Source organism: Oceanicaulis alexandrii DSM 11625 (genome assembly GCF_000420265.1).
Classification (GTDB): domain Bacteria; phylum Pseudomonadota; class Alphaproteobacteria; order Caulobacterales; family Maricaulaceae; genus Oceanicaulis; species Oceanicaulis alexandrii.
In genome coordinates this window covers 1,744,528-1,975,213 of record NZ_ATUP01000001.1, presented here as the reverse complement: position 1 = coordinate 1,975,213, position 230,686 = coordinate 1,744,528, and the positions used below count along the sequence as shown (strand labels likewise).

Genomic DNA, 230,686 nt, shown 5'->3' with positions numbered 1-230,686 from the left:
CGCCTTCAGGCTGAAAGCCCAACAGTGATAGCACCGGCCCCGCCGCCGGGTCATGCGGCGTGGCCCGCAGCCGGTAAGACGGCTGCGGCGCGCCCAGCACGATCCTGCCCTCCAGATCCAGCGTCGGACCTGATCCTGACAGACTGAGCGCCACATGCTCGCCTGCGCAAGACAGCGTCATGTCCACGATCGGCAGATCCACATCATAGCGCACGCCCAGATCGGCGAGCGCCGGGCTCATCATTGCGCCCTCCGCCGACAGACATCGCCCCTCAGGGTCAAGGCTCACAGACACCCCATCCAGCTGGACGACGGCGTCGCCAGCCAGATCGAAGGCAGGGATCGCGGCCAGGCCCGGCCAAGCGGACAGCGCGACGACGCCCTGCGCGTCCCGGATGTCGATCCCATTTGAAGTCACACCGATGACAGCCCGACCCTGAACGCGCGAATCCACGATCTCGGTCTGCACACGCATCCGGCCCGACATAATCGAGCCGGGATCAAGCGTGGTCTCCACACGCTGAAGCTCAATATCGCCACGGCGCACCCGCAGCGCCTGCCCGTTCCAGATCGTGCCCTGCACCAGTCCCGCTTGCACGCCGGAGGAGGCAAGCGCGTCATAAACCAGGCGCGCCGGAGCAGACATCACCAGCCCGGCGATCAAGGCGATGACGAACAGCACACCCAGAAAAACGCGCATCAATTCGCCTCGCTCACACGGCGCAGCGTCAATTGCGCCCGCACCCGTTCATCGGCCTCGCGATCCAGGCTGATCCGCTCCACAACGACGCCCTGCTCGCGCGCCAAAGCGTCCAGCCAGGCCAGCACGGCATTGGCGTCCGCCTGCTCCATCCAGACGCCCAGACGGCCGTCTTCCAGAGGCTGAACGCGACTGATCGCCAATGCGCGCTCGCGCGCGGTGCGATCCGCCAGGGTGCGCAAGGGTTCTTGATCCTCAGGCGCCGTGATCTGAGCGGCCAGCGCGCGATACTCCTCGATCTGCACCAGCAGGGTTTCATAGCCTTCCGCCGAGCGGGAGAAGGCCCGCAAGGCGTCAGAACGCCAGCTGATCACCGGACCCAGAACCCCGAACCAGATCAGGGTCAAAGCCAGCAAGGCCGCCAGCCCCGCCAGCAGGATCTGCTCCCGCACGGTCCGCGCCAGAAAGGCCCGCCGCACGGGCGTCAAAATATCTTGCCCCCTCATGGCAGCCTCACCGTAAATTCAGCCGATACGCCCGCCGCGCTTTGACGGGCGCCGCCATCTTCCAGCACCACGCCGCGGGCTTCAGCCGCGCGGCGCAATCGCTCGAAATCGCCAAAGCCGGAATAGAGCGCGCTCACCGACAACTCGCCGCGGCTGGCGTCAAAGCGCACCGAGTCCACCCGCACATCGTCCACTTCGCGAACAATCTCGGCCAGAGCGGACGCCAGCGGCAGAAAACCAGCCCCGCCCTCTGCGCCGCCGCGTACGGTATTGAGCGCCTGACGCATCTGGGCCGGCACATTGACGATGCGCGCATCCGGAAACAGCGTGCGAAACGCCTCAGCCTGCGCCGCGTCATAACGTTCGGCGCGGTCCTCCAGATAGGCCGCCTGCACCGCCATCAATGCGGTCGCGCTGATCAAGGCGGTCAGCGCCAGCCCCGCCGCCCAGCGCCAGGGTTTGAGCAGCCCCGCCCAATCCAGGCTCGTGGCGAACTCGTCGCCCAGAACGCGCGGCAGGCTTTCCAGGTGCGAGACGGTCAGAGCGGCCGCCTCAAGGCGCAGATCCGGCGCCGCGATGCGCGTGGCGGAGACGGCCGCCTCGCCCTGCGCCAGCGCCGAGAGGTCCAGATCCGGGCTGATCAGAATACGACGTGGAGCAAGACGGTGTCCGACGCCGGACAGGACCGGAGTCAGAAGATGCGGCTCAATGGCGCCGCAAACCGGATCAGACAGCGCCGCATCGAGATCACGCGCCGGCGCGCTCCCGGCCTCGGCCAGATCGCCTGTCCGCGTCTTGAAAACGATACGGTCGCCATAGCTCATGACCGCCAGATCCGCGTCTTGACCCTCAAGCGCCAGGGCGTCGCTTAGCGCGTAAACCGGCTTGACCAAAACCCCCGCAAGCATCTCACGCCATGCCTTGAGCCGCGTGCGGTCCACCGCCGTCAGCCAGCGCGCACCATCAGCGCCGACAGGCCCCAAGGCGACTTGCACGTCTTCAAGAGACTGCGCGAGATGATCTTCAATCAGGAACGGCGCCGCCCGGCGCGCATCGCGTTCAGACTGGCCCGGCACGGGCAAGCGACGCACGAATACATCTTCAGCCGGCAGCAACACGACGGCATGGTCGATCTGCACCGTCTGGGGCGGCTCCAGCATGTCGCCTGGCGACAGAACGCCTTCAGCGATCACCGCCCCCAAGCGGACCACGCTCCAGCCAAGTCCGGTCTGTTCCGCACTGGCGCGGGGCGGCTGAAGGATCAGCACGTCAGTCATCAAAACGCTCCAAAGCGCTGGTTGCGGCGGCGCAGATCATTGCTGTCGCGCAGCTCGGCCAGCTGCTCAAGTTGAAATTGCGTATCGGTGAGACGCACGCTCACCTCCATCTCGAACCAGCGGCTGCGCAAGCCCAGCCGCATCTTCGCCTCATCGCTCAGCTCAAGCGCGGCGATCAGGGGGTCAGCCCAGACTTCCTCCAGGCTCTCATACCCGGCGGGCGGACGACGGAACAGCACTGTCTCGGCGTCGCCCGGAGTCAGGTCTTCATCCAGCAGCACCGCCAGCAGCATGGCCCGGTCAAGCGCTACGGTGTTGATGTTCAGCGGCGGCTGCTCAGCAATGGGAAGAACGCACAAAAAAGGCTGATAACGCGCATATAGCTCTGGCGTCATCACCGGCAGGGCGCGCAATTCCTCCAGCTCGACAAAGCGCTGATTGGCGGCCCGATACGGCGGCGTGAACGCGGCGTAGGCGCGATCTTCCGCGCCGCCCGGCTCGGCGGATCCATCCAGATCCATCCAGTCTATGATCTGCGCGAGCACGCTTTCCGCCTCGCCCGGCCGAACGCCGATTTCAGCGGACAGACGCAAAAAGCCCTGACGCAAACGCTCGACTTCCAGCTGCGCCGCCTCTGTTCCGAGCCGGTCTTCGCCCGAGACTTCAGGCCGCACCAGAGCGTTGATGTTCAGACAGTTATTGTGATCAGACACCTGCCCGACCACCTGACCGTTCTCGAGCGGGAACACCACAGGCCCCGCCAGCCAAGCCTCGTCAGCGCGCATGACGGCGCGGCCGGGCTCACCCGCGTTCAGGAAGGCCGCTTCGGCCAACTCCCGTGCGCCGCGCGCCGTCCACAGGGCCTGGGCGCGCTGATCGATCTGGGCGGTCCTGAAGGCCGCAAAGCGCGTCACATCCATCAGCTGCACCGCGACCGCCGCCATCAGCGCGACCAGTAATAACGCAGCGACCAGAGCCGTGCCGCGCTCTGAGCTTCGGTTTGTCTGCTGCGTGCTCATGCGCCTCGCTCCGCTGTGGGCGACAGCACCACATGCTCCATCGGACCGAGCTCGGCCTGCGTATAGAAAACACGCAGCGCGCGCGGCCCCTGACTTCCCCCTTCGCTGTTCGGGACAGGCCGAACCTGGACGATGTCGGTCCATACCCCGCCCATCAGCGCCGACAGGCGTAAATCGGAAACGCCGGACGCGATCAGCTGGCGCACCGGCGCCGTTCCGCGCGCCTGATCGGGATAGGCGCCCGCTTCGCGCCAGAGTTGCTCGCCGTCATAGATCCAGGCCACGCGCTGCAATCCCGAGCGCGGCTGAACGCCGCCCGGATTGGCCCAGCCCGTGCGCGTCAGCACCAGAATTTCTCGCGCCTCGCCCTCGCGCGCGGGCGCTAGCGGATCGGCGCCTTGGACATCCAGCGCGAACAGGCGCGGATCGGTCAGGCCGTCTTCATCGCGCGCCGTGCGCATCACCATCTGGCCAACATCCTCGGCCATCAGGGCATGAATGCGCTGCACCGCCGCCAGATCGGACAGTACGGCTTCAGACGTCTCCTTCGCACGCAAAGACGTGGTCAGAAGGCCGACGCTGATCGAACTGATCAACGCAAAAACCATCACTGCGGCTAGCACTTCGACCAGTGAGAACCCCGCTTCACGCCGCCCGCTCATGACGTCCTCCGCAGGGTTTCAAGCGCTTGATAGACCGCCTCGGTCTCCGGATCGGAGACCACCAGACGCAAGCGCACAAGATCAGGCTGGCCGGTCGCTTCAATCTCCAGCCTCCAGGAGAAGTTCAGCCCGCCCAGCGCATATTCGCCCGTCCGTTCGCGCATCTGGCCGGGATCCGTGTCGAGGATCTGCTCACTGAGCAGATTCTGCGCAGCGATCTGCGCCAGCGTCATCTCCCGCGCCAGTGTGGCCGATCGCGTGGACGTGGTCAGCGCGTTCATCAACGCCACGCCCGCCAGCGCCAGAATCGTCAGCGCCGCCAGCATTTCAATCAGAGAGAACCCCGCTTGCAGACGCCCGGTCATGACGCCGTCCCCGGCGTTTCAGGGTCAACAAGGCTCAGATGGCCCTGCCCGTCACGCGCAATGCGGCGCCCCCCCTGCGCGCTGCGCAATTCATAAGCGAAGGGGTGGTCAAAGCCCGTCGGATCAAACCAGACCTCAGGCGCGGGAACGTCCGGAGCGCCGGTGGACAGACCGGACTCGCCCCGCCTTGCGATCGCGCCGGACTGAACGCTCAGCACCAGATCAGGGTCTTCAAAGCGATGCGCGTCAAAGGCCGGATGGTCTGTGCGCACGCGCCAGAAGCCGTCCTCAAACTGGAAGAACTGATACCCGCGCCCGTCCTGGCGCGCCGCAAAGCCCACATGCCGCCCCGTCACCAGCGCATCCTGACGCGCCTCATTCAGCGCACGCACCAGCGCCTCGCCCTCAATCTGTTCAGGCGCGTCTTCAGGGCGCAGCATCACCACGGCTACGCCCGTCACCAGCGCGATGATCGCCAGCGCCGCCAGCGTCTCCACCAGCGAGACGCCCGCCTGACAGGATCGGGGGGCAGTCCGGATCACTACGCCTCTTCAGTCCAGTTGCCGATATCAGCGTCCTCGCCCTCGCCGCCTTCACGACCGTCTGCGCCATAGGTCCAGACGTCAAACCGGCCATGCTCGCCGGGATAGAGGTAGAGGAATTCATTGCCCCAGGGGTCAGTCGGCAGATTGTTGATGAAGCCGCCTTCGGGAAACCGGGTCGCCAGACGTGCGTCAGACGGCGGGGTCACCAGCGCCTCCAGCCCTTCATCCGTGCCGGGATAGCGCCCCATGCGCAGACGATAGGTCTCCAGCGCCTGTTCGAGCTGGCTGATCTGAGTCGTGGCGGTCGAGGAGTTCGCCTGGCCCAGCATGGGCAGCACATTCATGGTGATGATAGTGGCCAGAAGCCCGATGATCACCACCACCACCATGACTTCAACCAAGCTCAGCCCGGCTTCGTCATCCTCGAGACGGCGCGCGTCATTCTTCGTGAGCAGCATGTCTCTGTGTCTCCTTGCTGGCTGCGCTATCCCAGCGCAGCGGTGTTCAGTTGCAGGATCGGCAGCAGGATCGACAGCACGATCCCGACCACCACCACGGCCATGGCGATGATGATCCCCGGCTCCAGAAGGCTCAAACCCACCGTGATGGCGCCGTCCACATCCGCTTCCATATGTTCGGCGGCGCGCTCAAACATCTCCGCCAGCCGGCCCGAGCGTTCCCCGGCGGCGACCATGTAGACCATGAGCGGCGGGAACCAGCGCGCCTGACGAAGCGCATCCGCCAGCCCTTTGCCCGTCTCCACCTTGTCGATCACGCTGCTCATCATATCCTGAAAGGGCAGGTTGTCAGACGCCCGGCGCGACGCGCGCAAAGCCTCGGGTAGCACCGCGCCAGCATTGATCAGGATCGCCATGGTGCGCGCAAACCGCGCCGCCTCGACCTTGCGGGCGAACCCGCCCAACCCCGGCATGCCCAGCTGCGTGCTCTGCACCGCGCGCTTCACAGGATCGCGACGAATCGCTACGGCATAAGCCAGCCCGGCGCCCAGGAGCAGCAGCAACAGGACCGGCCAGCTCGCCTGCAAGCCATTGGACAGCGTGATCATGACCCGCGTCAGCAACGGCAGGGTCATGTTCATGGTGTCAAACTGCTCGGCGATCTTGGGCACGATGGCCACCAGCAGCACGCAGACCACCAGCAGCGCCACGGCCCCCAGAACGCCGGGATAGATCAGCGCCGCGCCGACCCGGCGCTTCAACGCGCCTGCCTTTTCCAGATACTCCGCCAGCCGGTCGAGCACGCGGCCCAGACCGCCCGCGCCTTCACCGGCCGCGACCATGGCGCGATACACGCCGGGGAAGCTGTCGGGATAGGCGGCCATGGCCTCTGACAGGCGTTCGCCTTCCGTGACCTTCTCGCGCACCCCCATCAGAACGCGTTCCACCGGGGCCTTGTCAGCCTGACCGCCAATCAGTCCGACCGCTTCTTCAATCGGCATGCCGGCGTCGATCAGGGTGGCGAGCTGGCGCGTGACGCCGGTCAGATCCTCTTCAGACAAGCCTTTGGGCTTGACCAGCGCTTTTAAGACGCCGCTCTCAGAGCGCTCGCTGGCGCGCGCCACGGACAGAGGCGCCAGCCGCCGGCGGCGCAGCTCCTTGCGCGCGGCGGCCTCGGAGTCCGCAGACAACAGCCCTTTGGTGCGCTTGCCGGCCGCGTCCAGGGCTTCGTATTCAAACGCCGCCATCGCGCTCGCCATCCTCGCGGCACACCCGCATCACTTCGGCCAGGCTGGTTTCGCCAGCCCTGGCCAGTTCAACGCCGGACCGCCACAGCGTATGGCGGGTCTTAAAGGCGTGGCGCGCAATTTCGTTCTCGCGCGCATCCTCGTGGATCATCGAGGCGATGGCGTCATCCACCACCAGAAGCTCGTACACGCCCCGACGCCCGGAAAAGCCAGAGCCGCCACAGGCATCGCAGCCTTTGGGCCGATAGAGGATCGCGCGTTCGTCCTCGCCAAGTTCCATCATGCGGCGCTCGCCCGCATCCGGTTCATAGGCCTCTTTGCAGGACGGGCACAGCCGGCGCACCAGGCGTTGGGCCACTACAGCCTTGATTGTGGTGGCCAGCAAATAACTCTCAACGCCCATATCGCGAAGGCGCGTCACCGCGGCGGCGGCGGAATTGGTGTGCACGGTCGACAGAACGAGGTGCCCCGTGAGGGAAGCCTGCACAGCGATCTCGGCGGTCTCCACATCGCGGATCTCGCCCACCATCACCACATCGGGGTCCTGACGCAGGATCGCCCGCAACCCGGCCGCAAACGTCATCCCGACCTTGGTGTTGACCTGGGTCTGTCCCACGCCCTCAACAGCATACTCCACCGGGTCTTCCACGGTGAGGATATTGCGGGTCTGGTCATTGAGAAGATTGAGCCCGGCATAAAGCGTGGTCGTCTTGCCCGCGCCTGTGGGACCGGTCACTAGCACCACGCCATTGGGCTGGGCCAGCACGGTCTGGAAATCGCTGAGCTGGGCCGGGGACATACCCAGCTGATCGAGGGTGAAGCGCGCGCTGTCCTTGTCCAGAAGGCGCAACACCACCCGTTCGCCATAGCGAGACGGCAGGGTCGACACGCGCACATCCACGCCCTTGCCCGCCAGCGTCAGCGTCAGGCGGCCATCCTGGGGCACGCGTTTTTCAGCGATGTCGAGACGCGCCATCACCTTGATGCGGCTGGTCAGCGGCGGGGCGAGCCGCCCGCTCAGCGACACCATCTCGCGCAAGACGCCATCGACGCGCAGCCGCACCGACACCCGGTCCTCAAACGGCTCCACATGCACGTCCGAAGCCCCCGAGCGCACGGCCTCGGCGATCAGCCCGTTGATCAGACGAATGATCGGCGCATCCGAGGCGCTGTCGAGCAGATCCGCGGTCTTGGGGATGTCGTTGATGATGTCAGACAGGCTCTCGCCCGCCGCATCCTCGGCCGTATCGGACATGGAGTGAGCGAGACCGTCAAAGGCGTAAATCTCTGACAGGGCGCGATCAAAGGCGCGCGCGTCCAGGGTGCGCATCTCAAGCGCGGCGCCCGCCGCCCGACGCGCCTCCAGAAGCGCGAGGGGATCAAAATCCTCGCGCAGCAGGAAGACCGGGACGTCCCCGGTCTGGAGCGCCACGCCGCGCTCGCGCGCAAACCCGTAGTTCAGAGGCTTCAAGACTTACTCCTGCCCCGCATCCGCGTCCGGCAGCGGACGGGCGAAAGGATCGCCGCCGCCCATCATCATGTCGACGATAGATTCAAGGCTCGACGCGCCGCCCGTGGCGTCACGCTGCTGGCCGACCGCATAATCATAGCTCGTCCGGGTGACGTCGCGCATGCTGGCCGCGTCCCGCACTATGGTCGGACGGATGAACACCATGAGATTGCGGCGCGTGGTGGAGCGGCTGTCATTGCGGAACAGACGCCCGGCGCCCGGAATGCGGCTCAGCCCCGGCACGCCGCTTTCCGCTTCCTGTTCATCGGTCTCGATCAGACCGCCCAGCACGATGATTTCACCATCATCGGCCAGCACGGTCGTCTCGATCTTGCGCTGATTGGTGATCAGCTCGACGAAATCGGCGCTGACCGGTCCGGCCACAGAGGAGACCTCCTGGCGGATCTGCAGCCGGATGGCGTTGCCGTCATTGATCTGGGGGCGGACATAGAGCTGCACGCCGACGCTTTCGCGTTCGATCTGACGGAAGGGATTGGAATTGTTAGAGCCCAGCGTCTCACCGGTCGTGATCGGGATTTCCTGGCCCACCATCAGATTAGCTTCCTCGTTATCGAGCACCATCAGCTGGGGCTTTGAGAGGACGTTGGAATCTGAATCCGTATCGAGCGCATTGACGATGACGCCAAACAGCGAGCCGTCATTCAGCTCGCCGCCAAATCCGAACGCGCCGCCGCGGGCGTTCACCAGCGAGGACAGCGCCAGATTGCGCAAGTTCACATCCGTGCTGCTGGTCGCGTCAGCGCCGTCAGACGTCAGCCCGCCGGTCAAAAGCGCGCCTGTCAGCGCCAGAAGGTCCGGCTGCCGGGTCGAGCCATAGCGAGTGTAGGCGAAGGGCGTGGCGTCATCGCCATCGCCCGCCAGCAGGAACTGGACGCCCAGATCGCGCGCGGTCTGGTCTGAAATCTCGACGACGATCGCTTCCACCTGCACCTGAGGGCGGCGCACGTCCAGGCGGCGGATCACCTGTTCAAGGTCGCGCAGCACGTCCGGATCGGCGTTCATGATGATGGCGTTGGTCGCGGGATGGTGCGCGATGGAGACGGGACGCCCGCCCGTGTCAGACGCGTTCATGGATTCGGTGAACTGCTCGAGAATGGGCAGCAGGTCATCACCCCGAGCATGGTTCAGCGCCACGACACGGAAGGTCTGGTTGGAGGCGCTGACCGCATCAATGCGGCGCACCAGCGAGACCATCTGGCCCACCGCCGCCGGCTCGCCGCGCAGCAAAAGCGCGTTCGAGGACGGCACCGCCGCCAAAGTCACATTGCCGGGCGTATCGCTCTCAGAGCCTTGAGAGCGCACCTGCAAACGCCCGATTATGTCCGCCATCTCTTCAGCGGGGATATTGTCCAGCGTCAGCATCTCGACCGTGGAGGTGTCACGATCCGCCTCGCGCAGCGCCGCCTCGATGGCGCGCACATTGGAGGCGAAGTCGACGATCACCACCAGATTGCCCGATGCGATGGAATTGGCGGCGCCATACTGGCTAAGCATCGGCTCGATCGCGCGCACCGCGTCCAGCGCCGCGGCGTTCTGCAAGCGGTGCACGGAACTCAGGATCACAGAATCAGAGCCAGAAGCCGCAAGGGGCGCGCCCATGCGCACGCCTTCGGTTTCGGGGATGATCTGATAGACGCCCGGCGCGGTCGGCAAAGCGGCGTAGCCGTTCACACGCAGGGTGGAGAGAAAGACCTGAAAAGCTTCATCAGCGGTCAACGGCGTCTGCGAGACGATAGACACCCGGCCGCGCACTTCAGGGTCAACGACGAATGTATAGCCAGTCATCAGGGCCATATCGTCGATCACCGCGCCGATCTCGGCTTCGCGGAAATTCAGGGTCTGGCCTGACGATTGGCCATAGGCTGGCGTCAAGGTTGCGAGGGCCAGAGCCATCGCGGTCGCGATGCTGGAAAGAGATGTCATGATCGCCTGCATAATGCTTGGCTTTCCCCTAGAGCGCCGCTAACGCAGCGACGTTTCCACAGTGATGTCTTCGCCGTCGCGCCAGATGCGCGCCACAGCCATGTCAGCGGATTCCAAAAGCGCAAAAGCGCGCACGGCCGCCGCTTCGCTGGTGAGCGGCGCCGCGTTCAAGCTCAGCACCACATCACCCGGTTCAAGCCCCAGATTCGCCAGCTGAGCGGCGTCGCCGTCCACCCGCAAACCACGCACAGCGCCGTTCTCATAAACCGGCTCCAGGCTTAGCCCCGACAACCAGCCACGCGCCATTTGCCGTTCGCTCATCTGCACAGTTGCGCCGTCGGACTCAACGGGCGCCGCAGCGGCCGGCTGCGCTGCGCCGGACTGGGCGCGGCGGCGGCCTGCATCGGTGAGAAACAGGCTTTCAAGGACGCCGCGGCGATTGATCACCACCCGGTCGGCGTGAACTTCCTCCAGCACGATGTTCGCACTGAGGGTTTCGCCTGCGGCCACCCGCAGTTGACCCTCGCCGGGAATATCGATGATAGCGGATCCGTCGCCCGGCGTGGCGCCGACGCGCACGCCGCGCAAGGTGAAGCCGAGCCGGCTTTCCGGAGCCACCGGCGCCGCGCTCTGCGCGACCGGGGCGAACACGCCGCTGAGATCGCCGATTGTTTGCGGCGTAGACTCTGCTGTTCGGGCTGCGCTGCCCGCCGGGCTGATATCCGCGCGCAAAGCGTCAGAGCCGTAAATTCCAAACCAGACCGCCTGCGAGACAATCACCGCAATCACAAGGACCAGCGCAGCCTCCACCCCGTGACGCAGCACGGTCAGCCCCGAGATCGCCTCGGGTCTGTTGGCTGCGGTCTGGCTGGCGTGCGCGGTAAGCATCTGTGCGGTCAGGCCTCTGCGGCGGGTGTTGCATCGTACACGGACGCCGGATCGGCGCGAACCCGTGATTTCGCGTCCCGCTCTGCGGCACGCTCTGAAAGCAGAGACAAGCGCGCAGACCTTAAGGGTCCGCCCGCTTGCATCCGTGTTGGGTCGTCAATGTCATGACGGGGCGGCGCAAGGCCGCCCCGTCAGGTCTTTCCCTAGAACCGCGCTGTCAGGCTGACAGACACGGAGCGCCCGCGGGCGTAGGTGTTGAACTGGGTCTCACCAATGCCTTCGCTGACCTGATACTCGATATGATCTTCATCGAGCAGGTTGCGCGCATTGATGCTCAACGACAGGCCGTCATAGATGTAATCAAGATCCCGGCGGTAGGTGGCGTCCAGGATCACGCCCGGATCTTCCATCACGTCGGGAAGCTCGGCGCCTGGCTGGCTGAGACCCCGTTGCAGAACGCGGTCATCCACCCAGTTGAGCAGCAGGTTGAACTCGTCCTGATCACTCGCCCAGCCCAGCTGAACGTTGATGATGTTCTCAGGCGTGCCCTGCAGCACCGAACCGTCAAGGTTATAGGTCGCAGCCGGCTGCAGGCTCTGGCTGATCGGATCAAAGATCAGATCGCTGGCGCCCGCTTCAACTTCTGAGTCGGTGTAAGTGTAGTTGATGCCGAAGCGCCAATCCCGATCCGAGAGGAAGAAGATGTCGCCAGGAATGTTGAACTGGGTGCGATATTCCAGCTCGAGACCCTGAACGATAGCCTTGGGCGAGTTGATGAAGGTGGTTTCGAACACGAAGGTCGAGGTCGAGAACTGCACTTCTTCAATCGGATTGGTCAGCTCTTTGTAGAACACTGCGCCGGTGATGAACTGGTCGCGGCCCAGATAGTATTCCAGACGCGCGTCATAGTTCTTGAACTCGGTATCCACGAGACCCGAGTTACCGCGATAGGCGCGGCCGGATTCAGGATCGAAATAGCTCGAACGCGCCAGTTCACGGAACTGCGGGCGTGCGATGGTTTCCGAATATCCGACCCGCAGCTGAAGGTTCTCAGCAAAGGTCCAGGTGCCGGTGAAGGCCGGCAGGGTGTAGTCGTTTTCAAGATCGACCGTACCCGCGCCCAGATTGCCGAAGCGATCAAAGGTCTGAACCGACTGGGTCGCTTCTTCACGACGCACGCCGAAGGTGGCGCGGATGAAGTCGGTGAACTCCACATCAGCCTGGGCGTAATACGCATCCACGTCCAGCTCGCCGGTATAGGAGTCGTTGGTGGTGGACAGTTCTTGCAAGATGAACCGCGTTGGCGCGATGTTGTCCGGCGAGAACAGGAAGTCCGGGCGCGCGACACGCACATCGTCCGGCAGCGAGTTGCCGCCCACGAAACGGAAGGCGTACAGATTGTACTCGCGTTCGGTGCTTGCCGTGTCAAAGCCCGCTGACAGAACCGTGTTCCAGCCCATCACAGCGGTATTATAGACCGCGTCGCCGCCGAAGCTGGTGGCTTCATCGGTCAGATCGCTGAAGCGGATGTCATAGCTGTTGGCCACGAGATAGCTCGGCTGACCCGTCACCGGGTCGATCAGACGACGCAGCGTGCGCTCGTAGGGCGCGTCGCGGGTGGATTCCGCATAGGCGCCGCGCCAGCTCAGCTCGAGATCGCCAAACACATGCTCGCCATTGAGCTGGTACATGGTGAGCTCGCGCTCATACCAGCCGGTCTGCTCGTCATGGATCTCACCCGTGGCGCCCGGCGCGTTGAAGTCGGTGCCGGTGGTGATTTCAGAACGCTTGTCAGTGTCGTGCGAATAAAAGACGAGACCCTGGACTTCGTGGTTGTCCAGACCCGCAGACAAAGCGACCAGAGCATTCGTAGCGGCTTCAAAACGGCCTTCTGCAGCCGTCTGGTCATTACCGATGATGCCGCCCAGCACGCGCTGACGGCTGGCTTCGCGGTAAGACCAGTCGCTGTCATAGCCAGCGGTCGCCACAACACCAACCTCAAGCTGGCCCAGCATGCGCGAGGCGCCGGCCTCGAAGCTGAACGAGCCCGTCGGCAGATATTCGGTGTTCTGGATGACGTTGACCGGCGAGTTGGTCAGGCTTTCACCCGCGTTTTCGATGTAAGCATCGCTCTGGCTGTTGAGCGGCGTCCGCGTGGCGATCAGATCCGCCAGAGGAGACGGCATGCTGCGCAGGCCGTCATCATAGCCCGTCCAGTCCTGGTCGGCGCCCGAATGGATCAGACCATCCTGGAACGTGGCTTCGCTGTTATAGGAAACGCCGGCCTTGAGGCTGAAAAAGTCCTCATCAGGGCGACGCACGGTGCTCATATTGATCAGACCGCCGCCGAACTCGGCCGGCAGGTTGGCCGAATAGGTTTTCTGGACTTCGATGCCGTCCAGCAAGTCGGACGGGATGAGATCCAGCGGCACGGTGCGGCGGAGCGGTTCGGGGCTGGGAAGCACCGATCCGTTCAGCAAGGACGAGGAGTAGCGATCCCCAAGGCCGCGCACATAGGCGAAACGGCCGCCGACAATGCTGAGACCACTGACACGCGCCAGAGCGGCGGCGGCGTCTGAATCGCCCGTACGGGCCAGGTCTTCAGCTGACAGGAAGCTCGCAACCTGTGCAGTGCGACGCTGGGGTTCGGGGACGTACTGGTAGCGCACGACCACCACGTCTTCGACTTGGTTGGAGGCGGACGCAGCCTCGTCATTTGTCTGCTGCGCGAAGGCGGCGGACGGGGCGAGGAGAACGCTCGAGGCGAGCAGCGCTCCACGCATGAGTTTCATCGTATTCATCATCAGAACCTTTTGTCAGGTCGTCACCAGCAGGCTGCAGAAGGCGGGGCCGCCGACGCATGACGTCGACGGCCCGCGCTCAATTGCGCTTAGCAGGGAGAGGACGCTTCCAGGCCACAGGACCAGCCAGCCCACCAGCGGTCGGAGCTGTTCTCGACGGCGCCGATATAGGTGACCGGCTCGAACCAGGCATCCAGCGTGGTCGGGTCGAACACCGGACGCGCATTCTCTGCGGTCCCGTTGACGAACGTGCCAGACAGGGTTGCTGCGATGGCGGTGGTGTTGTTCGAACCCTGATCCACAGCGCCTTGTGCAGCGGCGGTGTCAGAACCCGAGCGGGCCAGACCGGCGTCACAATCAAACAGAACCGAGTCAAAGCGCGGATCGTTGTTGATGTCGTAGCCGGCGACGCCGTCGCCTGCGCTGTCCTGCCAGCGGAAGCATTCCTGACCGTAATCGACCACACCGTTCACATAGCGTCCGACGGTGCCGGTGTTCAGGCGGAAAGCGTTCGAACGGTTACCGATGAAGGTGAAGTTCGACAGCGTGGCGTTCGACAATGGCGTGACGCCGTTACCCGCGCTGGAGGCTTCCACGATGTTGTCACCCAGCTGATCGTTCTGGACGACGATCGCGAACTGGATGTTGCCCTGATAGCCGTTGTCGGTGTCGATGGAGTCGTCTTTGTTGCCGGTCAGAACCAGGTTGCGGACGTTGACGTTGCCGCCGAAGAACTCGACGCCGTCATCCTCGTTATTGTGAACCTGGACGTATTCGACCGTGGTGCCGCGACCGATGCCGGCGAAGGTGATGCCGTTCAGTTCGTTGCCCGCGGTGTTGATGGCGAAGCCGGCATATTTGAGCTGCATGAAGCGCAGCGCGCCGGAATTGTCGTCAGCGTCATTGCCGCCGTAGATCGCATCCGGGTTGGTCACGCCTTCCACGATGTTCTGGCAGTCACCGCCTGCGACCGAACCGGTCGAGCAACGGTTGATCGGCGCCTGGCCGAGCAGCACCAGACCACCCCATTCCGCGGTCGCGGTGTCGGGATCAACCTGGTTGCCGGTGAGATCGTTTTCAGAGGTGAAGATGACCGGGTTTTCGCGGGTGCCGTTGGCGAAGATCTGAGAGCCGCGATTGACCACGATGTAGTCAGCGCCGCTATCGCCGAACAGGGTCACGCCCGATTCGATGGTCAGCACAGCCGGATCAGCGTTCGGAGCCGTACCGTCGGGGCCGGCGTCAATGCCGACATCCACACGACCGGAGATCTCGTAGACATTGCCGCGCGTCAGGCGCAGGTCGTCGGTGAGAACGCCGGAGACGCGGCAGATGGTTTCACCATTCAGCTCAAGACCCGTATCGGCGGTGCCGGTCGGGCAAGCCGCTTCCGGGAACAGACCGAAGGTCCAGCCGGCCGCCCAGTTGGACGTCTCGGTTTCAGACGGGCTGAAAGCGCCGGCATAGCTGGCCGCTTCGAAGAAAGAGCCCAGCGTGGTCGGATCGACCGCGGTGACGCCCTGCTCGACCGGGCCCGGGAACAGGCGGGAAGCCAGCGAGTTGGCGCCGACCACATTGTTCGGGTCCGCAGCGACGGCTGCTGCCGGAACGCCAGCGACGGAGTTGGAAGAGGCCAGGCCGCCGTCGCAATCAAACACCACAGAGCGGAAGCTCGGATCGGTTGCTGCGTTGAAGCTGGTGTTGCCGTCGCCCGCGCTGTCCTGCCAGCGGAAGCATTCCTGGCCGTAATCCACCACGCCGTTGACATAGGTGCCGACGGTGCCGGTGTTCAGGCGGAACGCGTTCGAACGGTTACCAACGAAGGTGAAGTTGGAGATGGTCGCGTCAGACGCCGGCAGGGCGCCCGGAGCGACGCTGGAAGCTTCAACGATGTTGTCGCCGATATTGTCGTTCTGGACAACGATCGCGAACTGGATGTTGCCCTGATAGCCGTTATCGGTGTCGATGGAGTCGTCTTTGTTGCCCGTCAGGACCAGGTTGCTGACGTTGACGTTGCCGCCGAAGAACTCGACGCCGTCATCTTCGTTGTTGTGAACCTGAACGTGGTTGACTTCGGTGCCTGCGCCGATGCCGGCGAAGGTGATGCCGTTCAGCTCGTTGCCCGCAGTGTTGATGGCGAAGCCAGCGAAGCGAACCTGCAGGTAACGCAGAATGCCCGAATTGTCGTTGGCGTCGTCGCCACCGTAAATGGCGTCCGGATTGGTCACGCCTTCCACGATGTTTTCGCACGCGACAGAGCCCGGAGCCGCGGCGGCGCTCAGGCAGCGATTGATCGGCGCTTGGCCCAGCAGCACCAGACCACCCCATTCAGCGGTGTTGGAACCACCCAGGTCGGAAGCGTCAGCAGCGCGGCGCTCGATGTCAGCCTGGCTCGTCATGATCACCGGCGCAGAGGCGGTGCCCAAAGCTTCGATCTGCGAGCCGCGGTTCACAACGATGTAGTCAGCGCCCGATGCGCCATAAACAACAGCGCCCGGCTCGATCGTCAGGCGTGCAGACTGGCCGCCCGCCTTGTTGCCGTCAGCGCCGATGTCGGCGCCGACATCGATGCGGCCATTGAGGCGGTAAGCGACGCCGTCAACAGCTTCAAGGGTGAGGTTCGACAGGATCTGGCCGCTGACTTCACAGGCGGTGAAATCGCCCACAGAACCGGCTTGGGTGAAGCCGGACGGGCACGAAACCGTGCCGCCGCCGCCACCACCGCCGCCACCGCCGCCACCCGGAGGCGTGCCGGGGGCTGACGGGCCAGGAGAAGCGATATCGGACCCTTGCGAACACGCAGCGATCACAGCAAAGGACGCACCTGCAAGCAGCAGTTTCAGCTTGGACATTTGAACTTTCATCAGAACCCCCCGAGGGACTTTATGTGGCGCAACACTCAAAACACGCCGCACTGGCTCGTCGGCTCAGGCGGTCGCTCGGGAGGTGAAAAGACAGCAAGATTGTTACGCAGGGTTCTCAATTGCGTGACGAAGCCGTGACACGCCATATACGCGAGCCTTGATGACGCACCGCAGGCGTCATCAGCACTGCGGGCGTCGCCGGATTCGCCAGCGTTGACTGACCTTGGCGCAGGTGTGGCGCCTGTGCACACATCATTAAGGGTTTTATGAAGTTTGGATGACGCACAGGTTTTTCACCTGTGACGACATGCGCCTCAGACGGCAGGTCCGTGGCGCGCCTCGAACACCTCACGAAACGGCGACAGATCATGTCCCGCGTCGCGCGCCAGCGTGAGAATCTCATCCGCCGGACGATCTTGCGACTGAGACAACGCCCACCCCAGCATGGACCGCGCGCCCGACCGGCAGAAGCCCAGCACCTTGCCGGACGCCTGCTGCGTCACCGCATGAATGCGGGCGATGTCAGTTTCGCTGATCTGCGCGCCCTGCATGGGGGCATGCAGGTAATCCAGCCCGGCCGATGTGGCCGCAGCCTCGATCATCGCCGAAGACGGCTGCCCAGGCTCCTCACCATCAGGCCGATTGTTGATCAACGCGGTGAAGCCCTGATCAGCAAAGGCCTGAACCTGGTCAGGCATGATCTGTCCGGAAATGAAGAAATCAGACGTCACCGGGACACAGACCATCAGCTCACTCCTACAGGGCGTCGAACGGAATCTTGAGGTAATGCACGCCATTATCCTCGGCGGGCGGCAATTCTCCCGCACGCATGTTCACCTGCACGCTGGGCAGGATCAGATTGGGCATGTCCAGCGTGGCGTCGCGCCGTTCGCGCATGGCGACAAAACTGTCCTCGTCCACGCCGCCGCCCACATGAATATTGGAAGCGCGCTCCTCGGCCACAGTGCTCTCCCAGGCGAAGTCATCGCGTCCTGGCGCCTTGTAGTCATGGCACATGAACAGGCGGGTCTCGTCAGGCAGGGCGAAGATCTTCTGGATGGAGCGATAGAGCGTGCGCGCATCCCCGCCGGGAAAGTCACAGCGCGCCGTGCCGAAATCGGGCATGAACAGCGTGTCGCCGACAAACGCCGCATCCCCGATGACGTAAGTCATGCAGGCCGGGGTGTGCCCCGGCGTATGCATGGCGCGCGCTTCAAGTTCGCCGATATAAAAGCGCTCATCGTCCGCGAACAAATGGTCAAACTGGGAGCCGTCGCGCCGGAACTCGTCCTCGGCGTTGAACACATCACCGAACACGGACTGGACGGCGCGGATATGGGCCCCGATCGCCAATTGTCCGCCCAGCTGGGCTTTCAGATACGGCGCCGCAGACAAATGATCGGCGTGAACATGGGTTTCCAGCACCCAATCCACATCCAGCCCCTGCTCTCTCACATAAGCGATCAGGGCGTCCGCGCTCTTATGGGCGGTGCGTCCCGACTTCGGATCGTAATCAAGCACGGAATCAATAATCGCCGCTTTCGACGTCGCAGGATCGGAGACCACATAGCTGACAGTGAATGTGTCGCGGTCAAAAAAGGCTTTGACCACAGGGTTCTGAGATGAAGCGTTATCGGTTGTCATAACACGGCGCCTCCTTTGGACATTTGGGGACCGAAGGCCTGGCACAAGGCCGACACCAGCTTGTGGATACGCACATCGGCCAGGCTGTAATAGACGTGCTTGGCGTCCCGACGCGGCGTGACAAGACCGGCATCACGCATGCGCGCCAGGTCTCTCGACAGATTAGGCTGACGCACGCCGGTGCGCGACTCGATCTCAGACACCGAGCACTCGCCTTCCATCAGCTCGCACGCCACCAGCAGCCGCCCCGGATGGGCGAGAATTTTCATCAGGCTGGCGACTTCGTCCGCGCGATCGCGCAGCTCCATCAGGTCGAGTTCGGCGCCCATGGCTCGGGACCCTTGTCTGCTCAATTTGAACTTTCGTGTTTTGATAATTGAAATCCTGGCCCCCAGTGACAAGTCTTCCTCACAGTCAATCTTTCTGATCCTATGGTCCTGACAGGCGTCCTGTGCGTGCTGCGCCTTTGTTCCCGCTAACCGGAGACCGCTGACTTGATGAGCGTCATCAGCCTGCTCGCCCTTAATCTTGGGGCCGTTTTATTATTATTTTCAGCACTTTGGGTGATCGCCCAGCTCAATCGCGACCCCAGCTTCATCGATGCGTTCTGGGCGTTTTCGATTGTTCTGGTCGCCGGGCTCACCTTTCTGCTGACTGATGGCGCGACATGGCGACACATGCTGATCGCCGGGCTCACCGCTGTGTGGGGGATGAGGCTCGGCGTTCATTTGCTGCTGCGTTGGCGGCAGGAGGGGGCGGATCGGCGCTATATGAAATTGCTCAGCAATGTCCGCGAGAAGCGCGGTTGGAGCTATGGGCGCACCACGGCGCTGTTCGTTTTTCTGCCTCAAGCCGTCCTGTTATGGCTGACCAGCCTGCCCGTACAGCTCGGGCAAGCGTTCGCAGGTGAAGCGACGCTGGGCGTTCTGGGCTATGCCGGAGCGGCTTTGGCCGTGTTCGGAATTGCGTATGAAAGCCTCGCGGACGCCCAGCTCAGCCGGTTCAAACATGACCCGGCCAGGCAGGGCCAGGTTCTCGACACAGGCTTGTGGGCCTGGAGCCGGCATCCCAATTATTTCGGCGAGGCCTGCGTCTGGTGGGGGCTGTGGCTGATCGCGGCCGAAACCGGCTGGGGCGCGCTTGCCCTGCCTGGTCCGGTCTTCGTGACCTTCACCTTGCTCAAACTGTCCGGCGTGACGCTTCAGGAAGCGGGCATTGAGGACAGACGCCCAGACTATGCGCGCTACAAGGCGCGGACATCGGCGTTTGTGCCGCGTCCGCCCAAGTCACACTCATGATAGGTACGATCAGGTCCGGCGCGTGGGCGGAATGTTGAAGCCGTCAGGCGCGCTTTCAAGAAAGCGCTCCACAAAGCGCACAGCGTCTTCCGCCCGGCCTTGCGACATATCAGAACAGAACGCGTAAACCGCAGTGCCGCTGAGTGCGAGACTCAACAGACCGACGCTCGCCATCACTACCAGTAGCCGCATATCGCCCTCCCCGGCGTTAACAGGGGAAGCCTAACATTACGCGATGTTCATTAACAAGCGGAAAGGTTCGGATCAGACCGAGTCGCGGTCCTGTTCCTCAAACATATCGCTCGGAGACGGCGTCGCCATGGCGGAACTGGCGTTCTTGAGCGCTTGCAGCGCCTCCTGGACGCTCGTCTCCATCAAGGCCGCAGCGCTTTCCACGCGCTGGCTGGCGGCGTCATATCGATTGACATCCAGCTGGCCGACCGCCGCTTCAATACGCTGCGCCGCGCCATCAACGCGCTGTCCGATTTCGCCCGACATCGCTTCAAGACCGGCGCGGAAATCAGCCAGCGCCGCATCCATGCCGCCAGACGGAATGGATTGGGCGATCGCCTTCATCTCTTCGCGGAACGCGCTTAATTCCGCAGCGATATCGGTCTGGCTGCCCAGACGGGTCTCGTGCAAAGCGGAGGCCGCAATGTCATCAATATCAACGGTGTCTGCGTTTTCATCCCAGATCCGGGATGTAGCGTTGATCTCATCAAGCGCGTCTTCCAGCACGTCTTGAAGGGCGGGCTCAGCTTCAAGAGCGGGCTCAGCCTCAGCATCATCAGGCTCAGCCATACTGACTTCGTCATCCGCTTGCGCCAGAACGAAGTCGTCGTCATCAACGATCAGATCGCGTCCCTCAGCTCCAAGCGCGTCGTCTATGTCCGCACCGGCTTCAGAGCTGTCCAGCTCAGGGGCATCAGGCTCAGTTTCAGACTGTTCACCCAGCTCAAAACCGTCTTCAACGGCCGGCTCAGGGTCTATCGCAAACTCAGGCTCCGCTTCGGTCTCAAGCTCGGGTGCGGCGTCAGAGTCAGCTTCCGCCCCGGCGTCCGGCAAAAACGCGAAGTCGTCTTCCTCTGCTGCGGCGACCTCCGCCTCGGGCTCAATTTCAGTCCCGTCCGCAGTGTCGGTTGCGCTCGCAGGCTCTACGCCTTCAACAGTATCATCCAGAACCACGACAGGGTCGTCATCAATCGGCGTGGCCAGAGCCCAATCGTCCTCCCCGGAAGCGTCAAACGCGTCGAGGTCAACCGCGCCGTCATCAAGGAGGGCGTCGCCCGCCCCCTCATCAGCTCCGGATGTTTCCGTGTCGGAATTCGTGTCAAAATCCCATTCGTGCTCGGCCAGATCGTGCATCACCGCCTCGCCTTCTTCATCAGACAGAGCCTGATTGCGGATGCGGTAATCTTCCTGGCGCGGCAGGTCGGGTTGACGCGCCAGATGCACAGCTTCGCTCGCCGGGTCGCCAAACAAGGTGTTCGCCAGCTCGTCGCAGGCGGCGTCCACATCGTCCACATGCTCAACCGGAGAACACAAGGCCCAGGTCAGAGCGCCGAGAGGGGAAAAGCGCACACGGTCGCTGACCGCCCGCTCCAGAAACAAGGAGGTGAAGCGATCCAGTCCCGCAGCCAGTGCATCCGCATTCGCGGTTTCCGGCGGTCGCAATTGCAGAATGAACGCGGCCTCGCCCTCGCGGGGTTGAACAGCATCTGCGGTGGCGAGCTCCATGAGTCCCTTCCCGAAGCGAATCACCCCGGTCCCTGCATCAGTTAGACAGACACCAGATCGCACTCACCTTGCGAAGGTCTTAACATAGCGTGAAATGGATTACTCGAAGCCGATGAAGCTGGGCAGGCCCTGACTTCCGGGCGACATCGCCACTCCGTCCGCATGAATGATCGCCACCGGATTCTGTCCCAGATACGCGCCGCGCATGGAGGGCGCATCATCAATGGCGTGCACCACCAGTCCCGGCGCGTAACGCGGTCCCTGCCGGGGCGTCTCCGGTTCGATTTCAGCGCGCGACACCTGCAACAAGGTCAGGTTGGACAAGGCCCGCACGTCCGCATCCACCCCGGCGCCGGTCTCGATGACCAGCCGGTCCGCATAGACCCGCAAGGGCGCCTGCGCATTCACGGGCGTGTTGTTGATCGCCAGAAAAGGCCGTTCCACCGGGCCGGAACGGCCATTATCGGTGCTGGAAAACACATAGGTGAGAGGCGCATTGGAGGGGGCGAACAAGGCCAGCGCATCCGCGGTCACGCGCGCCATGACGAGCCTCTGCGACGCACTCATCACATCCGGCAAACGCACTTCCAGACCGTCCGCAAACCGCTCGGGCAAATGGGTGAAGCCTTGACCCGCCTGCGCGCTTTCAAACAGGAGCGCGCTGTCGCTCGCCAGCTGGACCGGATACCGCTGCTGGGAAATCTCACACCCGCCATCATCGCGCTGGCGCTGCAGGGCTATGGCGACATCATTCACAAGACCCTGCCGCGCCGTGGGCAATTCCACGCGATAGCGGTTCTGGCCCGAACCGTTCAGCCGTCGAGAATCAATCAACTCACCGTTCAGCGCGACATGAGCGACCGTCGTCACCCCCGTCGGACCATCCGGCAGCCGGAAATCGAGTCCCACGGCATCTGCGACCCGGCCTTGCGGCGACTCCGCCAACACATAGCTGAAGCGCCATTCGCGACGGTCAGCGACCTGTTGCACGCTGGTGTCCACGCCGAGCCGTTCAAGCGTCAGCACCGACGGACCTTCAGCAGACAGGAATTGGACTGGATTGACCGAAATCCCACGGGCGATGGCAGACAGCTCGCTGGTGAGAAAGCGCACAGTGTCGATACGCTCCGCATCCGTGACAGCGACCATGGTGTGCCCGGCGCGCCGCCACAGGCTGGCGCCCGCAGGCGCGCGTTCATCCACTGACAGAAACCCAGCGCGCTGCAGATTTTCGCGCGAGCCCGCCAGGATCACGCCTTCCGCGCCCGCTTCCACGATTGCGGCCGCGTCGTCGAGATTGATCATGGTGACGACAAAACCGTTGCGATTGAGCCGAGCGCCCAGCCGGGTCGCGAGCTCGAACCAGGCTTCGCCGTCATCCATGGCGATCACCACCTGGCGCGGGGTCAAGGCCAACACATCGCGCACAGACGTGAGCGGCCCCTCAAGCTCGATTTCGAGACCGGAGCTCGGAGCAAGGCTGAGCACTGCGCCCATGGAGCGGTCCGAATGGCAGACCTGGGCGGACACGTCGCCAGCCAGCTGCACGCCGATACGCGCATCCGCAGCGCCCGCAAGCTGCTCGGTCAGGTCGAACACCCAGGTGAAGTCCCGCTGGCCCGGCGCCAGCACCCGCTCCATCACGCGTCGGCCATTCACCGTCACCCGCAACGCCGTGACCGCGTCCACGCTCACATCCTGACGGCCGCTCAGAACGAGCCGGACCGCACGCGATCGCTGATCGCGCACCAAAGGCAGGCTGGCGGAGGCGTAAGAGGGGTACCCAGACACGACGAGGCCGTCTTCATGGCCCGCGTCAGCCAGACTGACGTCATAAAGACCATCACGACCAAGCGCGGCCTGCGCGCTGGTCATCCGGTCAAAGACCTGACGCACGAACAATCCGAACTCGCCCTGACCGGCGTTCAGCTGCCCCGAGACGAACAGCGTCGCCACGCTGGCGAGCGCGACAATGCCAAGGGAAGCAGAAAACCAGGGGAATCTGCGCTTGTACTCACGATTGGTTTTCATGCTGGATTAGCCCCGGACCTGTCGCCGCCCCCGCAGCGATAAAACGCCTCACGACAAGACCTGTGAGCCTTCGACGCGTTTCTTACCCAACCCTTAAAGACGTCAAGTCGGGCGGCGTCCCGGCGATACTGTGTCATCATTGTGGTGACCGATCATATCCGGAAAGAAAAGCCGGCGCGGAAGGTGGCGCCGCCATAATCGCGAGTCTGGATATTGGACTCATTGTCCAGATACCCCGCCGCCACAAACGCGCTGACGCGCTCTGCGATCTGGCGCTCGTAACGCGCCTCGATCTCAAAGCGCTGATCCGAGCGCGCGACGGGCTGAAGCGTCGAAAAGACGCCGTCATAGTCCCGATCCCGGAAGTCAGCGACCAACGCCGCTGAGCTTTTTGCGTCGAGCGACCAGATGACTTCGCCGCGCAAGCGAGCTTCATCAAAGGAGAAGCGTTCTTCCTCCGCATCGGCCTGTTCGAAATAGGCCGAGATGCGCATCACCAGAGCATCATCCACGGGCCGAAAGAACTGCTCGAGACCGACCCGCACCCGCTCTGAGTCCAGGCCCTGAAGATCGGCGCGCTCGAAATCATAGGCGTTGGCGCGCACGCGGAAGACGGTTTCAAGTCGTTGATCGCCTTGCGGACGCCAGCGCAGCTGCGCCTCGGCTTCCGGGCGCGTCCAATGAGAGTTTCCATCCCGGCTCAGAGCGCTATAGCTCGCCGCCAGACGCACCTGCAGGCGGTTATCCGCGGTCGTGTTCCAGTATTGAACCCGAGGGGTGACCAGCACCGAGTTGAGCTCGTCCCGGTCGGCGTATCCGCGTACGCGCAGCTGGCCCTCAAACCGCAGCACCTGTCGGCCTTCAAGCGGCTGAACGCGGCGAAGCCAGGTGTTTGAGTCAAAACCTGTCTCAAGATCGAACACCGCCGGCCCGACGGACGCCAGCTCCTGGTCGGCTGAAAACGGATCGGATCGTGCGATCATATTCGTGGATTGAAGCTCGAAACGCCCTTCAGCCTGGGCGGCGCCGGCGCTCACAACGGCAAGCCCAGCCGCCAACATGCTGGTCCGCATGGAATTCGTCATGATGTCACCCGCCTTCACCCGTCCGTCAGGGTGAATTGCCCTTCCGAATTCTCACTGTTAATGCTTCGTTAAAAGCTGCAGTCAACCAGTACGCGATCAAATCTGAACGCGCCATGAAGCGGTAAGGCGTCCCAAGCATGCTCAAAGACACCGACCCGCCGCTTCCCGGCCTCTCTGGCAAGGCGCGTGCCGAGGAAACGCAGGCCAAGCCTGATCTGAAGCGGGACACTCCGAAGGCGCGCCTGGATGATCAGGGGCGCAAGGCGGACTTCTTCCGCTCTGTGGACTCTGCGCCCGTCGGAGTCTCCGTCGCGCGCCCCAGAGAAGTTCAGGACTTCGCCCTCGCCGCGTTCGCCTTCTTCTCCATCATTCTGCTGGCGCTGCCAGAGCTGAGCCGGGCATTTTTTGATGTCGCCATACCGCGAGATTTCGTCGGCTTCACCGCAGACCGGATGAATGCGGTGTTGCCGGTCCGCACCTTCCTTCTGAGCTTCTTTCTGACCTATGCGCTGTTCGCTTACGGCACGCCGGGCAAACGGGTCGTGCTGGCGATGAGCTTCCTGCTCAAGCTGGCGCTGGCCTGCATCGTGATCGACCTGGCCGCCTGGCTGAGCTGGCGATGGGCAAGTGCGGTCTGGCCGGTCCATTTCCAGCAATTTCTCGCCGGCATGGCCGGGCTGATCATCTTCCCGCACACCCTGATCAGCCAGGCGCGCCTGCCGACCGCTTCAGGAACCCCGGTGCTGCGCGACGGCAAGCTGTACGAATACAGCCTGTTGTTCGTCACCGGCGGCGTTGCGGCGATCGTCGCCATTCTGGTGTCTTCCGTGTTCCAGCCTGAAGCCGATTATCTGCGCTCGATCGCGTTGCTGGGCGGAATGGGGCCGGGCGTGTTCCTGGCGCAGCAGGTCATGGGCGTGCAACTGGCGGTGCTGGGCTGGGGGCGCAACCAGATCTCGAGACGCCGCGCCTTTTCGCCCCCGGTCGCCGTGATGATCCCGGCGCACAATGAAGCCCACCAGATCCGCGAAACGCTTCTGGCCGTCGACGCAGCGGCGGCGCGCTATGATGGCGATGTGCGAGTGATCGTCATGGAGAACTGCTCGCATGACGAAACGGCGCAACTGGCGGAAACGACCCTGGCGCGGTGCGAAAACCTGGCGGGGTGGCATGTGGACGCCAGCACTATTCCCGGCAAGGCCCGGGCGCTCAATCGCGGTCTCGACCTGATTGAGGAAGGCTTTGTCGTCCGCATTGACGCCGACACCGTGATTGCGCCCGACACGCTGAAAACCGCCATGCGCCATTTCGCCCGGAACGCCGTGGGCGGCGTCGGCGGGCTGCCCCTGCCCCATGCGGACGAAGGACTGTTGTCCAAGGTGCGCGCCATCGAGGTGCTGATGCGCCATGGCTTCGTGCAGGTGGGCTTCGGCGCGTTCGGCGGGGTGTTCGGCCTGCCCGGCATGTTCGTGATCTATCGCAAATCTGCGCTGGACGAGGCGGGCGGCTTCACCGAGGGCATGAATGGCGAGGACACCGACATCACCTTGCGCATGACCTCGCTGGGCTATCGCATGGTCGCGGACCCCAAGGCGAAGTTCTACACCGAGACGCCGGACACGCTCGCTTTCCTGCGCGAACAGCGCACGCGCTGGTTTCGCTCGCTCTACCATGTCACCGCGCACAACCGGGACATGCTGTTTCGCAATGGCTCGGTGATCGGCAATGTCGCCTTGCCGTTCACCCTGCTCAATGGCGCGCGGCGCGCAATGATGACGCCGCTGCTGATCTACGGCCTGATCGTGTTCTTCCTGTTCGGCGGCGTGTATGGGCACCCCGGTTTCGCCACGGTGGTGGCCGTGGTGATGGGCATGCCCTTCGTCCTGGCGCTGTTCGTGCTGATCGTCTGGAGACGGCTCGACCTCATCCCGATCCTGCCGCTCTACATGGGCTTCAGGTTCCTGCGGTCCTACTACACGCTGGGATCGACGCTCTCGCTGATTTTCCCGAGCCGGAAGGCCGAGCGCGCCTTCGACGCGCCCAAGCCTCGTCAGAAACCGCCGCTTGTAGACTAGGCCGCCACCTCGTCATCCTTGATCCTGAAGAACAGGGCGTAGAAGACCGGCGTGGCGATCATGGTCAGGATGGTCGCAAAGGCCAGACCGCAGATGATGGTCACCGCCATGCCCTGGAAGAAAGCGTCGAAGATCAGGGGCGTCATGCCCAGGATCGTCGTGCCCGCCGCCAGCAGCACCGGCCGCAAACGGCTGACCGAGCCTTTCACCATGGCGTCAAAACGCGGATCACCGCGGTTGATGCGCTGATCGACCTCGTCCACCAGCACGATGGCGTTCTTGATCAACATCCCCGACAGCGACAGCAAGCCCAACAGCGCGGTGAAGGAGAAGGCCACATTGGTCGCCAGAAGCCCCATGCTGACGCCGCAGATCGACATCGGCACGATCAGCCAGATGATCAACGGCTGACGCACGCTCTGGAACAGGATGAAGCTGGTCACCAGCATGACCAGAAAGCTCAGCGGCAGCACGCCGCCCAGCGATTCATTGGCTTCGCTGGACGCCTCATGCTCCCCGCCCCATTCAAGCGTGTAACCATGGGGCAGCTCGATGCCGCTCACGACTTCTGCAAAGCGCGGAAACGCCGAGGCCGCAGTTGTGTCCTCTGACGCTGGATTGCCTTGCACGGTCAGGGTGCGCACCCGGTTGCGGCGCTGGATCAGACTTTCATGCGCCTCCAGCTCAAACCCGCTGACCACCTGGCTGACCGGCACATAGGCGTTCTGGGACGGGCTCCAGATCAACCGGTCGGTCAGGCTGTCAGGCTGGGCCCGCTCATAGTCCGGCGCCCGCGCGATGATCGGAATCAGGATGTCGCCTTCCCGGAACACGCCCACTTGCGAGCCGGAGGTTGCATAGCTCAGCGCGTCAGCCACATCCGCGCGCGTGACGCCGATGGTCCGGGCGCGATCCGGCAGGATTTGCGGCACAAGCACCAGCTCGCGATTACGCCAGTCCGTGCGCAGATCGCGGAATTCGCCGGCTTCATTGAGCCGCCGCAATGCTTCTTCGGTCAGCGCGCGCAGAACTTCGGCGTCCGGCCCCATGAAACGCGCCTCCAGCTGGGCGCCCGAAGGCGGGCCGAACACGATCCGCTCGGACCGCGCTTCCAGCTGAGGATAGGTCTCGGTCACATAGGCCATGATGGTGTCCGCCAACGGCGGAATCTCATCCAGCGTCTCCGTCTGCACGATCAGCTGACCATAGGCGGGATTGGGCTGTTCGCTGGTGTAAGTCAGCATGAAGCGCGTCGCGCCGCGGCCTACAAACGCGTCCACCGAACGGGCATGCTCCTGCTCGCCGGCGAAACGCGCCACGTCGCGGATCACCGCGTCGGTGGCCAGAATGTCCGCCCCCTGGGGCATGGTCATGTTCACATAGAACATCGGCGTATTCGAATTGGGGAAGAAGGCTTGCTTGACCGAGCCGAAGCCGACGATGGACGCCATGAACACCACCACCAGCGCAATCACTGTCAGAATGCGGTGCTTGAGCGCCGTCACCAGAAGATTGCGATAAACGCTGTAGATGCCCCGCCCATGCGGGTCATCTGGATTGGCTTTCTCGCCCTTGAACAGGTGATAGGCGATCATCGGGGCGACCGTGATCGCCAGTATCCAGCTCAGCACCAGCGAAATGCCGATGATGGCGAAGAGCGAGAACAGAAACTCGCCCGTCGAATCGGGCGACAATCCGATGCCCGAAAACGCCATGATGCCGATGACGGTTGCGCCCAAGAGCGGCCATTGGGTCGAGTTGACCGCATCCTCGGCCGCCTTCATCCGGTCATCGCCGCGCTGAACAGAAACCTGAATGCCTTCGGTCACCACAATGGCGTTATCCACCAGCATGCCCATGGCGATGATCAGGGCGCCCAGCGAGATGCGCTGCATGGTGATGTCAAACGCGTTCATGAAGAACAACGTCCCCAGAACGGTCAGAAGCAGCACGGCGCCCACAGTCACACCGGCGCGCCACCCCATGAACAGACACAAGACCCCGATCACGATGGCGACCGACATCGCCAGATTGACCAGGAAGCCATTGGTCGCCTTGGCCACGACCGTGTGTTGTTCATAGATCGGCTTGAGTTCGACGCCGACCGGCAGATCTTGCTCCAGCTCGGCCAGCCGGGCTTCCACAGCTTCGCCCACATCGACGATATTGGCGTCTTCAAGCCCCGCCACGCCCAAGGTGAAAGACGGCTCGCCATTGTGATAAATGTAAACATCAGCCCGCTCGACGGGCGCCCGCGTTACGTTCGCAATGTCAGACAGACGCAAGGTCTGACCGGCATCGCGCGGCGAGATCAGAAGATTTTCAATGGACTCCACGCCGCCGATGGATTGCGGCATTTCAATGCGCAGCAAGCGGTCGCCCGAGGGCGCCTCCCCGGCGGAGACCACCGCGTTTTCATTGGAAAGGGTGGAAAGCACCGCCTCGACCGGAAGCCCGAGACGCGCCAGATCTTCCTGGGAAATCTCGATATAAATGCGTTCTTGCGTGACGCCTGCGACCTCCACCTTGGAGACCCCGTCCACGACCAGCAATTCGCGGCGCAGATCATCGGCGATATCGCGGATCTCACGATCAGAATATCCCGGCGCGGTGACGGCGTAGAGAATGCCGTAAACATCGCCGAAATCATCGAGAACCTGCGAGGTTCCAGCGCCCGGCGGCAAGGTTGGCGCAGCGTCCCGTATCCGCTTTCTCAGCTCGTCCCAGATTTGAGGCAACTCTGTGCCGTCAAACTCGTCGCGCATGCGCACGTGAATTTCGCTGACGCCGGGCGAGCTTTCGGAGAAGACCTCGTCAAGCTGACTCATCTGCTGGATCGCGGTTTCCAGACGCTCAGTGACCTCGTCTTCCACCTCTTCCGCCGTCGCGCCGGGATACGGCGTGACAACAATGGCTTCCTTGATGGTGAAGGACGGGTCTTCAAGACGCCCCACCGACATGAAGCCCTGTATGCCGCCAAACAGGCAGAACAGGATGACAAGCCAGGTCAGCACCGGGCGCTCGATGGACAGTCGGGCAAGATTGAACTTGCCGCCGACCCCGGACTTTGCGGTTTCGGTCATGGGCAGACGCTCCGTGTCTGGGTCGGTCAGCGATTGATGGGGGTGATCGGGCGCACGAGCATGCCCTCATGCAATGCATTCACCCCGGCAGTGACGATCTCTTCCCCCGGCTCCAGACCGGAATGAATGACGACCTGGCCGCCCTCGATCGGTCCAGCCAGAACTGCGCGGCGACTGACGGCGCCAGAGGCGGGGTCAAACACCCAGACCGAGAAGCTGCCATCGGGATTGGAGGCCAGCGCCGAGAGCGGCGCCACCACGCCCTGCGCCTGGTTTGACAGGCTTTGCGGCAAAGTGACAGTCACCGACGCCGTCATGCCGGGAAGTATGTTGGCCGGCACGGTGTCGGGCAACGCGAACAGGGCGGTATAGGTCTGGGACGCCTGGTCAGGCTCCGCCACCAGCTCGCGATACTCCAGCTCGAAACTCTGATCCGGTAAGAACGGGAAACGGGCGACCATGTCGGGCTCGTCTCCACGATCCACCTGAGCGATCAGGCTCTCGGGCACCTGGATGGCGACCCGTAGTTCGCTGACATCCTGAATACGCACCACCGGCTGGCCCGCGGACACCGTTGTGTAATTGTCCACAAGCCGACGGCTGATCAATCCGTCAAACGGCGCATTGATGGCCGCATACTCCAGATTTTGCCGGGCGTTATCGAGCGCCACAGCCCGCAAGTCATAGGCGGTCTGCGCATCTTCAAGCGCGGCGTCAGAGGCGATGCCGCGTTCGTTAAGCGTGCGTTGCCGATCAAGATTCTGGCGGGCCTGCTGCAGCTGAACCTGCGTCTCTCGCCGGGCGCGCTCAAAATCCTGGGTTTCAAGCCGAGCGACCAGAGCGCCCTCTTCGATCAGCTGGCCTTCAGAAACGGGAAACTCCGCCAGTCGGCCGCCGACCTGAAAGGAGAGATCCACCGTAAGGCGCGCTTCCACCCGTCCGACAAACTCGCGTTGGTTAGAGGTCGCCGCCGCTTGCACGGCTTCAATGCGCGCTGCTCTCGGCGGCGCCTGCTCCTCCGGCTCAGCGGGCGAGCACGCCGCTAGAACGCCGAGGGCGCTCACCGCCAGCATCAGATTGCGAATAGTCATCGGGGAGACTCCGTCACGAGAGCGATGAGGCGGGCTTCTATGGCTCCACGCTCATCTGGCGAACAGGTTTCAAGGCCCAGGATCTCGGAGAAATGCAGGCCATCCGCGGCCAGCATGACGATCCGGGCCACATAAGGGTCGGAGGCGTAGGTCAGCATGTCTTCGCGAATCTGCTGATGGACACGGCGGATCGGCTCGATCAGCTCGGGACTCTCAGCCAGCGCCGCCAACAGGCCCATATGCACCTGCCGGTCCACATGCTTGTCGTCAAAAAACGCCGAGATCAGCGCCGGCAGCAGGGGAGCTTTCTCGGCAAAGGCCTGGGCCTTCGCCGTCTCATGCCGGTCGAGAAAGCGATCCGTCATGCGCTGGATCATGCCTTCGATCAGCGCCTTCTTTGATGGGAAATTGTACAGGACCCCACCCTTGGAAAACCCGCTTTCCTTGACCACCGCATCAATCGTCAAGCTGGCGCCATCGCGTGCGACCACGCGTTCCGCCGCGTCCAGAATAAGCTCGGACGTGCTGGGCTTTTCATCAGAGGGGGAGGGCGACGGGGTGTTGTTCAAGACGCGGGCCTCAGTGTCAGACAAAGTTTTGCTGCAGTGCATCTATACCGTCTGGACGGTTTTGCAACCCTCAACCGACCAGACGGTACAAATTTTTCTCGTCAAGGCACCCGGCAGGGTCCTGGATGTGACAGAATCTTGAAAAAGGCGGCTCCAACCGATGCTTTGACTTCCCGCATCGCCTCCCCCTTGCTATCGGGTGGCGCACAACAGCGTTTCGGCGCTGCGAGGGGCCAAACAATTAGGATATGATCTCATGGCGGATCTTGGTCAGCTGGGCGTTTTCGGGGTCCCGCTTTTTGGCTTGATAGGCTTCATGTTCGCCGCCTACGCCATCGTGGCGAACGATGTGATCCAGACACTCGGAACATTTCTGGCCTCAAACGCCAAACGCCCCTGGCTGGTGCTCTGGGCGTTCGCCGCCGCCATCATCGTCGCGGTGATGCTCTACGGATATTTCGGCCATGACGGCGATATCGCTTTCGGACGATTGAACCGCATTCCCTATCCCGAAACCGGCATTCAGTGGTGGCATATCCTGCCGCCTCTGGTCTTGTTGATCCTGACCCGCTTCGGCATCCCGGTCTCCACCACCTTCCTCGTCCTGACCATCTTCACGCTGACCGGCGGCTCCGCCACGGCGGGCGTGCTGGGCTCCATGATGATCAAGTCCTTGCTGGGCTATCTGGTGGCCTTCGGCGCGGGCGCGCTGCTCTTCGCCCTGATCTCGCGCATGTTTGAGACCTGGGTGTTCAAGACGGATGTTGAGGACCACGGCACGCCGAACTGGCATATTCCAATGGTCGCAGGACTGACCGCACTTCTGGTCTACCTGCTGGTGAACGGGCCCACCCTGCCTGACTTGGCCAACGCCAACTGGGTCGCGACCGGTCTCGTCATCGCAGGCAGCGTGATCGTCGCGCTGGCCACCCATCGCTTTAACACCTGGTTCGTCCTGCAATGGCTTTCGACCGGCTTTTTGTGGTCGCAATGGCTGATGCAGGATCTGGCGAACATCTTCGTCTACCTGCCGCGCGAAACCGTTGTGGATCCGGTGTCTGGCGATGTCAGCGTCACCTTCTCCTTCGGACTTCTCGTCTTCGCCACCTTGCTGATGCTGGGGCTTCACGCTCTGATCTTCGCGGCCCGTGGCGGCGAGATACAGAAGATCGTCCTGTCCAAAACCAACACCGTCGACGTCCGCGCGGCCACCGTCGTTGATTTCGCCTTTGGCGTCATCTTGATGTACTTCAAGGAGATCAACGACATCCCCATGAGCACGACCTGGGTCTTCCTGGGCTTGCTGGCGGGCCGAGAACTGGCGATTTCCTTCGTTGCGAAGCTGCGCGGCGTCAAGGATGCGGCCTTTGATGTGACCACCGACATCATCCGCGCGATGATCGGACTTGTGATCTCAGTCGCGATGGCGCTGGGGCTGCCCTTCCTGGCGACTGGCGAGCTGCCTGATATTGGAGAAGCCCTGGGCTTCGCACAGGTCGAGTCCGCACCTGCGGACGCCGCTGAGCTGGCGGGCTTGCCGAACCCTTCTTCAGAAACGCGCTGACGCGATTATATCGGCCATATTGAAAGACCCCGCTGGCGACGGCGGGGTCTTTTCGATTCATGCTTCTCCTCAGAGCTGTAAAAATCGCCATTCATTGATGGCGGGCTTGCAGGTCCGTGCTAAATCCTGAGAGGGCAGGATTTATCAAGGGGATTGGTCGGACATGCAGACTTCGACCCAAGACGACAGGACCGAGTCTGAGAAATCAGGCTGGGTGGGCTGGGTACAGATTGGCGCGATCATCGCTGTCATCATCCTCGCCATGGTCCTGACTTCGGTCCTGTCCTCTGGCGGAGACCGGGAGCTTCAGGCTGCGCCTGAACGCGCCGCGACTCCGGTCCAGGTGGTGCGTCCCGCAGTCGCCAATCATCAAGCTGAAATCGCTTTGACCGGGTCCGTCGCCACGCCTGCGGACGTGACGCTGAGCCCCCAGGTCGGCGGACGGGTGGTCGAAGTGTCTGACGCGGTGCGCGCAGGCGCGCATTTCGAGGCGGATGAAGTCTTGTTCCGTATCGATCCGCGCGATTACCAGGTGGCCGTGTCCCGCGCACAGGCTGGCCTGGCCGACGCCCGCAGCGCGCTGGACCAGCTGGAGGCGGAAGCCGAGATCAACCGCGCTGAATGGCGCCGCCAATATCCCAATCGCGAGATCACCTCCCTCGCCGCGCGAGAGCCGCAACTGGCGGCGGCGCGGGCGCGCGTCGAGTCCGCTCAGGCCGATCTGTCGCAAGCCCGGCTCAATCTTGAACGCACCGCGATCAGCTTTCCGTTTCGGGGTCGTGTGATCGATAGTCGCATCGAAGCGGGCCAGCTGGTCAGCGCCGGGCAGAGTTACGGCTCTGTCTACGACATCGCCCGGCTGGAAATCGTGGCCCCGATCGCCCCTGCCGATCTGGCGCGCCTGGCCCCGGCGGTCGGGCGTCGGGCCGAGCTGTCTGTCGGCGGCAGCGCCTTCAACCTTCAGGGCGAGATCGTTCGCGAAGGCGCCAGCCTCGACTCTCGCACGCGCTTCATCGACCTGTTCATCGAGCCGGCGTCTCCAGACGCCCTGCGGCCCGGACAATTCGTTGACATTCGGGTCGCGGGTCCGGACCTGGAAGAGGGGGTGATGGCGCCCGCCTCCACGCTTGTGGGCCTCAATCAGGTCCGGATCATCCGCAATGACCGGATCGAAGAGGTCGAGGTCGAGGTGCTCGATCGTCTGGGAGATCAAGTCTTCCTTCGTCCGTTCGACTTCGGTCAAGGGGTGGTCACCAACCCGGTTCCTGAAAATGCATTGGGCCGCCGCGCCCAAATTCTCGCCTCTGACGAGCCGACTCAGTGACCGATCCCGTGCTGCCCCCCTCCGCGCATTCAGGCTGGCCCGGCAAAGGCCTGATCGCCTGGTTCGTCCGCAATCCGGTTGCGGCCAACTTGCTGATGATCCTGTTTCTTCTGGGTGGCGGGATCACGGCCTGGACTCTGCAGACCGAGGTGTTTCCCACCCTGCAGCCCCGCAATGTGCAAGTGGCGGTGATCTATCCCGGCGCGACGCCCGGCGATGTGGAAGATTCCATCACCCGCCGCATTGAAGAAGCGGTGATCGGCCTGGAGGGCGTGGACCGGGTGCGCTCTGTCGCTTCTGAAGGCCGCGGCACGGTCACCATAGAGCTGCAGGACTTTGCGGACGCGCAAGTGGTCAAGGACGATGTGGAGACCGCTGTCTCCGCGATTGCCGACTTCCCCCCCGCTGACGCCGAACAGCCCCAGATTCGCGTGCCTCAGCCGGTCACCACCATCCTGACTTTCGCCCTGACCGGTGATGTGGATGAAGCGGCCTTGCGTGAGGCTGGCTCGCGCATCGAGCGGGACATGCTGGCGGCGGACGGCATTTCAACGGTGCGCTTGCGCGGCGTCAGAGCGCTGGAAATTTCAATCTCGGTGTCGGAGGACGCCCTGCGCCAGTATGGCCTCACCTTCTCGGAAGTCGCCAACGCCGTGCGCGCAGCGTCCGTCGATCTGTCGGGAGGCGAAATCCGCACGCAGGCGGGCGACATTCTGTTGCGCACCAACGCCCGGCGAGAGACAGGCGCAGAATTTGAAAACATCATTCTGCGCTCTTCGGAAACCGGAGCGCGTGTGCGACTGGGCGATGTCGCAGAGATCAATGACGGATTTCAGGAAGACCCGCTGATTTCGCGATTCAATGGCCAGCCAGCGGTGTTCATTGATGTTCAGACCCAGGGCTCGGAAGACCTGCTGGGCGTGCGCAACACCGCCATGGCGTTCGCAGAGGCCGTCGCCTTGCCGCCCGGCGTGCAGATGGAGCTGGTCGTTGATCAGTCGCAGATCTTCCGCGACCGCATTTCCTTGCTGGCGCGCAACGCCATCATCGGTTTCACCCTGGTGTTCCTGCTGCTTGTGCTGGTGCTCGACCTGCGTCTGGCCTTCTGGGTGTCGATGGGCGTCCCGATCTCGTTCCTGGGCGGGTTCGCCCTGTTCGGCATGGCCGGGGTGACGCTGAACTTCATCACAACATTCGGACTGATCGTCGTGCTGGGGATCGTGGTCGATGACGCCATCGTGGTGGGCGAGAACACCGATCGCGAACGCCAGAAGGGCCGCTCCAATGAAGAGGCCGCCATTGCAGGCGTCACAGGTGTGGCTGCGCCTGTTCTGGTCGGCGTTCTGACGACCATGGCCGCATTCGGGCCGCTGATCTTTTCAGGCGGAACCTTTGGCGAGATCACCCGCCCCATCCCCATCGTGGTGATCTCCATTCTGGCGATTTCCCTGATTGAAGCGTTCTTGATCCTGCCTTCTCACCTGGCCCATGGCGGTCATTGGTCGCGTGGGCCCCTGGCGCGCATTCAGGACCGGGTGGCCCGACTTCTGACCGCTTTCGCCGATGGAACCGTCAGCCGCTGGGCGCGCTTTGCGGCGCGCATGCGCTGGCTGGTGGCGGCGGCCGGCATCGCCATTCTGGTGCTGGTGATGTCGCTGGCCTCCTCGGGCATTGTGCGGTTTGTCTTCTTCCCCGCGATTGAGTCCGAACAGATCACCGCAGACATCAGCTTGCCCGACGGCGCGCCCTTCACCGCCACACGCAACGCGGCAGAGCAGATGATCGCCGCCGCCGAAGCCATCCAGCGCGAGTACGCGGAGAATGGCGAGCCGGTGTTCAAGTCCATCGAAGCGACCATAGGCGGCCGCACCAGCCTGTTTGGCGGTCCGGGCTCCAGCTCGACCACGACCATCGCCTCCAACGCCGCCCAGATCCAGATCCAGCTGACCGCCTCCGCCGATCGCACCACAAGCTCATCCGAGCTTGAAGCGCTGTGGCGTGAGCGCACCGGTCAGCTCGCCGGGGTGGAACAGCTCTCCATCATTTCCTCCGCCGGACCGCAGGATTCAGATATCGCCTATGAATTATCGCACCCGGACACGGAGTCGCTGGAATCCGCAGTGCGTCAATTGGCGGACGCCCTCGCCCAGATCGACGGCGTATCGGAAATCGAGGACGGCCTCGACATCGGCAAGCGCCAGTTCAACTTCACCCTGACCCCGGCGGGCGAAGCGGCGGGCCTGACGCCGCGCGATGTAGCCCGACAAGTCCGGCAGGCGTTTTTCGGTGAAGAAGTGCAGCGCATCCAGCGCGGTTCTGACGAGCTGCGGGTCTTTGTACGCTATCCAGAAGATGAGCGGCTCGGCCTGTCTGACTTGACCGACCTTCGCATCCGCACCGCAGACGGGCGCAGCCTGCCGCTCAGCGTCGCCGCCAGCATTACCGAAAGCCGGAGCTATACCCGGATCGAGCGCATCGACGGACGCCGGATCGTTGAAGTGACGGCGGATGTGGACGAAGCGCGCCTGACCCCGGGCGAAGCGCGGGCGCAGGTCGAAACCGCCATGTTGCCGCAACTGGTGGAGCAATATCCCGAGCTGCGCTGGACGCTGGCCGGAGCCGGGCGCGAACAGGCCGAGGATTTCGCAAGCTTAGGTCGGGGCCTGTTGATCGCCATCGTGATCATGTACGCCCTGCTCGCCACCCAGCTGCGCAGTTATGTCCAGCCGATCATCATCCTGATCGCCATTCCGTTCGGTATCGGCGGCGCGATCCTGGGGCATTTCATCCTGGGCTATCCGCTGTCCTTCCCGTCCATTTTCGGCATGGTGGCGCTGTCGGGCGTGGTGGTGAACGCCTCGATCGTGCTGATCGACCGCTATAACCTCAACCTCGCCGAACGCAGCATGTCGCCAGTGGACGCCATCGCCGAGGCGGCGGGACGCCGCTTCCGGCCGATCCTGGTGACGACCCTGACCACAGCGCTCGGCCTGTTGCCGATCATCGCCGAGCAAAGTCCGCAAGCGCAGTTCCTGGTGCCCATGGCGGTCTCGCTGGGCGCGGGGCTCGTCTTCGCCTCGGTCTCCATCCTGATGCTGTTGCCGGCGCTGGTGCTGATCATCGACGATCTGCGCAGCGCGCCGCTCAAGAGCCTCGCAGGGATCGCCGGGTTGATAGCGGCGCTGGTGCTGATCAATGTCGCCGGACTGATCGGGTTGATCCTTCTGGCTGCTATCGGCGGATTTATCGGCTGGCGGGTCTGGCGACGGAGTCAGCGCGCGCCAGCGCTTTGATCGTCCGCCCCTGCCACACATGCACACACAAAAACGCCGGCCCGATGGGCCGGCGTTTTTTCTTGCCGCTAAGCGCGGACTATTCAGGCTTGGGCAGATCCGCGCGTCCCGATTGCTCCTTGGCGATGCGGGCGATCAGGTCGTCCACCTTCATCGTGCCCAGATCGCCATGATCGCGGTGACGCACGGCCACTTCGCCGTTCTCCGCTTCCGCATCGCCGACGACGAGCATGTAGGGAATCTGGCGGTTCTGGGCGTTGCGGATTTTCTTCTGCATGCGCTCTGAGGCGAGATCGACCTCGACGCGCACGCCGGTGTTCACCGAATCCACGTCAGACAGGAACAGCTTGTCTTTCACCGCTTGCGCATACTCTTCATGGCGATCCGCAATCGGGATCACCACCGCCTGGGTCGGGCTCAGCCAGGTCGGGAACTTGCCGGCATAGTGCTCGATCAGGAAGGCGGTGAAGCGCTCATGGCTGCCCAGCGGCGCCCGGTGGATCACATAGACCGGCTTCTTGTCGCCATCGGCGGCGGTGTACTCAAGCTCAAAGCGCTTGGTCGCCATGAAGTCGAGCTGGTTGGTGGAGATGGCGTATTCGGTGCCGACCACCGACTTCACCATGAAGTCGACTTTCGGGCCGTAAAAGGCCGCTTCACCCTCGACTTCCTTATACGGATAGCCGGACTCGTCCATGGCCTGCTTGAGGATGTCGAGCGCCGTCTTCCAGCCTTCGGCGTCATCGACATATTTGTCGAGGTCTTCCATGTCCGGCAGGGACAGGCGCATCCAGAAATCGTCGATGCCGAACAGGCGGTAATAGTCCGCGTGCATGTGCATCACGTCCAGGAACTCGTCCTTGGCCTGGTCGGGACGGCAATAGATATGCGCGTCATTCTGGCAGAAGCCGCGCACCCGCATCAGGCCTGACAGACCGCCGGACGCCTCATAGCGATAAACCTGGCCGTATTCGGACAGACGCACCGGCAGATCACGATAGGACCATTGGTCATGGGCATAGATCATGTGGTGGTGCGGGCAGTTCATCGGGCGCAGATAGTATTCCTGCTCGTCGATCATGATCGGCGCATACATGTCGTCCGCATAGAACGGCAAATGCCCCGAGCGATGATAGAGCTCGCCCTTGGTGATGTGCGGGGTGGAGACCCGGCGATAACCGGCGCGGTGCTCGGTGATGCGAGCGAGCTTTTCCAGCTCGTCGCGGATCACATTACCCGCAGGCAGCCACATGGGCAGGCCGGCGCCCACTTCTTCCACCAGCGTGAACAGGCCCAGCTCCTTGCCGATCTTGCGGTGATCGCGCTTGGCCTGTTCTTCCAGGCGGGTCACTTCCGCCTCAAGCTCGTCCTTGGTCTCATAGGCCAGGGCGTGAATACGCTGCAGCTGGGCGTTCTTGGCGTCGCCGCGCCAATAGGCGCCAGCGATGGAGCGCAGCTTGAACTCCCCCACCTGGCCGGAATGGTCCACGTGCGGACCCCGGCACAGATCGACGAAATCGCCCGTGCGATAGAAGGTGATCTCGTCCAGGCCTTCGCCCGCGACAGATTCATCACCCGTCTCCTTGGCGATGGCGGTCGAGCCCTTGTCACGCAGCAGTTTCAGAAGCTCGACTTTGAAGTCCTGGCCTTCTTTGGCCATGTAGTCGATGGCTTCATCGATGCCGTGCGCTTCGCAATAGAATTTCTTTTTCTTCTTGCGCAGCTCTTTCATGCGCTTCTCGATCTTGGGCAGATCCTCGACCGTCAGCGGCTCTTCGAGCTGGATGTCATAGTAAAACCCTGTGGCTGTCGCCGGACCCACGCCAAACTTGGCGTTCGGCCAGAGGTCCTTGATCGCCGCAGCCATCAAGTGAGCTGCGGAGTGACGGCGCGTCTCTACCGGGAAGTTATCCTGCGACATGATTTTCAGGCTTCTATGACAAAAGAGAGGTTGGGATGAACGTAAGAAGATTACGCTCATCTCCGTTTAAATCCTCACTTCGAGCCTGTCCATAAAGCGCGCTGCGCCGCACGCTTTCAAATCCCTAGACCGAGACCGAATGCCGGGCTTCGCTGGACGCGAGATAGCCGTCAAACGCCGCCGCCACCAGCCGCGCCAGCGGGCGGTAAGCCGGATTGACAATGACCCGGCTGCTCTCAACGCTCACCACGCCCGAAACGATCAAATGCTCAAGATCCGCCTGGGGCGCAGGCAAGCCATAGCAGGCGGCCACCGCCTCCGGATCAACGCTGAGATAGGTCATCACCTGTTCGATGATCGCCGCGCGCATCGCGTCTTCCCGACTGACAGCGACGCCTTTGCCGACGGGCAGTCGGCCAGCCTCAACATCCAGCATCCAGGCGCGCACATCCGCCTTGTTCTGCACATGGCCCTGGGGCGTCTGCCCGATGGCGGATGCGCCCAGCGCGATCAGGGTCTCGGCCTTGTCCGTCGTATAGCCCTGGAAGTTCCGGCGCAGGGTTCCGGTTTCAAGCGCCCGCGTCATGGGATCATCAGGACGGGCATAATGGTCAATCCCGATCAGGGAATATCCGCACGCCGTCAGCGCCGCCTCCATGGCGTCCGCCTGTTTCATGCGCGCCTTGGCGGCGGGCAGATCCTCGTCCTTGATCAGGCGCTGATGCGATTTCATGTGCGGCACATGGGCGTAGCCGAACACCGCCAGACGGTCCGGATTCAGCGCCGCCGCAGCCTCTGCACTGGCGCGAGCGCTGTCTTCGCTCTGCAGCGGCAGTCCGTACAGCAAATCAGCGTTGATCTTCATCACCCCGGCGTCGCGCAGCCGGTTGAACGCCGCCTCCACAAGCTCATAGGGCTGAATGCGGTTGATGGCGCGCTGCACCGCAGGATCAAAGCTCTGGACCCCGGTCGAGGCGCGGGTGAAACCATTACGCGCCAGACCTTGGGCATCATTTTTCGTGAAATGACGCGGGTCGATCTCGATGGCGAGCTCGGCGTCCGCCGCAAAATCAAACCGCTCACGGATCGCCGCCATCAGGCGGTCCATCTGTGACGGATTCAGAATCGCCGGCGTGCCGCCACCCAGCGCCAGATGCGACACCGTCATCCGGCCCGGCAAGCGATCCGCGATCAGCGTCAGCTCTTTCAGTAGGACCTTCAGATACGCCTCGACCGGCCCGTCCTGAGTGGTCGCGCGGGTATTGCAGCCACAATACCAGCACAGGGATTTGCAATACGGCACATGAAGATAGAGCGAGATCGGCTTGCCGCGATCCAGCGTGTCCAGCCAGTCGCCATAGACCGCCGCATCGACGCCTGCATGGAAATGCGGCGCGGTGGGATAGCTGGTGTAACGCGGGCTGCGCTCCTGGCCATAGCGCAGCAAAGTATTGATCCGGGACGCCATGACGGGCTCCACTTCTGTGCAAGATGGCCCCGCTTTAGCGCGCGAGCATCAGACAGAGCAGTGGACCCGACGTCGCACGCGGCGACCGGTCGCAGGGGCTAGCTGAGTGTGCGGCGCACCGCGTCCTGCCACCCCGCCATCTGGCGCTGGCGCGCGGCGTCTTCGAGCTGCGGCGCAAACGCCCGTTCAGCCTGCCACAGCGTCGCGGCTTCCGAGAGGTCCGAGAACATGCCGATCCCGAGCCCCGCCAGGAAGGCGGCGCCCCAGGCGGTGGCCTCGGCGTTGACCGGGCGGACGGTCTCGACCGCGCAAATATCAGCCAGACGCTGCATCAGCGCGTCATTGACGGCCATGCCGCCATCCACTTTCAAGGTGCGCACATCCACTCCGTCACTGGCCACAGCCGTCAGCAGGTCCTGGGTCTGGTAGACGGTGGAATCCAGCGCGGCGCGGGCGATCTCCGCCCGGCCTGTCCCGCGGCTAAGGCCACACAACAGGCCGCGCGCATCGGGATCCCAATGCGGCGCCCCGAGCCCTGAAAAGGCTGGCACCAGATAGACGCCGCATTCCGGGTCCGCGCTTTGCGCCAGCGCCTCGATTTCCGACGAGCGGGCGATCATCCCCAGCCCGTCACGCAGCCATTGCACGGTCGCGCCCGCCGACAGGATCGAGCCTTCCAATGCGAAGGCGGACTGGCCGTTCAACCGCCAAGCCGTGGTCGCCAGAAGCCGGTTTTCAGACCTGACAGGCGTATCGCCCGTATTCACCAGCAAGAACGCGCCCGTGCCATAAGTCGATTTCACTTCGCCGGGATGAAGGCAGGCCTGACCCAGGGCCGCCGCCTGCTGGTCACCCGCGGCGCCGCAAATCGGGATCGCCCGGCCCAGCACGGACGCGTCGGTCTCGCCATAGCGGCCCGCACTATCGACGATATCCGGCAAGACTGCGCGCGGCACATTGAACAGGCGCAGCAGCTCCTCATCCCAGTCCGCGGCCTGCAGCGCATAAAGGCTGGTGCGGCTGGCGTTCGTGGCGTCGGTGATGTGGACGCGCCCGCCCGTCAGGCGCCAGATCAGAAAACTGTCCACCGTGCCAAAGGCCAGCTTGCCCGCCTCGGCTTTTGCACGGGCGCCGGAAACGGAATCGAGGATGTAGGCAAGCTTTGACGCGGAGAAGTAGGGATCGAGCACCAGGCCTGCCCGGTCGCGCACCAGCGCTTCGGCGCCCTCGGCGCGCAGATTGGCGCAGGTCTTCGCCGTGCGCCGGTCCTGCCAGACGATGGCGTTGTGGATGGGCTGGCCGGTGTCGCGATCCCAGACCAGAGTCGTCTCGCGCTGATTGGTGACGCCGATCGCCTCAATGGCCCAGCCTTGCGCTTCAGCAGCGTTCATCGCCTTGCGGGCGGTGGACAGGACCGTCGCCCAGATCACTTCGGGATCATGCTCCACCCAGCCTGGCTGGGGATAGCCTTGAGCAAATTCTTCTTGCGCTGTGGCGATCACGCGCCCCGTCTCATCAAACACCAATGCGCGCGACGATGTCGTGCCCTGATCAAGAGCCAGCAATGCAGGACGGGACATGGTGAAACGCTCCGGGCAGTCTATGGTAGACATCAAGCTAAGCTGTTCTGACCGGATGGAGAATGCCCTCATGGCGTTTGTTGCGGAAACTTTTGAGAGCCCCAGCGGCGCAAGCCTGCGCCTGCACGTGCAAGAAGCCGAAGGCCAGCCTCTGGGCGTCATCCAGGTCCATCATGGCCTGGCCGAACATTCCGCGCGTTACGCCCGCTTCGCCGCCTATCTGGCGGGCCGCGGCTTTCACGTGGCCGCCCATGACCATCGCGGCCATGGCCAGACCACAGCCGAAGACGCTCCGCGCGGCGTATTCGGCGCGCCCAAGGGTTGGAACAAGGTCATTGAGGACGCCTTGGCGGTGGAAGACCATCTCAAGGCGCGCTTCCCAAGCCTGCCTCATATCGTCTTTGGTCATTCCATGGGCGGGGTCGTGGCCATGAACCACGCCATGGAGCGCAAGGGCGAGATTTCAGGGCTTGCGGTATGGAACTCCAACCTGGCGATTGGCGGCCGCGCGGGCCTGATGCGCGCCGTCCTCAACATCGAAAGCCTGTTCAAGAAGCCTCAATCGGCGTCCACCTGGCTGGAAGGTCTGACCTTCAAGGCCTGGGGCAAGCAGGTCAAAGGTCACCGCACCGATTTTGACTGGCTGTCGCGCATTCCCGAAGAAGTTGACGCCTATATCAATGATCCCGAGTGCGGCTGGCCGGCCTCGATCTCGCTCTGGCGCGATCTGATCGAAGGCACGGAGCTGGGAGAAAGCGAGAACCGTCTGCGCGCCATGCGCACCGACCTCGCCATCCATCTGGCGGCGGGCGGCGAAGACCCCGCGACCGACAAGGGCCAGGCGGCGAAAGTGCTCGCCTCACGGCTTTACAATGCTCGGTTCTCGGACGTCACCATGCGGCGCGACCCGCAAGCACGGCACGAAACGCTCAATGATATCGGGTATGAAACGGCGCAATCAGACTTCGCCGACTGGGCGGAACGCGTGGCCCGTCAGCAAGGCTAGGAGGCTTTGACCTCACCCGCCAGCGCAGCATCTTCGGGCTTTGACGACGAGGTGGAGACCGTGTCTTCGCCAGGCGTCAGTCCGAGCGCTTCACGATCCATCATGGCGCCTTCAAACCGGGCGGCATGAGTGGAGGCGCCGTCAAAGCACGGCAGGAAGGCGCGGCCCGTATTGCCGGTGAAGGCGCGCAAATCCGCTGATTTGAAAATGGCGTGGTTCAGCTTGCAGTCTTTGAAGTTCACGCCTTTCAGATTGGCGCCGGTGAAATTGGCGCCGCGCAGGTCAGAGCCCGAAAAGACGGCGCCGATGAGCGAAGCGCCTGAAAAGTCGAGGCCCACGCCGCAAACCCCGCGCAGATTGGCGCCGATCAGCCCTTTTTGACGAAAAGCCTGACCGAGAACGCGCAAGTCTTCGCCTTCGAAGTTGCCGCGCTGTCCCTGTTCACCGCGGGATCGTGTGTACAGATCGCTCTGCTCGAGCCTTTGTTGAAGCTCTTCGGCCCGCGCCAGCGCCTCATCCGCCGGGTCACGGACGACATTTTCCAGGTTCGCGCCATCAAGGCGCGTGCCGTTCAGGTCAGCGCCCGTCAGCACCGCGCCCTCAAAATTAGCATCGCGCAAATCAGCCTGATTGAGTTTGGCGCCGTCCAGCATGGCGCCGGAAAAGTCTGCGCCCTTCAGCTTGGCCGAGCTCAGTCGCGCCCCTCTCAGCGTGCAGTCACGAAAATCCACGGCGCCGTCCCGGCCATCACCTTCCGTATCCATGACCCAGTCATTGTGCTTGAACTCTGCGTCGCGCTCATCCTTGTACAGAACGGCCTTTCGAAAGTCGGCGCCGTCCAGATTGGCGCGATACAGGTCTGCGCTACGCAAAATAGCGCCGCGCAAATCGGCACGAGACAAATCCGCACCTCGCAGATCGGCGCGCTTCAGGCTTGAGCAGTAAAAAGACGCTGTGACCAACGAGGTCAGTGCGAAATTGGATTCTGACAGATCGCAGCCAATGAATTCATTGCCATCGAGCTTGCGCTTCATCAAGGACGTGCCAGTAAGGTCCTGAAAGCGGAAATACGCACGGCAGCCGCCGGCGCGGCCAGCGATGAACGCTTCATGAGCCGCGATGACCGACAGGTCTAATGGCATTCCGGTCTCTCCCAAAACTGACCCTTACACTGCGCGATTGAGTTTAATGTTCCGTTCCACGTCTGATTGAGATCGGGAGAGACGTCCACGAAGTGCTTGTCACATCGACGCAAACCGGGAAGTCTATTTGTCAGGACATTGAAGGAGAGCAGCGTGATCGAACGGGTTTCCAAACAGGGCGCCGTCAGCCTCCGGCGGCTTCTGGCGCGGCATATGGCGCGCACTGCCGGCAAGACGGTGATGTCGCCTGAAAACCCCAGGCAGATCGCCCGCAAGCGCATGGACGCCGGCGCTGACCGTCTGCCGACGCCTGATGACGTGACGATCGAAAGGACGACACTCGCCGGGCTTAACGCCTTGAGTTTCACCCCCGATGAGCATCGACCCGGATTATTGCTGTTCCTGCATGGTGGCGGATACTGCCTGGGATCGTCTAAAAGCCACCGCCCCCTGGTGACCCGCCTCGCCAAGGCCCTGAAAATCAGAGCTATTTCTGTCGACTACCGTCTTGCACCAGAGCATGTGTTCCCCTGTGCCGTGGATGATGGCGCAGCCGCGCTGAACTGGGCGATGACCCATAGCGACGGCCCGGTGCTGATTGCTGGCGACAGCGCCGGCGGCGGTCTGGCGCTCGCCAGCGTGCTGCGGCAGCGCGAGCAAGGCCGGCCCATGCCGCATGGCGTCTATCTGATTTCGCCCTGGACGGATCTGACCGCCAGCGGCGACAGCACGAAAACCCGCGCAAAAGCCGATCCGATGCTCAAACCGGACTGGCTGGCGGCCGGCGCGGCGCTCTATCTGGACACAACGCCTGCGGACACGCCGGAAGCCTCGCCGCTCTTTGCCGACCTCACAGGGTTTCCGCCAGTCTTCATTCAGACGGGCGACGCGGAAATCCTGCGCGATGACTCCATACGCTTCGCGGAGAAGCTTGAAGAGGCCGGCGTCTCGGTCCAGTGCGAGATATGGGACGCGCTCTGGCACGACTTCCCGCTGTTCGCGCCGCTCCTGCCGGAAGCGGATATGGCGCTGGAGCGCTTGATCCAATGGGCGGAGCCGATCCTGACGGCGCCGGCGGACTAGGGCGTCTCGAGGACGAATGCGTCTGTGTCCCGCCCCGACAAGGCCAGCGCATAGCGGCTGGCGGGGCCCGCCCAGTTGCTGACGATGATCCCGTCCGGGCTCTTGTACCAGGACGGGCATTCGCCGGCCCAGACCGTATCGCTCAACCGTTTTTGCAAGCGCGCGTTAAACGCGTTCTGCGCCGCTTCGCTGACTTCCAGGCTGATGGCGTCCGCGTTCAACAGACGCATGGTCTGTCGACGGACGAACTCGGTCTGACGCTCGATCATGAAGATGATCGAATTGTGTCCCAGATTGGTGTTCGGCCCGTATAGCGTGAAGAGGTTCGGGAAGCCTGACAAGGCGACGCCCTTATAGGCGGTGGGGCTCTCCCCCCAGACCGCTTTCAGGCTGTGGCCGCCGCGCCCCCGGACATCCAGATTGGGCAGAAACTCTGTCGCCTTGAACCCCGTGGCGAGGATAACAAGGTCGGCCTCAATGACTTCACCACCTGCTGTCATCACCCCTTCAGGGGTGAAGCGCTGAACCCCATCGGTCACCAAATGCACATGGGGCTGGTTCAGGGTTTCAAAGAAATCGTTGGAGAGCAGGATCCGTTTACAGCCCGGCGCATAATCGGGCAGCACCTGGTCCAGCACCGCCTTGTCCTCGACCTGAGATTTGATCCGCCGGGTCAGGCGATGACGCGTATAGGCGGCGGCCAGGCCGCCAGACCGAAAGGCGGGCCAGCGCAACTCATGCAGCAGGAAACTGCCCATCCGGTATAGCCAGTGATAGCCCGGCGCATACCGGAACAACCCTTTCTCCACAGCGGTGAACGGCCTGTCAGGCTTGGGGATGATCCAGTTCGGTGTCCGCTGGAACACGCTCAGCGTCCTCGCCGCCTTCGCGGCGTGCGGCAACACCTGAATGGCGCTGGCGGCGCTGCCGATCATCCCCACGCGTTTGCCCGTCATGTCGATGTCAGGCGTCCACTCGGCGGTGTGAACGATCTGGCCCTTGAACTGATCCCGCCCTTCAAACTCAGGCGAAAACGGCTCTGACAATTGCCCCACGGCGCTAATGACCGCGCGGGCTTCCAGCTGAGCGCCATGCTCGAACTCGATGCGCCAGACACCTTCGGCCTCTTCATATGTCAGTGCACGAACACTTTTCCCGTACCGGATGTGGGGCTCCAGCCCGAACTCTGCGCTGGCGCGTTCGAAATAGGCCTTGATCTCGGCCTGGGGCGCGAATTTCCGGCTCCAGTCCGGATTGGGAAAGAAGGAATAGGAATACAGATGGCTGGGCACGTCACACGCCGCACCGGGATAGGCGTTGGCGCGCCAGACCCCGCCCGGTCCTTCAGCGCGTTCGGCGATGAGAAAGTCCCGAACCCCGGCCCGTTTAAGCTGGCGTCCCATGGCGAGGCCGGACATGCCGGCCCCGATGATGAGAACCTCGGTGCGTTGAGGCAGGCCCGCCTCAGTCCTGGAGTTCGGCATACATCTCGTCCACAACCGCCTGATTACGCGCGGTCACCACATTGCGCCGAACTTTCAAGGTGGGCGTCAACTCACCCGTCTCCACGCTCAACGGCGCATCGAGCACCCGGAATTTGCGGATATTCTCCACCCGGGCATAGCGCTCGTTCATCTCATCGACCGCCGCTTGCAATTGCGCCTGAAGCGCCTCGCTCTGGCGCGCCTCTTCAACGCTCAAGTCCTGCTTTGAGGCAAAGTCCGCCAAGGCGTCCTCGCTCAAGGTCAGAAGGGCGCTCAGATAGGGGCGCGCATCCCCGACCACCACTGCGTGCTCGACCAACGGGGCGTTCATCAGATCCGTTTCGAGGTTTGCGGGCGTGATGTTCTTGCCGCCCGAGGTGATGATGATGTCCTTGATCCGGCCTGTGATGAAGACAAAGCCGTCCTCGTCAATGCGCACCACATCGCCGGTCTTCATCCAGCCGTCACGGGTGAAGGTGTTTTCGGTGGCCTCGTTATTGTTCATATAGCCAGCGAAGACGTTCGGTCCGCGCACCTGAAGCTCACCCTCTTCGGAGACCCGCGCGTCCATGCCGTCGATCATCTTGCCGACCGAACCGATCCGGACGGAGCCGGGCATGCTGAACGCGGTCGGGGCGCTGGTTTCAGACTGGCCGTAACCCTCACAGATCAGCAGATCGAGCCCGGTGAAAAAGCGCAGGACTTCAGGACTGATCGGCGCGGCGCCGGAAATCAGCAGCCGGGAGTCTTCAAGCCCCAGGGCCGCCTGGACCTTTTTGATCACCAGCGCATTGGCGAGGGGTTTCTGCATCGCGACGAGGGGCGAGGGCGAACGGCCATCCAGCACGGCTTCATGCCATTGCCGGTTCACGTCCATCGCCCACTTTGCAAGCGACGCCTTGACGCCGGACGCCTCGGACAGACGGGCGCGGATGGTTTCCGACATCTTCTCCCAGACCCGCGGCACACCGAAAAACACGTTCGGACGGCACGCTTTCAGGTCATCGGCCAGGGTCTCCATGGACTGGGCGAAATGCATGATCGCCCCGCTCATCACATGGTTGTGGACGCTCGATTGCTGTTCAGCCACATGAGCGATCGGCAGATATGAGAGAGTCCGGTCGCCGGGCTGGGCCTTGAACATGTCGCTGAGCTTTGCTGCGCTCCAGGAAATATTGCCATGGCTGAGCATCACCGCCTTGGGCGGCCCTGTGGTGCCGGAGGTATAGATCAGCGAGCCGACACGGCTTTCGTTGATCGCCGCCATCCGAGCGCTGACCGCATCATGATGGTCCTCAACGCCCAGCGCCATGAATTGCGCCCAGCTGAAAACGTCCGCGTGATCGCCCGCCACGCCATCCATGACGATGATGTGCTCGAGCGCCGGACACTCCGCTTTCAGGGCGAGCGCCTGCTCCACATGCTCTTCGGTCTCCACAAGCAGCACGGGCGCCTGGGAGTGTTGCAGGATATACGCGATCTCGGGCGGGGCGCTGGTCCAGTAGACCCCCGCCGGACGCCCGCCCGCCATCATCGCGGCGATCGCCATGATCGTCCATTCCGGGCGGTTATAGCCCAGAACCGCGACGGTCTCGTCTTCGCCCAGTCCCAACGCGACAAGCGCACGGGCGGCGGTCTGGACCTGATCGGCATAGTCTGACCACGACGTATAGGCCCAGCCCTCGCCCTGCCGCACGGCATAGGCGGGGTCCGAGCCTCGCGTCTCAGCTTTTTCCAGCAATCGGGCCGGGGTGGACGGATACCAGTTGTCCGCCCCTATACGGGGCAAATCACTCGCGCGCGCCTCCATGCGTCTCCTCCCTAAAGAACATGTCAGGCATGAGCGGTCTCCGCCGCGTTCAGGCCCATAATTTCGCGCGCCTCAGCAGGCGACGCGACCTCTCGCCCGGCATTCCGGGCGCATTGCGCCAGAGCCTCGATCAAGGCTCCGTTGCCCGTGGCGCGTTCACCATCAGGCAGATAGAAGGTATCCTCAAGTCCGGTGCGAAGCATACCGCCAAGATCGGCGGTCGCCTGATGAACCGGCCAGATTTCCTGGCGTCCGATCAAGGTGGTCTGCCACGGATCGCCCTCACGCTTGTAATCGAGCAGCAATTTGAGAAGCCGCGCATCCACCGGCATGCCCGAGGCGACGCCCATCACGAAATTATAATGGGCTGAGGGCGCCATGCCGTTCTCGATATACATGTTCACACAGCGCACGATGCCCACGTCAAAGCACTCAAACTCGGGATGCGCGCCCACGTCGGCCATAGCGTCCAGCATGGCCTGAACTTTCTCGACCGGGTTGTCGAACATCATCGGCGGCCAGGCCCAGGACCCGTCACGCTTGAGCTTGAGATAGTTGAGCGATCCGGCGTTGCACGCCGCGATTTCCGGCTTCACGCGTTTCACACAAGCGGCAGGACCTGTCACGTCCGGTCCAACAACGCCGGTGGTCGAATTGATGATCACGCCGGGACAGGCGGCGCGGATCGCGTCCACCATGCTGGCGGCCACTTCAGGATCCCAGCTGGGGAAATGGCCGTGATCTTTATCCTGCATGCGGTAATGGACATGCATCACGCTGGCGCCGGCGTCATACGCCTCGCGCGCGCTAGCGGCCATCTGGTCAGGAGTGACCGGAACGGGATGGGTTTTCGGATTGGTCAGCACGCCGTTGAGCGCGCAGGTCAGAACTGCCTTATCCATCGATCTACTCCTGCGTTTCCATATCAAGTTCAATTAAAACAGCGCCGTTCGCGGCTTGCCCGCCCTGTTGGGCGTTGACGGCGGCGACTACGCCATCCGCTTGCGCGGTCAGACGCATCTCCATCTTCATGGCTTCCATCACCATCAGGACGTCGCCCGCCTTCACCCGATCGCCGGGTTTGACGTTCACCGCCACAACGGCGCCGGACACGGGGGCTGTGATCCTGGACGGGTCAGACGCCGCGTCCGCGCCCCAGGGCGAAGCCTCTTCCAGAACGATGATCTGCGCACCCAAGGCGATATGGAGCACGCCGTCCGCCGCGCGCGCCACACGAGCGCGAGCGTCCACGCCATCCAGACGAAAGGCGATCTCGCCGGGCGTCTCTTCGCCCAACAGCGCCACCGCGCTGGAGGCGTCCTCGTCCTCAAACCCGACCGAAACCGCATCCGGTCCGGTCTGTTCCAGGCGCACCGTCAGCGCCTCGCCATTAACCGTCAAAGGCAGATCAAACCGGCTGACAGAGCCGGACCGGATCACGCCTTGAGGCGCTGCACCCAGAAGCGCGGCGCCGAGCGCGACCGCCCTGCGGTCCGCATCAGGTTTGGTGAAGGGGCCAGCGCCCTCTTCCGCCCAGAGATCCAGATCCGCCGTGCAGATCTCGCCCTGGCGGAAAGGCTCCCCGTCCAGCAAAGCCAGCAGGAAATCACGATTGGTAGTGACGCCCAGAAGCGGGTCATCCATCAGCGCGGCGCGCAGGGACGCAATGGCTTCAGCGCGGCTGGCGCCCGTGCCGATGACTTTTGAAACCATCGGGTCGTAATCGGTTCCGATCCGTCCGCCGGTTTCAACGCCCGCATCCACGCGTCCGCCGGCGCTGGAGACATCCCCGTCATAAGACAGGATCAGCCCTGATTGCGGGGCAAAGCCGTTATAGGGGTCTTCCGCGTAAAGCCGGGCTTCGATGGCCCAGCCGTCCAGCGACACTTCATCCTGGCTCAGCGGCAGCGGCGCGCCGGAGGCCACTTCAAACTGCCATTGCACAAGGTTGGTCCCGGTCACTTCCTCCGTGACCGGATGTTCCACCTGAAGCCGGGTGTTCATCTCGAGAAAATAATACCCGCCGCCCTCTTCCAGCAGGAATTCGACAGTGCCCGCGCCCACATAGCCCACGGCTTTCGCCGCCGCGACGGCGCCCGCGCCCATCTTTGCGCGCAATTCAGGATCGACCGCCGGAGACGGCGCTTCCTCGATCACTTTCTGGCGGCGACGCTGAGCCGAGCAATCGCGTTCACCGAGATGGATAGTGTTTCCGTCACGATCAGCGAAGACCTGAATCTCCACATGACGGCCCCGCTCGACGAATTTCTCGATCAAAACTGCGTCATCGCCAAAAGCAGATTTCGCTTCACGACGGGCCGAGATCAGCGCCTCGTCAAATTCCGCCGCGCTGCGCACAATGCGCATGCCGCGACCGCCGCCGCCCGCCACAGCCTTGATCAAGAGCGGATAGCCCACCTTGTCGGCCTCGCTCTTGAGGGTGGCGTCTGATTGATCTGCGCCCTGCCAGCCCGGCAAGGTCGGCACGCCTGCCTTGATCATCAACTCCTTGGCGCGCGCCTTGTCGCCCATGGCGTCAATGGCTTCGGGCGGCGGGCCGATCCAGACCAGTCCCGCCTTGATCACCGCACGGGCGAAAGCGGCGTTTTCTGACAGGAAGCCATAGCCGGGATGGATCGCCTCGGCGCCGGTTTTTCGGGCCGCGTCCAGCACGGCTTCGATATTGAGATAGCTTTCGCTGGCGAGCGCCGGGCCGATGCAGACCGCCACGTCCGCTTCGCGCACATGCAAGGCGTCGGTATCCGCTTCGGAATAGACGGCGATGGCCGTACGGCCGCTATCGCGCGCTTCGTTCAGCACACGGACAGCGATCTCGCCACGATTGGCGACCAGCACGCTTTTGAAGGCCGTTTCAGCCATGATTTATCCCTCTTGAGCCCAGCGGGCGGGACGTTTTTCAAGAAAAGCGGTCATGCCTTCTGCGCCTTCATCAGACCGCGCCGCCTTGGCGAACGCCGCAGCCGCGTCCTGAACCAGGCTGGCGGGCGCTTCCAGACGCGCCCGACGCATCAACGCCTTGGTCGCTGCGATGGCGTTCGGCGCGCCCTTGCGGATCTGTGCAAGCTCGGCCTCCAACGCCGCATCCAGATCGGCTGTGGGATGCACGGCGTGCACAAGGCCAACATCCAGAGCCTTCGCGGCATCCAGCTTGCCGCCGGTCACCGCCAGGCGCCGCGCTTCTGAATAGCCAAGGCGCTCCACCAGGAAAGGCGCGATCTGGGCCGGCACGATCCCGAGCCCGGTTTCAGGCAAACGGAACAGAGCCGTCTCGGACGCCAGCACCACATCCGCCACACAGGCGAGACCGAAACCGCCGCCCATGACCGCACCCTCAACAACCGCCACCACAGGCAAGCCGGTGCTGGCGAAGGCCACGCACAACTCACCAAAGCGAGCGTTGACGTTCGCGATGGGGTCGACGCCGTCCGAGACAGGCTGGCCTTGCGCCGCGCCCATATCCTTGATGTCGCCGCCCGAACAGAAATGCCCCTCGGCGCCGCGCAGGACGATGGCGCGATCACCGTGCTGTTCAGCGTCGGCGAGCGCGTTGATGAGCTCATCCACCATTTCAAGCGACATGGCGTTGCGCAGGGCGGGCCGGTTCAGCGTCACATGCAGAACCCGGGCGTGGCGTTCGACCAATAGAGTACGCGGCGCGGACATGGCTATTTATTGCCTTCAGGCTTGCGGCGCTTGGGCAGCGTGCCTTCAAGCTTGGCGATGATGCCGAGCATGATCTCGTCGGCGCCACCGCCAATGGAGATCAGGCGGCCATCGCGGAAGGAGCGGCTGACGAGGTTGTCGGCCGTGTAGCCCATGCCACCCCAGAACTGCAGGCAGCTGTCAGACACTTCACGCGCCAGCCGACCGCATTTGAGCTTGGCCATGGAGGCGAGCTTGGTGATGTCCTTGCCCTGGTTGAAATCATCCACGCAACGATAGGTCAGTGAACGGAGCATCTCGACTTCAGTACGCAACTCGGCGAGGCGGAAATGGATCGCCTGATTGTCGAGCAGCGGCTGGCCGAAGGCGTGCCGGTCACGGGTGTACTCGATGGTCAGGTCGATCTGCTTGTCGAGGTTTTTCAAAGACGACGCCGCGCCATAGATGCGCTCTTCCTGGAACTGCAGCATCTGATAGATGAAGCCTGCGCCTTCATCACCGATGCGATAGCGCTTGGGCACCCGCACATCATCAAAGAACAATTGCGCGGTGTCAGAGCTGTGCATCCCGATCTTGTGGATCTTCTGCTTTTCAATGCCCGGCAGATCCATCGGCACCATGATCAGCGACTTGCTCTCATGGGGCTTGCCGTCGGACGTGTTGGCCAGCAGGCAGCACCAATCCGCCTTCAGGCCATTGGTGATCCACATCTTGGTGCCGTTGATGATGTAATCATCGCCGTCTGACTTCGCATTGGTCTTCACCGCCGCCACATCCGAGCCGCCGCCCGGCTCGGACACGCCGAGGCACCCCACCATGTCGCCTGCAATCGCCGGCGCCAGGAATTGCTTGCGCAGATCGTCAGAGCCGAACCGCGCCAGCGCCGGGGTGCACATATCGGTCTGCACGCCGATGGCCATGGGCACGCCGCCGCAATCAATCATCCCCAGCTCTTCGGCCAGGACGAGCGAATAGGTCATGTCGAGACCGGCGCCGCCAAACTCCTCGGGATAGCGCAGGCCCAGAAGGCCCAGATCGCCCATCTTCTTGAAGACCTCATGAGAAGGGAACTGGTCGGCCGCCTCCCATTCATCCACATACGGATTGATCTCGTTGGCGACGAACTTGGCGACGGTGTCGCGAAGCTGTTCGTGTTGCTCGTTGAACTGCATGGCGTGTCCTCCCGTTGGTGGGCCGCGTCTTGTTAGAACCGCGCGACTCCGAACGTGTTGGGGTTCAGCTGACGGCGATCCGCCTCAGCACAAATGTTCAGGCATTCGATCAGCACCGCGCGGGTGTCGCGCGGATCAATGATCCCGTCATCCCAGAGCCGGGCGGTGGCGAAGAGCGCCTGGCTCTGCTCATCAAGGCTCTGGGTGATCATGGCGCTCATCTGGGCGAGCGCCTCTTCATCGGTCTCCACGCCCGCGCGCGCATTCTTGCCGCGGGTGACGATCTCCATCACCTTCGCGGCCTGCGCGCCGCCCATCACCGCCGTGCGAGCGGTGGGCCAGGCGAAGATGAAGCGCGGGTCAAAGCCGCGCCCGCACATGCCGTAATTGCCGGCGCCGAAGCTGCCGCCGAGCACGATGGTGATCTTGGGCACGCGGGCGTTGGCCACGGCCTGGATCATTTTCGAGCCATGCTTGACTGCGCCAGCGCGTTCCGCCGCCGAACCGACCATGTAACCGGTGGTGTTTTGCAAGAACAGGATCGGGGTTTGCGACTGGTCGCACAGCTGGATGAACTGGCCCGCCTTGGTGGAGCCTTCAGGCTGGATCGGGCCGTTATTGCCAATAATCCCGACTGCCTGCCCGCCGATGCGGGCATGCCCGCACACGGTTTCAGACCCATAGCGCGCCTTGAATTCCAGAAAGTCCGAGGCGTCCACCACGCGCGCGATCACATCACGAACATCATAGGGCGTGCGGTCATCCGCCGGCACGATCCCCATGAGCTCTTCCGCGTCATAAAGCGGCGCTTCGCCGCCCCCGGACAGTGTGGCTTCGCTCCAGTTGAGCTTGTCCATGATGTCGCGCGCATAGGCGAGCGCCTGCGCATCATCATCGGCGACGTATTCACCGAGCCCCGTCACTTCGCCATGAAGGTCCGCGCCGCCCAGGGATTCATCATCCGCGTCCTCGCCGATCGCGGCTTTGACCAGCGGCGGGCCGGCGAGGAAGATTTTCGACTTCTCGCGCACCAGAACCACATAATCGCTCATTCCCGGCAGATAGGCGCCGCCGGCGGTGGAGCTGCCATGCACAACGGCGACCTGGGGAATGCCCGCCGCGCTCAAACGCGCCTGGTTGGCGAAGCTGCGTCCGCCATCCACAAAGATCTCGGCCTGATAGAGAAGATTGGCGCCGCCCGATTCCACCAGATGGATCATCGGCAGCTTGTTTTGCAGCGCAATCTCCTGCGCGCGCAGGGATTTGCGCAAGCCCATGGGCGCGACCGTGCCGCCCTTGATCGCGCTGTCGGACGCAGCGATGACGCATCGTTTGCCCGAGACGACGCCGATGCCGACCACCGCGCCGCCGCCCGAAGCCCCGCGCCCGCCGTCATCATCATGCATTTTGAGTCCGGCGAGCGGCGCGATTTCGAGAAAGGACGCATCGCGATCCACCAAGCGCGCCACGCGCTCACGCGGCAACAGCTGGCCGCGCTCGTCAAAGCGCGACTTCTTGGCGGCGGAGTTGGAGCGCACCTGCTCTTCCGCGCCACGCGCCTCGTCCAGCTTTTCAACCATGTTTGCGCGCGCTGCGGCGAAGTCGTCAGAGCCCGGATTGATCCGGCTTTGCAGGACCGCCATTACTCTGCTCCCTCACCGCGCAAGACCGCCGGATCCACCGCCCGGTGAAAGCCGTTAAAGACGTCTGATTTGTCATGAGCGGTCAGCGGATAATGTCGCTCGCCCAAAGGCGCGCCGCCATCCACCTGAAGCTGGACGCCGGTGATGAAAGCCGCGCCCGGCGACAACAGATAGGTCACCGCCGCCGACACCTCGGCCTCCGACCCCATGCGCTGCGCGGGCAAATTCTGTTTGAGCAGCGGGATCATCGCGCGGAAGGCGCCGCCATAGGTGTCCATGCCCGAGCTGGCGATCCAGCCCGGCGCGACGGCGTTCACTCGTACGCCCTTGGGCGCCCACTCAAACGCCAGGGTCTTGGTCAGATTTTCCATCCCCGCCCGCGCAGCGCCTGAATGCGCCATGCCCGGCATGCCGTGATGCATGTCAGCGGTGATGTTGACGATGGCGCCGCCCTGTTCAGCCATTGAGGCCTTGAACACTTCGCGGCTCATCAGAAAGCCGCCGGTCAGATTGGTGGCGATCACCGCGTCCCAACCCTTTTTGGAGATGTCTTCAGCGTTGGCGGGAAACTGTCCGCCCGCATTGTTCACAAGGCCATGGATGCGGCCATGACGCGCCGCCATTTCAGCGATCGCGGACGCCACGGCCTCTTCATCGCGAATATCAAACGAGGCAGTCTCGCACGAGCCGCCGTCATGAGCGATCTCTTGCGCGACGGCGTCGAGCTTGTCTTGCTTGCGCCCCACCAGAATGGCGTGCGCGCCGAGCGCCGTCAGCTCATGGGCGATGCAACGCCCGATCCCCGATCCGCCACCGGTGACGATGATCACCTGCCCCTTAAACAGGTCAGGCCGAAATACGCTGTCATAGCGGGCGTGTGCGGCGTTATCGCTCATTGTGCGCCCGTCTCCTCCCTGACTGGTCCGGTCTGTCATCGCCGGTGTTGAGGGGAGCTTCGCAGGGCTTAACGTATACGTCAAGCACATCTTGTTTGCGGCAAGACTTCATCGTATGAAGGAGACGGACAAGGACAGGCACCATGACTCACGCGCCCGATACGAAGACCCACGACACCCTGTTCGGCATCGCCGAGCTGGCCGATGCGTTTGGCATCACCACGCGCACGATCCGGTTCTATGAGGACAAGGGTTTGCTCAAACCCCAGCGCGTCGGCGGGCAGCGGGTCTATACCGACGCCGACAAGAAACGCCTCGCCCTGATCCTGCGCGCCAAGACCATCGGCACCAAGCTGAGCGACATCAAGACCTTCCTCGAGCTCTACGGCCAGGAAGGTGAAGGGCGCGTGCGGCAGCTCGAATTCGTGATCGAGATGACTGCGAAAGAGATCGAACGTCTGGAAGAGAAAAAGGCCGAGATCGAAACAACGCTCAACGAACTGCGCGTCATTCATGAGGGCTCGAAAACGCGCCTGGCCCAGCGGAAAAGCAATACACGCTAGACGCTTCAGATCCGCTGCGTTTCCCGTCGAGTCAGCCAACGCACCAGAGGCGCGGGCGAGAACCGCATCAGCCACATCGCCCGGCGCATGGCGGCGCCGGTGATCACCTCGGATGCGCCCCGATCATAGCCTTTGAGAATATCAGACGCGACCTCGCCCGCCGTGGTGGCGCTGAAGCTTGAGAAGGTGCGCACATCTTTGGCCGCCGCCCGCTCCTTGAAGGGCGTGTCTGACACAGCGGACGGACAGACCGTCATGATGCGGACAGAGCTGCCGCTCTGTTCCAGCTCTTGAGACAGAGCGTTTGAATAATGCCGGACAAACGCCTTGGTCGCTGCATAGACCGCAAGCCCCGGCGTCGGCACGAAGGCGGAGTTAGACGCAATATTGATGATGGTTCCGCCGCCCGCCGACTCCATCAGAGGCAGGAAGGCCCGGGTCATCGCGTGCAGGGCGCGCGCGTTCACATCAATCATGGCTTGCTCGGCCTCGACCGCCATGTCCCTGGACGCGCCATACACGCCGAAGCCGGCATTATTGACCAGAAGGTCGAGCCCGCCCTCGCCCTGCGCCCATTGCACCAGCCGCGCCACCGATTGCGGATCAGCGAGATCCATGGCCCGCCCCTCGATCTCGGCGTCGGGATGACGCGCCAATAGCGATTGGCGCGCGCGGGCGATTTAATCTTCGTCCAGCGACACCCAGAGCAAACGAAACCCGCGCTCCAGAAGACGTTCAGACAGGGCCAGGCCAATGCCGCTGGACCCGCCCGAAATCAGGGCTGTCCGGCTCATTGGATGCGATCGGGAACGGCATAAGCGTCCACCCCGTCACGCTCTAGCCCCGCCACCCAGATCTGGCCGCGCCACGGGGTCACCGTGGTGACACCGAAGGGCGCATCATCCGGACCATAGAGCGCATGAACCGGCTCACCCTCGGCGGTCACAGCCATGCCCATCACCGGGCGCGGCGGAAAGGGCGGCAATCCGGAAATCTGGATCCAGCGCCAGGCGAGACGCTTCACAAACGGATTGGGATGCAAGCTCTCGATCTGGGGCGAACGTTGAGAGGGCAAGGCGATCCAGATCAGCCCGGTCTCCTCGTCAAAGGCGAGATTGTCAGGATAGCCCGGCAATCCGTCAATCAGCACGGCGTAATCACCGGTTTCAGGATCAAGACTGATCACCCGGCCCGCCCAGGTCTCGTTGACGAAAACGCGGCCCGTGCTGGGGTCATGATCCACGCCATTGATGAAACCAAAGCCTTCCGCCAGCACGTCATACTGGTCCGGCGCCGTGACCTTGTAGATGACGCCCGTCTGCTCGCCTTCGAGCAAAGAGGTCATGTATTCGCCATAGCCGTAGCGGCGCGAAGCGTCGGTCAGGATCACCGCGCCATCGCTCAAAACTGTCAGATCGTCAGTGAAGACCAGAGGCCCGCCTTCGCTCTCATCGGCGAGCCAGACGTCAAACGCGCCGTCGCCTTCAAGCCGCAGCAAACCTTTAAGCGCATCGGCGACAAAGAGCGCCCCGTCCGGCGCGAACGCCAGGCCCAGCGGACGTCCGTTGGTATTGGCGTATTCTGACCATCCGCCCTCGATCTCCCGCACCATGATGCGGCCATCGGCCAGGCTGGCGTACAGCCGACCATCAGGTCCGGGTTCCAGATCTTCCGCGCCGTGCAGGTTCGGCACTTCCCGGCGCTCGGGTTCAGCCACCGTCTCGTAAAGCGCCATCAATGCGGGATCGGGCGCAGTGGGATCAAACTTGTAGGCTTTCAGCGCGCCCGGCCCATAAGCGGCGACGGCCAAGATCACGACAAGAGCGGCGAGGCCGCCCAGAATCCAGCGCAGCATCGCGCCCTCCCCTGATGTTTTTTCTTTTACTCTGGGGGAGAAGCGCAAAACGGGCAAGCGCGATCAGGTCACCGCTTTTTGGGCGAGGAATTTCGGGTCGTCCCAAGCGCCCGTCTGGATCACATCCGCCAGAGCCTGCGCCGCATCAAAGACTTCCGTGTAGGAATTATAGAGCGGATTGAACCCGAACCGCATCAAGTCAGGCGCGCGAAAATCGCCAATAATCCCGCGGTCGATCAAGGCCTGAACGATGGCGTAGCCCTGCTCATGGCGCAGCACCACATGGCCGCCGCGCCGCTCGCCCGGCCCCGGACAGGCATGATCGAGACCCAGCGCCTCCGCTTGCGCGAGCATGATGTCACCCAGCGCGATCGCCTTGGCCTCCACCTGCGCCATGTCCACACCGTCATAGGCGCTGACCGCCCCATCGAGCGCAGATAGAGCGAGGATGGAGGGCGAGCTGGTGCGCCAGCGCACAATGGTGTCGTCAGGCTCGTAGGCGTCTTCAAACCCGAAGGGGCGTTTATGACCCAGCCAGCCCGACACCGGATGCTCCAGCGTCTGGATCTGGTCTTCCGCGCAGTACAGGAAGGCCGGCGCGCCGGGGCCGCCGGAGAGGAATTTATAGCCGCAGCCCACCGCGTATTTCGCGCCCCATTGAGCGAGCTTGAGATCAACGAGACCGGTGGCGTGGCTGAGGTCCCAGATGATGTTGAGCCCGCGCGCCGCCGCTTCACGCTCATAGCCCTCGAAATCAGCGATCTGGGCGGATTTGTAATGCACCGCCGATTTGATCAGGACCTTTACATCGTCCGGCAAATCTTTCGGACGGGTGTTGGGCGCGACCCGGTGCATCGGGGCGCCGGTGATGCGGGAGATTCCCTCCATCACATGATTGTCGGTGGGAAACTCGCCCGCTTCGGCCGCAATGCCGCCGCCATCACGGTCCAGCAGCGCCGTAGCGAGCTTGAACAGGTTGATGGTGACCGTGTCGACCGCGATCACTTCGGAGGCTTTGACGCCCATCAACGCCGCGAGTTTGCCCCCGAGCGTCAGCGGCAGGTCCATCCAGCCCGCGTCGTTCCACGACCGGATCAGGCCCACCGCCCATTCGGATTCAGAGGCTTCACGCAGACGCGCGAGCGCCGCCTTGGGCGGCACGCCCAGCGAGTTGCCGTCCAGATAGATCACGCCCTCAGGCAGAGCGAACAGGTCGCGTTTGTCTTTCAGCGGATCAGTCTGGTCCAGCGCCTCGCAGGCCTCGCGCGTCAGCATGTATAAGCTCTCCTACAACGGACCACGCTGGGTGATGCCGCCATCCACAACAAATTCCTGGCCCGTCATATAGCTTGATGCGTCACTGGCAAGGAAGTGGATTGCAGCGGCCATGTCTTCGGGCTGGCCGACGCGCTTGATGGAGAAATTGCGGTTCATCATGTCTTCAAGGTTCGGATCGGACGTCAGCGCCGAGGCGAGCTTGGTTTCAGTCAGGCCCGGACACAGCGCGTTCACCCGCACGCCCAGATGACCGCATTCCTGCGCCAGCACCTGGGTGAGAGAGATGACGGCGGCTTTCGAGATCGAGTACGCGCCCTGGAAATAGCCCGGACGGATGCCGTTGATCGAGGCGACATTGATGATCGAGCCTTTGCCCTGATCCTTCATGAAGGTGTTGATCGCAAGGCTCGACAGGAAGAACGGGCCTTTGACATTCACCTCGAACGTCTTGTCCCAAGCGTCTTCAGGCGTGTCCTTGGCTTCGCCGAAATACGGGCTGGTGGCGCCGTTATTGACCAGCACGTCCAGACGTCCCTCGGTCTCCTTGATGTTGGCGATGGCCGCTTCGCGATGATCGGCTTCGCCCAGGTGCAGCACCATGGCGCGGGCCTTGCCGCCCTCGGCCCTGATCTCTTCAGCCACGCGCTCGCAATCGGCGATCTTGCGGCTCGAGCAAATCACCATCGCACCATTGCGCGCCATGCGCTTGGCGGCGGCTTCGCCAATGCCGCGGCTCGCCCCGGCGACCAGAACCACACGACCGTCCAGCGACAGATCTTTCTCTGACATGTTCATCCTCCCGTTCACGTCACTTAATGCGTTAAGCGCCACGTTAGCGGCGGAATGAGGCCATGGCGAGGGGGCGCCGATGCGGATTTCATATCCTGTCGCCCCGCCAGTCCCCAACGATAAAGGGAGGCGTTTCCGCCTCCCTTTTCCAGCGCCTTATTCGGCGTCTTCAAGCCCCAGCCGTTCGGCCAGATCCAGCTCCGGCGCGGGCGGCTCGCCGCCTTCGCCCTGCAGATAATGCTGCATCCAGCGCAGAACGCGCAGACCGTAGTCGTACTGGGCGGCGGCGCGGCGATTGCCATGGCCTTCGCCCGGATAGGTGACGAGCCGCACCGGCGCGTCAGAGGTCTGCTTCAGGATACGGTAGAGGATGAAGGACTGGCTGGTGTCCACCCGCGTATCCGCCTCGCCATGCAGGATCAGCGTCGGCGTGGTCGAGCCCGGCGCATGATAGGTCGGGCTGTGCTCGAGATAGGTCATCCAGTCTTCCCAGGGCGGCTGCATGAAGTGCACATCCACCATCTCGATCGGAATCTCGGTCGTGCCGTAAAAGCTGATCAGATCGGTCAGCGCCACAAACGGCGCAGAGGCGGCGAAATGTTCGCTGGCGATGGTCGCGCCCCAGGACGAGGCGAACCCGCCATAGGACCCGCCGGTGATGCCCACGCGCTCGGCGTCAACAATACCGGCCTCAGACAGGGCGCCGATCGCGTCCACCAGATCCCAGAACTCTTCGCCCGGCGCATCGAGATGGTCGAGCTTGGCGAAGCGTTCACCACGGCCCGTAGAACCGCGATAATTGGGGTAGAAGACCGCAAACCCCTCACCGGCGCCGATATGGCCCAGACGCGAATAGCCGTTCACCCAGCCATTGCTGTCATGGGCTTCCGGGCCGCCATGCACGGTCATGATCATCGGCCAGCCGCCTGCCGGAGCCTCGCCCTGCGGAGTGACGAGCACGCCTTCAATGCGTTCGCCATCACGCGCTTCGAACTCGAAGACGCTCTGATCGCCCCAGGCGATGTCGTCAAGCTGGGGGTTGTGATCGGTCCACTGGCGCAGCGAACGGCGGTCACCCACAAACAATTCACGAGGATGGGTCGCAGCATGCACCGTCGCCGCCAGAACCCGGTCATCACGATCATAATCCATGGACGAGATCACGCCGGCCTCTGTCGGCGTGCGGCGCTCTTCACGGCCATTGATATTGTATTCGACGAGCGCCGTGCCCGTGCCCACGCTGGCTAGAGTCAGCACGGAATTACGATCAATCCAGGCGAGCTGGTTCACGTGCTGCTCGGCGTCGCGGGCGATGGCCATATACTCGCCTGTCTGCGCATCCGCGATGTGAAGCGTGCCTGCCGTGGGGTCGGCGCGGTCGGCGCCCGCGATAAAGGCGAGACGCGAAGCGTCAGGCGAAAACGCCGCCATGCCGATCTTGCCCGGCGTTTCGACGGTGGAGATCACCGAACCGTTCGCCGCATCGACGACGGTCCACTGACGCTCCATCAGCGAGTCGTCCACCAAAGTGGTTGGCGCCAGCGCCACGGCGAGGTGTGAGCCGTCTTCGCTCAAGGTCAGAGATGATGCATGACCGGGCAGATCAAACCGGACCGGGTCCGCGTCGGGATCCGTCAGGTCGGCGCGCCAGACATAGGAGAAGATGTCGCTCTCTTCATAGACATTGGCCATGAACCCGCGATCGCGCAGCGTCTGCTGCATCGGGTCAGCCTTCTCACGCGCAATAAAATACAGGCTCTCTCCATCGGGCCCGATCACATAGGACTGGATCGACTCGTCATGGCTGTAGATCCGACGCGCTTCGCCGCCATCCGCCGCGATCTCGTAAAGCGCCGATCCGCTGTCGCCGTCGCGACGGGCGAGAAAGGTCAGCGCGTCGCCATTCGGCGTCCATTCCACACCACCAACGCCGCCATCGGTGATAAAGGGGCGCGCCGCATCCGGGCCGGATGCGATGAACAGCGCCGATTGCGGCGTGCCATCCTCTTCACCCGCAACCACATTGCGCGGCGTGGAGACGGTGAAGGCGACATGGTCGCCATCAGGGGAGATGTCGATCCCGGACACCTGGCGGATTTCGAACAGATCTTCCAGCGTCAAAGGTTCTTGCGCCTGCGTCTGTGCGCCTAGCGCACAGGCTGCAGCAAAACCCAGAACGCCGGTGAACAGTGGACGGTTCATGGCGATAACTCCTTGGTCAGTACGGGGCGCAGCCTAACGAAGGCAAGGCCTGCGCGTCGAGGCCCGACGCCCATCACAAGGATGCCAGCGCCGGTCGCAATGCTGCGGGGCGCCGCCCCTGCATATCGCATATCCTAATGAAATCTTAATCGCGCTTGGGGGCTTTGGAAAATGCGGCGTATTTGTTCTTTTTCTCGCGCACCTCGTCTGCGCCTTCGATCACAATCACGGCCTCGCCCTTGGGCGGGTCGGCAAGCCGGGCTTCGAGTTCTGAGAGCGTGCCGCGCCAGACCCGCTCGAACCGTTTGGTCAGCTCCAGGCTCAGCGCGGCGCGGCGATCTCCCAGTACGGCGCGGGCGTCCGCCAGGCATTCCGCCAGGCGCTGCGGGCTCTCCATAACAATCAGACTGGACGGCAATTCCCCATACAGCGCAAACAGCGCCTGACGCTTGCCTGATTTACGGGGCGGAAAGCCCAGAAAGGTGAAGCGGTCGGTCGGCAGGCCGGAGATCGAGAGCGCCATGATCACCGAGGAGACGCCGGGCGCGGCGCTGACGGTCAATCCCGCCTCGAGCGCCGCCTGAACCACACGAAAACCCGGATCAGAGATCGCTGGCGTGCCCGCATCGCTGACCAGAGCCACCGTCGCGCCGTCTTCGATCAGCTTGACGATGCCGGCTGCGCTCGCCGTCTCGTTATGGTCATGACAGGCGATCAAACGCTTGTCAGTGACGCCGCCCTGTTCGAGCAATCGGCGCGTCGTGCGCGTGTCTTCGCACGCAATGGCGTCCGCGTCGCGCAAGACGTCCCAGGCGCGCGGCGTCATGTCGCCCAGATTGCCGATAGGCGTGGTCACCAGCACCAGACGCGGCCCGGTCTCGGGCGGTGCGTCGAGATCGGCGGAGATCGCGGAATCACTCATGCCTGCACCCTAATCGAGCCGAGCTCAGAATGCAGCGCTGACGGCAGCGCCGCTACCATGTCCCCGACCGCCAGGCGCGGATGAGATCGGTCCAGCGGGCGGCGCCGGACAAGGTGCGCATGACGGCATCGGCCGACGCTTCATAAAGCAAGGCGCGCAAACCCGCGGCCGCCAGGCGCGGATCGCGCCGGATCATCGCTTCGATACGTGCTGTCGCCAACCGTGCGGACACAGGCGGCGGCGGCGGCGCGCAAAGGCTGAGCCCATAGGTCAGTCGACGCGCCTGCGCTTGCGCCCAATCATGCAAGCGCAGCGCCGCCATGCCTGGCGCAAACCGCAAGCCGTAGGCGTCGGCGGGCGCCAGCACCACGCGCCCGGCCCCGCGGCTCAAAGGACGATAGCCCAAAGGCCAGACGCCCTGAGATTGCCGAGCAGCCTCAAGGCGGCCGCCCCATTGCAACAGCCGGTCCGCCTGGGGCTCCAGCGCCAGATCTGGCGGCGGGGCCAGCACAAAGCGCGCCTGTTCATGCACGACGCGGTCCCGGCTGAGGCTCAATTGCTCGAGACCAGGAAAGTCCGACCCCACGACTTTCAGACACAAGCGCTCTTCATGGCCGCTTTCGACAGGGGCGGTCATCAAGTGTGACAGTTGCACCACCCGGCCAGCGGGCATGCCAACATCTTCAAGCGGCCGCGTATCGACCACCCAGCTGGCGCAGACCTGGCCGTCGCTTGTCTCCACGATCGCCTGAGTTCGGCCGCCCTGCACCCGATCAACGCTGACCCCCTCCCTCAGCATCATGCGCGGTTCGGCGGCGACTGCGTCCAGCGCCGCCTCCTGCACCGCATGCGCGGCGACTCGCGCCAGAATCATTCGCTTCAGCGGCCTGTGCAAAACAGCGCCCGTCGGGCTCTCCACCTCAAAGCCAGTCAAGCGGCTACTCTCGAACCGGCGCAGGCCATGATCAGGCGCAGCCGGGAACATCCAGTGGCGCGGGTTTGATGTGAGTCGTCTGGGTTCAATGATCAGCGCGCGAACACGCCGTCCGGTCCGGGCTACGGCGCTGCCTAGCGCCAGCCCGGACAGCCCGGCGCCGAGAATGACAAGATCAAAGCGTTCAGACATGACGTCCTTGAAAAACGAACCGGCATGCGCCTCAGGAATGCGCTAAAAGAGTATTTCACAACATGTGCTTGGCGCGATCACATTAACAGGCTTTAATGAAAGGCCGCTGTTCAGCGAACCACACCCCATCAGCCCGGAACTGAAGACAGGCGAACGAATGACCTTGCCAACGACAAAACGTGCGCGCCAGAAAGCGGAGACCCGAATCGCCGTCTTGCGTGCAGCGCGGGAGGAATTTCACCGCCAAGGCTATGATCGCGCGAAAATCGTCGACATTGCGAGCGCAGCCAATGTCTCTCCGGGAACGGTGCTCAATGCGGCGCCCACCAAGATCGCCTTGCTGTGTGAAGTGATGGTGGATGACTTCGAACGTTTGCGCCTTGAAAGCGCTGAACTGGCGCGGCGCTATCAAGGCGATGTCATCGGCTGCGTGACGGCTTTACTGGATTACCATCTGGACCGTCACATCAATGATCTGGAATTGTTTCGAGCCGCCATAGGGCACAATTGGCTGACCAATGAAGCCGATTTCAAAGCTCTGCACATTGGCCTGGAATCCGCATGGTCACCGGTCCGAGACGTGTTGACCCGCGCCTCTCACGATCCAGCCATCGACCTGAATGAATGCCCGGATCTGCTGACGGAAAGCCTGCTTGATCTGTACCTGGGCGTTTTGCGGCGCTGCGTGATCTACACCTTGAGCCCGCAAGAGGCCCGCAGCCAGATGCATCGCCGGCTAGGCGTTGTGTTTCATACGCCGCACGCCTCAGAGCACGCGCTTAAAAAATACGGCCGACACGAGGGGGCGTCGGCCGCACAAGGACGCGCTGGTTGATGTCTGACGCCAGCGCAGGGGAGCCCTTCGGGGCGAGCAACGCCCGACCTGTTCGCTGACAGGTCAGGCGAGCCGCATCAGAAGGGATATTTTGTTGAGAACGTGGCCCGGGTGATCGTCCCGCTCTGGCCATTTTCCAGTTCCCGCTCGCCGAACAGGATTTCTGCGCCCATGGTCACGGGGCCCACCGGGAAGAAATAGGCGCCGAATGCGGACCAGGTGCTCTTGGTCACGCCTGTGCCGGTCAATGTGATGTCATTATCCGCTTCCAGCATCGAGTAACCGACCGACAGTCGACGCCCCTGACCCAATTGCTGGCGCCAGGCCACCAGCCCACCATAGACCGGAATCGCTTCCAGATCGCCCGACGCGGTCACCACTGCTCCGTTCACGGCGTTCAGGCCGATATAGCGGCCGATGCCTTCACCGCCGGTCAGGGAGAAGCGCAAGTCTGAGCCCTCGCCCACATTCACCCGGCCAGACCAGTTGACGCCCCAGCCAAATGCTTCGCCGTCCACGCCGCCGCCTTCATAGGCGAGATTGCGGCCGAGCGCCGAGACGGTCATGGCGCCGAAATCGCCGCTCCAGTTATAGCGCGCAACAACATCAGGAAATGCGCCGTCGCCGCCATCGATCCTGCCGCCGCCGCCAAAAGGCGTGACCGTCGTATCGGGGTTCTCGAGCGCGAACTGGAAGCCGCCATTGGTGTAACGAATTTGCGCCTGGCGCCCGAACAGCATGCCGTCAGATCCCACAAGGAAGCTGGCGCTTTCCGGAATGACGGCCGTGTTGGTGAAGGTCGACCAGTCCTGACCCACGCGCCAATTGCCGATCTGCGCCCAGGCGACGCGCATACGCGGATTGTAGGAGTTTGACACCCGCTCATCCCCGCCGGGCGATCCCAGGAAATCAAATTCGATCCGTCCGGTCACCGTGCCGATGTCTGATTCGGTGGACGTGGCGAAGAAGAAGCGGCTGGACTTGGCGGTGAAATCAAAATCGGTTTCGCCATCCCCGGTCCCACCGACCGGCGTGGCGCCAGAGATATAAAAATCGCGCGCAATCGAAGTCGCGCCGAAATCGCCGTCGCTGAGATCGGTGACATGGGCGTCCAGATCGACGAAGCCGCCATAGGTCACCTGGGTGTTGCCCATGGTGAAGCCGCGCTCCGAAGAGGTTGGCGCGGCCGGAGCCGCAGGCGCGGATGCGGTCCGTTGCTCGATTTCAATAACCCGATCCGTCGCCGCGTCCGCTTGTGCGCGCGCGTCTTCCAGCTCGGAGCGCAAATCAGCCACCATGGCTTCCAGCGCTGCGAGTCGATCTTCAAGAGCGGTCACGTCCTGTGCGTTTGACGCCGCTGTCAGAACAAACGCCGAGGCGGTCGCCGCCAATACGCTACGAATACCTAGCCTAGTCATAGAGATGTCCCTCCCAAGGATAGCCATGAGGCCCGCGCCGATTTTTCGGCTTTATTATGAAAGTATCGTTGTACAGAGGGTCCGGCGGTATGGGACGTTCGTCGAAATTTAGGACTTCACATGTGCTACTTTTTGCTCAGACGACGGCCCCGGCCGGAGCCCATTAGACTTCATGCTCAGATGAGGAGGCGTGTGTGACCCCAGACTCCACGCAAGGCCGGGTCATTCTGGCCGATGACCACCCCCTGTTTCGGGGCGCTCTCAGCACCGCGGTCCACAAAGCCGCGCCCGGTCGCACCCTGGTGGAGACCAGTACGCTGGCTGAAACCCTGAACGCCCTGAAGGACGGTCAGACAGATCTTGTGTGTCTGGACCTGCACATGGCGGACAGCTCCGGCTTCATCGGCCTGGCGGAACTGCGCAAAAGTCATCCCAGCGCGCCGGTGGTGGTCATCTCCGCCAGCCAGTCGCCCGGCGTGGCGGCGCGGGCGCTGGAGTTCGGCGCTTCAGGCTTCATTCCCAAGACCGCCAGCATGACACAGCTGGTGGAGGCGCTGACCGCCGTGCTGAACGGCGATGTCTGGGCGCCCGATGAAAGCGGCGACCCCCAGGCGCAGGAAGCGGCGGAGGCGGCGTCGAAAATCGCCCAGCTGACCCCGGCGCAAATGCGCGTCCTGCATGGTCTCGCCGCCGGGCGTCTGAACAAGCAGATCGCCTATGATATGGGTATTTCCGAAGCGACCGTGAAAGCGCATGTGACCGCGATCTTCAGAAAGCTTGACGTGATCAACCGCACCCAGGCGGTGCTGGTGGCCCAGGCGCTCAATGTCGAACCGCCCGCCGAACAATCCGTCTAACCCGCTTCGAGTTTGCGTTTCAGCGAGCTCAGGCTGGCGCGCAGCACCGCCGGCGACGCCGGCTTGCGCACAAGCTCAAGACCCGCGGCGCGCGCCTCATCCCCTGCGGCGGCGCTGCGTTCCGCGGTCACCAGAAGTCCGGGCGGACGGCTCTGCCAGTGCGCGCATAGCGTTTCGTAGAGCTCTGGTCCTGTAAGCGCGTCAGTCAGGTGATAGTCCAGGATCACCAGGTCCGGCGCCTGATCTGCGAAGGCGGCCGCCGCCGAGGCGGCGTCCTGTCCGCCGCGCACATCGCAGCCCCAACGCTCCAATAGCGTGCTCAACGCCTGCAGCACGCCCGGATCATCATCCACACACAGGACCGACAATCCGGCCAGGTCACCCGGACGGCGGCGCGCCTGGACGACGGTCTGAGGGTCTCGCGAGGCGGCGCGCGGCAGGATCACTTCAAAGGTCGCGCCTTCCCCCAAGGCGCTTTTCAAGATCAGTTTGTGTCCCAGGGACGCGCAAATCCGGTCCACCACCGCCAGCCCCAGACCCAGACCCTGATCTTCCCCGGCGTCGACGACGCCGCGATGAAATTCCCGGAAGATGGCCTGCTGGCGATCCGGCTCGATGCCCGGGCCGGTATCGATCACTTGCAGGCGCACCTGATCGCCCTGACGCCTGACACCCACCAGCACCTTGCCGCTGGGCGTATAGCGGATGGCGTTGGAAATGAGGTTCTGAACGACGCTGGTCATCAAGCCCCGGTCTGACAAAACGGCCAGCCGGCTGGGAACAACACGCAGCTTCAAGCCCTTGGCCAGCGCGCGCGCCTGGAACTGGGCGGCGGTTTCCTCAATCAGCTCGTCAATGGCGAAGACGCTCGGTCGCGGCGCGACGCCGCCCGCATCCAGACGTGAAATATCCAGAAGCGCGCGCAGCAAACGGTCCGCATGGTCGATGGCGCGTTCAATCTGATGGGCGAGATTGCGATTGCCCTCAGAGCCGCTCTCCCCCAGCGCCCCCTCCAGCGCGCCGGCATACAGGCGAGCCGCGGACAGCGGCTGCAGCAAGTCATGGCTGGCCGCCGCCAGAAAGCGTGTCTTGGACTGGGTGGCGGCCTCCGCCTCGCGGCGGGCCGCTTCCAGATCCTGCGCCAGCTGCAGCCGCGCCTCGCTTTCCGCTTTCAGCGCTGCGGTGCGTTCCTCCACCCGCGATTCCAGCATGTCGTACGCGCGTTTGAGCCCTTCTTCCGCTTCACGCCGGGCGGTGTTGTCCTGATAAACGCCGAAATAGCCCACCACTTCGCCGTTTTCAGTGCGAGGCTGGTAGACCACCTGCCAGGAACGCGCCCGGCCGCCGCCCTTGCGCCGTGAAATGTCAAACACCTGGCGCTCGCCATTGAGCGCCGCTTCCATATGCGGTCGGCGCAGCGCGTATTCGTCCTCGCTCATGAATTCAGCCAGCGGACGGCCGATCACGGACGCATCCAGACCAAAGAAGTCCAGATAGCCCTTATTGGCGAAACGCAGACAATAATCGCGGTCGGCATAGCTGAGCAGCACCGGCAGATTGTCGGTGTAAAACCGGATCGAGCGTTCGCTTTCCTTCAAGCGATCCTCGGAGGAGCGCAATTGCTCGGCGGTTTCGTCAATCAGCTTGACCACATCGCCCGGGCTGACGCGGGCGCCGCGCAAGACGCGCGTCATCAGGATTCGGGCGGAGGCCGCGCCCACAGCCCGCGCCAGACGCGCTTCGGCCAGGCCCGCCACAGCAGAGGTCAGAACATCCCCCGGCCGTAAGGGTCTGGCGACCGCCCGTGACAGGTCTGAGAGAGCGATTTCCGCCTGATGGGCGCCCAGCACCCGCACCAGCACGATTTCAAGGTCGGAGATGCGCGAGCCCATGGCGGGGGCGGTCTCAAGCGGACGTACGCCGGTGAACGCGTCCGCCTGCAGCTCGTCCACCAGACCTGAAGACGAAAACGCTACGGCTATGATGAAGGCGATGACGTTTGCGGCCAGGCACAGGATGGAGGCAAAAGCGAACGGGTCCACGCCATCCGGCGCTGGTGGAGGAGCCCCGGCATAGCTGGGGATCAGGATCAGCGCGACCCACAGCCCGATCCCGGCGCCCATGCCCGCCAACGCGCCCGCACGGTTCGCCTTGCGCCAATACAGCCCGAACAACAAGGCGGGGGCGAGCTGGGCGACCCCGGCGAACGCCACCAGACCGATCCCGGCCAGCGCCGCCTGCTGATCCAGCCCCAGATGGAACAGATAGGCGAGCCCCACCAGCCCCAGCACCATGGCGCGTCGCCACATCAGGAACCGCTTGGCCAGTCCTCCGCGTTGCACTTCCGCCAGAAAGAGCGGTCCCACCAGATTGTTCACCAGCATGGTGGACATGGCGAGCGCGGTGACGGTCACCATGCCGGCGGCGGCGGAGAACCCGCCCAGAAACACCAACACCGCCAGGCCTCGCGCATCGAGCTCCAGCGGCAGGGCCAGCACATAGGCGTCCGGATTGGGATCTGTCAGCAGCGTGCCGCCCGCCCAGGCGATGGGCGGGACCAGGATCGCCACGAGCGCCAGATACGCCGGGAACCCCCAGCGCGACAGGTTGGCGTCTCCGGGTTTGGACGCCTCCACCACCATCATGTGAAACTGACGCGGCAAGCACAGCGCTGCGAACGCACCCAATATCGTCAACACGACAAACCGGAAGTCCACGCCCGGCGCCGTGAGAGGCGATTGCGCCAGCGCCTCAAGACGCATTTGCGGCGAGGCGTTGATCCAGACCTCGACGGCGAGCCAGCCCACCGCCAGCATCGCCGCGAGTTTGACCAGGGATTCAAAACCGACCGCCAGCGCCAGACCGCGGTGACTGGCGGCGGTGTCGGTATGGCGCTGACCGAACACCATCGCAAAAGCCGCCAGGCTGATCGCCACCGGCAAGCCCCAACCGCGCCCCAACGGATCACCCGTCAGAAGATCAAGCGAGGCGGCCGCGCTCTTGAGCTGAAGCGCAATATAGGGGATCAGCGCCAGCAGCAGGGCCAGCGTCGCCAGCGCGCCCACTGCTGCAGACTTGCCATAGCGCAGGGACAAGAAGTCTGCGATCGAGCTGGTGTCGTGCTCCCGTCCCAGCGCCACGAGGCGCCGGATGATGGGAAAGCCCAGCAAGAACACCAAGGCTGGCCCCAGATAGATGGGCAGATAGTCCCAGCCCGCGCGGGCGGCTTCGCCCACCGCGCCATAAAAGGTCCAGCTGGTGCAATAGACCGCCAGCGCCAGCGTATACAGAACGGCGCGTCGCATGGCGGAGCGGTCAAAGCGCGCCGCATGCGCGTCCCCCCAGGCCGCGAGCACGAACAGCAAGGCCACATAGGCGCCAAGCACCACAAGCGCGAGACTGAGCGGCAAAACCTCTCCTCCCTGCCCGTCCGGATTGAGTGTTCTGGATCAGACGGTCTTGAACGATAGACGGATTTCCAAAGCGCTGACCAGCCAGGAGCGCCCCGATCAAACGCAAACGCGGCGGCTCACAGAGCCGCCGCGCCCGGTTACAGACATTGGATCTGGCTATTCAGCCGGGCCCGCCGCCTTGGTGTGCGTGACATGGGTGACGGAGGACGGCATGCGAATGTCCTCCACCATGTTCTGGATCTCTTCTGGCGGCGCCTTGGTCGCCAAGGCCACAATCGTCGCGGTGATGAAGGAAATCACCATGCCGACAGAGCCAAAGCCTTCCGGAGACACGCCCAGGAACCATTGATCGGTCGTGCCTTGGGGAATGTTTGGCAAGATGCCGAACAGACCGCCCAGGAAGATCAGTCCGAACACGATCGAACCGATCAGCATGGGCCGGGTCTCCCCCTCTTCCTTGAGGCCGAAATACATGATCAGCAGGATAAGGCTGATGATCAGGGCGACCACGCCGAGCACAATCGGGCTGAAGCCGATCTTGAAGTGCACGATGTAGGCCGCAGTGATCGACAGACCGACCACCATGCCGGCGATGGCGCCTTCCTTGTTCATGCGCTTCCAGAAAATCCCCAGGAAGATCACCGGGAAGAAGCTGGCGGCGGCCAGACCGAAAGCGAAGGCCACGACCGCGGCGACGAAGCCAGGCGGGTTGATGCCCGCATAGATCGCCACGACCACCGCGCCCACGGCCGCAATCCGCGCGACCAGAAGCTCCTGGGTGTCCGTCATGTTCTTGATCAGCACCTTGCGGCACAGATCGTGTGACACCGCCGAACTGATCACCATCAAGAGACCCGCAGCGGTGGACAGCGCAGCCGCCAAGCCGCCGGAGACCACCAGACCGATCACCCAGCCCGGCAGGCCCCCGATCTCGGGATTGGCCAGCACGAAGATGTCACGGTCGAGCGTGGTCACCTCGTTCACCTCCGGGTCGGCGCGATACTGGATCTGGCCGTCGCCGTTTTTGTCGGTGAAGCCCAGAAGACCGGTGCGCTCCCAGTTGTAGAACCATTGCGGGGTCGCCCCTTCGCCCATTTCCGAAGCGCGCGCCTGTTGAGCAGCGACCTCAGTGGAATAGGTGCTTTCATTGACCGTTTCGATGAAGTTCGAGCGGGCGAACACCGCCACGGCTGGCGCCGTGGTGTAAAGCGCGGCGATGAAGATCAACGCCCAACCCGCCGATTTGCGAGCGTCCGAGGCCCGCGGCACGGTGAAGAAGCGGATGATCACGTGCGGCAGTCCCGCCGTGCCGACCATCAACGCCAAGGTGATGGCGAAGACGTCGATCATGGACTTCTGCCCCTCGAGATAGGAGCTGAAGCCCAGTTCAGACAGGGTCCGGTCCAGGCTGAGCAGCAAGGGCGTTCCATCCGCCGTGTTGCCGATGAATCCCAGCTGCGGAATCGGCGTGCCGGTGATCTGCAAGCTCAAGAAAACCGCCGGAACGGTGAACGCGAAGATCAGCACGCAATACTGCGCGACCTGGGTGTAGGTGACGCCCTTCATGCCGCCGAGACCCGCATAGAACAGCACGATGATCGCGCCGATGATGACGCCCATCTCGATCGGCACGCCCAGGAAGTTGGAGAAGGCGATGCCGGTGCCGCGCATCTGCCCGGCGATATAGGTGAAGGAGATGAACAGGGCGCAGATCACCGCCATGATGCGGGCCGCCTGGCTGTAATACCGGTCGCCGACAAAGTCGGGCACGGTGAACTTGCCGAACTTGCGTAGATAGGGCGCCAGGAGCAACGCCAGCAGCACATAACCGCCCGTCCAGCCCATCAGGAAGACCGAGCCGTCATAGCCCATGAACGCAATCAGTCCCGCCATGGACAGGAATGAGGCTGCGCTCATCCAGTCAGCGGCTGTGGCCATCCCGTTGAAGACCGGATGCACGTCATGGCCGGCCACATAGAAATCTTCTGTGGTCGACGCCCGCGCCCAAATCGCGATGCCGATGTAGAGACCAAATGTTCCGATGACGAAAAACGCGGTCCAGAACAAGGTGGTGTCGAGACCCAGAATGGTCGATTCCATATCAGCCTCCCTGACCGTTTTCAGTTTCCGCGTCATACTTGCGCTCGATGCGATGCATCAGCGCGGAGTAAACGAAGATCAGAATGACAAAGACGTAGATCGCGCCCTGCTGCGCGAACCAGAATCCCAACGGCGCGCCGCCGATAGAGAAATTGTCCAGAATGTCACGGAACAGGATTCCGAATCCGTAGGATACGGTGAACCAGATCGCGAGCAGGATTCCCATCAGATTGAGGTTTTCCTGCCAATAGCGCTTGTAGCGCTCCTCGGTGATGTTGTGATCCCGCGGCGGCCCTTTTGGCGGCTCGCCCGTGGTCGGATGGTCTGAGTCAGCCATCGTGCTCCTCCCTATTCATCGGGGTTTTCCCCGTATGACAGGAAGGGTGTCAGTCACAGGGCGGAGCGGGCAGCCCGACATTGGTCGAAGCCGAACTGAGCACGCTTGGGACGCTCAGGACGCCCGAGCAGCGCGCCAGGATCGATCCAAGATGGAATAGCGTTAAGTATTTCAGCTTGTTACATTGAGACGACTGGCAGCCTACAACATCTCAAAGCCCTCAGACCGGGTTCGCCGCACACCGAACACCTCGGCCAGAATCTCGTCGCTGAGCGCCTGATCAGGCGCGGCGGCGATCCGCAGGCGCCCCCGATCCAGAACGGCGATCTGATCGGCGTGGCGACGGGCGAGCTCGAGATCATGAAGCGCACAGATGACGCTCGCGCCTTCATCAGCCTGGCGGCGCAGGACCGACATGGCTTCCAGCTGATGACGCGGATCAAGCGCCGCAATGGGCTCGTCGGCCAACAGGATCGGCGCGTTGGACGCGAGCGCGCGCGCCAGATGCAGCCGCGCCTGCTCCCCGCCCGACAAATCATGGACGAGCCGATCCTTGAGATGACTGGCGCTGGCTTGCGCCAAAGCCAGATCGACCTGTGTCCGGTCAGCTGGAGGCAAGCGATCATAGGCGGCGGCGCCCCAGGCGTATCGTCCCAGCGCGGCCAGATCTCCGCCCGTCATGGACCAGGCGAGGCTTCGATCTTGCGGCAGATAGGCCATGGCGCGGGCGCGCGCTGTCGGAGAGAGCATCTCGACAGGCGCATCATCCACCCAGACGGCGCCGGTTTCAGCTTTCAACAATCCCAGCACCGTCTTGATCAGGGTGGACTTGCCCGCCCCGTTCGGTCCGACCAGAGCCGTGAGCTGACCACGCGCCGCGACCAGACTGACATCATCAAGCACGTTCACGCCGCGGCGTTTCACGGTCACATGATCCAGAACGATGCGAGTGGTTCCAGTCTGGCTCATCGTCCCATACCCCGGCTGCGCGCAGCGATCAGGATGAAGACCGGCGCGCCGATCAGAGACACCATGACGCCCAGTCGCAACTCCTGATCCAGCGGAACCAGTCGCAACACCAGATCCGCCAGGGTGATCAGGACCCCGCCCAGAAACGCGCTCGGCCAGACCAGATCAGACGGATCATGTCGCACAAAAGGGCGCACGATATGGGGCGCGACAATGCCGACAAAGCCGATAACCCCTGAAATCGCCACAGCCGCGCCCGTCAACAGCGCCGCAGCGCCGATAACGCCGACCCGTGTGCGCGCCAGATCGACGCCCAGGGTCTGCGCGGTCTCTTCGCCCAGCGCCAGGGCGCGCAAATGCGGCGCCGTCAGCAGGGCGAGCACGCCCCCCGCAAGCCAGAACGGCGCAACAAACACCAGGTCATCCAATGAGCGATTGGTGACCGAACCCAGCATCCAGCTGACCATGTCTGACAAGGCGAACCGGTTCGGCGCCAGATTCATCGCCAAAGCGCCCAGCGCGCCGGCGAAACTGGACAGGCCGACCCCCGCCAGGATCAGCTGCACCGCGCTGATCCGCACGCTCGCCAGACCGCTCAAGACCCCCGTCGCCGCCAGTGCGCCCAAAATGGCGAATACGGGCACCGTGAAAGCGCCCAGAACGCTGATCCCGAAATAGAGCGCGATGATCGCGCCCAGAGAGGCTGAGGCCGACACGCCCAGAACCCCCGGTTCGGCCAGCGGATTTCTCAGCAAGCCTTGCATCAGGGCGCCGGATGAGCCCAGCGCCATGCCCACGCCCAGAGCGGCCAGCGCCCGCGGCAAACGAATCTCCCAGACGATGATGCGCGCGGTTTCATCGCCGCCGCCCCAGAGCGCCGCAAACGCCTGCAGCATGGACAGCTCTGAACTGCCCAACAGCGCCGAGGCCAGAAGCATCCCAATAGCAGTCGCCCCCAAGGCGGCGAGCAAGGTCAGGCGCGTCATGATTCAGCCCCGTCCAGATCCAGGACCAACGCATTGGCGGCCTGTCGCGCACGCAAAGCCTCATCCGCCATGAACCAGGCGCCGCACGACAACGCCGCCGCATCCAGTTCAATAACGGGGGTGGTCTCCATCATTCGCCGGAACACGGAATGCCGGCTGGCCGACCAGCTGTCGATGGGCGCCGTCTCACCGTCAAAAAACGCCGCGAGAATGATGTCCGGCGCCTGCTGGTGCAACTGTTCGAGCGGCAGGTTGATCCAGCCGGTCTTGCCTTGCTCGGCGATGACATTCTCAAAGCCCGCCGCTGTCATGAAAGCATGCATCAGGGTGCCCGACCCTGTGGTGAGGCCCGAGGGCGTCATGTAGAGCGCGCGCAAGCGCGGTCCGTCAGCCGCGCGCGCCAACTGGCTGCGCATATGAGCGATGCGCGCCTCCCCGCGGTCCGCCTGGCCGAGGGCCAGGGCCGTACGCCGGATCATGGCCTCCACATCGTCAAAGCCCGCGCTGAAGCCCAGCTCGAAGGTCTCAAGGCCCAAGCGCTGATAATACGCGCCGGCGCGCCCCCCGGCGTCATAGCCGCGCACGATCAGATCGGGCGCCAGCGCCAGAACGTCTTCCGCGTCATCTCTGAGCTGGAGCAGGCCGTGCGCCTGATCGCGCAGATAGGAATGACGGTCATCGGCATGGGTGGAGACCGCCGCGATCGCATCCCGATCCGCCAGCCCCAGCACATATTGATCCGCGCAATAGTCCAGCGACACCACGCGCGGAGCAAGCGCCGCCGCCGTACCAGAGGCGACGACGCCCAGCATCAGGGCGACGAAAAGGACCGCCGCCCGGACCCTCACGGACGCACCCGAAGGCCCAGCGTCACCGCACGCGGCGCACCGGCGAACCCGGCGACAGGCTCATAAGTCTCATCAAACAGATTGCGCACGCCCAGCACGAGCTGGAGCCTCTCGCGCACATCCAGAACGCCCGTCATATCCACCGTTTCATACGACGGCACAGGGCCTGACCCGCTGACATAGAAGCCTGCATCGTCATAGGTGACGTCCGTACGCGCGCCGACAGAGCGCCAGGTCGCGCTGAGCGACGCGATCTCGATCGGCCGCCAGGTCCCGGTCACGGCCCAGCTGTCCTCAGGACGGCGCAGCAATGGCGCGCCCGTGCTGGCGTTGGTCGCATCGGTGTGGGTGTAGTCCACACGCACCGACGCCTGATCAATGGGCGTCCATTCGGCGAAGGCTTCATAGCCTTGAAGGTCCGCCTCGCCCACATTGCGATTCTGACCGATGAACAGGGCGCCGTCATAGACATACTCGATCAGATCCTCGATCGCGCTGTCATACCAGACCGCTCCAAAGCGCAGTGCGTCTTCGCGTCCGGCCAGATCCAACGCGCTGTCAAATCCGATCTCGAACGTCTCGCCCTCTTCCGGCTGCAGGTCAGGATTGGCGGCGACGAAGGCGGAACTGGAGAACCGCTCAGACAGGCTCGGCGCCTTGAAAGACGTGCTATAGCTGGCGCGCAGGCGGGTGTTGAGCATGTCCAGACGATAGACCGCCCCCAGATTGTAGGTGGTCTGGTCGCCGAACGCTTCATAGTCATCAAGGCGGATCGAGCCGGTGACGTCAAAGCGCGCGGTCAATCCTGCCTGCACGGCGGCGTAGGCGGACCAGAGGTCTTCGCTAACCGACAGAGGCGCATTGAACGCGGTGTCTGACTGAGCCTCTTCATCCTGAAAATCGACGCCAAAGCTGATCACTGGCTCGATGAGGGCTGACAGGCTGTCCGGCGTCCACACATTGGACCATTGGACGAAATCGCGCGCGCCGTCATACGCATCCGTCGCAGCGCCGTCATTGAAGCTGTCGAGCGACATCTTCACGCGCCCTGCGCGCAGGCGGCTCTCAATATTCTGGGCCGGGCGGGCATAGACAAGCCCCAGGCTCCACAGCGTCTGGGAATCCTCGCTGAGCAGATCCGTGTCGTCGGCGCGCTGGAAGCCCGTGGGTCCGCCCGAGAACGTGTCGAAATCCACCTCTGACTCGCGATGCCGGATGAGGGCCTCAACGCTGAACATATCGGTGAAAGCAAACCCGCCATTGGCCGAAAGCACGGTGAATTGCGACGGATCCGGATCGCCCGTGCGGGTCGAGATCCGGTCCGGCGTCACGTCATAGCCGTCGCTGTCCTGATATTCCGCGGTGGCGGCGAGATTGAACCGGCCCTCGCGCACGCCGCCGCCGATCAGGGCGTGATAGGTGTTGAACTCACCCACGGACGCCTCGCCGTAAAGCTCGGAGCCGCTCTCGGGCGCCCGGCGCGGCAGGATGTTGATCACGCCGCCAACAGCATCTGAACCATAAAGCGAAGAGAGCGGACCGCGCACCAGCTCGATGCGGCCGGCGTCGCCCACAAGATCGGAGCCGAAATTGAACGCGCCATTGGAGGCCGACACGTCATTGAGACGGATACCGTCATAAAGCGCGAGGATATGCTTGGAGTTCGACCCGCGCACAAAAACGCTGGCGGTCGACCCCGCCGGGCCGGACTGAACCACGGCGAGACCCGGCGCAGCGGACAGCGCTTCGACCAGCGTGTTCTGATTATTCAGATCGAGCTCGGCGCGATCAATCACGTCCAGCGTGGCGGGCAGGCGCTCCAACAGGCTGGGCGCGCGTACGCCGGTGACGACGACGGTGTCTTCTGGTCGCTCTAAAGCGAAAGACGGAGCGGCGGACAGCGCGATCGCGAGCGCCGCGAGAGAGATTTGGGCTTTCATCAGGAAGCCTCCGTTGGCGCCGGGAGCGTGAGCGGCTCTCGACGGACAGCGATGCAACGGCGCTTCGTCCCGACAGAGTCAGGACGACGCTCGACGCGCCGGTCGTCGCTGCAAACGGAAGGCGTCCGCGTTCTCCTGGTGTGTTCCCGCACCCAGAACGAGCGACCGCGATGGCAGGTCTCCTGGCTTGCGGGTCAATGCGATGCGCCGCCTTCCCAGATCTGACGATCCAGTGGCATGTGGCGCATCCCTCGCCGCTCACAGTTGCGGGTACAGCCCCGGACCAGACGCTTGCGCGTCGCACCGGTGTTCCCTCTTCGCTCCCTCGCGGGAGAACCGTCGCGTAATTCGTGTGTTTAAGCGGGGCTCGGCCCCGCGGTCAAGCGCGCTAGCCCTGCTCTTCGGGCAAACGCACGATCAAACCGTCCAGCGCCGCGCCCACCTTGATCTGGCAGGACAGGCGTGAAGTCTCCTGAACGTCGCTGGCGAAATCGAGCATGGATTCCTCCATGGAGGACCGCTCGCCCGTCTTGTCCGTCCAGGCCGGGTCCACATAGACGTGGCAGGTGGCGCAGGCGCAGGCGCCGCCGCAATCGGCGTCGATGCCGGGCACCATGTTGCGGATCGCGCCTTCCATAACGGTCAGCCCGTCTTGAACCTCGACCTGATGCTCGGTTCCGTCATGCTCGATATAGGTGATCTTAGCCATGGTAGAGGTCTTCCAGAATCTGTGAGGCAGGCTTTGCCCGCGTTTGGGCGCTATTTAGGACAGGAAGTCGCGCATCGCCACTCCGGGATCGCGCAAACGATCCGGGTCAGGCTCAGCATTTGAGGCGATCATGCGCTGAGCGGCCATGTATTCGGGGCCGGAATTAACCGCCTCGCAGGCGATCAGGCGTCCGTCCATCAAATGAAACAGCGCGAACTTGCCCTCTTCGGGATCGCCGCGGCGGATCATCTGGTCCGCGCCCTCGATCAGGCCGGCGATCTGCAGCTTCATGTCGTACTGGTCCGACCAGAACCAGGGCACGGGATCATAATCGACCTCGAGACCGCATATCGCCTGAGCCGCCGCCTTGCCCTGATCAATGGCGTTCTGGACTGATTCCAGCCGGATCGAGCGTCCATAGCGTTTGGAATGAAAACGCGCGACATCGCCAATGGCGTAAATCCGGTCATCGCCTGTGCGGGCGGTCTCATCCACTAAGATGCCGTTCTCGCACTCAAGCCCCGCGGCGCGCGCCAGCTGATCGTTCACCGTCAGCCCTGCGGCCACCAGCACCGTGTCGGCGTCCACGATCTCGCCATCGGCCAACTCGACGCCGGTGACCTTGCCGCCTTCGCCAGCGATTGCCTTCACCGGCGCCTGAACGCGCAGATCGACGCCGTATCCGCGATGGATCGCGCCGAACCAGCCGCCCAGAAGCGCGCTCGCCGTGCGCGCCATCGGGCGCTCGGCCGCTTCCAGAATGGTCACCTCCAGCCCCCGCTTGCGGGCGGACGCGGCGACTTCCAGCCCGATATAGCCCGCGCCGATAATGGCGATGGAGCGCGCGTCATGAAAGGAGGCGGCGAGGTCTTCGGTTTCCGCCAGCGTGCGCAGCACATGCACCCCGTCCAGGTCCGCGCCCGGAATGGGCAGGCGCCGGGCCTCTCCGCCGGTCGCCAGGATCAGACGGTCATAGGCGATGCGTTCGCCGGTATCGGTGATGACATTGCAGGCGCTGCGGTCGATGGCGGTGACGCGCACGCCCGTGCGCAGATCAATTTCGGCCTTGTCGTACCATTCAGCGGGTTTGAGCCAGAGCCGGTCCACCGGCAGCTCACCCGCCAGATACGCTTTGGACAGCGGCGGACGCTGATAAGGCGCGGCGGCTTCGCCCGCCAGAATGATGATCGGCTGATCATACTTGCGCTTGCGCAATTCCGCCGCTGCGGACAGGGCAGCCTGGCCGCCTCCGATAATGACCGTTCCGGACACTGCGATCCGCGCTCCCTGTCTGTCTCGTTTCTTATGGGTCCATGGCGCCGCGCCCTCGGGTCCAAGTCAAGCGCCGCACTGCGCAAACGAGGCGATGCGAAGTCTTGCCGCCATGCGCGAGCCGTCCTATCAGCCTCATCATGAGCGTCCTGACCCTGACCCTGCCTGACCCTGAAGCCAATGCGCGGCTGGGCGCGCGCCTGGCGCGCCTGCTCCAGCCCGGCGACGCTGTCTTGCTCGAAGGCGGCCTGGGCGCGGGTAAAACCACGCTGGCGCGCGGCGTGATCGAAGCGCTGACCGGCGAAAAAGATGCGCCCAGCCCCACCTATACGCTCGTCCAGCCTTATGAGACCGATCAGGGCCTCATGCTGCTGCACGCCGATCTTTACCGGCTTGAAGATCCCGAGGAGCTTGATGAGCTGGGAATAGACGAGGCGCTGGATCATGGCGCCGCCCTGATCGAATGGCCTGACCGCATGGGACGCTGGCGTCCGGCGGACCGGCTTGAGATAGTCCTGACTGAAACCGAGGCCGGCGGGCGCACCGCGCGCCTTGAAGCTTTTGGAAGCTGGGAGACTCGCCTTGGCGGACTTGCAGACTGATCCGCGCGCTGAAGCGCGCGCCGCGTTCATCAAAGCGGCGGGCTGGGGTGATGCAGATGTGCGCGCCTTTCCCGGCGACGCCTCCAGTCGATCCTATTTTCGGCTGAACCGCGGCGACGACACCGCCATGCTCATGGACGCGCCCGGCGGATCAGAAGCCCCCGCCTGCCCGATTGACGCGAGCGAAGAAGAGCGACAGGCGCTGGGCTATAACGCCGTCGCGCGCCTGGCCGGCAACAACACCGCCGCCTTCGCAGCCATTTCCAGCGCCCTGACCGCGCGCGGGTTCTCCGCGCCGCGCATTTTTGAAGCGGATATTGATCAGGGTTTTCTGATCCTCGAGGACCTGACCGACGCCCTGTTCGCGCGCCTGATCCCGAGCGTCGCCCATGAAGGCGCGCTTTATGCGACCGCGGTCGAGGCGCTGGCGGCGATCTATCGCTCGTCGTTCGAGCGCGAACCCACAGCCTTTGGCCATTCGTGGACCCTTCAGGACTATGACGCGCTGGCGCTCAGCGCGGAGACCGAGCTGTTCACCGACTGGTATGCGCCCCATAAGGGCCAGGCCCCGACCGAGGCGGACAAAGCGGATTGGCGCAAAGCCTGGGCGCAGGTCCTGCCCGCCCTGAAAGCCCATGCGCCGGGGCTGGTGCTGCGCGATTACCATGCCGAGAACCTGATCTGGCTGCCGCAGCGCGAGCATGAGGCCAAGGTCGGCCTCTTGGACTTTCAGGACGCGCTGTTCGGCCATCCCGCCTATGATCTGGTCTCCCTGATCGAGGACGCCCGCCGCGATGTGGCGCCCGATCTGGCGACGCCTTTGACCGACCGCTTCTTCAAGGCGGCGGGATTGAGTGATCGCGAGGCGTTCGACGCCTCCGCTGCAGTTCTGGCCGCCCAGCGCAACGCCAAGATCCTGGGGATTTTCGTGCGCCTCGCCCAGCGCGACGGCAAGACGCGGTATCTGGATCTTCTGCCGCGGGTGGAGCGCCATTTTGTGCGCGACCTCGCCCATCCGGTTCTCGCTCCCGTCCGGGCCGCCGCCAGCGCCCTGACACCCGCCCTCTTCGAGAAGGCCTGAGCATGACCCAGCTCCCGACTAGAGCCATGGTGATGGCCGCAGGACTGGGCACCCGCATGCGTCCTTTGACCAATGATCGCTGCAAGGCGCTGGTGGAGCTTGACGGCAAACCGCTGATCGACTGGACGCTCGACAAGCTCGCTCAGGCCGGCGTTGAAACCGCTGTGGTGAATGTCCATCACTTCGCCGACCGGCTGGAGGCGCATCTCGCCTCCCGCAGCTCCCCCAAGATCGTCATTTCCGACGAGCGCGATCAATTGCTGGAAACCGGCGGCGGCCTCGCCAAGGCGGCGCCGCTATTGGGCGACGCGCCCATTTTTGTGGCGAATATCGATTCCGTCTGGCGCGAGACAGAGGGTAAGAGCGAATTGTCCAGGCTCGCCCAAGCCTTTGACCCCGAGCGCATGGACGCCCTGCTCCTGATCACGCCGACCGGGAACACGCTGGGGTTTGACGGGCCGGGTGATTTCTTCATGGGCGAGGACGGGCGACTGACTCGCCGCGGCGAAAGACAGAGCGCCCCTTACGCCTATACCGGCGTTCAGATCCTGCACCCACGCGTGCTCAAGGGGCTGCCGGTCGAGCCGTTCTCCACAAACCTCATCTGGAACACCGCGCTCCAGGCCGGCCGCGTGCATGGTTGTGTGATGGATGCGTTCTGGATGCATGTAGGCGACCCTGACGCGCGTCATGCGGCGGAGAATCGGCTACGCTCACGCGCATGAGCGCTGATCATCTGTTTTCACACCCTTCGCCGCGGGTTTTCACCCTGCCGCCCGCCGCGCCGTTCCTGACAGAGCTGGCGCGCGGGCTGAAACACGCCTTTCCCGATCCTGACGCGCTCAGCCGGGTGACGGTCCTGATCCCGACCCGCCGGGCCGGGCGTGAACTGGCCGAAGCCTTCACCCGCTTGTCGCCCGGCGCAGCGTTGTTGCCGATGATCCGGCCCATCGGGGATGTGGACGCGGACGAGCCGCCGTTTGAACCCGGAGAACTTGCGGACATCGCTCCCGAAGCCGTCTCACCCGCCCGCCGGCGGTTCGAGCTGGCCAGCCTGATCTTGCAAAAGGAACAGGCCGTAGGGCGCTCCATGGGCGCGGGCGGCGCGCTGGCGCTAGCGGATGATCTGGCGCGCCTTCTGGATGATCTCGCCACCGAGGATGTGGACGATCTGGGCGCGTTGACCGAAGAGATCCGCGCCAATCTGCCCGCTCACATGCAGGAAGCCGCGCTGTTTCTGGACATCGTGCTGGAGGCCTGGCCCGCGCGGCTTCAAGAGATTCAGCGTGTGGACCCGGCCCGGCGTCGGTCCTTGCTGCTCAAGGCGCTGGCGACGCGCTGGCGCGAGACCCCGCCCGCAGATCCGGTGATCGCAGCCGGATCCACTGGCTCCATCCCCGCCGCCGCCGAGCTGTTGAGCGCGGTGGCGAGCCTGCCCCAAGGCTGCGTGGTCCTGCCGGGGTTTGCGCGCGATATGGATGAAGACGCCTGGGCGGCCATTGATGACGGCCATCCCCAGCGCGCCATGAAAACCCTGATCGACAGGATTGGCCTTGACCGGAACGATGTCCGGTTCTGGCCCGGCGCCGAGGAAGGTCGCCAGGACGCCCCGCGCGCCCGCGTCATCGCCGAAGCCCTGCGTCCCGCCGAAGCCACGGCGGACTGGCTCCGCCGTGTGGACGATCTCAAAGAAGCCTGGGGCGAGGACGTTTTTGAAACCGCGCTGGACGGGCTGAGCGTCATTGATGCGCCGGCGCCCGCCGAAGAGGCGCGCGCCATTGCGCTCATGCTGCGTGAAACGCTCGAGACGCCGGGCGCACGCGGCGTTCTGGTGACACCTGACCGGAACCTCTCGCGCCGGGTGATCACCGAAATGGCGCGCTTTGGGGTGACGGTGGACGATTCCGCCGGTCAGCCTTTGTCCGACACCCCGTCCGGGGCCTTCCTGATCCGCGTCCTGCAAGCTGCGCTCGATCCCGGGTCAGCGCTGGCCTTCTCGGCCCTCGCCACCTCGCCGCTGTTTGCGCTGGGTGAAGAGCGCGCGCCCCTGCGCGCTGTGCTGGGGGCGATGGAACGGCGCGCCCTGCGCGGTCGCCGTCCGGGCTATAGCTGGATGGCGCTGGCCGGGCATGTACGTGACGCCGCCGGCGATGATGAAGACCGCCGCGACCGTTGGGGCGGTATCGTTGATGCGCTGGCTCAGGCGCTGTCGCCGCTGAGCGCGCTTGAGGGCGCGCACACCATGCGCGCCTGGACCCAGGCGCTGGTTGAAAGCGCTGAAGCGCTGGCGCGCACGGACGATATGGCGGGCGCAGACCGCCTCTGGGCGACGGATGCGGGTGAGAACGCTGCGCTTCTGATGCGCGAATTCATGGAAGAGGCCGAGGCGCTGCCACCGCTGAGCCTGCATGATTTCGCCCGCGCCGTGCTGGAAACGGCGCGCGCCCGTCTGGTCCGGCCCCGCTATGGCGCGCATCCGCGCCTGCAGATCCTGGGACCGCTTGAAGCGCGTCTGGCGGAAGCTGACCGGGTGATCCTGGCCGGGCTCAATGAAGGCGTCTGGCCCGCCGCGCCCAAATCAGATCCCTTCCTCAGCCGCGGCATGCGGATGGCGGCGGGTTTGTCCGCGCCCGAAGAACGCTTCGGCCTGGCCGCCCATGACTTTGCACAATTGGCCTGCGCCCGCGATGTGACGCTGACCCGGTCCGCCAAGCTTGATGGCGCGCCCACGGTCGCCTCGCGCTGGCTATGGCGCCTCAAAACCCTGGCGCGCGGCGCGCTGGGAGAGGCTTCTGAGCAGGCCCTGGTCCCCAGGCACGATTATCTGGCGCTGGCCGAAGCGCTGGACGCCACCACGGCTCACACCTTCATCAAGCCGCCCGAGCCCGCTCCGCCGGTTGAGGCGCGGCCGCGTCAGTTGAGCGTCACCCAGATCGAAACCTGGGTGCGCGATCCCTATTCGATCTTCGCCCGCAAAATCCTGCGCCTCGACAAGCTTGATCCGCTGGACCGTCCCGCTGGCCCGCCCGAACGCGGCACGGCCTATCACGCCGCGCTGGAAACCTGGGTGCGCAGCCTTGGCGACGCCGACACCCTGCCACGCGATGCGCTGGAGCGATTGCTGAAAGAGGGTGAAAACGCGCTCATCCAGGCCGGGTTCAGCGACAATGCGCTGGGCGTCGAGATGAAGCGCTTCGAACGCGTGGCGCAGTACATGATCGTCTTCGAAGAAGAGCGACGCGATTACGGCTTCCTGCCGACCGCTCTTGAAGCGCTGGGCGACATCACGTTCGAGGCGCCCGGCGGTCTGTTCACCCTGACCGCACGCGCCGACCGGATTGATCTCAGGCCCTCGGGCGCGCTCGACATCGTGGATTACAAGACCGGCCAGCCGCCTTCAGCCAAGGAAGTCGCCGCCGGTTTCGCTCCGCAATTGCCGCTGGAGGCCGCGATGGCCGCGCGCGGCGCGTTTGAAGACGCGCCCAGCCACGAGCCGGGCGATCTCATTTATGTGCGTCTGTCCGGCGGGCGCGTGCCCGGCGAGCCCAAATCCATGGTCAGAAACCCTGATGGCGACGATGCGGGCATTCTGGCCGAGCAGGCTTTGGAACGTCTGGTGAAATGGGTGGCGAATTTTGATGATCCACGTCGCACTTATCCCAGCCAGCCAAGGGTGAAATTCATCAATAAATGGGGCGATTACGATCATCTGGCCCGCCGCAAGGAATGGGCGAGCGCGCCCGGCGACGATAACGGAGAGGGAGGCACGTCATGAGCCAGCCCGGATTTGATCCCGCCATCGTCTCAGACGCCAGCGCGGCGCAATCGCTTGCCGCGGACCCGTCCGCCAGCGTCTTTGTCGAAGCAAACGCCGGCTCGGGCAAGACCCGCGTTCTGGTGGACCGGGTGGCGCGCCTGCTGCTCGCAGGCGCCAAGCCTGACCGCATCCTGTGCGTGACCTTCACCAAGGCCGCGGCCGGCGAGATGCAGACTCGCCTGTTTCGCAAGCTGGGCGACTGGTCGACCCTGCCCGATGACGCGCTGACAGCTGAACTGGATGCGCTGGTCACCGAGGGCCAGCGCCCGGAGCTGGCCGAAGCGCGGCGCCTGTTCGCGCGTGCGCTGGAAACGCCCGGCGGATTGAAAATCCAGACCCTGCACGCGTTTTGTGAGCGCCTGTTGCGGCGCTTCCCGCTGGAAGCGGGCCTGCCGCCCGGCTTTGACGTTCAGGATGAGGCGGCTGGCAAAGCGCTGCAGGCCGAAGCGCTGGATGCGCTGTCGGGCCTCGCGCACAAAGACCCTGAAGGCGAAATCGCCCAGGCGATCGCCGCGCTGATCGATAATGCCGGAGCCGACGCCCTGCCAAAGCTCGCCAGCTTCGCCATGTCCAAACGCCATGAAATCAATCAGGCGCTTGCGCAAGCCGGATCGCTGGACGCTTTGCTGGAACAAGCGAGCGCGCTTTTGGGCGTGGACCCCGAGCTTGATGTGGATCAGGTGCTCGCTGAAGCCTGGGCGGACACCGATGTGGGCGCGTTGGAAGCTGCCTTGAGCGCGCTGCAGACCGGCGGGACGAAAACCGATCAGGCCAGCGCGCAAGCGCTGCTGGAAGTGCTCGATGTGGCCGATGAAGACGCCGCCGAAGCCTTTGATTATTATATTGAGTTTCTAACCACCAAGACCGGCGCGCTGAAAAAGCCCAAATCCATCTTCTCCAAGAAGACCGGCGAGAACTACCGTATCCTGGTGACCTTGTTTGGCGATGAAGGGGCGGAGATTCACCGGGTGGGCGATGAAATCCTGCCCAAGCTGGCCGCCGCCGCCGCCAATCGGATGACCCGCGCCGCCTTGCGACTGGCCGAGCGCTTGCTGAGCGATTACCAGGCCCGGCTCAACCGGCTGCGCCGGGTGGACTTCTCAGACCTTGTGGAGCGCGCGCGCCTGCTGCTAACCGATTCCGAGGCGCGGGGCTGGGCGCTCTACAAGCTCGACCAGGGGCTTGATCATGTGCTGGTGGATGAAGCCCAGGACACCGCGCCAGAACAATGGTCGGTGATCAATGCGCTGACCGAGGAATTCTTCGCCGGCGAGGGGGCGCATCTGGACCAGCATCCCGATGCGCTTCAGCGCACGGTGTTCTGCGTCGGCGACGAGAAACAATCGATCTATTCGTTCCAGAACGCCGATCCGCGCGAGTTCCTGGCCCAGCGCCAGCGCCTTCAGACCGAGGCCCGGCTCGCGCGCCTGCGCTTTGAAAGCCCGCCGCTCAACGTCTCTTTCCGCTCCAGCCCCGAAATCCTGGCGGCGGTTGACGCCTGCTTCGCCGCTGAAGCGGCCGCCCTTGGCGCTGAGCGCAAGGATATGGTCGAAGGGCTGGAGACCAAGCTGTTGATGAGCGATCCAGAAACGCTTGAGCGCCGCGATCCGTTGGCGTTTCATCGCTATGACGGCCACCTCGCCGCCCGCGCCAATGCGCCGGGCTGTGTGGAAATCTGGCCGGCGGTCCCCAAGCCCGAAGGCGGTCAGGAGGACGAGCTTGATCTGCGGCCTGTGGACGCCGAGCGCAAGGATTCTGCGCGCAATCAGCTGGCGGAAGCGGTAGCGAGCGAAATCGCCGACATCCTCAAGCGTGGCGACGGGGTGTGGGAAGAAGGCAAGCCCTGGCGATTGCGCCCGGCCCATGCCGGCGACATCATCGTGCTGGTGCGCCGTCGCGGCGGATTGTTTGAAGAGATCATCCGGCGGCTGAAGCTCAAAGACGTGCCGGTGGCCGGCGCCGACCGCATGACCCTGCCCGACCAATTGGTGGTGGAGGATCTCCTCTCTCTCGCCCGCTTTGCGCTCTTGCCCGAAGACGACCTGTCGCTGGCGGAAGTGCTCAAGAGCCCGTTCTTCCATCCGGTGGACACGCCGGCCCCGCCCATTGACGACAACGCCCTGTTTGATCTCAGCCGCAAACCCGGCGCCCGGCTTTGGGACAAGCTGCGCCAGAGCGAGGACCCGCGCTTCGCCGAGGCCCGCAGCGTGCTCGACAAAGCCCGCGCGCGGGTGGAGACCGACGCGCCCTATGCTTTCTTCGCGCGCTTTCTGACCGAAGCCAGCCCCACCGGGGAAAGCCGTCTGGCGCGGCTTTATGCGCGCCTGGGCGAAGAGGCGCGCGATCCGGCGGAAGAGTTTCTCAACCGCGCGCTCGCCCATGAAGTGGAAGGCGCGCCGTCGCTGTCGCGTTTTGTCGCCGAGCTGCAGACCGATGACGCCCAGATCAAGCGCGAGATGGAAGCAGGTCGCGGCGAGGTGCGGGTGATGACCGTGCATGGCGCGAAGGGCCTTGAAGCGCCGATCGTGTTTCTGCCCGACACCACCCAATTGCCCAAGGACCGTTCAGGCGGCCTGTTCGCCCATGAAGAGGCGGGGCTTTTGTGGGCGCCGGACATGAAAACGCCGCCGCCGCTGATGGCGTCCATGGCCGAGCGCAAGGAGCTGGACGCCGATGGCGAATATCAGCGCCTTCTGTACGTGGCGATGACCCGGGCGCGCGATCGCCTGATCGTCTGCGGGCATACCCATGGCGTTGCGGGCAAGGTGGATGCGGGCAGCTGGTATGACCGGTGTCAACGCAACTGGACCGGAGAGGACTGGCGCCCGGTTCGCACGACGCTGGACGCCGTGGCCGAAGAAAACGGCTGGACCGTCAGTGAGGGCCTGCGCTTCGGCGCCGATCCCAAACCGCTGGCGGCGAGCGCAGCGCCAGCGCCCGCCCCGGCCGCACTGCCAGAGTGGGCGACACGGCCGCCGCCGGTTGATCCGGCGCCCGTGCGCTCGGTCGCGCCGTCCCATCTTCTGGGCGAGGAAGAGGACGGGTTTGAGCCCGCCTCCCTGTCTCCCCTGGCGACGGGCGGGCAATCGCGCTTCCGCCGCGGCGAGCTGATCCACAAGCTTCTGCAGACCTTGCCCGATGTCGAGCTTGAGCGTCGGGAAGCGTCAGCCTTGCGGTATCTGGAGACCCAAACCGATCTCAGCGAGAGCCAGCGCCGCGAGATTGCATCGGAAACCCTGCGCGTGATTTCAGACCCGGCCTTCGCCGCCCTGTTCCAGCCCGGCTCTCGCGCCGAGGCCGCCGTCGCGGGCCAGGCGAGGGGTCTGCCAGGCGGCATGGTGATCAATGGCCAGATCGACCGGTTGGTGGTCACTGATCACGAAGTCCTGATCGTGGATTACAAAACCAACCGTCCGCCGCCCACACAGGTAGCGGACGTACCCCGCGCCTATCTGGCGCAAATGGCCGCCTATCGCGCGCTATTGCAGGGACTTCACCCCGACAAGCCGGTGCGCTGCGCCCTACTTTGGACAGATGCGCCGCGTTTGATGGAACTACCCGGAGACCGTCTGGACGCGGTGCTCAGCCGCGCCCGGCGCCCAGCGAATGCTTGACCGCAGCGTTGGGGCTTCCTAGGTCTCCGGTCAACTTCAGACCTGCAGTCGCGCCGATTCCGGGCGGCGGCCGGTTGTTTTAGGTTTTTTGTAAGGAGCAAGGCTCATGGCGACCCAAGCGGTGACCGACGACACGTTTGAATCTGATGTTCTGAAAGCCGACGGCCCGGTGCTGGTCGACTTCTGGGCGGAATGGTGCGGCCCCTGCAAGCAGATCGGCCCGGCGCTCGAAGAGATCGCCGCCGACAAGGCCGGCAAGCTGACCATCGCCAAGGTCAATATCGACGAAAACCCGATGGCCCCCAGCAAATACGGCGTGCGCGGCATCCCCACTCTGCTGATCTTCAAGAACGGCGAAGAAGTCAGCCGCAAGGTCGGCGCCATGGCCAAGTCCAAGATCGAGGAATGGATCAACGAAGCCGTCTAGGCGCTGATCCTTTTCCAAAGACAGAAAACCCCGGAAGCGGCGCTTCCGGGGTTTTTCGTGTCAGGCTTTCGCCATCTCGTCGGCGATCGCTTGCGCCGCCGCGAAGGGATCATCAGCCTGGCTGATGGGTCGTCCGATCACCAGATGCGAGGCGCCCGCCTTCAAGGCGGCTTCAGGCGTCGCCACGCGCACCTGATCGCCCAGCGCCGCGCCCGCCGGACGCACGCCGGGCGTGACGATCAGGAAATCATCAGGCACGCGGGCGCGAATGGCTTCAGCCTCCTGCGGCGAGGCGACGACGCCGTCCAGTCCGCAATCAAGCGCCTGATCCACCCGGCGCATCACCAGATCCCGCGCGCCATAGGCGTACCCCATCTGGGTCAGCATCGGGTCGTCATAAGCGGTCAGAACCGTGACGCCGAGAATCCTGAGATCAGACCCTTCACGCCCCTCCACCGCCGCGCGCATCACGGGCGGTTCGGCGTGGACCGTCAGAAGGTCTGCGCCCGCCTGGGTGATCGAGCGTGTGGCTTTTTCCACGGTGGCCGGGATGTCGTGGAGCTTGAAATCGAGGAACACGTCATGACCGCGCGCCTTCAGCGAGCGGGCCAGATCCATGCCGCCAATGGGCAGAAGCTGGAGGCCGATCTTGTAGTGCGCGCAAGCCTCGCCCAGCACCTCCACCAGCGCTTCCGCGTCTGAAATGGTCGGCAGGTCTAGCGCGGTGATCAGGCGGCGGTCGGTCATGGTCATCCCCGGACAATAAAGGTCGCAGCGACCTAGACCGCTGCGTGCACGTGATCAAGCGTCAGGATGCGGCGTTGGCCTTGGCCTTCGCCACCATGCGTTTTTCCTGCAGGCGCATGATCGCCTGCCCCACCGGGTCAGGCAGCACGCGGGAGACGGCGACGAGGAATTTGTACCAGGCGCCGGGAACGCGCAGCGGCACGCCGCGCTCTACCGCATCATACCCGGAAACGGCGACGTCTTCAGCGGTCAGCATCCAGAAGGAGGGCAGATTGGAGACGGTGGTGCGCGCGCCGTTCACATCGTGAAATTCCGACCAGGTATAACCCGGCGCCACGGCGGTCACATGGACATTGCGGTCCTTGAGCTCGAGCCCGAGCGCTTCGGACACCTTGATCAGAAGGCTTTTCGCGCCCGGATAGAGCGTGCCTGAATAGCGGGTGTGAGCGTTGGCGGCGGGCAGCAGAGCGGACACTGAAGCGATGTTGATGATGCGTCCGAAACCGCGTTCGGCCATGGGCTTGGCGACCAGATGCATCAACTTCAGATAACTGGTGACCATCAACTCCATGAACTCGGCCTGGTCGTCCCAGCTCAGCTCGACAAAGGCCCCCGGACGCCCCACGCCCGCATTGTTGACCAGGGCGTCAACCTGACGGCCCGCATCAGACACCGCCTTGATGATGGCCTCTGGCGCGTCCGGTTTGGAGAGATCCGCAGCGATCACCAGGCTGTCCACGCCGAACTGGGCTTTCAGCTCCTCGGCCATATCCTTCAGCCGGTCTTCGCGACGCGCCACCAGAGCCAGATCCCAGCCCCGACGGGCAAATTCGCGCGCAAAGGCAGCGCCAATGCCGGATGACGCACCGGTAACAAGAGCGAGACGCCGGGCCATGTGATCTCCAATCTGACGATGATGCTTCGATCAGAGAAAGTGACCGTTCCGCCTCGCTCTGTCCAGAACCAAGCCTGCGCCGGTCAGTCCGCACACGCCTGACCGATCAGGGCGCGGGTTTCCTCCACCAGCATCGCCCAGGCGGTCGGAGACAGCGCATGCCCAGCCGCGCCGTATTCGGACGGGGAGCCGGTCTCGCTGTCTTCAAAGATATGATCCACACCCGGAACGATCACGGAGCGGGTCGGCTTGTCGCCGCGCGCGGCCAGCAGAGCGGCCTGGGCGGCTTCGGGCAGGACCTGGAGATCTTTTTCGGCGAACAGCGCCAGCACGGGACCTTCAAACGCAGCGGCCGCCTCGGCCGGGTCACCCTCAAACATCGCCACAGCATAGGGTTGGCCCCACATCGCGCCTTGTTGACGCGCCGCCGCTTCAGGCAGCCCCAGCTCTATCAAGACCGCCTCGATGGCGGCGGGCGCTTCGCCCGGCCCGGCTTGGTCGATGGCCTGAAACACACGGGTCTGAAGCTCGCGGTTCGCCTCCACGGCGTCTTCCCCCTGCCCGGACGCCCGGATCAGGGCTTCAGACTGGTCGTAGAGCAGGGTCGCCATGTCCTGATGCTGACCGGCGAGCGAGATCATGAAGTCGGCCCCCGATTCATTAGCCGCCAGAAGGCCCAGATACCCGCCTTCGGAATGGCCCAGATAACCGACGCAAGAGAGCCCGGTCTCCGCCTGCAGCACCTCCAGCGCGCGAACCGCGTCATCGGCCAGATCAGCGGGGCTCAGGGGCGCCGGGGCGTCAGACGCGCCCACGCCGCGATCATCCAGACGCAGGCTGGCGACCCCGGCCTCAGCCAGCGCATCCGCCACAGCCGCATACACGGGATGACCCGCTATGTTGCCATCGCGATCCTGTGGCCCGGACCCGCTGATCAGAACCAGGCCCGCACGAGGCGCATCCGGGCTCGTCAGCACCCCCTCCAGACGCCCGTCTTCAAGCGCCACTTCGACAACCCGGCCCTCGCCATGAACCGGAGCGATCCGGGCGGACGGCTCATCGCGCGTCTGATCTTCATGGGGCTCAAACACCAAAGGCGCGCTCAATCCGCCTTGATCAAACGTGCCTGAAATCACGCCGTCTTCCAGAACGCCGTCATATTGCAGGGCCATGCCGGGCGTGGAGAAATGAAGCTGATCGCCATTCATCCGCACCACAGACATCGGCACGCGCGCTCCGCCCTGATCCACAGAGATCAGGATCAAGGACGGTTCATCGCCAGACAGGTCGATCTCCAATTCCAGTCGCAAGGGCTGAGCGCCAGCGTCCAGCACCCCGGCCCAGCGCCCGTCAAACGCCGGGTCCGCTGGCGCGAGACTTGCCGTCAATTCGCTGTCTGACTGAGCTTGGGGCGCTGATTGCGCAGGCGGCGCATCACACGCAGCGAGCAGCAACAGGACAGGCAACAGGGCGATAGACGAGCGGCTCATCAGAAGTCTCCTTGTTCTTCACGCCCTATAGTTAGCATTGACGCTAATTAGCGTCTAGGCTAAATAGATCGCATGAGTGATGTCTTTTCCGCCCTGGCCCATCCCGTGCGCCGTGACGTGCTGCGCTTGCTGCGCGACGGCCCGATGACCGCGGGGGATCTGGCAGAGCAGTTTGACGTGGCCAAGCCCACCATGTCGCGACATTTCGCGACCTTGAAAGAGGCTGACCTCATCCAGGCGGAAAAAGTCGGCAACTCCATTCGTTACCGATTGAACGCCAGCGTCGCCGAAGAACTGCTGAGCCTGATGATGAGCTTGCTGCAATCACCCGACACCAAGAAGGAGCTTTGAAATGATCCGCAAAGGTTTTCTGTACGCCTTGCCGCCGATCACGCTCATTTTAGCCCTGTCAATTTGGGGGTGGATCGGCGTCGGAGACGCCACGCAAATCCCGGTTCATTTCGGGATGGACGGCGCCCCTGACCGCATGGGCGGCAAGTTGGAGGGGTTCGTGCTGTTGCCTGCTCTGGCGCTGGCTCTATGCGGCCTGTTCGCCCTGATGCCGCTGATTGATCCGCGCGGCGACAATTTGAGACGATCCGCGCCCGCCGTCCTGACGGCCTGGGCGGGGGTGTTGTGGGTTCTGGCGGCGGCGCAAGCCCTGATCACGCTGACGGCGCTTGATCATCTGCAAACACTGGAGAATCCAGGCGTTCTTGTCGGCTTCGCCAGTACGGTGCTCCTGGCTGTTTTGGGCAATGTGCTGTCCAAGACCCGTCCGAACTGGCTGGTCGGCATCCGCACGCCCTGGACACTCTCCTCTGACAAGTCCTGGGACGTCACCCATCGCTGGGGCGGACGTCTGATGATGCTGGGCGGGTCAATCTCGGCGGCATGTTTTCTGTTCGCGCCCACCCCGGTCGCTTTTGCAGCTCTGGGGGTGACTGTCAGCGTTGTGGTCGGGGTCAGTCTGGCGCTGTCTTACTGGGTCTGGAAAACCGACCCGGACCGGGAGGTCTATTCCGCCGCTTCGGAGTGAGCCTCGTCGAGCCGGTCGCCAAAGATCAGACGCCGCGCCACTTGAGTCGCCGCGTTGAGCGCCTCGCGGTCCTCATCAGAAAACCGAAAGAAGGGCGCGGTGTCCACAATCGCCACGGCGCCGATGGTCAACCCCTCTGGCGACATCAGCGGCAGACCGCAATAGGCGCGCACGAAGGGCGGATCGACGGCTGCCGGATGCGCGCTGAATTCAGGATGGGTGGAGAGGTTCAAGAGTTCGACAGGCGCATTCTCACACACCACCTGGGTGCACATGGACTCATCGAGAGCGACCGCGCACGCATCCAGACCAAACTTGCCGACAAAATGAACCGCCGTGTCGCTGACGAGCGAGATCACGCAGATCGGCGCCTTGAAGGCGAACGCCGTCAGCCGCGCCAGATCATCCAGATCCTCACGGTTCTCGATCCCCTGACGCATCAAGGCTTCGAGCGCGTCCAGGCGGGACGGCTCGGCGATGATGGAACAGCATGGCCCCTTGGGCGCCTCGGTCACATTTGAACTCCTGTATTGTCATACCAGCATGCATGATCAGCCTTGTGAGTCAGTTAAGCGACTGACGCTTTCGCTGCACCGCCGCAGGGTCTAGATTGCCGCCCGTTTGAAACCTCGCACTCCGGGACGCGCCATGAGCCAGAACATCAAGAAAATCGTGCTCGCCTATTCAGGCGGGCTGGACACTTCAGTCATCCTCAAATGGCTGCAGGACGCCTATCAGGCGGAAGTGGTGACCTTCACCGCCGATCTGGGCCAGGGCGAAGAGCTGGAGCCGGCGCGCCGAAAAGCCGAAAAGGCCGGCATCAAGGACATCTTCATTGATGACCTGCGCGAGGAATTCGTGCGCGACTATGTCTATCCCATGGTGCGCGCCAACGCCGTCTATGAAGGCCAGTACCTTCTGGGGACCTCGATCGCCCGGCCGCTGATCTCCAAGCGCCTGGTCGAGATCGCTCACGAAACCGGCGCCGACGCTGTCGCACACGGCGCCACCGGCAAGGGCAATGACCAGGTCCGGTTCGAGCTGGGCGTGGCGGCGCTGGACCCCAGCCTGAAAGTCATCGCCCCGTGGCGCGAATGGGATCTCAACTCGCGCACCAAACTGATCGCCTACGCCGAAGAGAACGGCATTGAAGTGCCGTCCGACAAGCGCGGCGAAGCGCCGTTCTCCGTCGATGCGAATCTGTGGCACACCTCATCTGAAGGCAAGATGCTCGAAGACCCCGCCGAGGAAGCCTTCAACGAGGTCTGCCTGCGCACCTGTCATCCTGAAGACGCGCCCGATCAGCCTGAATACGTCACTATCGGTTTTGAGCGCGGCGATGCGGTCAGCATCAACGGCCAGGCGATGAGCCCGGCGACCATCCTGACCCAACTCAATGATCTGGGCGCCAAGCACGGCATTGGCCGTCTGGATCTGGTGGAGAACCGGTTTGTCGGCATGAAATCGCGCGGCATTTACGAAACGCCCGGCGGGACGATCCTGATGACCGCCCATCGCGGCATCGAACAGCTGACCCTGGATGGCGGCGCCATGCACCTCAAGGACGAGCTGATGCCGAAATACGCCAAGCTTGTCTATAACGGCTTCTGGTTCAGCCCGGAGCGCGAAATGCTCCAGGCCGCGATCGACCACTCCCAGCGCCATGTGTCCGGAGAGGTCCGCCTGAAGCTCTACAAGGGCAATGTGCTTGTGGTCGGCCGGTCGTCGCCCAGCTCGCTCTACTCGCTTGAACACGTTACCTTCGAGGAAGACGATGTGTACGACCAGAAGGACGCGGAAGGCTTTATTCGCCTGAACGCCCTGCGCCTGAAGCTTCTGGCCCAGCGCAAGCACCGCCTGGGCGAAAACGACTAAGGCTGAGGCCTGGAATCGATGCGTCCCCGGTTCCCAGAATCCGGGGACGCACGCGCCAGCAGGTTCAAACGATGCGGTGGAGCGCCCCTCAACGCTCCGCCAGGCATCTACTCCGCCGGCAGGGTCTTGGCGCGGGGCCGCAGCACCGGCGCGATCAGCGCCGTACCGTGATCCACAAACATGCGCAGCGCTTTCTCCATCGGTCCTTGCTTGAACCGGGAGAGCCACAGATTGCACGCCACAATGATGAAACCGCCCGCCGGGATCATCAGCCCCCACAGGGCGACGCGGTCAAAGCGGCCATAAAGCTCCAGCCCGAAGCCGGTGAACAGCCACAGCATCATCAGCGAGCTGCCCATATAGGCGGTCAGCGCCATCTTGCCGACCGGCTCGAAGATCACTTTGCTGACATGAGCAAAGAGCTCAGACCGCATGGCCAGCACGAACCCCGCCAGCATGGCGATGACGATGAAGGGTTTTGAAAAGCGCATCACCGGATGCAGGCTGGCGTCAAAGACAAAGCCGGACAGCGCCGCATGGATCGCCGTGCCCGCAGCCAGCGCCACGCCTGCAGCGCCCGCAATCGAGACGACGCGCACCAGCGTTTGCGAAGAGAGATTGAGCGCGCCCGAGCGCATCAGCCCCAGACCCAGCAGCATATAGCCGCCCGCTTCCGCGATCCGTCCCAGAACCGACGCATTGGTCATCATCATGATCCAGGTCTCAACTGAGGCTTGGACATGGGGCCAATAGCCCTCGGCATGGGCGGCCTGAACCGCCATCATTTCGGCATAGGTCGGGGTTTCAGTGGCGATGTCGCGATAGCCGGCATAGGCCACGACAACCGCCCATCCCACAGCCGCGAAGGCGAACAGATAGCGCGGCGGCAGCCAGGACAGAACCAGCACGCCCATGCCCGCAACCGCATAGATCGCCAGAATATCAGAGGACCAGGCTAGAAGGCTCATATGCACGACGCCCAGCACCAGAAGGCCGATACAGCGCACCAGAAAACCCGCCCGCCGGGTCAGCATGTCGCCGGAGCCGGACAGGATGATCGCCATGGAGGCGCCGAAAAGGCTGGCGAACACGCCGCGCATCACCGCGTCGATAAAGACAGCTTGCGTCCCCCACAGCCCCATCTCCCAAGGCGTCCAGCCCAGAAGACGCGGATCGGAGAACGCGAAATTCGTCCCGCCGGTGGAGGGGAAATGCGCGATCAGCAAACCCAGCACGGCAAAGCCGCGCAGCGCGTCCAGAACCCGAATTCGATCTCGCATTGGCACACCTCCATAAACGCATTCACGTTTTTCGAAGGGTTCTGCAAGGCGGGCGCCAGCGCTTGAAACCTTCACGCACGCCCAAACGCCTCGCGCCCATTGGGCCGAGGGGCGAACGCGGGAAGACCGGTCCGGCTGGATAGTCTGGGGTGAACTTGCGAAAGCGCCGATCCGGCCTTCCCATCGCCTGGCTTCGCCCTGTCACACGCAAGGCGTCGCCGACAGCTTGCGCCGCCTCTCCTCGCCCCAACCGACGGTCGCGATCCGCCCTTCCACAAGCGAGGAGAGGGGCAGGATAGGGCAGGATGACCAGGGGGCGGATAAGTGAGGGGCGTATCTTATCACCCTCTTTCCCGGCGCAGGCCGGGATCCAGTGATCACAGGGCGCCACGTTTCCGGCTCTGGGTCCCGGCCTACGCCGGGAAAGAGAAGCTTGGGGTCTTCTCCTCTCCCCTCAAGGATGGGAGAGGGACGCGCACCCGCGTTTTAATGATTCAAAGAGGGTCGGCGTTACGAAGAAGCCCTACGCCACGCCGCGCGAATGATAGAGCGGCATGTCGTCGTCGAGATCGCGGGCGATGTCGCCGGCGAGGTCAGGCAGCAGCGTGGTCGCCATTTCGTGGCGGATCACGCCCTCGCCGCGCTGACGGCGCCAGTAATTCCAATAGGTCGTGAGGTGGGTCAGCGCCGCCACATCATCCCCGATCCGGCTGAACAGATTCGGCGCTTTGAGCAGCAGCATCCGCATGGCGATGGGGTCGCCGTCATCGAGGAAGGCCGAGACCACGCGGTAATAGTTTTCCCGCCCGGCCTTGAGGTCTTCCCAGCGCAGCCGGACAGAGCGACGGATACGGCTGATCGGCGCCGCCAGCGGGCGGAAAGGCGCGGAGCCGTCTTCCTTTTCCAGCCGCGCCAGATCGCGCAGGAAGCTCGCCAGCTCTTCGGTGATGATGTTCATGCGCCACAGATAATACAGAAGCCCCTTCCAGCCGAAGACGCCGACGGTGAAGTCTTCAGGGTCCATGCGCAGGGCGTTGCGCAAATCCTCGCGTTGGGCGTGGCTCTTGGCGTTAAACAGCACCGCGGCGAGGCGTTCGGGACGTTTGCGCGTGGTGGTCTCGCCCAGGGCTTTCGCGGAGATGTCGGCCATGTGCCGGGCCGCGAACATCTTGAACTCGGCTTCGTCGGCCTTGGCCATGGTGAAATAGCGCGGGTCGAGATCGCGCTCCGGGAACAGGGCTTCCAGCAAGAAGGGATCAAAGGCTGGTGCTGATTTCAGCCGCGACAGCGTGCGCACATCCTCGGTGAATTCTTCTTCATAGAGGTTGCGGTCACGTCCCAGCGCCTCTTCCAGCCAGGCTTCCAGATTGGGCGCCTCGATAAAGGTCCAGAAGGCGCCGGCGCCCGGATCCTTGGGATCAATGGGCATGACCAGCTTGGTCACGATATTGCGACCCGACCGCACCAGAGAGCGCTCATTGCGGCGCAGATTATGCTTGATCAGAAAACAGCGGTTCAGGCCGCGATGGCGAAACAGCGGATTGGGGGTCTGGGCCAGATCGGGGAAACGCTTGTGCAGACCGCACAAATCGAGCACGCGCGGCGTCGAACCGCCCCGCACCAGGTTTTTCAGATCATATGGACGGCGGCTGAACATAAGAGCCGGTCTCCTACCCCACTCAACACGTGAGCATGGGCGGAAAACAGGCCCGCACGCCAGCGAATCCGGGCGGCAGGGTTAATGCCTCAATAAGCCGGTCAGTCGCCGTGTTCAGGCAGGAAAATCTCGCGCTTGCCGGCATGGTCGGCGGGGCCGATCATGCCCTCATCCTCCATGCGCTCGATCAAGGTCGCGGCGCGATTATAGCCGATCTGAAGACGGCGCTGGATATAACTGGTGGACGCCTTGCGGTCGCGCGCGACCACGGCGACGGCCTGATCAAACAGGTCATCGCCGGATCCGCCGCCCACAAGATCCAGCGCGCCCTCACCGCCCTCTTCGTCCAGGTCCTCGGTGACTGCGTCGAGATATTCCGGCGTGCCCTGGGATTTGAGGTAGTTGGCCACATCCTCGACTTCGCGATCCGACACGAAGGGTCCGTGCAGGCGCCGGATGCGGCCCCCGCCCGCCATGTACAGAAGGTCGCCCATGCCCAGAAGCTGTTCAGCGCCCTGCTCGCCCAGAATGGTGCGCGAGTCGATCTTGGAGGTGACCTGATAGCTGATCCGTGTGGGGAAGTTCGCCTTGATCGTGCCGGTGATCACGTCCACGGACGGCCGCTGCGTCGCCATGATCAGGTGGATTCCCGCCGCGCGCGCCATTTGCGCCAGGCGCTGGATCGCGCCCTCGATATCCTTGCCGGCGACCATCATCAGATCCGCCATCTCGTCGATCACCACGACGATATAGGGCATGGGATCAGGCTCGATGATCTCGGTCTCATAGACCGGCTCGCCGCTTTCCTTGTCAAAACCGGTCTGAACGGTGCGGCTGAGCACGTCATTGTCTTCACGCGCCTGACGGGCCTTCTCGTTGAAGCCCTTCATGTTGCGCACGCCGACCTTGGACATTTTCAGATAGCGCGACTCCATTTCGCGCACGGTCCATTTGAGCGCCGCCACCGCCTTTTTCGGATCGATCACCACCGGGCTCAGAAGATGCGGAATGCCGTCATAGACCGACAATTCCAGCATTTTCGGATCGATCATGATCATCCGGCACTCTTCAGGCGGCAGCCGGTACAGAAGCGACAGGATCATCGCGTTCACACCCACCGATTTACCCGAACCGGTGGTGCCCGCGATCAGAAGGTGAGGCATTTTTGCGAGATCGGCGGTGAACGGTTCGCCGCCAATGGTCTCCCCCAGCGCCATGGGCAGCTCCGCCTTGGCGGCCTCGAAATGCTTGGAGGCCAGCAGCGCGCGCAGGAACACCGTCTCGCGATGCTGGTTGGGCAATTCAATCCCGATGGCGTTGCGCCCTGGCACGACCGAGACCCGGCAGGCGACCGCCGCCATGGAGCGGGCGATATCATCGGCCAGATTGATCACGCGGCTGGTTTTCACGCCGGGCGCGGGCTCCAGTTCATACAGCGTCACCACAGGACCTGGGCGCACCTGCACCACTTCGCCCTTCACGCCGAAATCCGCCAGCACGCCCGTCAGAAGCTCCGCGTTCTGGGCCAGGGCGTCGGCATCCACGGTATCCGCACGCGGCGGCGCCGGCGACAGAAGATCCAGGCGCGGCAATTCAAACCCGGAGGAATCGCCGCTGAACGGCAAGGCGCCCTGGGCTTCGCGGGCCTCACGATCCGATTCGCGCACGCTTTTCTTGCGCGCCACCTTCACAGGGCTGGGACGCGCCGGCGCGCCGGTGGCGGTCATGGCCGCGTCGTCATAGTCGTCATCATCCTCATCAACGGGGTCGCGGCTGATGCGCGGCGGCGTGCGCGCCGGCTCTGCGCCGGACCGGCGATCACGCTTGAGAAAGGCCGGCGCGGTTTCCGCACGGCCATCAGGCGAAGCGGGGGTCTGCACCGCAATCTCGCCACGCCCCCAGGCGCGCGGAATGGCGCCCAGAACCTGATCAATCCACACCCGGACCGTCGCCCAGACCAGCTCGGCGGCGTCCCGCGCCGCGGTCAGGTCCCGTACGGTCAGACCAAAGCAGAAAAACACGCCAAACACCGCCAGCGTCAATCCCAGCACGCCCGCGATCACCCGTCCGCCCGGCGCGTTAATCTCGCGGGTCACAGTCTGGATCAGGCCCAGCAAGCCGTCGCCAACCAGACCGCCCAGCCCGGTCGCGAACGGCCAGTTCGCGGGCATGGGCAAAGCCGAAACCGCCATGGCGAATCCACACACGCCCAGAAAGCCCGAGATGATCCGGAAGGCGGACACAGTCTTGGAGCGCCCCCGTGGGCCACGCACCAGCAAGATCAGCCCCCAGCCGGTCAAGGCCAGCGCCGCGGCGGCGCCCGCCCAGCCCGAGATCTGCAGGATGAGATCAGACGTCACGGCGCCCGGCTCGCCCATCCAGTTCGTCGCCGCACGTCCAGTGGCCGCATTCAGGCTGGGGTCCAGCGGGTTATGGCTCAGCATGGACACGATCACGAACGCACCCAGCGCGGTCATGACAGCGCCGATCAACGCGGTGCGGACACGCGCGATCAGCCCGGGCTTGCGTCGCACCGGGGTGTCGGAATCCAGAGAGGGATCGGCCGCCATGGTCATGGCCTCCAGACTGCCTCAAAGAGTCTTCCCGACGGGTTAATCCCCGTTAACCGACAACAGTTTTTACGGGATGGGCAGCGCCAGGATCACCGGCGAACGCCGCGGCCCGTCAGGCGTCGCGCCATCGGCCGGAAACTGGTCCCAGGGCGCATCCGCATTCACAAACAGGCGATCATCCGCGATCCGCGCCGTGGTCGGTTCGTCCAGGCGTCCATCCCCTGTCAGCACAGGCTCAAGCCCGACAAGCTGGTTTGCCGTATCAAACACCAGTTCAAAAACACCCGCAGGCGCCGCGCCATTGCGCACCACGAACAAGCGCCCCAGTCGGTCGGCCACCAGGCCGTCCATCCCGATCAGGCTGGTCCCGTCCGGGCTCGGCTGCAAATGCGCGACCCGGCTGACCGGATCAATGCGCCATAACCCCAAGGCGTAATCGACCACCCACAATGCGCCCCGCGCCTGCGCCAGGCCTTGCAGAGATGCAAAGCGCGCATCTTCGGCATAAAGCTCAAGCTCCGCGCGGGGACCGTTGAGGCGGTAAATCCGCCCGGCGTCGGCATCAGAGACGAACACCACCCCATCGCGCACGGTCAGATCGCCCATGCGCTCCGCGCCCTCAATCGTATGGCGCTCAATCAGCTCCCCGGTTTCAAGGTCCAGCACAAGCAAGGCTGTGCCAGGCTGCTCGCCCTCAGCGAGCGGGGTCTGCTCCACCACGCCCTCAACCGCATAGAGCCGACCATGCCGCCGGTCCGCTGCGAGCCCGAAGATCGAGCCAATGGGCTCATCCTCGCCCGCGAACACTTCAAAGTCATCGGGCGCAAACGGTTCGACGCGAAAGATGCGGCGCTCCGCGACGCCGCCCAGATACAGGCGCTCGGTCTCGTTATCGACCGCCAGCGCTTCGATCAGAGCGTTGGGCAGGGCGGGGTTCGCCACCTGCACCGCCTGACCGACAGGCGCAGCGTTCTCAGCGAGCGCCTCGCGTATGGCGTTCAATCGCTCAGGATCAGCGGCTTCAAGCTGCGCCAGATTACGAACCGCCGCCTCGAGGTCATAGCTGAGACCTGCGCGAGCGATGGTTTCAAGCGCCTCGAACTGATGATCTGTCCGCCCGGCCATGGCGCCCAGCAGCACCGCATTGTTCAGCAATCCCGGATGGCCGGGCTGCAGCTCCAGCGCCGCCGCATTCATGCGATGCGCGGTTTCGAAATCCTCGATCTGGGCCGCAGCCCGCATCTCTTCACGGAGCAGAGCTGACAGATCGAGCGCGGATCGCGATTGAGCCAAGGCGGAGGCCGAAGCGCCCAGAACCAGGGCGGAGGCGGCGAGACAGGAGAGTAGCGCTTTCATCAAAACACTTTGCCCAATCGTGAAAGGCGCCAGCAAGGCGGTAAAGCGGCAAGAGGGTGCAAAACCGCACGCCAAAGACCCCGATACAGTCCTAGGCGGGCTTGATCATCAAGGCTTCAAGCGCCTTGCGGCCCTCTTCGGGGATCGGAGCGGGCTTTTTCCCGTCGGTGTTCACCAGAACAGATTCGCTCGCGCCGATGCACTGCCCCTTCTGAAACAGACCCTGGCCGATCGTGTAGCTGGACCCGCCAATGCGCAAAATGCCGGACCCCACCACCAGCTCGCCAGGATAAAACGCCTCGTCCAGATACGCGATATGAACATCCGCGATCACCATGCGCATCTTGTTGGCCTTGCGCAGATCGAGTGAGAACGCCTGGCGGTTCAGCGCGCCGCGCGCTTCTTCATAAAACGCGCCAATCGCCACATTGTTGATATGCCCCAGCGGATCGAGATCCTGAAACCGACTGGGGACGGAAACCACCGAGGGATATGTTTCGAGTTTCAGGCGGTACGCGTCAGGCTTCATGATGATCTTCCGGGATCTGAGTGTGCTGCAGTGCGTTATGCCGTGAGCCACCGGTCTTGAAAAGCCGCACGCCCTGAAAACTGGAAGGGTCTTTAACCCATCGGGCTTCGAGGCGTAGAGTGCCGGCATGATCGAATTTCTGACCGACCCCGCCGTCTGGGCCTCCTTCGCCACGCTCGCCTTTCTCGAAATCGTGCTGGGCGTGGACAACATCATTTTCGTGGCGGTCATGGCCGAGCGCCTGCCCGAACATCAACGCGCCATGGCGCGGCGGCTGGGCCTTTTGCTCGCCCTGGGCTTTCGCATCGCCATGCTGGCGGGGCTGGTCTGGATTGCGCGCCTGTCTCAACCTGTCTTCGAACTCTTTGACCACGGGTTCAGCTGGCGCGACCTCCTTATGCTGGGCGGCGGGGGGTTCCTGCTCGCGAAATCCACGCTGGAAATCCACCATGATGTGGAAGGCGAAAGCGAAAGCCATGGTGGCGGGGCGTCCGGTCTCTTGCCCATGGTGATCGTACAGATCGCACTGATCGACATCGTCTTTTCACTCGACAGCGTGATCACGGCGGTGGGCCTGACCGACCGGCTGCCCATCATGATCGCCGCCGTGATGCTGGCGATTTTAGTGATGATCCTCGCCGCTGACAGCGTCGCCGCCTTCATCGCGCGCCACCCGACCACGAAAATGCTGGCGCTGTCCTTCCTGCTGCTGGTGGGCGTGGCGTTGGTTGCGGACGGGCTCGGCTTTCATATTCCGCGCGGCTACATCTATTTCGCCATCGCCTTTTCCCTGCTGGTGGAAGTGCTCAACATCCTCGCCCGGCGTAATCGCAAACCTCATGGGTGAAGACTTGCGCCCAAGCGGGTTGAAGGCTATCGCCAGCCCATGACCCAAGCGCAAAAGCCCAGAAAAAAGTCCGCCAAACGCCGCCCGCCCGGACTGAACAGGGAACAGGCCGAAGAGCTGTTCGCACGTCTGGCCGATGATCGCCCCGAGCCGCAGACCGAACTCAATTACTCAAACCCGTTCACGCTGGTGGTCGCCGTCGCCTTGTCGGCGCAAGCCACCGATGTGGGCGTCAACAAAGCCACCGACAAGCTGTTCAAGGTCGCGGACACGCCTGAAAAAATGTTGGCTCTGGGCGAAGAGGGCCTGCGCGAGCACATCAAGACGATCGGCCTGTTCCGCAACAAGGCCAAGAACGTCATCGCCCTGTCCAAAATGATCCTGGAAGAGTTTGGCGGCGAAGTGCCGCAAACCCGTGATGAATTGATCCGCCTGCCCGGCGTGGGGCGCAAGACGGCGAATGTCGTGCTCAACGAAGCCTTCGGCCAGCACACCATCGCGGTGGATACTCATATCTTCCGCGTCAGCAACCGCACCCGTCTGGCGCCGGGCAAGACGCCCGACGAGGTGGAGGAGCGCCTGGAGCGCATCACCCCGCCGCAATATCTCAAAGGCGCCCATCACTGGCTGATCCTGCACGGGCGCTATGTGTGCAAGGCGCGCAAGCCTGAATGCTGGCGCTGCGCCATCGCCGACATCTGCAAGTTCAAGGACAAGACGCCCGCGCCTTGAGTGAGGAGGAAGCCTGTCGGCTTCCGATCCTCGCTTCGCTGCGGACGCGGGATTGCTTCTGTTGTCCCTCGCCTCCGCTCGGTCGATCCTCGCTTCGCTGCGGGCGGCCTTTGGCCTTGCGAGCCTTGCAGGCTCGTTAACGCCAGCATGAACAAGTTGCCTCCCCGAACCGGAGGTTCGCAAGCGCGACCGCGCGTCCGAAGCTTTAGCGAGGATCGACCGAGCGGAGGCGAGGGAGAACCAGAAAAGTCCCCTACTCCGCCGCCAGAGCCTCCGGCTTGGCGCGCCCGCCGCTCCAGCTTTCATGGCGCAGGGCGCGGCCCAGGGGCGTTCGGCCTGCTGCAGGGGTGAAATCACCCTGCGCATAGACAGGCTCGCCGGCCACCAGCACAGCGCTCACAACGCCATCGGAGCGATTGACCATCTGCTCATGGCCGTAATCCTCGCGCCAGATGAACCTGCTGCCCGCTTCGGAATCATAGCGCGCCAGCGCCTCGGGGTTGACGACGGTCACATCGGCGCAATCACCGATATCGATCCGGCCCGCCTTGACGCCCAGAAAGTCCGCCGGCTCCCGCGTCAGGCGCCGGATCTGGCTCGCCACGCGCTCCAGACCCTCGTCCTGGGCCAGTTTCAACGCTCGCAGATTGCCGTCATAGAAGGCCATATTCGTGATGTGAGCGCCGGAATCGTTGAACCCGGGCAAGGTCAGCGGATGGTTGATCAGCTCCCGGATGGTCTCGGGGTCGCGATTGGCGGAGACCGTCCACCAGCGCAAACCCAGATCAAACGCTTCAAACAGCGCCAGAACGAAGCCCGCTTCTTTCGCGGCGGTTTCGGGCAAGCGTTCAAAAACGCTCTGCTCATCATGGGTGCGGGCGAAGGCTGGGTCGACGCGCCAGGCGCGGTAGCGATCAAAGACCTGCTGGAAGCTCTCGCCTGTCCAGATTTCCGGACCGCCTGAATGAAAGATCATCTGATCGAAATCGCGGTCGAACGCCAGGCTCTCCATTTTCATCATGCGCTTGAGACGGGCAGGCCCGAATCCGGTCTTGCCGGTCATCCACATTTTCGAAAAACGCGCCTGGAACGCTTTGTCTCTCAACAGCGCCTTGCGCCCGGCCACATCTTCGAGATCCAGCTCGTTCAGCTCGCGCAGCGCCGGCACTTCTTCGGCCAGAGGGTTGATGGGCCCGTCCCAGAACACCTTGAACGGCGCGGCCAAAGCCTGAAACCGGAAATGGCCCTTCAGAAGTGGCGAATTGAACAAATGACTCAGGATCATCGCCAGCTTTTTCAGCGACCGGTTCGCCGCCACGTCCAGCGCCGCCACCGCCGTCACCTTCAGCGGCCGACCATACAAGCGCCCAGAGGTCAGAAGGAAATTACGGAACACCGCCAGAGGCTTGTCCTTGGGCGGCGTCGCCTGCCAGATCCGGTCATTGCGCCGCAAGATCGCCGTCAGGCGCTTGAGTTCCTTATACTGACCAAACTGCGACGGGATTTTCACCCGGCGATTGGGGTCTTCAGACAGGAAATGGAAGGGCAGGGAATCGGTTGAGAAGCCGACATAGCCTTCCGTCACCGCCTGTTCGAGCAGGTCTTCCATTTCGCGCAAATCCGCCTCGCCGGCGGTGCGGCTGACCGAGCCGTTCAGCCCCATCACCTGGGCGCGCAGCATGGAATGGGGGATGAGCGGGATGACATTGCAGCCGAGCGGCAAGTCATCAAGATGAGAGAAATAGCCTGCAGACGTGGTCCAACTGGCGCGCTCGGCGACCTTGCGCAAGACCGGTTTGGGCATGTTCTCGACCCGGGCGAAGCAATCCACCAGCGGGTCTTCGCCATTGCGGCGTTGATTGCCATACGCGAGACCCAGCGAACAGTTCGACATCAAAACGGTGGTGGTGCCATGGCGCACCACTTCGCGCAGGGCCGGATCAAACTCCACTTCAAGATCAAGATGGGTGTGGATGTCCAGCAAGCCCGGCATCACCCATTCGCCATGCGCCTCGATAACCGTTTCGGCTTGTGTCCGATCCAGATCAGGCCCACGCGCCGCTATGCGGCCGTCTTTGATGGCGATGTCCTCGACGACCGGAGCGACTCCGGTTCCATCAAACACCAGCCCACCGGCAATCACCCTGTCCCATTGATGGGTCATGGCGCTCCTCCCATAAAAGGGCCCTGTTATCGAGCCTTGGCCATAGCGGACTGGAAATTCATAAATCCGTCAAGCACGGCTTTGGGGTCCTCCCAATGCGGATAGTGCCCCACATGGGGCAAAACGAGAGTATCCGCATTCGGAACAAGCTCACGGTACCGCTCGACCATGTGAGCGCCCGAGACAGGATCGAGACCCCCGTCGACCACTTTCATCGGCAGGGTCGAATGAACGAGCGCGCCCACCCATCGCTCCCGGTATTGGCGCCGCTCGGTGATATATCCCAGAAGCTTGTGTCCGATGCGCGGCATGCCGCCCTTTTCCTGAGCCAGGGCCCAGAAGGCGTCCATCTCTTCTTTCGCGGGCTGGGTGTCTGGTCCGAACACTTCACCAAGCCCTTTGGCGAATTTGTCCCGAGTCATCAATCGCGCCAGAAACGGTCCAAGCGGCGAATGGAGCAGTTTTTGGGTCAGCGTGGCGCGATGCTGTTCGGGGAACAGGCCGCCATTGAGAAAACAGATCGACTGCAGCGTCACCGCCGCCGCATCGCCGTGTTCGAGATACCGCGCCAGCAATTCCTGCGCGACCGTATCCCCGTAATCATGGACGAAGAGATGGCACGCCTTGATCTCGAGATGCGCAAAAAAGGCGTCATGCAAATCCGCCTGGTCCAGGATCGAATAGGCGTATCGGACCGGCTTGTCGGAATAGCCAAAACCGATCATGTCCAGAGCCGCGACCCTGTAATCCCTACACAGATTATCCCAAAGCAGCACCCAGTCCCAGCTGGCGGTCGGAAAGCCGTGGATCAGGACAAGAACCGGTTTTGAGGCGTCGGACCAATCACCGCCTGTGCGATAAAAGATGTCGTGACCGCGATAGTTGAAAAACGCGCCCGCGGCGCGCCAGGCTTGCAAACTCGCCTGTGCCTGCATGATCTCTCCCCTTGTGCGAACCGCTCTGTTTCCGGCGGCTTGTCTGGGAGGAGCATGGAGCGCGGAGGCGCCAGGTTCAATGAAAACCCCGCCGCACAGGAGCGCGGCGGGGCTGTCTGACCGTCTTGATCCAGCATGCCTCTAACGCATGACGGCGAGGGAAGCCTGCGTAGACGCCGTGTTCAGCTCGGCCCGGTTCATCGGATAGCTGTCTTGCGGCGCGGCGCTGGGATAAGCCTGAGACAGCAAGGACAGGGCGTCACGAATGCGCGCTGCGCCTTCAGGCAGCTCGGCGTCGATCATCGCTTCATGGTCTTCAAACGCTGTCTTGCCGGCATGGTAAAAACCATAGCCGTCCAAATACGGCCCATAGGCCGGATTATCCTGGGCGATCCGATACATGTCCACCGCGCGGTCGATCTGGTCTGCGGCGATGCCGGCCGCGATCCGGGCCTGAGAGGCGCCGTCATCCGGCGCCTGGGTCATCGCCTGGCGCAAGGTCGCGATAATAGCGTCCGTGCGCGCGACAATTTCGTCATGGCTGGCGTCATTGAAGACCGCCGCCGACGCATCCAGAAACTGGCCTTCAAACGGTTCGACGCCCAGTTGCTGGAATGTATCTTCCATATCAAACAGCACTTCGCTGGCCGGGTGCGCGAACATTTCACCCGCCGCGTCGATCTCGCCCACGGCGTGGGCGTCGCGGGCGGCGATCACATGCGCTTCCGCGACGGCCAGGGCCGCGCCATAAACCACCGGATCCGTGGCGGCGTCTTCCACAACAACCCCGCCTTCGCCTTCGCCGGTCAGTCCCGGCGACGGCGCAGCAGCGCCCTGTTCCGGCGTCGCAGCAGCGTGAGCGTCAGGCGCAGACTGAGTGGCTGGAGCCTGGGCGCCGCCATCGGAAGCAGGCTCGCATCCGGCGACGAGACCGCCGCTCAGCACAAGGCCCAGGCCCATGGCGGTGACGCGTTTGAACTGCTGTTTCATGGGAACCCCTGTTCACCCCGAAATTGGAAGGATAAAGTAGAAACTGCAAATCGTTCTCAGGAAGTCAACATGCATCTGACAATCGGTAGCATCTTGAGCGCAGAGACCCTGGCCGAAGCCCGCACTCTGATGGATCAGGTCCGCTGGGAAGACGGCGCAAAAACCGCAGGCCCGACAGCCCGTCAGGTCAAACGCAATCGCCAGGCGGATCTGAGCTCCAAGGCAGGTGCAAAATTGAGGGGCCTGCTGGAAAACGCGCTGGCGACCCACACGGTCTTCAATGCGGCCACGCGCCCGAAGCGGTTCTCAAAACTGATTGTCAGCGAGACGTCCGATGGCGGCGAATATGGCGCCCATGTCGACAACCCCTTCATGGGGCGCGGCGAGGACAGGATCCGAACCGATGTGTCCTTCACCCTCTTTCTGTCAGACCCCGAGCATTATGAAGGCGGCGAGCTGGTCATCGACCAGGCCGGCGCCACCCAATCGGTGAAGGGTCAGGCCGGAGATGTCTTCCTTTACCCATCAACCTCTTTGCATGCGGTCACGCCTGTCACATCAGGCGCACGCCGGGTCTGTGTGGGATGGGTCGAAAGCGACATTCCCGACGCTGGCGACCGCGAGCTCTTGTATGATCTTGAAAACCTTCACGCCAGCCTGAGCCGTCAGTATACGCCTCATTCTGCTGAAATGCTGATGGTCACCAAGATATACGCCAATCTCACCCGGCGACTCTCGCGCTGATCAGGCCGGTACGCGGAAGCGCCGCAAGGCTTCAACGCACTCAGGCAGGCGCCCGCAACACGGCTCAGACTCCAATGTCTGCGCCAGGGCTTGCGCCTCTTCAAAAGCGGCCTGCATCATCGCCTTGCCGCCAGTCGGCGCAGCCATGCCGATTGCTTCAGCTTGCCGCCGGTTGCGCCAGGCTCCGGTCGCAGCGTTGAAGTTGTAGAGCGGCAGGAATTTCGCGCCCTGCTCGGCGATGAACAGCACCGCCGCAATCAGATAGTCGATCTCGGCCTCATCCATCACCCAGTGCAGGCTGAGCCGGCACCAGCCCGGACGTAGCCCGGCATAGCCTGACAGGACAGCGGTGCGATGTTCGCCCGTGGTCTGTTCATCCAGATCGAGCAAATGGTGTGCATACGGCCCGGCGCAGGAACAGCCGGCCCGCGCCTGAACGCCAAACAGGTCATTGAGCAGGGTGGCCACAAATCTCGGATGCAGCATCTCGCCGTCTCCGGATCGGATATTGAACGAGACAATGCCGATGCGCCGGACTGGATCGTGCGACCCCAAAATGTCGATCGCCGGGTGTGCGGTCCACGCGTCAAACGCGCGTTTGAGGGCGTCCTGTTCGCGATGCTCGATACGCTCATAGCCCACTGCGCCCAGCGCCGTCAGAGACAGCGCGGCGCGCATCATTTGCATCACCCCTGGCGTGCCGGCCCGCTCGCGCGCGGCGATGTCCGTGATGAAATCATGGCTGTCCGGCGTGACATAAGTGACTGTCCCGCCACCCGGCAAGGTTGGCGGCAAGTCACTGCGATAAAGCGCCGCCTTGAACGCCAGCACCCCGCAGGCGCCGGGCCCGCCAATCAGTTTATGGGGCGAGAAGTAAACCGCATCCGGCGCCGCATCCGTCCCCTCAGCCGGGTTCATATCAATCGGCAGATAAGGCGCGCTGGCCGCGCAATCGAGGCACAAGATCGCATTATAGGCGTGCAGCAGCCGCGCCAGCCGCGCTACATCCGTGCGCATGCCGGTGACATTGGAGGCGGCTGAAAAAGCGCCGATCTTACGACGGTTGGCGAAGGCGGGATCCGCCAAGGCCCGAGCCAGATGGTCGAAATCCACGCCGCCGTCTGCATCAAGACCGATGCGGACGATCTCGACCTGCGCCTCACGCCAGGTCAGCTCGTTGGAGTGGTGCTCATAGGGCCCGACGAACACCACGGGCGCGCGCGCCTTGAGCGCGCTCTGGACGCGTTCGGCCTCTTCCTGCCCCAGGATCTCGATCAGCGCCTGTTCGCGCGCGGCTTTCGAGGCGGGCGCTTCGGTCACGCCCAGTATCTGCTGAAGACGCTCGATGGCGCCGGTCGCGCCGGACCCGCAAGCGATCACCACATCGTCGTCGCCCGCATTGATCGCGGTCTTCAAAAGGGCTTCAGCGCGATGCAGCCAGGCCGTCGCCTCACGCCCGGTCGCGCTGTCATCACTATGCGGGTTCGCATAAAGCGGCTGCAGCGCCAGGAGCTGATCCTCAATGCGTTGATCCCCACGGCCTGAGGCGGCGTAATCGGCATAGACCAGAGGCTTGAGCCCGAAAGGCGTCCGCAAGACGGCGTCAGCGCCGATCAGAGCGTCACGCGCAGCGTCAATCGGGTCGGGGGTGGGAGCGTGAGTCATGGCGAGGCCTTTCTGCTAGCCCCATGAAACACTCTTTTGCCGAGTGATATTCGCTCATTTCTCCAATATAATGCCCAGAATCTAGGGAAATTCACTCAAAATGGTGGGCATTATGACGCTTGACGACCATGACAAGAAGCTTCTTCGCCTCATGCAGGATGACGCAAACCGCACCGTGCAGGACTATGCGGACGCCATCGGTCTGAGCGCCACGCCGACAGCACGCCGCATCAAACGGCTGAGCGACGCCGGCGTGATCCGCAAGCAGGTGAGCCTGCTGGATCCGGACGCGCTGGGCCTGAAGACCACCCTGTTCGTCTTTATTCGCACCAGCCGTCATGACGGCGACTGGCTGGACGCTTTCTCCAAAGGCGTCAAACGGATGCCTGAAGTGGTGGAGTTTTACCGGATGGGCGGGGATGTGGATTATCTGCTGAAGATCATGCTGCCGGAAATCTCTGACTATGACGCGGTCTACAAACGGCTGATCGCGATCGCACCCTTGTCAGATGTCTCGGCTTCCTTCGCCATGGAAGCGTTGAAGAACACCACGGAATTACCACTCTGAATGGCATATGAGATGGCAAGGACAGACGCTACGCCCGCCCTTGCCGCACGGCGATCATCACTGTCCCAGGCTGAGCGGGAAGCGCACATTGAAGCGGGCCGAGTTCGCCTCAAAATCAGATTGTCCGATACCTGACAGACCGACCGAGACCTGCACAATGGCCCCATTGGTCAAGATAGCGGAGACGCCGAGCTCGCCATCGGCGCGGAACTCTGACTCATCATCGGCGAACAACCCGCTTTCCGTCAGCAGATCCGCCGGCTGGTAATCCCAGACCGCCCTGACGCGCGAACTCAGCTCCCAACGAGCGCCATTGCTGCGCTCATGCCGCCAGATCAATTCAGGCCCGGCAGACAGGCGCCCCAGCTCGACGCTTTGGCCGGGGATAGAAATCCCCAGACTGTCGGCATACGCATCCTGGGTTTCTTCAAAGTGAGTGAGCGTGGCCTGCGGCCGCAGCATCCAGGGACCACGCGCGTACTCGCCGGTCAGATTGGCGCGCACCATCCAGCGATCCGTCTCGAACTCGTCCTCGTAAAGCCCCAGCGGATTTACGGTGTTTGAGCTTGTTCCATACATCGCCAGGCCATCAAAAATCACCCGGTCAGCCAGTCTCCAGACCATATAGGGCCCGGCCATCCAGCCTTCGCCGTCAACGCGCGCGCCGGCTATGGCGCCCGCCTCTTCAAAGACCTCCCGCGCGGTCTCATCCATCCAATCAAACTGGACCATGCCGCCAATCAGCAGATCGTCGGACAGAGCCCAGTCCGCGCCGAGCTGCGCCACGCCGAAATCACTCTCAGCGCGATCCCCGGCGCGATTATCGGTGACGCCTGAAATCTCCGCCGACAGCCACACATCAAGCCGTCCCTCGTCACGCATATGCGAAGGCATGCCCGGTGCATCTGCATGACGGGCCTTGGCCTGGTTGCGCGCACCTGCGAGCGACGCCGTCAGGCTCATATTATACCGCCCGCGATCCACATCCGCGGAGTACAGACCCGCACCGCTTTCATTTCGCGCCCCGAGCCGGGTCGATAGATCGGGCGCGGCATCAATGATGCGGTCGGCCCGTCGCAGCATGAAGTTGCGAATGGCGCGCTGGGTGGCGAGCCGGACCACATCCTCGTCACGCGCGTTTTCAAACGTGCAGACGAGGGTTTCACCCGGATCAAGATCAAGCCGCAGCACACCGTTTGTCAGATCCGCGGTGGAACCGCCATCCAGGTCGCCGGCACAGCTGACCGCTTCCAGACGCCAGCCGGCCGGAGCGCTCTGGCGGACCTCGTATACGCCCTCATCGAGCTCGACTGACGCGCTCTGCGCCTGCCCGTTCACCGTCGAGAGCTGCAAGCCGTCGAACGCGGAAACGCTTGAGGCATAGTCAAAATCAGCATCGCCCGAAACGCCCGCCGGAGTCGTCGTGAGCAGCTGCACGGCGCCTTTACGGGTCGTCAGCACCAGAGTGATCGGGAAGCGCGCCAGCACAATCTCTTCGACCGCCTGGGGTCCGGATGCGCCCGCAGACGCCGTTGACGCCGAACCGTCGATCGCTTCGCGCACAATGGTTACAGTCCCGGTATACGAGCCCGCATTGAGCGCTGCCGCCAGGTCATTCACCGCGACCGAGAAATCAATGTCAGACTGCGCCGGAATAACCCCTTCCAGAGGTGTCACGGTCAGCCAATCCACATCAACGCTGGCGCGGAACCGGACCAACTCGGTGCCTGGATTGGTGACCCTGGCGGTCGCCGCGACACCAACCGGGTCATTCTGATCGATATCAACTTCAACCTCGACCTCGACATCCTCCGCCACCGCTTGAAGGCTCAGATCTGAGGCCGCGCTCGCATTGCCCGCTTCATCGACAACGGCGCCCGCCACCAGTGAAATTACAACTTCACCATAGGTCTCTGGCGCAATGCGCACCGTATAGGTCCGGGCGTTCACCTGCGTCAGAGCCGACGCGGCGCCATTCTCGACGCTCAATGCGCTGAGATCCGGTGTTGAGACCGCCTCGTTAAACGCCAGGGCCAGATCAAAGGGCCCGGTCACTTCGAGAGACTCCGTCGTCAGCTGAGCGACCGGCGCCGTGTTGTCCAGTCTAACCGAAGATTCGTCCACGCCTGTCGGACCCTCGCCCTCAAACGCGATCCCGGACAAATCCTCAATCGTCGTTTGCGCCGAGACGGCCAACTGAACGTCGCCATCCAGATCCGCCAGTGCGCCGCCAGAAGCGGCCACCTGGTAAGTCGATCCAGACCCGGAGACGGAGATTACTGCGCCAGCAACGCCGGACACTTCAAAGCTGGAAGCGTCGACTCCTGTTACGGCCTCGTTGAACTCAACGCTCCATCGCACCGTATCGGCATTGGTCACAAGACCTGTCTCGGCCATGATGCTGGTCAGGACAGGCGCGCTTTCATCCACGTCCAGAGATAAAGCATCAGACGCCAAATTCGCGTTGCCAAGGTCATCGGTCACCCTGTCGGCTGGCAGGCTGATGCTCAGCGACCCAGAGACCGGCGGCGTGATCTGGAGGGAGAACTCCGTTTCAGAGCGTGTCACAAGAGGTCCGCTCGTCGCGTTCACGATCACCAGATCCGATACCTCGAACCCGCTCACCGCCTCATCAAACGTGATGGACACTGTGAACGGTTCGAACACTTCGGTGACATCAGCGGCCAGCGTCGCGACTGGCCCTGCATTATCCAGAAGGTAGCTTTCAGAGTTTGCAGGAGTGCGATTGGCGAGGGCGTTCCCAGCACTGTCTCGGATGCTGGCGCCGTCACTCAGCTGAAGCGCGACAGCCCCGTTGTACTGCGCCAGGTCTCCGCCCGATGCGGTCACCTGATAGGCCGAGCCCGACCCGCTGACCGTCAGGGGCGCCGAAGCCGGTCCTGTTATGACGAAATCATCAACACCAACGCCAACGACCGATTCACTGAACTCCACAGACCAGCTCAGGTTGTCTGCGTTTGTTCGCGCCTCCAGAGGTGAACCGCGATTTATGGAGGCGATGAGCGGCGCGGTCGTATCTGTCTCAGCCACGTCATCGGTTGTGATCGTACCTGTTGCCGTAGCGTCGCCCAAAGTCGCATTGCCTGGATTGGACAAGGTGAGCACCAAAGTCTCGTTCGGCTCGATCACCGCATCGCCAGCAACCGTGACAGTAACCGTTTTGGTGGTCTCGGAAGGCGCAAAAGTCAGCGTTCCTGTCGCCGCCGTGTAGTCACTGGCGCTGAGCGCCGTGCCATCAGACGTCGCATAATCCACGGTGATGGTCTGAGGCGAAGCCGGCGCCAAAGTGACGGTGAAGTTCAGGTTTGATGTGCCTGTATTGCCTTCAACAACGCTTGCATCGCTGACGCTCAGCACAGGCTGGGAAACCGTCAAGCTGGCGGACGCCGTACCGGAATTTCCCAGATTGGAGGTCAGAGCTCCGGTTGTGTTCGAATACGTGTTCACGCTCGCTGAACTGACATCCACCTGCACGGTGCAGCTGGCGCCTGTATTCACAGATCCGCCCGAATAACTGACGGTTCCTGCGCCAGCCACAGCGGTCACACTGCCCCCTGTACATGTGGTGCTGGCGTTGGGGGGCGTGGATATAGCCAGCCCCGCTGACAGCGAATGGGAAAACGCCAAAGACGATGCAGAAACCAAACCAGCACTATTATCAATCGTGTAGGTGAGCGTTGACGCCTGCCCCACAAGCGACGTCGTGGGTGAGAACGCCATGGAGAATGCGGGCGGCGTGGCCGATTTGGTCACAGTTGCGGCGGCGGTCTGGTTGGTGACGTTACCCCCGGCATCCGTCAGCGTGGCGGTCAGAGTCAGGGTGCCATTTGCAAGCCCGGACACGTCAATCGTCACATCCTGAGTAGCGGTCGTGATGGCCGCAGTACCCGTCACCGTCGCGGCAGCGCCGTCCGTCACCGTGTAGGCATAGGTGGTCCCCACCTCCGCCGTCGTGAAGCGGATATCTGTGGCTGCCTGATTTGTAGCGGTGATCAACGCGTCCTGCCACGCGATGCCGAACGCGGCGGGGGCGACACTATCCACGGTGTGAACCGATCCGGACGTGTAGGCGTTCGGCCCCGAATTGCCGGACGCATCCTGAATATCGGTCGCCGCATCCAGATCCAGGCGGATCGTGCCGGCGCCGGAAATTGAATTCACCGTGACGGTGACGCTGGTCCCGCTGGATGAAGAAACCGACGCGATCGTACCTGCCGCCGACCCTGTCGTGGTCAGCGAGAAGTCGTCAGTCGTGATATTGGAGGCGGCTTCCGTAAAGGCGACGGTGAATGTCACGCTGGTCGCATTGCCGGCGGGAGACCCGACCAGCGTAATCGAATTGACCTGCGGCGCCTGCGCTTCCTTGGTCGTGGTGTCGGTGGCGGCGCTGCCGGCGTTACCCGCCGGATCGGTCAGCGTGACGGACAGGGTCAGCGTGCCGTCGGGCAAACCGGATACGTCAATGCCGGTGATCTGATCCGTCGCGGTGCTGATCGTGCCTGTATTAGAGACCGAGCCCGCCCCGCCGGACGAAGTGATGGTGTAGCTGTACCCAGCGCCCACTTCCGCACTCGCAAAAGTGAACGACGCCGCCCCCTGATTGCCAGAATTCACCGGATGCTGATCAAGCGTCACCGAATAGCCGGAAGGCGCGGTGTTATCGAGCGTGTAGGTTTCTTCCGATCCCGGCGTGGTGTTGCTGAGCGCATTGCCCGCCGTGTCGGTGATGTCCTGGCCGCCGGCGAAACCGAGATCCACGGTCGCGTTCAGGCTCGCCATGTCGCCGCCGGAAATCGTGACGTCATAAATGAGCGCGGAAGCCGCACTCACGCCGATGGAGGCGCCGCTGGGTCCGCTGACACTGAAGTCCGCCGCCCCGACAGCGGTCACGGCTTCGGCGAACGTCACCCGGAATATGACACTGTCAGCGTTGGTGTTTTGACCCGCCGGGGTTTGCCGCACGATGGACGTGACCGTCGGCGCGGCGACGTCAATTGAGATGGCCAGACCGCTGGAGGCGGACGAAACATTGCCGGACGCATCTGTCGCTGTAGCGGTGATCGTGTGCGACCCCGAAGACAGAGCCCCGGAGGTAAATGTCCAGTTGCCGGAGCCGTCACTTGTGGTCACGCCCAGAGTCCCGTCAGCGGACGAGCTCACCGTCACTGTCGCATTGGCTTCCGAAGCTCCCGTGAAGGTCGGCGTGGTGTCGGATGTGAGATTGTCAGTGTCGCTCGCGCCGAGATCCGAGGCGGCGCTCATGTCCGGCGTCGAAGGCGCGGACGGAGCCGAGGCATCGATGGTGATGGAGAGTCCCGAAGACGCGGACGACACATTCCCCGCCGCGTCAGTTGCGGTCGCGGTGATCGTCTGAGCGCCGGCTGACAAAGCGCCGCCGGGCGTGAAACTCCAGTTACCCGCTCCATTCGCCGCCGTTGTGCCCAGCGAGCCGCTGGCTGACGAGCTGACGGTGATGGTCGCGTTCGCCTCTGACGTGCCTGTGAAGGTTGGCGTCGTATCGCTCGTCAGATTGTCCGTATTGCTGGTTCCCGTATCCGTCCCCGCCGTCATGTCCGGGGTGGAGGGGGCGCTGGGGGCGTCGCGGTCCACTGTATGCGTCGAGCCGGAGCTGAAGGCGGAAGGCCCGGAATTGGCGGACGCGTCAGCGATATTGGTGCCGCCGTTGAGGTCCAGCCGGATCACGCCCGTGCCCGTGATGCTGTTGACGGTGACGCTGATCGGATCACCGCTGGAGGCGGAGACGCTGGTGATGGATCCGGTGGCGGAGCCCGACACCGTCGTCAGGGTGAAGTCATCGGTGCTGACATTGTTGGCCGTCTCGTCGAAATCGACAGAGAACGTCACGCTCGTCGCCCCTGCTGCGGGAGAGCCGGACACGGTAATTGACTGCACGGCGGGCGGCGTGGTGTCCGGCGCCACCGGAACACCAAAGGCGAAGGTGTCCAGCACACCGGAATTGAACCCGGCGCTCGCCTGAATGATGACATGGTCGACGGAGTTGAAGTCCGTGTCCGTCATCGTCAGCGTGCTGGCGCCGGTATAACTGTTGAAGGTGTCCCGGGCGACTTCTGTACCTGAACTGTTATGACCCGTGACGGTGAGGTTCGTTGCGGCCCCCTGATTGTCATACCAGAAGGAATTGAAATCGAAATTGTCGCCGGAATAGTCGATGCGGATGGTTTCATTCGGCGTGTCGTCAAATCCGAAAATACCAGAGGTGCCGCCTTCGCCGCCGCCAGCATCACTGGCCAACGTGGCCCCACTATACGTGAAGGTGAAGCCACTCTCTGTATGAGGGTTGGGAATTCCAGTTGTAGACCCAAAACTGAACGTCACCGTTGTCGGCGAACCCAGATCCTGAGCCTGAGCCGTCGCCACGCACGCCGCCGAGAACGCAGCGAGCACGACGCTGCGCGTTAAGGTCTTGATGAAATTAAACATATTCCCCCCGGAGCGTGCTGGCGACGCCATTCAACCTGATCCTGGCTGAGTTAACAAAGCCCTACACTACAGGAGAGCGCGACGACAAAAAATCCCCCGAGAGGGGATTTTTTTACAGTGAGTGATGATGGGGTGGGTGTGCATGTCCGTCAGGCGATCGCGCCGGACGGCCAAAATTCTAGTCTACGCCTAGATCGATATCGTCATCGCTGTCATCGCGACGCTGGCGCTGTTGCTCGAGCCCAATGCCGACCGCGACACCCGCACCCGCAGCGTCCTGCACGTCTTGCCTCGGTCGTGACTGGCGCATCAGGAACCGGTACAGCACCACAGGAACGAGCACGGCCCCGGCGGCGAGAAGCGCAAAAACGATCCAGCCGCCCAGACCGACCGGTTCGATCTGCAAGAGCACCGCCAGCAGAACGATCAAGATCGCGCCGGACAGGACCAGCGCCAGGAGTCGTGTGAAAAACCGCTTCATGGGTTCACGATAACGCGGTTAACGCCGCAAGGCTTCCGGTTTTTAGGGCGCTCAGGCGGTTTTCGCCTCATCCGCCTGATAGGTCAGCGCCAGGAAGACGTCTTCCAGGTCTGGCTCCTCGGTGCGCAAATCGGCAATCCGCGCGCCCGAGGCGCGATAGGTCTCGATCATGTCGGCCACAGACGCTTCGCCGAACTTGTAAGTGATGGCGAGCGAGCCGTCAGGGCGGATAATCGCGTCCTGCGCCTCGAACCCGGCCGGAATTGCAGCCAGCGGCTCCACCGGTTCGATCACCAGGGTTTTGGAATCCAGACGCTTGAGCAGGTCCGCCTTGGGCTCGCAGGCCACCACTTCACCGTGATTGACGATGGCGATCTGGTCGCACAACTCCTGCGCCTCTTCGAGATAGTGCGTGGTCAGAACGATGGTGACGCCCTGCTTGTTCAGCTCGAGCACATATTCCCAGAGCTGGCGGCGCAGCTCGATATCCACCCCGGCGGTGGGTTCGTCGAGCACCAGAACCGGCGGATTGTGCACCAGCGCCTTGCCCACCAGCAGACGGCGCTTCATCCCGCCTGACAGCTGGCGCACATAGGCGTCGCGCTTGTCGTCCAGCCCCAGCGCGGTGAGAATCTCCTGCGTGCGGCGCTCGGCTTTGGGCACGCCGTAAAAGCCCGCCATCAATTCCAGCGTCTCGGACGGCGTGAAGAACACGTCCATGTTCAGCTCTTGCGGCACCACGCCGATGGCGGCGCGGGCGCGGCGCGGATCCTTGTCGATATCCACGCCCCAGATCTTCGCCGTGCCGGCGGATTTGGTCACAAGGCCTGCGAAGATATTGATGAAGGTGGATTTCCCCGCCCCGTTCGGCCCCAGCAGCCCGAAGATCGAGCCACGCGGAATCTGCAGGTCCACACCCTTGAGCGCCTCCTTGGCGGGCGACCCCTTGCCGCCGGGATAGGTCTTTTTCAGGCCATAGGCTTCAAGGGCGAATTCGGGTTGGCTCTCGGACATGGACGGGCTCATGATCTGCAAGCGAAGAGGGCGGGCCGCGCGTGCGCAATTGACGCCTGCACGCCGCGCGCCTTAAGACGGAGCGGACCCTAGCGGCGTGCGCGGGCCTCGTCCACGCTGCGTCGCTGTCTATCTTCTTTCACCGGACCCCTCTCAGACCGGCAGAGCACATCATGACCGACACCGCCAACGCCTCCTCCCTGCCCGCCCCCGAAGTGATCGTGGTCGACCAGAAGCGCGTCATGTGCGATGGCGGCGGCGGCGCGCTGGGCCATCCCCGCGTCTGGTATGATATGGGTGAAGACGACTTCGTCGAATGCGGCTATTGCGACCGCCGCTTCGTGCTGCGTGGCTCGAAATCCGACCCCAAGGCCTAAGCGCCTTCTCCAAAAGACATTGAATTATTCCGGTTTCGATTGATCCCGGAAACCCTGCCCCTATACCTGTTTGAAACAACAGACGGGGGAGCATGATGAGCCAGCCGAATGCGTCGGCGATGCGTCAGCGCATCGGATTGATCACGGGATTGGTGCTCGCGGTCGGGCTGCAATTCCTGCCCGTGCCGGAAACCCTGGACCGCTCCGCCTGGCTGCTGGCCTCCCTCGCCTTGATGATGGCGTGCTGGTGGGCGACCGAAGCCATTCCCATCGCCGCCACCGCGCTCGTCCCGCTCGCCGTGTTCCCTGTGGTCGGCATCCTCAGCATGCGGGCCGCCTCCGCGCCCTATGCCGATCCCATCGTCATGCTGCTTCTGGGCGGCTTCATCGTGGCGCTCGCGATCGAGCGGTGGAATCTGCACACCCGGATCGCGCTCAATATCGTGGCCGCCTTCGGCTCGCGCCCAGCCTTGATGATGCTGGGCTTCATGACCGCGACCGCGGTGCTCTCCATGTGGATCTCCAACACCGCGACCACTCTGATGATGATCCCCATCGCGTTGAAAGTCGCCGATGCGCTGAAAGACGAAGGCGTGGACGCAAGTCAGTTTGCGCCGGCCCTGGCGCTGGCCGTCGCCTATTCAGCCTCTGTGGGCGGCATCGCCACACCGGTCGGCACGCCGACCAACCTCATCGCCATGGGCTTCATGGAGCGCGAATACGGCGCGGTGATCAGCTTTCCCCAATGGATGATGATCGGCCTGCCCGCTGCTGCGCTCATCATCCCCGCCATGTGGCTGATCCTGACCAAATGGGTGTTCAAGGTGGACGGCCACGCCCCCAACGAGGCGGGCCGCGAGATCATCTTGCGCCACAAGGCGGCGCTGGGGTCCATGACCACGCCCGAGTTTCGCGTGGCGCTGGCGTTCGGCACGGTCGCGCTGTTGTGGATGGGCCGCACCCTGCCCGGCTTCCTGATCGGCCAACCCGACCTCACTTTTGGCTGGAACCCGCTATTGGCCTGGATCAGCGCCCAGCTTGAACTGCCCATCGTCCTCAGCCTCGGCAATGCGCAGATCGCCATGGCGGGCGCGCTCGCCATGTTCCTGATCCCGGCGGGCGGCAAGGTCGGCCAAGGTCAGGCGCTGATGGACTGGGAGACCGCCAAGCGCATCCCCTGGGAAGTGATCTTGCTGTTCGGCGGCGGGCTGTCGCTGGCGGCCGCCATTCAGGCGACCGGGCTCGCGGGCTGGATCGGCGGGCATCTGAACTGGGTCTCCACCCTGCCCTTGCCCCTGACCGTGCTGATCCTCGCCTGCATCGTGGTGTTCCTGACCGAGCTGACCTCGAACGTCGCCACGGTCTCGGGTTTCCTGCCGGTGCTGGGCGCGGTCGCGGTGTCCGCCGGCGTGCCGCCCGAGCATCTGATCGTGCCGGTCGCCCTGTCCGCCAGCTGCGCCTTCATGCTGCCCGTCGCCACCGCGCCCAACGCCATTGTCTACGCCTCGGGCGCCGCCAGCATGACCCAGATGATCAAGGCCGGCTTCCGCATCAACCTGGTCGCCGCGCCACTGATTGCGCTGGTGAGCAGCCTGATTAGCGGGCTGGCGTTTCCGGGTTAGAGGGTGGGGCTTCTGATTGCTCAGTCTTGCGACGCCGCATAGGGTGGCGCTCCCTCGCCCAATTGCCGCCGGAGCGCTGTCATGGCCGTCACTCGTCCTGTTGATTCATCCAGCCATGTCTATCTGGTGGACGGGTCTGGTTATATCTTCCGCGCCTATCACGCTCTGCCGCCGCTGACCCGGTCTGACGGCACGCCCGTAGGCGCGGTTCAGGGCTTCTGCAACATGCTGTGGAAGCTGCTCGAAGATCTGAAGGGCGAGGATCAGCCGACGCACCTCGCGGTGATTTTCGATCATTCATCCAAAACCTTCCGCAATGAGCTTTACGATCAGTACAAGGCGAACCGGCCCGAGCCGCCCGAAGACCTGGTGCCGCAGTTCAAGCTGATCCGCGAAGCCACCCAGGCGTTCGAGCTGCCCTGCATCGAGATGGAAGGGTTTGAAGCGGACGACCTGATCGCGACCTATGCCCGCCTCGCCGCCGAGAAGGGCGCGCGCGTCACCGTGGCCAGCTCTGACAAGGATCTGATGCAATTGGTCAATGACCAGGTGACCATGCTCGATCCGATGAAGTCCAAGCGCATCGGCCATGACGAGGTCATCGAAAAGTTCGGCGTCGCGCCGAACCGCGTCATCGACGTGCAATCGCTGGCGGGGGACAGCGTCGACAATGTGCCCGGCGTGCCCGGCATCGGCATCAAGACCGCCGCCCAGCTGATCAATGAGTATGGCGATCTGGAATCGCTGCTCGCGCGCGCCGAAGAGATCAAACAGCCCAAGCGCCGCGAAAAACTGATCGAGCATGCCGATGACGCCCGCATTTCGCTGAAACTCGTCACCTTGGAGCCTAACGTTCCGATCACGGAAGAGTTGGACGTGTTCGGGGCCGCAGACCCGGATGCGGAGAAGCTCGTCGACTTTCTGAAATCCATGGAGTTCCGCACCCTGACCCGCCGGGTCGAGGAAGGGCTGGGCGCCCCGGTCGCTGATGAAACCGGCGACGCCACCGCGCCCATCGACCGCTCCAAATACGAAACCGTCCAGACTGTTGAGGCGCTGGAGCGCTGGATTGAGAAGTCCAAGGCCGCCCGCATCATCGCGGTGGATGTGGAGACCGACGCCCTGTCCGCCGTCGCCTCACGCCTTGTCGGCGTCTCGCTGGCCACCGCGCCGGGAGAAGCGTGCTACATCCCGCTCGGCCATGAAGGCGGCGATCTGGCCGATGGCGGCATGAAGCCCGAGCAGATCGATGAGGGCGAGGCGCTTGGGCGGCTCAAGGCGATCTTAGAGAACGACGCCATCCTGAAGGTCGGCCAGAATTTCAAGTACGATCTGGCGGTGTTCCAGCGTTATGGCGTGCGTGTCGCGCCTTATGACGACACCATGCTGATCAGTTATGTGCAGGCGGCGGGCCTTCATAATCACGGCATGGATGAGCTGGCCGAGCGCTATCTCGGGCATAAATGCATCTCGTTCAAAGAGGTGTGCGGTTCTGGCAAATCCCAGAAACGCTTCTCCGAGATCGACCTTCAGACCGCCACCGAATACGCCGCCGAAGACGCCGATGTGACTCTGCGCTTGTGGGAGCTGTTGAAAGCCGGGCTCGCAGGCAAGGGCCTGTCCACCGTCTATGAAACGCTTGAACGTCCATTGCCGCAGGTTCTGACCGATATGGAACTGGCGGGGGTGAAGGTGGATGTCGCCCAACTGTCGCGCCTTTCGTCGGACTTTGCGCAGAAAATGGCCGAGGCCGAAGAAACCGCGCACGGTCTGGCAGGCCACAAATTCAATCTGGGCAGCCCCAAGCAGATCGGCGAAATCCTGTTTGGAGAAATGGGCCTGCCCGGCGGCAAGAAAACCAAATCCGGCGCCTGGTCGACGGACGCCGCCGTGCTCGATGAACTGGCCGAGCAAGGCCATGAGCTGCCCAAGGCGCTTCTGACCTGGCGGCAATTCGCCAAGCTCAAATCCACCTATTCAGACGCTCTGAAAGAGGCGATCAATCCCAATACAGGCCGGGTTCACACCAGCTTCTCGCTGGCCGCGACCACCACGGGACGTCTGTCGAGCTCGGAGCCGAACCTTCAGAACATCCCCATACGGACCGAAGAAGGTCGCAAGATCCGTGAAGCCTTCACCGCCGAGCCCGGCCATGTGATCGTCGCGGCGGACTATTCCCAAATCGAACTGCGCCTTCTGGCCCATATCGCCGATGTGGAAGCGCTGAAGCAGGCCTTCCGCGAGGGCCAGGACATTCACGCCCTGACGGCGTCGGAAATGTTCGGCGTGCCGCTCGAAGACATGGACCCGACCACGCGCCGCAACGCCAAGGCGATCAATTTCGGGATCATCTACGGCATTTCCGCCTTTGGCCTCGCCAACAATCTCGGCATCGGGCGCGATGAGGCGAAAGCCTATATCGATAGCTATTTCAAGAAATTCCCCGGCATCAAGGCCTATATGGACGCCATGAAGGAAGAGGCGAAAGCCAAGGGCTGCGTCTCCACCATCTTTGGCCGCCGCATCCATCTGCCCGGCATCAGGGACAAGAACCCGTCAGTCCGTCAGTTCACGGAACGTCAGGCGATCAACGCGCCCATTCAGGGCGCCGCCGCCGATATCATCCGCCGCGCCATGGTGCGCATGCCCGATGCGCTGGGCGATGCGGGCCTGAAAACCCGCATGCTGCTGCAAGTGCATGATGAACTGGTATTTGAAGCGCCAGAGAGCGAAGCGGATCAGGTGATCAAGCTGGTCACCGAGGTGATGATGGGCGCCGCCGCGCCCGCCCAATCCCTGTCCGTGCCGCTGGAGGTCGAAGCCAAGGCCGCCAGTACCTGGGGCCAGGCGCACTAGCGCAGCGGATCGAGGGCGCCGCCCACGCTGGCGTTCACGCGGAACCAGCCCGGAATGGCGTAGCGGGTCGCGTGGGACAGGCGCACCTCGTGCGGGATGGCTTCTGACAGCATCAGCACCAGACCGCCGCCTTCAGGCTGAAGCTCCGCCACGGGCGGAACGTCATCCAGCTGGCTCATATCCGGTCGTCCGTATGCGTCCATCGGCGCGGTTTCCCACAAAGCGAGCTGACCGCCATCTGCGTCCGACCAGTCGGAGTTGAGATACGCCACCAAAGAAACGACACGGCTGCGCTCGGCGCGCCGCCCGGACAGTTTGCCCGCGCTGGCGCTCGGTAAGGTGAAGGCGTCCATGTGACGGGCGTAGAAGCCGCCGGGCGGATAAACCGCAAAATGCGCCTCGAACTCGAACAGGCCCAGAAACAGGCGTCGGTTCATCGCGACACGCAGGGCGTCCGCCCCGGCCATGAAGCGCTGCTGGGCCGGGCTGGCGCCATCGAGCCAGGCGATGCGGGTCTTGCGAATGGACAGCGCGCGGGTCTCGTTCTGCGCCCGTCCGACCCGGCCCATATGGGTTTCGCCGGCCTGCTCCAATTCTTCGGCTTCAGTTCGCAAGGCCGCGACCAGTTCCGGATCAAGCGCGCCGGGCGCATGGGCCCAGCCACGCGCTTCCAGATCCGCGATCAGGGATGCGGTGAGATTGTCAGAAAAGAACGGCTGCGGGCAGACATCCATGTCCACGAAAGCGTCTCCGGCCAAAGGGTGCGCGCTTTTGAACCCGGCGCACCGTTTTGGCAAGACAAATCGCGACAGCCCGGCCTCAGCCCAGGATCATCTTTCGCAAAGCGTCGACGCTGTCGGCGAAGGCTGGCGCCTTGGCCCGCACCGGCGCGCGCGCCGTCACGCCGCCAAACCCGATAAAGCTGTCCGCCGCGCCCTTTTCGAACGCTTCGTAATCGGTCATGCCGTCGCCGATCATGATCGCCAGCGGCTTGCCGGTCAGGGTCTTGAGAGACGCCACGACCGGCGCTTTGCCTCCGGAGCGGGACAATGGATTCTGACGGTCAAAGCCGGTGACCGCCTCGCCGTCAAAGACAAAGCGATTGGCTCGCATTTCGCCCTTGTCAAAACCCAGATCGATCAAAGCCGGCTCTATAAGGTCCTGAAACCCGCCCGAGACCGCCGCCACGTCATTGCCGCGAGACCGCAACCGCTCGATCAGGTCGGCCATGCCATCGGTCAGCTGACTGCGCAGGATGTCACGCGCGGTCTCGACCGCGTCTCGCGTCAGACCGGCAATGGCCAGGCGCTCCTCCAGCGAGCGCCGGAAGTCGAGCTTTCCCGACATGCCCTGATCGGTCAGCGCCTTCAGGCGCGCGGTCCGCTCAGCCCCATCCGGCGCCTGGGACAAAGCATGCTCGACCGCGAAGTCGAGGCTTTCGACTTTCAACAGTGTGGAATCCACATCGAAGACGATTAGCCGGCTCATCAGGTCCTCATGCTTGCTGGGCCGTGCATGTAGGGCAAGCCCACCCGGCTTGGCTATAGTCTCATGCAACACAATGGTGGATGAACACGGCGCAATCCCATCGCATCGCATCCCCACATGGCCTATGAAGGCCCCATCATGACACAAGAACGCTTTGACATCTTCCTCACCTGCCCGCCCGGCCTTGAGTCCGCCCTCGCCAGCGAGCTGGCGGAAAACGGCTTCGCCAAATGCCGCCCCGGACAGGGCGGCGTCACCATCAAGGGCGGGTGGAGCGATGTCTGGCGCGCCAATCTGCAAACGCGTGGCGCAACGCGGGTTCTGGCGGTCGTGGACCAGTTCAAGACCCAGCACCTCAACCAGCTTGGGCAACACGCCCGGCAGACACCGTGGCAGACACTCTTTCATCCCGGCACGCCGGTGAAGGTGGAGGCGACCTGCCGCAAGTCGCGCATCTATCATGACGGCGCGGCCGCGGAACGCGTCAGCGACGCCATCGCCCGCACGGCGCTGGCCGACATCACCGATGACGCGGACATCACCGTGCGCGTCCGGATTGATCATGATGAGGTTACGCTCAGCCTCGACACGTCCGGGGAGCCGCTGCACAAGCGCGGCTATAAGGAGGCGGTGGCCAAGGCCCCCTTGCGCGAAACCCTCGCCGCTCTGGTGTTGCGCGAGATGGGATATGACGGTCGCGCGCCGCTGCTTGATCCCATGTGCGGGTCGGGCACGTTCGTGATCGAAGCGGCCCAGCTGGCGGCCGGACTGGCGCCCGGGCGCGCCCGCAGTTTCGCGTTCGAGCGCCTGGCCAATTTTGATCGCGACGCCTTTATGGCCCTGCGCAACCGGCCGCCCCATGCCCGCTCGGACATCGCTTGCCTGGGATTTGACCACGATCCGGGCGCGATCCGGATGAGCACGGAGAACGCCGAGCGCGCCGACGTTTCAGACCGCACGCAATTTGCGCAAAGCGCGCTCAAGGATCTCGCCCGCCCGGAGGGCGCGCCGGGCTGGGTGGTGACCAATCCGCCCTATGGCGCACGGATCGGCGACAAGTCCGCCGTGTTCAGCGTCTACAAGACTTTCGGAGAGGTGATGCGCGAGCGCTTCAGCGGTTGGCGGGCGGCGCTGATCACCACCGATGACAAGATGGCGAAGGCGACCGGGCTCGCTTTTGAACAGACCAGCGCGCCTATTGATCATGGCGGTCTGAAAATCCGGCTTTATGTGACGGGACCGCTGAAATAGCGCCTTATTGCGCGGCGTAAACCGACCGCGCCAGTGCGCTGGAGACGATAGGGCGCAAGGCCTGCGCCAGGGCCTCATATCCGCTGGCGGAAGACGGTTTCTGGATCAGGCAGGCCACATTTGAAAACGTATCCAGCTCTGGATGCTGGGATCGGTCCCCGCTGAATACGATGACCGGTATGTCCTTCAGCGTCGGCTGATCAAGCATCCACTCGATCAGGGTCGCGCCCGACCCGTCCGCCAGCTTGAGGTCCACCATCACACAGGCGATGTCCGCCGTCTCCATCAGGCGCGCTTGCGCTTCATGAATGCCGGAGACGCCCAGAAGCTCTCCCCCATAGGGCAGATCTGACAGATGCTGCTGGACGAGAAACGCATCCTGCGGATCATCCTCTACGAGCAGGATACGAGGCGTGAAAGACATGTTCATCACCCCTGATTGCTGACCCGGTACGGGTTAAAGAGGACAATACCCGTATTGCGTGCATGAGATTTTGCCAGAGTCAACATTTGATTAATATATGGAAATCGGATTCACTTGACGGGCTCAACCAAGAGCCTTGCGCGCTGCGCTGTCGAGATTGAACTCGAGCGCAGAGCAAGCTACACACACGACGGTCCGCACCCATAGCTCAGCTGGATAGAGCGCTGCCCTCCGAAGGCAGAGGTCTCAGGTTCGAATCCTGATGGGTGCGCCATTCTTGTTGGAATTCACAGAACGTTGGACACAATCCAATTTAGTTGGATAGCTTTGAAGCTCTCGCCAGCCTGTGAACTGCATATTTTTTACGTGCGCCACATCCTTTGGCCTCGCCAAGTATCTGTCATTCAAACATTTTATGCCCTCCGAAGGCAGAGGTCTCAGGTTCGAATCCTGATGGGTGCGCCATTTATTTCAATGACTTAAGCGCACTGAATTTTTTTGTTAAAATTTCGAGTCACCACCCAGTCACCACGCTTATGGTAAACGCTTGTTTACGTTAGACCTCTGCCCTTTGTGATTCTGGGACAGATTATTGAGCGTACTGCCATCAAGGCTCGAATTGGCGCCCATCAGTCAGCCGCCTGAACGCCGCCATGACTTCGAATCGTGGCGCGTGATTAAGTAAGAGTATCGAACTCCTCGAACCCGCCCGACAAAACGTCTCCTGGAATTCAGGGACTGGGTCGGGCCCAATCTTGTACCAGCTGTTGAGCGTGAGTTAGACGCTCCTCAGCTGAAGAAACTGGTGTTGATCAAGTCGAACAGACTGAGGAGAGCATGGCTTGGGTTCGGTCCAACCAAGATGATCTATCTCATTTGCGCTTGGTGAAGCTGACCGTGTCATCCTCAACGGTGTCTCCACTCCGTTTTCCAAACTAGGCGAAAAATTTTCAAACCCGTATGAATTCCGACGTTCTTATGAGTGCAACTCTTCACATTTATTGATGCAGCGACCGTCCCGTGAACAGATTATGATAATGGCAGTGCTGGTCTGATTGAGCGCAGCTTAGGAATTGTGTGCGATGATCAATGAACTGAGAGTTTGTCCGTGATTAAGGCGCTTGAAATCATGAGCCGTATCATTTTGGTTCCTGTCGTATTTGGTGTGACTGGCTTGGCGCTCATGCCTGAGGGTGTTCAGGTACCCTCAATGATGAGCTCGCACATCATCAATCATATTCTGGCCTTTGCGGTGATCGCGGCACTCTTCAAGCTGAGCCTGCCAAGTCGGCATTGGGGTATGGCTGTGCTAGCGACCAATGGCGTCGGAGTTTTAATCGAAGCCATGCAAGGGGTTTTGACCCAAGACCGCACGCCGAGTGTTTTTGATCTTGCTATGAATCTAGTGGGATCAGGCCTGGGTGTTGTCTGTGCGGTAGGATTCTTGTGGAGTATTAGCGCTCTAAGAGCGCAGAGGGCGGGCTAAGGGCCTCGATAGCCGTGCATCTTACGGGGCAACCTTCGAGCTTCTCCAGGAATCTATAAAACCCAGCCCATGGCATGGCGTTTGCTTCATAAAAGCAGCATGACTTTCGCTTATAACGGGTATCAGACTGAGACCTGAACAAAATAGATGTCAGGACCGTCGAAAAGGCTTTGGGGGCAAGCGATGATGAAGGCGTTTTTTGGCACGGATGGGATCCGTGGACGCACCAATAGTGGCGCAATGACGCCTGAGAGCGTTCTGTTATTGGGGCGGGCGGCCGCAGCATATTTTCTGAGATCAGGCCCTCAAAGAAAGACGGTGGTGATCGGCAAGGATACGCGCCTGTCAGGATATATGATCGAAAACGCGTTGACGGCAGGTTTTACAAGCGCGGGCATGGATGTTGACCTCTTCGGACCGCTTCCTACTCCTGGCGTTGCTAGCCTTACCCGCTCACTGAGGGCGGATCTGGGCGTCATGATCACCGCCTCCCATAATCCCTATGAGGATAACGGCATTAAGCTCTTCGGACCTGATGGTTTCAAACTGAATGACGAAGCAGAGCTAGAAATCGAAGCACTGATGCAAGGGCGCACTAGTATCGCGCACAGCCCGCCATCAAAAATTGGCCGCGCAAAGCGTGTTGATGATGCCGAAGCACGCTATGTAGAAATCGTAAAGGCGACCTTTCCCAGGCAGATGCGTCTTTCAGGATTAAGGGTTGTTGTCGATTGCGCCAATGGCGCCGCCTACAAGGTTGCCCCTAGGGTATTGTGGGAGCTAGGCGCAGACGTTATCCCAATCAACAATCAGCCTAATGGGTTGAATATAAATGAAGATTGTGGCGCTATCGCCCCTGAAGGGCTCGCTGCACAAGTTCTAAAATTCCGGGCTGATCTTGGCATAGCGCTTGATGGTGATGCGGATCGCCTGATCCTGTGTGACGAGCATGGCAAGATTGTCGACGGTGATCAGCTTATGGGACTGCTTGCTCTTGAATGGAAGAAGAGCGGCAAACTGGCTGGCGACCGGATCGTCACAACGGTCATGAGTAATATGGGCTTGGAAACTGAGCTCGCCAAACATGGCATCAGCCTTGAACGGACAAAAGTGGGCGACCGCCATGTGGTCGAGGCCATGCGTAAAGGGGCGTCTAATCTTGGAGGTGAGCAATCGGGACACATCGTTCTTACCGATTACGCTACGACTGGTGACGCCTTGATCGCCGCCCTTCAAGTGCTGTCGCTTCTGGTTGAGGCCAACAAACCCGCCAGTGAGTTATTGAACGTTTACAAGCCAGCCCCTCAGCTGCTGAAGAATGTGCGTTTTGAGCTTGGCGCAAAGCCTCTTGAAACTGAAGCTGTGAAGACTGCGATCGCAAATGCTGAGGCCATGCTCAAAGCTAAAGGGCGGGTCCTGGTTAGAGCGTCTGGCACAGAGCCTGTGATCAGGGTTATGGCCGAAGGGCCTGCGACAAAGATTAAAACTGCGGTTCAGCAAATTTGCGAAGCCATCGAGGGCCGCGTGCAAGCTGCTGCAGAATAAGGATCCAGGTGCGCACGAAAAGCGTGTTTTTGATCGGTGCTATTCTGCTGTGACTAGCAAGCTTAAAAGGCCTCAACTTAGTTCAGCGGCATTTAGGCCCAAGGTCGCCGTCAGAATGAGTCTTGTCGGCTTCACTATGAACACTGGTCTGGATATCGGAGCAGGGGTGTGTCGGTGTGACGGGCAAGCGGGGGTATTGCGCATGAGGGGCCAATAAAGGACGTCGCCCGGGCGGTTATGGGCATAGGGTTTCAAGTGTTAAGATATTTGAGCTCAGAGTTTAAGCGTGATGCGCGAATGCAACACAAACCGCCTTTTAAGCGTAGAGTGCGGCGATGCAGCAAAAGTTTCACAACTCATAGTGTTACCTGACAGTTAAACATGCTATTAAAGCGCTACGAACTGAGGGGATGCCATGACACATCCAATGAACTTGTATGGTCCTGAAAAGGCCATCTCAAACAATTGTGTGGGCGGGATGAATCCCCCTACCAGGTTGGGTCATCCGGTCAAGCGTCTGATCGATGTTGCGTTTGCATCTTTCGGATTAGTGTTCCTGTCGCCCCTTTTAATTGTCTTCTGGATGCTTGTGCGCTTAACGAGCCCTGGGTCCGGACTTTTCTGGTCCGAGCGTGTGGGGCTGGGCGGACGTATGTTCCGGATGCCCAAATTTAGAACCATGCGGGTGGGGGTGCCTGTTCAACGCTTGGAAGAGCTCGACAAACCTGAGCGTTTCTACACCCCCATAGGCCGGTTTCTACGTAAAAGCAGCATCGATGAATTGCCTCAACTTTGGTCTGTGCTGAAGGGTGATATGAGCCTTGTTGGGCCGCGTCCTGTTCTGCCGAGCGACCGAACGGCGATCGAGCGCCAAATCTTGGGCTGCCCCCTGAAAGTTCGCCCCGGGATCACCGGGCTGGCGCAAGTACGCGGTCGCAATCACGTCACCCCGCGTCAAAAGGCGCGCTATGACGCGCTCTATGCGCGCAAGCACACGGTTTGGGTAGATATTGCGATCAAGTGGAGAACCATTGAGGTCATTGTGCGGTCCAAAGACATTATTTGATTGGTGATCGTCTCAAAACGCCCGCCGCTGCCAAACTGGTTATCCCGATTTCCTAAGTTCTGAGAATAGTAGCTACATGACAGCGCGTCTGCACCTATAGAATTACGGTGAGCCATCCAAGTCATTGGCTTTTCACTTTAGAACTTAGAAATTTTGTATGCTAATCATCTAAAGATGAATACTTCTTCATGAGACAAGTCCTTCAAAGCCTTCGCACTGATAAAATAGAGCCTTTTGAGGCGACTGAACCCACTGTCCGGTCACTTCATGGGCCTGTAAGGCCAAACCTTATAAATTCCCGTTCCCTAAATTCTCATTCGAAAGCGAGTACGAAAGCCCGGGGAGCCATGAAGACCAAGGTCCGCCTCTTAGTTAGCAAATTTGGCACCGAGACTCTCATCCAGGTCATGGCCAAGGACTACCGAAAGCTCATCACCCAGGCCGTCAACACCGTTGTCGTGGCGTTCAGTGCCTCGTCCTCGATCAAAAAATCATTCGCTCCCAGTCTCGTGCCGAAGTTGGGGCCGCTCAAGTTGGCTTTTGAGGTTGATGCAACTGCGGAAGAAACCGGGAGGGCGGGGGTATGTGCGGCATAGTAGCCACAAGTGGGAATCCATCGGCCGATCGCTTTTTGATCGAGGGATTATACAGGCTCGAATACAGAGGTTACGACTCTGCCGGCATCGCCCTAATCAATGCAGACGGAACTGTGCGCCGAACTCGCGCCTGCGGAAAGGTTTCTGCGCTTGAGGAGGCGCTGGATACGCAGGGACGTTTCGCCTCGGGCGTCGGCATTGCTCATACTAGGTGGGCCACGCACGGGCCAGCCAGCGAAAAGAATGCGCACCCTCACACTGCAGGGCGCGTCACTGTTGTTCATAACGGCATAATCGAAAATGATAGGGAGTTGCGCCACACACTTTCCAACGAGGGGGCGGACTTTGCCTCGGACACCGATAGTGAGGTGATCGCCCACCTTCTTGATCGGCACATCACCGCTGGCTACTCACCAGAAGACGCCCTGAATGAGACGCTTGAGCAGCTCAGAGGCGCCTTTGCCTTCGCAGCGATCATCGAGGGCGAACCTGATCTGATTATCGCGGCGCGCAAAGGCGCGCCCCTCCTCGTGGCGACCGGTGATGCCGGCGTCTACCTCGCGTCAGATCCCCTGGCCGTCATCGGGTACGCGGCCAGCGCCTCCTATCTGGTAGATGGCGACCGTGTTATCGTACGCGGCAGGATAGTTACGGTCCGAAGCGCGGAAGGGGTAACCGTTGACAGGGACCCAGCCCCCCTGCCCGCGAGCGCCTCCCAGGTGGAAAAATCCGGTCACGCACATTTTATGGCCAAGGAAATTCACGAGCAGCCGGTGAGCCTAGCGCGCACGCTCACCGCTTATCTCCACGCATCTGCGCGCACAGTGCGCACTGATATTTGTTTTGAGGTTGGCAGCGCAGGTCGCCTCGCCATCGTGGCATGCGGCACGGCGGGCTATGCCGGCGCGGTGGCACGCTACGGGTTCGAGAGCCTCGCCGACCTTCCCTCCGATGTGGATACCGCATCAGAGTTTCGCTATCGTTCGCCAGCGCTAACCGCCTCCACAGCCGCGTTGTTTATCTCCCAGTCGGGCGAAACGGCCGACACGCTTGAGGCGCTGCGTCTCGTGCGTGCGCGTGAGCTTCCAACCATGGCTCTTATCAACGCCCCCCACTCGACAATGGCCCGCGAGGCGGATTTAGTGCTGCCGACCCATGCAGGCCCGGAAATCGGTGTCGCCTCCACCAAGGCCTTCACCAGCCAGGTGGCGGCCCTCTTCTGCCTTCAGATCTTGGCGGCGCGCCAGCGCGGAACTCTTACAGAGGAAGCCGAGGCCGAGGCGGTGGATGATCTGATGAGCGCGCCGGCGACGGTGAGCGCTGTCTGCGAGCGCGAAGCTGAAATCGCGGCCATGGCGCCGCTCTTGAGCGCTGCGCCGCTGGTGGTGTTTTTGGGGCGCAGGGAAGGCTACCCGCTAGCCCTTGAAGGTGCCCTCAAGCTGAAGGAAATCAGCTATATCCACGCTGAAGGATTCCCCGCGGGCGAACTGAAGCATGGCCCGCTCGCCCTTATCGAGCCCGGGGTCATGTGTGTCATCTTGATCCCCAGCGATGATCTGTTCGATAAGACGCGCGCCTCCATCGAGCAGGTGCGCGCACGCGGCTCCGGCGTGATCGCCATTACAGATCAGCAAGGCGCGCAATCGCTTAAAGACCAATGCGAGGCCGTCTTCACCCTTCCGTCCGCCACGCCGCGCGCGCTGTTGCTGGCGCAGGCCTGCGTTTTGCAATTACTTGCCTACCACGTGGCGCGCCTGCGCGGTGCGGACATCGACCAACCCCGCAATCTCGCCAAGTCCGTGACGGTGGAGTAACCCGAGGGTATGCGATGCCTCAAGAATCAACGGTGCCAACTTGTTCAACTGTTATATTTTTATGCAGCCTGACCGTACTCGCCCGGATCCATTCAGGCCCCATCAAACACAGACATGTACGTGAAGAAGTCTCAACCGTCCTTATACGGATAAAAATTGATGAAACTGATTGAGAAAATTGACACCAAAGCGGCCGTCATCGGCATCATCGGCTTGGGCTATGTTGGGCAACCTCTAGCTCTGCGATTTGCCGAGATGGGGTTCAGCGTTCTGGGCTTTGATATCGACGAGCATAAGGTTCGTGAGATTAACGCGGGTCGCTCTGGTATCGAGCACATCGGCGACGCCCGCATTGCGCGGGCGGTGGAGCAGGGATTTGAAGCAACTGCTGACTGGACCCGCGTGGGAGAGGCCGACGCGCTGATCATTTGTGTACCGACGCCGCTGAACAAATATCGCGAGCCAGATCTGAGCTTTATCGTCAGCACACTGGATGCCGTCTCGCCACACCTGCGCGACGGGCAAGTCATTTCACTGGAAAGCACCACCTACCCAGGCACGACTGAGGAAGAAATCGTGACGCGAGTCGAGGCGCGTGGCCTCACGGTCGGTCGTGACGTATTCGTCGTCTATTCTCCAGAGCGCGAAGATCCCGGTAATGCTCACTTCACTACGCAAACCATTCCAAAAGTCGTTGGCGGGCACACCCCCGCCTGTCTGGACGTCGGCCAGGCGCTTTATGGAGGCGTGATTGAGCAAGTGGTCCCGGTCAGCTCAACCCGGGCCGCCGAAATGACCAAATTGCTCGAGAACATCCACCGCTCGGTCAATATCGGCCTTGTCAACGAGATGAAGATCGTCGCTGACAAGATGGGAATCGATCTTTTCGAGGTCATCGATGCTGCGGCGACCAAGCCGTTCGGATTCACGGCATACTATCCGGGCCCGGGGCTGGGCGGACACTGCATACCGATCGACCCGTTCTATCTAACTTGGAAGGCGCGGCAGTACGGCTTGCACACACGGTTTATCGAGCTCTCAGGCGAGATCAATCGTGCAATGCCCGAATATGTTTTCGGCAAACTCGTCCATGCATTAAATGAACGCAAGAAGGCGCTGAATGGCAGCCGCATTCTCGTGCTTGGGATCGCATACAAGAAGAACGTCGACGACATGCGCGAAAGCCCTTCGGTCGCGATCATGGAACTGATCCGTAGCGCCGGAGCCGAACTTGCATACTGCGACCCGCACGTTCCCGTTTTCCCCAAGATGCGCGAGCACAAATTTGATCTTTCAAGCTTGGCGTTATCGCCGGAAATGCTCGCCGAGTTTGATGCGGTTGTGCTTACGACCGATCATGCAAAATTCGACTATGAAATGATCCGCACCCATGCGCCGCTCATCATCGACAGTCGCGGGGTTTATCGCGACGCTGCCGAAAACATCGTGAAGGCTTGAGACATGAAACGCTTTGCCTTGATCGGCGCCGCTGGTTACATCGCGCCACGTCACATGGGTGCGATCCGTGACACCGGCAACACTCTCGTCGCCGCTTACGACCCCAATGACTCTGTGGGCATTATCGATAGCTTTTTCCCCGACGCGGACTTCTTTACCGAATTCGAGCGTTTCGATCGCCACATCGACAAACTCCGACGCGCGGGCGGCAGTGTTGATCACGTCTCGATCTGCTCACCCAACTATCTTCATGACAGCCACATGCGCTTTGCCTTGCGCTCGGGGGCTGACGCCATATGCGAAAAACCGCTGGTGCTCGAACCCAGGAATATCGACGAACTACAGGAGATCGAGGCTGACACCGGGCAACGTGTGAACACCATTCTGCAATTGCGCGTGCACCCGGCGATTATCGCTCTGCGCGACAAGGTCGCCTCTGAAGCCCACAGCTCAAAGCACGAGGTGGACCTCACTTACATCACGTCGCGGGGGCAGTGGTATTTGCAAAGCTGGAAGGGTGACGAGAAAAAATCGGGCGGTATCGCCACGAATATCGGCGTACATTTTTTCGATATGCTGCATTTCATCTTCGGTCGGCTGCAGGATAACCGTGTGCACCTGCGAGAGGATACCCGCGCTGCTGGCTATTTGGAGTATGAACATGCTCGGGTGCGTTGGTTCCTGTCGCTCAATCTCGGCGACGTGCCTGATGGTCCGCGCAGCAATGGCCAGCGCACCTACCGCTCGATCACTGTAGATGGTGAGGAGATCGAGTTCTCAGGCGGATTCACTGATCTGCACACCCGCTCCTATGAGGAAATTCTAGCCGGTCGCGGTTTCGGCCTGGAGGAAAACCGCGTGGCTATTGAGACGGTGTCCCATCTTCGCACAGCGCCTATCAACCGAACCGGTGAGGTTCATCCGTTTGTGGGGAACACGTCCTGATGTTCACAGGCAGCACCCTTCCTATGAGTCATTTTGCCAACTCGATTGATCTAAAAATTATTCGCGATTGCGAATTCGCTTTTGTAGGGAAAATACCCACGAGACTCAATGCTCGTATCGTACCGTGTCAAAAACAAGAACACATTCAGAAAGCTATTGCTACTGATGGTATCGTTGGGATCATAACAACGCCAGATCTAGCCGATTCTGTTCCGGAAAGATTTGGACTTGGGACCACAGAAAACCCTCTATATTCTTTACTTCAAATACAGGATCAAATCTCAGCTATTCCCAATTTTCAGTGGGCGAGCTTTGATACTATTATACATCAATCTGTATTTATTTATCCAGGTGCATATATAGCCGAAAAAGATGTTAAAATCGGTGAGGGCTGCGTCATTCACCCGAACGCTGTAATTTTACCACGATCAATAATTGGCGCTTTTTGTAGCATAGGTCCTGGTGCTGTTGTCGCTGGTGATGCGTTCGAGGTGAACATGACAATGTCACCACGTAAAATAATTAGTCAATCAGGCGGTGTTTCTTTATCAGACCATGTAGATATACAATCAAAAACCACCATAATTCGTTCAACGTTTGGGGGTTTTACGGAAATCAACTCAGATACAAAGATTGATTGCCAGGTGCATGTGGCGCACGATTGCAAGATTGGCAGCAGGGTGAGAATTGCTGCCTGCGCAGCGCTGTCTGGCCGAGTCGAGATCGGCGACGATAGTTTTATCGGCCCAAACACCGCTATTAGTAACGGCGTAAAAGTAGGCTCCAGCTCCCAAGTGACTATTGGCGCTGTGGTCACAAAGGATGTGCCTAACAACTGCACAGTTTCCGGAAACTTTGCTGTAGATCATGAAAAATGGCTCGCCTTTGTGAGGTCTGTGCGATGATCCCCTTTGTTGATCTCGACGCTCAGCAAAACCGTCTTCGGACCGAGATTGAGGCGGGCATCGCGCGGGTTTTGGCGCATGGGCAGTACATCCTCGGGCCCGAGGTTGCGGAGCTGGAGGACAAACTGGCCGCCTACACCGGCGCCGCGCACTGCATCACCTGCGCCAATGGGACCGACGCGCTTCAGATTGCTTTGATGGCGTTGGGTGTCGGTCCGGGCGACGAGGTTATCACACCTGGCTTCAGCTACATCGCAACGGCCGAAGCCGCGGTTCTGTTGGGCGCACGACCTGTCTATATCGATATCGACCCTGCGACCTATAACCTGGACCCTGCAAGACTTGAAGCGGCGGTCACCGCGCGTACCCGCGCGATCATTCCGGTGTCTCTTTATGGTCAGCCTGCAGATTTTGATGAGATCAACGCGATCGCCGCTCGCCATGGGATCCCCGTAATTGAGGACGGCGCACAAAGCTTTGGCGCTACGTACAAAGGCCGCAAGTCATGCAGCTTGACGACAATTGGCTGCACCAGCTTTTTCCCCTCCAAACCATTGGGTTGCTACGGAGACGGCGGCGCGATTTTCACATCAGACCCTGAGTTGGCCACAGTCATCCGCCAGATCGCGCGCCACGGGCAGGACCGGCGGTATCACCACATACGTGTTGGGGTAAACTCACGACTTGATACGCTTCAGGCGGCCATTCTTCTGCCCAAGCTTACCATTCTGGACGACGAGATCGCAGCGCGCCAAAATCTGGCTGAGGCCTATAATGTCGCACTGGCTGCGCTTGGTATTCCTACGCCGCATTTAGCACACGAGCGCCAGAGCGCCTGGGCGCAATACACCATTCGCTTGCAGAACCGCGTAGCAGTACAAGCGGCCTTAGCAGATTTTGGAATTCCCACCTCGGTTCATTACCCGCTGCCACTCAACCGCCAGCCGGCTGTCGAGGATGTTACCGCTCACCTTCCTGAGGGAGATTGCGCAGCAAACGAGGTAATGAGCTTGCCTATGCATCCATACATGAGCGCTGCAACTGCGGAGCAAGTGATTGATGCATTGTCGCAGGCGGTGGGAAGCTAATGAGACAGGCGCTGGCCCGATGGCTCCGCGCCGGGTCGTTCGCTCGGCACGTTGGAGTGCTGACCAGCGGAACGGTCTTCGCGCAAGGCTTGGCGGTTCTGGCGCTGCCATTGCTGACCCGGCTTTATTCTCCGGAGGATTTCTCACTGCTTGCCGTCTATGTGGCGATCATTGGGATCATGACGGTCGTCTCCTGCCTGCGATACAATATCGCCATCCCGCTCCCCGAAGACGACGCTGACGGACTGGCTCTGCTGACAATAGCGCTGATTGCAGCTCTTGTGGTCTCGGCCTTGCTTGCGCTGCCGACGCTGCTGGTCCCGAGCCTGACCGCAGCACTGCTGGGTCATCCGATGCTGGCGCCTTATTTGTGGATGGTCCCAGTGGGAGTCCTCCTAGCGTCAACGTACAACGCACTCCAATATTGGTCTTCGAGAAAAAAGCGGTTCGGCTTAATTACACGCACTCGTATAGCGCGCGCGGTTGGCGGAGTAGGCACGCAAGTGGCCATCGGTGCGGCAGCTGCGTCACCCTTCGGGCTAGTATTTGGTCATATGCTTTATGGCGGGCTAGGCGTAGTGGGGCTTCTACGCGATTTGCTGCGGCAGGACCGCCAAGTGCTGCACGAATTGACTGCTGCGCGGATCGTTGAGCAGTCTCGCACCTATCGTCGGTTCCCAATATGGTCGGTGCCCGAGGCTTTATTCAACACCGCCGGAGTGCAGCTTCCAGTTATTCTGATTGCCGCCCTTGCTGCTGGTCCTGAGGCTGGATTCCTAATGCTGGCGATGCGTGTGATGGGGCTGCCGATGGGGCTGATCGGTTCGTCGGTGGCGCAGGTGTTTATCGCCGAAGCCCCGGCAAAACATCGTGATGGAAAGCTTTCGATCTTTACTCGTCAGATGATGTGGGCGCTGTTTCGGGCTGGAGCGCCCCCGTTGGTCCTGGTGGGCCTAGTGTCTCCATTCCTATTTCCGATAGTTTTCGGCGCAGAGTGGGCTCGAGCTGGCTGGCTTGTCGCGTGGATGACTCCTTGGTTCGTGCTGCAATTTGTGGCCTCGCCCGTCTCTTCTGCGCTACACGTTACTGGACATGTGGCTGTTGCGATGGTGCTCCAAGCGTTCGGTTTGTTTGTACGCGTTGGGCCTGTGATCATAGCGGCTTGTACAGCATCTGACGTGGTTTCCGAAACGTACGCAGTTACTGGTGCTTTGTTTTATGCGCTTTATCTGGCGATAATTTTGGTACTAATTAAATGAACACAATGAGAAAATCTGACCTGGTAGATTTTAAGATCGCCGACTCGGAACTGAAAAGCTCCAGGTTCGTAACATTGTTGTCTGGAATTTTCTTTTTCACAGCCCTATCGATAATTTACTTCTTAGAAATATCGTCGCATTTTTTGTATATGGGATTTGCACGAGATTTTTCAGGAGAAAGACTTATATTATCAGTATCTATTTTGTTTTTGTTTCCATTCATTATAAAGGAATCAAACGATGTCGTTACATTTTTCCATAAGTTTATATACTTTCTATACATATGCCCAGCATTGGTATATTTCTATATAGGAAATCCAAAGTTTGATTTTATCGTTTACGTCATGGCTGGCATTTTTTGTTGTATATTTTTTAGCAGGGTACAACTTCAAATACTAAATATAGCCTCTTTAAGTAAAAAGCAGATATTGGTAATTATGCTACTCATGGCGTTTACTGCAATATTTACGATCATCGCCTTCGGTGGGTGGAAGTCGTTTAATTTGAATCCCATGAGAGTGTACGATTTTCGATTTGAAGCCGCCGCTGGGGTGCCAACTATATTTTCATATATCAACTCTCCAGTATCCAAAGTCGTGCTCCCAATCGGAGTTATGCTGAGTTTGCACTATAGAAGCCGCTGGAGTGTTGTACTCTTTATAGGCCTTACAATACTCATGTACGGGCTTACAAGTCACAAGTCCGTGTTAGTTGCTCCATTTTTAATATTGTTTATACATACGGTTCTTACGCGTTACGGATTGAGTATTTGTATAAATATTTTGTTTTTTTTGATCGGATTCATCGGTATAATAGAATTCTGTTTTTATTACGTGCTAGATATAGAAGATGCTGGTGTATTTACAACGTTCGTTATTAGACGTGTGTTTTTCGTTCCCCCTCTAATCGACAGCTATTACATAGAATTTTTCTCTAATAACCCTTTCACGCATTGGAGTGACTCAAGAATATCGATGGGGCTTGTTACCTCGCCCTACGATGCGACTGCACCTTTTCTTATTGGTGAAAACTTCTTTGGCAGGGCGTCAATGTCGGCCAACACCGGCTTTATTGGCAGCGGTTTTGCAAATTTTGGACTCGCAGGCGTATTAATATACGGCACTTTAATTGGACTAACACTGTCGTTGCTTAATTCGCATGGTCGGCAGGTCGGTCATTTCGTTGTGATAAGTGCCTCGATCACTGTAATGGTTACTGCATTCACAAGTGCAGATTTTATAACTGTATTCCTGACGCATGGGCTACTATTTCTTCTGATATTACTTTCATTAATGCCTCACAAAGTTGGTGAAAAATGACGACCATAATCCATTTCACTACCGTCCACCCCCGCACCGACGTCCGGATTCGGGTTAAGGAAGTAGCGACGCTGGCGCGCGTCTGGTCAGGCAACGTGGCGCTTTATGTTCAGGACGGAAAGGGCGACGACACCGAGGCAAGCGACGGCGTCATCGTACACGACACTGGCGCACCCGAGAGCGGGCGGCTGCGGCGCATGACGCGGGGTGCGTTCCGCATGTATAACGCCGTCCGCCGCGCCCGCCCCCGCATCGCCCATTTCCACGATCCCGAACTCCTGCCCTGGGCAATGCTGCTGCAGTTGCAGGGGATCCGGGTGATCTATGACGTGCATGAAGACCTGCCCCGGCAGTTGCGCCACAAGGCATATCTCGCCAAGCCTGTTGCCCATGTTCTTGGCTGGTTCGCCGAACGTCTGGAAAGGGTGGCGGCCCGGGTTCTCACCCGCCTGATCGTGGTCGTCCCCGCCATGCAGGTTAGGTTTAGCCAGGATAGCGTGATTCTGCTGGCCAACTTTCCTTCCCTTGGCGAGTTTCCCAAGATCTGCGTGAGCGCACGCGAGCGTGTGCCGGGTCGCTTCGTCTATATTGGAGGGATCGTCGGTGTCCGGGGCATCAGCGAGATGATGGAGGCCATAGAGCTGGTTGGGGACGATCGTGCCCGCCTTCATCTGCTCGGGGCGTTCAATGATGAACGGCTAGAAGCGCAGATGCGCGCGCGGGACGGTTGGCAACGTGTGAACTTCCTCGGCTGGAGCAGCCGGCAAACGGTGGTCGAGGAACTTTCGCAGGCGTCCGCCGGGCTGGTGTTGCTTCACCCGACGCCGCAATACGTAATATCCTATCCGATCAAGCTCTTCGAATATATGGCGGCTGGTCTGCCGGTGATCGCCTCGGATTTCCCGCTCTGGCGCGAGATCGTCGAGGGCGCGGGCTGCGGGCTTCTGGTAGACCCGCAGGACCCGCAGGCCATCGCCGGGGCGATGCAGTGGGTCATCGACAATCCAGAGGAGGCCGCCGCAATGGGCCGGAGGGGCCGCGCGGCCGTGGAAGATCGCTACAACTGGGAAGCAGAGAGCGAAAAGCTACTGAACCTATATCGTAGTCTAATGGCCGATATCTTAGCCATTGACCAAACCAACCCCTAAACGCAAACCGCATTCAAAGCTAGAAAGCAACTTGTTCGTGGAAATGGCGGCCTATCAATGGATCCAAGAAATGCGCGGCCTAGGCGGCGCAAGTCAATACGGTGAAACTAGATATGCATGCACCGTTAATACAAAAGTATACATTGGAGATTGAACTTTGGCAACTTTATGGATTATATATCCGGAGAGTTCGACTCCTCAGACTGGTATGGGGGGACGCCACCACTATCTCGCGCGCGAATTGGCGCAACTAGGACATGATGTAACTGTAATCGCGGCACGGTCGCACCATTTATTACGCCATGATGTCGATCCAGCCAGCCTGCCCGCTGAGGAGATGGTTGATGGCTACCGTTTCATCCGTATTGATGTGCCCCGGTACGCGCACGCTCATGACAAGCGACGCGTCCTCGCTTGGATTGCGTTCTCGGCCAAGCTGCCAGGCCTGAGGCGGACACTGGCGGCCTTGCCGGACTCGATTTTGTACTCGTCACCGCATCCGGTGGGCTATCCGGGAGCAGAGCGCCTCGCGCGGACCTGTGGGGCGCGGCTAGTGTTCGAGGTGCGCGATATTTGGCCGCTCACGCTGATCGAGATCGGCGGCTACAGCAAGCGCCATCCGTTCATCCGTGTTCTACAATGGATCGAGGATCGCGCCTATTCACGCGCTGATCGGGTGGTGTCCAATCTCGAAGGCGCGGTGGAGCATATGGCCGCGCGGGGCATGGATCGTGGCAAGTTCACCTGGGTGTCAAACGGGATCTCGCTTGACGAGGTAACTGCCCCTGCGCCCCTGACGCCGGAGGTCGCTGAACAGATACCCGCCGACGGGCTGCGCATCGTCTACACCGGAACGCTTGGGGCCGCGAATGCCCTCAATACGTTGATCGAGACGGCGGCGCTGCTGCGCGATCTACCGGACGTGCACATCCTGCTGGTTGGGCAGGGCCGCGCCCGCGCCGACCTGGAGGCGCGACGCGACGCGCTCGGTCTGACAAACGTGCGGTTCCTAGGGCCCGTCCCAAAGCCGCAGGTGCAAGCGGTGCTGGCGGCGTGTGATGTCTGCTATATTGGGTGGCTCAAGTCCCCATTATATCGTTGGGGGATTGCGGCAAACAAGGTCCCCGATTACCTGTTTTCGGGCAAGCCAATTATACACGGGTTCAGCGGCGGCAACGATCCGGTCGAGAAGTTCGGCGCCGGTCTCACTGTCCCCGCCGAAGATCCCCAGGCACTCGCCGGCGCCATCCGCCACATGTATGCTATGCCCGAGGAAGAGCGCCGCCGCATGGGCGAAAACGGTCGCCGAGCGGCGATTGAACATTATGACTACGCCAAACTCGCCCAGAGGCTGGAACGGGTTCTAGTCGACTGAACAAGCCGGCCCGTTTCTGCCGCTCATCCCCGGCCTGCGGTTTGACGAGGTGGTAGCCGGGGACGAAGTGCATTCGCTCAACATGCGAAGATGTTGCAAGCGCGGCACGAGCCTCACCAATTTCCCGCTTTCAGGCAGTATTTTTTGTATTTTCTGCCGGACCCGCAGGGGCACGGATCATTGCACCTATTTTTTAATGCCGATTGACAGTCTAACAATCCGCCCGGGTCGGGCGGCCGGGTCATGAGGGAGACGTAATTGATCGTATCGATCGTCGGGGCACGGCCCAATTTCATCAAGCTTGCGCCGGTCGCGAGAGAGGCGCAGCGACGAGACCTCGAACACGCCATCATCAACACAAACCAGCACGCAGATGCCGATATGAACCACGCCTTCTTTGAGGCGCTCGGGTTGCCGGAGCCTGCTTACAGCTGCGCTGTTAATGGCGGCGCCATGCCCGATCGGTTTGCTCACATGCTGCGCGAGATTACTAAGGGGCTTCAAACGCTGAAGCCGGACTGGGTGCTGGTGTATGGCGATGTGCTTACGACGGCCGCCGGCGCCCTCGCCGCCCGCTTCTACGGTGCGAAGCTGTCCCATTACGGGTCGGGTGTTCGCTCTGGAGACATGGACATGCCGGAGGAGGCGAACCGCCGCATTGTCGACGCGATCACTGACCTTCACCTGGCGAACCACGAAAGCGGGGTCGCGAATCTGAAACGCGAAGGCGTTGATGCTGGAAAGATGGTTGAGGTCGGCAATCTCCTGGTCGACGCCCTGAAGACATTCGAGCCCTCATTCACAGACGTGGCGAAACCGTCAGCACCTTATGCGCTGGTGACCTTACACCGCCCGGAAACAGTCGATGATTCAACACGGCTTAGATCCGTGATCGGAGCGATCATCAATGCCTGTGGCGGATTAGATATTGTATTTCCTGTCCATCCGCGAACGCGCGCACAGCTGGATGTAGCTAAAATTGACATTCAATCTTTGCCGTCAGCCAGTGGGCTGCACGTCTCTGGTCCAAAGTCATATTTCAATCTGATGGGTCTATTGCGCGGGGCATCACTGGTCATCACCGATAGCGCCGGTTTGCGCGAGGAGGCATACGTGATGAAACGGCCCTGCGTCACCATTCGCGAAGGCACTGAGTGGCCAACGACGCTCGAATTTCATCAAAACCTCGTCTCGGGTTACGATCCGGGGCGCATCCACGATATCATTTCAAAGCTCAGATTTTCAGAGTTTCCTGAAGATCCGCTCCCGCCGACTTGGGACGGTTTTGCGGCCCACCGCATTCTGGACGCCATAGCCGAAGCTTCAGCCAAATCATTTTGAGAGGCAGAATGAATTCGACCACCATTTGACGATCTCTATGAGGCCGCTGCCTTACTCACCTTTTCGGCGCTAGTGCGGCCTGCAATCGCGGCGCTAATCTCATCCACAACGCTTCGCATGAGCTTTTGATCACCTTCAGCCATCACGCGGATGAGGGGCTCCGTGCCGGACGCTCGCAGAAAGCGCCGGGGTGACATGGAAGACTATCCAGCGGTTCGAGGCCTATGAAGGCGTGCCTCCCTCTCGCTCAGGTACTTTGGAGAAGGTTCAAAATAACCTAGAGCGTTTTCGTTCTATTCCGGCTCATATCCGCAGGCTGTGGAGTAGTTGGCGCATTCGGCAGGGCTTATGGCGTCGAGCGCTGCGGCGATGGCGTCGTGGAGGTCGGGAACGGTGCGCGCGGCGGCTTTTCGCAGCAGGGCCTTGAGCCTGGAGAAGGCGTTCTCGATCCGATTGAAGTCCGGGCTATAGGGCGACAGGTAGGCGATTTTGGCTCCAGCCGCTTGCACGGCTTCGCGCACCCCGGCGACCTTGTGGCCGGGCAGGTTGTCCATGACGACTACGCCGGGCTGAAGCTCCCTGACGAGCATGCCTTCGGCCTCGTTGCGGGGCGCCAGGCCCTCAAGCGCGGCGAGCGCCTGATTGATGAGCGCCTCGTGTTGCTCAACCGGCTTCGAGGCGGGCATCCACAGCGTGTCGGTGATGCGCTTAATCAGCTGCAGCTGAAAATCCTGCTCGGCGGAGCCAGCGAAGTCGAGCCCGTCTTCGCTTGTGGCCGCGATTGTCAAGACGCCGCTATTGGAAAGCTGTGTGGGGCCCAATGTGGATTTTGGCTTCGACGCCATGGGACTCTCCTGTGCCGCCGATATCGTACACGAAATGTTCCCCAGGCTGAATAGCCTACATTTTGCTGTGAATAGGGTTGAACCTCATCTTTCGCGTCAACCCTCCCCCTCCCCGACCGGTGGCCCACGCCCGACAAATGGCGTTGTAAAGCGTACAGTCTCTAGCGTGTCGACGGTGTATTCCATAGCCTATGCCACTAAAAGCAAGGACGCCATCCAATACCGGCGTTCTGGGCGGGAAGTGTCTGCTGATCTCGTAGTTTGCAAGACTCTCTGAAATAGACGGACCGCGCGTTCTTATCGGTAGCCGCGCTTGAAAACCCAGCATAAGCGTGTAGACACTTAATCGGGGTTCATGTGCAGGTCGAACTGCATCACGGACATGAGGGACCAGACCGTCATGATGTTGTTGCGCGCGTTTATCATCTTGTCGTCGTTGGTCGCGATTGCGGCCTGCGCCACCACGTCAACACCCAGCCGCGGCCCAGAGCCTGGTCCTGTTCTAGCAGCGGGAACCGAGCCAAGCCTGCCCCCCGCCTACACGCTAGGATCCGGGGATCAATTGCGCATCATCGTCTTCGGTGAAGAGAACCTCTCAGGCGAGTTTTTCATCGATGGGGCCGGCATGGTGTCGCTGCCGCTGGTCGGAGAAGTGCCCGCCGCCGGCAAAACGGTCGCCGCCTTCCGCGCGGAACTCGAAAGCCGCCTGTCTGACGGCTATCTCAACGACCCCAGGGTTAGCGCGGAAGTGCTCAACTATCGCCCCTTCTATATTCTCGGCGAAGTCGAGGAGTCCGGTGAATATCCCTATACGGACGGTTTGACCGTCATGAACGCTGTCGCACGCGCCGGCGGCTTCACATATCGCGCCAATACACGCGTCGTGTTCTTAAAGCGCGCCGAGACCAATGCTGAAGTTGAGCTGCCTCTAACCGCCACTTTGCGCGTTATGCCCGGCGATACGATCCGGATCGCAGAGCGCTTCTTCTAAGGGTTCAAGGCAGGCGCGAGAATGCCCAGCTCTCTCTGGACGGCCGGCCCAATCCTTCTGATTATTGGCCTTGCCGCCCTGGCGCAGGGCGCCGACCAGCCGTCTTCCGCACTGCTGTTTTCAGCCCTGCTGTCAGCCGGGTGCGCCTTGATCCTCGTATCGCCCGGAGCGCGCATTAGCGTCCTGGGCGCCGTCTGGATTGTCGGCGGCGTCGGCCTTTTCCTGATAGGAGCACTGAAAGGATGGGCGTCTACCGGTGCGGGAGAATATGCATCGCTCCTTGCGGGGGGCGGTGTATTTCTGGCGGCGCGAAACGCGGCACTAAAGCGAGAAGCCGCGCAAGCGATCGTTCTCATACTTACTGGAATGGGCGCATTAATAGGCTTCGCCGCTTTCATCGACTTTTTCATCGCCCCCCGAACCCTGTTTGGATTTGAACTACCTACCAATATTAGAAGATTATCAACGCCTTTCTTGTCAGCGAATACCGCAGCCACTTTCTATGGTATATTCGCACTTCTGGCGCTGGCTTTTATAACGGCGTCGCTCAAGCGCGGCGGACGCTTTGACAGCAAGGTGCAACGCCTAGCCCTGCCCGTTGGCTCACTGCTCACCTGTGCCACATGCCTGTTTTTGTCAGGATCTCGGGCCGGGATCAGCCTTTTCATGATTACGGCTCTTAGCTTTTTAGCGTGGGACCGCGTCGCCGCATGGCGCTCCAGCTTCAGCAAAAGAAGCGAACAAAATCTCATTCCGACCAGAACAGGGCCTTGGGGCCTCATCACAGGGCCAGGCGCTTTCATTGTACTCGGGCTTGTTCTCTTTGGGGTATCCGGCGGTCTTTATGCTGAACGGATTGAGCAAGGCGGATTGCTCCTTGCCGACAACCCCCGCGGCGTCATGTTTGCCAAGTACATTCAGGCGATCTGGTTATCTCCTTTGTGGGGGGCAGGACTGGGCGGTTTCGCTTTCGTCAATGATTTTATTGCGACAGCCCCTGACGCCAGAACGATTATGTACCAAAACGCCGCGCATAACGTCGCCTTCCAATGGCTCCTGCAAACAGGGCTGCCGGCGAGCCTACTTGCGCTTGCACTAACGGGCGCACTCTTACGCCGCATATTGAGGGGCCTCTCAACTCGTCGCAGCCAGCGCTCACTCCTGCGGGCGTGTTTCATCATTGCTGTGTTCGTATTCGCCCATGGCATGGTCGATTACGCGCTTGAGATCCCGGCCGTCTTTTGGCTGTTTTCCTTTATCTTGGGGCTCGGCGTTGGCGTGGCCGATGGTGGACGATCAAAGCGCAATCAGGGCGCGCCTTCTCTCGCCCTCAAGGCTGGCGTCACCCTAGCGCTTGTCGCCTGCGCCAGTTTCAGTTTGTACGCCGGCGTGGATCGCAACTCGGCCTTGGGCATCGCTTCATCGAGCGACGAAGCGTTTTCGACGAAGGTTTCCAGTGAAGCTGACTTGAAAGGCTCCGCGACACGCCTTGAGGCGATCGGAGACCGGGCGCTCAGACTTGACGCACCCGACCTGGCGCTCGCGCGTGCAGCATTCCGCTCAAGCCTGGATGTTGAGCCGCGCAGTGCGAAGACATGGGCGAAACTCGCTTATGTGAATTATGCTATCATTCCGATCATCGCCGGAGAGACGGAAGAGGCGCTGCGCCAATCTTATTATCTCATGCCCTATGCCGACAGACGCTTTATTGAGTGGCGGCTTGGGTTCGTCGCGAGCGCCTGGACCAGCATGCCAGCAGATCTGCGAGACGCCGCAGAGCGCGAAGCGCGCACTTTGCCCGTTCGGGCCGAAGCGCGGTGGCGGCGACGCGTTGGCCTTCCCGACTGATCTGAGCGACATCAAGCAAGCATCAGCTCTCATTTTGGTTCGCCCCCTGCTTGTGTTGCGCACCCGCAACATCTACTCAGGCGCGTTCAAGACCATTGAAAAGAGACTCGAAATTTTCAGCTATGACTGGTAACGTTGTGCTAATGAATTTTCACCAATCGACTTAACGATTGAGGGGCCAAGCATGAAACATAAATTTTTCAATGGCGTATCGCCAATCCTTGGCGCAATCGCTTTGGGTTCGTTTGCACTTTTTGCTGCTCCTGCTGCCGCTTCTGCGCTTCAAGCGGCTCAACCCGCCGGTGGCGAAACCCAGCCGAGCGTTGACGCCAGCACCTTGGCAGGGATTGTTCAGGCGGCCATTGACGCCCTGCCTGCCGATGCGACTGAAGAGCAGATCGAGGCTGCAATCGCGCTGGCCGTCGCCAACTCTGGCGCTGACGCGACGGTCACGGCGCAAGCCATGGTCATCGTCGCCACCAACAATGCAACCAACCCGTCTGTTGTGATTGCGGCGACCAATGTTGCGACCAACCCGCCGAGCACCAGCGGCAATGGCTTTACAGCTGGCGGCGCACCGGGCGGCGGTAGTGGCAATGCAGGCGCTCCGCCTCCTTCTGGCGGCGGAAGCGGCGGCAATTCGGATTACTGATCCGAGCAAAACTGACGCGTAAAATAGGGCGGGGTGATCATCGCCCCGCCTTTTTCATGACAAATGACCGGCCTGTAGCGCCTGGTGGGGGATTAACCATGATGTTCAAAGCGGCAAGTCTCGCCCTAATCACCGTCGCCGGGTTCACGCCGTTGGCGATGGCCCAGACCAGCGGCGCCGAGAGCATGTTCGAGCGCGATCGCAATGTCAGTGTTCTTGAACGTCAGCGCCCCGATTACGATGCGGGCGGGATTCAGAACGGCGCCTTGCTGATCTATCCCGAACTGGTTCTGGGTCTTGAGTTCACGGACAACGTCTTCGCAACGTCCGGCAATGAAGAATCCGATGTCATCGCCGTCATCACGCCAGGCCTAACCTTTGACACCACATGGTCGCGCCACTCTGTTTCGGGCGATATTTCAGCGACCCGTCGCGAGCATTTCGACTTTTCTGATGAAAGCGTCTGGAACTTCACGGCCGGCGCAGGCGGTCAGCTGGACATCACGCGCGAGACCAACGTAACCGCAGGCGCGCGTTACTCGGCCCTCACCGAACCGCGGACCTCCGCAGGCGCAGCGGGTCAAGCCGCAGAGCCCATTGAGTACGATACCTGGTCGAGCTATCTGGGCGCTGAGCGCGCTGCTGGCCGGATCAAGGCTCAGGCCCGGGTGGACTTTAACGTCTTTGATTACGATGATGCGCCGCTGTTTGGCGGCGGCGTCGCCGATCAGGACTTCCGCGACCGTGAAGAGTATATCTTGTCTGCGCGCGGCGATTACGCGGTCAGCCCGGACACGGCTATTTTTGGCCGCTTGCGGTACAATGACCGCAGCTACGATCTGTCTCCGCCCACCGTCGCTTTGCTGCGCGATTCTGAAGGCTACACTTTCGATGTCGGCGCAGATTTCGATCTGAACGGCGTTGCGCGCGGCGTGATTGGCCTTGGCTATACCGAACAGGATTATGAGAGCGCTGCTCTGCCCGACATCGACGGCCTGAGCGTTGAGGGAACAATTGAATGGTTCCCGACCCAGCTGACCACAGTCACCGTGAACGCGTCCCGCGCCGTTCAGGACTCTGCGGTCGCAGGCTCTGGCGGCTTCTTCGCGACCAGCGCCGGCGTCAACGTGGATCATGAGCTGCGCCGTAATATCATTATCTCGGCCGGGGTCGCCCTCAGCGAAGATGATTATTCGGGCATTGACCGCACCGATGAGCGGCTCAACATTTCTGGCGGCGTCACCTATTTCCTGAACCGGACGGCCGGTGTGCGCGCCAGCTATAGCTATGTGGATCAGGACTCCTCCGGCGCCGCGGGCAACCAAGACTATTCCAAGAACGTGATTGGCCTGAGCCTCGTTCTACGCCGTTAATCGGTTCTGTCCGTTACTCCCTTATAGAACTGGCCCACCTCATGCATAATGAGGTGGGTCGTCTTTTGCCGGAACACCTGTGTCATGTCCGAAACAGTCGCAAGCAGTCAAACACCTCAAAACGATGATCTGATTGATCTTCGTGAACTCATCGCTGTGTTTCGCAGGCGGTTCTGGACCCTGGTCGCAACAGGATTTTTGACGTTTGTCGTTGTGGTGTTGTTCACCTTGCAGGCGACGCCGCTTTATACCGCCTCATCAAGCGTTGTTCTCAATGTGCGCCAGTCGCAAGTGGTGGATATCGAAGCGGTGCTTTCTGGCATGCCGCCCGATTCAGCGATGGTGGACACTGAAGTTGAAGTCCTGCGCAGCCGGGCTCTGGCGGAAACGGTTGTCGACCGCCTGCAATTGGTGAACGTCCCTGAATTTAACAGCAGTCTTCAAGAGCCAAGCGGTCTTGGCGCTCTGAGTGGAGGCGTAAAATCCTTCCTGCGCGGTTTCTTGCCAGGTCCGTCGGCCACGTCCCTGACAGAGGAAGAGGCGCAGCAGCGTATACGGGAATCTGTCGTTTCGGCCCTTATGGAAGCGCGCACTATGCGTCGCGCCGGACTGACTTATGTGATCGAAATTTCTGCGACCTCTGAAACGCCGAGCTTGGCCCGTGATATCGCCAACACCTATGCTGACGCTTACCTCACGTCTCAGCTCGAGGCTAAGTTTGAAGCCACTGAGCGCGCGAATGAGTGGCTTAATGAACGCGTTGAGTTGCTGCGTGAAGAAGTCCAAGCCCGCGAACAGGCCGTAGCGCGTTTCCGTGATGAGGCCGGGCTTATCAATGCCGAAGGCGCGACAGTCGCTGAGCAACAAGTCGCCGATCTCAACAGCCAGCTTGCCATACAGCGCGCTGAACTTTCAGAAGCGCGCGCTCGCCTTGATGCTGTCCGTAGCCAGCTTGAGCGTGGCGTCGCGTCTGACACCATCGCCGAAGTCTTGTCATCAGACGTTATTCGCGAACTGCGTCGTCAACAGGCCGAAGTGGCGCGCCGCCAGGCGGATTTGAGCGGGCGATATGGTCCCCGCCACCCCGAGATCCTGACGGTTGAGCGTGAATTGGCGGATATCAATTCCCAAATTGACGCCGAAATCGATCGCATTGTCGCCAGCCTTGAAAACGAAGTGAACGTGTCCGCCCAGCGCGTGCGCTCACTCCAGGGCAGCCTTCAGGATGCGCGCGGAGAGCTCTCAGTCAATAATAGCGCCATTGTCCAGCTGCGGGCGCTGGAGCGTGAAGCCGAGGCCAGCCGCGCGCTTTTTGAGAGCTTCCTTAATCGCTTTCGTCAGACCAATGAAACTGAAGGCCTGACGGAAGCGGACGCCCGTGTGGTGGCCCAAGCCTCCACACCTCAAACCCCAAGTTCCCCCAACGTCATGCTCAATCTGGCTTTAGGGGTCGTTCTGGCCGGCATTACAGGGGTCGGCGTCGTCTTCGCGCTCGAAATTCTTGATAGCGGCATACACACAGACGCTGATATCGAGAAGCAATTCGGCTTGGCGCATATCGCCTCTGTCCCGCGCCTGAAAGTGGGATTGGCGGACCGGATCAGCGGTAAAACCATTGATCCAGGCGAGTATGTGCTCGCCAAGCCCTTGTCGAGTTTCTCTGAGAGTTTCCGCACCATACGTTCAGCTATCCGGATCAGCGGTATCGACAATCAAAATATTGTCGTTGCGATCACCTCCGCCGTGCCTGGTGATGGCAAGACCACAACCGCGCTGTGCCTTGGGCGCGTTTCGGCGATGGCGGGGTCTCGCAGCATTTTTGTTGATTGCGATCTTCGGCGCCGGCTATTGACTGAAGCGCTCCATCCTCATGCCGAGGAAGGCTTGCTTGAAGTCCTGTCCGGTACGGCAAACCTTGATGACGTCATCGTAAGCGACGCAGACACAGGTCTCGACGTTTTGCCCGTTGCGCAAACAACATTTACACCGCGCGATGTCTTTGGCTCATCCGCTTTTGAAGCGCTGCTTGATCAGCTGCGTCAGCGCTATGATCAGGTCATTCTTGATACCGCCCCTGTTCTGGCGGTGGCGGATACGCGCGCGATCGTCTCACGGGCTGACGGGGTTCTGGTCGCCGTGCGCTGGAAGAAAAGCTCGACCGGCGTGGTGCGTAAGGCCATCCACGAAATCGAGGCCTCCAAGGCCAATATCCTCGGCGTTGTCCTCAATAATGTCGATCTGGAAGCTCAAGCGCGTTACGGCTATGATCAGGGCGGTTATTATTATCGCTCGTATCAAAAATACTATTCAGATTGACCCGGCGCAGTCTGAGAAGGTCATAGACTTAAGATGAAGTCATTCATCGATCTGTTCCGACGCAAACGATCCTATGCGCCGCCCGACCGTACGGTTTACGCGATTGGCGACATCCATGGCCGCAAAGACCTGCTTGAGCGTCTTGTTCCCCTCATAAAAGACCACGCCGGCCACTCAGATTATGAGTTGGTCTTTTTAGGCGATTACATTGATCGCGGCCCGGACTCGGCGGGCGTGGTGGATTATCTCATCCATTCAGACGCACTGTCCGGGATTGATTGCACTTATCTGAAAGGCAATCACGAAGCCACATTGCTTGAGTTTTTGGACGCGCCCGAAGTCGGCGCGTCCTGGAGCACCTATGGAGGGTTTGAAACCCTCCTCTCTTATGGCGTCCAGGATGTGAGGCTTAGCAAGGATGAGGCTGCGTGGGCGAAAACCGCAAAGGCGTTATCTGAGAAGCTTCCAGCTTCGCATCTCGCCTTTTATCGATCGCTCTCGAGCTTTGCGGTCCGCGGCGATTACTTCTTCGTGCACGCTGGCATAGACCCCGATAAAGCCATAGACCAACAAACTGATGCAGAGTTTCTCTGGATCCGGGATGCGTTTTTAAACGATGCGCGCCAGCTCGATTACATGATCGTGCATGGGCACACGCCCCAGTCTGAACCCAGCAGGGACAAAAGACGGATCGGTCTGGATACGGGCGCCTACCAGACCGGCGTTCTGACAGCCGCAGCCATCAGCCCTGCAGGCGTCGAGTTCATTTCAACGCGCTGAGCCTCATCAGCGGTCAGCCTGCTGTATAAGACGTGGAAGAAGCCCCCAGCGGATCATTAGAGACCGTGGACCATTCAAGCAGACTCGGACCCGTCTGAAGCGCGCGCCACTCATACCGGGTTTGCCCCACCGTAAGGATATGAGGCGACACGCTGTCCAGCACATAATCTCCCGCCTCAAGGCGCAAGATCAGGACTGCGTGCAAACCTGTGCCTGGTGACCAGGCTGTCGCCATGCGCATCCGGTCAGCGGGTGCGCCAGCCTCAAGAAGCGCGGCACGCTTTTCAAGGGCGAAGTCTTCACAATCCCCGTAACTGACACCTTCCGATCGGATGGGCAGAACCCAGCGTTCCTCCATATTCCAAGTCAAAGCATCGCTTCTATAGGAGATCGCGGTGTTGATCGCGGCGTTGACCACATGCGCCATCGCGAGCAATTGCTCATCAGAATACTCTTGTTCAGAAACCTCATCAGAGGCCGCTGGCGTCTCCTCCAACACAGCTGGCGAAGACTTGCTCATGTCTTTATTGTTTGTCGCCAGCTCAGCGTCGACAAGTCCGCAAGCCTCACGGTTTTCCATACAGAATGCGAACGCGCCTACGGGAGGCGCCGTCACCTGATGGGTCACAAGGTGGGGTGTACCGGGCGTGGTGGCTGAGCAAGCGGTCAACCACAGACCTGCCAGGGCAAGGCCAAGAAGAGACAAAAGGGTGGGCCGGGACCGTTGCTCATTCTGAGTGGACACGTCTGGTGGCTGTGTAGACTATTTACTTGCTTAATATAAATTTACCCTAACGTTTTATTTATTTTACTTGAGAGTAACCTTAACATATTCTAAACTCAGGTTTACATTTAAACTATTGATTTAAATTGCTTTCTTCACGCGCTTACGCGGGTTGGGTCAAATGAGGGGTAACTCGGACCCACGGCGACACCAAAGTATAGTGGTGAGCCTGTGCTTATAGATAATGACACATTAACCTAGAGCCCGTGTCTCTGGCGCCAATGAGCCTACATTACGAGCGCCCTGAAGGCCGCAGCTCACCATATCCTGCGTGAGAGACGGGCGCAGAGTCACTGACCGGCGCCCCCGCATTCCTTGCGCTTCAACTTGCGCATTTTGCAACTATTGCGCTCGCGATTTCCGCTCGCCTTCTTTACACTGCAACGCAGCAATGGGGGCCTTGATGCGAGTATTAGTCGTTGGCGGCGCGGGCTATATCGGCTCGCATATCTGTAAAGCGCTCGCTGAAAGAGGCGATACCCCGATCGTCCTCGACAACTTGTCTCGCGGTCATCGCCACGCGGTGAAATGGGGGCCCCTGATCGAGCAAGATGTGCGCAATGTCAGCGCCGTGACACAGGCGATGTCAGACCAGGGCATCGACGCCGTCATGCACTTCGCCGCCAATATCGAGGTTGGTGAAGGCCAACGTGAGCCGCTGGCGTTCTGGGATAACAATGTCGCTGGGGTCGTTGCACTGCTCAAGGCCATGGAGCGCTCGGATGTGCTCCATCTGGTCTTCTCGTCCACCTGCGCCGTCTATGGCGAGCCCCAAACGCTTCCTATCACCGAGGATGAGCCCCGAACGCCGGTCAACGTCTATGGCCAGACCAAACACGTGGTCGAGCTGATGCTTGAAGATGTCTCATCCAGAGGAGCGCTCAAATACGCTGCGCTTCGCTATTTCAACGCGGCTGGCGCGAGCCCGGATGGAGAGATCGGCGAAGAGTATGACCCGGAAACCCATCTGGTGCCCAACGCGCTTAAGGCCGCCGCGGGACTCGGCGGCCCCATGCATCTGTTCGGGGATGATTATGACACGCCGGATGGCACCTGCGTGCGAGACTTCATCCACGTGATGGATCTCGCTCAAGCTCATCTCAAAGCGCTTGATCGCTTACGGCAGGGGGCGGACTCCTTCGCCTGCAATTTGGGTACAGGAACAGGGATATCGGTAAAAGAAATCCTCGACGCCGTTGAGACCGTCACCGGACGGCCAGTTCCCCCCACACTCTCTCCCCGACGCCCGGGGGATGCGGCGCAATTGGTCTCCGACACACGTTTGGCGCGTGAGCTCTTGAACTTCTCGCCCATCTATTCAGACGCCAAAACCATCATTGAACACGCCTGGTCGTTCTATGCGCGACGTTGGGGACTACACCCCTCATAAAACCCGCTCATTGCCCCTCATTTCAATCCTCATGAGGGGGCCGTCAGAGGCAACGGCCCGTTAGCTTCGGCAATCCTACTCGCACAACCAAACTCTTCCGCCATTCCAGGACCTCACCCGAGATCATCCGCCTGGCGATGATGATGTACATTCTGTTCTCGCTATCGCTGTGCAATGTGTAGGAGTTCCTTCATGTGCACGGCATCGACATCAGCTACGACCCTTCCTTATATGCCGCCATCTCTTCAAAGACGCCCACGCCTCGGTGATCACCGAGGCGCGCGCCGCACTCCTAAAGTAATGTGACATGGTAATTTTCGACATCGGCTCGGTTTAACTGACATCACCGCCTCACCGCATAGCAAGGCTAACGCTGACCTCTTTGAATTCCGAATTGGATGCCTTGGGCAGGACTTCGTTGTTGACGCTCAGCCAAGCGCGCAATGCTCCAAAGCTCAAGATCAAAGGTTCACGGTCGACCCAAGCGCTCCGCCCCGGTATGGGCTCGATAAGGTGAGGGAAAAAGCCTAGGCTTGGACCTCCTTCAGTTGTCGGCCTCAAGTAGCCAGCGATAAGATGTACAGTCCCCAGTATTTCCGGCTTCAGATCAGCGAAGACGTGTGGCCCTGAAGGACTCTCGCATTTCATCCTCACAGTGCTGAACGGCACAACCGTTGGAATTGCATCAAGGTCCTTGCGCTCGCTCGGGTGAACATTGAGCCCAGTCAAAGGCGACCAAGAACAATCAACATGCTTATCGCCAGCCAACCGCATTGCTGGCACCTTCATCCCTTCGCTGATGACACTAGTCGGCACCCATGGAGTTGAGCTCCGCATAACGTAACTCAGATCGGGTAAGCGCTGCATGTTCTCGGCAAATGCGTGCGGGTCGCACGCCGTGATCGCTGTGATCATATTCACACGTCCTTTGGCTGTAGATTTTTGGGGAAAGGCGCGCCCCGCGCGACCTTGATTTAAACATAGCAAATAAAATTTAAAGTTCAATTAGTTTTTGCATGTGCCTACACATGCGCGTGTTGACAAAACGTAACTTAGAATCTTGATAGCTTAATTCGAAATTGATTTATAGCTATATATATTTGTGGCTATTTTCGGTTACTTAGAATCGATAGGCACTATGTTTCAATATAAAGGCAACGCCACCAATAAGTTAAACCCAAGCTTCCGCCTAACGGGAAGCCAAAGCCCTTTCCAAGCAAAGACGGCATAGAACGGACCAGACAAGCGACCGTGAATGGGCGAGCCAGACCGAATTAGCCCGGCCATAAATCTTCCAGGAAAGTCCCGGCAAACCCACGCTCTGGAGAGAGATGATCACAAGCAAAGAATGTCTGGTCGATTCAGCGTGCTATCGCGTCTATGACGCCTGCAAACTGTTAGCCGACTGGAAGCACAGTCGTGAGCACCAGATACCAGAATGACCGCCAAGCAAGCTGACGTCTCCGCCCCATTGATTGCGCGAACAAATTGGGGGCTCCGCTATTGAACGCTCCCCACACTACAGGACATGTATTAGTTCGAATCTAGGATCGCAAAGTCAGCAACAGACTGGAAACTCTCAGGCTCTTCGTTCTGTCACCACCACGTTGACCAAACGAAAGCCCATATAATTCAGTAATTTAGCTTGACAGGCGCCACGGCATGGCCCAAGCTTGTCATGGGAGCTATAACCGTGCGCTAGCGCCTAGATGGAAGCGCTTCTACGTGAAAGCAAAGCGTATCCAACCCCATCATTGCCAGACTACGTTCCGGCCACAGATCGTGCACCCGCGTAAGCTTCCGACTGAGACGTAAGCTCCACGAGAAGTGAATAGCGAGATCTTTTTTCCAATGGTTGACCAAGTCGATATTTCGCACTGGCGGATGATTGTAAAAGCTCTGCGTAAGGCTCTGCAGGATCGCAAGTTGGAGCTATCAGATGATGATCTGGCTTACGTTGCCCGGTTCTTCCTGGAGCATCTGGAAAGCCGGTCGTTGCACGTGGTTCCAGCGACCCCGAACAAACGGATGCTCGAGGCGTCCATGAATGCGCTAAGCGCCTCCAAGCGACCGAGCGTCAGGAACATCGGCACCAAGCGCAAACATCGCTGGCGCATTGCCGCCTCACTGGAGGCCGCCCCGAGCTGGCGCGAAGGCGCACGGTCGGATGGATTCATCTATCGCAGACCGAACGAGCCTGCTGACTAATGCATGCCCAAATCATCATTGAACTGCTCGCGTGCCGGTATAGACAGCGCTTATTTTCTTTATCAATTGTAACCCACTCCGGAATGCGACGCGGATTGAGCTCGTTGTTGAAGTAAGGCTCCAAGAGAGCCAAAATGCGCTCCTCGTCCGGGGGCGTCACATTCATGATTTCCATGTGTTTTATTTCTCGCGCCAACGATTGGCACGTAGCCAGGTCGGAGCGATGAATGACGCAGGGCTCGCGGCAAGGCCGATCGTTTTGACAACCAGCCTAGAGCTGGCAGCCGAAACAGCTTTTCGCGACATCATTTTTGCAGGACCTCAGCGCCATCCATCATGAAGGAGGGTGAACACTCGAAGCTGAGATCGATCAGGGCAAGAGGTCTCAGATCATTTCAGTGAGCCAAACTTCTTAGCTTTTCGAGCCATGACCTCTTCAGAGTAGGGGTCATCAATCTCGTCGAGTTCAACTTTGGCCTGCTCGATGGGAATGCCGGCGTTGAGCCGATCAATCGTTCGGTCGAAGGCTATCGCTTCACGTATTCCTGTTAGGGCGTCAATCACGTCGATTTCGAGATGCCGCACGCCGAGTGCCGCGAGACATTCCCCCATAAACGCCGCGCTGAACGTGCCGCGTGCGACCTTGTTTCTGAGATTTCGTTCGTTTTCTTCAACTCCCATAAGCTTCAAACGCTCGGTCAGCTGCGCGTAGGAGATCCCACGTTTGACCATCTGGGAGCGTATCACCCCAGTAGCCCACCTGCGTTCAGCAAGCTCCCTCCGAACTTCAGGTTTGAGGTTCCTGGTCATTCCGCGTCTCCATATTTGTGCGCAAGCATCATATATGGTGCTTTGACCTTGACAAGAAAAATGCCGGCGAATAAAAGGCACCATATTTGGTGCTTTCGCAATAATGCGGATGCGTCACGAGGAGAACGTTGAGGCGGACGGGGCGAATTCCGTCTCCGTCGGAAGGCTTCGAGGCCGACGTGCCGAGGGAGGTTGCTATGTTGAGTAACGCAGAGCGCGGCTGCGCGAGCGCCAAGGATAGGCTCGCACCTAAAGAAGCCGATACGGGCCAAACGAACGTTTTTCGAACAAGCGGCACCTTTTGCGGGATTGAACGAAAAGCTTCACCCATCTCGGTCGGGAAGAAAGGCGCCCGCCTGGAGGCGCTTGGCCTCTTCAAGGGGGCCGTACCCAATCGCAGCTGGAAACCTGGGAAGGTTTGGTGTGCTCGCGATGGGATATTCCCGCACACCCCGAAATGCCTGAATGAATATGCCCCTTACGAGAGCTCACTTGAGGCTCTCGCTCACCTCCACCTCTCCGTCGATTGTCGAATCGCGCAGTACGTTTGCCAGCCTCCGGCCCTTTACTACTGGATGCCAACAGAGTCCGGAGGCGTAGTGAAGCGGGAGTACAATGCTGACTTTGTCGCCCTGACTACTGACGGGAAAGTCATCGTGATTGATGCTAAGGCGCGACGCTTCGCACGGGACTCAAAATGGGTGCGGCGCGAGCCGTTTATCCGCGAGGCTTACTATCGGGACCACGATGCCACCCTCCTGATCTGGACCGAAAAGGAATTGCGAGCCGAGCCGAGGCTTACCAACGCGCGGACACTCTTTCGCCATCGCTTTGAGCCGACTTCAAGAACGCCGGATATTAAAGTCCGCAATGCTCTGGTGGATGCAGGCGGTTTCTCCAATTTGGCTAACCTGTGCCGTGAAGCCTGCGCCGCAGGAGATATAGCCGTTACGGAAGCCTATTCCGCGGTGATGCGCCTGACGTTGAAAGGCGAGCTAAAGCTTTGCCCCAAAGAACGATACAACGCAGCCACCAGCGTCGAGTTCCGAGGAGACCCTTCCCGTGACCTCGTCTAACAATTCTCGTAACGATAAGGGCCAAGCCGAACCGTCCGAAAGCAGCAGCTACCCAAATGTTCGGATCCGATCTAACGATTTGGTTTTCATCGATAGGCGGCCGCACCTGGCTCAGCAAAAGCAGCTGGGCAAATGGCTTCTCATCGATGCGGATACTCGTGAGGCAAAGCTAGAGGCGCAATCCAACCTAGTGCGGTTGCTCGGAGATGGCCGGTTAAGCGTTCGATCACGCCCCCGAAAGCACGAGCCTCTCTCTCCGCTCTCTGAAATGGCAATGGATCCGCTGTTCGAGAGCGAGGCCAAACGCAAGCACGCCTACGTGATGCACGTACTCGAGCATCCTGACGGCTTCCGAATTTCAAAGCCGTGGGTCAAGAAAATGATACCGGAGGTGGCGCAGAGGATTGACGATAAAAATCCTCCTTGTCCGGGCTCTGTGTTGAACTGGGTATCCCGCCACGAAGCCTACTTCAATGAGATTGGGCTCGCTGCTTACGTTCCACGCCACGACTGCAAGGGAAGCCGCGGAAGCAAACTTCATCCAGAACAGGAGAAAGCGCTCGAAAAGGCCGTTGCGAGATATATGAAAGCGGGCACCATGAAAGATGCTTATCTGGAGGCTGAGGCGCATATCCGCGAATTCAACGCTTCAGCTGAAGGGCGGCGCGCATGCAAAACAATCGACTCGGCTCATCTTGATCGGTCCGGGAAGCTAGCCTGTCCCTCGCTGCCGACTGCCTATCGGCGCAAACGTGAGGTTTCTCCGTTCGCTCTGGATGCGAGCCGACAGGGCTGGAATGTCGCCCGCAGAAAGTACCAAGGATATCAAACTCGGTCGCTGCCCGAGCGTCCTTACGCTGAGCTGGAGGCTGACGCGACGCCACTAGACATACTCGTCGTGGATAAGAGCGGCGCATGTCTTGGACGACCTTACCTGATTGCTTTCATAGATCGCGCCACGCGCATGGTTGTTGGCTACTCTATCACGCTGGATGAACTCTGAGCTACGCAGCGGTGATGGAGGCGCTCCGCCATACGATCTATCGCAAGAAAATATCTCACATAGATGGACTATCAGATGATGACTGGCCGTGCTTTGGCCGGCCTGAAGAAATCTTCTTCGACAATGGCAAGGAGTTTTTAAATCGAGCTCTACAAGCCTCATCACCTCAGCTTGGCTTTAAAATAACGCGGCTCCCTCCGAGAGAGCCATGGTTGAAAGGTCTTGTTGAGGGATTCATGGGTCAAGTGGCCAACCTCGTCCATGCGTTTCCCGGCACGACCAAATCGAACTGGTTGGAGCTGAAAGACTACGAGAATATTGATTATCCCACGTTCACGTTGAAGGAGCTAGATGCCCTCTTCATTAAGTGGCTTGTCACTGACCGTCACCGCACTCCAAATCGGAATTTAGGGACAGTGCCAGGTGTCGGAAGAGCTCCGATCGACGCGTGGCATGATAAAGTGGATGAGCTTGACGTCACGGAGCTTCCCGACCCGACGCTCTTTGTCGCTCTGGCCGGTGAGGTCGCTCAGCGTACGGTTCAGAAAACAGGCATCACATGGGATCACATTGTCTATTGGTCGACTGATCTGGATGCAGTCTTGGCCCATCCCGACCATTGCGAAAGGTCAGGGCGGAACGGACCAGCCCAGTATCGGGTTCGGCGCGATCCATACGATCTGTCCAAGGTGTATCTGGTCAACCACCATGATGACAGCATCATCACGGTGCCGGCATGCGACCGATGGCGGGAGTACACGCAGGGCCTGACCGCCTATCAACACAGATGCGCGCTGGAACACGCGAAGGTGGTCGAGGGTCAGCGAAATGACCCCGAAGCGTTAAGCCGAGCCAAACACGAACTGCGTCAAGCGGCAATGGGTGTATTACGCTCAGGCATCCGGAAAAAGACCGAAAAACGGATAGCGCGGTACCTATACAACCGCAGGCAGATGGCATTTGAAAGTGCCTTGGCGGACGCCGAACACGAGACAGCAATCGAAGAACCAATGCCTTTGCATGTCGTCGAGAGCCCCAGACATGTGGGGGTTGAGGATGAGACTGAGCGGAATAGGCGTACCTCTGCTGATGTTGACGCTTCAAGTGGAAGAGCCGCCCATCTTTTGCCCCCCGCACATCAAAGCGAAGACGACTTCGACGAGATACTCTTAGCGGCGGCTAACGTTAGGTCGGAGAGCCAAAAGAATGCGTGATTTTCAGGAAGACAACGTCGTCGCGCGCCAGCGTCAGATGGAAACCATATTCGTCGACCACGATCGGCATCGCTTGGCCAGCGCCGCGATCGAGCGATTTCATACGCCGGTGAAAGGCGGGCTTCCTTCAAGAGGCAAGCTAGCGGCTCTGATTGGTGATAGCCGCATCGGGAAGACCTTCGCAGCAAACCGCTACGCCTCGAAGTTCCCCAGCGAGATCGGGCAGAATGGCGTGAAGCGTAAAGTCGTCGTTATCGACTCTCCAATCGAGGGCGGGCCTAGGGGGCTGATCGATAGCGCAGCCTCGGCCTTCGGACTTGCATTGTCTCACAGAATGCCAAACCCGCATGCTGTGGAGGCGGTGCTGAAAGAAATGAAGCGCTCTTCTGTTGAGCTCGTGATCCTGGATGAAGCGAACATCATATTCTATGACAAGAATAAAAGGGTCTTAAATTTTGCCCGTAATTTCATAAGAAAGATGCTTAATATTCAGGCATTTAATATCGTATGCATTGGCCTTGAAGAGACCTACTCGATTTTGGCCGAGGATGCGCAACTCATTGGCCGCGGTGGTTTAGAGCACTGCCGCCTTCGGCCGTACAACTGGAATGATGAATCGGACCGAAAGGGGTTCCGCGTTCTTTGCCAGAAGTTTGACGAAGAAATGCCGTTTGAGCCTGCTGGCTTTGCCTCAATGGACTTTTCGTATCGCCTCTTCATGGCGTGCAAGGGCAATATTGGCTGGTTGAAATTTTTGATGGAAGCGGCCGGCGCGCTGGCGATCAACGAATGCGCGCCAGTCGTCGATCTCAGTCACTTCGCTCAAGCCTGGGACGCGCGGAAGCGCCCTGGCGAGCAATTCAATCCATTCAGCCGCTAGGGCATCTAGGAAGTAGATATCATGACAATTGCGATCATGAATTCTGCCGCAAGCAACGGCTTCGACGTGGACATGGTGCCCGTTCGAGCATGGCCTGAGGAAGTAAAAGAATTTGAGCCGGTATATGGCTGGTTCCAGCGCTTGGCTGCGTGCAATAGCGCTCTGAGCACGCCCTCTCTTTGTTATTCGTTGGGTCTGGAAGGCAAGCACTTCCACACCGCTTCTTTGCTTGATATCGCGTCCCAAATCCCGACCGATTATCGGTCACTGGAGCAAAATAGTCCCGTTCCCGCGGATTTGGGTTATTTGCTGAGAGGCCACCCCTTGCCGCCTCGCTTCATCAACAAGGGGGTTCGGCGCGTCTGCCCCACATGCCTAGAGGAAAGTCGCCACTACCGCGTCTGGTGGGACATTTCAGTGATGGAGAGCTGCCCGCTTCACGACTCTCAGTTGATTTACGGGTTGCCAGGCGACCCTGTTGACTGGCGAAAAGTAGTAGTCGGAATGACCCAAGCGGGCGTACTCATCGACGATAATCACGCCATTTCGAAGCCGGCTTCAGAGCTTGAAAAATATGTGCTCGGATTATTGGCCGGTAACCTGCCGGCTGAATACGAGACTCTATGTCAGGAAGAATTGTCGGCGGTGTTGGCTGCTTCAATGACGATTTCGCGCTTGCACACTTATGAAGAGCAGTATCGTCATACCCCCCAAGAGATCAGCAGGCATGCCAATGCGGGGTTTAGCTCTTTGAATTTGGGATTTGATGCGGTCGTCAAGCAAATACGGTCCGCGCCTTGGCTTGCATCAAGCGAAAGAGATGACTCGCGTGACGCGAAAATCCGCCAAGCCCGCCAAATAATAAGCGCTCTGGAGCCTTCTCACCTTAGAGAACTAATAGTCGAGGCATATGCGCAAGTCCGTGCAGATTTGGGCCTTGCCAGCGAGGCTGGTCCCCTTCGGTCTCATGCCTGCAAGCAGACGCGGACGCTTGAAACTGACCTAGCGAAGGATCTTGGGCTCAGCAGAAGGCAAATTCGTAAAGTCGCGATCAAGGCGGGCGTCGATGTTAATAAGCGCAAAGAAAATCGCGCGGTTCTGTTAAGTGAGGAGGACGCTCAGCTCATACGTCAAGCACTGGATCGTGCAATTCCAGCGGATAAGATTGCAGATAGCTTAGGGTGTAACGAGTCGGAATTGGACCAACTGGTTTCCGCACGTGCTATCAAAATCGGGTTTCGCAAAGATGGCGTTCGCTACTTTTTTGGCGATGACAGAGAGGCAATCACAAAGCTCGACCCTAGCCCCCCTGACAAACTCAGGAGTGAGAGGATCACGTTACGAGAATTCGCTTCGCGGCGGGGGTATTCTCTCTCCTATGCGCTAACTTGCCTACGGGCGGGTAGAAGTGTTGGGCTCGTATCCATCGATCCAGGAGTGCCGTTTTTTGACGCCGTTGTGGTTGCGTGTTTCAGAACTAAGCATGCCGGACGCCGACGCAAAGCTACTCGTCTGATGACCAAAGCCAAAGCGAAGGCACTGACTGGCGCCAGGGGGCAAACGCTGGAACAGCTGCAAGATCTTGGACTAATTCGTTCACGTACCGGGGCGCATGGGCAGGAAATGATATGCTGTGCCTCAGTTGAGCAATTTAGACGCCGATACGCGCGAGCCTCACTTTATGGGAAGGCGCTCGAGGTCGACCCGAGAGCCGCTTTGAAGCAGCTCGCGAAGTTTGATGTTTCGCCGGTAAACGAATGGTCGAAACGTATTGTGTCTTTCGTCGATAAAGAAGAAGTGTTTGCAGCCACTGGGATCGAATTAGACTCCCGTCCACAGTATCAACTTCTGGAAAGTGTTGCAGAAAAACTCATGGCGCTTGAGGGGGAGAGGAGGCCGTCGTTCACGATAGAGCACGCCTATGAGGATAAAATATTTATTGAAGCGGTTTCCCGCCGGTGGTCCTTTTACCTAACCCTTAATGAATCTAACGCCAGTTGGGAAATAGAAGCGTTATTCGATCCAGTCGTGGCTCCGGGTCGATACAGGCGTTTTCGAAAAAGCGGAAAAACCCAGCAGGAAATTTGGAAGGGTGCCGTCGTCCAGGAAACAGGCGGTGATGGGTTCAAGCTTGTTGACCCTTTGCACTTTAAGCAGGACCAGGAGTCTGTTGTAGAAATCGCGGAACGTGTATTGCGTCGCGCAGAAGAACTTTATGACTTACCCTAAAAATTTTGCCGCAATTATCCAAGCTAATTTGATCATTGGGTAGATTGTCCAAAATTGCCCGAGAATTTGACCAAGTTTCTTAGATTTTCAAATCAATAAGGCATTGATTTTAAGGGCGTCAGTGTCCAAGCTTTTCTGACGACCAACATTCTTTTCAATGATATAAAATCAAATCTGCCTGGGCGCGCCGAAACTTTCCAGCACATACCCAGCACGTGCGCATGAAGACTCACGGCAGCTTTCCCATAAATTCTCAAAGCGCGACCTACTCGTACGCCCCTACGATACTTCCACCCCTCCTAGATCGCCCGCCAAATGCTTGGAGTATGAGAAGCTGCCTCGGCCTATTGGATGCGGTTCGCTCTCACCAGGGCGCATATGGTTATGAGCAAAGGATATCGGTTGAAGCGGATCAGTGTCGTTAATGCGACATCTGACTAAAGCGTGTACTGTTATTGACGCCCTGTGTTCAACGCCCCGCTATCGACACACAATCCCCATGTGAAAGGTTGCCCATTGAGGCTTACGAATTTTTCCAATTTTGCATTGCGACTTTTACAGTTTGCCGCCCTTCACGCTCCAAACCTGATCCGTACCGAGGATGTGGCACGAGCTCATGGCATCTCGCGTCACCATTTGCTCAAAGCAGTGAACACGCTCGAAAAAGAAGGGTTCATCAAAGCAATTCGGGGCCGCAATGGAGGGATTACCCTCAACCGCCCTGCCAAGGGGATCACGGTTGGCGAGGTCATCCGGATTACCGAAGCGCCATTGGAGCTTGTTGAATGCTTTAATGCACAAACAAACACCTGCCCGCTGATTGGCGTATGCCACCTTTCAGCATCCATTCAGACGGCGACCCGCGCCTTCCTGGCTGTATTAGATGATGTCACGATCGCCGACATCGCCGCCAACCGCAGCGTCCTGCTCTCGCGCCTGAATGACGCGGAGACCCAGTAACATTTATAGACTTTAGGGTCGGCATAGAGAGGGTCTATAGGTTGCATCAAAATAAGTAGTATGACATATGCGACTTTAAGGGATACATCATGACGCACTGGCCACGAGCCAAACGCGTCAAACAATGGAGTTCCCAATGACTGAGATTGAAACCTGCACCTTCCCGCGGCTGAACGAAGCCGCCCCGGATTTCACCGCCCCGACGACCCATGGTGAGCGGTCCTTGTCTGATTATCGGGGCAAATGGCTGATCCTGTTCTCTCACCCGGCGGACTTCACTCCCGTCTGCACCACCGAGTTCATGGCATTCGCCAAAGCTCAGGACCGGTTCGCGGCGCTCAACACCGAACTTCTGGGATTGTCCATCGACAGCCACTACGCCCACATCGCCTGGGTGCGGAATATCAAGGAGAAGTTCGGCGTTGATGTTCGCTTCCCGATCATCGCCGACCTTTCGATGCAAGTGGCAAGCGCTTACGGCATGATCCAACCGGGCGCTTCTAACACCGCTGCGGTGCGCGCGACCTTCATCATCGATCCCGAGGGCGTTCTTCGCGCCATGGTTTACTACCCGATGAGCAATGGGCGTTCGATCGAGGAATTTGTTCGCCTCATCCAGGCGCTTCAAACCTCTGACAGCGAAGGCGTGGCGACCCCTGAAGCCTGGACCCCGGGCGACAAGGTGATCGTACCGCCGCCGGCCACCGCCGACGCCGCCGAGAGCCGCGCCTCTGAAGGCTATGAAACGGTGGATTGGTACTTCTCCACCAAATCTCTCGGCTGATCTCGAGGGCGGTTCAATCGAAGGTCCGCTTGATTGAACCGCTACCGGGCGCGCATGGCCCCAGTCACAATGTCCTGCCCTGACTGGGGCCATGCGCACGCTTCTTCTGGGGCTGGTCCTGTCAGCTTCAAACCGTCAAGGCCTGCGACACTATGGCCAAAAGTTGTATATGGAATGCCACTTAATTGGCGCTACTTCACCAAATACATGTTCACCTAATCGACATCAGGCGGAGTTCGCAGCGATGTTTGAATCCCTAGACGCAACCATCCTCGCGCGCGTGCAATTCGCGTTCACAGTGATGTTCCATATCATCTTCCCGGCCTTTTCAATCGGACTCGCGAGCTTCCTGTTCGTGCTGGAAGTTCAATGGCTCAGAACCGGTAATCGGGTTTATCTCAACCTCTTCAAATTCTGGATGAAGATATTCGCGGTCGCCTTCGGCATGGGCGTCGTGTCCGGGATCGTGATGTCTTACCAGTTCGGTACGAACTGGTCGGTCTTCTCTGATAAAGCCGGACCAATCATTGGTCCGCTCATGGCCTATGAAGTGCTCACTGCCTTCTTCCTGGAGGCCGGATTTCTAGGCGTGATGCTGTTTGGCATGGAGCGTGTGTCGCGCAAGTTGCACCTGTTCGCCACCGGCATGGTTGCGCTCGGCACGCTGATCTCTGCGACGTGGATCTTGTCGGTAAACTCCTGGATGCAGACCCCGGCAGGCTTCAGTATCAATGAAGTTGGTCAGTTCATTCCTGAGAACTGGTTTGAAATCGTCTTCAATCCGTCCTTCCCCTACCGCCTCGTCCATATGACCTTGGCGGCGTACCTCACCACGGCTTTTGTCGTGGGGGCTGTGGGCGCATTCCATCTCCTGCGTGATCGCGCCAACGCCGAAGCGAGAAAAATGTTCTCCATGGCGATGTGGATGGCGGCGATCGTGGCGCCCATCCAGATCTTCGCCGGCGACATGCACGGCATTAACACGCTCGAACACCAGCCGATCAAAGTGGCGGCGATGGAAGGCCATTGGGAGCGCCAGACCGGAGCCCCCCTTATCCTGTTCGGCATCCCGGACCAGGAAGCTGAAAAGAACCATTTTGAAATCGGCATTCCGGGATTGTCCGCGTTGATCCTGACCCACCACTGGGATGGCGAGACACCCGGTTTGACCGATGTGCCTGCCGATCAACGCCCTCCCGTGGCGATCGTCTTCTGGAGCTTCCGAATCATGGTTGGGATCGGTCTCGCCATGGCGGCTCTGGGTGCGATCAGCCTCTTCCTGCGCTGGCGAGGCAAGTTTTACGAGAATAGCCTGTTTCACAAAGCCGCCCTTGTGATGGGCCCCAGCGGGTTTGTCGCGGTGCTGGCGGGTTGGGTCACCACAGAAGTCGGACGCCAGCCCTTCACGGTCTATGGCCTGCTCACCACGGGCGAGTCGATCGCGCCAGTGGCGGCGCCAGCGGTCGCAGCTTCTCTTATCGCCTTCGTGATCGTCTACTTCGCGATCTTCGGCGCTGGCACGCTGTACATCCTCAGACTGATGCGAGCAGGCCCGGCCCAGGCCGAAGAGCAGCATGGCAAACCCATCCGCTCTGCAGGCACCACGCCAGCGGCTGGTCTCGATCCCAAAGCTTTCCCGGCTGAATAGGAGGTCATCATGATCGGATTACCTGAAATCTGGGCGGGACTCCTTGCGCTCGCTATCTTCATCTACATCGTGCTGGACGGCTTTGATCTGGGCGTTGGCCTGTCCTTTCCCTTCCTGAAGTCGGATCGGGATCGGGATGTGGCGATGAATTCAGTCGCGCCAGTCTGGGACGGCAATGAAACCTGGCTGGTCTTGGGCGGTGGCGGTCTTTTCGCCGCCTTCCCGCTGGCCTACTCAATCGTCATGCCGGCGCTCTATGCCCCTTTCATCGCCATGATCCTCGCACTTGTCTTTCGCGGGGTCGCATTTGAGTACCGCTGGCGGGATGTCGCCCATCAGAAAATTTGGGATCGCGCTTTCTTCTTCGGATCTCTGCTTGCAACTTTCTCTCAAGGCGTTGTCCTTGGGGCGTTCGTTCAGGGCATAGAGGTCGAAGGCCGGGCCTATGCAGGTGGATGGTTTGACTGGTTCACCCCGTTCTCTGTGGCGTGCGGCATCGCTCTGACCGCTGGTTACGGCTTGCTGGGCTCGACTTGGCTTGTGATGAAAACCGAAGGCGGGCTACGCGACCAAGCCTATCGCCTCGCCAGAATAGCTGCCTTGGCGACTTTGGGCTTTATCGGACTTGTGAGTCTGTGGACGCCCTTTCTCTCTCCCGACATCGCGGAGCGCTGGTTCAGCTTCCCGCGCTTGCTCTATGTCCTCCCGGTTCCAACGCTCACCGTGCTTGCGGCCGCGATCCTGCTGTGGGGGCTCTGGTCCAAGAAAGACTGGGCGCCATTTCCAAGCGTTATCGCTCTCTTCGGATTGTGCTTTGGCGGGCTGGGCATCGGGATTGCCCCTTATGTGGTGCCGCGCGCCATTACCATTCGCGAGGCAGCAGCGCCGGACTCAAGCCTGATGTTCATGCTGGTCGGGGCGCTCATCCTGCTGCCCATGATCCTGGCATATACCGCCTACGCCTACTGGGTGTTTCGCGGAAAAGTCGATCCGGCGGAGGGGTATCACTGATGCTCAAAGATCCAACGCGCAATGCTCAAGACACGGGCGTGAAGCAAACCGGCTTGCGTGAATTCGCCTGGTTCGTCGGGCTCTGGGCCGCAGGCGTGCTCACTGTGACGATCCTGGGCGGGATCATTAAGCTCGTTCTCTAACAACCAGCGTCCAAGTTCAAAACCTAAATGCCATGCAAAGCCTTGTGAAAAACAAGGCGCATGAATTCGGAGGAAGCCATGCAGTACCCTGTAAAAATGGAGGTCAAGCCAGACGTCAAAGCGTTCTTTGATGAGGCGACCAACACCATCAGCTATGTCGTCAAAGATCCCTCGTCATCCGCTTGCGCCATCATCGACAGCGTCATGGATTTCGATCAGGCCTCAGGTCGCATCGCCTATGAGCATGCGGATCAGATCGCGGACTATGTTCAATCTCAGGGGCTTAAGGTTGAGTGGATCATCGAGACCCATGTTCATGCCGACCACCTCTCTGCGGCGCCTTATCTCCAAGAGCGACTGGGCGGTAAGATTGGCATAGGCGCTGACATCAAGATTGTGCAGGAGACCTTCGGAAAGGTCTTCAATGAAGGCACGGAGTTTGAGCGCGATGGCAGCCAGTTCGACGCGCTCTACGAGGATGGCGACACCTACCAGGTTGGCGGCCTGCAAGCCTTCGTCATGCATACGCCCGGACACACGCCAGCCTGCACGGTCCACGTTTTTGGAAACGCCGCGTTTGTAGGTGATACGATCTTCATGCCGGACGCCGGTTCGGCGCGTGCGGATTTTCCGGGCGGCGATGCAGGCACGCTTTACGACTCCATTCAGCGCATCCTGAGCCTGCCCGACGAGATGCGCCTCTTCATGTGTCATGATTATGGTCCCAATGGTCGCGAGATCCTTTGGGAAAGCACGGTCGCGGACCAGAAAGCCCACAACATCCATGTGGGCGGCGGCAAGACAAAAGAGGATTTCGTTAAGTTCCGGACTGAACGCGATGCAACCCTTGCGGTTCCGCAACTCATCCTGCCGTCCTTGCAGGTCAATATGCGGGCCGGTGAAATGCCGACGGACCCTGATGGCAAACCAATGCTCAAACTGCCCGTGAATGGGCTTTAGGGAGCATATCTGATGCAAATCAAGACCATAACAGAGAAGTTCGCGGTCAGCCCACAGATCCTGGCCTCGGATATTCCCGCCATCAAAGAAGCGGGATTCCGGGCCATCATCTGCAATCGCCCCGACGGTGAGGGCGTTGATCAACCCGGATTTGAGGAAATCCACGCTGCTGCAGCGGCGCACGGTATCGCAGCGCACTATGTGCCCGTCAAAGCGGGCCTGGTAACGGACACGGACGTTGCCGACTTTGGCGCAGCACTGAAGGATTTGCCACGACCGGTGCTGGCCTATTGCCGCACGGGCACGCGATCGGCCAGCTTGTGGTCCTTTCACGAAGCCAAGAAACGCCCTCTGCCTGAAATCCTGGCCGCCACCCAGGCGGCTGGCTACGACATGAACGGCGTGGCGCGCCGCATTCTGAACAATGGCAAGACGCCAACTGAGACCGGTGACGCGCAATACGATGTCGTTATTGTCGGTGCAGGCGCTGGCGGTATTTCGGTGGCTGCCAGTCTGAAGGCGCGCTCATCGGACCTCTCCATCGCCATCATTGATCCCGCCGACATTCATTATTATCAGCCCGGCTGGACTATGGTCGGCGGCGGCGTTTTCAAGGCTGACCAAACCGCCAAGACCATGGGCAGCCTGATCCCGAAAGGCGTGACATGGATCAAAGCGGCTGTCGCCGCCTTTGAGCCCGTCAACAATGCCGTCATCCTCGATGGCTGCCGGGTCGTGAAGTATGATCGGTTAGTCGTTTGCCCCGGACTGAAACTCGATTGGGCTCAGATAGAGGGCCTTGAGGATACGCTGGGACGTAATGGCGTGACCTCAAACTACCGATACGATCTCGCGCCCTACACGTGGCAGCTCGTGCAAGCGCTCGACAAAGGTCGGGCGATCTTCACACAACCTCCTATGCCGATCAAATGCGCCGGCGCGCCACAAAAGGCGATGTATCTGTCAGGTGACGCCTGGTTCCGGCGGGGTGTTCTGAAGAATATCGACATTGAGTTCATGACGGCTGGCGGCGTGCTCTTCGGTGTGAAGGACTATGTGCCAGCCTTGATGGAATATGTCGAAAAATACGGTGCAAGCCTAAATTTCTTCCACCAGCTCATATCCGTCGATGGCCCTCAGAAAAAAGCGACATTCAAGGTCTCTGGACCAGACATCGAAGCGCATGAAGTCAGTACGGAGTTCGATATGCTTCATGTCTGTCCGCCTCAGGTGGCGCCCGACTTTATCCGTGTGTCTCCCCTAGCGGACGCTGCGGGTTGGGTTGATGTGGATCAGGCGACGCTTCGCCATAAGACCTATGAAAACATCTGGTCACTGGGCGATGTGATGAACGCGCCCAACGCCAAGACGGCTGCCGCCGCGCGCAAGCAGGCGCCGACCGTAGCGGAAAACATCGTGGCGGATATCGCCGGCCGGTCGCCCACCGCGGCGTATGACGGGTATGGCTCATGTCCACTGACAGTTGAACGCGGCAAGATCGTGCTCGCCGAGTTCGGCTATGGCGGCGTTTTAAAACCATCATTTCCTGCCTGGGCGCTCGATGGAACCAAGCCGACCCGCGGCGCCTGGTTCCTTAAAGAGACGATGCTTCCGCCGATCTATTGGCAAGCCATGCTCAAGGGCAAGGAATGGATGGCGAAGCCGGAACCGCTCTTGGTCGCCGAAGAGTAGCGGCGAATGCCCCACCGATCCCGATACTCATTCGTCTGATCGCAGACTGAGCCGCCGGACCCGACGCCGGCGGCTCGCGTGTCGGACTATAAGGCCTTTAGGACCATGGACCGTTTCAAGCAGTATTTTCCGATCCTGAGCTGGGGGCGTGCGTATAACCGCACAGCGCTCTCAAATGATCTGATTGCGGCTGTGATCGTCACGATCATGCTGATCCCGCAATCGCTCGCCTATGCGCTGCTGGCGGGTCTCCCGCCAGAGGCCGGGATCTACGCGTCCATCGTTCCGATCATGCTCTATGCCGTTTTTGGAACCAGCCGCGCTCTAGCCGTCGGACCGGTGGCCGTTGTCTCACTCCTGACCGCGTCCGCCATTGGGCAGGTGGTCGAACAAGGGACAGCCGGATACGCCGCCGCAGCCCTCACCTTGGCGTTTCTGTCTGGCGCCTTTCTCGTGCTGATGGGCCTTTTCAGGCTTGGTTTTCTTGCCAACTTTCTAAGCCACCCTGTGATTTCAGGCTTCATCACAGCGTCAGGGATTCTGATCGCCGCCAGTCAGCTCAAGCATGTCCTTGGCGTCTCCGCGGAGGGGCATTCCCTAGTTGAACTGGGCGCCTCCTTAATCAGTCACCTTCAGGAGACCAACCTGATCACCTTGGCGATTGGCGTCTTTGGGATCGCGTTTTTGTTCTGGGTCCGAAAGGGCATGAAGCCAGCCCTGCGAGCCCTGGGTCTGAATGCGCGTTTGTCTGATATCCTGACCAAGGCCGGGCCGGTTTTTGCTGTTGCGGCGACGACAGGTCTGGCATGGGGGCTCAACTTCGAGGATAGGGGCGTCGATCTGGTGGGCGCCGTCCCTCAAGCGCTTCCGCCGCTTACTATGCCGGACTGGTCCCCGGAGATCATTCGCGCCCTGTTTATCCCTGCCGTCTTGATTTCAATCATCGGCTTTGTGGAGTCAGTCTCGGTCGCCAAGACACTGGCGGCCAAGAAACGTCAGCGTATTGATCCCGATCAGGAACTCATCGGACTCGGCGCGGCTAATCTCGGCGCTGCGTTCACGGGCGGGTATCCGGTCACCGGCGGGTTCGCCCGGTCTGTGGTCAATTTTGATGCGGGCGCGGAGACACCGGCCGCCGGAGCCTTTACCGCCATTGGCCTCGCGATCGCCGCGGTCTCTCTGACGCCTCTTGTGTACTTCCTGCCCAAGGCCACATTGGCGGCGACCATCATTGTTGCAGTTCTCAGCTTAGTTGATTTTTCAATCCTGAAGTCGACCTGGCGGTACTCCAAATCAGACTTCCTGGCCGTTGCTGTTACCATCATTCTAACGCTGGGACTGGGCGTTGAGGTCGGGGTGGCCTCTGGCGTCATACTCTCTCTATTGCTGCACATCACCAAGACCTCCAAACCGCATATCGCCGAAGTGGGGCTGGTGCCAGGCACGCATCATTTCCGCAATATACTGCGCCATGAGGTCGAAACATCACCGTCGCTTCTGACGCTGCGGGTTGATGAGAGCCTGTACTTCGCCAATGCGAACTTTCTGGAGTCACTGGTTCTTGACCGCCTCGCACGCGACGGCGACGATATTCGTGACATCGTCTTGATGTTTTCCGCCGTCAATGATCTCGATTACTCGGCAATGGAGACACTTGAAGCACTTGATGAGCGTTTAAAGGATATGGGAGTGCGCCTGCATCTGTCCGAGGTGAAGGGACCTGTCATGGACAAGATGCGCTCAAGCCATTTCCTAGAGGCGCTCTCAGGAAAGATCTATCTGTCTCAGTTTGACGCCTGGGATGCGTTGACGAGGGCTCAGGCAGTGGATTAGCGGCAGTTTCGACGCTCTAAACAACGCTCAAATGCGGGCAGATGTCTATGCGCTGAGGCGTCACGCAACCTTGTGAACACCTCGACAATCTCATGATTGTCACCTGCTGCAGGGATCAACACCGTATCAAAGAGCCTGACATTATCGCGCTCTGATCGGACGCCTATAGCGCATAGGTCCTGCAATGAGGCTGTGAAGGCTGAAGGGTCTGGCTTGGTCCTATCCGTCGGAACGTCCAGATCAAATTTATGATATAGCCTGAGTAACGCCTCTATGTGACGGTTCTCAGCCTCAATGATATTCACAAAAGGACGCTGGCCTGCAAACCGATCAAGTATGAGCCCGTAGGTTTTATAAGCCTTGCGCTCATCTTCCAGTGCAAATGCGAGCGCGCTGATCTGAAGCGGTGTCAGCTGCTCCCTGGCTTGAGGGGGGAGCGGATCAGGCTGGCCGAGATCAGTATCATTCATTGTGCTTATCCTTTTTCGTCTGCAACTCATGCCGTGATCCATAAACTAGCATATTGAATACTACTTATTATATGATACTTAATAACCCTTGAAGGGGCGCCCGCAGACTTTCCGGATCTGGTGCGTCCTGATTTTAAAGGAGCTGCGTCATGCGCACACTTGTCATCGCCGCCATCGCAATGCTGGGCGTCGCAATGCCTGCCCAGGCTCAATCAGAGTCTTTAGCGCCTGATTTGTTGACCATTCTAACTAGCGATCAGCCCCAGACGCAGCTCATGTCCCTGATCCTGACACGCGCCAGCCTCGCTGAGGGAGCGCAAGCACGTATTCTTCTGTGCGATAGCGCGGGTGATCTGGCGCTGCGTGAAGCCCCTGAAGCCTCTACGCAACCCATGCAGCCCCGAGGGTTTTCGCCGCGCTCGATGCTTGAAGGGCTTATGGCTGATGGCGTGCAGGTACAGGTGTGTGCGATTTACCTCCCCAATAGCGAAGCAACCCAAGACGATTTGCTTGAGGGCGTGAGTGTCGCCACTCCGCCTGAGATCGCTGATGTGATGATGGCGCCAAGCACCCGCTTGTTCACATTCTGACCGAGCGGAGCCGAAACATGAAAATCCATCTGGCATATGGTCTGCTGAGCGCACTGACCCTGGTCGGTATCAGTCCCCAATACGCTGTGGCGCAAGATGATTACTCAGACCCCAGAATAGCGATTGATCTGACACAAGCGGAGCAAGCCCATGTCAGATCTCGCATGCTGGACTTGCTGTCGGGCGTGCAGGCGATGACCGAAGCGGCGGCCAATGACGATCTCGATTGGTTTCGGGAAGTGGCGGACGAGCTCAACACGACCCGTCACGATCCTGCGACACGGTCCATGCAAACGCATATGCCAGATGGATTCCGGCAGATCAGCCGGTCTCTCAATCGCGATCTTGCCGCCCTTTCAGAACTCTCCGACGAGACCCCTATGGGGGTTGCTCTGGATCAGCTGGCCATGACGCTCAGCAATTGTACGAGCTGTCACGGCAGCTATCGTGTGACGCCGTCAGAAGACTGATCACCTCTTTGCCCTCAAGCCAGACTGCCAAACCCATGTCAGACAATTCTCAGACGCCTCCAGCCATCCGTATATGGGACGAACGGTTCAGCACAGACGAGTATGTCTACGGGACCGCGCCCAATGACTTTCTGGTTCGCGTCGCCGACCAGTTGCCCGGGCAATCGCGGATCCTGGCGATTGCCGATGGCGAAGGACGAAATGGCGTCTGGCTTGCCAAACAGGGCCATAATGTTCACTCGGTCGATGGTTCCAGGATCGCCCTTGAGAAGGCCAGAGCCTTGGCGCAGCAAGCTGAGGTTTCCATTGAGCTTGAGCAGGCTGATTTACTCCACTGGCGTTGGCCGAAGAGCCAGTATGACGCCGTCGTTGCGATCTTTATCCAGTTTGCAGGACCAGAGGCACGAAGGCGACTGTTTGAGAACGCCATCTCATCTTTAAAGCCTGGCGGACTTTTCATGTTGCAAGGCTATAGGACTGAACAATTAGCGTATGGCACCGGCGGCCCGCCACAAGAAGAGAACCTCTATACCGAGCAACTGCTCAAGTCAGAGCTGTCAGGCTTGGACGTCCTGGTTCTGCGAGCGCATGATAGCGTCATCTCTGAAGGGATGGGGCATTCTGGAATGTCCGCGCTCATCGATTATGTGGGGCGCAAACCGTGACCGGCTCCAATCATGAGCCGAGTGGTGCTCGGCTCTCTCCGGGAAATACCCAAAGTCAGGTTCGCGTCAGCTAGTCTGCACACATTACGCGTTTTACAGTTAGCCCTGTAGGATGGTGTGATGCGGGTATTGATAATCGAAGATAATGACCGGCTGTCACTCCTGCTCGCAGAGGGGCTGACCCGACGTGGGTTCAGTTGTGATGTGGCGGGGTCTTTGACCAGCGCCGCGGACCACATCGCCGTGACTGCGTATGACGTTCTTGTATTGGATCTTGGCCTGCCGGATGGCGATGGGGTGGACTGGCTTAAATCTTTGCCAGCCCTTCATGCGCCGGTGCTGGTGCTGACGGCGCGCGCCAGTGTGGGCGAACGGGTCATCGGCCTTGATGCCGGGGCGGACGACTACATGGTCAAACCGGCAGACCCTGATGAGATCGCCGCTCGATTACGCGCTTTGTTGCGGCGGCCCGGCTCGCGAGAGCCCGCACGGATCGAAGTGGGAGAGCTGACGTTTGATCCGGCGGCGCGCGAGGCCCGGTTCAAGGACGCGCCCTTGCGCCTGGGGCGTCGGGAAGCGGCCTTGCTTGAAGTCCTGATGAAACGACCTGATGCGGTAGTCTCGCGAGAAGCGATCGAGACCGCGCTTTACAGCTGGGATGATGCTGTTAGCGCGAATGCTCTGGAAGCCACGGCTTCACGCCTGCGCCGTCGCCTTGCAGACGCTGGCGCGGGAGGACTGATCCATGTGGTCCGCGGCGTGGGCTATTATCTCGGAGAGGTGGCGAATTGACCTCTGTGCGCCGCATGCTGGTATCGGGTTTCGTGATCAGCGCCCTCCTTGGCGCGGTCGTACTTATTGTACTTGTGGGATTGGAGTACGGGTTTTTCTCCCAAACCCCGCCGCCGCTGAACGCCACGTTGACCGAGATCATGGAGCATGTGGTGATCCCGCTGCTGGTGTTTGTCGGGCTGTCCATGGCGGGGAGCATCCTTGTGATCAATGCAGCGACACGACGGCTCAAGACGGTAGCGGATCTCGCCAATGAAGCCAGCACGCGCGGCGAAGCCTTTCAGGCGCCGCTCGAGGCGCTGCCACGCGAAATTCACCCTTTCGCTGAGGCGGTCAACCGTTTGACAGACCGTTTGGACCGCCATGCGCGCCAGCAAGAAGCCTTCGCAGCAGACGCTGCGCATGAGCTCAAGACGCCGCTTTCGGTTCTGGCTATGGAGCTCGATCGCCTGCCCCAGGACACCGCTGCTGCCTTGAAGACGCAGGTCCATGCACTGTCTGCACTGATTGACCAGCTTCTACTGCTCGCCCGATCCAATAATCCAGGCGGCCAAAACCCGGTTGATCTGGCTGCACTCAGTAAGCGTGTTGTCGCCGATCTTGCGCCCCGCGCCATCCATGATGGAAAATCGCTTTCCTATGAAGATGCGGGATCGGTCCGGATTTGCGGTCTTGAGGAAGCGCTCGCCAGCGCCCTGAGAACATTGGTGGACAACGCTTTGCGTGAAACCCCCGCTGGCGGAGAGGTTGTCGTCCGAGCGGGCCCTGGAGCGCAAGTCGCGGTGCTGGATGGCGGCGCCGGCCTGGATGCCCCCTCGCTTGAGCGCTTCAAGGCGCGCGGAGTCCGGGCGGATCAGGGCGCTTCGGGCAGCGCTGGCTTGGGGCTGGCGATTGCTGACCGGATCGCAGAAGCTCATGACGGCGAGCTTGAAACCTGCCGCCCTGAAGAGACGGGACTGCGGATCCGTTTCAATCGAAGTCTCCCACCGCAAGACTGATCTTCGAAATCAGACCTGTCAGCCTCGCGTCAGCTCCGCATCGCATGCTGGATGCACGGTCCGTCTGAGGACAAGTCATGCCTGTAGCGTTGTGGAGAAGAAGTCTCATGTTCCTTGCTAGCGCCCTGGCTTGTCCTGGACGAATGTTGCGCGTGCTGATCGCCGCTGTTGCGCTGGCGCCGGTTTCAATCACCGCACACGCGCAAGCCCAGTCAGAGGCCGTCACTATCTCTCCGGCGGCCCGTCTGGGGCTCGGCATCGAAACAGTGGAGGCCAGATCCGCCATCACGGCCGACGGCGTGGTCCTGACAGGGGAGATCGTTGTGCCGCCGCAATCGCGGCGTGCTGTTGTCGCGCCGGCGACAATGATTGTCGCCGAGACATTGGTCTTGCCTGGGCAAAGGGTGTCGACTGACGATCCTGTTCAGGTCCTCTACAGCCCGGTTCTGGAGGGGCTTCGCGCGCAGCTGGACGTGCTCGGACTGGAAGCCGAGCATGCGCAGGAGCTGGCGCAGCGCGCTGAAGCGCTGCTCGAAGCAGGCCTGACCACAGGCGAGGACCTGCATGAGCGCCGTCTGACGGCGACTGCGACCCGTCTGGAACTGGCTGCAATGCGCGCCCGCTTTGGCGCTTTCGAGTCGGGCTCCGAGGCGGGGCAATTTCTGGTGCGCGCGACCGCCGATGGCGTGCTGGCCGAGATCAATACGGAGCCCGGTTTTCGCCTTGAAGAAGGCGCCGTCATTTTCGCGATCAATACCGACGATACGGTGTGGGCGCGGCTGCATGTGCCTGCCCGTTTGTCTGATGGTTTGTCAGTGGGGTCTGAAATCCGGGTTCCCGGCGTATCAGGGACCGGCCAGATCATGGCGATCGACAGCATGATCGACCCCGCCCGCCGGGCTGTGACCGTGCATGTGGCCTTGCCCGATGGCGTCAGCGAGCGCCCCGGATCTCTGATTGACGTCCTGTTTCCTGTGACAGGGGAGCGCCAGGGGCTGAGCCTGCCTGCCCGAGCCATCGTCAGGCTGGCAGGCGAAGACCATGTGTTTATTGACCGTGGCGAAACTTTCCAGGCAGTCGCCGTTCGCGTTCTGACCAGAACGCGCGACGCTGTGACGGTTGAACCGGGCACGGTGACTGAGGGCGATCAGGTCGCCATTTCTGGGCTGGCGGCGCTCAAGAACCAGCTTGAAGGCGGCTAGACATGCTCAACCGTTTGATCGCCTTCGCCCTGAGCCAGCGCCTTTTCATTCTGGGTGCAGCCTTCGCGCTCGCCATCTCAGGCGCCATTGCCGGCCTGCGCTTGCCGATTGATGCCTTCCCGGAAATCGCTCCGACCCAGGTCAAGATTATCCTCAAGGCGCCCGGCATGACGCCGGAAGAGGTCGAGGCCCGGGTGGTCACGCCCCTGGAAATGGAATTGCTCGGCATTCCCAATCAGACCGTGATGCGCGCCAAGGCGAAATACGCCATTGCCGACATCACAATCGATTTTGAGGACGGTACGGACGTCTATTGGGCGCGTCAGCAGGTCTCCGAACGCCTGGCCTCCGTGCGGGGCAGCATGCCCGAAACTGTCGAAGGCGGTCTGGCGCCGATCTCAACGGCCCTGTCCGAGCTGTACATGTTCACGCTGGAAGGTGGAGGGCTGTCTCTGGAAGAGCGACGCTCCATCCTGGACTGGGTGATCCGGCCCAGCCTGCGCACCCTGCCTGGCGTTGCAGACGTCAATGCGTTGGGCGGACGGGTGCGGACCTTCGAAATTGTGCCCGATGAAGCCGCCATGGCTGCGGCGGGGGTCAGCGTCTCCCAACTGCGCGATGTCCTGCAAGCGAATAACCGCAATGACGGCGCAGGGCGCATCAATGACGGCGAGGAAGCGCTGGTCGTAAGAAGCCTGGGCGCGACGGAAAGCCTTGAAGACATCGCCGCGCTTGTTGTGCGCAGCGATGTCGAGGCGCCCGTCAGGGTGAGCGATATTGCGGATGTGCGTATCGGTTCGCTGACACGCTATGGGTCAGTGACCAAGGATGGTGAAGGCGAGGCTGTCCAGGGCATCGTCGTGGCGCTGCGCGGCGCAGATGCGCGCGCCGTGGTGAGCCGCGTTCAAGCGCGTCTGACCGATCTTGAACAAAGTTTCCCGGAAGGACTGCGGGTTGTTCCGTTCTATGACCGCTCGGATCTGATTGAACGGGCGGTGGGCACGGTCTCTGAAGCCCTGCTGATCGCCAGTGCATTGGTTGTGGCCATTCTGGTGCTGTTCCTGGGTAATCTGCGCGCTGCGCTGGTCGTGACGCTGATATTGCCCTTTTCGGCGCTGATGACGTTTCTGCTGATGCAGATGGTGGGCCTCTCCGCCAATTTGATGAGCCTTGGAGGTCTCGCCATCGCCATCGGCATGATCGTGGACGGCGCGATCGTGGTGACGGAGAACACCGTCGAACGTCTCAATGAGCGACCGTCGGAAAACCGACTGCATACCGTCTATCGCGCTGCAAGCGAGGTGGCGACGCCTACGGCCGCAGGCACGCTGATTATCTGCCTGGTCTTTATTCCCTTGATCTCGTTGCAGGGGCTGGAGGGCAAGCTGTTCTCCCCGGTGGCGCTAACCATCGTGTTCGCGCTGGGCGGCGCCATGCTCTTGGCGCTGACGCTCATCCCGGTGCTCGCCGCATTCACGCTCAAGGCGGGACGCGGCGACGAGGCGTTCATCATGCGCGTCTTGGGACCGGCCTTTGAATGGTCGCTGGGACGCGCTCTGAAAGCCCCGATCATCATTTATGTGATCACCGCTCTGGGCGTCGGGCTCGCTGCGATCAGTTATCTCAGCGCCGGCAAGATCTTCATGCCCACCATGAACGAAGGCGCTGTCGTGATGCAGCTCGCCAGCCTGCCGTCCATCAATCTCGATCAGAGCCAAGCGGATGATTTGCGCATTGAAGCGGCCTTGATCGAGCGCGTGCCGGAAGTGCGTCATGTCATTGCTCGTGTCGGGTCGGATGAGCTCGGCCTTGATCCCATGAGCCTGAACGAAAGCGACGCCTTTCTGCAGCTGGCCCCGCGTGAAGACTGGCGCGGACCGGATACGGACTGGCTGGTCGGGGAAATGAGGGCGGTCCTGGAAGATTTTCCGGGCATTGAATCCTCCTTTACCCAACCGATCGAGATGCGGGTTTCCGAGATGCTCACCGGCTCTCGCGGGGATCTGGCGATCAAGATTTTCGGCCCGGACGCGGATACTCTGGCCCGGATCGCCGGGGAGATAGAAACCGCAGTGGCGGAAGTCGAAGGCGCCGCTGATGTCTTCACCACCTCCAATGATCTGGCTGAATATCTGCAGGTCTCGATCGATCCTGAACGGATCGGGCGCTACGGCTTCGACGTCATCAGCACGCAGAATGAGCTGCGCAGTCGTCTGGAAGGCCTGGGCGCAGGCGAGGTCATCGAGCCGGGGCGCCGGACGCCGATCATGATACGCTCCGACGGGCGCTATCGTGACACGCCCTGGGGGTTCGAGGATTTGCGTATCGCTGCGCCAGATGGCGGAGAGGTGCGGCTGAGCGATATCGCCCGTGTTGAACGGGCCGAGGGGCTGGCTGTCGTCGATCGAGAGAACGGATCACGCTACGCCGTAGTGCAAGCATTTGTGTCGGGCCGGGACCTTGTGGGCTTTGTCGAGGATGCGCAGACGGCGGTCCAGGGGCTGGGCCCGTTGCCGGCAGGCTATCGGATTGAATGGGGTGGTGAGTTCGAGAACCAGCGTCGGGCGGCGGCGCGCCTGAGCCTGATGGTGCCCGTCGCGCTGGTGCTGATCTTCATCGTCCTCTTCGCCACGCTGCGCTCGGTGCGTCAAGCGCTGCTCATCCTGGCCAATATCCCCTTCGCGCTGGTGGGCGGGGTGATCGCGTTGCGACTGTCGGGGGAATACCTCTCGGTTCCCGCCTCTGTCGGCTTCATCGCGCTCTTGGGCATTGCGGTCTTGAATGGCCTGGTGCTGATCACCCATTTCAACGATCTGCGCGCCCAAGGCCAATCTGTCGAAGATATCGTCCTGAAAGGGACACGCCGACGCCTGCGCCCTGTTTTGATGACAGCGACAACCGCCGCTTTCGGCTTGGCGCCTTTGTTGTTCGCCTCCGGTCCCGGGGCGGAGATCCAGCGCCCTCTGGCAGTGGTTGTCATTGGGGGACTCGTGTCCTCCACACTTCTGACCCTTTACCTCCTGCCTCTGCTCTATCGCCGCTTCGGCGTTGAGACCGGGTTGGACACTGAACGTACGGAGGTCGCCCGATGGGTCCGTCCCTATGCAAGCTAAGCCTTGTCTGTCCACGCGACATCAAAACAGCCCTGGCTGACATCCTGGATGATCTGCCCGACGCCATCCCCGGCTACACCATGCTGCCCTGCGAAGGGCGTGGGGCTGACATGCATCTCGCCACAGCAGGAGAACGCGTGCGAGGCGCGATGCAGGCCGTGCAGTTCGTGATGATCCTGCCGCGCGGAGATGTTGCGACCATTCTAGATACAGTCGCTGCGCGCTGCCCTCGTCGACAAATCGCGTACTGGATTGAACCTATTGAAGAGTTTGGACGGCTGATATGAGCTATATATTTCCCGCCCTGTTGCTCGTCAGCGCATTGTTACTGTCGCCGCCGGCTCAGGCCCAGTCTGCAGAAGAGCATGTGCGCATTGCATTGGAGGCAGCGCCTTCGGTTGCGGTCGCTCGAGCGGAGCGAGAGATCGCGCTGGCTCGGGCCGAACAGCGCGATATCGGCGAGTATGAAACCAGTCTCGATGCAGGCTTCGCCCGGCGTCAGGCCGAATCCTCTTCTGACACCAGTGAGTGGCAGGTGGGCGTGACGCGCAGTTTTCGTTGGCCGCAGAAACGCCGCCTGGACAATGAGCTGGCCCGGACGGAAATGGCTATGGCGGACGCGTCCTATGCTGCGGCCTGGCAGGCCGAAGCGCTTGAGTGGGTCAGCCTCTGGGTCCAATGGGATCAGGCGCGCGCACTGGAAGCGATCATGGGCAGCCGACTAGAAGACGCCCGTGCGCGCCGCGACGCAGAAGCGATCAGGGTCGATCAAAACCGGGGGCGGGATGTCGACCTTGATCGATTGGAACGCGATCTGTCCTTAGCCGCCGCAGCTCTGCAGGGCGCGCAAACGGACCGAGAACTAACCCGCTTGGCGCTTGAGGCGCGGTTCCCGGGCACAGCGCGTCCTGAACTGGCGCAAGGGCTGCTCTCTGGTACATGCAGACTTTCACAAGACAACGAAGACGCTCTGTCAGCGATGTTGGCGGAAAACCCGCAATTGCATGTCGCGCGTCTGGAGCTGAACCATGCCGAGTTGATGCGTCAACGTGCTGAATATGACCGGCGAGCGGACCTTCAATTGGGCCTTCAGGTCTTCAGTGAACAAGATGGTCGTGAGACCGGAGTCGGCGTTGGAGTGTCCTTACCCATTACAGGCGGACTAAGAGCAGCGCGCCTCACTGAAGCGGCTAGCGCCCAAGGTGGTCGGGTCGCAAGCCTCGCTGCGGCTGAGGCGACTATCCGTCGTCAGGCCTTGGAGCTGATTGCCCGCAATATCCGCAGTGAGCGCCAGGTGGAGCAGACACAGGAGGCTGTCACAGCGGCGGAACGGGTGCTGGCTCGACTGGAACGCGGGCGCGATCTGGAAGCGGTGACGGTGCTCGACACGCTCGAAGCTCGTAGCGCTTTATGGGGCGCTCGTGAGGCGGAAATCTCAGCAAGTTCGGACAGGCTGAACTCCCAATTGCTGACCGCCGTTCGCTTAGGATGCGTTCTAAGTGTCGATGGCTGAAGCATCACTTCATCATTACCTAAGCTGATGAAGCCTACTGCCGGTTCATCCCTAAAGCGGACAAAAAGGGAGATGCGATTTCGCCCGGTAGTACTCTGAAGCTCGCTTGATCGGCTGGTAAGAAGCCTGGATCGCTAGCGGAGACGCTCACATTACATACCATCTCCAGTGTTCAAGATTCTCCGGACAACGCGGCGAGCCTTATTTTGTAGTGCGTAGCCAACGTATCCGAAAACGATGTGAAAGCTTCTAGGCGCTGCAAACGTTTTTCTAAACGTTCTAATTCCTCGCTGTTCAGGGAAACGTCTTCATCAATTCCACTGTTTGAAGACACAAACTCGACCACGACTCGCATTGCATCCGGCGGCCCATCAACGGCGTTGGCAATCTCGATGAGTTTTGCGGCGTCTGGAGCTGATTGCGCCGCCAACTTGAAGCACTCGCTGATCAGAATTCGCGCTGAATAGTCTATCCCCTCAGCGACCTCCAACCATTGTTCACTCGGGCTCTGGTCTTCTTTTTCCTGCCGACCGTGAGGTCGTTGGAAGTACCGTGGAAAAGTGGATTCTGGGTCGAGGCTCGCGATCGCTCGTGCGACCGGCTCTACTTCCTCAAATGGACGTTTGCCGTCCGGAAGTTCGTGTCGATGCCTCCACAGCTGAAGAATTGCCTCATAGCACTCGTGATTGAGCGCGCGATTGGAGCCTCCAGCCTGCTCAGACCGCGTTATCAGCTCCGCGATATGATGAGCCATCCACCGGCTAAGCGTGTCAGTCGAGTCCTCAAGGTCGAGTTCGCACACTAAGCGCTTACCTAGTTCCATTACGGTGCTAGTGTGTTCTGACTTCGCCACGCTCGTTGACCAAGAAGATTTTTCTTGTGCTTCGGACACGTTCCTTCTCCTCATCTTCGCTAGCTTGGTAGGGGCGATAGACCCGGTGGCGATCAATCCGAACTTCAACAATTAGCTGCTCTTCGGTTCCGCTAAGTAATTCGCAGATCGCAGCTCTTGAAGCTAATAAGCGCTGGCCACGTTCAGGACTGGTGAAATCGCTCCGTTGCTTTTCGTCGAAATGCCCCCAAACCTCGGAAGAAAATAGAACGCTGCCATTCGGGCCGGTCCACGTTCTCTGGTCCTCATCTGGTCGCAGCTTTAGGCGACCGCAAATTCCATCGGCTGGCCTGGAAGCAGGAAAGGCGATTCCTCCGGCCCACCGGTCGAAGTCATCGAGGCCACCGCGATAGCCTTCATAGGATATCCACCCCCTTAGGCCGAAATCCCCGTGCTTGATCTCGTGCACCGAACCGGCGTTTGGAAGACAATAATCCATATGGTCTTTAGCGGAACTCAACGCCCGCGTGAGCGCGTCAGCGTGCCTTGCGTCAACCAATGCGCTTACAACGTGGACATTCTGTTGGCGCTCTGGATTGGCAGTAGACCAGTCCCCGTCAACAACAATGCGTTCTCCTGTAAACAGAGCTTCAATAAAATCCGCGGATGTGACCAAAACATATTCTTGGTCATCCCGATTTTTCGCTTTCCAGCTCGTAAGCAACTCAGGCTCGGTATCACGGCGATCCGAAAGCCAACGACCGTCATTGCGCGCGATATCGTGACGCTCTAGCCACGATGCCCATTCATCTTCTTCGCCGTAATTGGGATTACTGATCGTCTGCTCCGACCGCAAAAGCTGGCCGGCGAGTAACATCATCGCATGGTAGGATAGATAAAAGCTCCACACGTCCACTCTGGGGTAAGAACCGTGGGACGCCATAGATCGGTCGGACTGATAGAGGCCAGAGTTAGCGCGCGGATCTTCGTCCCAGCGCCCATTGGAAGTCGCTCCCAACTCTTCTCTGATAATCTTGAGCGCGCGCGCTTCAACAGCCTTCTGGGAGAGCCCGAAAACGCGACCCAACGGTGCCAACCAATACGGACCAAAGTCGATGCCGAAGAAGTATCGATCCTCCGGCGCCTCGGGCTCTGCTTTTGATTCCGATTGTCTTATGTGTTCGAACTCCTCTACGTGTTCTATCTCAAACGGAGAGCAGTTTATGTTGTTCAGAAACTCCTCCTGGTCCCCCGTCGCCTTGACGACACCCTGCTTAACCAGGCTAAGAGCGGCCCGTTTTGCAAACTCGCGCATCATGATGTGCAGGCTGCCCTCAGTCGCCCAAAGGAAGAGGGTGTCAAAGTGTGTCTTTAACGCCTGCGGATGCTCAACTGCAGCTCGTGCGATTCCGATCAAAAACCATTGCTTTGCATGGAGTTCATAGGCTGGCAGCGTCGCGTCAAAGAACGCATTAGAGTTTCCGCCATCAGCAAGCTTAACGAGCTCAGCTAAAAGTTCGACGCGGCCGAGTTCCACGATGCCTCGGACTACGTGCGCTGCCTCCCATCGCTCGACGGCGTCTGGAGACGCGAGCACTGACCATAGATGGCCTGCCAGTGAAGCTAGTCCGGAATTTGGCGGCTGCAGGTGATTTGCCCAGGACCCGTCCGCGTCGGTGTCTTCGAGCATCGAGTCAAAAAGCTGGAGACCATACTCGAGAACGGATAAAGCCTCGTCATCCGTAATGTTGGGTGCCAACAATCCAATAAGAGAAAAGAGGCGGTCGCTATCGAGCAGATCAGGCAGGTCTCCTACCGCATCCAAAACTGTTGCGGCAAGCTCAGCCTCCGAGGCCCCTGAGAGTTCTGACGCTAAGTCAAACGGCAGGATTTGATAGTAACGGCTGCGGGCAATTTCGAGACACCGGCGACGTAAATTGGTTCGCACAGCTTGAGCTAGTGCCTTCTTCGTAGCAGGTCTTTCTTTCCAGGTTGAGGGAACTTGCTCTAGAAACGAACGAAACTGATAGGCTTCGAATTCGACGACGTCAGATATGGCGTTAATCAGATCCGGCTCGCTGCCGATCGAGACCCGCACCAGCAATTCTTTGAAGAACTGATCATGCTCTAATGGCGGCTCTGTATCTCGAAAGCGACTATAAGCCCTCGATATCCCATCGACGCTCGAGACATCGCAATCTTCAAAGATCGCGTCCCATTCCTTCGCCGATTTCGTACGTAGTTTCCAGTCGCTGTTGCGGTCGAGCTCGCGAGCATTTTCAGTGGCAGCTTTTTGCGTGGCTCGAGTAGCGATACTCTCGAGTCCGTCGATTTCGATACTGTGCGCTTCAGCTGCACGAAAGAGAGCCTGGCTCCCATCTGCACTGAACTTCATGTACTTGAACAGGTGTTGCCCAAACATCTTTCGATTTTTGCGGTCAGGGCAGGCATTTAAGATTTGATCGGTCAGCCTACCGGCATCCCACTCACCACTAATCGCGATTAAAGGCGCAGCGTCGAGTGGGTGAAGAAACTCTTGATCGACAAGCGTTTGCACAACCAGCGGGAACACGCGTTTATGCCATCCAAACTCCCTGTCTCGCCACCTACTGGAGATCGTCAACGCTGACTTAGGACACAATCCAGACAGCGCACGCACTGAGGCAGACCAATCGAAGTGCTTGTCTCTGGCCACATATTGATAAGTCAGCTCGGCACAACGCGCGAAATTGTAGGCTGTTTGAGGCACCGGTCGGTCGGAGCTGGCGGCCCGATCTGCGAGGTCAACGATAGCTGCCCAGCGGGATAGATTTTCATTACCGACCCTGCTCGAAACGGCCACGGCGTCATCAAAAAAAGCCTTGGCATCTAAAGGGCTGAACGCCAGCACTGATCGAGCGCAATCCATGTAACCGTCAGCGATGCTATCCGCGTCCGACCGGTCTGCGTTGTGAAGATTGAAAGCCTCTAGAGCGAACTGTAGCGCCTCTGCCTGAGTTTCGGCTGTCCTGCCGCAGAACCGAGACAATGCGTTTAGAGTCGGCGTAAACAAGGCTCGTTTCAAGCCACGCTTCCAAGCGAAAAATGCTTCCCATGCACCGCCTTCAAACACACCGGCGCGATGCAGGACTTCCATCCAGAGCAGTGCTTTCTCGTCAGCGGCGCGGCTCCCATAGCTCGCGTATCGATCTGTGGAAGCGTTCGAAGCTTTATTAGCCTCCTCAATGAGGCCTTCCAACTCGCCGGCGCCAAGCTGACCCAGAATACCAGCGGCGCGAAGTCGGTAGAATGGCAGCAGGCCGGTAACATGCTCGTCGAACTCGTACAATTCTCTGGGCTTACTGTGCTGCTGATCTTTATCCATTTCCTTGAGCAATTCCGGATGGGCCAGATCGCGCCCAGTTAGCTTTTCGCCTCGCAATGCAGACCTCAAAGTATAGGCCCGCAGGAAGACAGATCGCGATTTTGAATAGCCATGCGAAAGACCCCGAGGCGGAGTTTTGGGTAGGTACCGGGTGAGAACATCGATTCCATCGTCGACAGAACAGACCTCCAAGAGCAGGGCCCCTTCTACGAGCGAGGTCACGGCCTCAAGCACGTACTCCTTTGAATCCCAAGCGTCCCTAACAGACAGGTCAATGCGCTTGCTCGATACGAGCCGCATAGCGCGGCGAACAACGCCGACATCTGGTGTTTTAAGCACCGCACTGAGTTCCACACATAGACCGAGCACCAAGCAAAGATTGTTGCCCGCCGAGCAGGCCATCTGCTTGATGTCATCCATACGTCCATGATCAATTAATCGCCGGCCAACGATGCGGGCGACGTCATACATAACCGAACGCGGGCGCCAACCATTGAGTGTTTCAACGGCACGTGCGGCTCCGTGTACATTCAGATGCGCGAGGGTTAGCTCCGCGATGTCTTGATGAGAAACCTGTTCCGATTCTCGTTCTTCGTCCGACAAACGGCTCCAGTTCTGAAGCCATTCGTGTGCCATCCGAAGACGACTACGCGCGTCGCCCTGCAGCTCTTGACGAGCAGACATGATCGAAGCTTGGTAGGCATTGTGCGAGCCGAGCCACCCCGATCCAAAGACATCTCGTGAAACAAGTTCTTGGATAAGTTCTAGATCTAGAAATTCGGAAGCCAAATCAGTGTTGTTTTGCAGCAAATTGCGTTGCCGTTCATCGCCAGCGACCTGCCCGCCAGCTCGCAAAGCAAGTTTCGCAGAGTCAACGTATCGTCTTGTACGAAGCCCCGCTTTTAGGGCGAACTGAATACGGCGAAGCTCAATCTCACGCCTCTCCAGATCACTTGTTTCAGGCAATGCCTTACCACTTAAGGCGAGATCAACGAGATCGGTAAAGTTCCCTGCCTCGAGCATCAACTGAGGCAAGACGGAGGCGGCATAAGCGCTTCCAGTGGCTAGCGGCTTTAGACGAGATACAAACGCATCAAGCTCGGCGGGCGACGGTCTAAAGCGTTCCCGGAACCAAGTCTCAGCGGGTTCGTCGAAAAACTGGATGGCATCACCGGAAAGCAAAAGTGGACGGCCTAGCTCGATCACAAAGCTACTGATCGCGGCCGGCTCCACCGCCGACATCTCAGACAGAACGCTAATCGGCACAAAGGGCCTCAACGTAGCCAACGCCTCACAAATTCGGTTGATCTGCTCGCGCTCAACTGTTGTGCACTCGTCTAACAACTTGTCGACGGCATTCTGGAGCAGTTGCTTAATAGTCTCTGCGACACTAGTTGGGTTTGGGCCAAGCGCGCGAAGAGTTTCCGGAAGGGATAGCCCTTTCGATAGCCCTAGCGCCTGGACGCGGGGGTTTTGCGAACTCAAACGATGAAACTCGTCGATGTCGTGCTGGCTGCAGTCGGAGAACTTTGAGCTTAGGTGCGATCCTGTTTCCTCGCGGCTGAATGGCTGCAACTCGATCCGAATTGTATGAGGCGGCGGATCGAGCAGGTCTTGGCGGTGCGTACGACAGAGAAGAATCAACCGGACGTTATCCGGAAAAGACTGTCGAATTAGATCTCGGACAAATGAACGCGCCTCACCAATCTCTTCCGCGGCCATCTGCGCATTGTCCGCAGCATCAATCACCAATGCCAAAACTGCGGCGGGATCGCTCAGTTTCAACTTAGCGGCAGCCTGTCCGATCCGGTGGTTAAATGCTCTCATATAGTCAGAGGCATCCGCGGCGCTGTTAGGTATTAGCGGGTGGCACAACCCTTCTGCAGCCAGTTCGTTGGAGATCTGAACTAGTGCGTCGCGGTGGCGGTGCCGATACGTGGCGATGTTGCGATAAAGGCCATTGCCATAACAGTCGTACAAAACGGTAGCCGACCCGCAGGGAAGCCCCCGACCAATCCGAGACGCAAGAACGGATTTTCCAACTCCGGCATCCGCATGGACAACTAGCGGGTGCGCTGCTTCGATTATTGTGGAGAGCAGCTCGGCTTCTTGGGCACGTTCAAGTTCGTCTGGCGGCGAAGCAATAAGACATGGTGCTGGGAACAATCGGTGTTCTTCCGTTCCTAGAGCTCGGAGAACATCCATCTTATTGATAGTTGGGTTCGCCTCTCCTTCCGACGTTGCGCGGCGTGTAACCAACTCCTTCATTCTGAGTGGTCCGTCCGCGTCCCCCCCAGGCAAATAGCCCTGAACCTCTTGGTGAAGGATATTTCGTTGTTCCCAATACCCGTGCTGGCCCGCATCGAGGTGAAGCAGCCCGGCGAAAGCGTTGAGGGCGGATCCAGACAGGCCTGTAAAGCGCTCCAACTTTTCGAGCTCTTTCGGATGACGCGCCGAATTTCCATTAGCGGCGTCTAGCACGGCTTCCGCGATCGCTTTCGCAATCGGACGATTAGTGACGTAACGAAATTCTATTTTCGCCGCGAGATCTTCCGGCGAGAAATCCTTACGCAGCATCGCATATCGTTCAGCAAAGCCGCGGATCGTTTTCTCCAGTCCGCTCGCGGTCCATGGCTGTTCAGGGTGGAGCGTAGAGTGCTTGAGCTGCAGGTATCGAATTCGTGTCGCGCTCTCGAGTTCTTCGGCTCCCCAGTACTCCGCCAAATCGATTACGTCTGTCCCTGCTTCGGTGGCCGGGGCGCCCTCTTGCTCGCTGGGCGATACTGCTTCGACGCTAATCGCGACCAAACCCGACTTCGGATGGAGGAGGCGCAGGCAACGGCGCGCTGCCCAGAGGTAGTGAAACTGATCACCATCCCGACTCGGTCGTACAAGATCTGTCTTTGGCATTGCTGACTTTGCCTAAGCTGAACGCATCCATGGAGTCGTAGAAGATCGACTGGATTTTTGGAAGCTCCACACACGCCAAGCGGGAAGCGCTTCATAGCTAGGCGATCGACTGGGGTCTTACGAACCGGAGCATCTCCCCTGACCGGTATTGTATGCCATCGGGCTTTCTCGGCTAAGACCGCTTCTGCGCCAAAGCAGTCTCGGAAGAGCCATCGCGCTGGGCAGCCAAAAGAAGAGCGCCTTTAGCTGGCTCCGTATGTGGATTGAGAAAGTCATTTTAAAGCTGATAAAAATTCAGCTATTAAGATAATTATCTTGCAATTTTGGAAAATTTAAAGTATAAAAAAATGGGTTCACGGGGTGCACCCATTTTCCGAAAATTTAGCTTGATTTTAGCACACATCGCACGTGCGCGACATCACGTGTGGTTAATGATGCTGTTCAAGTTAAGAGCAGGCCGTGTTTAGCCTGCCCAGATTTCGGAAATTCGTCTGCAGCATGACAATTCGCTTTCAATGCAGCGCATCGCACATGCTGACAAAATCCCACCAAAAATCTTAGCACCAAAATCTATGACCACCGGTCATCGATCCTGTGTGCTCATAGCTCTCAAGAGAGAAATATGAAAATTATAGGCTACCAATACCCTGATGAGGGCCACGTCCTCGCTTCGCTACAACCCCACCTCTGGGATAAGCTGAACCCCCGCCGGAAACCTGAGTGGATCACAGGACGGAAGGTCACCGCAGACCAGCCGGTGCCTATCATAATTAGAGAGTCGGGCGGCGTTTACCGTAAATTCCTTACTGTTGCAGGGTTGCCGCGGATTAACGAAATGCCGCGGCTCAACAAAGACATCGATGTGCACAATCAGAAGCGCGGTATTCTGCCAATAGCTAGTTTCGTCTATGACTATTTGAGCCGCAAACCCTCTGACCCTTATATGACAGTAAAGCCAGGCAATGGGCGAGATGTCTTTTACATCGCTGGGACTTACGATCTTAAACCTGGCTCAATAGAACCAGATTGTTTCTACCCGAAACTGGTTCGCTCAAGTGGCGGCCTCGGGCACGTAAGTTATTGGGAGCCCCTCTTCATCGATCCGCACCAAGCACAGCAATGGCTTAACCCATGGCATAATCCGCATTTCGACCTCAAAGGCCGAGCATTTGGGTTTTTCCAGTTCGGTAAGACTGAGCAGTTCGCCTAAACCCGGGACAGCACGCATAAGGACACTGCAACAGAGATAGGCTCAAATAGCCTTATCTCTCAATCAGCATGCCTATTGAGGGGTCATAGACGAAGTCGCCTATGCCCCCTTCCCTGAACTTCTCAATAGCCTGGTCGATCACAAAAGGTGGCACCAGGAACCACTCGCGCGGCTCAACGGGATTTCCAAACCGATCCGGGATGGAAATCTCGAGCCGCGCGGGCTCGAAGACGCGATGCATCAAGCGTTCGAACTTCTTGCGATTGATGTTGAACAACTCATAGGTCGCCATGACTTCGCCCTCTGCGAGGAGGTAGGTTTCAGCCTTGGCCGCACCGACGATACGCGCCTCCACGCTGCCGCCCGTGACGCCGATCTTGTGGAGCACCTCACGGTTCTCTGCGACCACTGGATTGGTCGAGTTGCTGCGCAGGACATAGATTGTCCCGCTCGCGAGATCCTCTTCCTCCTGAGCGTCACCAAATAAGGGGGGGGGCCGGCCGTTGGCTCTGCAATGCGCCGGCTGGTCTCGTCCTAGTAGATTGCGCGTTGAAGTGACCGGAGAAGCAAATTGTTCTCGGCCTCATTTGATAAAATCAAGCGCAAACGGAAGTACATCTATCCATGCGGCAGCCAGATGCGCGCTCCATGGTGGCCCACGAGCTCATTTCCAGAAGGCTTTCGTTCCGTCAACGCCATGTTGACAGAAGGAAAAAGGTAATTATTACAATAAACTGACTTGACTCACCCCCCTCTTCTCAGCAGGCTCATTACGGTTGCTGCCTCACTAGGAAAGAACTTCAAAGGTGTGGCGGCTGAATGAAAGGAAGGCTCACTCAAGCCCGGTCTTCCACACCTCGCGCTTTAGCTCATTGCGTCTGGACCAGGCTGATAAAACACGAATAGCGAGATCATTTTCCAATGGCAGACCAAGTCGATATTTCGCACTGGCGGATGATTGTAAAAGCCCTGCGCAAGGCTCTTCAGGATCGCAAGGTGGAAGTGTCAGAGGATGATCTGGCTTACGTTGCCCGGTTCTTCCTGGAGCATCTGGAAAGCCGATCTTTGCACGTGGTTCCGGCGATCCCGAGCAAACGGATGCTCGAGGCGTCGATGAATGCGCTAAGCGCCTCCAATCGACCGACCGTCCGGAACATTGGCACCAAGCGAAAGCATCGCTGGCGCCTTGCTGCCTCACTGAAGGCTGCCCCGAGCTGGCGTGAAGGCGCAAGGGCTGAAGGTTATATGCCCCTCAGCCCAAGCACGGCTTTGGACTAGCGCAGCCGGCGCTTCCGCCGCGCGCCACACGCCCTTACCCTCAATTTACCAATACCACCACAGCTTCCGGCGGCAACACTCGCATGACAGGAATTGTCCGAGTTACTGGAGGCTCAGCGATGCGAGCTTTCCACTCAGTATCCGTCAGGTCCCGGTCGTTCCAGACATAACCCGTATCCGCACTGCGCACATTGATACAACGGGTCAATGCCTGGTCCTGAAGGTAGGCTATGGCATTGCGCGCACGATGGGCAGGGGAACGATCTGCAACCACTCCCTGACTTTCATCCTCTTCCGCCAACGCCTCCACTATGACATCCATGGATACCGGAACGTCAGCTTCATCGAGCAAGCGGCCAATGACCTCTAGGTCTGACCGCACCGTATCCAGGCGCGTATCCTCCCATTGCAGCTCGTATGAGAAGGTCCAAACGAAGTTCGCGTTATCAAGTTCGAACATCGGCGGGCGTGGTGGAGCATCTCATCCATTCAGAGGCCCTTCAGGACGTTGATTGCACCTTCCTGAAGGGAAACCATGAAGCCACCTTGCTTGAGTTTCTCGACACCCCTGAAGTGGGCTCGTCCTGGAGCACCTATGGCGGCCTTGAAACCCTTCTATCCTATGGCGTGCAAGATATCGGACTGAGCAAGGACGAAGCCCATTGGGCGGCGACGTCCAAGCGGTTTCGCGAACACCTCCCACCCGCTCATCTCGAGTTTTACAAAACGCTCGAAAGCTTCACGATACGCGGCGAGTATCTGTTTGTTCATGCGGGGATAGACCCTGGCAAAGCGCTTTCCGAGCAGACTGATGCGGAGTTTCTCTGGATTCGTGATGCGTTTCTGAACGATACGCGCCAGTACGACTACATGATCGTGCATGGGCACACGCCGCAATCCGAGCCGAGCAAGGATAACAGACGGATCAGTCTGGATACGGGCGCCTACCAGACCGGCGTTCTGACAGCCGCAGCCATCAGCGCTGCTGGCGTCGAGTTCATTTCAACGCGCTGAGCCTCATCAGCGGTCAGCCTGCTGTATAAGACGTGGAAGAAGCCCCCAGCGGATCATTTGAGACCGTGGACCATTCAAGCAGACTCGGACCCGTCTGAAGCGCGCGCCACTCATACCGGGTTTGCCCCACCGTAAGGATATGAGGCGACACGCTGTCCAGCACATAATCTCCCGCTTCAAGCCGCAAGATCAGGACAGCGTGCAAACCCGTGCCTGGTGACCAGGCTGTCGCCATGCGCATCCGGTCAGCAGGCGCGCCTGCCTCCAGAAGCGCTGCACGCTTTTCAAGCGCGAAGTCTTCACAATCCCCATAAGTGACGCCTTCCGATCGGATGGGCAGAACCCAACGCTCCTCCATATTCCAGGTCAGAGCATCGCTTCGATAGGAGATCGCGGTATTGATCGCGGCGTTGACCACATGCGCCATGGCGAGCAATTGCTCATCAGAATACTCTTGTTCAGAAAACGCATCAGACGCTGCTGACGTTTCCTCCAACACAGCTGGCGAAGACTTGCTCATGTCTTTATTGTTTGTCGCCAGCTCGGCGTCGACAAGTCCGCAAGCCTCACGGTTTTCCATACAGAATGCGAACGCGCCGACGGGAGGCACCGTCACCTGATGGGCCACAAGGTGGGGTGTACCGGGCGTGGTGGCTGAGCAAGCGGTCAACCACAGACCAGCCAGGGCAAGGCCAAGAAGAGACAAAAGGGTGGGCCGGGACCGTTGCTCATTCTGAGTGGACACGTCTGTTCTCCTGCGTGCTTCTGCGCACGAGGAGACTGGCCTTTTAACTTATAAAATTCGGACTATTTACTTGCTTAATATAAATTTACCCTAACGCTTTATTTATTTTACTTGAGGGTAACCTTAACACAATCTAAATCCAAACCTTCGTCTAAATCATTGTCAAAAATGGAGTTTCTCTCGCCCTCACGAGGTTCTGTCAAATGCGGGGGCGGCTCAGGTCCGCAGCAGCGTCCAAGTATAGTGGTTAGCCTGTGTTTATAGATAATGACGCATTAACCCAGAGCCCGCTTCTCTGTCGCCGGTGAGCCGGCTTTGCGAGCGCCCTGAAGGCAGAAGCTTCACCGCCCTGCGCAAGAGACAGGCTCAGCGTCACTGACCGGCGCACCCTCATTCCTCGCGCTTCAACTTGCGGATTTTGCAACTATTGCGCTCGCGCTTTCCGCTCGCTTTCTTTACACTGCAACGCAGCAATGGGGGCCTTGATGCGAGTATTGGTCGTTGGCGGCGCGGGCTATATCGGTTCGCACATCTGTAAAGCGCTCGCTGAAAGAGGCGATACGCCGATCGTCCTCGACAACTTGTCTCGCGGTCACCGCCACGCGGTGAAATGGGGACCTCTGATCGAGCAAGATGTGCGCAATGTCAGCGCCGTGACACAGGCGATGTCAGACCAGCACATCGACGCCGTCATGCACTTCGCCGCGAATATCGAGGTTGGCGAAGGCCAGCGCGAGCCGCTGGCGTTCTGGGACAACAATGTCGCCGGGGTCATCGCACTGCTCCAGGCCATGGAGCGCTCGGATCTGCGCCATCTGGTCTTCTCATCCACCTGCGCCGTCTATGGCGAGCCCCAAACGCTTCCTATCACCGAGGATGAGCCCCGAACGCCAGTCAACGTCTATGGCCAGACCAAACATGTGGTCGAACTCATGCTGGAAGATGTCTCTGGGATCGGGACGCTCAACTATGCCGCTCTGCGCTATTTCAACGCGGCTGGCGCGAGCCCGGATGGAGAGATCGGCGAAGAGCATGACCCCGAGACCCATCTGGTGCCCAATGCGCTCAAGGCCGCAGCCGGGCTTGGTGGGCCCATGCACCTGTTTGGAGATGACTACGAGACGCCAGACGGCACATGCGTACGCGATTACATCCACGTGACGGATCTCGCCCAAGCTCACCTCAAGGCGTTGGACCGCTTGCGAGATGGAGCACCGTCTTTCGCCTGCAATCTTGGAACCGGATCAGGCATTTCCGTCAAACAAATCCTGGACGCGGTCGAAAGCGTCACTGGCAGGCCTGTGCCCCACTCGATTTCTCCCCGCAGGGCGGGAGACGCCGCGCAGCTGATCTCCGACACCCGCTTGGCGCGCGAGCTTCTTGGTTTCGAGCCCGCCTTCTCGGACGCTCAAACCATCATCAAGCATGCCTGGGCGTTCCATGCCCCGCGATGGGGCGTCGCCTCGCTGTAAAATCCGCTCACCATCAAGGTCCCGGCCAGACACAATTCGCGCCGGCCCAGCCGTGAAACGCTGCGAACGGGCGACAGGAGGCCGCACGTCCGGGTTCATTTTTCAAGGGATTACTGGCTGACATCCTCGTCAGGCGGACCAATAATGGACAGGTCTGACCCTGATGTCAGGCGCACGCTCAACTGAGCGACACAGCGAACCCCTTTGAAAGGCGATCCTTGGCCCATGGCCAGTTTCAAACGCTATTTTCCGATCTTCGACTGGGGTCGCACCTACGACAAAGCCGCGCTTGGGCATGATCTGACAGCTGCGGTGATCGTCACCTTGATGCTGATCCCGCAATCGCTCGCCTACGCCTTGTTGGCCGGACTGCCGCCTGAAGCGGGGATTTACGCCTCCATCGCCCCTATCCTTCTGTACGCCCTGTTCGGCACCAGCCGGGCGCTGGCGGTCGGGCCTGTCGCCGTGGTGTCTTTGCTGACCGCCTCCACCATCGGCCAGGTGGCTGAAGCCGGAACCGCCGGCTACGCCGCAGCGGCGCTGACTCTGGCCTTCCTGTCAGGCGGCTTTCTGGTCGTGCTGGGATTATTGAGGCTGGGTTTCCTTGCGAACTTTCTCAGTCATCCGGTCATCGCCGGCTTCATCACCGCCTCCGGCGTTCTGATCGCCGCAAGCCAGCTCAAACACGTGCTGGGCGTATCGGCCGAAGGCCATACTCTGATCGAGATGATCCTCTCGCTCGTCGCCCATGCCGGCGATGTGCATGGACTGACGGCTGCGATTGGTTTCAGCGTCATCGCAGTCCTGTTCGGGGTGCGCTCGGGGTTGAAGCCCGTGCTGGTCAGGCTCGGCGTGAATGTGCGTCTGGCCGATTTCATCACCAAGGCCGGGCCCGTCGTGGCGGTGGCGGCGACCACCGCCCTCGCCTGGGGGTTTGATCTTGAAGCCCGCGGCGTCGCGCTGGTGGGCGACGTGCCCCAGAGCCTGCCGCCCCTGACTGCGCCGGATTTGTCGCTGGAGCTGATGCGCGCCCTGTTCATTCCCGCGGTCCTGATCTCGATCATCGGCTTTGTGGAATCGGTCTCGGTGGCCAAGACGCTCGCCGCCAAAAAGCGCCAGCGCATTGACCCCGACCAGGAGCTGATCGGACTGGGCGCGGCCAATCTCGGCGCGGCGTTCACCGGCGGATATCCGGTCACGGGCGGGTTCGCCCGATCCGTCGTCAATTTCGACGCCGGAGCGCAAACCCCAGCCGCCGGCGCGTTCACAGCGATCGGCCTGGCGCTCGCCGCGATTTCGCTGACCCCGCTGATCTATTTTCTGCCCAAGGCGACTCTGGCGGCCACAATTATTGTCGCCGTGCTCAGCCTGGTGAATTTCTCCATCCTGAAGTCGACCTGGCGGTATTCCACCTCCGATTTCATCGCGGTGTTCGCCACCATTTTGCTGACCTTGTCGCTGGGCGTGGAGGTGGGCGTCGCGTCCGGCGTGGTGTTGTCGGTGCTGTTGCACATCACCAAGACCTTCAAACCTCATATCGCCGAAGTGGGGCGCGTACCGGGCACCCAGCACTTTCGCAACATCCACCGCCACGCCGTGGAGACCACGCCCTCTCTCTTGACGCTGCGCATTGATGAGAGCCTGTACTTCGCCAACGCCAACTTCCTTGAGGACATGATCCTCAACCGGCTGAGCCGGGACGCCCAAACAATCCGTGATGTGGTGCTGATGTGTTCGGCGGTGAACGAGGTGGATTATTCGGCGCTGGAGACACTGGAAACGCTCAACACCCAATTGTCGGAGATGGGCGTCCGGCTGCACCTTTCAGAGGTCAAGGGCCCGGTGATGGACAAGCTCAAGGACACGCATTTTCTCAAAGCCCTGAGCGGTGAGGTTTTCTTGTCCCAGCATGACGCCTGGGCGGCGCTCAGTGGGGGCGAAGCGGAGGCGAGACCATCAGGTCCGCAAGCCTGACCATGCCTGAAACCGCAGCGACGCGCCCGACTGGCGAGCCCTGCAAACAAATGATTGCAAGGCGTGTGAGCACCTGCGATAGCTGACAGGCGTTCAGGCGCGGGATTGACCATCCGGGGGAGAGCGAACATGACCAAAGTCACGCCCGTCATATTGTGCGGCGGCGGCGGCACTCGCCTTTGGCCCCTGTCCACGCCCCGAACCCCCAAGCAATTCCTGCCTCTGACCGGTCCGCAATCCATGGTGGCCGAAACCCTGGCGCGCGTCAGCGATGACGGCCTGTTCGGACCGGCCATGGCGATCGGCTCCAGCCGCCATCGTGATGCGCTGCAACAAGAGCTGCCCGGCGTTCGCCTCGTACTTGAACCCATGGGCCGCAATTCAGCGCCCGCCATCGCCGCGGCGACCTTGCTGGCCGATCCTGAGGAAATCCTGCTGATCCTGCCTGCGGACCACCACATCAAGGATGTGGCCGCGTTTCACCGCACCATCCGCAACGCCCAGCCCGCCGCCTGCGAGGGGCAGATCGTCACCTTCGGGATCAAGCCTGACTTTCCCGCCACCGGCTATGGCTATATCGAGGCGCTTCCCGCCGATAGCGCCGCCAAGCCTGTGGCGCGCTTTGTTGAAAAGCCCGATGTAGAGACCGCTCGCACCTATATCGAAACCGGCCGCTTTTACTGGAACGCCGGCATTTTCATGTTCACCGCCCGGGTGATGCGCGAGGCGCTGGCCGCTCATGCGCCCGACATTCTGGAGAGCGTGCAAGCCGCGCTCACCGAAGAAGGTCAGCTGGACCGGACCTTGTTCTCCCAATGTCGGTCTGAATCCATCGACTATGCGGTGATGGAAGCGGCGGACAATATTTCCGTGCTGCCCGCCTCCATGGGCTGGAGCGATGTGGGTGATTTCCGCGCCGTGCACGCCCTGCACGCCGAGGCGGCCCATGATCCGGTCGTTCTGCGCGGCGCCGTGGTCGCCCCCGGGGCGGAGCGCGTGTTCATCCAGTCATCCGGGCCGAAAGTGGCCGTGCACGGGCTGGACGCCATCGCCGTGATCGCCACACGCGACGCCGTGCTGGTGTCGAGCCTGGACGGGGCCGCCGGGATCAAACCCGCCGTATCCGGCATCCAGAGCCTGGGACAGACGCTGCTGCGTGCGGACCAGCGCCAATCCTTGGGCGATTGGCTGTGGAACACGGTGATGCCGGGCTGGGCCGCGCGGGCCGTCGACCCTGAAACGGGCGGCTTCATCGAGGGGCTGGACCTGCAGGGCGAGGCTGCGCCCGGCCTGCCCCGACGCGGCCGGGTCGCGCCCCGGCAATTGTTCAGCTTCGCGCGCGCCAAGCATCTGGGCTGGAACCCGGACGGCGCCGCGGATACGGTGATCGAAGCCGCGATCCGCTTCCTGGACGGTCCGGCGCGGTCTCCTCAGGGCGGCTGGGCGCACGGGTTTGACGGCCAGGGCAAGATCAATGATCCCCGCCGTGACTTTTACGACCATGCCTTCGTGGCGCTGGCCGGCGCGGAACTCGCAGGCCTGGGCGATCCACGCGGGCAGGCGCTGGCGGAAGAGGCCTTCGCCCTGATCGACGAGCTGTTCGCTGACGACCTTTATGGCGGCTGGGTGGATCACGAGACCGGCGGCGGCGGCAAGCTGTCCAATCCGCACATGCATCTTCTGGAAGCCAGCCTGCGCTATTACGAGGTCATGGGAGACACGGCCTCAGCCGAGCGCATCCAGACCCTCGCCACCTTGTTTGAGCGCTTCATGTTCGCGCCTGAAACCGGCGCCGTGCTGGAACGTTTTGGTCCGGACTGGACGCGCATTCGCGACGACCGGATCGAACCTGGCCATTGCTATGAGTGGATTTATCTTCTGAGCGAAACGGACCGGCTGGTGGGCCGTGATTGCGGCAGCTGGCTGCGCCGCATTCACGCTTTCACAGAAAGCCATGGCATCCGTGACGGCATGGCGCTGAATGTTCTGGGCAATGGGGATGCCGGATATCGGCTTTGGCCCCAGCTTGAACGGCTCCGCACCTATATCACGCTGGGTTCGCCGCAGGCGCCTGTGAAAGCGATGATCGACGAGATCCATGCCCGCTTCCTCAACAAGGGCCCAGCGCATGGTTGGGTGGACAGGCTTGACCAGGATTTCGAGCCGGCGGTCACGCATGTTCCCGCCAGCATGATCTACCATCTGATGACTGGCGTCGCGCCTTTCGTCTCGCGTCCCACGCCTGACCGCTAGACCCGGTCGCATGCGCATCGCTTCCCTGCTCGCCAGCTCGACCGAGATCGTCGCCGCCCTGGGCCTAACCGATAATCTGGTCGCGGTCTCCCATTGCTGTGACTGGCCGCCTCAAGTCCGAACCCTGCCGGCCCTGACCAGCGCATTGTTTGAGGCGCAGACCGCGCGTGAGATCGACGACGCCGTGCGCGCAAAGCTCGCAGGTCAGGACGCAATCTATGCCCTGGATGCGCAGGCCCTGGCCGCGCTCAAACCTGATCTGGTGATCAGTCAGGCCCTGTGTGATGTCTGCGCGGTTTCCGGCGCCGAGGTCAGCGCTGTCCTGAGCGGTCTCGACCCTCAGCCCACGCTCATCAATCTGGAGCCTTTTTCGCTCGGCGACATCCTTGAGACCATCAGCCTGATCGGAGACGCCGCCAGTGTCAGCGACCGCGCTGCAGCGCTCCGCGCCAGCCTTCAGGCCAGGATCGACTCCGTCGCCAAGCGTACGCAGGCGCTGCCCGGCCCGCAGCCGCGGACCGTGCTTCTGGACTGGACCAGCCCGCCCTTCATAGGCGGCCACTGGATGCATGAGCTGATCACGCTCGCGGGCGGCGAGGATGTCGGCGACACCGCCGGTCGTCCCAGTAGGACAACCAGCTGGACGGATGTTCTCGCCCTCAAACCTGAGCGGCTGGTGATCGCGCCCTGCGGTTTTCCCGCCGCGCGTACGCTAGAGGACATTGCGGGCGATCCAGACGCCATCGCCGCCCTGCGTCAGCTGGAGGCTCAGGGCTGCCAGCTCACTGTGTTTGACGGCAATCGCCTGTTCAGCCGCTCCAGCCCGGGCATTGTCGACAGTCTGGAAGCTCTGGCCCATTGGCTGTGGCCTGACGTTCACCCTGCACCCGATATCGAGTCGGAGATGGGACCCGTCCGCCCGCTCTCCGCTCTGGCACGCTGATCACAGCTCGCCTGCAAGATCCTGACGCGCCGCGGCGCACGCCTTGAGGTGCTGGGCGATGCGTGTGGCGACAGCGGACGGTGATCGTCCGGCGGCATAGTGAAGGAAATAGGCCTGATCGCTGGGCTGGTCGCCATTGGCGAATACCGGCGCCAGCCGCCCGGCGCGTATGGCGTCATAAGCGAGCGGCTTGCGCCCCAGAACGATCCCGGCGCCCTGCTCCGCCAAAGCCAGAGCGGCGAGAGACTCGCTGACTTTCAAGCGCGCTTGCGCCTCAAGCCCATATCCGCCCCGCGCGCTGAGCCAGTCCGCCCAGCTCAACCCGCTGCGGCTATCCTCAATCAGCGGCAACCTCTCAAGCACGTCTAGCCCGGCCTCGGACGGCACAAGACCCGGCCGCGCCAAAGGGGTCAGGACCTCCTCCATCACCCGCTCCGCCTCTGCGGGTACGGTCGCAAGACTGGAACGCTTCAGGGTCAGGTCAGCCTCCTCCCCGACCGGGACCAGGCGGATCGCGACGTCGACGCCTGACAAATCCCGGCCGAGCCAGGCGGTCATGATGTCGTGATCCGCCGCCAGCGTGAGGGTCGGCGCCGCCTGAGCCACCCGCAAGGCGGCGCTCGCCTCGCCCATCAGCTCGAACCCGCGCCGTAACGGCTCCAGCGCCGCCGCCCCGCGCTCGGTCAGGATGAGCTTGCGGCCTTCGCGCTCAAACAAGGGCGCGCCAATCAACGCTTCCAGCTGGCGCACCTGCTGGCCCACGGCGGCGGGCGTGACATTGAGTTCCTCCGCCGCGCCGACAAACCCGCCCTGGCGGGCGGCGGCTTCAAAAGCGCGCAGAGCGTTGAGAGGAGCGAGACCGGCCACACATCACCATTGAAAAGAATTTCTTTCTATATGACGCAAAAATACTGATTTGTAAAAAGTTCTCGTGACGGCGAAGGTCGAGGCCGATTTATAAGAGGCCTCCGTCTATGGACCAGTTCCTGCCCGCCATCCCTCTCTCCGGCGCCCGTGTGGTGGTGCTGGGTTCCGGCGAACCCGCGCTGAACAAGCTGCGTTTGTTTCGGACCGCGCCCTGTGAGCTGATCTGGTGCACGCTCGGCGTTTCTCCGGTCTTGCCCACTGATCTGAACCCCAACACCCGCATCGACACCCGGGCTCGACCCCATGATGTGTTCAAGGGCGCGCGTCTCGTCTTCATCGGGATCGAGGATGAGAAGCGCGCGGTGAAACTCGCCAACAAAGCCCGCAAGGCCGGGGCGCTGGTTAATGTAGTCGACAATCTGCCGCTGTGCGATTTCTACACCCCCGCCCTGATTGATCGTGGCGCGATCACCATCGCCCTGTCCTCTGGCGGCGCCGGCCCTGTCCTTGTGCGTGATCTTCGCAGTGCGCTGGAAAGCGTGATCGCTCCGGGCGTAGGTTTGCTCGCGCAAACCGCCAAAGGGCTGCGCAGTCGTGTCATGGATGCGTTTCCCAGTGTCGACGCTCGCCGTAAATACTGGGAGCGCGCCCTGCGCGGCCCCGCCGCACAGCTGGCCGACGCCGGCGATGAAGACGGCGTGCGCCATGCGCTTCTGGACGCCCTGAAAGATGACGCCCCCACCCCCAAAGGCGTGGTGCATCTGGTCGGCGCCGGGCCGGGCGATCCTGAACTTCTGACGGTGAAAGCCGCGCGTCTGATCCGGGACGCGGACGTGATCGTGCATGACCGGCTGGTCTCGCCTGAAATCATTGACCGCGCGCGCCGCGACGCCCATCGCATTGATGTGGGCAAGCGCCAGGGCGACCACCCGGTGCCGCAGGAGCGGATTTGCGAAATCCTGATCGAGCAGGCCAAGCTCGGCCGCCGTGTGGTGCGGCTGAAAGGCGGAGACAGCTTCATATTCGGGCGCGGCGGCGAGGAAGTCGAAGCCGTACGCGCCGCAGGCATTGAAGCCCATGTGACGCCCGGCATCTCCGCGGCGCTGGCCGCGGGCGCCCAGGCCCAGATCCCGCTGACCCATCGTGACGCCGCCCAGGCGGTGACCTTTGTGACGGGACGTCCGAAGCTGGGCGGGCCGGACCTTGATTACGCCGCGCTCGCCGCCTCAACCCACACCCTTGTGGTCTATATGGGCGTGGCCGTGGCCGCGACCCTGTCGCGTCGTCTGGTTGAAGCCGGACGCTCACCCGCGACGCCTGTGGGGATCATAGAGAACGCCAGCCTGAGCACCGAGCGGCGGGTCTTCACCACGCTCGACGCGCTGGCGCACACGATTTCGTCTGAAAAGCTCAGCGGTCCTGCAGTCCTCGTGATCGGCGAGGTGGTGGCGCGCGCGCCAGGTCATCTCGCAAGCCTCAGCCTTCAAGCTCTGGAGCACGCTGCATGAAAACCATCACAGCAAACCGCCTCACCGACGGTCGCGTCGTCTATCTAGCCGCCGATCACAGCTGGACTGAAAACGCCGATGAAGCCATCCGCCTGAACAACGACCAGACCGAAACAGCGCTTAACGTCGCCCTGCGCGACATCCTGCTCGTGGTCGGCCCTTACGCCATCGAGATCGGTGCGGACGTCGAAGCGTTCAGCCCGGCGGGCCGCAAGCATGTACGCGAGACCATCCGCCTGTCCGGTCCCAGCGCCGGTTCGACCAAGCGGGGCGCCACGCATGTATAAGTATGACGAGATCGACCGGGCGGTGCTCGATGCGCGCACGGCGGAGTTTCGCGAACAGGTGCATGCGCGCTTGTCTGGCGCCCTGAGCGAGGACGAGTTCAAACCGCTGCGGCTGATGAACGGCGTCTATCTGCAGCTGCACGCCTATATGCTGCGGGTCGCCATCCCCTATGGCGTTCTGTCGTCAGAGCAATTGCGTTCGCTCGCCTATGTGGCGCGTACGTATGATCGCGGTTACGGCCATTTCACCACACGCCAGAACATCCAGTATAACTGGCCGGCGCTGGTGGATATTCCAGACGTGCTCGACCATCTGGCCGGAGTGCAGATGCACGCCATCCAGACCTCGGGCAACACCATCCGCAACACCACGACCGACCCGTTCGCGGGCGCTGCGGCGGACGAAATCGCCGATCCGCGCCCCTGGTGCGAGCTGATCCGGCAATGGTCCACCACGCACCCCGAATTCACCTGGCTGCCGCGCAAGTTCAAGATCGCGGTCACGGGCTCCCCTGAGGACCGCGCCGCCATCGGCGTGCACGATATCGGCTTGCGCCTGGTGCAGAACGACGCCGGCGAGATCGGGTTTGAGGTGCATGTGGGCGGTGGTCAGGGACGTACGCCTGTGGTGGCGAAAATCATCCGTGATTTCCTGCCCCAACGCGAACTGCTCGCCTATCTGACCTCGATCCTGCGCGTCTATAATCTCGAGGGCCGCCGGGACAATCTCTACAAGGCGCGCATCAAGATCCTTGTGGACGCCATGGGGCCGGACGCCTTCCGCGACGCTGTCGAAGCCGAGTACGCCGCGAGCCGGGGCCGCGCCCTGACTTTGCCCGTTGAAGAAATCGAGCGCGTCAGCGGTTATTTCGCCCCGCCGGCGCCGGGTGAAGCGCTGACGAACATCCCCACAGGCTCCGCCTTCGCCCGCTGGCGCGCGGTGAATGTGAAGCCGCACAAGGTTAAAAACCGCGCCGTCGTGGTGATCCCGCTCAAAGCGCCCGGTGAAACGCCCGGTGACGCCAGCGCGGATCAGATGGATTTGATCGCCGACATCGCCGACCGGTTCGCCCTGAGCGAAATCCGGGTCAGCAAGGAGCAGAATCTGGTTCTGCCCCATGTGGACAAGGCGGCGCTGGGCACGCTGTTCGCGCTGCTGGATGAGGCCGGACTCGCCACGCCGAACGCCGGACGCGCCAGCGACATCGTCGCCTGCCCGGGACTTGATTACTGCAATCTCGCCAACGCCCGCTCCATCCCCATCGCGCAAGCCATTTCGACCGGGCTGCACCAGGCGGGACTGGATGACGCCACCGGCGACCTGACGATCAAGATTTCAGGCTGCATCAATGCCTGCGGCCATCACCACGTGGCCAATATCGGCCTTCTGGGCGTCGATAAGGCGGGGGTGGAGGTTTACCAGCTCACCCTGGGGGGCGTCGGGGACGGCGCCGCCGCTATCGGCAAGATCCTTGGCCCCGGCCTATCGGCGGATGACGCCGTCACCGCCGTCATCGCCTGCGTGCGCGTCTATGCCGAGCACGCTCTACCCCAGGAAACCTTCATCCAGACCCTCAACCGTCTGGGAACAGAACCCTTCAAGGAGGCCGTCTATGGCGCGTGATGCTCTCGCCCGGGTCGAACCGCACTCTGTCGAGCTGGCGGGCGACACGGCGTTCTCAGAGGCCCAAACCGCAATTCACGGCGTGCACCGCGTCGTGATCCGCTTCCCGAGCTTCAAGGATGGGCGCGGCTTCTCGCTCGCCGCGCTGCTGCGACGCTCAGGGTTTGAGGGCGAACTGCGCGCAGTCGGCCCTGTGCTGCCTGATCAGGTCGACGATTTGTTGCGGATGGGGTTTGACGCGGTGGATATCGAACGTCCCGAAGGCCCCGCCCGCAACCGTAATACGGGCGGCGCGCCCTATATCTACCAGCCTGATCCCGGCGCTGTGACGGCGCGCCCGACCGCCCTGCACATTCGGGCGCTGGCGGCGCGCAAGGCGACCGCCGAAGCGCTGGCGGCGGAGCTGGACGGCGCCTCGCCTGAAACCATTCTCACGCGCGCCGCCGAGGTCTATGGCGGACGCATGGCCATGCTGTCCTCCTTCGGCGCAGAGGCCGCGCTGGGGCTGGCGCTGGTGGCCAAGATCGCCTCTGACACGCCGATCCTGTTTCTCGACACCGGCCTGCATTTTCCCCAGACGCTGCGGTATCGCGACCATCTGGTCGACCATCTGGGCCTGTCCAACCTTCAGGTGTTGAGCCCTGAGAAAGACGAGGTCCGCGCCCAGGACCCTGACGAGACGCTGTATGACCGGGACGGGCAGGCCTGCTGTGATCTGCGCAAGGTCCGCCCGCTCGGCCGCGCGCTCGACCCGTATGACGCCCTGATTACGGGCCGAAAGCGCTATCATGGCGGTCAGCGCGGCGACATTCCGGCCGTGGAATTTGATGGTGAGCGGGTGAAGATCAACCCTTTCTCCTTCCTGAACCCAGAAGAGGTCTCGGCGCGCTACAAGGCGCTGGACCTGCCCCGGCACCCGTTGACGGAAGACGGCTACGCGTCGATCGGGTGCTGGCCCTGCACCGCGCCCTCTGACGCGCCCGGCTCTCGAGATGGCCGCTGGGCTGGTCAGGACCGCGAAGAGTGCGGCATCTTTGATCCGGTTCGCGCCGCGCGCGCCAAACGCGCCGGCGCCGTCCGCCTGATCTGAGGCGGCTGATCAAAGAGGGCATGACATGACCGCACCGATTGTGGAGCTGATCGGCGACACGCCGCTGATCCGCCTGAAGGCTGCGTCAGACGCCACGGGCTGTGAAATTTTCGGCAAGGCCGAGTTTCTCAATCCCGGAGGCTCGGTGAAGGATCGCACGGCGCTTGGGCTGATCTGCGCGGCGGAGGCGGACGGATCGCTCACGCCCGGCGGCGTCATCGTCGAGGGCACGGCAGGCAACACCGGCATCGGCTTGGCGCTGGTCGCGGGCGCGCTCGGATACAAGGCGCTGATCGTAATGCCGCGCGGGCAAAGCGCCGGCAAGCGCGAAGCCCTCATCGCAGCTGGCGCGCAGATTATCGAAGTCGATCCTGCGCCCTATTCCAGCGAACACCATTTCGTCCACGCCTCGCGACGGATCGCTGACAGCCTGCCCAACGCTGTCTGGGCGAACCAGTTTGATAATCCCGCCAACAAGGCCTTCCATGCCGCCACCACCGGCCGCGAAATCCTTGAACAGACAGACGGCCAGGTCGACGGTTTCATTTGCGCCGCCGGGACTGGCGGATCACTGGCCGGGATCGCCTCCGCCCTGCGAGCCGCCAAACCCGCCGTCAAGATCGGTCTCGCCGATCCCGCAGGCGGCGCGCTCTATTCGTGGTTCACCCAAGGCGAACTCAAATCACAGGGCGGCTCGATCACCGAAGGCATCGGCGTGGGCCGGATCACCGGCCAACTGGAAGGCCTTGAGGTCGATCACGCCTATCGCATCGAGGATGCTGACTTCCTGCCGATCCTGTTTGATCTCATTCAGACCGAGGGCTTGTCGCTGGGCGGGTCCGCCGGGGTGAATATCGCGGGCGCGATCTCCCTCGCGAAAGACCTTGGACCGGGCAAGACCATTGTCACCCTCTTGTGTGATTCCGGCGCCCGCTACGCCGGCAAACTCTTCAATCCTGAATTCCTGCGCGCCCGCGGGCTGCCAGTTCCGCCCTGGACGGAACCGGACGCTGCTGCGGGCCTGAGCGCCTGAAGGAGACCGATATGCTTGATGTCGCCCAAGACGCGGACGTGATCGACCAAGGCGCATTCTTCGCTTGCAAGGTCACTGAGGTGGAGCATTTCACCGATGACCTGTTCCGCTTTCGCACGGCGCGGCCTTCGACCCTGAGGTTTCGGCCGGGCGAGTTTCTGATGATTGGTCTGGAAGGCGAAAAGAAACCTGTTCTGCGCGCCTATTCCGTGGCGAGCCCGAGCTGGGACGACACTTTGGAGTTTTACTCCATCAAGGTGGAGAACGGCGCCCTGACCTCGCGCCTGCGCCATATCCGGCCCGGCGACCGGGTGCTGGTCGGTCGCAAGCCCACCGGCACGCTGGTCACCGATGCGCTCAAGCCTGGCAAGCGCCTGTACATGCTGTCGACCGGCACCGGGGCTGCGCCGTTCGCAAGCCTGATCCGCGAGCCGAGCGTCTATGAGCAGTTTGACGAGGTGGTTTTCACCCATACCTGCCGCACCAGCCCGGAGCTGACTTATTCGCGCGGTCTTGTGGAAGCGCTGAAGACCGATCCTTTAGTGGGGGAGGCCGCAGCTGGCCGCCTTGTCTATTTTGACAGCGTCACCCGCGAGGACGGGCCACGACAGGGCCGCATAACCACCTTGATCGAGACCGGCGCGCTCTTTGAGATGATCGACCGTCCCGCCCTTAACCCCGAAACCGACCGGGTGATGATCTGCGGCTCCATGGCGATGCTGGGCGAGCTGAAAGCCATGCTCGAAGCCCGCGGCTTTGAGGAGGGGTCGAACGCCAAACCGGGCGATTTCGTGGTCGAAAAAGCCTTCGCCGGCGAGGGTGTCTAGGCGCCTTATGCCCTCACAGCGACCGGGATATGGACGCTTGGGGCGGCTTGGGGCATGGTCGCGGCAGGAATCAGTCGTCTTTTCTGGCGGCTGATCATCTCTGCGTGACCTGACAGCCTTGGCCGTCCGATCTTCATTGCGCCGCAGACGATGAAGTACATAACACCGTTCGCGCGCCCTAGGCGTCCCGCGACGGGGAGGGAGACTGCAGGCATGACCTCGCCTGTGATCGTCACCGGCGCCGCCGGTTTCATCGGCATGCATACAGCGGAGCGTTTGCTGGCGCGTGGTGAAACCGTTATCGGCATTGACGGATTTAACGCCTATTACGACCCGGACCTGAAAGAGGCGCGCGCCGCCCGGCTGTGCGCGCACACGGGTTTTGAGCTGGTCCGCGCCGATATCGCCGACCATGAAGCGCTCAATGCGCTTGTGGCGCGCTCCGGCGCGAAACGGATCGTGCATCTGGCCGCTCAGGCTGGAGTCCGCTACTCCATCGAAAATCCCTTCGCCTATGAGCGCTCAAACCTTGCCGGGCACCTGTCTGTGCTGGAGGCGGCACGTCATAACGCGGTCGAGCATCTGGTGTACGCCTCATCCAGCTCGGTCTATGGCGACCGCCCCCTTACGGGCGAAGGCTTCAAGGAAAGCGATCCTACCGTCTCACCGGTTTCCCTATACGCCGCCACCAAACGCTCGTGCGAGCTGATCAGCCAGAGCTACGCCCATCTCTACGGCTTTCCGCAAACAGGATTGCGGTTTTTCACCGTCTACGGTCCGTGGGGCCGGCCGGACATGGCCTATTACAAATTCGCCGAGATGATCGCCCGCGGCGAACCGATCGAGGTTTATGGCCAGGGCCAGATGGCCCGCGACTTCACCTATATTGATGATATCATTGACGGTGTGATCGGCGTGCTGGATGCGCCGCCCGACCGGGGCGCTCACGAGATTTACAATATTGGCGACAGTCAGCCCGTTGGCCTGATGGATATGATCGCCTCTCTGGAAGACGCTCTGGGGATGGAAGCGAAGAAAATCATGCGCCCCATGCAGCCGGGCGATGTGACGGCCACCTATGCTGACATCAGCCGGCTAAACGCCAAGATCGGCTATAAACCCAAGGTGATGCTCACCGAAGGGTTGCAGCGTTACGTGGCCTGGTGGCGATCTTATAAAGGCTGTCAGACCTAGTCTTGCTTGCTTTTTCGTCGATGATTTAGGACCTGTTAACACTTTGTTTACAACGCTGGTTGGGGCTTTGTTCAGCTTTTTCGGCTACCTTCGATAATCATGGAGGGACGTCATGCAGGCACACCGCAAGACTGAAGCACACGCAATACCCGCCCCGGCCCAGCCGTCGGAGAGCGCGGTTACAGGCGTTGTCCCTCCGTTTCCGACAGCCGATCCGGCTGCAGGCTACGCCATCCCCTCTCCGGCGCACGCCCTGCAGGAACGTCTGGAAACCGCGTTCGCCGAACCGGTGGTTGAAAACCGCTGGAGCCCAAGACGCACCCTCGCCTTTCTGGTGTTCACCTGCGGCGCCTTCTGGGGCGCTGTCGTCGGCGGCGCCATCCATCTGTTCGGCTAAGCGCTTGAAGATGGTGACATGTGTCACCCTGCTCTTGTGACGGGCGTCACTGCAGATTTCTTTCCAGTCCTGGCACGGTACGGGTTCAACTGACCCAGGCTGTGAGGACTGATGACCGCTTCCCCTGATATTGATGCGCCTGTTTTGAAAGCGCACGCCCTGACTCGGCGTTTTGGCCGCGAGACCGCGCTTGACGGCGTGAACATCAGCGTATCCGACACTGGCGTTCTGGCGCTATTGGGACCGAACGGCGCCGGGAAGACCACGTTCGTGCAAACCGCGCTTGGCCTTGTCCCTCCCAGCTCCGGCGCTTTGCAGGTTTTCGGCGCCAAGCCGGGCAGCCATGCCACCAAGACCCGTATCGGCGTGATGATGCAGGACACGGATCTGGCGCACACCTTGACGGGGCGTGAGTTGCTGGAGCTGTTCGCCAGCTATTATCCTGATGCTGCTGATCTGGACGCCCTGATCAAACAGTGCGCGCTGACGGACTTCATCAAGCGGCGCTACGGCCAGCTTTCAGGCGGCCAGAAACGGCGCATCCAGTTTGCGCTCTCTCTCGTCGGCAAGCCTGACCTGTTATTCCTGGACGAACCCACCACAGGCCTCGACACCGAAGCGCGCCGCGCCCTGTGGGCCGTCGTGCGCGACGTGGCCGCGAACGGAACCCTGGTGGTGCTGACCACCCATTATCTGGAAGAAGCCGATGCGTTGGCCGACCGGGTGGTCGTTTTGCAGAACGGACGCGTCATCGCCGATGACACGGCGGACGGTCTGCGCACTCGCATGGGCGGTGCTGTGATCAGCTGCGTCACCAGCCTGTCTGATGAGGCGCTCAATGCATTACCTGGACTGATCGCGATGAACCGGGCGGGCCGCAAGGTCCGCCTTCAGGTGAGTGAGTCAGTCGCCTTTCTCAAAGCGCTGTTGAATGCGGATCCGGCGCTGAGCGATCTCAGCGTCGCGCAACCCACCCTGGAAGACGCCTTTGAAGCGCTGACGGGCCAATCTGACTCAGAGGGAGCCTGATCTCATGGCGAATGCATATCTGGCTGAAATCAAGGCTGAAATCCTCAAATTGTCGCGCATGCCCGAGTTTGCGATCCCGACCCTCATCCTGCCCGTGATGTTCTTCACCCTGTTCGGCGTGATCATCCCGGGCAGCCGGGACAATGCGCCTTACCTGCTCTCGACCTTCGGCGTGTTTGCGGTGATGGGGCCGGCCTTGTTCGGATTCGGCGCAGGCGTGGCGCAAGAGCGCGAGCGCGGCTGGCTGACCCTGAAACGCGCCGTACCGGCGCCAGCGGGCGCGCTGCTGGTGGCGAAAACCACGGCGACCATTCTGATCGCAAGCGTGTCGCTGGCTGCGATCTACGCCGTGGCGGCTTTCGCCGCCGACGTGAATCTGCCTCCCCTCGTCTGGCTCAGCCTGTTGCTGGTTCACGTGCTGTCCGCCATTCCGTTTGTCCTGATCGGCTTGGCTTTGGGGTTCGTCTTCGGCGCCAACGCCGCGGTCGCCGTCGCCAACATCCTCTATCTGGGCATGGCGGTGCTGGGCGGGCTCTGGATGCCGGTCAGCGTTTTCCCACGCATCATGGCGCAAATCGCCCAATTCCTGCCGAGCTTTCATCTCGCTGAAATCGCGTTGTCCATCAGCGGAGCCGCCGGCGAAAAAGCGATGCTGGGCCACGTCCTCGCAACACTAGTCATCACCGCAATCGCGGCCGGCCTGGCGCTTCTCGCCTGGGCGCGCCAACGCTAGAGGCTGGCTCTGAGCTGCGGAGCAGGGCAGGGTGAACCCTGACCCGACTCCGCCGCTCGCCGATAGGATACGCGTTTATTATGGCGTCAGAACCGACCCGCAAATCCGATGGACTGTCCGCTGGCGCCGCGTCTCAGGGCGCCAGGCCCAAATGGACAGGCCGTGTGCGTGGCTTGTCTGAAAGCCCGAGCTTCTATCTGATATATCTGGCGTTTTATTTCACGCCCTGGTTTTTCCAGCTGCCGGGCTTGCGCGATGCGTTGATCGGCTTTGCGGCCGTGGGCAGCTTCATCCCCATGTACCTTTACGCCAATGCTGGCGACCCGTATCGCAATGGCGTCAAACCCCACCGCATTCTGCTGGCCGCAGGCTACGCGTCCTTCCTGTCGCTGGCGCTGATCCCTGTGGTGGGGATGAGCGGCAACTTTCATATTTTCGCCGTCACCCTTCTGGCTGGACTGAGACCGCAAAGAACCGCCCTGCTGGTCATGGCGGGAACGAGCGCCTTCTATCTGTGCGCCTCCTGGCTGCTGGATGTGACGATCTTTGAGATGGTGCTGTCGCAATTCATCGCCGTGATGGCGGCCATGGCGACCCTGGCCGGGTATGAATCCGCTGCGCGAGTTTCCACCCGCGAGAGCAATCTGCGCATGGAGGCCGAACTGGCGGCGCTGCGTGAACGCGAACGCATTGCGCAGGATCTGCACGATCTGTTGGGCCACACCCTGACGACGATCGCCGTCAAATCCGAACTGGCCGCGCGTCTTCTGGATGCCGATGCAAACCGGGCGAAAACCGAGATTATCGAGATCCGCGACGCCGCCCGCATCACCCTCAAGGATGTGCGCGCTGCGGTCGCGGGCATGCATGTCACGACCGTCCATCAAGAACTGGCGCGCGCCCGATCCGCGCTCGCCGCCGCCGAGATCAGGTTAAGCGTCGAGGGAGAGCCGCCAGAACTCGACCAGGCGGCGCATTCCTCGCTGGGTCTGGCCTTGCGTGAGGCGATCACCAACATCATTCGCCATTCCGGCGCCCGAAGCGCCCGTATTCATTTTGCGCCCGAAGGCGCGCTGATCATCGAGGATGACGGCTGCGGCGGCGAGCTGCACGCCGGAACCGGTCTGGATGGCATGCGTCGGCGTATTGAATCCCTTGGAGGGGAGATGGAGATCGAAAGCCGGGAGTCCGGCGTTCGCGTCATTCTCAGTCTGCCCCCCGCCAAACCCGGCCAGGAGAGCCTGGAGCAAACCCCATGATTTCCATTGTCATCGCTGAGGACCAGTCGCTGCTGCGCGGCGCGCTGGCGGCCCTGCTGTCTCTCGAACCCGATATAGACTTGCTGGCCCAGGCCCAGGACGGTGAAGAGGCCGTGCGCCTTGTGAAAGAGCTCAAACCCGATGTTCTGGTCACCGACATTGAAATGCCAGGCCTGACCGGAATTGAAGCGTCAGAAGCCCTGCGTCAGGCGGGCAGCAGCACTCGCGTGCTGATCGTGACCACTTTCGCCCGCCCCGGCTATCTGCAACGCGCGCTGCAAGCGGGCGTTCTGGGCTATGTGCTGAAAGACGCGCCCAGCGAGGAGCTGGCGGACGCCGTGCGCCGGGTGGCGCAGGGACAACGCGCAGTCGCCGCAGAGCTGGCGGAAAGCGCCTGGAGCGCGCCGGTCATGCTGACCGCACGTGAACGTGACATTCTGAAGCTGGTGGAAGAGGGCAAATCCAACAAGGAAATCGCCCGCACGCTCAGCCTGTCGCCCGGCACCGTGCGCAATTATCTTGCGGACGCGACCCAGAAGCTGGGGGCGGCCAACCGCATCGAGGCGTTTCAGATCGCCCGCGAAAACGGTTGGCTCTAACCTCTCAACAGTGCGGCTAGCCCTTGTCGACGGTCGCCGCGAGCTCACGCAATTGCGTCGAGCAGATCGCGACTTTCGACAGGGTCCAGCCGCCAGTGGCGGAGATTTCCTCCAGCGCCCGGTCGGCGCGCGCCACCATCAGCTTCTGAGACTCCGTCCAGGCGCCGACAACGTTCTCAGCCCAGTCCGCATCCGGCTTGCTCAGATCCTTGACCAGATCCGGCCGTTCCGCCTTGGCGTAAGCCATCATGCCCTCGCAGATGGCCTGCTGGCTGCCATACAGATCCTCGATCAGGCGGCGCATGGCCAACCGGTCCCAGTGCAGATTGGAGGAGAGCTGGTTGCCCGCCGCCCTGAGCTGATCAAACATGAAACGGGCGCCGACAGCGTGATAAAGCCGTCCCGCTGCAGCCAGAGGCCAGTCCACCGTTTTACCCAGATCGATCACGTCCGAAGACGAGGTGAGCGGACGCAACCGCGCCACGTCACGGGCGATGTCTTCAGGCGCGCCAGCCTCCACATAGGTCTGGAATCGGGCGTCCAGAGCCTCGCAGTCAAACGGGCTGGCGATCTCGGTCACCAGGGGTTTCAGCGCGTCCACGCCAGGTTGATAGGCTGCGATCACATCCGCAATCGGCAACGCCTCCTGCCCCAAAGTCCGCCGCGACAGCCAGTACGTCTGGCGGCGTAACAGGCGGATCACCTCGTCATGAAGCGCGATCTGGACTTCGGCCGGGGCCTTGTTGTCGAGCGCATTGATCCGGTCGCTATAATCCTTGAAGCGGAAAATGCACCGGCCCGCCTCAAAGGCGCGGGCGATCGCGGCGATGTCCGCGCTGGTGCTTTCGATGGCGCGGTTCACAAAGGTCGGGCCGCCCAGATTGACCATATCGTTAGCCAGACGCGTGGCGATGATCTCGCGCTTGAGCCTGTGGCCCTGCATAGCGTCGGAGAATTTCTCCAGCTTGTCAGGGAAGTAGGTCACCAGGGAGCGATTGAAATGCGCGTCATCGGGCACGTCCGATTCCACCAGCGCATCAAACAGCGCGATCTTGGCGTAGCTGATCAGAACAGCGATTTCCGGTCGCGTCAGGCCCTGGCCCTGATCCTTGAGCTCGCGGATCTGGTCAGGGGCCGGCAAGCCTTCAACCTTCCGGTCCAGACGTCCAGCCTGCTCCAGTCGCTCCATCAAACGTTCATGGGCATCGAGATCCTCGACCGCATGTTCCTTGGCGATGGTGATCGCCAGGGTCTGATCGTAATTATGCTCCAGCACATGGTCGGCGACCGTATCTGTCATCGACTCAAGCAATGTGTTGCGGTCTTTGAGCTTCATTGAGCCCTCACGCATCATCGGATTGAGCAAGATCTTGATGTTGACCTCGTGGTCCGAGCTGTCGACGCCCGCTGAATTGTCCACGAAGTCAGCGTTCACACGACCGCCATTGCGGGCGTATTCAATCCGCGCCGCCTGTGTGACGCCCAGATTGGCGCCCTCGCCGATCACTTTGGTGTTGAGTTCGTTGGCGTCTATGCGCAGAGCGTCATTGGCCTTGTCGCCGACCTGATAGTTCTGCTCGCTTGACGCCTTGATGTAGGTGCCGATCCCGCCAAACCACATCAACTCCACATTCGCCTTGAGCAAGGCGCGGATCAGATTTGTGGCCGAGGCGGTATTGCCGGTCAGCCCGGTCAGTTCGCGGATCTCATCGCTGAGCTTGATCGACTTGGCCGAGCGCGGAAAGATTCCGCCCCCCTTGGAGATCAGGGACTTGTCATAGTCCTGCCAGCTTGACCGGCCCAGCTCGAACAGGCGCTTGCGCTCCTGCCAGGTCTTTTCAAGATCGTTCGGATTGGGGTCGATGAAGATATCGCGGTGATCGAACGCGGCCACCAGCCTGATCTGCCTGGACAGCAGCATGCCGTTGCCGAACACGTCCCCCGACATGTCGCCCACGCCGATGACCGTGAAGGGTTCGTTCTGGATGTCCTTGCCCATTTCACGGAAATGGCGCTGAACGCTGACCCATCCGCCCCGTGCGGTGATGCCCATCTTCTTGTGGTCATAGCCCGCCGAGCCGCCCGAGGCGAAGGCGTCGCCGAGCCAGAAATCATACTCGTCCTGCGCCACGCCATTGGCCATGTCGGAGAAGGTGGCCGTGCCCTTGTCGGCGGCGACGACCAGATACGGGTCCTCATCATCCCAACACACCACATTGTCGGGCCGCTTCACGGCGTCATCGACAAGGTTGTCGGTGATATCGAGCAAGCCGCGCAGGAAGGTCTTGTACGCTTCCTGACCTTCCGCCAGCCAGGCGTCGCGGTCGCTGCGGTCGGGCAATTGCTTGGGATAGAAGCCGCCCTTGGAGCCCACCGGGACAATGACCGCGTTCTTGACCTGCTGGGCCTTCACCAGACCCAGCACCTCGGTGCGGAAGTCCTCGCGGCGGTCTGACCAGCGCAAGCCGCCGCGCGCAACCGGGCCGAAGCGGATATGCACGCCTTCAACGCGCGGGCTCCAGACGAAAATCTCGCGATAAGGCTTGGGGTCGGGCAGTTCGCGCACATCCCGACTGGAAATCTTCATCGATATCCAGGGCTTGGCCTGGCCGTTTTCGTCAGTCTGGAAGAAATTGGTGCGCAAGACGGCTTCGATCAGGCGCAGCATCCGACGCAGCGCCCGGTCATGATCCAGGCTCTCCACCCGCTCCAGAAGAATGCGGATGGCTTTGCTGACATCCTTGGCGTGGTTTTCCCGGCTCTCACCCCCAAAGTCGAGGTCAGGGTTGAACTTGGTGTTCACCAGCTCCATCAGACCGCGCGCGATCTCGGAGTTTTCCGCCAGCGCTTCTTCCTGAATGGCCTGAGACGGATCAAGGCCAGTCTGCTGGCGATAGCGCGCCACTGTGCGCAGGAACGCCGCTTCACGCCAGCTCACCCCGATGCCCAGCACCAGCTTGTTGAAGCCGTCATCCTCGGTCTGTCCGCCGAGCACGGCCAGCAGCGCGTCTTCAAACGCCCCCGCATCCGTTTCGATCTTGTCAGCGTTCTCATCGCCCAGCGAGGCTTCAAATTCATGCACCCAGACGATGTCTTCACCGGATTCAGAATGACGCCGAACTGAATAGCCCGCTTCCGCCAGCACGTGCAGGCCCAGATTTTCAAGCACTGGCATGACGCCCGACAGCGCCACCGGCTCCCCACAGCGATAGAGTTTCACCCGCAGCCGGTCATCGGCTTCGCCCTCAACGCGATAGGCGCGCGCAGCGGTCTGCCCGCGCGCAGTCACGTGCTCCATCCGGCCAATATCGGCCAGCGCCTCTTCGGGGCTGTAACGCTCGCGATAGCCGGCGGAATAGCCGTCCAGATACCGTGTCACCGCCCGGCGCAGATCCGCCTCGCCCGACGCACGCGCCACCTGGTGCAACTCGTCTTCCCAGGTCCGCGCCAGCGCGACGATCTCGCGGTCCAGCTCGGAGGGGTCAGGCTCGGGATGGTTGAACGGATCGAGCCCGATGATGAAGTGCACCCGCGCCAGAGGCGCGTCGCCAAATTGCGGGTAGAACGCCGACAGACGCCCGTTGAACGCCGCACGAATTTTCTCGCCCGCCAGCTCGCGGACTTTCGAATTATAACGGTCACGCGGCACGAACAGCAGGCAGGACACGAAGCGGTCAAACTGGTCGCGGCGCATGAAGAGCTTCGTGCGCGGGCGATCATGCAAGTGCAAAATGCCCAGCGAGATGTCCAGAAGGTCTTGCTCTTCAGTCTGGAACAGCTCGTCGCGAGGATAGTTCTCCACGATGTTCTGAAGCTTTTTCGCCGAGTGGGAGCCGGGCGCTTTTGCGGCCTTGTCGAGCACGCGGCGCACCTTGCGGCGGATCAGCGGCACTTCACGCGCCATCTGGTCATAGGCCTCGGCGGTGAACAGGCCCACAAAGCGGGTTTCGCCCACCACATTGCCATCCGCGTCATACCGTTTGACGCCGATATAATCCATGTAGACCCGGCGATGGACGCGGCTTTTCATGTTGGCCTTGGCCACGATCACAGGCGATGGCGCGCGCAAATACGCTTCAATCGCCGGAGACAGCATCATCGGTTCGGCGCTCTTGCGCAGCACCTTGCGCTCGGGATCGCGCAGCACGCCGCGGCCGGATTCCGACTTCACCTCGGGCTTGTGGGTCGCATCGTCGCTCTTGTCGAAATCAAACTGATAGGTGCGGCTGCCCAGAAAGGCGAAATGGTTGTCACGCAACCAGCGCAGGAAGGCGACGGCTTCTTCCTGTTCTTCCTTGGAGGCGGAAGTATTGGCGTTGGAGAGGTGGTCGATCGCGTCATCCATCTCCGCGCGCATGTCGTTCCAGTCCTCGACCGCGTCGCGAACATCGTCGAGCGTGGCGCGCACGCCCGCTTCAAGGCGTTCGCGCACATCGTCGCTGAGCAGGTCGAGATGCACCTGGATCATGGATTCGTTCAGGCAACGACCGCCTGATTGCACCCGCTCGCCATCCTCGCCGCGGCGCACCTGAACCACGGGGTGGAACATGGCCATGACGTCCAAGCCCTGGCTGGCGATTTCGCCCATCACCGAATCCACCAGGAAAGGCCGATCCTGGCCAATCACTTCGAGAATGTCTCGATCCAGGCTGCGCCCGTCGGCGCCATGGGCCGTGCGCACGCGGATCAGGATCTTGTCCGCAGCGCGATCCGCGCCGTATCGCCAGAACTCTTCAGCCAGCGAAATGGCGTCCTGCTCGCTCACTCCGGCAAGGTCGTCAGCAAGCGCATCCCCCCAAAGCTGATCCAGGAAACTGTCTGAATCCGGCCCGTTTTCCCCAAACGCCGCTTCAAACCGGCTGCGTGCGACCTTTAAAAAGGCCTCTCTGTCATAAGCGTGCCTGACGCTGACCACGGCGTTCATAATGGAGGGCTCCTGAAACGGAATAAGGGTGGACGGTGGACCATGTTCATCGAAAAAGCATGAACATATGTTTCGCAGCCTACTCCCCGCTGCGCTGGGTTCAAGCGGTACTGAGCGGCTAGACCTGCAATCATGCCTGTGCTTGATTCCAGGCCAACAAAACAACAGATTTCCGTATCGGAGACGACCATGCCTCACGCTCTCATCACCGGCGCCAATCGCGGCCTGGGCCTTGAGCATGTCAGCCAACTTCTTAAGCGCGAATGGACCATCAGCGCCGCGGTGCGCGACCCCGAGAGCGCCGATGCGCTCAAGGCGCTCGACCCCGGCGACGGCCGACTGAACATCCTGGCCTATGACGCAAGCGATCTGAACGCCGCCAAGGCGCTCAAGGAAAAAGTGACGGGGCAGATCGACATCCTGTTCGCCAATGCCGGCGTCATGGGACCGAAGGAACAAGCCTTCGGTGAAGCGGCCAATGACGGCTTTCTGGACACCTTCCGCGTGAACACCCTGGCGCCGCTGGCGCTGGCGGAAGCGTTCGCCGATCAGGTGGCGCAAAGCCAGCTCAAGGTGATCGCCCTGCAATCGAGCCGCATGGGCTCCATCGCCGACAATGACAGCGGCGGCCGGTACGCCTATCGCGCCTCCAAGGCGGCGCTGAACGCGGTTGGCAAATCGCTCAGCATCGACCTCAAGGACAAGGGTGTCGTCGTGCTGACCCTGCATCCGGGGTGGGTGCGCACCGATATGGGCGGGCCGAACGGCCTTTTGACCCCCAGCGAAGCTGTCAGCGCGCAGCTTGACCTGATCGCTCGCGCCAACCCGGCGATGAGCGGCCGCTTCTTCCATATCAGTGGCGAAGACCTGCCCTGGTAGGAAGCGCGCGCTTTACCGACATGAAAAACCCCGCAGCCAGAGGCTGCGGGGTTTTTTATGGAAGCGGCGCCGCCGGACGGGGACAGGCATGTCCAGCGGCGCCTGCAGGCCTCATCGGGCAGGCTGGGGGGACGCACTCTGAGGCCTGTAAAGCTTCGCTGACAGGTTTCAGCGAATCTCGTTCATCATGAGCTGATGTAGAGACCATTGCCCGAAGCGCAAGCGGCGACGAGGCTGACAGTCAGAAAAATTCCAGTTGCGATCACCAGTGAAACGGCGCGGGCCATGGTTGAACCTTCTTTCTTTTCTTGTTTTCGGCGTGAAGCCGATTGGCCAAGGACAGCGCGAGGAGGCCGGAAAACGCAGTTGCGCTTCGAAGCCTTCCGGTTGGGGAGGAGACCGGTGGGGGACCCCGATCCGTCCTTGGCGAATTCACATATGGGCTGCGGCCGCGGTCATTGCCACACACATGGGCTCACGCTTGCGTGAAATGTGTGTTTCCGGATCAGCAATACTGCGACCAGGGATGGGGCGGAGCGGATCAAGCCGTAGGCGGTCCAGAGGGATTGGGGGCCATTTGACGCCTTGGGGGAAGGCTGACGATTTGATCCGCCCCGACAGTCCATCCTGTAGGGACAGGCAGGTCCAGAAACGCGGCGCCATTGTATGATGGCGCCGGTCGCCAGATCTGCATCCGCCTCAAACGCGTTTCGCCGGCCCAAGGGCCGGCGACTGGGGACTTGCCCGGGCATGACGCCCGGCTGCAGGTGCAAGTCTTCTCATGTCGTCTGAAGAAAATGGAGCGGGCGATGCGATTCGAACGCACGACCCTCACCTTGGCAAGGTGATGCTCTACCCCTGAGCTACGCCCGCTCACTACCTGCGTACAGGGTCCGGCTTGCGCCGAGGCCGGGTATATCGCTTATCGAAGGTCGTTTTGCAAGCCCGTCCTGTACAGCTTTTGCAGTATATGAGCAGCTTGCCTGATTTCTTGCATCCTGCTGAGCTGACGCCATGACCCAGACGCCCCCGCTTCCCGCCCGCCCCGCCTCGCGACAGGCCTTGTTTGAGTATCTGGACGCGCTCGGCATCCCTCATGACACGCGCGACCATGAGCCGGTCTTCACCGTCGACGAAGGCGAAGCCCTCAAGGCCGACATGCCAGGCGGGCACACAAAGAATTTGTTCCTCAAGGACAAGAAAGGCGCGTTGATCCTGATCTCGGCGCTGCAATCCACCCAGATCGCGCTCAAGCACCTGCACAAGATACTGGATTGCGGGCGCTTATCCTTCGGCAAGGCCGAGCTATTGGAAGACGCTCTTGGCGTGACGCCAGGATCTGTGACCGCCTTCGCCTTGGTCAATGACCCTGATCGCAAGGTCCGCTTCATTCTCGACCAGGCGTTGATGGCGCACGAGATCGTCAACTTCCATCCGCTGAAAAACGACGCCACCACGGCCATTCGCTCAAATGATCTGTTGCGGTTTCTCACCTCGCTGGGCCGAACTCCTGAAATTGTGAAGCTGGACGGGTGATCGCCCGCGCTTGCATCCCGGCGCTGGAGCGGCCACCTAGGGGTAAAGCGTCATTCGCTCCCTGCTGGAGACCTACAGATGGAAAATTTTGGAACAAACAGCCATCAGGCGCCGGCCGGCGCCGATCTGGTCAAGGATGGCACCGACCAGACCTTCATGAACGATGTGATCGAACCGTCCAAGGACGTGCCGGTTCTGGTTGATTTCTGGGCGCCCTGGTGCGGACCGTGCCGCCAGCTGGGACCCACGATCGAACGCGCCGTCACCAAGGCGGGCGGCAAGGTCAAACTCGTCAAGGTCAATATTGACGAGAACCCTGGCATCGCAGGCCAATTGCGCATCCAGTCCATCCCGGCCGTCATCGCTTTCATGGACGGCCAGCCGGTGGACGGCTTCATGGGCGCCCTGCCCGAAAGCCAGGTCAATGACTTCATCAACCGCATGACGGGCGAAGTTTCCGAAGAAGAGGTGGCGGCCCTTGTGGAGCGCGCTCAGGAGGCCCTGAGCCAGGGCGACATGGGCGGCGCGGCACAAGACTTCGCCACCGCTCTTCAGATGGATCAGGAGAACGCCGACGCCATCGCCGGTCTGGCCCGCGTGCATCTGGCGGGTGGCGATCCGGTTCAGGCCAAAGCCATTCTGGACAATGTGCCAGAGACCTTGAAATCCGCTCCGGCCATAGCCGCCGTACGCGCGTCAATGGAACTCGCCGGCGAAGCCCAGGATGCGCCGGAAGTCAGCGAGGCGGAATCAGCGGTTCAAAGCGCACCCAACGCCGAGACCTGGCATACGCTGGGTCGCGCGCGCCTGGGTGCAGGCGATATGGACGGCGCCGCAGACGCGCTTCTTCAATCCATTGCGATAGATCGCGACTTCAATGACGCCGCCGCGCGGCAATTGCTGTTACGAGTGTTTGAATCCGCCGGCGCAGGCTCCGAGCTGGCCAAGAACGGCCGCCGCCGCCTCTCCTCCATCCTGTTTTCCTGACCTGAACATCAGGGCCGCAGCGCTAGACTGCGGCCCTGATCGGGCTATCTGGGGAAATACGACAGCAGGAAAAGCGACCGGCCATGTCCCAGATCATCAACCCGCCGAGCGAGATCAAACTCTTCCCCATTCGCGGCTGTATCCTGCCGCCGGGAGAGCATCTGCCGCTCAACGTCTTTGAGCCGCGCTATCTGAACATGGTGGATGACGCGCTGGCCGGCGACGGGTTCATCGGCGTCATCCAGCCCACGCCCGGCGGTCAGTCCGACAAACCCACGCTGGAGCGGATCGGCGGCGCGGGACGCATTGTCAGCCATCAGGAAACGTCCGACGGCCGCTATCTGATGGTGCTGGAAGGCGTGATGCGCTTCGCCGTCGATGAAGAGCTGGATTTGCGCACACCCTATCGTGTCGCGCGCGCCGATTACCGCCCCTTCACCCAGGATCTGGTCGAGGCCCACCTCACGCCGATGATCGAAGTGGCGGGCCTTCTGGATCGGTTGCACGCCTATTTCGACCTGGTCGGGATTGAAACCGACTGGCCGGCGCTGGAACAGGCGCCGCTGTCTCTGGTGATCAACAAGACCGCCATGGCCGCGCCCTTCGATCCTGCCGCCAAGCAACGTCTTCTGGAAGCAAGCTCCATCCCCCAGCGCGCGGAGCTGCTCGACAGTCTGATGCAGGACAGCCTCAGCCAGGCCTCTAGCGGCTCGGCAGGCTAGACGCCCGCCAGAGGCCCGCGTAAGAAGTTGTGTCATGAGTGATGTGAAATCTGAACCCGCCGTTCTGGATCCCAAATTGCTGGAGATCCTGGTCTGCCCGGTCAGCCGCGGCCCGCTCGAGTATGATCGCGAGGCCAATGAGCTGGTCTCCAAACAGGCCCGGCTCGCCTATCCGATCCGCGAAGGCGTGCCGATCATGTTGCCTGAAGAAGCTCGCAATCTGGACGACTGATCCATGAGTGATCGCCCCTGGCCGACCCGTCTCAGCTTCAAGGCGTCAGACGGCGTGCTGGACATCGCCTATGACGACGGGGCGCGCTTCGCCATCCCGTTCGAGCTGCTGCGCGTCGAAAGCCCGTCGGCTGAAGTGCAGGGACACAGCCCAGATCAGAAAAAACTGGTTCCCGGCAAGTCTAATGTCCGGGTCATGTCCGCCGATACGGTGGGCCGCTACGCCGTCCGGCTGAGTTTTGACGACGGTCATGACAGCGGCATTTTCTCCTGGGACTATCTGCGCGAGCTGGGCGAGAACAGCGACACTTTGCTGAGCGCCTATAAAGACCGGCTGAAAACTGCGGGCCTGCCGCGCTAGGCGGCTGTGCCCTCTTCAGGCGTGCCTTGAGTTTCAGGCGGCGCCAGTTGCGCCAGCAATTGCTGAACCGCCAGCATTTTCTGCTCGCCCCCCGGAGACGCCGCCGCGACACGGCCCTCATCGCTTTCCATCATGCGCACCGCACGCGCCTGCGCATCGTACCGACACCGGCCTTCGGGCAGCAGGCCCGTGGCTGCAAGCTTAAGCAGCGCCGCCGCCCGGTCCAGAACTGGCGCGTTGGACCCCGCCACACGGTCCATGACCTTGGTGGCGTCCAGAATCGCCAGTCCCAGCGTATCAAACGCCTCAACCAGTTCGCGCTTGTCCGCTTTGGGAAAGCCGCCCTTCATGGCGCGCGCCTGCAGGCTGGTGACCTGCGACAGGCGTTCCAGCGGCTGGCCCGCGCCGCGCAGGAAGAAATTGACCGTCGTGTTCGCCTGAACCTTGCCGCGGATATAGCTGGCGAGCTTCTTCTTGTTCTCCTCGCCCACCAGATGGTCTTCCATGGCGAACAGGCGCTCGATCTGGTCCACCGGCGTATGGGCGCCTGACAGAGCTTCCTCGATGGCGTCCGGCTGTAGCAGACGGGCCGAGCGGTGCGTGAACGCTTCCACGAGCGCATCGGGATTGAGGTTGAGATTCTGCCCCGCTGACACGATCAGGCGCTGGGCGAGTTTACGCGCCAGTTCGATCTCAGCCATCACCGACCGAGGGCGGAACCGCTTGGGCGCGCGCAGTTTTTCCAGAATTTGCTGGGCCAGCTCATTATGCGCAGCCGGTAAGGAGGCCTGCTTGATCTGGCTGGCGAGCCGACGCGCAGTTTCCGGCGCACGGCTCAGGTCCGGACTGTCTGGCGCGCCTTCATAAATCCCGGTCAGGCGCAGGACCTCGTCACCCAGATCCACCGTGTCGCCCAGAACCCGGCGCAGGGCGGAATCAAAGGACAGGATTTCCGCCATGAAGGCGTCCGTATGCGTCGCCGCCAGGGCACGCGCCTGCGCGTCTTCCGGCAGGTCATCATGCATGTCGAGCAGACGGCGGACCTTCTCGCCCATGTCATAGGATTCAGAGAGTTGATCCGCGATGGCGCGGCGCATCTGTTTTTCCGGCGCAGACTTGCCGGCCACCAGGCTGGCGGTCTCGGCAAAGGATTTGCCGCGGGGCGGCTTGCCGCCCGCCTTTGCTTCCTTGCGCGACTGTTCAATGCCGCGCTGGACCAGTTCGGTGATCAGACGCACATAGGCATGCACCGAGGCGTCGCTGTTTTGAGCCCGCGCGATCGCGACTTTCTGGATCGCGTGCTGCAAATCGGTGTCGGAACCGTCCAGTTGTTCGATCAGGTCCGGTCTGTGCAACAGCTCCATCGGGCAAACCTGGGAGCGTTCAAGCCAGTCCGACAGCGCCCGGCGCAGCGTATCGCGCGCTGCAGGCCCGGACAGATCGTCCGGCGTCAGGCACGGAATGCTGGCTTCGGCCGGCTTCTCATCGCCCGCATATTTTTCCGGGCCGACTTCAAAGATCGATCCGCCCCGAAAGCCCCCCGATTCCGCATCCCAGACTTCACGCACCACGCGGATCGACCCGCTGGAGTGATTGGTCTGCAGCTTCTTGGCCAGCCCCATGGCCGCATTACGATCCTTCAGCGCCTCGACCAAGGTCCAGGAAGCCTTCACGTTTTTCTTCAGAAAGACCTCGTAATGGACGTCTTCGTGCGCCATTTCCGCCTCATTCCCCAGCAGTTTCGGATAGTAATGCACTACCGGCCTTAACCCTAGGTAACCATGTCTTTGCTTGATCTCGCGCAACAAATAGTATGAAGCGCTACAGACATCGGTTTGACCGAGAGAAGACAGGATACGAACGATGGCGACCATCGCCCTTGTGGACGACGACGAGAACATTCTGACCTCCGTTTCCATGTTTCTGGAAAATGAGGGCTATGACGTGCGCACCTTCACCGACGGCGCCGAGGCGTTGCCGCATCTGAGCGAAACGCCGCCCGATCTGGCGATCTTCGACATCAAGATGCCGCGCATGGATGGCCTGGAGCTGCTGCGCCGCGTGCGCCAGTCCTCCAACCTGCCGGTCATCTTCCTCACCTCAAAGGATGGTGAGTTCGATGAGGCGCTGGGGCTTGATCTGGGCGCGGATGATTACATCGCCAAGCCCTTCTCCCATCAGCTGCTGGCGCGCCGGATCAAGGCCGTGCTGCGCCGCGCCCAGGCCGATCCTGCAGGCGCGGAAGGCGGAGAGACCGGCGAGCACAAAGTCATCGAACGCGGCCAATTGCTGCTCGACCCCAACCGGCACGCTTGCAGCTGGGCCGGAAAGCCAGTGCGTCTGACCGTCACTGAATTTCTGATCCTGCATGCGCTGGCCAACCGTCCCGGCTTTGTAAAAAGCCGCGACAGCCTGATGGACGCGGCCTATGACGATCAGGTCTATGTGGATGATCGCACCATCGACAGCCACATCAAGCGCATCCGCAAGAAGTTCCGCGACGTGGACGACACATTCGACAGCATTGAGACCCTGTATGGCGTCGGCTACCGTTATAAGGAGGCTTAAGGTCGCGCGTCGCGCCGTCCTGCGCCTGTCCGCCCAGCTCAAACCGCTGTTGTTGTCACGTCTGGGCGCCACCATCATCCTGACCAATCTGGTGGCGTTGAGCGTTGTGATCGGCGGCATGTTCGCCATCACCGAGAACCGGCGCGGGCTGGTGGACGCCAAGGTGGATTCGCTCTCCGCCCAGGCTGAAATTATCGCCAACATCATCACCGAGACTGCGGTCTACGGTGATGCGCCCGGCCCTGAAATGGATCGTGACGCCGCGCGCGAAGTGCTCAGGCGCTTGTCAGGGCTCTATGTGCCGGACGAGACGCGCGCCCTGCTGCACGCCCCGGGACCTGTGCGCATTGCCGATTCCGACCTGATCGCGGGCGATGTGGACCAGATCGAACTGCCGCCGCTGGACGGGCGGCCGGACACCCCCCTGACGGCCCTGCAGAACGCCTCCCGCTCCTTGATGGAGCAAATCGGCCAGATGTTCCTGTCTTCTGAAGACCGAACGGCGCTAGACCGGACTTTGGCCGATGAGGTGCGCGAAGCCTTTCAGACCGGTGAGGCCCAGTCCGGCGTGCGCCGCGACCCTGACGGCGGGCGCGTGGTGTCCGTGACCATTCCCATTCAACTCATTCAGGCGGTCGTCGGCACCGTCACCTATGAATCGTATGATCTGGACGCCCTGATCGCACAGGAACGCGCCGCCATCCTGCCTTATGTGCTGGTGGCCGCGTCGGTTTCGCTGGTCATGGCGCTTGTGCTGACCGTTCAGATCGCCTGGCCTGTGCGGCGGCTGGCCGAGGCGGCGCGCGAAGTGCGCCTGGCCGGCGGGCGGCGCGTGCCCCTGCCCGACATGAAAGGCCGCCGCGATGAAATCGGCGATATGGGACGCGCCTTCACCCAGATGACCAACGCGCTTTATGATCGACTGGACGCCATTGAAGCCTTCGCGGCGGACGTGTCGCACGAGATCAAGAACCCGCTGACCTCGATCCGCTCCGCCTCTGAAATTCTGCCGCTTGCCAAGGACGACGCTAAACGCGCCCGGCTGATCGACGTGATCCAGCATGATGTGAAGCGGCTGGACCGGCTGATCACCGACATTTCAAACGCCTCGCGTCTGGACGCCGAGCTGGCGCGGGAAGATCTGGAGACGATCGATCTCGCTGTCTTGCTCAATGATCTCGCCAGCCTTCAGAACGACCCTGACGCCAAGGCGCCGCGCGTCACCGTCAGTCACACCGCTGACCGGCACTGGGTGCGCGGCCATGAGCATCCGCTCAGCCGGGTCTTCATCAACCTGATCGAGAACGCCATCACCTTCTCCCCCGCAGACAGCGTGGTGAAAATCACTATCGAACGCGGTCCGGGGCAAACCCATCAGGTTCGGGTCGAGGACAACGGGCCGGGCATTCCCGAAGACAATCGCGAAGCCATTTTTGATCGTTTCTACACCCAGCGCCCCAAGGGCGCGGCTTTTGGCGCGCATTCCGGGCTTGGCCTCGCCATTGCGCGCCAGATCGTGACCGCTCATGGCGGACAGATCGAAGCTTCAAACCGGCTCGATGATCAGGGCGTCGTCCTTGGCGCCTGCTTCACGGTGACACTGCCTGCCTATATCCGATAAGTATGTGTGGCGCGAAAACGGCGCCTGTCATCCTCGTGCAGCAGACTGTTGCAGGCACGTCGCACAGGGCTTTCGCCCGACGCAAAACCGGGTTTACATGGGCGGGATAACTTTCCGTCTGAGGACCAGTCTCACACCATGATCGGCATTGTCGTCGTCACTCACGGCCGTCTCGCTGACGAACTTGTCGCCGCCACTGAGCATGTGGTCGGCCCGCTTGAAGCCTGCAGCGCCATTTCCATCGGTCCCGATGATGATATGGAGCGCCGTCGCGATGATATTCGCGAAGCGGTGGAGAAGGCGGATCAGGGCGAGGGCGTGATCATCCTCACCGACATGTTCGGCGGCACGCCGTCAAACCTGTCCATCTCGCTGCTTGAAAAAGGGCGAGTGGAGGTCATCGCCGGCGCCAATCTGCCCATGCTGATCAAGCTGGCCGAGGCCCGCTCCCGGCTCGACATGAACGCGCTGGCGGAAAGCGCCAGTGAAGCAGGCAAACGCTATATCGCCGTCGCTTCCCAGATCCTGGATGGCGCGGCGTGACCACTGAGCGCACGGTCACGATCTGCAATCAGCGCGGCCTGCACGCCCGCGCCTCCGCCAAATTCGTCGCTGAAGCCGCGCGCTATGACGCCGATATCAGCGTCTCTCGCGACCATGAGCAGGTCAGCGCGGATTCCATTATGGAATTGCTGATGCTCGCCGCCGGTCCCGGAGTGCAGATCACCATCAAGGCGGACGGGGATGACGCCGCAGAGGCGGTCGATGCGCTCAGCGCTCTGGTCGAATGCGGATTTGACGAAAACGACTAGGTCGACCCGGCGCGCATGAAAAACGCCGCCGGGCTCTCCCGGCGGCGTTTTTCATGATGTGTCGCAGGCTTGCCCGGATCAGGCGTCTTCATCCTCTTGGGACCGGCTCGGCGCTGGCGGCGCGGGCGGCGCCGGCGGCACGACCGGGTTGGAAAACAGTGACAGGACCCGATTGGTCAAGGGTGCGCTAGGCCGCAGCTCGCGCGTTTCACGTGTGGTGGGTTGCGCCGAAGCCATTGCAGTGTCTGTGCTCTCTTCCGCCGACGGCATGGGCGGCGGCGAGGGCAGCACGATGGCGCGCGCGGCGTAACGCGGATCATTCTTCATCCGCTCTGCTTCTTCCGCATCCAAACCGGCGAGTTCGACCTCATCTTCCGGCTTGTCCTCAGACGCCCCGGCATCAAGCTCAGTCTCTGGAAGAGCCAAGGCAGGCTCAGCCTCTTCTGCGACTTCTGAAGTCAGAGCATCCGCTTCAGCGCTGGTTTCAAGCTCCGTTTCAAGCTC

General features: G+C 61.2%; 185 protein-coding genes, 2 tRNA genes, 2 pseudogenes and 1 riboswitch (2 of these 190 running past the window's edge). Of the genes and pseudogenes, 101 read left to right on the top strand and 88 right to left on the bottom strand.

Annotation, left to right across the window (positions count from 1 at the left end; translation table 11 throughout):
- The 17 genes from gspN to G405_RS0109365 all read right to left on the bottom strand — a co-directional run.
- Nucleotides 1–700 carry the 5' portion of a type II secretion system protein N gene (gene gspN, locus G405_RS0109445; protein ID WP_022701271.1) on the bottom strand. 41 nt of this gene lie to the left of the window's left edge, so 700 of the gene's 741 nt are visible here — the first part of the coding sequence; the start codon lies at nt 698–700; the stop codon falls past the left edge of the window.
- Nucleotides 700–1,206 (bottom strand): type II secretion system protein GspM, encoded by a 507-nt coding sequence (gene gspM, locus G405_RS16560; RefSeq protein ID WP_022701270.1) that lies wholly within the window; start codon nt 1,204–1,206, stop codon nt 700–702. Before gspM ends, gspN begins: the two co-directional genes overlap by 1 nt.
- Nucleotides 1,203–2,483, bottom strand: coding sequence for a type II secretion system protein GspL (gspL, locus tag G405_RS0109435; RefSeq protein WP_022701269.1), 1,281 nt, complete (start codon nt 2,481–2,483; stop codon nt 1,203–1,205). Before gspL ends, gspM begins: the two co-directional genes overlap by 4 nt.
- On the bottom strand, nt 2,483–3,502 hold the full coding sequence (gspK, locus tag G405_RS0109430; protein ID WP_022701268.1) for a type II secretion system minor pseudopilin GspK: 1,020 nt from the start codon (nt 3,500–3,502) through the stop codon (nt 2,483–2,485). The genes gspL and gspK overlap by 1 nt, the downstream gene beginning before the upstream one ends.
- Nucleotides 3,499–4,164, bottom strand: coding sequence for a type II secretion system minor pseudopilin GspJ (gene gspJ, locus G405_RS15600; RefSeq protein WP_022701267.1), 666 nt, complete (start codon nt 4,162–4,164; stop codon nt 3,499–3,501). The genes gspK and gspJ overlap by 4 nt, the downstream gene beginning before the upstream one ends.
- A complete protein-coding gene (gene gspI, locus G405_RS0109420) occupies nt 4,161–4,529 on the bottom strand; it encodes a type II secretion system minor pseudopilin GspI (RefSeq protein ID WP_022701266.1) in 369 nt (122 codons plus the stop codon). Before gspI ends, gspJ begins: the two co-directional genes overlap by 4 nt.
- Complete coding sequence (locus G405_RS0109415; protein ID WP_022701265.1) at nt 4,526–5,071, bottom strand: GspH/FimT family pseudopilin; 546 nt, start codon at nt 5,069–5,071, stop codon at nt 4,526–4,528. The genes gspI and G405_RS0109415 overlap by 4 nt, the downstream gene beginning before the upstream one ends.
- Nucleotides 5,071–5,532: a type II secretion system major pseudopilin GspG gene (gspG, locus tag G405_RS0109410; protein WP_022701264.1), complete on the bottom strand. Its 462-nt coding sequence runs from the start codon at nt 5,530–5,532 to the stop codon at nt 5,071–5,073. Before gspG ends, G405_RS0109415 begins: the two co-directional genes overlap by 1 nt.
- Before the next feature lie 26 nt (nt 5,533–5,558).
- Nucleotides 5,559–6,779, bottom strand: a complete 1,221-nt coding sequence (locus tag G405_RS0109405) for a type II secretion system F family protein (protein ID WP_028284701.1) — start codon at nt 6,777–6,779, stop codon at nt 5,559–5,561.
- Nucleotides 6,766–8,250 (bottom strand): type II secretion system ATPase GspE, encoded by a 1,485-nt coding sequence (gene gspE / locus G405_RS0109400; protein WP_022701262.1) that lies wholly within the window; start codon nt 8,248–8,250, stop codon nt 6,766–6,768. The genes G405_RS0109405 and gspE overlap by 14 nt, the downstream gene beginning before the upstream one ends.
- 3 nt (nt 8,251–8,253) lie before the next feature.
- Complete coding sequence (gene gspD, locus G405_RS15595; RefSeq protein ID WP_040705505.1) at nt 8,254–10,233, bottom strand: type II secretion system secretin GspD; 1,980 nt, start codon at nt 10,231–10,233, stop codon at nt 8,254–8,256.
- Nucleotides 10,234–10,272: 39 nt separating this feature from the next.
- Nucleotides 10,273–11,121, bottom strand: coding sequence for a type II secretion system protein N (locus G405_RS0109390; protein WP_022701260.1), 849 nt, complete (start codon nt 11,119–11,121; stop codon nt 10,273–10,275).
- Nucleotides 11,122–11,324: 203 nt separating this feature from the next.
- Nucleotides 11,325–13,925 (bottom strand): TonB-dependent receptor domain-containing protein, encoded by a 2,601-nt coding sequence (locus G405_RS0109385; protein WP_022701259.1) that lies wholly within the window; start codon nt 13,923–13,925, stop codon nt 11,325–11,327.
- A gap of 86 nt (nt 13,926–14,011) precedes the next feature.
- Nucleotides 14,012–16,786 carry a hypothetical protein gene (locus G405_RS0109380; protein ID WP_028284700.1) on the bottom strand — a complete coding sequence of 925 codons (2,775 nt, stop codon included), beginning with the start codon at nt 16,784–16,786 and terminating at the stop codon, nt 14,012–14,014.
- 314 nt (nt 16,787–17,100) lie between these two features.
- The gene (locus G405_RS15590) at nt 17,101–17,532 is read right to left on the bottom strand and encodes a TIGR01244 family sulfur transferase (protein WP_022701257.1); all 432 of its coding nucleotides are present in this window, start codon (nt 17,530–17,532) and stop codon (nt 17,101–17,103) included.
- A gap of 10 nt (nt 17,533–17,542) precedes the next feature.
- Nucleotides 17,543–18,430 carry an MBL fold metallo-hydrolase gene (locus G405_RS0109370; protein WP_022701256.1) on the bottom strand — a complete coding sequence of 296 codons (888 nt, stop codon included), beginning with the start codon at nt 18,428–18,430 and terminating at the stop codon, nt 17,543–17,545.
- A complete protein-coding gene (locus G405_RS0109365) occupies nt 18,427–18,759 on the bottom strand; it encodes an ArsR/SmtB family transcription factor (protein ID WP_022701255.1) in 333 nt (110 codons plus the stop codon). The genes G405_RS0109370 and G405_RS0109365 overlap by 4 nt, the downstream gene beginning before the upstream one ends.
- 168 nt (nt 18,760–18,927) lie before the next feature.
- On the opposite strand from G405_RS0109365, the gene G405_RS0109360 reads away from it, so the two are divergent.
- Complete coding sequence (locus G405_RS0109360) at nt 18,928–19,728, top strand: DUF1295 domain-containing protein (RefSeq protein WP_022701254.1); 801 nt, start codon at nt 18,928–18,930, stop codon at nt 19,726–19,728.
- 9 nt (nt 19,729–19,737) lie between these two features.
- Here the strand turns inward: G405_RS0109360 and G405_RS16980 are convergent, their stop codons facing one another.
- The 4 genes from G405_RS16980 to G405_RS0109340 all read right to left on the bottom strand — a co-directional run bounded on the left by G405_RS16980 (nt 19,738) and on the right by G405_RS0109340 (nt 24,581).
- A complete protein-coding gene (locus G405_RS16980) occupies nt 19,738–19,920 on the bottom strand; it encodes a hypothetical protein (RefSeq protein WP_156861454.1) in 183 nt (60 codons plus the stop codon).
- Nucleotides 19,921–19,992: 72 nt separating this feature from the next.
- Nucleotides 19,993–21,465, bottom strand: coding sequence for a hypothetical protein (locus G405_RS0109350; protein WP_022701252.1), 1,473 nt, complete (start codon nt 21,463–21,465; stop codon nt 19,993–19,995).
- Nucleotides 21,466–21,564: 99 nt separating this feature from the next.
- On the bottom strand, nt 21,565–23,496 hold the full coding sequence (locus G405_RS0109345) for a cellulose biosynthesis cyclic di-GMP-binding regulatory protein BcsB (RefSeq protein ID WP_022701251.1): 1,932 nt from the start codon (nt 23,494–23,496) through the stop codon (nt 21,565–21,567).
- Between the two features lie 152 nt (nt 23,497–23,648).
- A complete protein-coding gene (locus G405_RS0109340; protein ID WP_156861452.1) occupies nt 23,649–24,581 on the bottom strand; it encodes a hypothetical protein in 933 nt (310 codons plus the stop codon).
- 137 nt (nt 24,582–24,718) lie between these two features.
- On the opposite strand from G405_RS0109340, the gene G405_RS15585 reads away from it, so the two are divergent.
- Nucleotides 24,719–26,656 (top strand): glycosyltransferase, encoded by a 1,938-nt coding sequence (locus tag G405_RS15585; RefSeq protein WP_022701249.1) that lies wholly within the window; start codon nt 24,719–24,721, stop codon nt 26,654–26,656.
- On the opposite strand, the gene G405_RS0109330 is transcribed toward G405_RS15585, so the two are convergent.
- The 3 genes from G405_RS0109330 to G405_RS0109320 are packed head-to-tail and all read right to left on the bottom strand — an operon-like array spanning nt 26,653 to nt 31,423.
- Entirely contained in the window at nt 26,653–29,739 is a 3,087-nt protein-coding gene (locus G405_RS0109330; protein ID WP_022701248.1) for an efflux RND transporter permease subunit, read from the bottom strand. The two genes, G405_RS15585 and G405_RS0109330, sit on opposite strands and share 4 nt — an antisense overlap.
- A gap of 26 nt (nt 29,740–29,765) precedes the next feature.
- Nucleotides 29,766–30,830, bottom strand: coding sequence for an efflux RND transporter periplasmic adaptor subunit (locus G405_RS0109325; protein WP_022701247.1), 1,065 nt, complete (start codon nt 30,828–30,830; stop codon nt 29,766–29,768).
- Entirely contained in the window at nt 30,827–31,423 is a 597-nt protein-coding gene (locus G405_RS0109320) for a TetR/AcrR family transcriptional regulator (protein ID WP_169447513.1), read from the bottom strand. The genes G405_RS0109325 and G405_RS0109320 overlap by 4 nt, the downstream gene beginning before the upstream one ends.
- A 232-nt stretch (nt 31,424–31,655) precedes the next feature.
- On the opposite strand from G405_RS0109320, the gene G405_RS0109315 reads away from it, so the two are divergent.
- The 3 genes from G405_RS0109315 to G405_RS0109305 all read left to right on the top strand — a co-directional run bounded on the left by G405_RS0109315 (nt 31,656) and on the right by G405_RS0109305 (nt 37,580).
- The gene (locus G405_RS0109315) at nt 31,656–32,963 is read left to right on the top strand and encodes a hypothetical protein (protein ID WP_022701245.1); all 1,308 of its coding nucleotides are present in this window, start codon (nt 31,656–31,658) and stop codon (nt 32,961–32,963) included.
- Nucleotides 32,964–33,126: 163 nt separating this feature from the next.
- The gene (locus G405_RS0109310; protein ID WP_022701244.1) at nt 33,127–34,287 is read left to right on the top strand and encodes an efflux RND transporter periplasmic adaptor subunit; all 1,161 of its coding nucleotides are present in this window, start codon (nt 33,127–33,129) and stop codon (nt 34,285–34,287) included.
- Complete coding sequence (locus G405_RS0109305) at nt 34,284–37,580, top strand: efflux RND transporter permease subunit (RefSeq protein WP_022701243.1); 3,297 nt, start codon at nt 34,284–34,286, stop codon at nt 37,578–37,580. Before G405_RS0109310 ends, G405_RS0109305 begins: the two co-directional genes overlap by 4 nt.
- Before the next feature lie 79 nt (nt 37,581–37,659).
- Here G405_RS0109305 and thrS read toward each other — a convergent pair whose 3' ends face one another.
- The 3 genes from thrS to glpK all read right to left on the bottom strand — a co-directional run bounded on the left by thrS (nt 37,660) and on the right by glpK (nt 42,549).
- Complete coding sequence (thrS, locus tag G405_RS0109300; protein ID WP_022701242.1) at nt 37,660–39,501, bottom strand: threonine--tRNA ligase; 1,842 nt, start codon at nt 39,499–39,501, stop codon at nt 37,660–37,662.
- Nucleotides 39,502–39,625: 124 nt separating this feature from the next.
- Nucleotides 39,626–40,969, bottom strand: a complete 1,344-nt coding sequence (gene hemN, locus G405_RS0109295; protein ID WP_022701241.1) for an oxygen-independent coproporphyrinogen III oxidase — start codon at nt 40,967–40,969, stop codon at nt 39,626–39,628.
- Nucleotides 40,970–41,067: 98 nt separating this feature from the next.
- Nucleotides 41,068–42,549, bottom strand: a complete 1,482-nt coding sequence (gene glpK, locus G405_RS0109290) for a glycerol kinase GlpK (RefSeq protein ID WP_028284698.1) — start codon at nt 42,547–42,549, stop codon at nt 41,068–41,070.
- A 70-nt stretch (nt 42,550–42,619) separates the two neighbouring features.
- On the opposite strand from glpK, the gene G405_RS0109285 reads away from it, so the two are divergent.
- Nucleotides 42,620–43,555 (top strand): alpha/beta fold hydrolase, encoded by a 936-nt coding sequence (locus G405_RS0109285; protein WP_028284697.1) that lies wholly within the window; start codon nt 42,620–42,622, stop codon nt 43,553–43,555.
- On the opposite strand, the gene G405_RS15580 is transcribed toward G405_RS0109285, so the two are convergent.
- Nucleotides 43,552–44,697 (bottom strand): pentapeptide repeat-containing protein, encoded by a 1,146-nt coding sequence (locus tag G405_RS15580; protein ID WP_022701238.1) that lies wholly within the window; start codon nt 44,695–44,697, stop codon nt 43,552–43,554. The two genes, G405_RS0109285 and G405_RS15580, sit on opposite strands and share 4 nt — an antisense overlap.
- A gap of 153 nt (nt 44,698–44,850) precedes the next feature.
- On the opposite strand from G405_RS15580, the gene G405_RS15575 reads away from it, so the two are divergent.
- Nucleotides 44,851–45,780, top strand: a complete 930-nt coding sequence (locus tag G405_RS15575) for an alpha/beta hydrolase (protein WP_156861450.1) — start codon at nt 44,851–44,853, stop codon at nt 45,778–45,780.
- On the opposite strand, the gene G405_RS15570 is transcribed toward G405_RS15575, so the two are convergent.
- From G405_RS15570 to G405_RS0109235, 8 genes are read right to left on the bottom strand one after another with little or no spacing between them, the layout of a single operon-like run.
- Complete coding sequence (locus G405_RS15570; RefSeq protein ID WP_022701236.1) at nt 45,777–47,264, bottom strand: flavin-containing monooxygenase; 1,488 nt, start codon at nt 47,262–47,264, stop codon at nt 45,777–45,779. The genes G405_RS15575 and G405_RS15570 overlap by 4 nt on opposite strands.
- Entirely contained in the window at nt 47,245–49,074 is a 1,830-nt protein-coding gene (locus G405_RS0109265; RefSeq protein WP_022701235.1) for an AMP-dependent synthetase/ligase, read from the bottom strand. The genes G405_RS15570 and G405_RS0109265 overlap by 20 nt, the downstream gene beginning before the upstream one ends.
- Nucleotides 49,075–49,097: 23 nt before the next feature.
- On the bottom strand, nt 49,098–49,976 hold the full coding sequence (locus G405_RS0109260; protein WP_022701234.1) for a BKACE family enzyme: 879 nt from the start codon (nt 49,974–49,976) through the stop codon (nt 49,098–49,100).
- A 4-nt stretch (nt 49,977–49,980) separates the two neighbouring features.
- Complete coding sequence (locus tag G405_RS0109255; RefSeq protein ID WP_022701233.1) at nt 49,981–51,954, bottom strand: DUF2118 domain-containing protein; 1,974 nt, start codon at nt 51,952–51,954, stop codon at nt 49,981–49,983.
- A gap of 3 nt (nt 51,955–51,957) precedes the next feature.
- Nucleotides 51,958–52,758, bottom strand: a complete 801-nt coding sequence (locus G405_RS0109250; RefSeq protein WP_022701232.1) for an enoyl-CoA hydratase/isomerase family protein — start codon at nt 52,756–52,758, stop codon at nt 51,958–51,960.
- A gap of 2 nt (nt 52,759–52,760) precedes the next feature.
- Nucleotides 52,761–53,930 carry an acyl-CoA dehydrogenase family protein gene (locus G405_RS0109245; RefSeq protein ID WP_022701231.1) on the bottom strand — a complete coding sequence of 390 codons (1,170 nt, stop codon included), beginning with the start codon at nt 53,928–53,930 and terminating at the stop codon, nt 52,761–52,763.
- A gap of 32 nt (nt 53,931–53,962) precedes the next feature.
- Nucleotides 53,963–55,573 carry an acyl-CoA carboxylase subunit beta gene (locus G405_RS0109240; protein ID WP_022701230.1) on the bottom strand — a complete coding sequence of 537 codons (1,611 nt, stop codon included), beginning with the start codon at nt 55,571–55,573 and terminating at the stop codon, nt 53,963–53,965.
- Nucleotides 55,573–56,469 (bottom strand): SDR family oxidoreductase, encoded by an 897-nt coding sequence (locus G405_RS0109235; protein ID WP_022701229.1) that lies wholly within the window; start codon nt 56,467–56,469, stop codon nt 55,573–55,575. The genes G405_RS0109240 and G405_RS0109235 overlap by 1 nt, the downstream gene beginning before the upstream one ends.
- Nucleotides 56,470–56,612: 143 nt before the next feature.
- Between G405_RS0109235 and G405_RS0109230 the strand changes: the two genes are divergently transcribed.
- Nucleotides 56,613–57,032 (top strand): MerR family transcriptional regulator, encoded by a 420-nt coding sequence (locus G405_RS0109230; protein ID WP_022701228.1) that lies wholly within the window; start codon nt 56,613–56,615, stop codon nt 57,030–57,032.
- Nucleotides 57,033–57,037: 5 nt separating this feature from the next.
- Here the strand turns inward: G405_RS0109230 and G405_RS0109225 are convergent, their stop codons facing one another.
- The 7 genes from G405_RS0109225 to G405_RS0109190 all read right to left on the bottom strand — a co-directional run bounded on the left by G405_RS0109225 (nt 57,038) and on the right by G405_RS0109190 (nt 65,204).
- The gene (locus G405_RS0109225; RefSeq protein ID WP_028284694.1) at nt 57,038–57,688 is read right to left on the bottom strand and encodes an SDR family NAD(P)-dependent oxidoreductase; all 651 of its coding nucleotides are present in this window, start codon (nt 57,686–57,688) and stop codon (nt 57,038–57,040) included.
- 134 nt (nt 57,689–57,822) lie between these two features.
- Nucleotides 57,823–58,887 carry an SMP-30/gluconolactonase/LRE family protein gene (locus G405_RS0109215; protein ID WP_022701227.1) on the bottom strand — a complete coding sequence of 355 codons (1,065 nt, stop codon included), beginning with the start codon at nt 58,885–58,887 and terminating at the stop codon, nt 57,823–57,825.
- A gap of 63 nt (nt 58,888–58,950) precedes the next feature.
- Nucleotides 58,951–60,162, bottom strand: a complete 1,212-nt coding sequence (locus tag G405_RS0109210; RefSeq protein ID WP_022701226.1) for a kynureninase/PvdN C-terminal domain-containing protein — start codon at nt 60,160–60,162, stop codon at nt 58,951–58,953.
- Nucleotides 60,163–60,174: 12 nt separating this feature from the next.
- A complete protein-coding gene (locus tag G405_RS0109205) occupies nt 60,175–60,954 on the bottom strand; it encodes a glucose 1-dehydrogenase (protein WP_028284692.1) in 780 nt (259 codons plus the stop codon).
- A gap of 156 nt (nt 60,955–61,110) precedes the next feature.
- Entirely contained in the window at nt 61,111–63,156 is a 2,046-nt protein-coding gene (locus G405_RS0109200) for a S9 family peptidase (protein WP_022701224.1), read from the bottom strand.
- A 145-nt stretch (nt 63,157–63,301) separates the two neighbouring features.
- Nucleotides 63,302–64,078, bottom strand: coding sequence for a 16S rRNA (cytidine(1402)-2'-O)-methyltransferase (gene rsmI / locus G405_RS15565; protein WP_022701223.1), 777 nt, complete (start codon nt 64,076–64,078; stop codon nt 63,302–63,304).
- A gap of 52 nt (nt 64,079–64,130) precedes the next feature.
- On the bottom strand, nt 64,131–65,204 hold the full coding sequence (locus tag G405_RS0109190; RefSeq protein ID WP_022701222.1) for a lycopene cyclase family protein: 1,074 nt from the start codon (nt 65,202–65,204) through the stop codon (nt 64,131–64,133).
- A 157-nt stretch (nt 65,205–65,361) separates the two neighbouring features.
- Here G405_RS0109190 and G405_RS16555 point away from each other — a divergent pair, with 157 nt between their 5' ends.
- Nucleotides 65,362–66,039 (top strand): TetR/AcrR family transcriptional regulator, encoded by a 678-nt coding sequence (locus G405_RS16555; RefSeq protein ID WP_022701221.1) that lies wholly within the window; start codon nt 65,362–65,364, stop codon nt 66,037–66,039.
- A gap of 77 nt (nt 66,040–66,116) precedes the next feature.
- Here the strand turns inward: G405_RS16555 and G405_RS0109180 are convergent, their stop codons facing one another.
- Nucleotides 66,117–67,457 carry a DcaP family trimeric outer membrane transporter gene (locus G405_RS0109180; protein WP_028284690.1) on the bottom strand — a complete coding sequence of 447 codons (1,341 nt, stop codon included), beginning with the start codon at nt 67,455–67,457 and terminating at the stop codon, nt 66,117–66,119.
- A 194-nt stretch (nt 67,458–67,651) separates the two neighbouring features.
- Here G405_RS0109180 and G405_RS0109175 point away from each other — a divergent pair, with 194 nt between their 5' ends.
- Nucleotides 67,652–68,314 carry a response regulator transcription factor gene (locus tag G405_RS0109175; protein ID WP_022701219.1) on the top strand — a complete coding sequence of 221 codons (663 nt, stop codon included), beginning with the start codon at nt 67,652–67,654 and terminating at the stop codon, nt 68,312–68,314.
- On the opposite strand, the gene G405_RS0109170 is transcribed toward G405_RS0109175, so the two are convergent.
- The 9 genes from G405_RS0109170 to G405_RS0109130 form a co-directional block, all read right to left on the bottom strand.
- Nucleotides 68,311–71,724 (bottom strand): hybrid sensor histidine kinase/response regulator, encoded by a 3,414-nt coding sequence (locus G405_RS0109170; RefSeq protein ID WP_022701218.1) that lies wholly within the window; start codon nt 71,722–71,724, stop codon nt 68,311–68,313. The genes G405_RS0109175 and G405_RS0109170 overlap by 4 nt on opposite strands.
- Nucleotides 71,725–71,883: 159 nt before the next feature.
- Nucleotides 71,884–73,827 (bottom strand): sodium:solute symporter family protein, encoded by a 1,944-nt coding sequence (locus G405_RS0109165; RefSeq protein ID WP_022701217.1) that lies wholly within the window; start codon nt 73,825–73,827, stop codon nt 71,884–71,886.
- A 1-nt stretch (nt 73,828) separates the two neighbouring features.
- Nucleotides 73,829–74,164, bottom strand: a complete 336-nt coding sequence (locus G405_RS0109160; RefSeq protein WP_022701216.1) for a DUF4212 domain-containing protein — start codon at nt 74,162–74,164, stop codon at nt 73,829–73,831.
- A gap of 201 nt (nt 74,165–74,365) precedes the next feature.
- Nucleotides 74,366–75,133: an ABC transporter ATP-binding protein gene (locus G405_RS0109155; RefSeq protein WP_022701215.1), complete on the bottom strand. Its 768-nt coding sequence runs from the start codon at nt 75,131–75,133 to the stop codon at nt 74,366–74,368.
- Nucleotides 75,130–76,119, bottom strand: a complete 990-nt coding sequence (locus tag G405_RS0109150) for a FecCD family ABC transporter permease (RefSeq protein ID WP_022701214.1) — start codon at nt 76,117–76,119, stop codon at nt 75,130–75,132. Before G405_RS0109150 ends, G405_RS0109155 begins: the two co-directional genes overlap by 4 nt.
- Nucleotides 76,116–76,967, bottom strand: coding sequence for an ABC transporter substrate-binding protein (locus G405_RS15555; protein WP_156861446.1), 852 nt, complete (start codon nt 76,965–76,967; stop codon nt 76,116–76,118). The genes G405_RS0109150 and G405_RS15555 overlap by 4 nt, the downstream gene beginning before the upstream one ends.
- Nucleotides 76,964–78,907 (bottom strand): TonB-dependent receptor domain-containing protein, encoded by a 1,944-nt coding sequence (locus G405_RS0109140; RefSeq protein ID WP_022701212.1) that lies wholly within the window; start codon nt 78,905–78,907, stop codon nt 76,964–76,966. The genes G405_RS15555 and G405_RS0109140 overlap by 4 nt, the downstream gene beginning before the upstream one ends.
- A gap of 155 nt (nt 78,908–79,062) precedes the next feature.
- Nucleotides 79,063–79,263: riboswitch (cobalamin riboswitch) on the bottom strand.
- A gap of 32 nt (nt 79,264–79,295) precedes the next feature.
- On the bottom strand, nt 79,296–79,616 hold the full coding sequence (locus G405_RS0109135; RefSeq protein ID WP_022701211.1) for a 2Fe-2S iron-sulfur cluster-binding protein: 321 nt from the start codon (nt 79,614–79,616) through the stop codon (nt 79,296–79,298).
- A gap of 54 nt (nt 79,617–79,670) precedes the next feature.
- Entirely contained in the window at nt 79,671–80,888 is a 1,218-nt protein-coding gene (locus G405_RS0109130; RefSeq protein ID WP_022701210.1) for an NAD(P)/FAD-dependent oxidoreductase, read from the bottom strand.
- 140 nt (nt 80,889–81,028) lie between these two features.
- Here G405_RS0109130 and tsaE point away from each other — a divergent pair, with 140 nt between their 5' ends.
- From tsaE to trxA (G405_RS0109100), 6 genes are all read left to right on the top strand, one after another.
- Nucleotides 81,029–81,490, top strand: a complete 462-nt coding sequence (gene tsaE, locus G405_RS0109125; RefSeq protein WP_022701209.1) for a tRNA (adenosine(37)-N6)-threonylcarbamoyltransferase complex ATPase subunit type 1 TsaE — start codon at nt 81,029–81,031, stop codon at nt 81,488–81,490.
- Nucleotides 81,471–82,571 (top strand): aminoglycoside phosphotransferase family protein, encoded by a 1,101-nt coding sequence (locus G405_RS0109120; RefSeq protein WP_022701208.1) that lies wholly within the window; start codon nt 81,471–81,473, stop codon nt 82,569–82,571. Before tsaE ends, G405_RS0109120 begins: the two co-directional genes overlap by 20 nt.
- 2 nt (nt 82,572–82,573) lie before the next feature.
- The gene (locus G405_RS0109115) at nt 82,574–83,296 is read left to right on the top strand and encodes a nucleotidyltransferase family protein (RefSeq protein WP_022701207.1); all 723 of its coding nucleotides are present in this window, start codon (nt 82,574–82,576) and stop codon (nt 83,294–83,296) included.
- The gene (gene addB, locus G405_RS0109110) at nt 83,293–86,346 is read left to right on the top strand and encodes a double-strand break repair protein AddB (protein WP_022701206.1); all 3,054 of its coding nucleotides are present in this window, start codon (nt 83,293–83,295) and stop codon (nt 86,344–86,346) included. The genes G405_RS0109115 and addB overlap by 4 nt, the downstream gene beginning before the upstream one ends.
- A complete protein-coding gene (gene addA, locus G405_RS0109105) occupies nt 86,343–90,002 on the top strand; it encodes a double-strand break repair helicase AddA (RefSeq protein ID WP_022701205.1) in 3,660 nt (1,219 codons plus the stop codon). The genes addB and addA overlap by 4 nt, the downstream gene beginning before the upstream one ends.
- Nucleotides 90,003–90,108: 106 nt before the next feature.
- Nucleotides 90,109–90,429, top strand: a complete 321-nt coding sequence (gene trxA, locus G405_RS0109100; protein ID WP_022701204.1) for a thioredoxin TrxA — start codon at nt 90,109–90,111, stop codon at nt 90,427–90,429.
- A 60-nt stretch (nt 90,430–90,489) separates the two neighbouring features.
- Here the strand turns inward: trxA (G405_RS0109100) and pyrF are convergent, their stop codons facing one another.
- The 3 genes from pyrF to G405_RS16550 all read right to left on the bottom strand — a co-directional run bounded on the left by pyrF (nt 90,490) and on the right by G405_RS16550 (nt 93,561).
- Nucleotides 90,490–91,176: an orotidine-5'-phosphate decarboxylase gene (gene pyrF, locus G405_RS0109095; RefSeq protein ID WP_156861444.1), complete on the bottom strand. Its 687-nt coding sequence runs from the start codon at nt 91,174–91,176 to the stop codon at nt 90,490–90,492.
- A gap of 61 nt (nt 91,177–91,237) precedes the next feature.
- On the bottom strand, nt 91,238–92,071 hold the full coding sequence (locus tag G405_RS0109090; RefSeq protein ID WP_022701202.1) for an SDR family NAD(P)-dependent oxidoreductase: 834 nt from the start codon (nt 92,069–92,071) through the stop codon (nt 91,238–91,240).
- 83 nt (nt 92,072–92,154) lie between these two features.
- Nucleotides 92,155–93,561 carry an alpha/beta hydrolase family protein gene (locus G405_RS16550; protein ID WP_022701201.1) on the bottom strand — a complete coding sequence of 469 codons (1,407 nt, stop codon included), beginning with the start codon at nt 93,559–93,561 and terminating at the stop codon, nt 92,155–92,157.
- A 72-nt stretch (nt 93,562–93,633) separates the two neighbouring features.
- Between G405_RS16550 and G405_RS0109070 the strand changes: the two genes are divergently transcribed.
- On the top strand, nt 93,634–93,912 hold the full coding sequence (locus G405_RS0109070) for an autorepressor SdpR family transcription factor (protein WP_022701200.1): 279 nt from the start codon (nt 93,634–93,636) through the stop codon (nt 93,910–93,912).
- Nucleotide 93,913: 1 nt separating this feature from the next.
- Nucleotides 93,914–94,600 carry an SdpI family protein gene (locus G405_RS0109065; protein WP_022701199.1) on the top strand — a complete coding sequence of 229 codons (687 nt, stop codon included), beginning with the start codon at nt 93,914–93,916 and terminating at the stop codon, nt 94,598–94,600.
- Here G405_RS0109065 and G405_RS0109060 read toward each other — a convergent pair.
- Nucleotides 94,579–95,115 carry a GAF domain-containing protein gene (locus G405_RS0109060; RefSeq protein ID WP_022701198.1) on the bottom strand — a complete coding sequence of 179 codons (537 nt, stop codon included), beginning with the start codon at nt 95,113–95,115 and terminating at the stop codon, nt 94,579–94,581. The genes G405_RS0109065 and G405_RS0109060 overlap by 22 nt on opposite strands.
- A gap of 133 nt (nt 95,116–95,248) precedes the next feature.
- On the opposite strand from G405_RS0109060, the gene G405_RS0109055 reads away from it, so the two are divergent.
- Nucleotides 95,249–96,475 (top strand): argininosuccinate synthase, encoded by a 1,227-nt coding sequence (locus tag G405_RS0109055; RefSeq protein ID WP_022701197.1) that lies wholly within the window; start codon nt 95,249–95,251, stop codon nt 96,473–96,475.
- Between the two features lie 107 nt (nt 96,476–96,582).
- Here the strand turns inward: G405_RS0109055 and G405_RS0109050 are convergent, their stop codons facing one another.
- The 5 genes from G405_RS0109050 to G405_RS0109030 form a co-directional block, all read right to left on the bottom strand.
- Nucleotides 96,583–97,755: a DUF418 domain-containing protein gene (locus G405_RS0109050; RefSeq protein WP_022701196.1), complete on the bottom strand. Its 1,173-nt coding sequence runs from the start codon at nt 97,753–97,755 to the stop codon at nt 96,583–96,585.
- Nucleotides 97,756–98,278: 523 nt separating this feature from the next.
- The gene (locus G405_RS0109045) at nt 98,279–99,412 is read right to left on the bottom strand and encodes a hypothetical protein (protein ID WP_022701195.1); all 1,134 of its coding nucleotides are present in this window, start codon (nt 99,410–99,412) and stop codon (nt 98,279–98,281) included.
- A gap of 101 nt (nt 99,413–99,513) precedes the next feature.
- A complete protein-coding gene (locus tag G405_RS0109040) occupies nt 99,514–101,988 on the bottom strand; it encodes an FtsK/SpoIIIE family DNA translocase (protein WP_022701194.1) in 2,475 nt (824 codons plus the stop codon).
- 63 nt (nt 101,989–102,051) lie between these two features.
- Nucleotides 102,052–103,341: an NHL repeat-containing protein gene (locus G405_RS0109035; protein WP_022701193.1), complete on the bottom strand. Its 1,290-nt coding sequence runs from the start codon at nt 103,339–103,341 to the stop codon at nt 102,052–102,054.
- 91 nt (nt 103,342–103,432) lie between these two features.
- A complete protein-coding gene (locus G405_RS0109030) occupies nt 103,433–103,870 on the bottom strand; it encodes an acyl-CoA thioesterase (protein ID WP_160093120.1) in 438 nt (145 codons plus the stop codon).
- A gap of 127 nt (nt 103,871–103,997) precedes the next feature.
- Here G405_RS0109030 and G405_RS0109025 point away from each other — a divergent pair, with 127 nt between their 5' ends.
- Both G405_RS0109025 and nth read left to right on the top strand, forming a co-directional pair.
- Nucleotides 103,998–104,717, top strand: a complete 720-nt coding sequence (locus G405_RS0109025; protein WP_022701191.1) for a TerC family protein — start codon at nt 103,998–104,000, stop codon at nt 104,715–104,717.
- Between the two features lie 39 nt (nt 104,718–104,756).
- Entirely contained in the window at nt 104,757–105,449 is a 693-nt protein-coding gene (gene nth, locus G405_RS0109020; RefSeq protein ID WP_022701190.1) for an endonuclease III, read from the top strand.
- Between the two features lie 253 nt (nt 105,450–105,702).
- On the opposite strand, the gene G405_RS0109015 is transcribed toward nth, so the two are convergent.
- From G405_RS0109015 to G405_RS0109005, 3 genes are all read right to left on the bottom strand, one after another.
- On the bottom strand, nt 105,703–107,613 hold the full coding sequence (locus G405_RS0109015) for an N-acyl-D-amino-acid deacylase family protein (RefSeq protein ID WP_022701189.1): 1,911 nt from the start codon (nt 107,611–107,613) through the stop codon (nt 105,703–105,705).
- 26 nt (nt 107,614–107,639) lie between these two features.
- Nucleotides 107,640–108,548 carry an alpha/beta fold hydrolase gene (locus tag G405_RS0109010; RefSeq protein WP_022701188.1) on the bottom strand — a complete coding sequence of 303 codons (909 nt, stop codon included), beginning with the start codon at nt 108,546–108,548 and terminating at the stop codon, nt 107,640–107,642.
- 141 nt (nt 108,549–108,689) lie between these two features.
- Complete coding sequence (locus G405_RS0109005; RefSeq protein WP_022701187.1) at nt 108,690–109,538, bottom strand: hypothetical protein; 849 nt, start codon at nt 109,536–109,538, stop codon at nt 108,690–108,692.
- Nucleotides 109,539–109,607: 69 nt separating this feature from the next.
- On the opposite strand from G405_RS0109005, the gene G405_RS0109000 reads away from it, so the two are divergent.
- Entirely contained in the window at nt 109,608–110,282 is a 675-nt protein-coding gene (locus G405_RS0109000; RefSeq protein WP_022701186.1) for a Fe2+-dependent dioxygenase, read from the top strand.
- Here G405_RS0109000 and G405_RS0108995 read toward each other — a convergent pair whose 3' ends face one another.
- The gene (locus G405_RS0108995; RefSeq protein WP_022701185.1) at nt 110,283–111,947 is read right to left on the bottom strand and encodes an aminotransferase class V-fold PLP-dependent enzyme; all 1,665 of its coding nucleotides are present in this window, start codon (nt 111,945–111,947) and stop codon (nt 110,283–110,285) included.
- A 112-nt stretch (nt 111,948–112,059) separates the two neighbouring features.
- Between G405_RS0108995 and G405_RS0108990 the strand changes: the two genes are divergently transcribed.
- Nucleotides 112,060–112,515: an Lrp/AsnC family transcriptional regulator gene (locus tag G405_RS0108990; protein ID WP_233346017.1), complete on the top strand. Its 456-nt coding sequence runs from the start codon at nt 112,060–112,062 to the stop codon at nt 112,513–112,515.
- Between the two features lie 57 nt (nt 112,516–112,572).
- Here G405_RS0108990 and G405_RS16545 read toward each other — a convergent pair whose 3' ends face one another.
- The 3 genes from G405_RS16545 to G405_RS0108975 form a co-directional block, all read right to left on the bottom strand.
- The gene (locus G405_RS16545) at nt 112,573–118,998 is read right to left on the bottom strand and encodes an Ig-like domain-containing protein (protein ID WP_169447512.1); all 6,426 of its coding nucleotides are present in this window, start codon (nt 118,996–118,998) and stop codon (nt 112,573–112,575) included.
- 178 nt (nt 118,999–119,176) lie between these two features.
- The gene (locus G405_RS0108980) at nt 119,177–119,479 is read right to left on the bottom strand and encodes a hypothetical protein (protein ID WP_022701182.1); all 303 of its coding nucleotides are present in this window, start codon (nt 119,477–119,479) and stop codon (nt 119,177–119,179) included.
- Nucleotides 119,480–119,530: 51 nt separating this feature from the next.
- Nucleotides 119,531–120,493: an ABC transporter ATP-binding protein gene (locus tag G405_RS0108975; RefSeq protein ID WP_022701181.1), complete on the bottom strand. Its 963-nt coding sequence runs from the start codon at nt 120,491–120,493 to the stop codon at nt 119,531–119,533.
- Nucleotides 120,494–120,666: 173 nt separating this feature from the next.
- Here G405_RS0108975 and G405_RS0108970 point away from each other — a divergent pair, with 173 nt between their 5' ends.
- The 3 genes from G405_RS0108970 to polA all read left to right on the top strand — a co-directional run bounded on the left by G405_RS0108970 (nt 120,667) and on the right by polA (nt 125,348).
- Nucleotides 120,667–120,870, top strand: a complete 204-nt coding sequence (locus tag G405_RS0108970; RefSeq protein WP_022701180.1) for a zinc-finger domain-containing protein — start codon at nt 120,667–120,669, stop codon at nt 120,868–120,870.
- Between the two features lie 95 nt (nt 120,871–120,965).
- Nucleotides 120,966–122,492, top strand: a complete 1,527-nt coding sequence (locus G405_RS0108965) for an SLC13 family permease (RefSeq protein ID WP_028284682.1) — start codon at nt 120,966–120,968, stop codon at nt 122,490–122,492.
- Between the two features lie 81 nt (nt 122,493–122,573).
- Nucleotides 122,574–125,348: a DNA polymerase I gene (gene polA, locus G405_RS0108960; RefSeq protein WP_022701178.1), complete on the top strand. Its 2,775-nt coding sequence runs from the start codon at nt 122,574–122,576 to the stop codon at nt 125,346–125,348.
- Here polA and G405_RS0108955 read toward each other — a convergent pair.
- Entirely contained in the window at nt 125,345–126,106 is a 762-nt protein-coding gene (locus G405_RS0108955) for a 2OG-Fe(II) oxygenase (RefSeq protein ID WP_022701177.1), read from the bottom strand. The genes polA and G405_RS0108955 overlap by 4 nt on opposite strands.
- Before the next feature lie 61 nt (nt 126,107–126,167).
- A complete protein-coding gene (locus tag G405_RS0108950; RefSeq protein WP_022701176.1) occupies nt 126,168–126,836 on the bottom strand; it encodes an HAD-IB family phosphatase in 669 nt (222 codons plus the stop codon).
- Between the two features lie 138 nt (nt 126,837–126,974).
- Between G405_RS0108950 and G405_RS0108945 the strand changes: the two genes are divergently transcribed.
- The gene (locus G405_RS0108945) at nt 126,975–128,087 is read left to right on the top strand and encodes a THUMP domain-containing class I SAM-dependent RNA methyltransferase (protein ID WP_028284680.1); all 1,113 of its coding nucleotides are present in this window, start codon (nt 126,975–126,977) and stop codon (nt 128,085–128,087) included.
- Between the two features lie 4 nt (nt 128,088–128,091).
- Here the strand turns inward: G405_RS0108945 and G405_RS0108940 are convergent, their stop codons facing one another.
- Complete coding sequence (locus G405_RS0108940; RefSeq protein ID WP_169447511.1) at nt 128,092–128,511, bottom strand: response regulator; 420 nt, start codon at nt 128,509–128,511, stop codon at nt 128,092–128,094.
- Nucleotides 128,512–128,708: 197 nt separating this feature from the next.
- Here G405_RS0108940 and G405_RS0108935 point away from each other — a divergent pair.
- The 14 genes from G405_RS0108935 (at nt 128,709) to G405_RS0108880 (ending at nt 144,515) form a co-directional block, all read left to right on the top strand.
- Nucleotides 128,709–128,785: transfer RNA gene (locus G405_RS0108935), tRNA-Arg, on the top strand.
- Between the two features lie 855 nt (nt 128,786–129,640).
- Nucleotides 129,641–129,997 carry a hypothetical protein gene (locus G405_RS0108930; RefSeq protein WP_156861442.1) on the top strand — a complete coding sequence of 119 codons (357 nt, stop codon included), beginning with the start codon at nt 129,641–129,643 and terminating at the stop codon, nt 129,995–129,997.
- A gap of 183 nt (nt 129,998–130,180) precedes the next feature.
- Nucleotides 130,181–131,542 carry a phosphoglucosamine mutase gene (gene glmM, locus G405_RS0108925; RefSeq protein WP_022701172.1) on the top strand — a complete coding sequence of 454 codons (1,362 nt, stop codon included), beginning with the start codon at nt 130,181–130,183 and terminating at the stop codon, nt 131,540–131,542.
- A gap of 415 nt (nt 131,543–131,957) precedes the next feature.
- The gene (locus tag G405_RS0108920) at nt 131,958–132,608 is read left to right on the top strand and encodes a sugar transferase (protein ID WP_084683447.1); all 651 of its coding nucleotides are present in this window, start codon (nt 131,958–131,960) and stop codon (nt 132,606–132,608) included.
- A gap of 347 nt (nt 132,609–132,955) precedes the next feature.
- Nucleotides 132,956–133,204, top strand: coding sequence for a hypothetical protein (locus tag G405_RS0108915; RefSeq protein ID WP_022701170.1), 249 nt, complete (start codon nt 132,956–132,958; stop codon nt 133,202–133,204).
- Nucleotides 133,192–135,018, top strand: a complete 1,827-nt coding sequence (glmS, locus tag G405_RS0108910; protein WP_022701169.1) for a glutamine--fructose-6-phosphate transaminase (isomerizing) — start codon at nt 133,192–133,194, stop codon at nt 135,016–135,018. The genes G405_RS0108915 and glmS overlap by 13 nt, the downstream gene beginning before the upstream one ends.
- Before the next feature lie 159 nt (nt 135,019–135,177).
- A complete protein-coding gene (locus G405_RS0108905) occupies nt 135,178–136,476 on the top strand; it encodes a nucleotide sugar dehydrogenase (RefSeq protein ID WP_022701168.1) in 1,299 nt (432 codons plus the stop codon).
- A 3-nt stretch (nt 136,477–136,479) separates the two neighbouring features.
- Complete coding sequence (locus G405_RS0108900; protein WP_022701167.1) at nt 136,480–137,421, top strand: Gfo/Idh/MocA family protein; 942 nt, start codon at nt 136,480–136,482, stop codon at nt 137,419–137,421.
- Nucleotides 137,421–138,326, top strand: coding sequence for an LbetaH domain-containing protein (locus G405_RS16815; RefSeq protein WP_084683446.1), 906 nt, complete (start codon nt 137,421–137,423; stop codon nt 138,324–138,326). Before G405_RS0108900 ends, G405_RS16815 begins: the two co-directional genes overlap by 1 nt.
- Nucleotides 138,323–139,414 (top strand): DegT/DnrJ/EryC1/StrS family aminotransferase, encoded by a 1,092-nt coding sequence (locus tag G405_RS0108895; protein ID WP_028284678.1) that lies wholly within the window; start codon nt 138,323–138,325, stop codon nt 139,412–139,414. The genes G405_RS16815 and G405_RS0108895 overlap by 4 nt, the downstream gene beginning before the upstream one ends.
- Entirely contained in the window at nt 139,414–140,673 is a 1,260-nt protein-coding gene (locus G405_RS15540; protein ID WP_022701166.1) for a lipopolysaccharide biosynthesis protein, read from the top strand. The genes G405_RS0108895 and G405_RS15540 overlap by 1 nt, the downstream gene beginning before the upstream one ends.
- A 446-nt stretch (nt 140,674–141,119) precedes the next feature.
- Nucleotides 141,120–141,992 carry a hypothetical protein gene (locus tag G405_RS16975; protein ID WP_156861440.1) on the top strand — a complete coding sequence of 291 codons (873 nt, stop codon included), beginning with the start codon at nt 141,120–141,122 and terminating at the stop codon, nt 141,990–141,992.
- Nucleotides 141,989–143,140: a glycosyltransferase family 4 protein gene (locus G405_RS0108885; protein WP_022701165.1), complete on the top strand. Its 1,152-nt coding sequence runs from the start codon at nt 141,989–141,991 to the stop codon at nt 143,138–143,140. Before G405_RS16975 ends, G405_RS0108885 begins: the two co-directional genes overlap by 4 nt.
- 208 nt (nt 143,141–143,348) lie before the next feature.
- A complete protein-coding gene (locus tag G405_RS0108880; protein ID WP_051143345.1) occupies nt 143,349–144,515 on the top strand; it encodes a glycosyltransferase family 4 protein in 1,167 nt (388 codons plus the stop codon).
- A gap of 113 nt (nt 144,516–144,628) precedes the next feature.
- Here the strand turns inward: G405_RS0108880 and G405_RS17320 are convergent, their stop codons facing one another.
- A complete protein-coding gene (locus G405_RS17320; RefSeq protein ID WP_169447510.1) occupies nt 144,629–144,760 on the bottom strand; it encodes an SEC-C metal-binding domain-containing protein in 132 nt (43 codons plus the stop codon).
- Nucleotides 144,761–144,773: 13 nt separating this feature from the next.
- Here G405_RS17320 and wecB point away from each other — a divergent pair, with 13 nt between their 5' ends.
- Nucleotides 144,774–145,856 carry a non-hydrolyzing UDP-N-acetylglucosamine 2-epimerase gene (gene wecB, locus G405_RS0108875; RefSeq protein WP_022701163.1) on the top strand — a complete coding sequence of 361 codons (1,083 nt, stop codon included), beginning with the start codon at nt 144,774–144,776 and terminating at the stop codon, nt 145,854–145,856.
- A 35-nt stretch (nt 145,857–145,891) separates the two neighbouring features.
- Here wecB and G405_RS17315 read toward each other — a convergent pair.
- Together G405_RS17315 and G405_RS17210 are read right to left on the bottom strand one after the other, a co-directional pair.
- Nucleotides 145,892–146,044, bottom strand: a pseudogene (locus G405_RS17315) (phosphoglucosamine mutase); the annotation flags it as partial.
- A 105-nt stretch (nt 146,045–146,149) separates the two neighbouring features.
- Nucleotides 146,150–146,443: pseudogene (locus G405_RS17210) on the bottom strand (transposase); the annotation flags it as partial.
- 658 nt (nt 146,444–147,101) lie between these two features.
- On the opposite strand from G405_RS17210, the gene G405_RS0108865 reads away from it, so the two are divergent.
- From G405_RS0108865 to G405_RS0108830, 6 genes are all read left to right on the top strand, one after another.
- Nucleotides 147,102–147,692: a polysaccharide biosynthesis/export family protein gene (locus tag G405_RS0108865; RefSeq protein ID WP_022701161.1), complete on the top strand. Its 591-nt coding sequence runs from the start codon at nt 147,102–147,104 to the stop codon at nt 147,690–147,692.
- Between the two features lie 21 nt (nt 147,693–147,713).
- Nucleotides 147,714–149,540 (top strand): O-antigen ligase family protein, encoded by a 1,827-nt coding sequence (locus G405_RS0108860; RefSeq protein WP_022701160.1) that lies wholly within the window; start codon nt 147,714–147,716, stop codon nt 149,538–149,540.
- A 184-nt stretch (nt 149,541–149,724) separates the two neighbouring features.
- Nucleotides 149,725–150,192 carry a hypothetical protein gene (locus G405_RS0108850; RefSeq protein WP_022701158.1) on the top strand — a complete coding sequence of 156 codons (468 nt, stop codon included), beginning with the start codon at nt 149,725–149,727 and terminating at the stop codon, nt 150,190–150,192.
- Between the two features lie 98 nt (nt 150,193–150,290).
- Complete coding sequence (locus G405_RS15530; protein ID WP_022701157.1) at nt 150,291–151,565, top strand: outer membrane beta-barrel protein; 1,275 nt, start codon at nt 150,291–150,293, stop codon at nt 151,563–151,565.
- Nucleotides 151,566–151,649: 84 nt separating this feature from the next.
- Nucleotides 151,650–153,881 carry a polysaccharide biosynthesis tyrosine autokinase gene (locus tag G405_RS0108835; RefSeq protein WP_022701156.1) on the top strand — a complete coding sequence of 744 codons (2,232 nt, stop codon included), beginning with the start codon at nt 151,650–151,652 and terminating at the stop codon, nt 153,879–153,881.
- Between the two features lie 33 nt (nt 153,882–153,914).
- Entirely contained in the window at nt 153,915–154,661 is a 747-nt protein-coding gene (locus G405_RS0108830) for a metallophosphoesterase family protein (RefSeq protein ID WP_022701155.1), read from the top strand.
- A 13-nt stretch (nt 154,662–154,674) separates the two neighbouring features.
- Here G405_RS0108830 and G405_RS16540 read toward each other — a convergent pair whose 3' ends face one another.
- Complete coding sequence (locus tag G405_RS16540; protein WP_169447509.1) at nt 154,675–155,181, bottom strand: transglutaminase-like cysteine peptidase; 507 nt, start codon at nt 155,179–155,181, stop codon at nt 154,675–154,677.
- 667 nt (nt 155,182–155,848) lie between these two features.
- Here G405_RS16540 and galE (G405_RS0108820) point away from each other — a divergent pair.
- Complete coding sequence (gene galE, locus G405_RS0108820; protein WP_028284674.1) at nt 155,849–156,835, top strand: UDP-glucose 4-epimerase GalE; 987 nt, start codon at nt 155,849–155,851, stop codon at nt 156,833–156,835.
- A gap of 1,851 nt (nt 156,836–158,686) precedes the next feature.
- Nucleotides 158,687–159,043, top strand: a complete 357-nt coding sequence (locus G405_RS0108815; protein ID WP_156861438.1) for a hypothetical protein — start codon at nt 158,687–158,689, stop codon at nt 159,041–159,043.
- Between the two features lie 390 nt (nt 159,044–159,433).
- Here G405_RS0108815 and G405_RS16535 read toward each other — a convergent pair whose 3' ends face one another.
- The gene (locus G405_RS16535) at nt 159,434–159,853 is read right to left on the bottom strand and encodes a DUF6471 domain-containing protein (RefSeq protein ID WP_022701151.1); all 420 of its coding nucleotides are present in this window, start codon (nt 159,851–159,853) and stop codon (nt 159,434–159,436) included.
- Nucleotides 159,854–160,050: 197 nt separating this feature from the next.
- Here G405_RS16535 and G405_RS0108805 point away from each other — a divergent pair, with 197 nt between their 5' ends.
- The 13 genes from G405_RS0108805 to G405_RS0108745 all read left to right on the top strand — a co-directional run bounded on the left by G405_RS0108805 (nt 160,051) and on the right by G405_RS0108745 (nt 175,286).
- Nucleotides 160,051–160,929, top strand: a complete 879-nt coding sequence (locus G405_RS0108805) for a hypothetical protein (protein WP_022701150.1) — start codon at nt 160,051–160,053, stop codon at nt 160,927–160,929.
- Nucleotides 160,930–161,203: 274 nt separating this feature from the next.
- Complete coding sequence (locus tag G405_RS15515) at nt 161,204–161,932, top strand: hypothetical protein (protein WP_022701149.1); 729 nt, start codon at nt 161,204–161,206, stop codon at nt 161,930–161,932.
- Between the two features lie 14 nt (nt 161,933–161,946).
- Nucleotides 161,947–163,146 (top strand): Mu transposase C-terminal domain-containing protein, encoded by a 1,200-nt coding sequence (locus G405_RS0108795; protein ID WP_084683442.1) that lies wholly within the window; start codon nt 161,947–161,949, stop codon nt 163,144–163,146.
- Entirely contained in the window at nt 163,139–164,026 is an 888-nt protein-coding gene (locus tag G405_RS0108790) for a TniB family NTP-binding protein (protein ID WP_022701147.1), read from the top strand. Before G405_RS0108795 ends, G405_RS0108790 begins: the two co-directional genes overlap by 8 nt.
- A gap of 21 nt (nt 164,027–164,047) precedes the next feature.
- A complete protein-coding gene (locus G405_RS0108785) occupies nt 164,048–166,255 on the top strand; it encodes a TniQ family protein (protein WP_084683441.1) in 2,208 nt (735 codons plus the stop codon).
- A gap of 465 nt (nt 166,256–166,720) precedes the next feature.
- Nucleotides 166,721–167,215: an RrF2 family transcriptional regulator gene (locus G405_RS0108780; RefSeq protein WP_233346016.1), complete on the top strand. Its 495-nt coding sequence runs from the start codon at nt 166,721–166,723 to the stop codon at nt 167,213–167,215.
- A 136-nt stretch (nt 167,216–167,351) separates the two neighbouring features.
- Entirely contained in the window at nt 167,352–167,999 is a 648-nt protein-coding gene (locus G405_RS0108775; protein WP_022701144.1) for a peroxiredoxin, read from the top strand.
- Between the two features lie 244 nt (nt 168,000–168,243).
- Entirely contained in the window at nt 168,244–169,647 is a 1,404-nt protein-coding gene (locus G405_RS0108770; RefSeq protein ID WP_022701143.1) for a cytochrome ubiquinol oxidase subunit I, read from the top strand.
- A gap of 9 nt (nt 169,648–169,656) precedes the next feature.
- Complete coding sequence (cydB, locus tag G405_RS0108765) at nt 169,657–170,658, top strand: cytochrome d ubiquinol oxidase subunit II (protein WP_022701142.1); 1,002 nt, start codon at nt 169,657–169,659, stop codon at nt 170,656–170,658.
- Nucleotides 170,658–170,801 carry a hypothetical protein gene (locus tag G405_RS17080; protein WP_022701141.1) on the top strand — a complete coding sequence of 48 codons (144 nt, stop codon included), beginning with the start codon at nt 170,658–170,660 and terminating at the stop codon, nt 170,799–170,801. Before cydB ends, G405_RS17080 begins: the two co-directional genes overlap by 1 nt.
- Nucleotides 170,802–170,879: 78 nt before the next feature.
- The gene (locus G405_RS0108755; protein ID WP_040705461.1) at nt 170,880–171,761 is read left to right on the top strand and encodes an MBL fold metallo-hydrolase; all 882 of its coding nucleotides are present in this window, start codon (nt 170,880–170,882) and stop codon (nt 171,759–171,761) included.
- Between the two features lie 12 nt (nt 171,762–171,773).
- Nucleotides 171,774–173,453 carry a bifunctional protein tyrosine phosphatase family protein/NAD(P)/FAD-dependent oxidoreductase gene (locus G405_RS0108750; protein ID WP_022701139.1) on the top strand — a complete coding sequence of 560 codons (1,680 nt, stop codon included), beginning with the start codon at nt 171,774–171,776 and terminating at the stop codon, nt 173,451–173,453.
- A gap of 105 nt (nt 173,454–173,558) precedes the next feature.
- A complete protein-coding gene (locus tag G405_RS0108745; protein ID WP_022701138.1) occupies nt 173,559–175,286 on the top strand; it encodes a SulP family inorganic anion transporter in 1,728 nt (575 codons plus the stop codon).
- Here G405_RS0108745 and G405_RS15510 read toward each other — a convergent pair.
- A complete protein-coding gene (locus G405_RS15510) occupies nt 175,283–175,756 on the bottom strand; it encodes a ferritin-like domain-containing protein (RefSeq protein WP_022701137.1) in 474 nt (157 codons plus the stop codon). The two genes, G405_RS0108745 and G405_RS15510, sit on opposite strands and share 4 nt — an antisense overlap.
- Nucleotides 175,757–175,905: 149 nt before the next feature.
- Here G405_RS15510 and G405_RS0108735 point away from each other — a divergent pair, with 149 nt between their 5' ends.
- The 9 genes from G405_RS0108735 to G405_RS0108695 all read left to right on the top strand — a co-directional run bounded on the left by G405_RS0108735 (nt 175,906) and on the right by G405_RS0108695 (nt 185,099).
- The gene (locus G405_RS0108735; protein ID WP_022701136.1) at nt 175,906–176,346 is read left to right on the top strand and encodes a hypothetical protein; all 441 of its coding nucleotides are present in this window, start codon (nt 175,906–175,908) and stop codon (nt 176,344–176,346) included.
- Nucleotides 176,347–176,363: 17 nt separating this feature from the next.
- A complete protein-coding gene (locus G405_RS0108730; RefSeq protein ID WP_022701135.1) occupies nt 176,364–176,816 on the top strand; it encodes a cytochrome c in 453 nt (150 codons plus the stop codon).
- 35 nt (nt 176,817–176,851) lie between these two features.
- Nucleotides 176,852–177,481 carry an SAM-dependent methyltransferase gene (locus tag G405_RS0108725; protein ID WP_022701134.1) on the top strand — a complete coding sequence of 210 codons (630 nt, stop codon included), beginning with the start codon at nt 176,852–176,854 and terminating at the stop codon, nt 177,479–177,481.
- 120 nt (nt 177,482–177,601) lie between these two features.
- The gene (locus G405_RS0108720; RefSeq protein WP_022701133.1) at nt 177,602–178,273 is read left to right on the top strand and encodes a response regulator transcription factor; all 672 of its coding nucleotides are present in this window, start codon (nt 177,602–177,604) and stop codon (nt 178,271–178,273) included.
- Between the two features lie 5 nt (nt 178,274–178,278).
- Entirely contained in the window at nt 178,279–179,271 is a 993-nt protein-coding gene (locus tag G405_RS0108715; RefSeq protein WP_233346051.1) for a sensor histidine kinase, read from the top strand.
- 152 nt (nt 179,272–179,423) lie between these two features.
- Entirely contained in the window at nt 179,424–180,473 is a 1,050-nt protein-coding gene (locus G405_RS0108710; RefSeq protein ID WP_169447508.1) for an efflux RND transporter periplasmic adaptor subunit, read from the top strand.
- 2 nt (nt 180,474–180,475) lie between these two features.
- Complete coding sequence (locus G405_RS0108705) at nt 180,476–183,586, top strand: efflux RND transporter permease subunit (protein ID WP_022701130.1); 3,111 nt, start codon at nt 180,476–180,478, stop codon at nt 183,584–183,586.
- Nucleotides 183,562–183,873 (top strand): DUF3240 family protein, encoded by a 312-nt coding sequence (locus G405_RS0108700; RefSeq protein WP_022701129.1) that lies wholly within the window; start codon nt 183,562–183,564, stop codon nt 183,871–183,873. The genes G405_RS0108705 and G405_RS0108700 overlap by 25 nt, the downstream gene beginning before the upstream one ends.
- Nucleotides 183,870–185,099 carry a TolC family protein gene (locus tag G405_RS0108695; RefSeq protein ID WP_022701128.1) on the top strand — a complete coding sequence of 410 codons (1,230 nt, stop codon included), beginning with the start codon at nt 183,870–183,872 and terminating at the stop codon, nt 185,097–185,099. The genes G405_RS0108700 and G405_RS0108695 overlap by 4 nt, the downstream gene beginning before the upstream one ends.
- Before the next feature lie 172 nt (nt 185,100–185,271).
- Here G405_RS0108695 and avs3b read toward each other — a convergent pair whose 3' ends face one another.
- The gene (gene avs3b / locus G405_RS0108690; RefSeq protein ID WP_156861436.1) at nt 185,272–185,991 is read right to left on the bottom strand and encodes an AVAST type 3 anti-phage proein Avs3b; all 720 of its coding nucleotides are present in this window, start codon (nt 185,989–185,991) and stop codon (nt 185,272–185,274) included.
- The gene (locus G405_RS0108685) at nt 185,930–191,872 is read right to left on the bottom strand and encodes a hypothetical protein (RefSeq protein WP_233346015.1); all 5,943 of its coding nucleotides are present in this window, start codon (nt 191,870–191,872) and stop codon (nt 185,930–185,932) included. The genes avs3b and G405_RS0108685 overlap by 62 nt, the downstream gene beginning before the upstream one ends.
- A gap of 955 nt (nt 191,873–192,827) precedes the next feature.
- On the opposite strand from G405_RS0108685, the gene G405_RS0108680 reads away from it, so the two are divergent.
- The gene (locus G405_RS0108680; protein WP_022701125.1) at nt 192,828–193,415 is read left to right on the top strand and encodes a hypothetical protein; all 588 of its coding nucleotides are present in this window, start codon (nt 192,828–192,830) and stop codon (nt 193,413–193,415) included.
- A gap of 52 nt (nt 193,416–193,467) precedes the next feature.
- Here G405_RS0108680 and G405_RS17205 read toward each other — a convergent pair whose 3' ends face one another.
- Nucleotides 193,468–193,803, bottom strand: a complete 336-nt coding sequence (locus tag G405_RS17205; RefSeq protein WP_233346014.1) for a GIY-YIG nuclease family protein — start codon at nt 193,801–193,803, stop codon at nt 193,468–193,470.
- Nucleotides 193,804–194,336: 533 nt separating this feature from the next.
- Here G405_RS17205 and G405_RS0108670 point away from each other — a divergent pair.
- Complete coding sequence (locus tag G405_RS0108670; RefSeq protein WP_022701124.1) at nt 194,337–194,693, top strand: hypothetical protein; 357 nt, start codon at nt 194,337–194,339, stop codon at nt 194,691–194,693.
- A gap of 40 nt (nt 194,694–194,733) precedes the next feature.
- On the opposite strand, the gene G405_RS16525 is transcribed toward G405_RS0108670, so the two are convergent.
- Complete coding sequence (locus G405_RS16525; protein WP_022701123.1) at nt 194,734–195,153, bottom strand: hypothetical protein; 420 nt, start codon at nt 195,151–195,153, stop codon at nt 194,734–194,736.
- An 11-nt stretch (nt 195,154–195,164) separates the two neighbouring features.
- Here G405_RS16525 and G405_RS15500 point away from each other — a divergent pair, with 11 nt between their 5' ends.
- The gene (locus G405_RS15500; RefSeq protein WP_169447507.1) at nt 195,165–195,707 is read left to right on the top strand and encodes a metallophosphoesterase family protein; all 543 of its coding nucleotides are present in this window, start codon (nt 195,165–195,167) and stop codon (nt 195,705–195,707) included.
- Between the two features lie 13 nt (nt 195,708–195,720).
- On the opposite strand, the gene G405_RS16520 is transcribed toward G405_RS15500, so the two are convergent.
- A complete protein-coding gene (locus G405_RS16520; RefSeq protein ID WP_169447506.1) occupies nt 195,721–196,227 on the bottom strand; it encodes a transglutaminase-like cysteine peptidase in 507 nt (168 codons plus the stop codon).
- Between the two features lie 710 nt (nt 196,228–196,937).
- Here G405_RS16520 and galE (G405_RS0108650) point away from each other — a divergent pair.
- The 4 genes from galE (G405_RS0108650) to G405_RS0108630 all read left to right on the top strand — a co-directional run bounded on the left by galE (G405_RS0108650) (nt 196,938) and on the right by G405_RS0108630 (nt 203,094).
- Complete coding sequence (gene galE / locus G405_RS0108650; protein ID WP_028284669.1) at nt 196,938–197,924, top strand: UDP-glucose 4-epimerase GalE; 987 nt, start codon at nt 196,938–196,940, stop codon at nt 197,922–197,924.
- Between the two features lie 225 nt (nt 197,925–198,149).
- The gene (locus G405_RS0108640) at nt 198,150–199,898 is read left to right on the top strand and encodes a SulP family inorganic anion transporter (protein ID WP_022701118.1); all 1,749 of its coding nucleotides are present in this window, start codon (nt 198,150–198,152) and stop codon (nt 199,896–199,898) included.
- 129 nt (nt 199,899–200,027) lie between these two features.
- A complete protein-coding gene (locus G405_RS0108635) occupies nt 200,028–202,151 on the top strand; it encodes a sugar phosphate nucleotidyltransferase (RefSeq protein WP_022701117.1) in 2,124 nt (707 codons plus the stop codon).
- A gap of 10 nt (nt 202,152–202,161) precedes the next feature.
- The gene (locus G405_RS0108630) at nt 202,162–203,094 is read left to right on the top strand and encodes an ABC transporter substrate-binding protein (RefSeq protein WP_022701116.1); all 933 of its coding nucleotides are present in this window, start codon (nt 202,162–202,164) and stop codon (nt 203,092–203,094) included.
- Here the strand turns inward: G405_RS0108630 and G405_RS0108625 are convergent, their stop codons facing one another.
- Nucleotides 203,095–203,961: a LysR family transcriptional regulator gene (locus G405_RS0108625; protein WP_022701115.1), complete on the bottom strand. Its 867-nt coding sequence runs from the start codon at nt 203,959–203,961 to the stop codon at nt 203,095–203,097.
- A gap of 107 nt (nt 203,962–204,068) precedes the next feature.
- On the opposite strand from G405_RS0108625, the gene cysG reads away from it, so the two are divergent.
- The 12 genes from cysG to G405_RS0108560 all read left to right on the top strand — a co-directional run bounded on the left by cysG (nt 204,069) and on the right by G405_RS0108560 (nt 215,541).
- Complete coding sequence (gene cysG, locus G405_RS0108620; protein ID WP_022701114.1) at nt 204,069–205,469, top strand: siroheme synthase CysG; 1,401 nt, start codon at nt 204,069–204,071, stop codon at nt 205,467–205,469.
- Nucleotides 205,466–205,756, top strand: coding sequence for a DUF2849 domain-containing protein (locus G405_RS0108615; RefSeq protein WP_022701113.1), 291 nt, complete (start codon nt 205,466–205,468; stop codon nt 205,754–205,756). The genes cysG and G405_RS0108615 overlap by 4 nt, the downstream gene beginning before the upstream one ends.
- Nucleotides 205,749–207,380 (top strand): nitrite/sulfite reductase, encoded by a 1,632-nt coding sequence (locus G405_RS0108610; protein ID WP_022701112.1) that lies wholly within the window; start codon nt 205,749–205,751, stop codon nt 207,378–207,380. The genes G405_RS0108615 and G405_RS0108610 overlap by 8 nt, the downstream gene beginning before the upstream one ends.
- A complete protein-coding gene (locus G405_RS15490; protein ID WP_022701111.1) occupies nt 207,370–208,470 on the top strand; it encodes a phosphoadenylyl-sulfate reductase in 1,101 nt (366 codons plus the stop codon). Before G405_RS0108610 ends, G405_RS15490 begins: the two co-directional genes overlap by 11 nt.
- Before the next feature lie 25 nt (nt 208,471–208,495).
- Nucleotides 208,496–209,503, top strand: a complete 1,008-nt coding sequence (locus tag G405_RS0108600) for a cysteine synthase A (RefSeq protein WP_022701110.1) — start codon at nt 208,496–208,498, stop codon at nt 209,501–209,503.
- 11 nt (nt 209,504–209,514) lie between these two features.
- Nucleotides 209,515–210,330 (top strand): ferredoxin--NADP reductase, encoded by an 816-nt coding sequence (locus G405_RS0108595; protein WP_022701109.1) that lies wholly within the window; start codon nt 209,515–209,517, stop codon nt 210,328–210,330.
- A gap of 213 nt (nt 210,331–210,543) precedes the next feature.
- Nucleotides 210,544–211,524, top strand: a complete 981-nt coding sequence (locus G405_RS0108585) for an NAD-dependent epimerase/dehydratase family protein (protein WP_022701107.1) — start codon at nt 210,544–210,546, stop codon at nt 211,522–211,524.
- A gap of 112 nt (nt 211,525–211,636) precedes the next feature.
- Nucleotides 211,637–211,921 (top strand): hypothetical protein, encoded by a 285-nt coding sequence (locus G405_RS0108580; protein WP_022701106.1) that lies wholly within the window; start codon nt 211,637–211,639, stop codon nt 211,919–211,921.
- A 111-nt stretch (nt 211,922–212,032) separates the two neighbouring features.
- Nucleotides 212,033–212,950 (top strand): ABC transporter ATP-binding protein, encoded by a 918-nt coding sequence (locus tag G405_RS0108575; RefSeq protein ID WP_022701105.1) that lies wholly within the window; start codon nt 212,033–212,035, stop codon nt 212,948–212,950.
- Between the two features lie 4 nt (nt 212,951–212,954).
- Entirely contained in the window at nt 212,955–213,683 is a 729-nt protein-coding gene (locus G405_RS0108570) for an ABC transporter permease (RefSeq protein WP_022701104.1), read from the top strand.
- 80 nt (nt 213,684–213,763) lie between these two features.
- The gene (locus G405_RS15485) at nt 213,764–214,942 is read left to right on the top strand and encodes a sensor histidine kinase (protein ID WP_022701103.1); all 1,179 of its coding nucleotides are present in this window, start codon (nt 213,764–213,766) and stop codon (nt 214,940–214,942) included.
- The gene (locus G405_RS0108560; protein ID WP_022701102.1) at nt 214,939–215,541 is read left to right on the top strand and encodes a response regulator transcription factor; all 603 of its coding nucleotides are present in this window, start codon (nt 214,939–214,941) and stop codon (nt 215,539–215,541) included. The genes G405_RS15485 and G405_RS0108560 overlap by 4 nt, the downstream gene beginning before the upstream one ends.
- A gap of 16 nt (nt 215,542–215,557) precedes the next feature.
- Here G405_RS0108560 and G405_RS0108555 read toward each other — a convergent pair whose 3' ends face one another.
- Complete coding sequence (locus G405_RS0108555; protein ID WP_022701101.1) at nt 215,558–220,465, bottom strand: NAD-glutamate dehydrogenase; 4,908 nt, start codon at nt 220,463–220,465, stop codon at nt 215,558–215,560.
- 189 nt (nt 220,466–220,654) lie between these two features.
- Here G405_RS0108555 and G405_RS0108550 point away from each other — a divergent pair, with 189 nt between their 5' ends.
- On the top strand, nt 220,655–221,344 hold the full coding sequence (locus G405_RS0108550) for an SDR family oxidoreductase (protein WP_022701100.1): 690 nt from the start codon (nt 220,655–220,657) through the stop codon (nt 221,342–221,344).
- A gap of 798 nt (nt 221,345–222,142) precedes the next feature.
- Here G405_RS0108550 and G405_RS0108545 read toward each other — a convergent pair.
- Nucleotides 222,143–222,217, bottom strand: a tRNA-Gly gene (locus tag G405_RS0108545).
- Between the two features lie 141 nt (nt 222,218–222,358).
- Between G405_RS0108545 and G405_RS0108540 the strand changes: the two genes are divergently transcribed.
- The 5 genes from G405_RS0108540 to G405_RS0108520 all read left to right on the top strand — a co-directional run bounded on the left by G405_RS0108540 (nt 222,359) and on the right by G405_RS0108520 (nt 225,181).
- Nucleotides 222,359–222,880: a prolyl-tRNA synthetase associated domain-containing protein gene (locus G405_RS0108540; RefSeq protein ID WP_022701099.1), complete on the top strand. Its 522-nt coding sequence runs from the start codon at nt 222,359–222,361 to the stop codon at nt 222,878–222,880.
- Between the two features lie 78 nt (nt 222,881–222,958).
- The gene (gene trxA / locus G405_RS0108535) at nt 222,959–223,867 is read left to right on the top strand and encodes a thioredoxin (protein ID WP_022701098.1); all 909 of its coding nucleotides are present in this window, start codon (nt 222,959–222,961) and stop codon (nt 223,865–223,867) included.
- Nucleotides 223,868–223,950: 83 nt separating this feature from the next.
- Nucleotides 223,951–224,589 (top strand): LON peptidase substrate-binding domain-containing protein, encoded by a 639-nt coding sequence (locus tag G405_RS0108530; protein WP_022701097.1) that lies wholly within the window; start codon nt 223,951–223,953, stop codon nt 224,587–224,589.
- Nucleotides 224,590–224,623: 34 nt separating this feature from the next.
- On the top strand, nt 224,624–224,821 hold the full coding sequence (locus tag G405_RS0108525; protein WP_028284665.1) for a Trm112 family protein: 198 nt from the start codon (nt 224,624–224,626) through the stop codon (nt 224,819–224,821).
- Nucleotides 224,822–224,824: 3 nt separating this feature from the next.
- Nucleotides 224,825–225,181 carry a gamma-butyrobetaine hydroxylase-like domain-containing protein gene (locus G405_RS0108520; protein ID WP_028284664.1) on the top strand — a complete coding sequence of 119 codons (357 nt, stop codon included), beginning with the start codon at nt 224,825–224,827 and terminating at the stop codon, nt 225,179–225,181.
- Here G405_RS0108520 and G405_RS0108515 read toward each other — a convergent pair.
- Nucleotides 225,178–226,899: a hypothetical protein gene (locus tag G405_RS0108515; protein ID WP_156861428.1), complete on the bottom strand. Its 1,722-nt coding sequence runs from the start codon at nt 226,897–226,899 to the stop codon at nt 225,178–225,180. The two genes, G405_RS0108520 and G405_RS0108515, sit on opposite strands and share 4 nt — an antisense overlap.
- 145 nt (nt 226,900–227,044) lie before the next feature.
- On the opposite strand from G405_RS0108515, the gene G405_RS0108510 reads away from it, so the two are divergent.
- From G405_RS0108510 to G405_RS0108495, 4 genes are all read left to right on the top strand, one after another.
- The gene (locus G405_RS0108510) at nt 227,045–227,749 is read left to right on the top strand and encodes a response regulator transcription factor (protein WP_022701095.1); all 705 of its coding nucleotides are present in this window, start codon (nt 227,045–227,047) and stop codon (nt 227,747–227,749) included.
- Nucleotides 227,718–229,370, top strand: a complete 1,653-nt coding sequence (locus G405_RS0108505; RefSeq protein WP_022701094.1) for a sensor histidine kinase — start codon at nt 227,718–227,720, stop codon at nt 229,368–229,370. The genes G405_RS0108510 and G405_RS0108505 overlap by 32 nt, the downstream gene beginning before the upstream one ends.
- Nucleotides 229,371–229,508: 138 nt before the next feature.
- Complete coding sequence (locus G405_RS0108500) at nt 229,509–229,913, top strand: PTS sugar transporter subunit IIA (RefSeq protein ID WP_022701093.1); 405 nt, start codon at nt 229,509–229,511, stop codon at nt 229,911–229,913.
- Nucleotides 229,910–230,182: an HPr family phosphocarrier protein gene (locus G405_RS0108495; protein ID WP_022701092.1), complete on the top strand. Its 273-nt coding sequence runs from the start codon at nt 229,910–229,912 to the stop codon at nt 230,180–230,182. Before G405_RS0108500 ends, G405_RS0108495 begins: the two co-directional genes overlap by 4 nt.
- A 78-nt stretch (nt 230,183–230,260) precedes the next feature.
- On the opposite strand, the gene G405_RS0108490 is transcribed toward G405_RS0108495, so the two are convergent.
- Nucleotides 230,261–230,686: the 3' end of an ICP22 family protein gene (locus tag G405_RS0108490; protein ID WP_022701091.1), read on the bottom strand. 1,458 nt of this gene lie beyond the right edge of the window; only the last 426 of its 1,884 coding nucleotides appear in the window; its start codon lies off the right edge, out of view; its stop codon occupies nt 230,261–230,263.

Excerpts from the sequence above, each read along its gene's own strand:
- gspM (WP_022701270.1), bottom strand. The coding sequence starts at position 1,206 with ATGAGGGGGCAAGATATTTTGACGCCCGTGCGGCGGGCCTTTCTGGCG.
- gspL (WP_022701269.1), bottom strand. The coding sequence starts at position 2,483 with ATGACTGACGTGCTGATCCTTCAGCCGCCCCGCGCCAGTGCGGAACAG.
- gspK (WP_022701268.1), bottom strand. The coding sequence starts at position 3,502 with ATGAGCACGCAGCAGACAAACCGAAGCTCAGAGCGCGGCACGGCTCTG.
- gspJ (WP_022701267.1), bottom strand. The coding sequence starts at position 4,164 with ATGAGCGGGCGGCGTGAAGCGGGGTTCTCACTGGTCGAAGTGCTAGCC.
- gspI (WP_022701266.1), bottom strand. The coding sequence starts at position 4,529 with ATGACCGGGCGTCTGCAAGCGGGGTTCTCTCTGATTGAAATGCTGGCG.
- gspG (WP_022701264.1), bottom strand. The coding sequence starts at position 5,532 with ATGCTGCTCACGAAGAATGACGCGCGCCGTCTCGAGGATGACGAAGCC.
- G405_RS0109405 (WP_028284701.1), bottom strand. The coding sequence starts at position 6,779 with ATGGCGGCGTTTGAATACGAAGCCCTGGACGCGGCCGGCAAGCGCACC.
- gspD (WP_040705505.1), bottom strand. The coding sequence starts at position 10,233 with ATGACATCTCTTTCCAGCATCGCGACCGCGATGGCTCTGGCCCTCGCA.
- G405_RS0109390 (WP_022701260.1), bottom strand. The coding sequence starts at position 11,121 with ATGCTTACCGCGCACGCCAGCCAGACCGCAGCCAACAGACCCGAGGCG.
- G405_RS0109385 (WP_022701259.1), bottom strand. The coding sequence starts at position 13,925 with ATGATGAATACGATGAAACTCATGCGTGGAGCGCTGCTCGCCTCGAGC.
- G405_RS0109380 (WP_028284700.1), bottom strand. The coding sequence starts at position 16,786 with ATGAAAGTTCAAATGTCCAAGCTGAAACTGCTGCTTGCAGGTGCGTCC.
- G405_RS15590 (WP_022701257.1), bottom strand. The coding sequence starts at position 17,532 with ATGGTCTGTGTCCCGGTGACGTCTGATTTCTTCATTTCCGGACAGATC.
- G405_RS0109370 (WP_022701256.1), bottom strand. The coding sequence starts at position 18,430 with ATGACAACCGATAACGCTTCATCTCAGAACCCTGTGGTCAAAGCCTTT.
- G405_RS0109365 (WP_022701255.1), bottom strand. The coding sequence starts at position 18,759 with ATGGGCGCCGAACTCGACCTGATGGAGCTGCGCGATCGCGCGGACGAA.
- G405_RS0109360 (WP_022701254.1), top strand. The coding sequence starts at position 18,928 with ATGAGCGTCATCAGCCTGCTCGCCCTTAATCTTGGGGCCGTTTTATTA.
- G405_RS16980 (WP_156861454.1), bottom strand. The coding sequence starts at position 19,920 with ATGCGGCTACTGGTAGTGATGGCGAGCGTCGGTCTGTTGAGTCTCGCA.
- G405_RS0109350 (WP_022701252.1), bottom strand. The coding sequence starts at position 21,465 with ATGGAGCTCGCCACCGCAGATGCTGTTCAACCCCGCGAGGGCGAGGCC.
- G405_RS0109345 (WP_022701251.1), bottom strand. The coding sequence starts at position 23,496 with ATGAAAACCAATCGTGAGTACAAGCGCAGATTCCCCTGGTTTTCTGCT.
- G405_RS0109340 (WP_156861452.1), bottom strand. The coding sequence starts at position 24,581 with ATGACGAATTCCATGCGGACCAGCATGTTGGCGGCTGGGCTTGCCGTT.
- G405_RS15585 (WP_022701249.1), top strand. The coding sequence starts at position 24,719 with ATGCTCAAAGACACCGACCCGCCGCTTCCCGGCCTCTCTGGCAAGGCG.
- G405_RS0109330 (WP_022701248.1), bottom strand. The coding sequence starts at position 29,739 with ATGACCGAAACCGCAAAGTCCGGGGTCGGCGGCAAGTTCAATCTTGCC.
- G405_RS0109325 (WP_022701247.1), bottom strand. The coding sequence starts at position 30,830 with ATGACTATTCGCAATCTGATGCTGGCGGTGAGCGCCCTCGGCGTTCTA.
- G405_RS0109315 (WP_022701245.1), top strand. The coding sequence starts at position 31,656 with ATGGCGGATCTTGGTCAGCTGGGCGTTTTCGGGGTCCCGCTTTTTGGC.
- G405_RS0109310 (WP_022701244.1), top strand. The coding sequence starts at position 33,127 with ATGCAGACTTCGACCCAAGACGACAGGACCGAGTCTGAGAAATCAGGC.
- thrS (WP_022701242.1), bottom strand. The coding sequence starts at position 39,501 with ATGTCGCAGGATAACTTCCCGGTAGAGACGCGCCGTCACTCCGCAGCT.
- hemN (WP_022701241.1), bottom strand. The coding sequence starts at position 40,969 with ATGGCGTCCCGGATCAATACTTTGCTGCGCTATGGCCAGGAGCGCAGC.
- glpK (WP_028284698.1), bottom strand. The coding sequence starts at position 42,549 with ATGTCCCGTCCTGCATTGCTGGCTCTTGATCAGGGCACGACATCGTCG.
- G405_RS0109285 (WP_028284697.1), top strand. The coding sequence starts at position 42,620 with ATGGCGTTTGTTGCGGAAACTTTTGAGAGCCCCAGCGGCGCAAGCCTG.
- G405_RS15580 (WP_022701238.1), bottom strand. The coding sequence starts at position 44,697 with ATGCCATTAGACCTGTCGGTCATCGCGGCTCATGAAGCGTTCATCGCT.
- G405_RS15570 (WP_022701236.1), bottom strand. The coding sequence starts at position 47,264 with ATGCCGAACTCCAGGACTGAGGCGGGCCTGCCTCAACGCACCGAGGTT.
- G405_RS0109265 (WP_022701235.1), bottom strand. The coding sequence starts at position 49,074 with ATGGAGGCGCGCGCGAGTGATTTGCCCCGTATAGGGGCGGACAACTGG.
- G405_RS0109260 (WP_022701234.1), bottom strand. The coding sequence starts at position 49,976 with ATGGATAAGGCAGTTCTGACCTGCGCGCTCAACGGCGTGCTGACCAAT.
- G405_RS0109255 (WP_022701233.1), bottom strand. The coding sequence starts at position 51,954 with ATGGCTGAAACGGCCTTCAAAAGCGTGCTGGTCGCCAATCGTGGCGAG.
- G405_RS0109250 (WP_022701232.1), bottom strand. The coding sequence starts at position 52,758 with ATGTCCGCGCCGCGTACTCTATTGGTCGAACGCCACGCCCGGGTTCTG.
- G405_RS0109245 (WP_022701231.1), bottom strand. The coding sequence starts at position 53,930 with ATGCAGTTCAACGAGCAACACGAACAGCTTCGCGACACCGTCGCCAAG.
- G405_RS0109240 (WP_022701230.1), bottom strand. The coding sequence starts at position 55,573 with ATGGCGGTCCTGCAAAGCCGGATCAATCCGGGCTCTGACGACTTCGCC.
- G405_RS0109235 (WP_022701229.1), bottom strand. The coding sequence starts at position 56,469 with ATGAGCGATAACGCCGCACACGCCCGCTATGACAGCGTATTTCGGCCT.
- G405_RS0109230 (WP_022701228.1), top strand. The coding sequence starts at position 56,613 with ATGACTCACGCGCCCGATACGAAGACCCACGACACCCTGTTCGGCATC.
- G405_RS0109215 (WP_022701227.1), bottom strand. The coding sequence starts at position 58,887 with ATGCTGCGCTGGATTCTGGGCGGCCTCGCCGCTCTTGTCGTGATCTTG.
- G405_RS0109210 (WP_022701226.1), bottom strand. The coding sequence starts at position 60,162 with ATGCTGACGCGCGAGGCCTGCGAGGCGCTGGACCAGACTGATCCGCTG.
- G405_RS0109205 (WP_028284692.1), bottom strand. The coding sequence starts at position 60,954 with ATGTCAGAGAAAGATCTGTCGCTGGACGGTCGTGTGGTTCTGGTCGCC.
- G405_RS0109200 (WP_022701224.1), bottom strand. The coding sequence starts at position 63,156 with ATGAACCGTCCACTGTTCACCGGCGTTCTGGGTTTTGCTGCAGCCTGT.
- rsmI (WP_022701223.1), bottom strand. The coding sequence starts at position 64,078 with ATGAGTGATTCCGCGATCTCCGCCGATCTCGACGCACCGCCCGAGACC.
- G405_RS0109190 (WP_022701222.1), bottom strand. The coding sequence starts at position 65,204 with ATGTCTGAACGCTTTGATCTTGTCATTCTCGGCGCCGGGCTGTCCGGG.
- G405_RS16555 (WP_022701221.1), top strand. The coding sequence starts at position 65,362 with ATGACCTTGCCAACGACAAAACGTGCGCGCCAGAAAGCGGAGACCCGA.
- G405_RS0109180 (WP_028284690.1), bottom strand. The coding sequence starts at position 67,457 with ATGACTAGGCTAGGTATTCGTAGCGTATTGGCGGCGACCGCCTCGGCG.
- G405_RS0109165 (WP_022701217.1), bottom strand. The coding sequence starts at position 73,827 with ATGGAATCGACCATTCTGGGTCTCGACACCACCTTGTTCTGGACCGCG.
- G405_RS0109160 (WP_022701216.1), bottom strand. The coding sequence starts at position 74,164 with ATGGCTGACTCAGACCATCCGACCACGGGCGAGCCGCCAAAAGGGCCG.
- G405_RS0109155 (WP_022701215.1), bottom strand. The coding sequence starts at position 75,133 with ATGAGCCAGACTGGAACCACTCGCATCGTTCTGGATCATGTGACCGTG.
- G405_RS0109150 (WP_022701214.1), bottom strand. The coding sequence starts at position 76,119 with ATGACGCGCCTGACCTTGCTCGCCGCCTTGGGGGCGACTGCTATTGGG.
- G405_RS0109140 (WP_022701212.1), bottom strand. The coding sequence starts at position 78,907 with ATGAAAGCCCAAATCTCTCTCGCGGCGCTCGCGATCGCGCTGTCCGCC.
- G405_RS0109135 (WP_022701211.1), bottom strand. The coding sequence starts at position 79,616 with ATGGCTAAGATCACCTATATCGAGCATGACGGAACCGAGCATCAGGTC.
- tsaE (WP_022701209.1), top strand. The coding sequence starts at position 81,029 with ATGAGCGTCCTGACCCTGACCCTGCCTGACCCTGAAGCCAATGCGCGG.
- G405_RS0109115 (WP_022701207.1), top strand. The coding sequence starts at position 82,574 with ATGACCCAGCTCCCGACTAGAGCCATGGTGATGGCCGCAGGACTGGGC.
- addB (WP_022701206.1), top strand. The coding sequence starts at position 83,293 with ATGAGCGCTGATCATCTGTTTTCACACCCTTCGCCGCGGGTTTTCACC.
- addA (WP_022701205.1), top strand. The coding sequence starts at position 86,343 with ATGAGCCAGCCCGGATTTGATCCCGCCATCGTCTCAGACGCCAGCGCG.
- trxA (WP_022701204.1), top strand. The coding sequence starts at position 90,109 with ATGGCGACCCAAGCGGTGACCGACGACACGTTTGAATCTGATGTTCTG.
- pyrF (WP_156861444.1), bottom strand. The coding sequence starts at position 91,176 with ATGACCGACCGCCGCCTGATCACCGCGCTAGACCTGCCGACCATTTCA.
- G405_RS0109090 (WP_022701202.1), bottom strand. The coding sequence starts at position 92,071 with ATGGCCCGGCGTCTCGCTCTTGTTACCGGTGCGTCATCCGGCATTGGC.
- G405_RS16550 (WP_022701201.1), bottom strand. The coding sequence starts at position 93,561 with ATGAGCCGCTCGTCTATCGCCCTGTTGCCTGTCCTGTTGCTGCTCGCT.
- G405_RS0109070 (WP_022701200.1), top strand. The coding sequence starts at position 93,634 with ATGAGTGATGTCTTTTCCGCCCTGGCCCATCCCGTGCGCCGTGACGTG.
- G405_RS0109065 (WP_022701199.1), top strand. The coding sequence starts at position 93,914 with ATGATCCGCAAAGGTTTTCTGTACGCCTTGCCGCCGATCACGCTCATT.
- G405_RS0109055 (WP_022701197.1), top strand. The coding sequence starts at position 95,249 with ATGAGCCAGAACATCAAGAAAATCGTGCTCGCCTATTCAGGCGGGCTG.
- G405_RS0109050 (WP_022701196.1), bottom strand. The coding sequence starts at position 97,755 with ATGCGAGATCGAATTCGGGTTCTGGACGCGCTGCGCGGCTTTGCCGTG.
- G405_RS0109045 (WP_022701195.1), bottom strand. The coding sequence starts at position 99,412 with ATGTTCAGCCGCCGTCCATATGATCTGAAAAACCTGGTGCGGGGCGGT.
- G405_RS0109040 (WP_022701194.1), bottom strand. The coding sequence starts at position 101,988 with ATGACCATGGCGGCCGATCCCTCTCTGGATTCCGACACCCCGGTGCGA.
- G405_RS0109035 (WP_022701193.1), bottom strand. The coding sequence starts at position 103,341 with ATGAAAGCGCTACTCTCCTGTCTCGCCGCCTCCGCCCTGGTTCTGGGC.
- G405_RS0109030 (WP_160093120.1), bottom strand. The coding sequence starts at position 103,870 with ATGAAGCCTGACGCGTACCGCCTGAAACTCGAAACATATCCCTCGGTG.
- G405_RS0109025 (WP_022701191.1), top strand. The coding sequence starts at position 103,998 with ATGATCGAATTTCTGACCGACCCCGCCGTCTGGGCCTCCTTCGCCACG.
- nth (WP_022701190.1), top strand. The coding sequence starts at position 104,757 with ATGACCCAAGCGCAAAAGCCCAGAAAAAAGTCCGCCAAACGCCGCCCG.
- G405_RS0109015 (WP_022701189.1), bottom strand. The coding sequence starts at position 107,613 with ATGACCCATCAATGGGACAGGGTGATTGCCGGTGGGCTGGTGTTTGAT.
- G405_RS0109010 (WP_022701188.1), bottom strand. The coding sequence starts at position 108,548 with ATGCAGGCACAGGCGAGTTTGCAAGCCTGGCGCGCCGCGGGCGCGTTT.
- G405_RS0109005 (WP_022701187.1), bottom strand. The coding sequence starts at position 109,538 with ATGAAACAGCAGTTCAAACGCGTCACCGCCATGGGCCTGGGCCTTGTG.
- G405_RS0109000 (WP_022701186.1), top strand. The coding sequence starts at position 109,608 with ATGCATCTGACAATCGGTAGCATCTTGAGCGCAGAGACCCTGGCCGAA.
- G405_RS0108995 (WP_022701185.1), bottom strand. The coding sequence starts at position 111,947 with ATGACTCACGCTCCCACCCCCGACCCGATTGACGCTGCGCGTGACGCT.
- G405_RS0108990 (WP_233346017.1), top strand. The coding sequence starts at position 112,060 with ATGACGCTTGACGACCATGACAAGAAGCTTCTTCGCCTCATGCAGGAT.
- G405_RS16545 (WP_169447512.1), bottom strand. The coding sequence starts at position 118,998 with ATGTTTAATTTCATCAAGACCTTAACGCGCAGCGTCGTGCTCGCTGCG.
- G405_RS0108980 (WP_022701182.1), bottom strand. The coding sequence starts at position 119,479 with ATGAAGCGGTTTTTCACACGACTCCTGGCGCTGGTCCTGTCCGGCGCG.
- G405_RS0108975 (WP_022701181.1), bottom strand. The coding sequence starts at position 120,493 with ATGTCCGAGAGCCAACCCGAATTCGCCCTTGAAGCCTATGGCCTGAAA.
- G405_RS0108970 (WP_022701180.1), top strand. The coding sequence starts at position 120,667 with ATGACCGACACCGCCAACGCCTCCTCCCTGCCCGCCCCCGAAGTGATC.
- G405_RS0108965 (WP_028284682.1), top strand. The coding sequence starts at position 120,966 with ATGAGCCAGCCGAATGCGTCGGCGATGCGTCAGCGCATCGGATTGATC.
- polA (WP_022701178.1), top strand. The coding sequence starts at position 122,574 with ATGGCCGTCACTCGTCCTGTTGATTCATCCAGCCATGTCTATCTGGTG.
- G405_RS0108950 (WP_022701176.1), bottom strand. The coding sequence starts at position 126,836 with ATGAGCCGGCTAATCGTCTTCGATGTGGATTCCACACTGTTGAAAGTC.
- G405_RS0108945 (WP_028284680.1), top strand. The coding sequence starts at position 126,975 with ATGACACAAGAACGCTTTGACATCTTCCTCACCTGCCCGCCCGGCCTT.
- G405_RS0108940 (WP_169447511.1), bottom strand. The coding sequence starts at position 128,511 with ATGTCTTTCACGCCTCGTATCCTGCTCGTAGAGGATGATCCGCAGGAT.
- G405_RS0108930 (WP_156861442.1), top strand. The coding sequence starts at position 129,641 with ATGAGCCGTATCATTTTGGTTCCTGTCGTATTTGGTGTGACTGGCTTG.
- glmM (WP_022701172.1), top strand. The coding sequence starts at position 130,181 with ATGATGAAGGCGTTTTTTGGCACGGATGGGATCCGTGGACGCACCAAT.
- G405_RS0108920 (WP_084683447.1), top strand. The coding sequence starts at position 131,958 with ATGACACATCCAATGAACTTGTATGGTCCTGAAAAGGCCATCTCAAAC.
- G405_RS0108915 (WP_022701170.1), top strand. The coding sequence starts at position 132,956 with ATGAAGACCAAGGTCCGCCTCTTAGTTAGCAAATTTGGCACCGAGACT.
- glmS (WP_022701169.1), top strand. The coding sequence starts at position 133,192 with ATGTGCGGCATAGTAGCCACAAGTGGGAATCCATCGGCCGATCGCTTT.
- G405_RS0108905 (WP_022701168.1), top strand. The coding sequence starts at position 135,178 with ATGAAACTGATTGAGAAAATTGACACCAAAGCGGCCGTCATCGGCATC.
- G405_RS0108900 (WP_022701167.1), top strand. The coding sequence starts at position 136,480 with ATGAAACGCTTTGCCTTGATCGGCGCCGCTGGTTACATCGCGCCACGT.
- G405_RS16815 (WP_084683446.1), top strand. The coding sequence starts at position 137,421 with ATGTTCACAGGCAGCACCCTTCCTATGAGTCATTTTGCCAACTCGATT.
- G405_RS0108895 (WP_028284678.1), top strand. The coding sequence starts at position 138,323 with ATGATCCCCTTTGTTGATCTCGACGCTCAGCAAAACCGTCTTCGGACC.
- G405_RS15540 (WP_022701166.1), top strand. The coding sequence starts at position 139,414 with ATGAGACAGGCGCTGGCCCGATGGCTCCGCGCCGGGTCGTTCGCTCGG.
- G405_RS16975 (WP_156861440.1), top strand. The coding sequence starts at position 141,120 with ATGGCGTTTACTGCAATATTTACGATCATCGCCTTCGGTGGGTGGAAG.
- G405_RS0108885 (WP_022701165.1), top strand. The coding sequence starts at position 141,989 with ATGACGACCATAATCCATTTCACTACCGTCCACCCCCGCACCGACGTC.
- G405_RS0108880 (WP_051143345.1), top strand. The coding sequence starts at position 143,349 with ATGGGGGGACGCCACCACTATCTCGCGCGCGAATTGGCGCAACTAGGA.
- G405_RS17320 (WP_169447510.1), bottom strand. The coding sequence starts at position 144,760 with ATGACCCGGCCGCCCGACCCGGGCGGATTGTTAGACTGTCAATCGGCA.
- G405_RS0108865 (WP_022701161.1), top strand. The coding sequence starts at position 147,102 with ATGATGTTGTTGCGCGCGTTTATCATCTTGTCGTCGTTGGTCGCGATT.
- G405_RS0108860 (WP_022701160.1), top strand. The coding sequence starts at position 147,714 with ATGCCCAGCTCTCTCTGGACGGCCGGCCCAATCCTTCTGATTATTGGC.
- G405_RS0108850 (WP_022701158.1), top strand. The coding sequence starts at position 149,725 with ATGAAACATAAATTTTTCAATGGCGTATCGCCAATCCTTGGCGCAATC.
- G405_RS15530 (WP_022701157.1), top strand. The coding sequence starts at position 150,291 with ATGATGTTCAAAGCGGCAAGTCTCGCCCTAATCACCGTCGCCGGGTTC.
- G405_RS0108835 (WP_022701156.1), top strand. The coding sequence starts at position 151,650 with ATGTCCGAAACAGTCGCAAGCAGTCAAACACCTCAAAACGATGATCTG.
- G405_RS0108830 (WP_022701155.1), top strand. The coding sequence starts at position 153,915 with ATGAAGTCATTCATCGATCTGTTCCGACGCAAACGATCCTATGCGCCG.
- G405_RS16540 (WP_169447509.1), bottom strand. The coding sequence starts at position 155,181 with ATGAGCAAGTCTTCGCCAGCTGTGTTGGAGGAGACGCCAGCGGCCTCT.
- galE (WP_028284674.1), top strand. The coding sequence starts at position 155,849 with ATGCGAGTATTAGTCGTTGGCGGCGCGGGCTATATCGGCTCGCATATC.
- G405_RS0108815 (WP_156861438.1), top strand. The coding sequence starts at position 158,687 with ATGGTTGACCAAGTCGATATTTCGCACTGGCGGATGATTGTAAAAGCT.
- G405_RS16535 (WP_022701151.1), bottom strand. The coding sequence starts at position 159,853 with ATGACCAGGAACCTCAAACCTGAAGTTCGGAGGGAGCTTGCTGAACGC.
- G405_RS0108805 (WP_022701150.1), top strand. The coding sequence starts at position 160,051 with ATGTTGAGTAACGCAGAGCGCGGCTGCGCGAGCGCCAAGGATAGGCTC.
- G405_RS15515 (WP_022701149.1), top strand. The coding sequence starts at position 161,204 with ATGGATCCGCTGTTCGAGAGCGAGGCCAAACGCAAGCACGCCTACGTG.
- G405_RS0108795 (WP_084683442.1), top strand. The coding sequence starts at position 161,947 with ATGGAGGCGCTCCGCCATACGATCTATCGCAAGAAAATATCTCACATA.
- G405_RS0108790 (WP_022701147.1), top strand. The coding sequence starts at position 163,139 with ATGCGTGATTTTCAGGAAGACAACGTCGTCGCGCGCCAGCGTCAGATG.
- G405_RS0108785 (WP_084683441.1), top strand. The coding sequence starts at position 164,048 with ATGACAATTGCGATCATGAATTCTGCCGCAAGCAACGGCTTCGACGTG.
- G405_RS0108775 (WP_022701144.1), top strand. The coding sequence starts at position 167,352 with ATGACTGAGATTGAAACCTGCACCTTCCCGCGGCTGAACGAAGCCGCC.
- G405_RS0108770 (WP_022701143.1), top strand. The coding sequence starts at position 168,244 with ATGTTTGAATCCCTAGACGCAACCATCCTCGCGCGCGTGCAATTCGCG.
- cydB (WP_022701142.1), top strand. The coding sequence starts at position 169,657 with ATGATCGGATTACCTGAAATCTGGGCGGGACTCCTTGCGCTCGCTATC.
- G405_RS17080 (WP_022701141.1), top strand. The coding sequence starts at position 170,658 with ATGCTCAAAGATCCAACGCGCAATGCTCAAGACACGGGCGTGAAGCAA.
- G405_RS0108755 (WP_040705461.1), top strand. The coding sequence starts at position 170,880 with ATGCAGTACCCTGTAAAAATGGAGGTCAAGCCAGACGTCAAAGCGTTC.
- G405_RS0108750 (WP_022701139.1), top strand. The coding sequence starts at position 171,774 with ATGCAAATCAAGACCATAACAGAGAAGTTCGCGGTCAGCCCACAGATC.
- G405_RS0108745 (WP_022701138.1), top strand. The coding sequence starts at position 173,559 with ATGGACCGTTTCAAGCAGTATTTTCCGATCCTGAGCTGGGGGCGTGCG.
- G405_RS15510 (WP_022701137.1), bottom strand. The coding sequence starts at position 175,756 with ATGAATGATACTGATCTCGGCCAGCCTGATCCGCTCCCCCCTCAAGCC.
- G405_RS0108735 (WP_022701136.1), top strand. The coding sequence starts at position 175,906 with ATGCGCACACTTGTCATCGCCGCCATCGCAATGCTGGGCGTCGCAATG.
- G405_RS0108730 (WP_022701135.1), top strand. The coding sequence starts at position 176,364 with ATGAAAATCCATCTGGCATATGGTCTGCTGAGCGCACTGACCCTGGTC.
- G405_RS0108725 (WP_022701134.1), top strand. The coding sequence starts at position 176,852 with ATGTCAGACAATTCTCAGACGCCTCCAGCCATCCGTATATGGGACGAA.
- G405_RS0108720 (WP_022701133.1), top strand. The coding sequence starts at position 177,602 with ATGCGGGTATTGATAATCGAAGATAATGACCGGCTGTCACTCCTGCTC.
- G405_RS0108705 (WP_022701130.1), top strand. The coding sequence starts at position 180,476 with ATGCTCAACCGTTTGATCGCCTTCGCCCTGAGCCAGCGCCTTTTCATT.
- G405_RS0108700 (WP_022701129.1), top strand. The coding sequence starts at position 183,562 with ATGGGTCCGTCCCTATGCAAGCTAAGCCTTGTCTGTCCACGCGACATC.
- G405_RS0108695 (WP_022701128.1), top strand. The coding sequence starts at position 183,870 with ATGAGCTATATATTTCCCGCCCTGTTGCTCGTCAGCGCATTGTTACTG.
- G405_RS0108685 (WP_233346015.1), bottom strand. The coding sequence starts at position 191,872 with ATGCTGCGTAAGGATTTCTCGCCGGAAGATCTCGCGGCGAAAATAGAA.
- G405_RS0108680 (WP_022701125.1), top strand. The coding sequence starts at position 192,828 with ATGAAAATTATAGGCTACCAATACCCTGATGAGGGCCACGTCCTCGCT.
- G405_RS0108670 (WP_022701124.1), top strand. The coding sequence starts at position 194,337 with ATGGCAGACCAAGTCGATATTTCGCACTGGCGGATGATTGTAAAAGCC.
- G405_RS16525 (WP_022701123.1), bottom strand. The coding sequence starts at position 195,153 with ATGTTCGAACTTGATAACGCGAACTTCGTTTGGACCTTCTCATACGAG.
- G405_RS16520 (WP_169447506.1), bottom strand. The coding sequence starts at position 196,227 with ATGAGCAAGTCTTCGCCAGCTGTGTTGGAGGAAACGTCAGCAGCGTCT.
- galE (WP_028284669.1), top strand. The coding sequence starts at position 196,938 with ATGCGAGTATTGGTCGTTGGCGGCGCGGGCTATATCGGTTCGCACATC.
- G405_RS0108640 (WP_022701118.1), top strand. The coding sequence starts at position 198,150 with ATGGCCAGTTTCAAACGCTATTTTCCGATCTTCGACTGGGGTCGCACC.
- G405_RS0108635 (WP_022701117.1), top strand. The coding sequence starts at position 200,028 with ATGACCAAAGTCACGCCCGTCATATTGTGCGGCGGCGGCGGCACTCGC.
- G405_RS0108630 (WP_022701116.1), top strand. The coding sequence starts at position 202,162 with ATGCGCATCGCTTCCCTGCTCGCCAGCTCGACCGAGATCGTCGCCGCC.
- cysG (WP_022701114.1), top strand. The coding sequence starts at position 204,069 with ATGGACCAGTTCCTGCCCGCCATCCCTCTCTCCGGCGCCCGTGTGGTG.
- G405_RS0108615 (WP_022701113.1), top strand. The coding sequence starts at position 205,466 with ATGAAAACCATCACAGCAAACCGCCTCACCGACGGTCGCGTCGTCTAT.
- G405_RS0108610 (WP_022701112.1), top strand. The coding sequence starts at position 205,749 with ATGTATAAGTATGACGAGATCGACCGGGCGGTGCTCGATGCGCGCACG.
- G405_RS15490 (WP_022701111.1), top strand. The coding sequence starts at position 207,370 with ATGGCGCGTGATGCTCTCGCCCGGGTCGAACCGCACTCTGTCGAGCTG.
- G405_RS0108600 (WP_022701110.1), top strand. The coding sequence starts at position 208,496 with ATGACCGCACCGATTGTGGAGCTGATCGGCGACACGCCGCTGATCCGC.
- G405_RS0108595 (WP_022701109.1), top strand. The coding sequence starts at position 209,515 with ATGCTTGATGTCGCCCAAGACGCGGACGTGATCGACCAAGGCGCATTC.
- G405_RS0108585 (WP_022701107.1), top strand. The coding sequence starts at position 210,544 with ATGACCTCGCCTGTGATCGTCACCGGCGCCGCCGGTTTCATCGGCATG.
- G405_RS0108580 (WP_022701106.1), top strand. The coding sequence starts at position 211,637 with ATGCAGGCACACCGCAAGACTGAAGCACACGCAATACCCGCCCCGGCC.
- G405_RS0108575 (WP_022701105.1), top strand. The coding sequence starts at position 212,033 with ATGACCGCTTCCCCTGATATTGATGCGCCTGTTTTGAAAGCGCACGCC.
- G405_RS0108570 (WP_022701104.1), top strand. The coding sequence starts at position 212,955 with ATGGCGAATGCATATCTGGCTGAAATCAAGGCTGAAATCCTCAAATTG.
- G405_RS15485 (WP_022701103.1), top strand. The coding sequence starts at position 213,764 with ATGGCGTCAGAACCGACCCGCAAATCCGATGGACTGTCCGCTGGCGCC.
- G405_RS0108560 (WP_022701102.1), top strand. The coding sequence starts at position 214,939 with ATGATTTCCATTGTCATCGCTGAGGACCAGTCGCTGCTGCGCGGCGCG.
- G405_RS0108555 (WP_022701101.1), bottom strand. The coding sequence starts at position 220,465 with ATGAACGCCGTGGTCAGCGTCAGGCACGCTTATGACAGAGAGGCCTTT.
- G405_RS0108550 (WP_022701100.1), top strand. The coding sequence starts at position 220,655 with ATGCCTCACGCTCTCATCACCGGCGCCAATCGCGGCCTGGGCCTTGAG.
- G405_RS0108540 (WP_022701099.1), top strand. The coding sequence starts at position 222,359 with ATGACCCAGACGCCCCCGCTTCCCGCCCGCCCCGCCTCGCGACAGGCC.
- trxA (WP_022701098.1), top strand. The coding sequence starts at position 222,959 with ATGGAAAATTTTGGAACAAACAGCCATCAGGCGCCGGCCGGCGCCGAT.
- G405_RS0108530 (WP_022701097.1), top strand. The coding sequence starts at position 223,951 with ATGTCCCAGATCATCAACCCGCCGAGCGAGATCAAACTCTTCCCCATT.
- G405_RS0108525 (WP_028284665.1), top strand. The coding sequence starts at position 224,624 with ATGAGTGATGTGAAATCTGAACCCGCCGTTCTGGATCCCAAATTGCTG.
- G405_RS0108520 (WP_028284664.1), top strand. The coding sequence starts at position 224,825 with ATGAGTGATCGCCCCTGGCCGACCCGTCTCAGCTTCAAGGCGTCAGAC.
- G405_RS0108515 (WP_156861428.1), bottom strand. The coding sequence starts at position 226,899 with ATGGCGCACGAAGACGTCCATTACGAGGTCTTTCTGAAGAAAAACGTG.
- G405_RS0108510 (WP_022701095.1), top strand. The coding sequence starts at position 227,045 with ATGGCGACCATCGCCCTTGTGGACGACGACGAGAACATTCTGACCTCC.
- G405_RS0108505 (WP_022701094.1), top strand. The coding sequence starts at position 227,718 with ATGGCGTCGGCTACCGTTATAAGGAGGCTTAAGGTCGCGCGTCGCGCC.
- G405_RS0108500 (WP_022701093.1), top strand. The coding sequence starts at position 229,509 with ATGATCGGCATTGTCGTCGTCACTCACGGCCGTCTCGCTGACGAACTT.